Here is a 182,450-nt window from a genome sequence, read left to right on the forward strand (position 1 = left end):
GCGAGGCGTCCGGCGCGATGCGCTCTGCGGCGTTCAGCTCGGCCGCGGCCTGGCGGCTGAGCCCGAAGAAGTAGGTCAGCACGAACCCGGCGATATAGCCCACCACCAGGCCCAGGCCGTAGACCAGGACCGCTGCCCCGATGCCCCGGCTGCCCTGCAGCAGGGGGAACAGTGCCAGCCCTGAGGGGCCGATCGCGGTCGAGCCCGCGCTCACCCCCAGCTGGTTGGCCAGGCCCAGGAAGCTGCCGCCGGCCGCCCCGCCGGCGCAGGCGGTCAAGAACGGGCGTCCCAGAGGCAGAGTCACGCCGTAGATCAGCGGCTCGCCCACCCCGAGCAGGCCGGCGGGCAGCGCCGAGCGGATGGTGCTGCGGATCCCCTCGTTGTGCTTAAGGCGCACGTACAGCGCGGCGGCCGCGCCGACCTGCCCTGCGCCGGCCATCGCCAGGACCGGAAGCAGGACGGTGTAGCCGTCCCCGCCGATCAGGGTGGTGTGGATCGGGATGAGCGCCTGGTGCAGGCCCAGCATGACCAGCGGCAGGAACAACCCGCCCAGGATCAGTCCGGCCAGCGCTCCGGCCTGGCCCAGCAGCCAGTCGGCCGCCACTCCGATGGCCGCCGACACCTCTCCGGCCGCGAACATCAGCCCGTACACCGTGACCAGCCCCGAGACCAGGACCGCGACGGTGGGGGTGATGAGGATGTCCAGCGTGTCGGGCACCCACCGACGGCTCCAGCGCTCGACGTAGGCGCAGAGCGCCGCAGCGCCCAGGGCTCCCAGCACACCGCCCTGGCCCGGGGCCAGTTCGGCGCCGAACACCTGGATGTCGGCCACCCCGGCGAAGGGGATGATGGCGGCGACCGCGCCGCCCAGGACCGGGGTGCCGCCGAACTCCTTGGCGGTGTTCATCCCGACGAAGACCACGATCAGGGACATGAACCCCTTGGCGATCGCGTCCAGCGCGGGCAGGACGGGGGTCAGCCAGCCCAGGTTGGTGAACACGCCGGTGACCCCGGCCAGGATGCCGCAGGCGATCAGAGCGGGGATCAGCGGCACGAAGATGTTGGCGATGCGCCGCAGGAACAGCTTGAAGGGGGTGGCGTTGCGCCGCTTGTTCTCCGCCCGGATCGCCTGGCCCTTGGCGGCCAGCGCTTCTGCGTCCGAACCTGCGCCGGACGCCGCCTGCTCCGCCGTCGCAGAGGCCGCGCCGCCTCCGGCGCCCGCAGCTCCGCGTTCGGCGTCGACCAGCCGGGTGAACTCCTCGGCGACCTTCGACACCGCTGCCGGGCCCAGCACGATCTGGAAGGTCTCGTCGTCGACCACGCCGAGGACTTTGGGGTGGTCGCGGATGTCCTGTTCACGGACGCGGGCGCGGTCGGCGAGGCCGATTCGCAGCCGGCTGATGCAGTTGGTGACGGAGGTGACATTGTGCTCGCCGCCGACCAGGGCGAGCAGCTCCCGTGCTGTCGCCGCGTGTCCGGTGGCACCCGAGTCGCTCATCGCCTGCTTCCTTCCGGGCTCGGGGTTGGGGGGAGTGCAGGGGCGTCAGCCCCCGGGGGCGGCCGCCTCGACCGCCTCGCGGAGCCGACCGCCGCAGGCGCCGAGGAGGCGGGCGGCCTCCGCGGCGTCGACGCGGCCGAGGATGGTGAGGATCGCGGTCTTGACGTCGCCGCCGCTCGCGGAGAGGGCCTGGCGCACCTCGTCGTCGCCGGCACCGGTGGCCATCTCCACGATCCGGTGCGCACGTGCGCGCAGCTTCTCGTTGGAGCTGCGGACGTCGACCATGAGGTTGCCGTAGGTCTTGCCCAGGCGGATCATCGCGACGGTGGAGAGCGTGTTCAGCACGAGCTTCTGCGCGGTGCCGGCCTTCAGCCGGGTCGAGCCGGCGAGCAGTTCGGGACCGGTGTCGACCTCGATCGCGTGGGCGGCGGCCGCGCCCAGGGGCGAGCCCGGGTTGGAGGAGACGCCGACGGTGAGGGCGCCGCGCCGGGCGGCGTGGGCGACCGCCGCGACGGTGTAGGGCGTCCGCCCGGAGGCGGAGACGCCCACCACGGTGTCCTCGGGCGTCAGGTCCAGTGCGTCCAGGTCGGCGGCGGCGGCCCGCTCGTCGTCCTCGGCTCCCTCGACCGCGCTGTCGATCGCCGCCGGTCCGCCGGCGATCAGCCCGATGACCTGCTCCGGGTCGGAGTTGAAGGTGGGCGGGCACTCCGAGGCGTCCAGCACGCCCAGTCGGCCCGCGGTTCCCGCGCCGACGTAGACGAGCCGGCCGCCGCTGGCCATCCGGGCTGCGACGGCGTCGACAGCGGCGGCGACGGCCCCGGACACGGCTCGCACCGCGGGGGCCACTGTCGCGTCCTCGGCGTTCATGGTGCGCACGATGTCCTCGGTGGCCATCCGGTCGATACCGCTCAGATCGCTCCGGCGGGCCTCGGTCGCCAACGAGGTGAGGTCGGCCCGCAGGTCGCGTACCGGATTTCCGGCCCCGCTGGTGTCAGTAGTGGCCATGAGCTGGAGCAGTCCCTTCCGACGCGTGCGCCCGGCCGCAGGAGTTCCTCGCCGCGTAAAATTTCCACCAGCAGTGTCACATACCTAGTAGGAAAGTTACATCCCTCCTTCGGATCCGGCGAAGCGCCGCCGCCACCCTGCCGCCGGGATTCATGCGCGGCGCGGAAGAAAGCCCGCCACTTCGCAGCGACGGTCCGTCTCCGCTGTTCGGCGTTGCAGATCGCAGTTGCGAGCAGCGCGGTTGCGAACACCGGCAGCCGGTGCGCCCCGCGGGGCTAGTGCGGCCGGCGCACGAACACGGACCGGCGCGTTCCCCTGCGCAGGGGCGCCGGGACCGCGGAACGGCGGCGCGGAAGGTCGTCGGCGGGGTGGTCGCGGGCGCCCGCCGCGGTACCGAGCCCGGCTCGCGGCCGCGCAGGCTCGGTAGGGGTGTGCGCGCCGGAGCACGACAGATCGGCAAGGAGGCGGGCGGCGTGATGTACCGGGCGGTCAAGGCGGCGCGCGACGCCGAGTGACGCGCGGACGCGCGGGGACCGGGGGTCCGACCCGTGCTCCCCCGGTTCCACTGGGCCGCCACCTCGGAGCGGGAGTGCGTCGCCGGGCGACCGCTTCCGCCCCGGCTTCATGCTGCGGGATCCACACGCCCGAGACGGCGGACACCTCACCGATCGGCTCGACTCGGAGGCCGGCCGCGGCTGCGCGGATGACGGCGGCATCTCCACGCCGTCGGTTTCGCTCCGATCGCCGGGCAGGTACCGGGGTGACCATGGCCACCGGCTCTCTCGAGCGACTCGACCGCGACGGTCCGCCTGACCGACGCCGGGCTCGCGGGCGAGTCGCGGCCGGGAGCGTCCCGGAGAGGCCGCACCCGCCGAATGCACTCCGCTCGTCGCCGGAGCCCGCGGTTGCCGCAAACGCTGGAATCCCCCCGAGACGCACGCCGGGCCCGCCAATTCCCAACACCCGGGGCGACTTTCCAGACGGCATTCCCGCCTTCCCGGATTCGAATGCGCCATAGCCCCGGCGCCCGGCTTGACGTGAAACGCGTTCCTGCCGTAAGAATAGGAAATAGGAACCGTGAAAGACCGCGACGGACAGCATTTGCAGAGGCGCCGACGAGGGCGGTTGCGGCCGTCGGCACTCGGGGCCGGAACCACCGGTCGGCCAGTGCATCCGGGCTGTCGTCCCGCAGCGGTGAGCGGCCCGGCCCCTCGGGGCGCCGGACGCCGTTCCGCGGCCGTTAATGCCGGGCATTCGAGGAGGCGCAGTGGCGCAGAAGGTACAGGTACTTCTCTACGACGACGTCGAGGGAGGCGAGGCCGAGGAAACCGTGTCCTTCGGACTCGACGGCACCTCCTATGAGATCGATCTCAATTCGGAGAACGCCGACAAGCTGAGAACAGCGATCGCGCCGTTCGTCGAGTCCGCCCGTAAGATCCGCGTGCCCAAGCAAGGCGGGTCCAAGCGCAAGAACCAGCCGGCCAACCGGGAGCGCACAGCCGCGATCCGGGAGTGGGCCAAGCGGCAGGGAAAGCAGGTCAACGACCGCGGGCGCATCCCGGCCTCGATCGTCGCCGAATACGACGCAGCACACTAGTGCCCGGCCATGAACGCCGGCCGCCGGAGGACGACTCGGGCAGCGTTCATGGCCGGTGACGGCCCTGCCGCCGGGAACCCGGTGGGGCGGGGATCCGCGCCGCCGGAGCAATCGGGGAGGCGGGCCGGACCGAGGCGCCGGCGCCGCTCGCGCAGGCCCGCCCGGGTGGTGCCCCTCTCATCGGGTCGCCTTCTCCGCGTTCCCGGGTGGACGCGTTCATCAGCGATGACGGTACCGCCGATCGCATGGGCACGCTCGCCCGACTGGTGGGCCTCGTGCTGGTCGGGTGCGTCATCGGCCGGCGGTCAACGTCCTCGTGCCGGCTCCGCTGCGCTACCGCCGCGCCGAAGGAGAGTTCCCGCGCGCGGAAGGAGAAACTGCTGGAGTCGGGCGCGGCCGGAGGCATCGACGTGCTCGACGGCCGCAACCGCGGCGGCCTGCTGCTGGAGGCGCATCGGCCGATGGCCGAGATCCCGGGCGCGGACGAGGCGCTGGTTCCCGACGAGCCCCCCGTGCGAGCTGGGCAGCGCTGAGCATCGGCATGGATCGCTCCGGCGCCCTCGGGCGCCTCCACCGGCCGGCAAGGGCAGCGTCCGGAGGCGATCCGGGAGCGGGGAGACACCGGGGGGGCAGCCGCGGGGAGGCCCCGGCCGCCCCGGCCCATGGCTGCGCCGCCTCCTGCTACGAGGGGTCGACGCCGAACATGTGCCGGTAGGACAGCTCGCCGCCCAGCCATCCCGAATAGCCGACGATCGCCGCGCTGAGCGCCGAAAGTATCAGCCCCGACGGCAGAACCGCCCCTTCCGGGTCGGGAACCCTCAGCAGGAAGGAGACGAGCAGCAGAACCACCACGACGCCGTTGACGGCTCCGTGCCGCAACGCCGTCACGTTCCTGCGGATCCTCCGGTTGCCGACGAAGTCCACGAAGCCGGGCACGGCGGCGATCAGGCCGCTGAAAAAGGCGCCGCCGACCAGCCACACACCGGCCAGGGCCCAGGCCCGCGACCCTTCGGCCAGGTAGCCGATGTCCGCCGCCAGCGCGGCGACGACCAGGCCGATCGGCAGCGCGACCAGCATCGGATGGATGGGGTGCCCCTTGATCGCCGCACGGCTGGGCGTCGGCTCGTGACTCATCGACCACCACTCCTTCCACGCAGGGCTGCCACTACCCGCGAAGTCGAGGACACTAACGGTCACGAGCAGTCCGCGGGCCGGGCGGGGAGCAGCGCTCCCGCGCCGTCTGCACCCGGCACAGCACCGTCGATCTTGTAGCCATCGCTCATGGAAATCGCTTCCCTTCACGACGGCTACAAGATCGCCGGGGTTCGGAACCCGGCCGCCGAGCCGGACCGGCGGCGACCATTCTGTTCACTCTGGCCGCCCACGCCGACAATCTCGACCGCGGCGACCAGGTTCTGCTGATGGGTGCGGGTTCCGGCCTCAACGCCTGCTCCATCGAGCTGGCCTGGTAAGCCGCCCGCCCCGACGCGCTCGGCGCGTCGGGGCGGGCGGCGGTGCCGTCTCCGGCCGTGCGGCCGGTCACGGCACCGGTCCGGGCGGCGAACCGCGCTCCGGACCGGGCCCCTGCGCGGCAGGCGGAGGCAGCCGCCGGACCTGCTCGTCGTAGTCGTCGAGCACCTTCGTGAGCTGCAGGCGCGCCTCTTCAGGCACGCCGGCCGGTGCATTGTGCACCACGTACCGCGCCGCGGCCATCAGGCTCGCGAGCTCGTGGGCGTGCATGGTCGCCCGGAGCACGGCCAGGCGCTCTCGCTCCAGTCGCACGGTCAGCCCGTAGAGCCGACGTACTCGCCGATCTGGGCAAGCTCGTCCCTGAAGACCTCCTGGTCCTCCTGCATGCCGTTGAGGTAGGCACTCCAGCCCAGGCTGTTCTTGGCGTAGTGGACGGCCTCCTGGATCTCCTCGTCCGTCGCGCCGAACAGCTTCGCGGCCTCGGTGTGGAACAAAGTGCAGTACTGGCACTTCGTCTCGGAGTGCAGTGCGACGCCCATGAGTTCCTTGTACTTGTTCGGGATAAGCGTCTCGCCCAGTTCGAGTCGCTTGAAGATCTCCCATTCCGGCGCCATCAGTTCGTCGGGAATACGGGAAAAGAAGTGAGGTACGATGCCGAGCGTGTTCTTGATGTCGGCCTCGACCTCTCCACGGTTCGCGGTGGTCATTTTGCACTCCCTTCCAGGAAATCGCCCGCGCTATACGAGCGCATCACCATCCGGGACCCGAGCATCCGACCGCCAACCGTAACCGGCTCCGACCGATCATCTCACTCGCAGCCCTGTATCCTCAGTCTGCGCGCCTCCAGAGGGCGAACCAACCCCCTTTCCCAAACATTCGAGGTTTTTACCCCCGCGTGGCGCCGCCTCCCGATATTCCGGGAACCGGGCAGCATCCGGACGCCGCGGCCGAACCCGATTCCGCACACTGTTCCACCGGACTCACCTGTAATACCGGGCGCTTTCTTGTGCGGCTAGGCCGACCGCCGACGCACGCGGCGATCGCGGCGCCGAACGACCCGGCTGCGATCGCATCCGGCCGGTTTCCGGCGCGGCAGAGGACACCGCGGGAATCCTCCGGCTTCCGCGGCCGTTCGCTTTGCCGCGGCATTGCCGACCGGCTCCGCCGGCCGCACAGTCCGCCGCCCGCCACTGGACGGCCGGCTCCGCTCCTGGATCACGAAGCCTTGCAGGCAGCTGTCGAGCAGCGGGAAGGCGTGCGCGGCCATCCGGACGGAGCGAGGGCGCCTACCGCGACGAGGCCCAGTAGGCGCGCCCGGCGTCCGCTGCGGTCGCCGGGCCACGGCGGCGGCGCAGCAGGCGAGCCTCGGCGCGGGAATCCGCTCCGAGACTCTCCCGCATCTCCCCAGGCGGCGCGCCTCCGTCGGCTCCGGCGCCCTCAGCGCGCAAAAGATCATGGAACGCACCGTTGACGCACCGCGAGCGAACGCCTACGTTCTTGGGAAAGCGCTTTCAGTCCCTTGTAGGCGAATCATCCTCATCGATGATTCTCTCGCGGCACCCACACGGGAGCCGCCACCCCCGCGACACTGAGGCCGATACCCGAAGTCGGATTGATCTGCCTGCATCAACTCCGAAGAGTCTCTGACAATGCACCCTCGGTGCCGCCCTCCGGCCTATCCACAGCAACCAGGAGGCATCCCCCAATGGCAGGAAAACGCATTCCCAGGCGCGGGCCACGCTGGTGCGCCGCACTGGCCGTGCCGGTGCTCGGGGCGCTCACCGCGGGCCTGCTGAGCACCGTGAGCACGGCCTCGGCGGCCACACTGGTCTCCGAGGACTTCGAGAGCGGCCCTCCGAGCGGCTGGTCAAAGTCGGGCGGCGACTGGGACGTCGTCTCCGACGGCGACTCGCAGGTGTTCCAGCAGGCCAAACTGGGCAGTGAACTGGCCCGCCAGTTCGGCGGCGACTCCGACTGGTCCGACTACCGGGCCGCCGTGCGCGTCAAGCCCCGGGAGTTCGACGGCTCCGGCTCCTTCGCCGCTCTGGGAGCCCGCTCGACGAGTGCGACCAAGATGTACCGGCTGGCCCTCTACCCCGACCGGGCCGAGTTGCAGGCGGTCAGCGGCGGCAGGACCGACGTGATCGGCTCGCTGCCGATGTCCGTGGACACCGGAACCTGGTACACGCTCGACATCACCGCCGAAGGCGACCGCATCAGCGCCTCCGTCGACGGGCAGAGCGTCGCCTCGGCGGACGACGGTACGTGGATCCGGGGGCGGATGGCCCTGGCGACCTCCTACGCCACCGCCGCCTTCGACGACGTGGTGGTCACCGACGACGGCGTCCCTCCGACCGACCCAACCGATCCCCCGACCGACCCCACGGACCCGCCGACCGACCCGCCCGGCGGCGACGCACTGTACGCCGCACCGGACGGCACCGCCGACGCGTCCGGAACCGAGTCCGACCCGACGACGCTCGCCTCGGCGATCTCCCGCGTCTCCTCCGGCGGCGCCGTCTACCTGCGCGGCGGCACCTACCGGTACTCCGAGACCGTCACCATCGAGCCCGGCGACGACGGCTCCTCGGGTGACCGCACACTGCTGGCCGCCTACCCGGGCGAGACCCCGGTGCTGGATTTCTCGGCCCAGAGTGAGGACTCCGCCAACCGCGGGTTGCGGGTGAACGGCTCGTACTGGCACGTCCGGGGCATCACCGTCGAGCACGCCGGCGACAACGGGATCTTCGTCGGCGGCAGCGGCAACATCATCGAGGGCACGGTGACCCGGTTCAACCGCGACACCGGGCTGCAGGTCTCGCGGATCTCCTCGGACACCCCGCGCAGCGAGTGGCCGAGCGACAACCTCATCGTGAGCGCGGTGTCGCACGACAATGTCGACTCCGACGGCGAGGACGCCGACGGCTTCGCCCCCAAGCTCACCACGGGCCCCGGCAACGTCTTCCGCCACACCGTTTCGCACAACAACATCGACGACGGCTACGACCTCTACACCAAGTCGGAGACCGGCGCCATCGGCGCGGTGACCATCGAGGACTCCCTCGCCTACGAGAACGGAACGCTCAGCGACGGTTCCCAGGCCGGCGACGGCGACCGCAACGGCTACAAGCTCGGCGGCGAGGACATCGGCGTCGACCACGTGGTCTCGGGCAACATCGCCTACGACAACGGCAAGCACGGCTTCACCTACAACCGGAACACGGGCTCGATGGCGGTGTCGGACAACGTCGGCATCGGCAGCGAGGAACGCAACTTCAACTTCGACGGCGGCTCCTCGGTGTTCCGCGGCAACACCTCGTGCGACAGCGGGTCCAACGACAGGACCATCGGCGACGCCGACGGTTCCAACCAGTTCTGGTCGGGCTCGAACGGTTCCCGGTGCGCCGACTACAGCGGTGAGCTCGACTGGTCCTTCGACTCCGAGGGCCGTCTCGTGGTGACCTTCGGCGGTCGCCGCGTCGACCCGTAGGCGGGGCGCCTTGTATCCGCGGTGCCCGAACCCCGCCCCGCTCCCCGGCACAGCGCCACCGGCGCCGCTCACGCCGGTCGTCCCGCCGATCCGCGCAACCCCGATTCGCGCAACGTCGAACAGGAGGCAGATGTCCATGTCAGGAGACCCCATCCGCAAGAGCAGGGTCAGGCGCAGGCGGTACGCCGCGCTCGCCGCGCCGGCGGCGGGAGTCGTCGCCGCCGGACTGCTGACCGCCGCCGCTCCGACCGCCTCGGCCGCCGAAGACGTGCCGGTCGGGTACGCCTCGATGAACGGCGGTACCACCGGCGGGTTCGGCGCCGGCGTCGTGCACGAGTACGTCCTCAGCGAGTACCGGCAGGACAGCGGCCACGGCAATCCCGCCGATGCCATGTACGCGCTGCTGAAAGAGCACCGCGACCGGTCCGGCGAGGGCCTCGTCGTCTACGTCGACGAGACCGTCGACGCGAGCGGCTTCAGCGAGAGCAAGATGGACGTCAAGGAAGTCGAGAACGTGTCGATCCTCGGTGTGGGCGACCGGGGCGAGTTCGACGGCGTCGGGATCAACATCCGCGACGCGCGCAACGTCGTCGTCCGCAACCTGGAGATCCATCACGTCGACACGGGCGAGAAGGACGGGATCGGGGTCCAGAAGGACAGCTCCAACGTCTGGATCGACCACAACGAGATCTACAACGAGTTCCAGGGCGCCGACAAGGAGCACTACGACGGGCTCATCGACATCAAGAACGGCTCGCAGTACATCACCGTCTCCTGGAACCACCTCCACGACTCCTGGAAGACCATGCTGACGGCGAGCAGCGACAGCGACGGCGCCAACGGCGACAAGATCACGTACATGAACAACCACTTCGAGAACGTCAACTCCCGCGTTCCACTCATCCGGCGCTCCGAAGTGCACATGCTGAACAACTACTTCGAGGACATCGCCTCCTCGGCGATCAACTGCCGGCTGGGGGCGCAGGTGCTCGTGGAGGGCAACTACTTCCTGCGCACCGGTTCGGGAGAGGTCGACGACCAGGACGGGCAGATCCAGGGCCCGGTCGGCTGGTGGTACGGCAGCGACGAGACCGGCTACTGGAACCTGGTCGACAACGCCTACGAGGACACCCCGCACGAGCACCTGGAGTCGACCACCGACTTCACCGTGCCCTACTCCTACGACGCACTCGGCCCGGAGGAGGCCCGCACGCAGGCGTCGCAGAACTCCGGCACCGGGGTCGTCGACGTGACGCCGTAGGACGCCGGGACGCCGCAACCGGGGTCCGGGTACCCGAGTGAAAGGGGCGGGTGGGCGGCGGCGGCCGCCCACCCGCTCGCCCGGACGGCGCCGGCGGTTCTACCTCGGGGCGCGGGCATCGCGCATGAGGGCGACGTAGCCGTCCTCCAGAGTGGCCGCCACGGGGACGGCGCCGGCCGGGGGCTGTTCGGTGACGATGCGGTAGCGCATGCCGTCGCCGGTGGCGGCGGCGTTGGCGATGGAGTGGCCGCCTGCGGGCTGCGGGCCCGAGGTGTCGACGCGGTAGGTGCGGCCCTCGGCGGAGGCGGTGAGCCCGGAGGTGGAACCGTCGTAGACCAGCCGACCCGCAGCCAGGACGGCCACCCGCGGGCAGGTCTGGGCGACGTCGTCGAGGATGTGCGTGGACAGCACCACGGTGCGCTGCCCGCCGAGGCCCGCGAGCAGGGAGCGGAAGCGCATGCGCTCCTCGGGGTCCAGGCCCGTGGTCGGCTCGTCCACGACGACGAGCCGCGGGTCCGCCATGAGCGCCTGGGCGATGCCCACCCGGCGCTTCATGCCGCCGGAGAACTCGCCCAGGCGCCGCTTGGCGCTGTCGGTCAGGCCGACCTCGTCGAGCAGGCGTTCGCACCGCGCGCGGCGCTCCCGCTTGTCGTCGACCCCCTTGAGCAGTCCGATGTAGTCCAGGAACTCGCGGGCGCTGAGGTCGGGGTAGAGATCGAGGTGCTGGGGCAGGTAGCCCAGCATCCGCTTGACCGAGGCGCGCCCGCTCCGGTTGCCCAGGTCGTGGCCGCCCACGGCGATGCGTCCCGACGACGGGCGCAGGATGCCGGTGAGCAGCCGCATCAGGGTGGTCTTGCCCGCTCCATTGGGGCCGAGCAGGCCGATCATGCCCGTGCCGAACTCCAAGTCCAGCCTGTGCAGCGCCGTGCTTCTGCCGAACGTCTTCGTCAGGCCCGTGATGGCGACATCCATCGTCGGATCACCTCTTCCGCATCATGATCAGGCGCGCGCAGCCCACCATCAGAGCCGTGCCCAGCAGCACGCACGCAAGGTTGAGCAAACCGGTGGCCGCTCCGGCGGGGGCGGGGCTGAGCCAGTCGAGCTGTCCGCGCCCGGCCCAGGAGGGCGAGGTGCCGAACCACGCCTGGGAGGGGTACTCGCCGGAGGGGACCAGAAGGGTGCCGACCGGAGTGGGGACCCACAGCAGGGTGTGGTTCCAGGCGACCGCCCAGAACCACAGCGGGACGACCAGGAACCGGACCGGGGTGACCGGCAGGACCAGGCCGAGCAGAGAGGCCAGAGCCGCAATCCACGCGCAGGCCGGCAGCACGACGAGTACGAAGGCCAGCGCCGACCACGCCGTCGCCGCGGGGTCGCCCGTGCGCACGGCGATGACCGCACCCAGGACGGCGAACAGGGCGGCTACGGGGAGCAGGGCTACGGCGAACGCCCCGCCCAGGACCCCGACGACGCGGCCCGTGCCGCTCCCCGGCATGGTGTCGAGCAGCTCGTCCAGGCCCGCGGTCCGGCTGCGGCGCAGCCGGTCGGCGAGCACCACGGCGATGCCGACAGGCACGAGCAGGGCCACTGCCTCGGCCGTCGCGCCGGCGTTGAGCCGCGCGCTCTCCTGCCCGCTGACCTGGGCGAGAGCGATGAGCAGGCACAGCAGCGCCACCGGGAGCGTCCCGATCCATACGGCCCTGCTGCGCGCGGCCATGCGCGCCTCGTAGCCGACGACCGCCCCGGCCGCCGCCACCCTGTTCACCGTGCCTCCTCGGCCAGAACGCGCTCGGGATCGGCGAGCGCATGAAGCCCGCGCCAGACCAGCACCATCCCGGCGGCGGCGCACACCGCCGCACCCGGGCCCGGGGGGACGTTCGGCGCCCAGAGCAGGGCGTAGCCCAGCCACACCGCCACCAGCACACCGGAGGACGCGGCCGCCGAGTGCCGGCGTGTCCATGTCAGCAGCGCCGCCCCACCCAGCAGAGCCGCGACGGCCAGTACGCGGGCGCGCGCCGCCGCGCCACCAGCACCGGAACCGGAACCGGCAGGGTCGATTGGAGCTCCAGCATCCGGTCCCTGCCGAGCATCGCCACCGCGCACAGCGCCGCGAGGCCCGCCAGCGCGGCTCCGGAGACGGACAGCAGGACGGGATGGGCCGCCACGGGGGCCGCGGCCACCGCCGCGCCCGCCCCGACCCCCGCCACAGGCAGCGCCCCCACTCCGGGACCGCAGCGGCGCGCCTCGTGGCGCAGCAGCGCGGCCGCGGCGAACGCCTTATTCGCGGTCATGCCGCACCTCCCCGCAGGGCGCGGCCCGGGCGTGTGACGAGGACGGCGGCGGCGGCGACCAGCAGCAGGGCTGCCGCGAGGGTGCCGGCATTGGTGGTCCACACGGTGGCGGCCGCCCCGAGGAGGGCCCCGGGGGCCGGGAGCAGATGCCCCGCGGCGGCGGCCACACCGGTCAGCCATCCGCAACCGCCCAGCACCGCGCCGGCCATCGGGGACTGCCAGACCGAGCCGAACACAGCGAGTGCCGCCGTGAGCAGGGCCGGGCCCAGCCACACTGCGACCAGCCCGGCGGCGTCGGCGCCGCCGCCCGGCAGCCGCGCGAGGGCGGCGGAGAGCGCAGCGGCGGCGATGAGGTCGACTCCCACCACGAGCGCCAGCCGGGCCAGCCACACCGCGACGGGCGGTACCGGCATCGCGTAGAGCAGTTCGCGCCGGGGGTCGCGGCGCGGTTCGCACACGGCGAGCACGCCCATCGTCACCAGGAGGGTGACACCCGGACCCAGCAGGAGGCCCGGGTATGGACCCGAGCGCCAGGCGAGGACGAGCAGCACCGCGAAGCCGAGCGCCGTCAGGGGCCACAGGGCATGCGGCACCAGGCGGGCCTGGCGCAGCACGAGCGCCGCGGTCAGCCGCCACGACGCCGGCCCGGACGGCGCAGCGCCCGCCGCGAGTTCGCGCTCCGGCCGGGTGCTGCGGCGCAGCGCGGGCAGGACGACCTCGTCGAAGGACGGGACCGCCGGGCCCGGCCCGGGCACCTCCTCCGCCTCGACCGCGCCGACCGCGTCACGCAGCGCCGCGGCCGCGGCGACCCGGCGGCGGCAGTACGAGCAGTCCGCGAGGTGCTGCGCGGCTCCGGTGCCTGCCCCCGGCCGCATGCTCTCCGAGCGGGCCGCCGCCAGGATCCTCTCGTCGTCGAGGTGCATCATGTCCCTTCACCCCCCTCTTCCAGCAGCGAACGCACCAGGCGGGCGCGGGCGTGCGCCATCCGACTCTTGACGGTGCCCACGGGTACCGCGAGCACCTCGGCGATGTCGCGGTAGGCCAGCCCGTCCACGAGCGCGAGCACGACGACCTCCCGCGAGTGCTCCGGGAGGCGGCGGACGGCGGCCATGATCGCCTCGTGGCCGACGGCGGACAGCACCTGGACCTCGACGTCGGCGGAGACGTCGGCGGGTTCGGCCATTTCGTCAACGTCGACGGTCGCGGGCGCGGTCCTGCGCAGCCGGTCGTGGGCCTTGCGCCGGGTGATCCCCAGCAGCCAGGAGCGCACCGAGGCCTCGCCCCGGTAGCCGTCGGCCGAGCGCCACACCGCGAGCCACGCCTCCTGCAGGATCTCCTCGGCCGTCCCGGTGTCGGAGGTCAGGCGCCGCAGCAGGCCCAGCATGTCGGCGGCGTGGCGCTCATAGAGGCGGCGCAGCGCGCACTCGTCTCCGTCGGCGACGCGCACGAGCAGACTGCGGTCGGCCTCCACGTGCGCCTCCCTTGCGCTCGTCGTGGGTCGGTGGTGCGTAGGTGCAGCGCCTCGGGCTCCGCTGCGCATGATCATCACACTCGCACCGCCTCAGCTGCGGTCCAGCAACGCGAAGAACCCCTGCTCCAGGTCGCCGTCCAGCGCGAGGCCCTCCAGCGCACCCTCGTAGCGCATCCGCCCGTCGGCCAGGACGCCGACCCGGTCGCAGGTGTGGGCCATCTGGTCGAGGTTGTGGCTGGAGACCAGGACGGTCACGCCGTCGGCCGCGAGGCGCCGCAGCAGGGTACGCACGTCGCGCATGCCCACCGGATCCAGACCGTTGGTGGGTTCGTCCAGCACGAGCAGCCGCGGCCGTGCCAGCAGCGCGATGGCGATACCGAGCCGCCAGCGCATCCCCAGCGAGTACGTCGACACCCGCCGGGCGGCGAAGGCGCGCATGCCGACCGCCTCCAGCAGCTCCGGGACGGCTCCCGGGTCGACACCCCGCAGTCTGGCGTGCATGCGCAGGTGCTCGACGGCGCTGTAGCGGGCCCACAGCCCCGGTTCGGTGACCAGTGCCCCGACCGCGCGCAGCGCTGCGCGTTCGAAGGGTGCGCCGAACAGCTCCAGTGAGCCCGAGTCGGGCGTGGCCAGCCCGGAGACGATCTTGAGCAGGGTGGTCTTTCCCGCACCGTTGGGGCCGAGCAGGCCGTAGACCTCGCCGGCTCGAACGCTCAGGTCCGTCCCGGCGAGGGCCCGGCGCCTGCCCAGGTGCTTGGTGAGTCCGGTGACGCGGACCGCGGTGGCGGCCATCACAACTCCTTCCGGCCGACCCGGTAGGCCCCGGCGGCGAGCAGAACGGCGGCCAATCCCGCGGACAGGGCGACGACAAGCGGGACGATCCCGGCGTCGGTGAGCGGATGCCCTTCGGGCAGGGGAACCCCGCTGGCGCGGACATCGGCGAGGGGCACGACCGCGGTCATCGGCCAGCCCAGGGGGACGGCCCACCACACGCTCTTGTCGGCGAGCAGGGCGCCGAACAGCGACCCCAGCACCCCGAGGCAGACAGTGGGCGCGAACCCCCACTCCTCGGCGACCAGCAGGCACAACACCAGCGGGCCAAGGGACGCCGCCCAGGGCAGCAGGACCGAGGCGGCTGCCGCACCGGCGGCCTGGGGTTCCTCCAGCACCGCCCCCATCGGCGCCAGCAGCGCGACCAGCAGCCCCGCCTGGCAGGAACCGAGCAGTGCCAGCGCCGCGAACCGGCCCAGCAGGAAGCGGTACCGGGGCACGGCGTAGCCGTAGAGCACCGCCCGCGCCCCCTCGTCCTGGCGCGCGGCCGCCGACGTGTACAGGGCGCCGACCATCGGCAGCGAAACGCCCCAGAACATCGCGACGACGCCGGACCAGACCCCCCAGAGCTGCCCTGCCTGGCCCTCGGGCGAGCCGACCGAGATCAACCCCAGCGGGAGCACCAGCGCGATCGGCAGGCCGAGGGTGAACCAGAGCGGGAAGCCGCGCCGCAGCCGCGCCAGTTCGACGCCGGCGACGGTAATCAGGGACGGGTCGTCGCGTCGGCGTGCCCGAACCTCTGGGGCGGGTGGTGGGACCACTGCCATGGCGCCTCCTCGGCGTCGGAGTTCGTTTCGAGGAGTACGTAGCGCAGGGTGGTCGCCGCGGTTCACCGCAGGAGTGTGATGTGCGTCTCCGCGCGGGTTCGGTGCGGTGGCGGGAGGACGCATCGGGCGGCGCGGCGCGGCCCCCGCGAGCCGCCGTGGACAGCGGGTCCACCCGCGACGGCGCGCTGGCCAGAGGCGGGGCGCCACCCCGACAACACCCGCCACACCACCATTGATCTTGTAGCCATCGTCACTGGAAAACGTTTTCCCTCACGATGGCTACAAGATCAGAGGGGGTTCGACCCACCCGAACGCCGGTCGGCGGCACGCCGGTTGCGCAGAACCCGCGCCATGCGCGTGGGGGCGCGGACGATCTTGCGGCTGCCACGCTTGGCCAGCTCCTGGACCAGTCGGCGCGCCGGAACGTTGGGCAGGCGGTCCGAATCGCGGAGCCTGGCCTTTTCGGCGGCCCTGGCCGCCTTGTTCCTCGCGGACTCGGCGGCCTGCCGCGCCGCGGCCTCGGCCGCCTTCTCCGCGGCTTTCGTGGCGGCCTTCTCGTTCCTTCGCTCGCGGTCGTCGACCGCGACGAGAACGCCCAGCACGGCGTGCGCGGCGGCCTCGACCGGAACCGACACGCCTCCGGACGGAGCACCGACTCGATTCTCCGGCACCTCGGCGAGCTTCGCCAGGTCGCCCATCACCCGCAGGTCGAGGCCTTCGATCGTGGCCGCGGACTCCGCGCCCCGCTTGGCGGCACGCTCCATCGCCCACGACGGGGTGCTTATCACGCCGTCCTCGCGCGAGGGCCGGAAGCGGAGCTTCAGGTGCGGGGCGAGGCCGCCCCGGACGTAGCGGCCGTACATCGACTCGTCCAAGTCGGAGCCGAGGAACTCGCGGTTGAAGTGCCGGAAGAGCTCCGCCTCACCGTAGGACAGCGAGCGGTTGGTCTGGCTCTCGTCGGGAATCAGAAAGCCGTCGGGGAGGTCGAGGATCTCCTCGAAACTGCTCAGCAGCATGCCGGGCTCGGAGTCGTCGGCCACGATCACCGTGAGGTTCTCACTCCCGACGATCCCGGACCATCGGCTGACCAGGTCGCCGTGGTCGTGACGCCGCCAGAACGTGGGGACGGGATTCTCGGAGGGCGGCCGGTTGAAGGTGACGTCAAGCCATTCTTCGTAGGAATGCAGCACTCCGGCCTGGACGAACTGCTGCCACTGGGCCGCAAGGATCTTGGAGAGCGGGCGCAGGGTCACGATGACGTGCACTCGGGAGCCGCCGAGGTCCTCGACGATCCGCCGCGCCGCCTCATCGTCGGCCTCGCAGAAGAACTCGCTGCTGACGATCGGACGCAGCTCACTCTCCGCCTCGACCTCGCCGAGCAAGCGCTGCCAGTAGGAGTCGTGCAGATGCGTGGAGCCGAATATGGGCGGAACCCCGACGGCCTGCTGCGCCGCGCCCGCCGGCTGGCGGTTCTTTCCGATGTAGGCCAGCCCGTGCTCCCGCAGGCGGGCGCGGGCCGTGTGAAGCGCGCCTTGGATCGCAGTCGTGCCGGTCTTGTGCGGACCTACGTGCAGAAAACGGGTGTCATTGGGCAGGCCGCCCATGCCTGACGCCATGGTTGTTCCTTGGGGGATGAGGGGGATAATGCGCAAATCAGCATAAATGATAGCCATTTGACGCCCGCGCCGCGTTCTCCCCCTGATGGGCCGCTACTACGCCGCCCGCAACCGCCACACCACCGTTGATCTTGTAGCCATCGTCACTGGAAATCGATTGCCATCACGATAGCTACAAGATCAACGGGGCCTGGGGAGCGTGGAGCGTGGTGGGCTCAGGGCTTGCGGGCGACGCCGCAGTACTGCGCGACCGGGGCAGTGGTGCCCACCTCCGGCTGTTCGGGGTGCCAGAGCGTGCAGGAGACCACGCCGGGCTCCACCGGCTCCAGGCCGCCGAGCAGATCCCGGAGCCCTGCGGCGTCGCGGAGGGTGAGCGGGGTCGAGCCGCCCTCATTCCACAGCCGGGCCGCCTCCTCCATCGCCTCGCGGTGCACCTCGTTGGTGGAATGCGAGATCACCAGGAAGCTGCCGCTGGGCACGGCCTCCATCACCTGCTTGATGATCGCGCGCGCCTGCTCGGCGTCGGGGACGAACTCCAGGATGCCCAGCAGCATGACGGCCACCGGGCTGCCGAAGTCCAGGGTCTGGGCTGCCCGGGCGAGGATGCGCTCGGGCTCGCGCAGGTCGGCGTCGACGTAGTCGGTGGTCACGTCGTCGTCGCCGGCGAGCAGCGCGCAGGCATGGGAGAGCACGACCGGGTCGTTGTCGACGTAGACCACGCGGGAGCCGGGCGCCACGTCGCGGGCGACCTCGTGGGTGTTGCCGGCGGCGGGAATGCCGGTGCCGATGTCGAGGAACTGGCGCACGCCCTCCTCGACCGCCAGGTAGCGAACGGCCCGGCCGAGGAAGGCGCGATCGGCGCGAGCGTTGTCGACCATGGCGGGGATGGCGGCGAGAATCCGGTCGCCGGTCTCGCGGTCGGCGGCGAAGTTGTCCTTGCCGCCGAGCCAGTAGTCCCAGATCCGGGCGGGATGAGCGACGCTGGTGTCGATCTCGCGGTCGGCGGCGGCCGAGTCGGCGCCGGCCCGCATCCATTCGGGCGTGTCACTCATCCGGGCACTCCTGTCAACGAGGGGTGGCATGTCGGACATACCGCCGCGAATCATAGCGTCCGAAGGCATTCCCGACACGGCGTCCGCGGCCGGAGTCGGCCACGCCGGATCCCGGATGGCGCACGTCGTTGAGGCGCCAGGGCGAAGGGCGGATCAGTGTGCCGAGGTCGGCGGGCGGGAGGAGCAGGAGGTCGAGCCACGGGGTGGCCACCGCTCCGTCGCGGACGCGGATGCGCAGCAGCCCGGGGGACGGCCGCACCGGCGATTGGCGTCCTGGTAGGCGCGGTGGTCGGGGTGGTCGCTGCGCGGGTCGGTGCCGGCACCGATCAGCCGAGCGCCGGGGCGGGCGATCCGCGCGAGCCTGCCGAGCAGGTCGGGAGCGCACCCCGGGGCGCCCAGCAGGCCGAGGTTGTTGCCCGGCATCGGGATCGTGTCGAAGGCGCCCAGACCCTCCGGCAGCTCTTCCAGGGACCCCGCGACGGCGGCGAGGCCGCGTTCGCGCGCGACCCGCACGGCGCCGGGCGAGGGGTCGAGCCCGACGACGGCGCAGCCGCGGTCCTGGACGGCGCCGGCGTGGCCGGCCGCGCTACCCCAGTTCCAGCACCCTTCCGCGCGCCTGTGCGCAGGCCCACCGGTCCAGCGGCGAGAGGTCCTCGGCGCCGGTGAAGTAGCCGGCGGTGTCATGGGCGGCGATGCGGCCGTCGTCGCGCTCGACGATCATCCACGACGCCCCCGGAACGCAGCCGGCCTGCCAACAGCGGGCCAGCGCGTTGCCGATGCGGGGACCGCGGATGCCTCGTCCATGGCGCGACCATGCCAATGTGCGCCCCTGCGCGCACCTCCGAGCCGGCAGGTCCGCGGGCCGCCGCGCTCAGCCCGGTCAGCAGCAGCCCGTGACCTGCTCGTCCGCGACCGGCGGCCCGGCGGTCAGCGGTAGCCGGTGCAGTCGGCGGGCCTGTCCGCCCATTGGACCTCGGCGAGGTAGCGCCAGGCGTCGGGGCGCGAGCCGTCGGTGTCGGTGAAGCCGTAGACCCCGGCCAGCCCGCCGCTGGAGACCGTCCCTCCCGCCCAGCGGGCGCGGTCGGGGTCAGCGGCCAGGGCCGCGACCGCGCGCCCGGTGTAGGTGGGACTCTCGGAGATGCAGAAGTGCGGCTGGTACCGGATCGCGTCGCGCCAGTTCGCCTCGGTCACGCCGAAGGCGTCCAGCATCGACTCCGACCGCAGCCACCCGGGGGTGACCGCGACCGCGGTGCCACCGGCGTCCCGCATCTCCTCGGCCTGGGCCAGCGCCAGGCGCTGCACCGACACCTTCGCCAGGTCGTAGAAGCACCCGACGGAGGAGCGGTACTCGGCGTTGGCCTCGGCGGTGCCGTCGGTCATCTCCACGACGAGGCCGCCGGGTTCGCGGTTGAGCAGGGGCAGCGCGAAGTGGCTGGTGATGATGTGGGTGTCGACGCCGAGCCGCAACTGGCGCAGGCCCTGCTCCAGGGAGAGCTCCCACAGCCGCTTGCCGAAGACGGTGTAGACGTCGCCGCCCCAGACGTCGTTGACCAGGATGTCCAGTCGGCCCTGCTCGGCGTCGATACGCTCGATCACCGCCCGCACCTGGTCGGGGTCGAGGTGATCGGCTCCGATCGCGGTGGCGGTGCCTCCGGCGGCCCGCACCTGGTCGGCGGTCTCCTCGATGGTCTCGGGCCGGTTCATCTCCGACCGGGCGGCCCGGGTGGTGCGTCCGGTCGCGTAGACCACCGCCCCGGCGCGGCCCAGTTCCACCGCGATGGCCCGGCCCGCCCCGCGGGTGGCCCCCGCTACGAGGGCCACCCTGCCGTCCAGCGGCGCTCCGCCGGTTCCCCCACCCTCGCCCGACCCGCTCGTCTCGTCCCTCTCGCCCACTGTGCCCACGTCTCCTCGTTCGGGTCGCCGACTTCGTCCACTGCCCGTTCTACGCGCTGTTCCTGACACGGCATGGCGGGAACCCGCGGGACTCCGGCGGATTCCTCAGCAACGCGGACGGTCCCGCCCCTTGCGGCGGTGCGGCCGGGACGCGCGGACGCGGGCGGCGTCACCGCAGGCGCCGCGCCCGCAGCACGGTGTCGCGGGTGTGGTGTGTGCCCGCGGGTGCGGGCGCGTTCCGCGGACGGGACTCGTCGACCAGGACGCGCCAGTCGGCACCGAGGAGCCGGGCGATTTCGGTGGGCTGGTAATAGTCGCCCGGCGCGGTGCCGTGCTCCAGGCGCTCCGGCAGGTCGGCAGGATCGTGGCTGCCGACGAGCAGCGTTCCGCCGGGGGCGACGGCAGCCAGCAGGGTCCGCAGCCCGGCGTGATCCGCACGGCGCGGGAGCGGGAAGTATTGGACGGACACCAGGTCGAACGCGCGGGAGGGGGGCGGGACGGCGGTCAGGTCGCCGCGCTGCCACGCCACGCGGTCGGCGACGTCGGCGCCCGCAACGGCGGCGCGCCGCAGGGCGACCCCGGAGACGTCGACCGCCGTCACCAGCCATCCGCGCCGGGCCAGCCAGAGGGCGTCGGCGCCCTCGCCGCAGCCTGCGTCGAGCGCCTGGCCCGGCGCCAGGTCGGCCGCTTCGGCGACGAGCACCCCGTTGGGGGCACCGCTGAACAGCCGCTCGCGGCCGCCGTACCTCTCGTCCCAGAACTGTGCGTCCATCGTCCACCCTTCCTTCGTCGGTCTGCTGCCGTCAGACGCCGTGGCGCCCCTCGCCCAGGACGCGTTCGCACAGGCGGGCCTCCGACTCTGCAGAGAAGGGGGCGTTGCGGGCCGCCACGGCGCTGTCGGTCTCCTCGGCGATGAGATCGGAGTTGACCGCTCCTGCGGCGGCGGCGCCGGAGGCGGCCGACCCGAGGACGTTGGCCGCCGGGTCGGCGATATTGCCCGCGACCCAGACCCCCGCCGCCTCGGTCGAACCGGTCGCGTCGGCGGCGATGCGTTCTCCGAACCCGCGCGGGTCCGGTGAGGGCTTCAGTCCGAGCGCGGCGAGCACCTCCGCTCGCGGGCGGGCGCGGGGCGCGACGGCCAGAGCCCCGAGCGGGACCGTCCCGCCGGTGCTCAGCCGGACGCCGACGAGGCGGTTGCCGACGGTCTCCAGACCGCACACCTCGCCGTCGACGACCGCGATGCCGCGGGCGTCCAGCCGCTCGCGCTCCTCGCGGGTGGGGCGGGGGCCGGTGTGCGCCAGCAGCGTCAGCCGGTCCGTCCACTGGCGGAACAGCAGGGCCTGGTGCGCGCTCATCGGCCCGGTCGACAGGACGCCGACGGGCTGGTCGCGGACCTCCCAGCCGTCGCAGTAGGGCCAGTGCAGCACGTCGCGCCCCCACCGTTCCCGGAGTCCGGGGACGTCGGGCAGTTCGTCGACGATCCCGGTGGTGACCACCAGCCGCCGCGCCCGCACGGTGCGGCCGGTGTCGAGTTCGAGGGCGAACCCGCCGTGCTCCCGGGAGGCCGACAGGGCGCGTCCGTCGGCGAACTCGCCGCCGTAGCCGGCGGCCTCCCGCCGCCCCTCTTCCAGCAGGCGGCCGGGCGGGACGCCGTCGCGGGAGAGGAACCCGTGCATGTGCGCGGCCGGCGCGTTCCGGGGCTGCCCGTTGTCGACTACCAGCACCGACCGCCGGGCGCGGCCCAGCATGAGCGCCGCACTCAGTCCAGCCGGCCCGCCGCCGACGACCGCGGCATCGTACCCTTCGTTGTTTAGGGGCATCGTGACCTCCTCCGCCCTCAACCTGCCCCCGCAGAGGACACGGGGGCAAAGTCCTTTGCAAAAACCGCAAAACCGTGGGGCATAGTCGGGGTATGAGCGACGATTTCGACGCCGTGCTCAGCGCCGTCGGCCCGCGGCTGCGGGAGCTGCGGCGCCGCAGCGGGACCACGCTGACCGCCCTGTCGCAGACCACCGGAATCCCGGTCAGCACCCTCTCCCGCCTGGAGTCCGGGCAGCGCAAGCCGGGGCTGGAGCTGCTGCTCCCCCTGGCGAGGGCCAACAAGGCGCCGCTCGACGAGCTCGTCGGCGCTCCCGAGAGCGCCACCTCCCGCACTGGTTCGGCAACGCCGACGCGCACCCCGTCGAGTTCCTGAGCATCCTCGGCCCCCAGGGCGAGCGGTTCCACATCAGGGCCCGCTACCAGCGCTTGTGACCCCGCCCCCGCGGGTACCGGCGCGGCCGCCGCCCGGGTGTCTCGCGCGCCGCCGGAATACCGGCGTGCGCGCGGTGTTGGCCAGGGTGTGAAGAACATCGGATTCCTGTCCTTCGGGCACTGGACGCCGTCGCCGCAATCCCGCGTGCGGTCGGCCTCCGACGCCCTGCTGCAGTCGATCGAGCTGGCCGTCGCCGCCGAGGAGGTCGGCGCCGACGGCGCCTACTTCCGGGTGCACCACTTCGCCCGGCAGCTGGCCTCGCCTTTCCCCCTCCTGGCGGCGATCGGGGCGCGGACCAGCCGGATCGAGATCGGCACCGGCGTGATCGACATGCGCTATGAGAACCCGCTGTACATGGCCGAGGACGCCGGCGCCGCAGACCTGATCGCCGGCGGGCGGCTCCAGCTCGGGATCAGCCGCGGTTCGCCGGAGCAGGTCGTCAAGGGCTACGAGTACTTCGGGCACCGCCCGGCCGAAGAGGGCTCCGACGCAGACATGGCCCGGGAGCACACGGCGAAGCTGCTCGACGTCCTCCGGGGCGAGGGGTTCGCCGAGCCGAACCCGCGACCGATGTTCCCCAACCCGCCCGGGCTGCTGCGGATCGAGCCGCACTCCCCGGGCCTGCGCGAGCGGATCTGGTGGGGCGCCGGCACCCGGGCCACCGCCGAATGGGCCGGCCGGCAGGGGATGCACCTGATGAGCTCGACGCTGCTCACCGAGGACACCGGCGTGCCGTTCCACCGGCTGCAGGCCGAGCAGATCCGCCTGTTCACGGACGCATGGCGGGAGGCTGGCCACGCCCACGAGCCCCGCGTCTCGGTGAGCCGCAGCGTCTTCCCGCTGGTGAGCGAACTGGACCACCAGCTGTTCGGTCGGCAGACCGGGAGCACCGACCAGGTCGGCCACCTCGACAACGGCCTGGCGCGGTTCGGCAAGACCTATGCAGCCGAACCGGACAAGCTCGTCGAGGACCTGGCCGAGGACGAGGCCGTCGCCGCCGCGGACACGCTCCTGCTCACCGTTCCCAACCAGCTGGGTGTGGACTACAACGCCCACGTGCTCGACAGCCTGCTGCGCTACGTCGCCCCCGAGCTGGGCTGGCGCTGATCCGGGGAGGCCGGTCGTCGCCCCCCAAGCCCGCCCCGCACCCCGCTGATCTTGTAGCTATCGTGAATTAAAACGATTTTCCCTCACGATAGCTACAAGATCGACGGTGGTGGGCCGAACCTTCGTCGGCGATCTGGGCGGGCGGTCCGCCCGCGCGAAGCGCGAGCGGACCTGGGGAAGACTCCCGTGCAATCTTGGAAGCCTCGGCACGCGCCGTGGTTTGAGACCACGCGCCGACCGCAACCGTCCAGCGCCTGGTGCGTCGGCCCCTCGGGCGAAGCCAGTGTCAGAATCCGCCTGCAGCCCGGCGCTGCGCTGTACGGCATCGCTTCCTTGGGTCCTCTGCTGCCCTCGGAGCGCGGGGTGTATGCACGGCGTAAAGACAACCGCGGGCCGCCTGGGGCCGGGCGGCTCGATCTCGCCGTGCCCGCCGCCCGTGGATCGGTAGGGCGCGCTCACGGGCGGCCTCGCCCGATCGCAGGTGCCGCAGGGTCTCCAGCCGGCCGCGCATCTGCGCCGCGGTGTCGGCACCGCCGGTCCGCTCGCCCGTGCCCGCGCCGTCGCTCTCACCTGCGGTGCGTTCGGCCGCACGCTCCGGCGATCTTGTCGCGCTGATTTTTTTCGGGGTCTTGACGAAAATCATACCCCGGTCGCATGCTGTCCGCATGTCGTCCCAGGCCGGCCCTCTGACGCGACTCAGACGTGGCCACAAAGAGCTCGTCCTCGAACTGCTGAGCAAGCACGGCCCGCTGAGCCGCAGCCGCCTCGGCAGTCTCAGCGGGCTGTCCAGGACGACCCTCTCCGAGATCGTCGCCGAACTCGTCGCCAACGGAGCCGTCGTCACCTCTGCGCCCGAGCCCGCCGAGCGCAAACGCGGGCGCCCCGTGGAGACGCTGACCCTCAACCCCGGCGCAGGCCAGGTGGTCGGCATCGACTTCGCCCGGCGCGCCGTCCACGTGGCCGCCGTCAACGTCGCGCACGAAGTCATCGGCACGGCGAGCGCCGCTCACGCGGCCGAGCTGAACTGGACCGAGCGGGTGGACCTCGCCGGGCGGCTGGTCGACTCCCTGGGCGATGGATCTCTGGACCTGGGCGCGCTCACCGCGGTCGGCGTCGGCGTGGTCGGCCCCGTCTTCAACCCCGGCGACGAGGCCACACCCGCGCGCGGTGTGGACGGCCTCCCCGACCTGCTGCACGAGCGATTCGAGGTCCCGGTCGTCACCGACAACAACACTCGGCTCGCCGCCCTGGCCGAGGCCACGTGGGGCGCGGCGGCCGGCAGCCGGGAGATGGTCTACCTCCGGCTCTCCTACGGCGTCGGCGGCGGTCTGGTCTTCGGCGGCTCGCTGCACCGCGGACCGCAGGGCCTGTCCGGCGAGTTCGGCCACATCAAGGTCGTCGAGGACGGAAAGCCCTGCGAGTGCGGCGGCACCGGCTGCCTGGAGACCGTGGCCTCCGCCGGAGCGGTGCTGGACGCCTACCGTGCCGCCGGCGGCACGGCCGAGGACGTCCCGGCGCTGGCCGCGGCGCTGCGCGACGGCGACGCGACCGCCCGCGCGCTGCTCGCCGAGGTCGGCGCACGGGTCGGCGACGTGCTCGCCGGGCTGTGCAACGCGGTCGGCCCCGGCCTCGTCGTGATCGGCGGCGAGCTGGCCGCGACCGGGGCGGCGCTGCTGGAGCCCCTGGAGGGGGCGCTGCGGGAGCGCGTCATGCCCCTCTCCCGGCAGTGGGTGGACCTGCGCCCGGCGACCCTCGGCGAGACCGGCGGCGCGCTGGGGGCCATCGCCCTGGTGCTCCACGAATCGCCCGTGCTTTCCCGCTACCCCATGAACGCGACGTCCGAGGAGACCCGATGAGCAACCCCCCGACCGGGCCGGAGCACCCATGGCCGTGATCACCCCGCCGCAGAAGGAAACCCCCGCGCGTCCGCGGGCGAACGGCACCGCACGGCGGCCGAGGCGGTCGCACGTCCTCAACCTCGCCTCCCTCGCGATCGGCCTGGCGGTCTGGGCCCTGGTGTCCCTGTTCGGGATCGCCGACCTGCCCGGGCCGCTCGCCGTGGCCTCGCGTGCGGTGGAGATGGCCGCCGACGGGACCCTCGCCGGCGACCTCGCCGCGAGCCTGCGGCGGGTGTTCATCGGCTTCGCGCTCGGCACCGCGCTGGCCGTGCCGATCGGGTTCCTCATGGGCTGGTACCCCACGGCGCGCGGCCTGCTGGAGCCCTATGTGCAGTTCTTCCGCATGGTCCCGCCGCTGGCCCTGATCCCGCTGGCGATCGTGCTCCTGGGGATCGGCGAGGTGCCCAAGATCTTCGTGATCTTCCTTGCGGCCTTCCTGTTCAGCGTGGTGTCGACCCTTCAGGGCGTCGTCAACGTCGACCGCACGCTGATCAACGCGGCACGCGTGCTGGGAGCGCCGGACCGAACCATCTTCGTGAAGGTCATCATCCCGGCGTCGGCCCCGTTCATCCTGGTCGGCATGCGTACCGGGCTCGGCGCCTCGTGGGCCACCCTGGTCGCCGCCGAACTGATCGCCGCCCAGGCGGGCCTCGGCTACCGGATGCAGCAGGCCCAGCTCTATTACGACCTGCCCACGATCTTCGTGGGCCTCATCGCCATCGGCGTCCTCGGCATGGCCATGGACCGGCTGCTGCTGCTCGCCGAGAAGCGCCTCACCGGTTGGCAGGAGCGCCGATGACCGACAAGCCCGAGAACAAGATCGAGTTCCGCGGCACCGCGAAGTCGTACCCGATGAAGGGCTCCGTCTTCACCGCCCTCGACGGCGTGTCCCTGGAGATCGCCGACCGCGAGTTCGTCACCGTCGTCGGCCCGTCCGGCTGCGGCAAGAGCACGCTGCTCAACATGGCGGCGGGGTTGGACGAGCCGACCTCCGGCGAGGTCCTCGTCGACGGCGTGCGGGTGGACGGGCCCGGACCGGACCGGGGCGTGATCTTCCAGCAGTACGCCCTCTTCCCCTGGCTCACCGTACGCCGCAACGTCGAGTTCGGCCTGCGCATCGCCGGCATCTCCACCGACGAGCGCGCCCGCCGCGCGCAGCGCGCGATCGATCTCGTCGGGCTCACGGAGTTCGCCGACGCCCTGCCCAAGACGCTGTCCGGCGGCATGAAGCAGCGCTGCGCCATCGCCCGGGCTTACGCCGTGAGCCCGCAGGTGCTGCTCATGGACGAGCCGTTCGGCGCCTTGGACGCGCTCACCCGGGTCCAACTGCAGGACCAGCTGCTGGAGACCTGGACCAAGGAGCAGCGCACCGTCATGTTCATCACCCACGACGTCGACGAGGCCGTCTACCTCGCCCGGCGGGTGATCGTGATGGCGGCCAGGCCGGGCCGCATCCACCGGATCATCGACGTGGACCTCCCCTACCCGCGGACGGAGGAGGTGCGGCTCTCCGCCGACTTCAGCCGGATCCGCAACGAGGTGTGGCACTCCGTGTACCACCAGGAAGCCGCCGCGCCCGCGCCCTGACCAACTGAGCCGACCCGCGGACCCGGCCGCGTCCGACCGGGCCGGAGGCCCCGACCCACCCGGGAACCGCCCACCCCATACAGAATCCGTCACGACCCCACCGGAAGGACCGACCCCCATGCGCTTCCCCCGCCCCACCCTCGCCGCGATACTCGCCGTATCGCTCTCCTCACTGACGATGACTGCGTGCGGCTCCGGCTCCGGTGACGGAGGCGGCACAGACGTCAAGTTCGGCTACATCAGCGACTACAACGGCGCCAGCCTGCTGGCCATCGCCGAGAACCAGGGCCTGTGGGAGGACGCCGGACTGAACGTCGACGTCAAGTCCTTCACCAACGGCCCCGTGCAGATCCAGGCCCTGGGCGCCGGCGACCTCGACTTCGGCTACATCGGCCCCGGCGCCATGTGGCTGCCCGCATCCGGCAAGTGCAAGGTCGTGGCCGTCAACACGCTCGCCTACGCCGACCGAGTCATCGCCCAGCCCGGCATCTCCTCGATCGAGGACCTGAAGGGCAAGAAGGTCGGCGTACCCGAGGGGACCTCCGGCGAGATGGCGCTCAACCTCGCGCTCGAAGACGCCGGCATGTCCCCCGGCGACGTCGAGAAGGTGCCGATGGAGCCGTCCACCGTGGTCTCCGCCTTCTCCTCCGGGCAGATCGACGGCGCCGGCATCTGGTATCCGCTCATCGACACGATCAAGGAGAAGGTGCCCGAGCTGAACGAGGTCGCCAGCACCCGCGACATGGGCGACAAGTCATTCCCCACCGCGTTCGTCGGCGGCAACGGCGTCGACGAGGAGACCACCACCGAGGTGATCGGCGTGCTGCAGGAGGCCAACGACTGGCGGGCCGAGCACCCCGACGAGACGATCTCCCAGACCGCCGAGATGCTGGAGATCTCCGCGGAGGACGTCGAGAGGGATGCGGCCAACGTCGAGACCATGCCGACCGCCGACCTGGTGAAGGCGACCGAGGACGGCACCACCGACCAGTGGCTCAACGGACTGAGCGAGTTCTTCGTGGACACCGGCCAACTCCAGTCCGTTCCGGCTCCGGAGGACTACTACACCGGCGATCTCTACACGAAGGCGTACGAGAAGTGAACCTGCTCTTCCTCATGACCGACCAGCACCGCGTCGACACCCTGGGCTGCTACGGGAACCCGCACGTGGCCACGCCCAACATCGACCGGCTGGCGTCCTCCGGCACCCGTTTCGACCGGTGCTACACCCCCACCGCCATCTGCACGCCCGCGCGCGCCAGCCTGCTCACCGGACAGGCGCCGTTCCGGCACCGACTGCTGGCCAACTACGAACGCAACGTGGGCTACCTGGAGGACCTGGACGAGAACGTCTTCACCTTTCCCGAGGCCCTGCGCGAGCAGGACTACCAGCTCGGCCTGATCGGCAAGTTCCACGGCGGCACCCACCGCAACGCGGCCTCCTACGGGTTCGACGGCCCCGACATGCAGGGCTGGCACAACCCGGTCGACCACCCCGGTTACCTTGCCTACCTGCAGGAGCGCGGCCTGCCGCCGTACCGGATCACCGACCCGGTTCGCGGCACCACGCCCAACGGCAACCCCGGCAACCTGCTGGCCGCCCGCCTGCAGCAGCCGGTCGAGGCGACCTTCGAGCACTACCTCGCCACGCGCGCCGTCGAGCAGCTCGACAAGTACGCCGCCGACGGCAGGCCGTTCTTCCTGGCCACCCACTTCTTCGGACCCCACCTGCCCTACCTGCTGCCCGACGAGTACTACGACCTCTACGACCCCGACCTGGTCGAGCTGCCGCCCTCGATCGCCGAGACCTTCGACGGCAAGCCGGGCGTCCAGCGGAACTACAGCGCCCACTGGACCTTCGACACCATGCCGATCGAGGTCACCCGCAAGCTCATCGCCGTCTACTGGGGCTACGTGACGCTGATCGACGAGCAGATCGGCCGGATACTCGACCGGGTCGACGAGCTCGGGCTGTCGGAGGACACGTCGGTGTTCTTCACCGCCGACCACGGCGAGTTCACCGGAGCCCACCGGCTGCACGACAAGGGTCCGGCGATGTACGAGGACATCTACCGCATCCCCGGGATCGTCCGCGTGCCCGGCGCCCCGCCCCAGGTGCGCGACGAGTTCGTCACCCTCACCGACTGCACCGCGACGCTCCTGCAGCTCGCCGGATGCGACACCTCAGCGGCGGTGGACAGCCGCAGCCTGCTGCCGCTCGTCCGCGGCGAGCGCCCCGACTGGCCCGAGGAGCTGCTCGCCGAGTTCCACGGCCACCACTTCCCCTATCCGCAGCGGATGATCCGCGACGACCGCTACAAGCTCATCGTCAACCCCGAGTCCGTCAACGAGCTCTACGACCTGCACGAGGACCCCCACGAGCTGAGCAACAGGTACACGCACCCGGAGCTGGCCCCCACGCGGCGCCGCCTCATGCGGCGGCTGTACGACCTGCTCCGCGACCGGGGCGACAACTTCTACCACTGGATGACGTCGATGTACGACATCGGCGAAGCCGACTACGACCCCAGCCTCAGCGCGTTCGAACCCACCGGCACCACCCCCTAGCTCCCGGCCGGAAGGCTCAACCGTCCGCCGGGCCGCCGAGCGTGATCCCGGGAGTGCGCCCGGGGTGAGGCGGACGTCTACCGCCGCGTCCCTCCGGGCGCGGGCCGTGCCGTGCCGCTCCACCGCACGCATACCCCGTTGTTTCGATCCCCCCGCGTCACCCGAGCACGGGCGGCGCACAGCAAACGGCAGGCCCGCCGCGCCGGAACCGCTGCCCAACACGGCGCCGGCGCTTCGCGGGCCGAAGGAGGACGTGACGGATGACCGACTCCGAGAACAGGTTGCACCTCGGCCGCCGCTCCGTGCTGGCGGCGGCCGCCGGCCTGGGCGTCGCGGCGGCACTGCCCGCGGCCGCCGCCCACGCGGCCCCGGGCTCCGCCGGGCGCGGGCGGTACCCCGCGAACTGGCCCGACCCCGAGCCCTACGGCCTCGCCGACACCCGCACGGACCTGTGGCCGCGTGAGGACAACTCCTTCGTCCTGCCGCTGGAGCTGCGCCCCCGCGACGAGGAGCTCGGCCGGGTCTGGATGCGCGACACCTACGTGAACTGCTTCATCGTCGACCACCGACCGATGTACGTCGCCACCGGCACCTCGCGGGTGCCCGGGCTCGACAAGGCCGCTCCCTACAACGACGGCATCTTCGTGTGGGTCGCGCCGTCGCTGCACGGGCCCTGGCGGCTGGCGGACACGACGGGGATCCGGCCCGGCGCCGAGAAGGGCAAGGTGTGGTCGCCGGAGTTCGCCGACGAGAACCGGACCGGGCGGACCGTCGTCGCCCCGTGGCAGGAGTACTGGTACGACGACCGGTTCGGCAAGCGCGGCCAGGCCTGGGCGCCCGAGGTGCACCGCTTCCGGGGCACCTGGTACATCGCCGCCTGCATGGGCGACCACTCCCGGAAGGTCGGCTCCTTCGTGCTCGTCAGCGAGGGCGGGGTCGAAGGCCCCTACCGGCTCATCGAGGGGAGCCTGGAGAAGCCCTTCGGCGCGTCGTTCGTCGGCGGGCCGGCGTTCATCGAACCCGGGGCCTACCACCACATCGACGGCGGCATCTACACCGAGGGCGACGACGCGTGGCTGGTGCTGCACAACGACCTCTACGCCAAGTTCCGGGACGACATGGAGGACATCGTCCCGGCGTCCGGCCTCCCTGCGTTCCAGCAGCAGCCCTACTCCCCCGAGCCCTACATCGAGGGCGCCTACGTGCACAAGCACCGCGGCAGGTACTACCTCATGCAGAGCGTCTGGGACCGGCGCTCGACGGCGACCGGCGGCGGCAGGCGCTACGCCTACGACCCGCCCGGTGCCGGCCGCGAGCGCTACCAGTACGACACGGTGATGGCGGTCTCCGACAGCTTCGAGGGGCCCTACTCCCGACGGTGGACCGCCGGGGTGGGGATCGGCCACAACAACATGTTCGAAGACCACCGCGGCAAGCTGTGGGCGACGTTCTTCCGCAACCCCGCCGCCGGCTACTGGGCCGATCCCGCGCGCATCGGCGACGCCGCCGTGCCCGGCGTCGTGCGCATGGAGTGGACCGGGCCGAAGGGCGACCGCATGTACGTCCGGCGCCGCCGGGGCCACTCCGCCGACCGCGACTGACCCTCGGCCGTGTCGCGCGCGCCGGGCGCCCGGCGGAGGCCGGCGGAGGCCCCCGGTCGGGTGCGGGCGCGCCCGACCGGGGGCCGCAGCCCTGCGCCCGGTGCCGGGGGCCGCTACCGGGTCCCCGAAACCGCCTCAGCGCGCCACGCGGAACCCGGTGTTGCCGCTGGAGCTGTCCGGGGTGTTGCCCATCCGGGCCGAGGTCCGGTAGCGGAGGCAGTAGGACTCGTGGCACATGTGCGAGCCGCCCTTGAGCACCCGGGACTGCCCGTAGCGCGGTCCCGTGGGGTCGTTCCACGGGCCCTTGCGGTGGTAGCGCGGGTTGAACCAGTCCGCGCACCACTCCCACACGTTGCCCGTCGTGTTGTACAGCCCGTAGCCGTTGGGCGGGAAGGCGTCCACCGGGCAGGTTCCGGTGTAGCCGTCGGCCGCGGTGTTGCGCTCGGGGAACTCCCCCTGCCAGACGTTCATGCGGTGCTCGCCGCCCGGTTCGCGCTCGTCGCCCCACGGGTAGGGCCTGCCGGAGAGGCCGCCCCGCGCCGCGTACTCCCACTCCGCCTCGGTCGGCAGGCGGGCGCCGGCCCACCGGCAGTAGGCGAGCGCGTCGTCGTGCGAGACGTGCACGACGGGGTGGTCCTGCCGCCCGCGCAGCCCGGAGCCGGGCCCTTCCGGGTGGCGCCAGTCGGCGCCGTGCACCTGGCGCCACCACGGCGCCCCGGCGGCGCCCCGGGTCGGCGGGAACCTGCGCGGCAGGAACCCCGCGAAGACGAACGACCAGCCGTACCGCTCCGCGTCGGTCGCATATCCCGTGCTTTCGACGAACGCCGCGAACTCGGAGCCGGTGACCGCAGTGGCGGCGATCCCGAACGGGCTGAGCGCCACCTCCCGGACCGGCCCCTCGCCGTCCTCGGGGTAGGGGCCTTCGGCTGTGCCCATGAGGAACGTGCCGCCTTCCAGGTCCCGCCAGCCGCCGTGCGGAGCGGCGGCCGCCGCCGCCTCGACGACGGGCACCGGACCCTCGGCGGCCCGCTCCTCCCCCCGGCCGGGGGCGCAGCAGGCATGGGTCTGTTCGGCGGGGACGTCTGCGCTCATCGGAATGCTCCTTGCACCGTCGCACGGGACCCGGACCGGCGGTGGCAGACCCCCGGCCGGCGTCGGTGCCACCATTCTCCCGCGCTGGTCACGACGGCGGCGACGCGCCCCGGGCCGGACTGGGCAGCCCCCAACCCCGTTGATCTTGTAGCTATCGTGAAGTAAAACGTTTTTCCCTCACGATAGCTACAAGATCGACGGTGAGGCGCGCGGCCCGACCCCGAGCACTGCCCGGCACGACGCCGCTCGCCTGGCTGACCGCCGAGCGGGTGGCGCTGGCCTGCCGCCTCTTCGAGCGCGGAGAGACGCGCGTGGAAGCGGTGGCGTCTGCAAGCGGCCTGGGAACGGCGGCCAACCTGCGGACCCAGATGCGGCGGAGGACCGGCCTCGGCTCGGCGGCCTACCGGGACCGCTTCGGACCCCGGGGCGCTCCGGTATGACCAGCCGGGCCGACCCCGCCGCGCCGCCGAGGCGGTCCGGGCGGGGCGGCGGTCCGGGCGGGGCGGCGGTCCGGCGGGGCGCCGCTAGGCGCTGCGGATCGAGGACGCGGCGGGGGACCGGGAGGTCCGGACTATCGTGTCGAGCGCCGCGGCGACCGCGCGGCGGCCGGTCCCGTCGAGCGGGCGGACCGGGCGGGGCAGGTTCGGCTCGCAGGCCCGACCCAACTCCACGGCGATCGCCGAGACCACCCGGTAGCTGCCGTAGCGGGCGAACAGCTCCCACAGCGGGTCCAGTTCCGCCGAGAGGGCGCGGGCCCGCTCGGCCTCGCCCGCGGCGGCCGCCCGCGCGACGGCGAGGCAGACCTCGGGCAGGACGCCGGCGAGGGCGCTGTACCAGGCCTCGCATCCGGCCAGCAGGCCGTCGGCGCCCGCCGCATCGCCGCTGACGCCGATCGTCACACCCGCGGGCAGGGCCGCCCGCAGCCCGGCGACGCGGGCGCGCGCCTGACCGGGGTCGGCGGGCACCGGCGGGATCTTGACCGAGGCGACGCCCGGGAGGTGCGCGATCCGGCCGTGCAGTTCGTCGCTGAAGGCGACGTGCGTCGTGGCCGGGTTGTCGTAGACGACGAGGGGCACCGAGAGGTTCGCGGCGACGTCCTCGTAGAGCCCGAACACCTCGTCGTCGTTCAGGGGCTGGTAGGTCAGGGGCGCAAGCAGGACGGCGGAGGCTCCGGCCTCTTGCGCGTCCTCGACGTGCTCCAGTACGTCGCGTGTGCGCAGGGCCCCCACGCCGACCGTAACCGGCACGTCGCCGGCGCTGCGCACCGCCAGCCGGGCAGCGCGCGCACGCTCCCGCCGGCTGAGGTAGGCGTAGCCGCCGGTGGATCCGAGGGCGCCGACCGAGTCGGCGCCGGAGGCGGCGATCCGGCCGACCATGCGCTCGAAGGCCGCTTCGTCGATCCCGTCGCCGGTGACCGGCGTGATCGGGAATGCGCTAAGTCCTGTGAACACGGGGACCCTTCCTTCTCGTGGGCTTCCTCCTGGCCGCGCCGCTGCCGAGCCGGATGCGCACGGCGCCCCCCGCGCAGAGTACGACGGCGACACCGCCGAGGGCCGTCGGCCAGGTCAGCTCCTCTCCGAGCAGCAGAGCCGCCCAACCGATGGTCATCACGGGCTGCACCAACTGCACCTGGCTGACCTGCGCTATCGGTCCGATCGCAAGACCCCGGTACCAGGCGAAGAAGCCGAGGAACATGCTCACCGCCGCGAGGTAGCCGAACGCCGCCCATTCGACCGGCACCGCCGCCGGCGGACTGCGCAGGACCGAGACGGCGGTCAGGGCGATCATCAGCGGGGCGGCCAGCACGAGCGCCCAGGACACGGTCTGCCAGGAACCGAGCTCCCGGGAGAGCAGCCCGCCTTCGGCGTAGCCGAACGCGGCGGCCACGACCGCGCCGAACAGCAGCACGTCCGACCAGTGAAGCCGGACGGCCCCGCTCTGCAGCGACGCGAACGCGACGGCGGCGATGGCACCGGCCGCGGCCGTCACCCAGAACGACAGCGGGTGGCGCTCCCTTCCGCGGACGGCGGCGACCGTGGCGGTGGCCGCCGGAAGGAGCGCGATCACCACGGCGCCGTGGCTCGCCGGAGACGCCGTGAGCGCGTAGGAGGTCAGCAGCGGGAATCCGACGACGATGCCGCCGGCGACGACGGACAGCCGCGCCCACTGGCGGGCCGTGGGCAGGTGATCCCGGGCCGCGGCGAGCGCGGCGGCGGCCAGCAGGGCGGCGACGACGGCTCGGCCCGAGCCGATGAACAGCGGAGAGAGTCCGCCGACGGCGACGCGGGTGAAGGGGACGGTGAACGAGAACGCCGCCACCCCCAGCAGCCCCCACCACAGGCCCGCACGCGCCGACGGTAGCGGTTCCCTTCCCGCTTCGATAGCGCTACTCTGAAGTGACATGAACAATGATAGCACCGCGCGTATTGTGGACGCCCTGCAGCGGTGGATCGCGCAGGCGCCCCCCGGAGCGAAGGTGCCCTCCAACCGGGCGCTGATGGCCGAGTACGGGGCGGGCCCGGTCACGGTCCAGAAGGCGATGCGCAAGCTCGCCGCGCTCGGGCTCGTGGAAAGCCGTCCCGGCGTCGGCACATTCGTCCGCACGGTGCGGACCGCCCGACCGCTCGACTACGGATGGCAGACCGGCGCGCTGCGCTCACCCAGGACCAGGATCCCGGCGCTGTCGACGCCGATGCGCAGCGGCCGGCCGGACACCATCGGCCTGCACGCCGGCTACCCCGACCGCGAACTGCTGCCGGAGCGGCTGGTGCGCGCCGCGCTCGCGCGCGCCGCCCGCAGCGACGCGGCCCTGACCCGGACCCCCGCCGCCGGATCGCCCGAGCTGCAGGCTTGGTTCGCCGGCGAACTGGCCGAGGCCGCCCCAGTCGGTGTCGCCCCGCCCTCTCCGCGCGACGTCGTGGTCCTGCCCGGCAGCCAGAGCGGGCTGAGCACGGTCTTCCGCGCCCTGGTGGGCTCGGGATCGCCGCTGCTCATGGAGTCTCCGAGCTACTGGGGTGCCATCGTGGCCGCGGCGCAGACCGGGGTGCACGTCGTCCCGGTGCCCAGCGGAGCCGACGGCCCGGACGCGGAGGAACTCGCGCGTGCTTTCGACGAGACCGGGGCGCGCGCGTTCTACGCGCAGCCCAACTACGCCAACCCCACCGGGGCGCAGTGGTCCGCTGAACTCAGGGAGGAGGTCCTCGGGGTCGTCCGCGCGCACGGGGCCTTCCTCGTCGAGGACGACTGGGCCCACGACTTCGGGATCGACACCTCCGCGCAGCCCGTCGCGGCGCACGACGACGCGGGGCACGTCGTCTACCTGCGCTCCCTGACCAAGAGCGTGTCCCCGTCGATCCGTGTCGCCGCGGTCGTGGCGCGCGGGCCCGCCCGCGACCGCATCCTCGCCGACCACGGGGCGGTGTCGATGTACGTCAGCGGCCTCCTGCAGGCTGCGGCGGTCGACGTCGTCACGCAGCCCGGGTGGCGCACCCACCTGCGCAGCCTGCGCCGGCAGCTGCGGTCTCGGCGCGACATGCTCGCCGCCGCGCTGGCCGAGCACGCCCCTGGGGCGCACCTCGCCCACCTACCCCCGGGCGGATTGAACCTCTGGGCGCGACTGCCGGACTCGACCTCCCTCGACCGGCTCGTCCGCGACTGCGAAGCCGAAGGCGTGACGATCGCGCCCGGCACGGAGTGGTTCCCCGCCGAACCGCCCGGTCCCTACATCCGCCTCAACTACTCCGTTCCCGACCCCGACCGCTTCCCCGACGGAGCCCGCGTCATCGGGCGTGCGCTGAGCGATGCCTGATACCGGCCGGGACGGCTACCGGGACTGCGATGCGGGGTGCGCCCAACAGACCGTTGGCACCGTTGATCTTGTAGCTATCGTGAGGGGAAATCGTTCTAATTCACGATAGCTACAAGATCAACGGTGGTCGCGAGTCCCAGCTGGCTGCGGCCTATGAGCGCGTCGCCGGGATGCACAACCTCCTCGGCCTCACTCCCGAGGTAGACCCTCGGACCCGCCCCTACCACGCCCGGCCGTTCCGCGTCCTGCACGCCGAGCGCTTCGCGCAGGCGCTCCTGGAGACGGTCGCCGACGGAACCGTGCGCGCCCTCCCGCCGACCGGCAGCATCGACCAGTACACCGACAGCGCCGACGTGCTCTGCCGTCCCGAGCGCTGCCGGTCCGTGGCTGCCGCCCCCTACGGAGACGCCGGATTCGCGGAGGAGCTCGGTTGACCTCAACTTTAGTTGAGGAAAGAGACTGGCGTGCGTCGGTATCAGGAGCACAACCGGGAAGGCGATCGGATCATGCGTGTCGTAGAAGCGGAGAGGTTCGGCGGCCCCGAGGTTCTGCGGCCGGCGCACCGGCCGGATCCGCAGGCCGGGCCGGGCGAGGCGCTCGTCGAGGTTGCGGCGTCGGACGTGATGTTCCTCGACGCCCAGCTCCGCTCCGGATGGGGGCAGGAGTACTTCCGGATGCGGCCGCCCTATGTCCCCGGGAGCGGGGTGGTGGGCCGGGTCGTCTCCGTCGGGGCGGGCGCGGACCCCGGGCTCGTGGGCGCCGAGGTGCTCGCCGAGACGGGACGGCGCGATCCCGAGACGCTGGTGCCGCTCGCCCCGACCGACGGCTACGCGGAGCTGGTCGCCACACCGGCCCGCCATCTCGTCCGCCTGCCCCGCGGGCTGGACGGCCACGTCGCGCTATCGCTGCTGCACGACGGCCCCACCGCGCTGCAGATCGCCGAAGCCGCGCGCTTCAGCGCAGGTGACCGGGTGCTGGTGAACGCGGCCGCCGGGGGCGCCGGCAGCCTGCTGGTGCAGCTGGCGGCCGGCGCGGGCGCGCGCGTCGTCGGCGCCGCCCGGGGCCCCCGCAAGCTCGCGCTGGCCCGCGAGCTGGGCGCGGAGGCCGTGGTCGACTACTCCGAGCCCGACTGGACGAGCAGAGTCCGCGAGGCCACGTCGGGGAAGGGGCCTGATGTCGTCTTGGACGGAGCCGGCGGCAGCCTGGGACGGGACGCCTTCGCCATCACGGCGCGCGGCGGCCACCTGATCGCCTACGGCGCCTCCGGGGGCGACTTCGCCGACACCGGCGCGCAGGATGCGGCGGGAAACGGGGTTCGCGTCACGGGTCTGTTCGACCTGCCCGCCCCCGACGCCGACGGCAGGAGGCGGCGGGCCGAGGAGGCGCTGGCGGAGGCCGCCGCCGGCCGGTTCTGGCCGACCATCGGGCAGACGTTCCGCCTGGACGAGGCCGGAAAGGCTCATGCCGCGATCGCGTCGCGGACGACCGTCGGCAAGACCCTGCTCGTGCCCTGAGCCGACGGGTGGGCGGGGGGGGCGGGGGCCGCCGCGCCACGGGTCGCAGTGTGCTGCCTGTCCTCAGGTCAGTTCGCGCTGCAGGAGACCGAGGGCCAGTTCCAGTTGCCGTTGTGGTCGATGGTCATGCCCCAGTTGTTCCCGTTGCCGTTGGACGAGGCGACCAGCGTCTGGGCGTCGGGGTAGGTGGCGTTCACATTCCACGTCGCCAGGACCTTCGCGGGGGACGGTACGTCGACCGTCACGTCCCAACTGCTCGCTCCGCTGACCGAGACGTTGAGGTTGTAGCGGTCGTCCCACTGCTCGCCGGCGGAGATCGAGGCGGTGCATCCGTCATCGCCGCCACCGCCGTCATCGCCGCCACCGCCGTCATCGCCGCCACCGCCGCCGGAGGAGCCGAGCGTGATGTTGGAGTTGCCGCTGCTCTGGTATCCCTCGGTCGCCATGATCATGTAGTCGTGGTTGCCGAGGTTCATGCCGTGGCCGGCCCACGCGTCGAAGTGGTTGCCGGCGGTGATGGTGCCGCCGGTCCGCTTCTGCTGGCGCACGCTCCAGTACTGCGGGAACGTGGCGGTGCCCTCGATGGAGGGCTTGTCGTAGCGCATCGTGCGGTAGATGTCGTAGGTGCCGCCGTCGCTGGTGACCGTGCCCTGGTACTCGCCCGACGGGCGGTAGCTGCCCCAGTTCTCCACGACGTAGTACTCGACGAGCGGATCCCTCGTCCAGCCGTAGAGCGTCAGGTAGGAGTTGCCGGACGGGTTGAAGCTGCCGGAGTACTGCACGGTGCGGCGGCCGCCGGTACTCCAGCCCTTGCCGGCGACGAAGTTGCCGGTGTTGCTCCACTGGGTGCTGTAGTTGCCGCCGGACCCCAGCTCCATGGAGACCGTGCCCTGGCTGTCGGTCCAGAACGAGTAGAAGTAGCCGTCATGGTTACCGGTCTGGTTGGTCGTGACGGCCGCGCTTGCCGGACTGGGCACCATCATCGTGGCCGTGACCACCGCTACCGCGGCCGCTGAAACGCGGCCGAGGAGCGATCTTGTGCGGAAGCGGCCAGGGTTGCGCCGCCGTGTGGGGGATGTGTTCATGTTCGGGTTCCTCCTCGTGCGGTCTGGCGGAGGGGCCGGGCGCGCGGCCCGGGGGTCTGCCAGTACGGCCAGTGTTCGCGCGACCGCGCAGACTGTCAATAATTTCCGGAATATTTTCGGAGGTTTCGGTCGACATGCGCACTCATCGACGCGGCGCGACACACAGATTCTTCCTGGACATCCGCGTTGACAGGCAAACCAGACGCCTTGATGATACCGAAACTTTCGATTCAGTTCCGGATATTCACCGCTCTCCTTGCACCGAGCGGATCCGCGATCGCCCCACGCCGACACAGCAGTGCGCTCCCTCCGCGGCGCGGAGGGAGCGCATCCTGGGTGCCGGGAGCGGCTACCCGCCGGGGGCGGCAGGGCGGCCGCCGGCGCCGAAACCGACGGCGTCGTGCCGCAACCCCGTCAGGCACCGCGCCGGGCGGCCCACGGCACGGTCGGCTGCAGGACGGCCTCAACCAGCGCACCGGAGCGCAGCCCGGTGATCTCCTGGTACTCGGGGTCGGCCACCATGCGCCCGAACGCCTCCCGGCTGGGGTAGCGCACCAGCAGAACCGCATCCCAGTCCTGGCCCTCCTCGGCCACCAGGGGTGCGGCGCCGTCGCCGGCATAGAGCAGCTCGGCTCCGTAGCGCTCCAGGAAGGGCCGCGCCTTTCGCGTGTACTCCGCGTAGGAGGCCCGGCCGTCCGGGGCGAACCGCAGCAGGTTGAGCATCACCACCGGTCCGTCGGGGTCCTCCCGCACGAAGCGCGCGAGGTCGGACCCGGCGGGATCGACTGCCATCATGGCCTCCTCGTCATGGCCGGACACACCGCGGGCGCGGCCGCCCCCGGAGCGGGGGCCCGTTGCGGCACGCGCCGCCATCGTCGCATACCACCCAGTCGGTATCTACGTCCGGCGGCGGCCGCCGCTCACTCGCCGCGCCCCAACCGGTGGAGCCCGGCGCGCTCAGCCGCGACGAGCTCGGCGAAGGACCTGTGCCGGTCGCCCAGCCCCGGATACCAGGAGGCCCAGATATAAGCGGCCCATTCGCCGTCGGGGGCGACGTCGCCCGAGTCCAGCAGCCAGTACTGGGCATCGCCCGCGCCGGAGACGAGCAGGGCCCGCCCCTGGAGAACGCCGTCCTCGTAGACGAACTGCGGTTTCAGCACGCCGCCCGCCTCGGGGCCTTCCAGCCAGTCGACGGAGCGGGCCGGGCGCATCCGCCACATGAACGGGCTGATGGCCCCCCACCCGTCGGAGGCGGCCAGGAACGACCGGTAGCTCGGCGGCAGCCGGGCGCCCAGGCGCCCCTCCAGGGATGCGAGCGCTCCCTCGGCCGCACCGCCGTACCCGAGCCAGCCGCAGGCGCGCTGCTCCTCGGTCGCGTCGGCGAGATCCAACTCGTCGAGCAGGCGCAGCAGTTCGGCGCTGTAGTCGGCCAGGTAGGCCCGCCAGCCCTCGGCGGAGTCCGGCAGGCGAGGCCCGCCGCCCCGCTCCTCCCCCTTCCCGGGAACGACGGGCTCGCAGGGCGCCGTTCCGGCGTCGCCGGTATCGCTGGCATCGCCGGTGCTGGCCATGAAAGCTCCGATCCGCATCTCAACCCCCGTTGATCTTGTAGCTATCGTGAAGTAAAACGATTTCCACTCACGATAGCTACAAGATCAACGGCGTTTTCCCGACGGCAGCCGCGTGGCCGCCCGGAGTCTCGGAGTTGCCGGGCAGGCGCTCCGGGTCCGTCATCGCGGCGGCGTCGGTCCACCGGTCTGCGGCGCCGCCCGCACCGATCTACAGTGGCCGCCGTGACTGCCGATGCGACCGACTCCCGGCAAAACGCCGAGGCCGCTGCCACGCGCGAACTGTGGCGCGGGCTCGGGCTGCCGGGCCTGATCGACGTCCACACCCACTTCATGCCCGACAACGTACTGCGCAAGGTGTGGGCCTTCTTCGACGCCCTCGGCGAGGGCGTCTGGCCGATCACCTACCGCCTCGGCGACGAGGAGCGGGTCGCGCTGCTGCGTGCGTTCGGTGTCCGGCGCTTCACGGCACTGGCCTACCCGCACCGGCCGCACATGGCCCGATGGCTGAACGCCTGGAGCGCCGACTTCGCCGCGCAGCACCCCGACTGCCTGCGCAGCGCCACGTTCTACCCCGAAGAGGGGGCCGCCGACTACGTCTCCGACGCGATCGGCGCGGGCGCCCGCGTGTTCAAGGCCCACGTGCAGGTGGGCGGCTACGACCCCCGCGACCCTCTGCTCTCCGGCGTCTGGGGCGCGCTGGCCGACTCCGGCACGCCGGTGGTGGTGCACTGCGGCACCGGCCCGCAGAGCGGGCGCTTCACCGGCCCGGACGTGTTCGCCGAGGTCCTGCGCGAGCACCCCCGCCTCACGGCCGTCGTCGCGCACTTCGGCAGCCCGGAGTACACCGAGTTCATGGACCTGGCCCTGCGCTACGAACGCGTGCACTTGGACACGACGACGGTGTTCACCCGCTTCACCGAGCGCACCGCCCCGTTCCCCGCCGCCGAGCTGCCGCGCCTGGCGGACCTGCGGGAGAAGATCCTGCTCGGTACCGACTTCCCGAACATCCCCTACCCCTACAGCGAGCAGCTCCGGGCCCTGCGGGACCTGGATCGGGGCGACGACTGGCTGCGCGCGGTCCTCTACGGCAACGCCGCCCGCCTGTTCGACCTCTGACGGACGGACGGGCCGCGGGCGGGCGTCCGTCGCGCCGGGTCCACAGCGCCGACGAGGACGACCGCGCCGCCGCCCCCGTCGGGCCCCGATGGCGGCGCGGTCGTCCGCGAGGTCAGCGCTCCGCGACCTCCGACTCCGGCTCCGGCTCCGGGTCCGGCTGTCGGCGGCGGATGCCGAACCCGCCGGTCAGCGGCGCCAGGACGGCGAGGAGCGCCGAGAAGGCGAAGCCGCTCCAGTTGAAGACGGCCCACGGCAGGAACTCGAAGTTGGCCACCCCGAGCGTGGTCGCGAAGAACACGCCGGAGACCGTCCACGGCATCAGCACCTCGGTGATGGTCACCGAGTCCTCCATGCTGCGCGACAGGTTGACCGGGTGCAGGTTCCGCTTCTTGTAGGCCTCGCCGTAGAGGTCGTTGACGAGGAAGAACGTGACGAGGGCGTTGGACGTGCCGTTGATGATGGCGAACCCGGACAGCAGGGTGGTGGCCACCAGTCCGCCCGTCGAGCGCAGCCGCTCGATCATCCGGCCGAGCAGGACGCGCAGCACGTTGGAGTTCTCCAGCGCGGCGGCGAAGAAGAACGCGCAGAAGACGAAGAACGCCGACTGGTACATCGAGTACAGCCCGCCGCGCTGCAGCAGCTCGGTGAGCGTGTCCGACACGGCGCCGCCGTCGGGCAGCATGTCGGTCGTGAAGCCGGAGACGGTCGCGGCGAACAGGTCGGCGACGCTGAAACCCTGCACCAGTACGGCCAGGACGAGGGCCGACATCGACGACACGAAGAGCACCACCAGCGGGGGCTTCCTCATGATCGAGCCGATCAGCACCAGCGCCGGCGGGATCAGCAGCAGCGCGTTGAGGGTGAACAGGCCTTCCAGTTCGGTGAGAGTGCCTTCGACGACGCCGAGGTCGACCGACGAGGCTCCGATGGAGTTGCCGGCGACCAGGAACACCACGATGGCCAGCAGCGACGAGGGCAGGGCGGTGTAGAGCATGTGCCGGATGTGCTCGTACAGGTCCGCGCCGGCCGCGAGCGAGCTCATGTTGGTCGTGTCCGACAGCGGCGAGAGCTTGTCTCCGAAGTAGGCTCCCGACACCACGGCGCCCGCCGTGATCGCCACCGAGACGTCCATCGTCTGCGCGACGCCGATCAGGGCCACGCCGATCGTCCCGCCTGCGCCCCAGGAGGTCCCCGTGAAGGTGGCGACGATCCCGGTGACGATGAAGGCGAGCACGTACAGGTAGGCCGGGTCGATCAGCTCCAGGCCGTAGTAGACCATCAGCGGGATCGTGCCGGAGATCATCCAGGTCCCGATCAGCATGCCGATGCTGAGCAGGATGAGGATCGCGGGCAGCGCCCGTTTGATCTTCTCGCCCATGTCGGTGAGGATCTGCGCCAGGCTCGTGCCGTACCGGGCGGCGAACAGGGAGAGCACCACGCCCGCGAAGATGAGCATCAGCTCGGCCGGGTACTTGAGGATTCCGATCCCGCCGACGAGGATCGCCACGGTCGCGGCCACGGGGACCAGGGCCATGGCCACTCCCGGTCGGGGCGGTGTCCTGGTCTCCTCCTGGGGGGAAGTCATAAGCATCCTCTCGGTACTGATGGGTCGGGGGGAGGGGGCGGCTACAGCTTTGCGAATGCCCCTTCGATGTCCTCGATCTGGCGTTCGGCGCCTTCGAGGCCGACGGACAGGCGGACGGTGCCCGGCGCGATCCCGGTGGACCGCAGCTGCGCCTCCGTGCCGGGCCGAAGCGGTGCGGTGACGAGGCTCTCGTAGCCGCCCCAGCTCGTGCCGATGCGGAACAGCGACAGGCCGTCGATGAACGCGGCGACGCGTGCGAAAGTCGCGTCGCGCAGTTCGAAGCTGAGCAGCCCGGAGTACCCGCTGAACTGGCTGCGGACGATCTCCTCGTCGGGGCGGTGGTCGGCGTGGGGGTGGTGCACGGCCTGGACCTCGGTGCGCGCCGCCAGATGGTCGACCACCCGGCGGGCGTTGCGCTGGTGCTCCTCCATGCGTACCGGCAGCGTGCGCAGGCCCCGCAGGACCAGCGACGCCTCCTGCGCCGACATGACCGAGCCGAAGAGCTGGTGCCCGTTGTAGAAGACCTCGCGGATCACCTCGCGCGAGCCGATCGCCGCGCCACCGACGACGTCGCTGTGCCCGCCGATGTACTTGGTCAGGGAGTGGACGACGATGTCGACGCCCGACGCCAGCGGTTTCTGGAACAGCGGGGTCGACCAGGTGTTGTCCATGACCGTGCGGATCCCGCGGCGCCGCGCGACGCGGGTCAGCGCAGGCACGTCCAGCACCTTCATCCGCAGGGTGCCGGGACTCTCGACGTAGATGAGCGCCGTGTCGTCGCGGATGTGGTCCTCGATGTCGGCGGTGGCCTCCGCGAGGACGGTGTGCTCGATACCGAAGCGGCGCAGGTACGCGGCCAGCTCCAGGGTCGGGCCGTAGACGTTGTTGACGAACAGCACGTGGTCGCCGCCCTTGAGCAGACCCGCCAGGACGGCGCTGATCGCGCCCATCCCGGAACCGAAGCACTTGGCGGCCTCGCCGCCCTCCAGGAGCGCCAGCCGCTCCTCCAGGAACGCGACAGTGGGGTTGGTTCCCCGGCTGTAGACGAAGTTCTCGTGCTCGGCCGCCTGCTGCCGGGCGAACTCTTCGAAGGACGGCTTGGTGAACAGGCTGGTCTGGAAGATGGGCGGGGCGACGGCACCCGCATGGCGTCCGGGACCGTCCCACTCGCCCATGCAGATTTCCCTGTCCGTGCTGTCCACGCTGTTCACCCGTGCCTCCCCCGTGCTTCCCCGTGAATGTGCTGCTGAGGATGTGCGGCGGCGGTCCCCCGCTTGTGGCGGCGTTGCGCCGACCGCCGCACCGGTTCCGCGCCCTCTGCGGCCGGTCCGGGCCGTGAGCAGGAACGATCGCGCGGAATCCATCGGTCATCTTGTAATACAAGCTGATAAGCAGTCAACGAATTCGCCATAACGGTGCGGAGCGCATCCGCGCAACCGCGTTCCGTGGTGCGGCCCACCGGGCGGAACGTGCGCGGCGGCGCCGCTCCAGGACGCCGCACCCGGCGGCTCTGTAGGCTGAAGGCGCAGGTACACCGATCCAGCGAAGGGCGGGGCGAAACACGATGGGGGCAGTGTCTGCGGGACGGCCTGATCAGGACCCCGCGGGGCGGAGCGGCCCCCAGCGCGCCCGGCCGCACTCGCTGACCGCACAGGTCGTCGACTTCGTCGAGGAGTTGTGCGTGGGCCCCGGCGCCAAGCCGGGAGGCCGGCTGCCCTCGGAGAAGGAACTCGCCGAACGCTTCGGTGTCAGCCGGGTCGTGCTCCGCGAGGCCATGAAGACGCTGGAGGCCAAAGGGCTCGTCCACCGCCGCCAGGGCAAGCCGGCGGTCATCGCCTCACCCAACGCCCTGCCCGTGGAGAACTTCGTGGCGCTTTCGGTGCTGCGCGACCGCCGGGCTCTGATGGAGTTCACCGAGATCCGCAAGGCGCTGGAGGTACACGGCGCCCGGCTGGCGGCGCAGCGCATCGCCGGCCCGGAGCAGGAGCAGACCCGCGAGGACATCGCCCGGGCGCGCGAGGCCATCGCCGAGATGCGCTCCGACCCGCTCGACGTGCCCACGCGGCTGCGCACCGACGTCGCCTTCCATCAGGCGCTCGCGGCGGCTTCGGGCAACCGGAGCCTGACGCAGATCCTGGACGCGCTGGAGCAGTCGCTGGCCGAGAGCCGCGAGCGGAGCCACCGCCGCTTCCTGGCCACCGCCGAGGACCCCGCGGCCTCCGCGACCGAGCACGAGGTGGTGCTCGACGCGGTCCTCACCGGCGACCCCGCCCACGCCGTCGCTGCTATGGAGCACCACCTCCAGGTCACCCTGCACGAGATCCGGACCCGCCCCGACGCCGAGGACCCCCCGGAGTCCTGACTCCTGACCCCTGCCCCCTCCGACTTCGGCATCGGCCGAGGATCCTCCGGACACAGCGCGGCCCACCCGCGCGCGGTCGTCGCGGGTGGGCCCGTGGGGGCGGGAACGGATCAGCGGCGCCTCACTCGGTGCGAAGGTCCTCGGGGACGATGTCGGTGTAGCCGGGCGGGTCCTCCACCAGTCCGGTGGACTTGTGGAACTCCAGAGCCGCCTCGACCGACTCCTCTGGGAATCCGATCCCGTCGGGCACCTCCTCCTGCATGATGGGCAGCAGCTCGGAGCGGGCGTCGGCGTCGATGCCCTCCATGTAATCGGCCAGCAGCTTCTCGACCTTCGGGTCCTCACGGATGTCCTTGTTCGCCCGTTCGATCGCCCGCTGGAAGCCCGCGACCTCTTCGGGCTTCTGCTCGCGGACGTCGGCGGTCGTGAACACGACCCCGTGTGCGGTGTGCTCGAACCCGGGGATGTCGCCGCGCGAGGGCGAGATGTAGGCGCTGCCCACGCCCGTCGCGTCAGCCTGCTGGGCGACCGGCTGGAAGAACGACAGCGCGTCCACCTGGCCGGACTCCAGCGCGCCCAGGGCCGCGGGCGGATCGGCGCCCAGATTGACGAGCTTGGCGTCGGTGGCCGCCTCCATGCCGTTCTTCTGGAAGAGGTAGGCCACCAGCGCCTCGGTCCCGCTGCCGGGGCCGGTGATGCCGATGTTCTTGCCCTTCAGGGCGTCGATGCGCTCCTTTAGCGGCGCGTCCTGGCCGGGCCCCTCGAAGTCCTCGCCGACGATGATGTCGACGTAGTACTTGTCGACCAGGCTCGCCGTCAGCTCGGTTGTGTCGTCCCGGCCGTAGAGGTTGAGCGCGTCGGTCAGCACACCGGCGCCCAGGTCGATGCTGCCGGACTGGAGGGCGGCGGCCAGCTTGGCCCCCGTCCCCAGTCGGGGCCGCTCGCCGAGCTCGACCCCCTCGTCCTCGAAGTAGCCGCGCTCCTCGGCGACGTAGAGGGGGAAGAACGCGACGGAGTCGCTGATCTGCCCGACGTTGAGCACGCCTTCGGGGGTGTCCGAGGCACCGCCGGCGCACGCGCTCGTGGCGAACACCAGGGCCGACAGCACCCCTGCCGCTGCGGCCGCGCGCCCTCGGCGCGGCCTGGTCGTGGTTGTCATGTCCGTGCCTCCGCTGGTTTCCACCGGCTCACGCGGTGATCGAGAAGTCCGACGAGGAAGTTGAGGATCGCGGCGATCACGCTGAGCACCACGAGAGTCGCGAACACGCCCGCGGTGTCGAACGTGGCCGCGGAGTTGCTGATGAGGTAGCCCAGGCCGCGGTTGGACGCGACCAGCTCGCCGATCACGGCACCGATCAGCGCATAGGGGATCGCCACCTTGAGTCCGGTGAGCATCCCGGTCATGGACGCGGGAAGCACCACCTTGAGCGCGATGTCGCGGCGCCCGCCGCCCATGAGCCGGACCGCGTCGATGAGGCCGCGGTCGACCTCGCGCACGCCGGCGGCGGTGTTGAGGAAGACGAGGAAGAACACGGTCACCGCCGCGAGCAGGATCTTCATGTCCATCTCGATCCCGAACCAGACGATGAACAGCGGGGCCAGCGCCACCTTCGGGATGGCGTACAGCGCCATGATGAAGGGATCCAGCACCTTGTAGAACGTCGGGATGGACGCCAGCACGAACCCGAGCAGCGCACCGCCGGCGGAGCCGAGCGCGTAGCCGTACACCACTTCCTGGAGGGTGATCCAGGAGTGCATCCACAGCGTGCCGTCGGCGTTCCAGTCGACCAGGCGGGCCCAGATGTCGGTGGGACGGCTGGTGAAGCTGGAGTCGAAGAGCCGCCCGGCCGCCAGCTGCCAGGCCGCGACCAGGCCGACGATCAGCGCGACGCGCGCGGCCCACACGGAGGTGGTGCGGCCGTTGCGCTCCCACCAGGAGCGCTGCAGCACTACGACGTCGGCTCGCGTCTCGGACTCGGTCTTCAGCGATTCCGTCGATTCGGTCATAGCGCTCATTTCGCCCCCTTGCGCAGCGCTTCGGTCATCTGCCGGTGCAGCGCGACGAACTCCGGCTCCACGCGCAGCTCGTCGGGATCGCGCGGACGGGGCAGGTCGATCCCGCGGTCGAGGACGCAGCGCCCCCGCAGCCCCAGCACCACGACGCGGTCGCCGAGCAGCAGGGCCTCCTCGATGTCGTGGGTCACGAACACAACGGTCTGCCCGCTGTCCTGCCACAGCCGCAGCAGTTCGGCCTGCAGGTCCATGCGCAGCTGGGCGTCCAAGGCGCCGAACGGCTCGTCCATCAGCAGGGTCTCGGGGTTGCCGACCAGCATCCGGGCCAGGCTGACCCGGCGCCGCATGCCGCCCGAGAGCTCGCGCGGGTAGTGGTGCTCGAACCCGCTCAAACCGACGCGCTCGACCAGCTCCATGGCGCGCTGCCGCCGCTCGCGGGCGCCGACACCGCTGATCTCCATGGGCATCTCGATGTTGCGGCGCACGTCGCGCCAGGGCATCAGGGTGTCGCTCTGGGTCAGGTAGCTGATCTCGGTGCGCGGACCGTCGACCGGGCCGCCCTTGTAGGTCACGGTGCCCGATGTGGGCTGAAGCAGCCCGGAGAGCAGGTTGAGGGCGGTGGACTTGCCGCAGCCGCTGCGCCCCAGGATGGTGACGAAGCTGCCCTGCTCCACCTGCAGGTCGAAGTCGCGCAGTGCCACGATTCCGGTGTCGTCCTTGACGAACTGCTTCGTCAGGCCCCGTACTTCCAGTAGCGTGCTCATTCTCGCACTCTGCCCGCCGTGTCGTCCTCGGCCCGCAGGCCGTAGGCGTCGTAACTGAGTTCTCCGGAGCGCCAGCGCTCCCGCAGGCCGTCCTCCTTGGCGATCCGCGCGCGGACCGCCTCCACGGTGGCCTCGACCCGGTCCGCCGGCACGGCCGCCGCACCGTCGTCGTCGAGCAGCACCACGTCGCCCGGCGCGACGGCGGTGCCGCCCAGGTGCACCGGCACGTCGACGGAGCCGCGGACGTCCTTGGTGGCGCCGCGCACGCGCCGCCAGCGCGTCCACACCGGCAGGCCCATCGCGCGCAGGTCGGCCACGTCGCGCACGGACGCGTCGACCAGCACACCGGCCGCGCCCTGGACCTTGGCCTGCGTGGCCAGCAGGTCGCCGAACAGCGCCACCGGGCGGGGCTCGGGCATTGTCAGCACGAGGATCTCGCCCGGCTGCAGGCGCGACATCACCTCGTGCACGGCGCGGTTGTCGTCCTGGCCGCACAGTGCGATGCGCGCGGGCCCGGCCACCCTGCTGCCGCGCAGCAGGGGCTCCAGGCCGATGTCGATCAGGCCCGCGCGTCCGCCGGCCTCATAGACGGTGGCCACACCCGCCTCGCCGAGCTCGGCCACCGCAGCCCGCGTCACCCCGCTCACAGCGACGCCACCGCATTCGGCAGCAGCCGGTGGAACGCCTCGGCCTGGCGGATGCCGGCATCGCCGGTGACCTTGCGCGCGTGGTTGCCGCGCTGGTCGGCCCGCTGTCGATAGTAGTCCTGCAGGTACTGCTGGGCCGCCATGGCCGACATGGCCTCCACCTTCTGCTCGAACACCGGGGTGATGTCGACGTAGACCGTGGGCACGAACCCGCAGAGCTCGGGCTGGTGCGGCTCGAAGACCAGGAACTCCGACGGCGGCGCGGTGCGGAACCCGCTGGCCACGCCGGCGCCCGAGGTCAGCAGCCGGGCCTGGGCCACCGCGGCGTGGGCCGCGGGGTGGTCGGGGTTGAAGGGGTCCTTCTCCGGGTGGGTGAGCACCACGTGCGGCGCGAAGTCGCGCATCATCTCGGCCAGGCGGTCGACGGCCTCGGGGCCCACGGTCAATGGGTAGTCGCCCAGGTCCAGCGCCTCGAAGCGGGCGCCCACCGCGGCCGCGGCCTTCTCGGCCTCGGCGTGGCGGAGGCGCTTGACGTTCTCCTCGGTCTGGCCCGGCTGCTCCCAGAGCTTCCCCGACTCGCCGCGCTCCCCGTAGGACAGGGCGACGACGAGCGCCTCTCCGCCCGCGGCGGTGTGGCAGGCGACGGCTCCGGCGGCGCGCCAGACGAAGTCGGCGCTGTGCGCGCCCACGACCATCATGCGGCGGTTGCTCATCGGGGTCCCTCCTGGGCGGCGGTGGCGGCACCGGCCCTCTCGCTGTCGGCACCGGCCAGCCACCGGGAGTTGGCCACCGCCATGGTGCGGATCTCGGATTCGGTGAAGCCCTCGGCGAGGAGCCAGTCGGCCAGGATCGCCAGGCCGTCCTCGACCGGGGGGTTGAACGGCTGGCCGAGGTCGCTGGAGAGCACGGAGTTCTCCGGACCGGCCGCGCGGACGTTGTCGACCCAGGTGCGCCACTCGACCTTGCCGGTGTAGGGCGTGGTGAAGCAGCGCTCCAGCAGTACGCCCTGCTCGGCCAGGCGGCGCTGGCGCTCGGCGGCCACGCGCTGGGAGGTGAACTCCGGGTGGGTCACCACCACGCGGCGCACGCCCTCGTCGAGCGCCGCACGGGTGACGACCTCGATCTCGCCGGTGCTGAGGTGGCCGGTGGCCAGGGTCATGTCGTGCTTGGCGATAACGCGCAGCACCTGCCGCGTGATCTCGCGAACCCCGCCGTCGGGGTCGAGGACCTCGACCGGGTCGGCGGCCATGCCCTCGGCGCGCAACTCGTCCTGGAGCTGCGCCCACATCGGCGGCGTGGCCCCTTCGGGCATGGCCGCGGTGCACTCCCGCTGGTTGGAGCTGTCGACCGTGGGCAGCCAGACGACCTGGGCGCCGCCGCGGCCGGCGATGTCGACCGCGACGGGATTGAGGCCGCCGACCGAGCCGTTGAGCGTGATCGCGCCGACCGCGCGGCATTCGGGCACCGCCGCGTTGACCACGGCGGCGCGCTCCGCGGTGGGGACGTAGTGCGACTTCAGCACGAAGCCGGCCAGTCCCGCCGCGGCGAAGCGCGGAGCCAGGGCGAGGTCGTCGATCCGCCGCCGCATCACGTCCGGTGCGACGTGGATGTGGGTGTCGTAGGCCCCCGCGACGAGTTCCCGCGCCCGGGGCGATGGCGTCGGTTGCTCCGTCATACCGCCTCAAATCAGTGTCGACATAATGACTGAAGAAATTGTTAACAATTTTGATCACACGTGTCAAGGCTCACGTGAAGCGAATCTCCGCTGGTCGAGGCGCATCCTCGGGCTGCGGACATGACGAGGCGCGGCCCGCGCGCCCGTGGAAGCGGGCCGCGCCGACCGCGCCGCCGTCGGAGTCCGTGGTCTGGGGCCGGCCCCCTACACCCGCAGGCTGCTGCCCGGAGTGACCTCCTTGAGCGCGCCGATGACACTGCCCAGGTGCGTGCGCATGGCGCGCTCGGCGGCCTCGGGATCGTGGGACCCGATGGCGTCGATGATCGCCAGGTGCTCGGGCAGCGAGACGGTGGGCCGGCCGGGCTGCAGCGACAGCCGGAACTGGTGGCGCACGCTCTGCGCACGCAGCCGCTCCAGGACCGCGCCCGCGGTGTGCTGGCCGCTCAGCTCGCGGATGCGGCGGTGCAGCAGCTGGTTCGCCTCGGAGTAGCCGAGCACGTCGCCCTCGCCGACCAGCCGCCGCATCCGGTCCCCGACCTCGCGCAGCTCGGCCGCATGCTCGTCGCCCACCCGCTCGGCGGCCTTCGCGGCGCACAGCCCTTCCAGCATCATCCGCACCTCGCAGATCTCGACGGCCTCGTCCAGCGAGACCGCACGCACCCGCGCTCCCCTATTCTGCTCGCGCTCGACCAGGCCCTCCTCGGTGAGCTGGAGCAGCGCCGAACGCACCGCGCTGCGGCTGGTACCGAACCGGGCGGACAGGTCCGCCTCGACGAGGCGCTGCTCGGGCGCGAACTCGCCGCTGGTGATGCCCTCGCGGATCGCCGCGGCGACCGAGCCCCCCGCACCCCTCTCCCGACTTCCGGCCGTACGCTGCGAGCGCGACTCCCCGTGGTTCGTAGCCACTTTCCCTCGCTTCCCGGTGCTCCACCGGCCCCGATTGCCCATCGGCAATATTGTCGCCAATTTCGTTGTCAGATTACTGTAGACCTGCTTCGATCGACGACTGTGGGGAGCTGACCGTGAGTGGCGAGCAAGCGAGGGGCGTCCGGATCGCCGTACTGGGCCTGGGAGAGGCCGGCGGTCTGATCGCCGCCGACCTGCGCGACGCCGGCGCGCGCGTGCAAGGCTACGATCCGGCCGAGAACGCGCCCCAGGGCGTCGCCGACACGGCCGACGAGGCGGCGGCCGCCGCCGGGTGCGACCTCGTACTCAGCGTCAACAGCTCCAAGGCCGCCCTCGACGCGCTGCACAGCGGCCTGTCCGGAACCGGGCCCGGCACCGTGTGGGCCGACCTGAACACCGCGGCGCCCCGGCTCAAGCGGCAGCTCGCTGAGACCGCGGCCGAGGCGGGGATCGGCTTCGCAGACATCTCGCTGATGGCCCCGGTCCCCGGCCGCGGCCTGCGCACGCCGATGCTCGCCTCCGGGCCGAGCGCCGCCCGCTGCGCCGAGCTGCTGGGGCCGCTCGGCGCCGGCGTCGAGGTGCTGGAGGGGCCGGCCGGTCTGGCCGCCGAGCGCAAGCTCCTGCGCAGCGTCTTCTTCAAGGGGATGGCGGCGGCCGTGGTCGAGGCGCTGGAGGCCGGGCGCGCCGCCGGGTGCGAGGAGTGGCTGCGCGGCAACATCGCCGACGAGCTGCAGCGCGCCGACGCCGACACGGTGCAGCGCCTCGTCGAGGGCAGCCGCCTGCACGCCGTCCGCCGCACGGACGAGATGCAGGCCGCCTCCGACATGCTCACCGATCTGGGCGTGGCACCGCGGGTCAGCTCCGCCAGCCGGGACCTGCTGCAGGACCTGCAGCACCGCGACCAGGTGTGACGTCCCGCCGCGTCGGCGACAACCGACGCCCGGAAGGCCCCTCGTGTGCCGCCGCGGCGCCCGGCGGCCTCGCCGCCGGCGGGCTCCGCCCGTACGCGGAGCCCGCCGGCGCGAGTGCCCCTCAGACCGGGTTGATACGTGCCCTGAGCAGGCAGAACTCGTTGCCTTCAGGGTCGGCGAGGACGTGCCAGGACTCCTCACCGGTCTGACCGACGTCGGCGGGCCGGGCCCCGGCGGCCAGGAGGCGTTCGAGCTCGGCTTCCTGGTCGCGGTCGGTGGCGTTGAGGTCGATGTGCAGCCGGAGGTCCGCCTTCTTCGGCTCGTCGTTGCGGCTGAAGACGATGGTCGGCTGCGGGCCGCCGAACCCCTCACGCGTCCCGATCTCGACGCAGTCCTCCTCGCGATCGAGGACGACGAAATCCAGGATTTCGCACCAGAAGCGCGCCAGCACTTCGGGGTCGCGGCATTCGAGTACCAGCTCACCGATCCGGCAGGCCATTGACGAACCTTCTCTCCGTGTGTTGGGAGTGCGGGTGGCCGCGGGCGGCCTTATGGGGTCCGCGGCGAGAACACGTGGCGAATGTACCGGGCGAGACGAGCAGGAGCGAGGGGTTTTCCCGACCCCGGCCCCCGGACCGCCGACCGGGCGGCCTGGCGGCCAACGTGTCGCCGCCCTCCGGCGCGGCCCGCCGGAGAACCGCCGTGCCGGGCAGGCGAATCCCCGCTGCGGTCGGCACCCGGGACACAGTCCGGAATCGGGCCGCGCGTCGGGTTTGACCGGCGGCGCGGGGCGCGGAAAAGTGCGAAGCACACCATCACATCCCCTGAGACCGTGGAGCCACCTTGAGCGAGCACGATTCCGCATCCGGCCCGGACACGCCGCCGCCGTCCCTCGACCTGTCGGTGCCGCACTCGGCCCGCGTGTGGAACTACTGGCTGGGCGGCAAGGACAACTACGAGGCCGACCGCATCGCCGGCGACGGAGTCCTGGCCACCATTCCCGACATCCCCGACGGTGCGCGCGCCGAGCGGGCGTTCCTCACCCGCGTGGTCCGCTACCTCGTGGAGGAGGCCGGCATCCGCCAGTTCCTCGACATCGGCACCGGCCTGCCCACTGCCGACAACACCCACGAGGTCGCCCAGCGCCTCGCGCCCGAGAGCACGATCGTCTACGTGGACAACGACCCGCTGGTGATGGTGCACGCCCGCGCACTGCTGACCAGCACGCCCGAAGGCACGACCGACTACATCGAGGCGGACCTGCGCGAGCCCGAGGCCATCCTCGCCAAGAGCTCGGAGACGCTCGACTTCGACCGGCCCATCGGGCTGATGCTGCTCGGCGTGGTCAACCACGTCGTCGACGACGCCGAGTCCTACGACGTCGTGTCGCGGCTGGTCCAGGCGATGCCGCCGGGCAGCCACCTCGTGCTCACACACTCCACCGCCGAGATCCACGGCGAGCCGATGCGCCAGGTCATGCGCGAGATGAACGAGCGGGGCGGCACCCCGATCTGCGCCCGCGACCAGAGGCAGATCGAGGGCTACTTCGACGGCACCGAACTGCTCGAACCAGGTGTGGTCACCTGCTCGCAGTGGCGTCCGGAGGACACCGGGCCGGGCCCCCTCGCCGCCGTGCCCGACCCTGTCTACCTCTTCGGCGGCGTCGGCCGGATCGACTGAGCGGCGCCCGCGAGACCGTCGATCTTGTAGCCATCGTGAGTGTAAATCGTTTTCCTTCACGATAGCTACAAGATCGGCGGGGTTCGGGACCTGTGGACACGGCCGCGGGCCCCGGGCCGCGCGGAGGCCCGGGGCCGTCCCTGCGGAGCAGGGCGCCGCCGGCGGCGGCTCAGATGACCCCGAGCTCCCGCATCGTGTCGGCGACCTTGACGAAGCCGGCGACGTTGGCGCCCAGCACGTAGTTGCCCGGCGCACCGTAGGTCTCGGCCGTCTCGCGGCACATGCTGTGGATGTCGGCCATGATCTCCGACAGCCGCCGGTCGGTGTAGTCGAAGTGCCAGGAGTCGCGCGAGGCGTTCTGCTGCATCTCCAGCCCGGAGGTGGCAACGCCGCCCGCGTTGGCGGCCTTGCCGGGACCGAAGGCGACGCCCGCGTCGGAGAACACCTTGACGGCGGCGGGCGTGGTCGGCATGTTCGCGCCCTCGCCCACGGCGATGACACCGTTGCCCACCAGGGCTTCGGCCGAGCGGCGGTCCAGCTCGTTCTGCGTGGCGCACGGCAGCGCGATGTCGCAGGGGACGTCCCAGATCGAGCCGCCGTCCACATGCTTGGCGCGCCCTTGACGGTCGGCGTATTCGCTGATTCGGCCCGCGTGCGTCTCCTTGATGTCGCGCACGAGGTCGAGGTCGATGCCGGACTCGTCGACGATGTATCCGCCCGAGTCGGACATCGCCACGACGACACCGCCCAGTTCGGCGACCTTCTGCGCGGCGTAGACCGCCACGTTGCCGGAGCCGGAAACCACGACGCGCCGTCCGTCGAACCCCTCGCCGCGCTCGCGCAGCATCTCGCCGACGAAGTACACGGTCCCGTAACCGGTGGCCTCGGTCCGCACCTGCGAACCGCCCCAGTGCAGTCCCTTGCCGGTGAGCACGCCGGACTCGTAGCGGTTGGTGATCCGCTTGTACTGCCCGAACAGGTAGCCGATCTCGCGGCGGCCCACGCCGATGTCGCCCGCGGGCACGTCGGTGTACTCGCCGATGTGGCGGTGCAGCTCGGTCATGAACGACTGGCAGAACCGCATGATCTCGGCGTCGGACCGGCCCTTGGGGTCGAAGTCGGATCCGCCCTTGCCGCCGCCGATCGGCAGGCCGGTCAGCGCGTTCTTGAAGATCTGCTCGAAACCGAGGAACTTCACGATGCCCAGGTCGACGGAGGGGTGGAAGCGCAGACCGCCCTTGTAGGGACCGAGGGCGGAGTTGAACTCCACCCGGTAGCCGCGGTTGACGTGGACGTCGCCGCTGTCGTCGGTCCAGGGCACCCGGAAGATGACCTGCCGCTCTGGCTCGATCAGCCGCTCCAGGACCCGGGCGTCGAGGTACTCGCCGTGCCGCTCCAGGGCCGGTTCCAGCGACTCCAGCACCTCGTGCACGGCCTGCCGGAACTCGGGCTGGTCGTAGTCGCGCCGCTCGATGTCGGAGAACACCTTCGCGGTCAACCGCAGGCCGTGGTCCGCGGGCGGTCGCGTCGTCATCTCTGCGTCTCCCTGATCTTCTCGTCCGGCACTCGCCGTCGTGCCCTTTGCGCCGACCGTCCGCCGGCGGACGCCTCGCGCCCGGGCGGCGGGCGCCGCGGTCTCGGCCCGCGATGCCCTGATCGACCACGTCGGGAGGCCCCAACACTGTACTTCCCGCTCCATCCGACGATATCGGGCAGCCGCCGGACCGCGCCGCGCGAGGCATCCGTCACCGGCGCCGCACACCGGCGGCGGCGGAACCGCCGCGGTCGCGAGGCCGGGAACCATTGTTCAGGTGTACTTGAGGGTGCTTCGCTTCCAACGGCCGGCGATTTTGAATGGTGTTGCGCCCCAGGTTCTGATTGGCTTTTGACTCCCGATCCGACTCCCGTTGGGCCATCCTGTGCCAACTGGAGAAGGCCGTAATCCTCCACACGGCGCGGCCGGTTCCCCGGCGCCGTCCGAACCGGCTGCCCCGCCTCCCCCTGCGCCGGGGGAGGCGGGGCAGCCGGGCGGGGATCCGGACGGCCGGACACGCGGCGCCCGGCTCAGGCCCGCTTCCAGTTCTTGAGGCTGTCGATGGCCACGGCCAGTACGATGACGGCGCCCTTGATGATGAGCTGGTAGAAGTAGGGCACGTTCATCAGCAGCAGCCCGTTGCTGAGCACACCCATGATCATCGCGCCGATCAGGGTCCGCTGGACGGTGCCGATCCCGCCCATCAGGCTCGTGCCGCCGAGTACGACGGCGGCGATCGCATCCAGCTCGTAGGTCTCGCCCGCGGTGGGCTGGCCCGACATCACGCGCGCGGAGAAGATCACCCCGGCCAGTCCGGCGCAGGCGCCCGCGATGACGTAGACCCGCACCAGGGTCCACTTCACCTTGATTCCGGCCAGCCGCGCGGCCTCGGGGTTGCCGCCGATGGCGTAGACCTCGGTGCCGAACCGGGTGTAGCGCAGCACGAACCACAGCACGGCGAAGACCGCGAGCATCAGCACGACCGGCACGGGCACGCCGGCGATGAAGCCGCTGCCCATGAGTCGGAACCCGAGGTCGTCGGCCACCAGCGGCTGGCCGTCGGTGAGCAGGTAGGCGGTGCCGCGCAGGTAGGTCAGGCCACCGAGGGTGACGATGAACGCCGGAAGCGCGAGGTAGGCGATGAGGGCACCGCTGAGCAGGCCGAACGCGGCCCCCACGGCGATACCGCCGGCGATGCAGAGGATGGCCGGCATGCCCGAGGTCCACAGCAGGACCGACACGATGCCGCACACCGCCAGGTTGGAGCCCACGGACAGGTCGATTCCGCGGGTGAGGATGACCAGTGTCATCCCCGCGGCCAGGATCGCGTTGATCGAGGCCGCCCGCGCGACGTTGAAGACGTTGGCGAACGACAGGAAGTTGGGCGCGAGCACCGCCATCAGCACGATCATCAGCACTAGAACGCCGAGGATGCCGTAGCGGTCCCACAGTCTCGCGAACCGCGGCCTCCCCGCTCGCGGAGAGGCGATGCCCGCCGCTTTGGCGACGGGTGCCGGATCGCCGGCACGACTCGTCTCGGTCATAGGTTTCCTTGGTCCTCAAAAGGTCGGTGGCAGGGGTGGGGATACGGGGAGCGGGCGGCCGTCGGGCCCGCCGATCTGAACGCCGGCCCGCACGGCGGCCTATCCGCTCCCTGCGGCGACGCCGGTGGCGTGCAGCATGACCGTTTCCTCGGTCGCCTCCGCACGGGAGAGCTCCGCGGCGACGGTCCCGTTGCGCATGACCAGCACCCGGTCGCTGATGCCCAGCAGCTCCGGCAGGTCGGAGGAGATGACCAGGACGGCGACGCCCTCGGCCGCCAGCCGGTCGACGATCCGGTAGATCTCCTGTTTGGCGCCGACATCGACGCCGCGTGTGGGCTCGTCCAGCAGCAGGACCCGCGGGGACACGGCCAGCCAACGGCCGAGAACGACCTTCTGCTGGTTGCCGCCCGACAGTTCGACCACCCGCTGCAGCACCGACGAACAGCGCACCCGCAGCGCGTCGACCTGCGACGCGACGCGCCGTGCGATGCGCCCGCTCCGCAGCACCCCGAGATCGCTGACCTGTCCCAGGCCCAGCCCGGTGGTGACCACGTTGTCGCGGATCGACATGTCCGGAAACAGCGCCTGTTCCTTGCGGCTCTCGGGCACGTAGGCGACGCCGTTCCTGGTCGCGTCGAGCGGGCTGCGGTGAAAGACCGGGCGCCCGCCCACGCGCAGCCGCCCCCTGCGGGCGCGCGCCGCGCCGAACAGCAGCTGGGCCAGTTCGGTGCGGCCCGCGCCGATGAGGCCGCCCAGCCCCACGACCTCTCCGGCGCGCAGCGTCAGGTCGACCGGGCCGATGCCGGCGCCGTCGCCGATCCCCTCGGCCTCCAGCACCGGTTCGCCCGGCTCCTGCCGCCGGCGCGCGTACAGGTCGGTGAGGGTGCGCCCGACCATGCGGGCGACGATCTCCTCGGGCCCCAGCTCGGCGCGCGGCGAGGTGCCCACCCAGTGGCCGTCGCGCAGGACCGTGATGGTGTCGGCCAGCCGGTAGACCTCCTCCATGCGGTGGCTGATGTAGAGCAGGCCCATCCCCCGCCCGCGCATCTCCTCCACCAGGGAGAACAGGCGCTGGGCCTCGGTCTCGGACAGGGCGGCGGTGGGCTCGTCGAGCACGAGCACGCGGGCGTTCTGCGCGACCGCCCGCGCGATCTCGACGACCTGCTGCATGCCGACGCTGAGTGTGCTCAGGACGGCGTCGGGGTCGATGCCGCCGCCCACGCGCTCCAGCTTGGCGGCGGCCTCGCGCCTGATGCGCGACCGGTCCAGCAGGCCGAACCGGGTGCGGGGCTCGCGGCCCAGCGCGAGGTTCTGCGCCACGGTGAGGTTGGGCGCGAGGTTGAGTTCCTGGTGGATCACCGCGATTCCCAGGTCCACCGCCCGCTGGGGGGTCGTGATCGACACCGGGCGCTCGTCGAGCTCGATCGTGCCCGAGTCGGGAGTGTGCACCCCGGCCAGCATCTTGATGAGCGTCGACTTGCCCGCGCCGTTCTCACCCATGAGCGCGTGCACCTCGCCCGAGCGCAGCTCGAAGCCGACGTCGGTGAGCGCCTGTACGCCGGGGAACGCCTTGCTCACCCCGGTCATGCGCAGCAGCGGAGTGGTGCTCACTTCCAGCCCTCGTAGTCGTCGAGGTTGTCGGCGGTGATCAGCTCGGTCTCGACGAGCTGCTCGGTGTTCTTCACCTGCTCGCCGTTGTGCAGCTTCGTGGCCATCTCAAGGCCGCTCACGCCGAGCTGCTTGGGGTCCTGCGCAGCGGTGGCCTCGAACATCGAGTCGGGCTTGCCCAACTCCTTCTCGGCGGCGGGCGAGCCGTCCACGCCGACGATCGTGAGGTCCTCGACCCCCGTCTGCTGGGCGGCCAGGTTGGCGCCGAGCGCGGTGGGGTCGTTGATGGCGAAGATCCCGTCGACGTCGGAGTTGGCGGTGAGCATGTCGGTGGCGACGGTCAGCGCCTCCTCGCGGTTGTTGTCGCCGTGCTGGTGGCCCGCGACCTCGATGTCGGGATAGTCCTTCATGACCTCCTCGCAGCCCTTCACGCGGTCCTGCACCGAGGAGATAGGCGTGCCGTCGATCATCAGGATGCGGCCCTCGCCGCCAATCGACTCGAACAGGTGCTCGCAGGCCAGCCGACCGGCCTGGACGTTGTCGGAAGTGATGAAGGCGTCGGCGTTCTTGGCGGTCACGTCGACCGCGACGACGGTGATTCCGGCGTCGACCGCGCGCTGCACGGCCGGGCCGATGCCCTTGGAGTCAACGGGGTTGATCAGCAGCACGTCGATCTGCTGCTGGATGAAGGCGTCGATCTGCTCGTTCTGGGCGCCGAGGTCCTGGCGCCCGTCCTCGGTGACGACCTCGGCGCCCATCTCCTTGGCGGCGTCCTCGACACCGGCCTGCATGGCGGAGAAGAAGGGGTTGCTGAGGTCCTGGACCATGAGGCCGATCGTCTCGATCTCGCCGCCCTCGTCGGAGTTCTCGACGGGGCTCTGCGAGCTGCAGCCGGAGAGCAGGAGGGTGCCGGCGGCCAGGGCGGCGAGGACGGTCTTGGTGTGTGGCAGGCGGTACATGGGGTGCTCCTTCGAAGGTCTGCTGCACCGGAGGTCGGGGTTCCGGTGCCGGGGAGGGGTGCGAGGGACGGCCTGCAAGGGTGGGCAACAGCGGTCTCGGACGGGGTCGGCCGGCGGACGGTCCGGTGCCGCGCCGGTGCGGGGGCGGGGCGGGCGCGGCAGGTGCGGTCAGTGCGGCGCGCCGGATTCGGCGGCGGGTGCGGGAGCGGGTTCGGGAGCGCGTTCGTGCGCGGGGTCGGGCGGACGGCACAGCACGGCGGTGGCCGCGCCGCTCATGCGCAGCGGCCCGGCGCCGTGCGGCAGGACCAGTACGTCGCCGCGTGCCAAGCCGAGTTCCGTATCGGCCGTGCGCAGAGCGCCGGAGCCCTCCAGCACGACCAGCACGCCGAAACCGGCGGGGACGCCGGTTTCCGCCCCCGCTGGGGGCCGCAGGAGGTCAGCGCGGAAGAAGGGCGCGGCCGCCGGCGCCAGCAGCGGCCGGGGCGTCCCGGCGGGTTCGGCGGCGAGTGCGGCGGGCACGCGCAGCGCCTCCACCTCTGCGGAGCTGAGCGGTGTGCGGCCCACTGCGTCCAGCGCGACGTCGAAGCCCAGTCCGAGGTGGCCCTCACCGGGGCCGTCGAGGGCGTAGCCGCGCCAGTCGAGCAGGATGGAGAAGTCGGTGGGCTCCTGGACCTCCAGGACGAACGCGCCGGTGCCCAGGGCGTGCGGGACGCCCGCCGGCACCACGACGGTGTCGCCGGTCTGCAGTGGGACCTCGTGCATCCGCTCCAGCAGTCCGGCGGTGTCCTGGCGCTCGACCAGTCCGGCGAGCTCGCCGCGCTCCACCGGAACGCGGAAGCCCAGGTGGACGGTTGTGTCCTCCTCCGCGTCGAGGACGGCCCAGGCCTCGGTCTTGCCGTGGGCGCACCCGAGGTGGCGTCCGGCGAAGGCGCGGTCGGGGTGCAGATGGACGGGCAGGCGCTCGCCGGCGTGCAGGAGCTTGGCCAGCAGCTCCGGCTGCGCGCCGAACCGCTCCACGTGTGCGGGCCCCAGCCAGGCTGCCGGGTCGGCGATGATGGCGTCGCGCAGCAGCGAACCGTCCTCAAGCCGGCTCAGCCCGTCCGGTTCGGCACCGGACCGGGCGGTCGTCGACGCCAGCCACTCCTCGGGTGAGCGTTCACAACGAGGCGGGCCGCCGCGTAGGTCGGCGATGGCCGCGCCACCGCGATAGAAGTGCTCCATCGCCGCGACCGGCATCCGCAGTGGACGCATCCGCACCTCCGTCGACCTCCACAGACAGACAACGTTGTCCCCAGTACAGTGAGGCGGCTCACTCGGACGTGTCAAGAGGTATCCGGACATTCGACCTGGCTAGCGAGGTGCTGCGATGATATCCGGAGGTCCGGGAGGGCGGCCCGAGAGGGCTGCGAGACAACGTTGCCTCGACCTCGCACATCCAGTACGTTGACGGCACCGGCGCCCCCGCGCCGAGTCGCCGAGGCCGCGCCCGCAGGCGGAACCGGGGCCGCGGTCGCCCCCGGCGCCGCGCCGCCGACGAGACCGAGGAGCCCAGCCATGACCGACCAGGCCGCGGGGCGGGACCGCGACCGGCGGCCCACGATGGTCGACGTGGCGCGGGCCGCCGGGGTCAGCCTCAAGACCGTCTCGCGCGTGGCCAACGGGGTGCCCACGGTGCGCTCCGACCTCGCCGACCGCGTCCGCGCCGCGATGTCGGAGCTGGGGTTCCAGCGCAACAACGTGGCCGCGAACCTGCGCAGCGGCCGCAACACGGCCACGATCGGGCTGATCATCCTCGACCTGGCCAATCCGTTCTACTCAACGATCGCCGCCGCGGCCGCCGCCGTGGCGGAGCGGTTCGACACCCAGCTGATCACCGCCAGCTCCGGCTGGGACCCCGTCCGCGAGCGCGAGCTCGTGCTCGACCTGTGCGAACGCCGGGTGGACGGGCTGATCATCGCCCCCACCGGCGACGACCAGTCCTACTTGGGCGCCGAGATCGCGCGCGGTATGCCCGCGGTGTTCATCGACAGCCCGCCGAGCGGGTGTCTGGCCGACACGGTGCTGATCGACAACCGCACCGGCACGCGCGACCTCGTCCGCCGTCTGCTCGCCGAGGGCCACCGCGACATCGGCGTGATCACGGACTCGCTCAACGACTTCACGATGCGCGAGCGCCTGGCAGGGGCCGCCGAGGCACTGGAGGAGGCGGGGATCGAGAGCGGCCGCCACTTCCGGCGGATCTACTCCGACCGGCCGCACACAGCCGGCGACGCGGTCGGTGCCATGCTGGACTCCTCCGAGCCGCCCACCGCGTTCTTCTGCGGCAACAACCGCATCCTGCTCGGCGCCGTCGAGGAATTGGCACGCAGGCACGACCGGACGCGCCTGGCGGCGTTCGACGACTTCGAGTTCGCCCCGCTGCTGCCCCGGCCCGTGACCGTCGTCGGCTACGACACGCGCACCCTGGGCCGCCTGGCGGCGGAACTGGTCTTCCAGCGGCTGCGCAGGCCGCGCTCGGCGCAGGCGAACTACGTGGTCCCCACCTACCTCGTCGACCGGGGCATGGCGGTCGACCCCGTGTGAGCGTCCCCGCAGACGCGGGGACGGGCACGGGTTCGCCGGGGCCGGGCCGGGGCCCGGGGCCGGTCGCCTAGTGTTGCCGTCATGACCGGACTCGAAGCGGCGCCGCACCCTGCGGCCGAACCGGAGACGACCGCCGTACCCGCAGGAGAGATCATGCTGCGGGACGAGGGCACGCGGCGGGAGTGGCGGGTGGAGATCGACGCGTTCTCCATCGCGGCGTGTCCGGTCACCGTGGGCCTCTACCGCGCCGTATCGGGCGCGGACGGCGCGGACGGCGCGGACCCGCGCGAGCCGGTCACCGAGGTCTCCTGGATCGACGCGGTGCGCTTCTGCGACCGGCTCTCGCTCGCGGCCGGTCTGCGCCCCTGCTACTCCGGTGAGCCGGGGCCCGACGGTCTGGGCGTCGCCTGCGACCGGACGGCCGACGGCTACCGGCTGCCCACCGAGGCCGAGTGGGAGTACGCGTGCCGAGCCGGCGACACGGGCGTCCGCTACGGCGAACTGGACGACATCGCCTGGCACCGCGGCAACTCCGGCGGCGCCGCCCGCGAGGTCGCGACCCGGGCGCCCAACGCCTGGGGGCTGCACGACACCGTCGGCAACGTGTGGGAATGGTGCTGGGACCGCTTCGACCCCCGCGTCTACGGTCCTTACCGCGTCTTCCGCGGCGGCGGCTGGAACGACCTGCCCCGCGGCTGCCGCGCCTCGTGCCGCCGCAAGAGCCATCCGACGCTGCGCACCGACGACCTGGGATTCCGCGTGGCCAGGTCGCGGCCGGCGTAGCGGGGCGCGCCCCGCCCGGGGGCGCCGCGCGCCCCCGGCCCACCGTCAGCCGCGCTCGGGCGGGCCGTCCCAGCGGGCGACGCCGGCGAGCCCCGACACCTGCTGGGAGGTGTAGTGGGGCTGGTCGTCGCGCGGGCGCCAGTCGGACAGGTGCACCACCCCGGGCGGCACCGGGGACACGTCGGAGAAGAACGCCCTGATCTCGTCCTGCGTGCGCACGCGCAGGTTCGCGCTGGAGGAGCGGTACTCCTGACTGGCGTATTCGGCCCGGTCGGGGTGGCTGTCGGACTCGGCGTGGCTGATGACCAGGTAGGAGCCGGGCGCCAGGTGCTCCAGGTGGCGCCGCACCAGGTCGTAGGGGTTCTGGTCGTCGGTGACGAAGTGCAGCAGCGCCAGCATCAGCAGGCCGACCGGGCGATCGGGATCGATGCGCGCGGTCAGCTGGGGCCGGCCGTAGAGCCCCTCGGGGTCGCGCATGTCGTGCTGCACGACGCCGGTCAGCTCGGGGTCGTCGGCCAGCAGCGCCTCGGCGTGCACGCGCACGGCGGGGTCGTAGTCCACGTAGACCACGCGCGCACCGGAGTGGTGGCGGCGGGCGACCTCGTGGACGGGGTCCTGGGTGGGCAGGCCCGAGCCGATGTCGATGAACTGGTCGATCCCCTGCTCGCAGAGGAAGTCCACCGCCCGCCCCAGGAACAGCCGGTTGGCCACGGCGCTCTGCCTGGTCTCGGGCAGGCTCTGCATGATCCGGTCGCCCAGCTCCCGGTCGACCGCGTAGTTGTTCTTGCCGCCCAGGTAGTAGTCGTAGAGCCGGGCGGGGCTGGGGACCGTGGTGTCGATGCCGGCGGGCGGGGCCGGATCGGGGGTGGAGGGCGCGTCGGCCATGGGGAACCCGTTTCCATGCGTGCAGAAATACGGCGATTCAGGAGGAACCTCCTCGACTGCAGCCACTCTAGAGCCAGTCCGCTCATCCCGCGATCCCTTGCCATGCCGGGCTTTGCGGCCTCGCCCGTTCGCCGCGCCGCGCCGCCGGTGTCCGTGCCGGGCCGTCGGCGGGCGCAGCGCGGCCCGGCCGCCGCTCAGCGCGTCAGCTGCCGCCCGCCGGCGACGGAGAGCACCTCGCCGTTGACGTGGCCGTTCGCGCCGGAGCCGAGGTAGGCCACGGCGCCGGCGACGTCCTCGGGGGTGCAGATGCGGCCCGTCGGGGTCTTCTCCCCCTCGGCCTCGACCGCGGAGCGGCCCATCCGCGGGTGGTCGAGCGCGCGCCGTGTGAGAGTGAATCCGGGCCGCACGACGTTGGTGAGAACGCCGTGACGGGCCTCGCGCACGGCGAAGACCCGGGCGGCGGCCTCCAGCGCGCCCTTGGCGGCCGGGTAGGCGGCGGCCGCGGGTATCGGCTGGTCGAGCACGTCGGAGGAGACCAGCACCACGCGCCCCCACCCGGCGCTGCGCATCGCCGGAAGCGCCGCCTCCACCAGCGCTACGGGACCGGCGGCGTTGGCGGCGAGCCCGGCGGTCAGGTCCTCCCAGCTGTACTCGAAGGAGGAGGGCCAGGCGACGGCGTTGGCCACCACGATGTCGGCGCCGCCCAGTGTCCGCTCCACCTCGGCCACGGCCCGGGCGGCGGATTCGGGGTCGGCCTGGTCCAGGTGCACGCCCACCGCCCGTGCGCCCGCCGCTTCGGCGGCGCGCACCGACTCCTCGGCGCCCGTGCGGTCGCTGTGCCAGCCCACCGCGACCGCGGCGCCCTCCGCGGCGAACGCGGAGACGATCGCGCGGCCGATGTCCCCCGACCCACCGGTGACCAGGACTGTCCTGCCGTTGAGCTTCAGATCCATTTCGCTTCCCATTCAGATAGCCGACTACTTATTAGCCGACTATACACCAGTACGATGGTCGAGTGGAAAGCGAAGAGGCCAGGCGGGTCAACCGCGCGCTGAACAAGATGGGCAAGCTCTACCGCGAGGTGAAGTCCCGCAAGCTCGCCGAGCTGGGCCTGCACCCCGGCCAGGACGTGCTCCTGTGGCTGCTGGCCCAGGAGGAGGGCGGCATGACCGTCTCGCAGCTCGCGACGCGCCTGGGCATCGAGCCTCCGACGGCCACGCGGACCCTGGCGCGGCTGGAGAAGCGGGAGCTGTTCCGGCGCGAGCCGGTGCTGGCCGACCGGCGCCAGGTGCGCATCGTCCTGACGCAGGAGGCGCGCCGGCTCGTGCCACGCATTGAGGCCGTCTGGGACGAGCTGGCCGAGGAGGCCTTGGGCGGACTGGCGCGCGAGCGGCGGGAGGCCGTCGTCGAAGCGCTGGAAGAGGCCGGCGACCGGCTCCGCGGGCAGGTGGAGGAGTCGGTCCTGGCGGAGGAGTGAGCCGGCGCCCGTTCGGCCGCGGCCCTGCCGGGAGGGGCCGGCGCGCCGCGCGCCGGCCCCTCCCGGCCCGCTCACACGGCGGTGAGCTGGCTCCATACCTCGTTGCCGCACAGCACGAGGAAGAGCCCGCCCGCCACGGTCAGGGCGACGTTGCTCAGCACGCCGTTGCGCCACTCCTGCGGTGTGCGGCTGGTGTTCAGCAGCCACATCAGGGTGAAGGCGAGGAAGGGCATGAACGCCGAACCGAGCACGCCGTAGGCGATGACCAGCTGGATCGGCTTGTCGAACAGAAGCAGGAGCATGGACGGGAACGTCAGCCACAGCAGGAAGGCACGGAACTCCCAGCTGGACTCGCGCTCCTCGACCGGCCGGTCGGGGCGCCCGCGGATGTTGCCCACGAAGTCGGCGAACATCAGGCTGACGCCGTGCCAGACACCCAGCAGCGAGGAGTAGGCGGCGGCGAAGAAGCCGATGAGGAAGAGCACCGAGACGAACGTCCCGAAGCGCTCCTGCAGCACCTCGCCCACCTGCAACAGGCCCTCGTCGCCTTCGGCGAGCGCGATCTGGGCGCTGTGCAGCAGTTCGCCGCCGACGACCAGCATCGCGACGACGAACACGCCGGTGGTGATGTAGGCGACCCGGTTGTCCAGGCGCATCATGCGGATCCAGCCGGCGTCGCGCCAGCCCTTGGCGTTGCACCAGAAGCCGTAGGCCGCCATGGTGATCGTGCCGCCGACGCCGCCGATCAGGCCGAGGGAGTAGAAGAGCGAGTCGGGCGGGGCGGTCGGCACCAGTCCGGCCGCCATGGAGCCCAGGTCCGGCACGAGGTAGATCGCCAGTCCGACGACGGTGACGAACAGGACCCCGATCAGCACGGTCATCACCCGCTCCAGCACGGGGTACCGGTTGAACCACACGAAGGCCAGGCCCGATATACCGGCCAGCACCGCGAACACCCACAGGGGAACCGAGGGGAACAGCGCCTGCAGAGGCAGCGCCGTCGCCGACATCGCGGTGGCGCCGTAGACGAAACCCCAGATCACGATGTAGGGGCCGAAGAAGACGAACGTCCACAGGCCCATCCCGCGCCAGCCGTCGAATATGGTCTGGCCCGAGGCCAGGTGCCAGCGCCCAGTGGCCTCGGCCAGCGCGATCTTCACGATGCAGCCGACCACGACCGCCCACAGCAGTGTGTATCCGAACCGCTCACCCGCCACGAGGCTGGCGACCATGTCGCCCGATCCCACACCCGTGGCGGCCACGACGATCCCCGGACCGATCAGCCGCCATCTGGGCTTGTGCTGCTCCTGTCGCTGCTGTTGCACCACGAGATGCCCCTTCGAGGTAGTCGCGCCGGGTGAGGGTGCCGCGGCGTAGTGCGATTCCACGACATTTCCCACATCGGAGGCAACCCGTGCAGGGCGGCATGTTCGCAGGGGCCCGGGGATCGTCCGGCCGCGCGGTGCGGCCGGAGGGGAAGCCCGCCGACCGCACCGCGCCGTCCGAACTGCTGGTACCGCTCGACGAGCTACTCGACTATGCGAACTGGCCGGGCCGGTAGTCGCCGGCGGGGTTCTGGACGACGACGTTCAGGCGGTTGAAGGCGTTGATGACGGCGATCGCTGACACCAGGGCGACGAGCTGGTCCTCGTCGAAGTGCTTGGCGGCGCCCTCCCACGCCTCGTCGGTCACGCCGCCGACCGCGTCGGCGATGCGGGTGCCCTGCTCCGCCAGCTCCAGGGCGGCGCGCTCGGCCTCGGTGAAGACCGAGGCCTCCCGCCAGGCCGCGACCAGGTTGAGGCGCGTCTGCGTCTCGCCCGCGGCCAACGCCTCCTTGGTGTGCATGTCGACGCAGAAACCGCATCCGTTGATCTGGCTCGCGCGGATCTTCACCAGCTCCTGCGTCGCGCCCGGCAGCGGCGATTCCGCGAGCACCTTGCCCGTCGAGCTGAGGTGCTTGAGGATCCTGCCTGCGGTGGGGTTGTTCCAGACGTCCAAACGGGGCTCCATGCCGGACTCCTTCTCCTGGCTCGGGGTGTGGGCCTACACATCAAGGACGCTGCGGCCCGGCCGGATGTGACACACGCGCGAACCGTCGATCCAGCGGCCATCGGAATGGAAAGCGATTTCCATTTGCGGTGGCCACAAGAACAGCGGCGATGAGCAGGGCGGAGACCGCAGCAGGGGCGCTCAGCCGCCGCGCAGGTGGTCGCGCAGTCGGCGGGCGGTGCGGCCCATCAGCGCCTCGGCCGCGGGCTGGACGGTGGCGGGCACACGCGAGGCGGTCAGTGCGGCGACAGCGAACGCCTGGCCATCGGCGTGCTCGACCACGCCGAACTCGTGCCGCAGGTTCAGCAGGGTGCCGGTCTTGGACGACCAGGCGGCCGCGTCGGAGGCGAAGTCGGGGGCCAGCCGCTGCCGCAGCGTGTTGGCGCCCATCAGTTCGCGTACCCGCTCGGCCACCTCGGGATGGACCGCGGAGGGCCGCCACAGCGCCTGCAGCAGCTCAACCAGCGCCCGCGCCGAACCGGCGTTGGCGCGGGTCGCATCGAGCAGGGCCAGGCCGTGCCCGCGCCCGGGCGTGCCGGCCTGGATGGCCAGAGTGTGCGCCAGGTGCGCCTCGCCGGGGTCGAGGCGCTCGGCCGGTGTCTCGTGCAGCCCGCTGAGTGTGTGGCGCACACTGAGCCCGCGAAGGCCCGCCGACTCCAGCCACCGGGCGACCCCGGCAGGCGGGGTGAGCGCGAAGAGGGCGTCGGCGGCGGCGGTGTCGCTGATGGAGGTGCTCAGGTAGACGAGGTCCTCCAGCGCCGCCCACGCGGGATGGCGGAACCTGGTCAGTCCCATCGGCCCGGGAGTGGTGACGCGGCCCGGTTCCACCCGGATGGGCTCCGCGCCGTCCAGTTCACCCCGGCGCACCCGCTCCAGGGTCGCGGCCGCCAGGGGCACCTTGACCAGCGAGGCGATCGGGTGGTCGAGGTCCGGGTCGATGCCGATCTCCTCCCCGGTCCCCAGATCGCGCACCAGGAAAGAGCCGTGCAGACCGCCCTCGTCGAGTTCGCGGCGGACGTCGCGGAGCAGGGCGGACTCGCCGCCGCCGAACGGGCCCGGGCTCACCGGCGCTCCTCCGCGCCGCGGTCGGCCCCGAGGCAGGCGGCCAGACCCTCCGCGAGTTCGCGCTCGATGCGCTCGGCGTCCTCGCCCTCCCCGGCGGCGACGGCGTAGCCGCGCACCGGGGCGATCCCGCCCGCCGGACGCCAGTGGATGCCCAGTTCGGCGGAGTCCAGTACGTGCGCCGCGGCGGTGGTGAAGGCCGAGGCCACCGCGATCTGGGCGGGCTGCAGGCCCACCGACTCGCCGAGCCGCCGGACACGGTCGCGGATGTGGGGGACGTCGTCCTCGGGCTGGATCCACACGCGGCGCCGCACCTCGGAGTCGCCCCGGCCCACCCGCAGCGTCTCCAGGTGGACTGCCGCGGATCGGGGTTCGGCCACGCTCGCCAGCCCCAGCGGTACGCGCCATGCTGCCTCGTCGGCGGGCACGGCGGCGACGGACGCGCGCACCTGCCGCGTGCGCAGCAGGTCCTCCCGCACCCGCGGGGGTGCGGGGTGCAGGTCCAGCCGGACATCTTGTCGCAGCGCGTCTGCCCCCAACTGCGCCAGCTCGCGCGTGCCGCACACGTCGGGCACCGCCAGCCGCAGCGGTGCGAGGCGGGCGCGTTCGGCGTCGTGCTCCATGGCCTCGGCCAGGGCGACCAGCCGCCGGGCCGAGGGCAGCATGTCGCGGCCGAAGGGCGTGAGGATGGCGCGGCGGGTCGAGCGGTCGAACAGCCGCCCGCCCAGATGTCGCTCCAGCGAGCCGATGCGGCGGCTGGCGACCGGCTGCGGGATGCGGGCGGCCGCCGCGCCGAGGGTGAAGCTGCCGCGTTCGCTCACGTAGACGAACGCCACGCAGGCGCCGACGAGGTCCATGGCCTGATCTTATGCCGGAAGCGCATGGGAACCGCTGTTTGCGTCTTGGACGGCATCAGCGGGCGCGGCAAGACTGTGCTGCGTGGCCGCCGAACGGGGGCCTCCCGTCCGCGCGCAGGGCGGCGCCGGGGGCTCCCGCGCCCGGTCACGGCATCGGAGCCGCATGCGCGCGGCCGGCAGAGTTCGCACCAGAGGAAGGCTTCACCCATATGAACCTCCGATTCCGCCGGGGTGCGGGACTGACCGCGGCCGCCGCGCTCGCCCTCGCCCCGCTCGCCGGATGCGCCGCCGACGAGGCCGCAGCACCCTCCGCCTCCCCTGTCGCGGCGTCGACCCCGGCGCCGGACTCCGCCGCCTCTCCCCCGCGCGGCGAGTACGTGCCCGACCTGAAGCGGTTGGAGAGGGAGCACGACGCCGACGTCGGGGTCTACGCCCTCGACACCGGCTCCGGTGCGGCTGTTGCCTTTAACGCCGACGAGCGGTTCGCCTACGCCTCGACGCACAAGGTGTTCTCGGCTGGCGCAGTGCTGGAGCAGACGCCGATGGACGAGCTGGACAAGCGCATCACCTACACCGAGGACGACCTCCTTGAGTGGGCTCCGATCACCTCCAAGCACGTCGACGAGGGCATGGAGCTGCGCGAGGTGATCGACGCCGCGCTGCGCTACAGCGACAACACGGCGGCCAACCTGCTCTTCGAGGAGCTCGGCGGGCCGGACGGCCTGCAGGAGGCGCTGCATGGGATCGGCGACGAGACCACCCGCGTGGACCGGATCGAGCCCGGCCTCAACGACTGGGAACCGGGCGAGCTCCGGGACACGAGCACACCGCGCGCTCTGACATCCAGCCTGCGCGCCTACACCCTGGGCGACGAGCTTCCCGAGGGCAAGCGCGAGATCCTCGTGGACATGATGCGCCGCAACACCACCGGCGACGCCGTCATCCGCGCCGGGGTGCCCGAGGGCTGGACGGTCGGCGACAAGACCGGGAGTGCCGACTACGGCACCCGCAACGACATCGCGGTGGTCTGGCCGCCCGATGACGCCCCCATCGTCATGGCGGTGCTGACCAAGCACGACGATCCCGACGCCGAGACCGACGACGCCCTGGTGGCCGAGTCGGCGGAGGTCGCGGTCGACGCGCTGGCCTGACCGCCGGGAGCCCGCCCCACCACCGCACCCCCGAAGACGGTGGAAGGACGCACAAAACCTGGCCGCCCCACCGACTGAGGTGAAGCGGCCAGGTTCATCGGTCGATCGGGTCACATACAGACCAGGGAGACATTCGCTTCGATCCTGAGTACCGCAGAGGATCGAATCCCTAGTTTCCGTGCACGATCAGGACATCAGTAGCCGTTCGGGTACCCGTTCCCGTCGCCGTTCCCGTTCCCGTCGCCGTTCCCGTTCCCGTCGCCGTTCCCGTTCCCGTTCCCGTTCCCGTCGCCGTTCCCGTCGCCGTTCCCGTTCCCGTCGCCGTTCCCGTCGCCGTTCCCGTCGCCGTCGCCGTTCCCGTCGCCGTCGCCGTTCCCGTCGCCGTCGCCGTCGCCGTTCCCGTCGCCGTTCCCGTCGCCGTCGCCGTCGCCGTCACCGTCACCGTTCCCGTCGCCGTCGCCGTTCCCGTCGCCGTCGCCGTTCCCGTCGCCGTCGCCGTTCCCGTCGCCGTCGCCGTCGCCGTCGCCGTTCCCGTCGCCGTCTTCGTCGCAGTCAGCCCGCTGGATCACGTTGTTGTCGAGCGTCACTTCACCGTTGCGAGCCAGCAGACGGCCGTCGACCGTGGCACCCGTGTTCGCGCTAATCGACGTCAGCGCAAGGATGTTGCCGGTGAACGTAGAGTTGGTCCCCAGCGTCGCCGAACTCCCGACCTGCCAGAAGACGTTGCAAGCCTGGGCGCCGTTCACCAGGTTGACGTCACTGGCCGACCCGGTGATGAGTGTGGAGCCGATCTGGAAAATGAACGCGGCGTCGGGGTCACCCTGCGCGTCCAGCGTCACCGTTCCGGTCAGCCCGAGCGACGAACTGGCCTGGTAGACACCGGGTGTAAACGTCTGCCCCACGAGGTCACCGGAGACGCTGGCGGTTGCCGGACGCCCGGCCGCGTCGTTATACGCGGTAGTCAGGTCGGACTGTGCCTGGAGGGCGACGGCATCCGCGGTGTGGGTCGCCCCGGTGACCATTCCCGGAGGGAACCCGGTGACAGCGGTACCCGGGTGGACCCCCAGATCCCCGCCGACGACACTCGGCCCGGTGTTGGTGACCGCCTGGCCGGCCAGGACCGCGAAACTGTCAGCGGTACCGAGGTCCACTGGTGCGGGCTGCGCTCGCGCGCTGGTTGCCGTGAGACCCAGCATCGCGAGGGCCAGCATGAGGGCGATTCCGGCCGCCGCCAGGACATAAGGAGGCGAAGACCGGAAAGCGCGCATCGAGCTAGATTTCATCTAATGCACTCTCTCTGAATCAGGAACTCGACCGCAGGCGAAATCCAGACGGAAACCCCGTTCCACGGTCGTCAAGGATGGTTCTTGCGACGTCGTCTGAGCAGCCCATGGACACGAAACGGCATCCAGGACCTCTACACGGGAGTGGACTGTACCCATCCACCTGAGTATTTCCGAAGCGAACCGCCGAGCCGGCCCGAAATAACCGCGGGCCCTCGACGGCTAACCCATGACCCCTGATGCGTAGATTTAGAGTGTTTTGGATTATCCAATTTGGAAATCGTGGATCAGCGCCGAAACAGCGACACCGGAGATCTTGCATCATGCGCCGCGCACTAATGCGGCCAGACCGCGCGGGTAATCGCGGCGACCCGATACGGGAGCACCGGTCGGCGCAGAATCGGCCCCGGGGGCCATTCGGCAGAGAGCCCATTCTCTGAGCCCTGCCGCCCCTTCCTTCCGTCACTGCCGATGCCGCGCTAGCACTCGGCGGGTCCGCCCCCGGCGGGCTGGCTGTGCGCGGCGCTGCCGGCGTCCCCGCTCTCCGGCGCCTTCTCCGCGGCCGGTGCCGGGTGGGCGGTGCCCAGACGCTCGCCCTCGATGTCGACGTCGGGCAGCAGCGCGTCCAGCCACCGCGGCAGCCACCAGGCCGCCCGGCCGAACAGGGCCATCACCGCCGGGACCAGGGTCATGCGGACCAGGAAGGCGTCGAAGAGCACCCCCGCCGCCAGCACGAAGGCGATCGGCTTGACCATCGCGTTGTCGCCGAACACGAACGACGCGAACACGATGACCATGATCGCCGCCGCCGCCGTGACGACCCGGGCGCCTTGGCGGAAGCCGGTGGCCACGGCCGCCTGCGCGTCGCCGTGGTGCACGTAGTCCTCGCGCATCCGCGAGACGAGGAACACCTCGTAGTCCATGGCGAGCCCGAACAGGATCCCCACGAGCAGGGTCGGCATGAACGCCAGCAGCGTCGGCGCGGGCTCGACGCCCAGCAGTCCGGCGCCGTAGCCCCACTGGAACACGGCCACCGTCAGCCCCAGCGCCGCCCCCGCGCTGAGGACGAAGCCCAGAGCGGCCTTGAGGGGCACGACGATCGAGCGGAACACGACCGCCATCAGGATCAGCGCGAGTCCCACGACCACCGTCACGAACACCGGCAGCGAGTCGGCCAGGCTCTCGGAGACGTCGATGGCCGTGGCGGTGGCGCCGGCGACCGCGATCCGCGCTCCGACCTCCTCGTCGATGTCGTCGGACAACCCCCGCACCTCGTGCAGCAGGTCCTCGGTCGCGTAGGCCGAGGGGCCGGTCTCGGGGACCACGGCGATGATCGCGGTGTCTTCGACGTCGTTCAGCTGGGGCGTCATGACCTCCTGGACTCCGTCGAGCTTCTCTAGGCGCTCGGCGACGTCGTCGGCGGCGGCCGGGGTGTCGGACAGGCCCGTCAGGTCGGCGACTACCGCCAGCTGACCGGAGTAGCCGGGGCCGAACTCCTCGCTGACGATCTCGTAGGCCTGCCGCTGGGTGGTGTCCTCGGCGCTCGTGGCGTCGGTGGGCAGGCCCAGGTGCAGGTCGCGCACCGGAACCAGGGCGATGACCAGCACCGCCAGCACGGCCAGGACCGCTGCGAGCGGGTGGCGGGTCACCGCGGTCACCCACCGCGTGCTCATCGGGCGCTCGGCGCCCAGCGCCGCCTCGGCGCGTCGGCCGAGGACCGGCAGCCGTCCGGCGCCCACGCGGCGGCCGAGGAAGCCCAGCAGAGCGGGCAGGAGCGTGACGGCCAGCAGCACCGCGAGGGAAACCGTCACCATTGCGGCGACGCCCATCATCGTCAGGAACGGGATGCCCGCGAGGGAGAGCCCCGCCAGCGCGATGACGACGGTGACCCCGGCGAAGACCACGGCACCGCCCGCCGTGCCGATGGAGCGCGCGGCCGACTCGGCCGGGTCCATGCCGTCGGCCACCTGCTTGCGGTGGCGCGAGAGCACGAACAGCACATAGTCGATGCCCACGGCGATCCCGAGCATCATCGCCAGAATCGGCGCGGTGCTGCTGAGGTCCACGAACCCGGTCGCCGCGTACAGCAGGGCCATCCCCACGCCCACACCCAGCAGCGCCACCAGGACCGGCAGCCCTGCGGCCACCACCGCACCGAAGTTGACGAGGAGGATGACGAGCGCGGCGACGACGCCCACGGCCTCGCCCGCGCCGACCTCGGGCGGGGCCATGGTGATGGCCTGGCCGCTGAACTCGACCTCCATGCCGGCATCGCGCGCGCTGTCGCCGGTCTCGAGGATCGCATCGACGGTCTCCTGGTCCACGGAGTCGTCAGGCTGGCTGAGCTGCACGTTCAGCATCACGGTGGTGCGGTCGTCGGAGAACTGCGGGATCTTCTCGACGACCTCGTCCTCGTCGAAGCCCGGGGCCTGCTCCTCGACCTTCTGTACGGCCTGCTCCTGGGCCTCGGGCAGCGCGTCGGCGATGAGCCGATCGCGGTCGGGCGTCCCCGGCGGGATCTGCCCTTCGACCTGTTCGCGCGCCGTCTCGCGGGCCTCGTCCGTCGCCTCGGCGATTCCCTCGCGGTACTCCTGGCGGGCGTCGTCGAGCGCCTGGTGGGGGCCGTTCACGGCGTCGACGCCCTCGACGTCCTCCAATTCGGCGGCGGTCTCGCGCACGGCATCGGCGTAGGCCTCGTCGTCCACGACGTCGGCGCCGCCGGGTGCGCGCAGCACAGCGGTGGCCGTGCCGCCCCGGCCGTCGAACCGGGTCTCCATCAGGTCGGTGGCCTGGTCCGACTCGGTGCCGGGGATGCTGAAGGTGTCGTCCATGGGCGCGCGGAACTGCACTGCGGCGCCGAGCGCGGCGATGAGCACCACCGCCCAGACGGCCACCACCAGCCATCTGCGGCGGAACGCGAATCCGCCCAGGCGGTACAGCAGTCGGGCCATGCTCGCACTTCCTCTCGTCCGCGCCTGATCGTCCGCGACCACCTCATCCGGCCCTGATGAGGAGGCGTCACGAAGAGGATGAGAATCCGATGTGAGTCCGCCACCGGCGGTGAGACCGTCGTCACGGGGTCGGCCCTCCCCGGCCGAGCCGAGCCCCTCCACCGGGGCGAACTCCAGGCGCAGCGTGGTGCCGGCCTCCGGCGAGGAGGTGAAGCCCGCGTCTCCGCCGTGGGCTCGCATCACCGCACGCACGATGGGCAGCCCGAGTCCGCTGCCGGGCCGCGGCGAGGGCGAGCCGCGGTAGAAGCGCTCGAACACGAACTGCGCCGTCTCCTCGTCGACGCCCGGCCCCGCGTCGGCGATCTCCAGCACGACGCGCCCGCCGACCCGGCGCAGCGAGGCCCTCGCCGGGCTGGTGGCGGGCGTGTGCACCCGCACGTTGGCCAGCGCGTTGGCCACGGCCTGGCGCAGCTCCTGCTCGTCGCCGAGCACCAGGCCCTCGGCGGCGATGTCGGCGCGCCACTCGCGTTCGGGCTGGGCGGCGCGCGCGTCGGCGACGCTGTCGGCCACGACCCGGGCCAGCTCGACGACCTCGCGCCGGGGCGCCGGCCGCTCGTCCAGACGCGCCAAGTACAGCAAGTCGTCGACGATGGCGGCCATGCGGTCCGACTCCTGCTGGGAGCGGGTGATGACGTCGGGGCGCTCGGCTACGTCGACGACGCCCTGGGAGACCATCTGCAGGTAGCCGCGGATCGACGTCAGCGGCGTGCGCAGCTCGTGCGAGGCGTCGGAGACGAACCGGCGCAGCCGCTCCTCCGAGGCTTCCCGGGCGCGCAGGGCCGAACGAAGCCCGGTGAGCATCCGGTTGATCGACCGGGTGAGCCGCCGGGCCTCGTCGGCGTCCCTGGCGCCGGGCAGGGGTACGCGGCGCTCCATGTCGCCGCCCGCGATGGCCTCGGCGGTGTCGACGACGTCGCCGAGGGGCCGCAGGCCGCGCCTGATCACCGCCGCACCTGCCGCGAGCGCGACCAGCAGCATCATCGCGCCGCACGCCGCCTCGACCGCCACCAGCCGCTTGACCGTCTCGTCGACGGGCGCCATCGGCTCGCCGATGAGCGCTATCGTGTCGTAGGAGGGCACGTGCACGAGCGCGACACGGTAGTCGGCGCCGTCGCGGTGGACGGTGAACGGGCCGTCTGGGGCCGAGGAGACGTCGATGTCGCGCAGCAGGACGGGGCCCGACCCCTGGATCCGGTGGACGGACGATCCGGGTGTGCCGGGGGCGCCGCCTTCGCTGAACTCGACGACGAAGTCGCTGGGCGCGCGGACCTGCTCGACCAGCGCGGCGGGGTCCCCGGCGAAGATGTCGGCCTGGCGTGCTCGCGCGAACTCGGCGGCGATCTCGATGCGCTCGTCGAGGCGGTCGAGCAGGTAGGTGCGCAGGAACGCCGCGCTGAATACGGCGACGACGACCAGGGCGAGTGCCATCAGCACGGCATTGACGGCCACCATGCGCCCGGTCAGCGTGCGGATCCGGACGGGCCGTCTCATGCGTCGTCCTCCGCGCGCAGCACGTAGCCGAACCCGCGCTGGGTCTGGATGAGGTTGGGGCCCAAGGTGCCGAGCTTGCGGCGCAGGTAGCCGATGTAGGTGTCGACGATGTTCGACCCGCCCGTGTAGTCGGTGCTCCACACGGCGTCGATGATCTGGGCGCGCGAGAGCACCCGGCCGCGGTTGAGCATCAGGTAGCGCAGCAGCTCGTACTCGGTGCGCGACAGGGACACGGGGCGGCCGGCGCGCTGGACCGTGCAGGCCTCCTCGTCGAGTTCGATGTCGGCGAAGCGCAGCACGGCCTCCTCCGCCTCAGCGGCCTCCGAGGGGGCGATGCGGCGCAGCACTGCGCGCACGCGGGCCAGCAGCTCGTCGATGTTGAACGGCTTGGTGACGTAGTCGTCGGCTCCCAAGGTGAGGCCGGCGACGCGCTCGCTGTGGGCGTCCTTGGCGGTGAGCAGGACGATGCCCACGCGCGGCAGGGACCGGCGCAGCGTGCGGCACACCTCGAAGCCGCTGCCGTCGGGCAGCATGACGTCGAGCACCACGAGGTCGGGCGGGCTCGTGCGGGCCGCGGCGTAGGCCTCGGCGGCGGTGGCGGCCGCGGCCATCTCGAAGCCGTGGAACTCCAGCACGGTGCTCACCATGTCGACGATGTTGGGCTCGTCGTCGACGACGAGGATTCTGGGTCTGGTCATCGGTGGTCCAGCGAAGCCGAGGCGGATGAGAGCAAGATGAGAAGCGCCGCGCGGAAGCCGTCGTTCCCGATAGGGAGACCGCGGCGGCTTCGGAGGGTGCGCGTGCGGACCGGGGCCCCGCCGTCCCGAGCGGGCCGGCCGGCGACGCGCGCGGAGGAGGGCTCCGGTTCGCTCCGGTCCGAACCGTTCGGCCCGCCTTTTCGGGAATACACACCCCGGCCACATTAACCGGGCAACGCGGTTTCTGAGGCGTTCATTTTCGGTCACCCGGAAGCGAATTCCGAAAACGGAAATCCGCGGCTGCACCAACAGGGCCTGTTGACCTGCGGATCGAGCGCAGTCAGAATCGGATCGCAACGCTGGACACGCCGCAGCACACTTGTCCGCATATGCACGATCGAGTCTACCGGAGACCGAATGCGCCCGTTTTCCTCAGCCCTTCCCGTGATATCCGCCGCGGCTCTTTCCGGCGCGCTGGTGCTGGCCATGGCCGGTACGGCACAGGCCGCAACGGGAAGGGTAGTCGTCTACAAGTCCGAACTCCAGGCCCTGGACACCTATGAGAATCCGCCGGACGGATCGTGCCATGCCCTTCCCGGAACCGCGCACGTTCTGCTGAACCAGACCGACTCCGAGGTCACGATCCACGCTGCCCCGAACTGCATGCCGCCCGGAGTCGCGGTCCAGCCGAACCACGGGTGGCACGCGCCGCCGAGCGGAATCACCGGCCCCTTCAGCTTCTCCGTCGGCTGACCTCCACGCCTTTCCCGAACGCAGCACCGTCGATCTTGTAGCTATCGTCACTGAAAATCGTTTTACCTCACGATAGCTACAAGATCAACGGGGTTCGGGGGCGGCCTGCGCTAGGGGCGTCGGCCCTGGACGGTGTAGAAGGCGGGTGAGCAGGCCAGGAAGTCCGGGTGCGCCAGCAGGCGGCGCACCTGCGCCAGTTCCTCGTCGGTCATGCCGGCCTCCAGCAGGGCTTTGCGCAGGTGGCGGGTGTGGTGGGCCTGCAGGCGCGCGCCCGGCGCTCCGGCGCTCCACACCGACACGTGCGGCCGCGGGTCGACGTCGGCGAACCCCGTTCGGCGCAGCGCCGCTGCGGCGTGCGCGCCCCATGCCGGGTCGGCCCCCGACGCGGCGAGCGCGCGAAGCTTGGCCCGCTGGAAGCGCGCGTACAGCCGTGCTCCGGGTTCATCGGGCATCGCCAGACTCGGCGCGTGGGTGGCGTCGAGCTCGTCCAGCTGCAGCCACCCGCCCGGGCGCAGCGTGCGCAGCAGCCGGGCCAGCACGGCCTCCCGCTCGGGCAGGTGCATCAGCACCAGCCGCGCGTGCACCAGGTCGAAGGCACACTCGGGCAGTCCCTCGCGCACCACGTCGTGCCGCACCACCGCCATTCCCGGCTCGTGCGGGATGTGCACGGGCTTGATGTCGGTGACCATCACCGAGCCCCGCGGGGCCACGCGCCGGGCCAGCCACCGGCCCACGCTGCCGCCTCCGCCGCCGACCTCCAGGCACCGCCAGCCGGGGCCCGCACCCGTCCGGGCGAGGGCCTGCGTCGTGGCCGGGTCGTAGGCCGCGGCGAGGCAGCCGTGCTGCTCGACCGCGTGGTCGCTGTCGTTGTCGAACAGGTAGCCCGTCTGCCCGAGCCGACCCGCCGCCCCCGCCGCTGCCGGCACTGCCGCCGCGGCCGCCTCCTGCCGCGCGCACCCCGTGTCGAGCGCCCGTATTGCATCCGCCATGTGCTCCCCCTCTCCGCTGCCCGCGTGCGCCGTTGCCTACCTGCCGTGCCGCGCCGCGGCCGGGGGCGCCGCCCCCGGCGCCGACGCGGACGCCCGCTCGCCGGAGGACGCCGCCCACTCCGCCAGCGTGCGGTGGCAGACCTTGCCGGTGGCTCCCAGCGGCATTTCGCTCAGCCGCAGCAGCGCCTCCGGCAGCTTCACGCGCTCCAGACCGACCGCGTCCTCCAGGAACACGGTCAGCTCGGCCAGCGCCAGCGGCGCCGCTCCCGCCCGCTGCACCACGCACGCGCACAGCCGCTCGCCCAGGTCCTCGTCGGGCACCGGGACGCACACCGCCTCGGCGACCGCCGGGTGCGCGGCGACCCGCCGCTCGACCTCGCGAGGGCTGATGGAGTATCCGCCGCGCTTGACGACGCGCTTGATCCGGTCGATCACCCTCAAGGCGCCGTCGTCCTCGAACCTGCCCCGGTCGCCGCTGCGCACCCAGCCATCGTCCGACCGGTAGCGCGCGTCCGACTCGGGCGCGTTGACGTAGCACAACGGGCTCATCGGCCCGCGCGCCCAGATCTCGCCCTCTACGCCGGGCGCGGCGTCGAGGCCGTCGGAGGCCACGATGCGGATCTCGGCCGCGGCCGGGTCCGGCGGCCCGGTGACGCCGCCCGGCCGCGCGCTGGTGCCATAGGGGGTGTGGCAGTTCATGCCGTCCGCTGATCCGTAGACGGTGAGCACCGGCCGGCCGAACCGGGCGCGCGTAGCGTCGAGGACTCCGGCCTCCAGCACCGCCGAGCTGGTCACGACGGTGCGCAGCGACGACGTGTCCTCGTCCGGGCGGTGCGGCCGGGCCGCCATCCGGCGCAGCATGGTGGGGACCGCGAACAGGTGGGTGGGCCGGTGCTCGGCCGCCGCCCGCAGCGCTGCGGCGGGATCGAACCTCTCAAGGACGATCAGCGTGCCGCCCAGCCCTGCGAGGGTCACCGGGACGCCGAGCGAGCCGTAGGAGGAGGCCAGCGGCACCAGCACCAGGTTGCGCATGGGCACCGAGCCGTCGTGCAGCGCGGCGACGTAGTTGGTGCGCCCGCCGGCGAACGCGTTGTGGGAGTAGGCGATCATCTTCGGTTCGGACTCCGAACCGGAGGTCACCAGAATGCGCGCGGGCGACTCGGGCGGAACCGCGGTCCCGGGCCCGTCGCACCCGGCGCCGTCGGCGGCCGCCGCGTCCAGCGGCACGGCTCCGGCGCGCGGGCCGGTGCCCGCGCCCAGGGAGAACACCGACGCCAGGTGCGGTGCCTCCGGGCGCAGCCGCGCCAGTTCGGCGAGGGGGTCGGTGCGCCCGGTGGCGTCGCCCGCGATCACTGCGCTCGCCCGCGAGCGGCGCAGCAGCGCGGTGATCCCCGCGCGCCCGCGCATGGCGGGATAGGGCAGCGACACCCCGCCGATCGCGGCCACCGCAAGCTCGGCGGCCGCGGCCCGCCAGCCGTCGGAGAGCTGGACCGCGACGATGTCGCCCGGGCCGAACCCCGCCTTCGACAAGGCCCCGGCGATCCCGCGCACCCGCGCGTCCAATGCGGCGTAGTCGAGCGTGCCCTCGGCGTCGACGACGGCGTCGCGGTGCGGGTGGTCGCGCACCCGGCGGCGGAAGAGGGTGTAGAGGTCGACGTCGGGGCAGTACCCCTCCTGCACCCACGCGCGGCGCAGCCGCGAGGGCACCAGGTCGGTGAGCACGATCCCGTTGTTCGACGTCCAGGCAGCGTTCACGGCGAGAACTCCCAGGGTGAGCGGACGAATGCGGCGCCGGCGCCCTCTACGGCGGCGCCGAACCGGGGGTCGGCGGCCAGCTCCGCCAGGTCGGTGCATACGGGGGTGGCGTCCAGCCCGCCGGCGCGCAGCCGCCCGGCCAGCTCGGCCGCCGGCGAGGCGCGGCAGCGCGCGGCCAGGCCCGCCCGGACGTCGCCGCCCTGCACGGCCGCGCCCAGCGCACGGGCCACCTGGTCGGGAGCGCCGCGTGAACGCGGCCCGAGGGCGAGTCGTCCGTCGCCTGCGGGCAGCGGCTCGTCCAGCGGCCCCCGCAGCGAGCGCCGGGCCGGACGGGAGCCCCCAATCGCGCCCCCTCCGACCGCTGCGGCCGAGCCGGTGAGCACGGTCGCGGCGTCGTAGAGGGAGGAGTCGACCCGGGACCCGCCGGCCCCCCGGCACCGCGCCAGCAGCCCGGCGAGGACCCCTTCCGCGCTGACCAGCCCGCCCAGCACGTCGGTCAACGTCATGAGCGACGGTGCGGGAGGCGCGCCCTGCGGGTGCACCAGCGCGCCGACCCCGCTGTGCGCCTGCACCAGGAAGTCGGTGCCCAGCGGTTCCGCCCCGCTCATCGCAGCCCCCGCCCCCTCGGCGCGGCCCCAGCCCGAGGCGCAGGCGTAGACCAGGTCGGGGCGCACCGCGTGCAGGTCGGCGGCGTCCAGCCCGAAGGCGGCGGCCTTGCCCGGCGCCCAGTTGTGCAGGAACACGTCGGCGCCGGCCACGAGCTCGCACACCTCGCGCCGACCCGCCGGGGACTTGATGTCGATCTCGACGACCCGCTTGCCGCGGTTCAGCGCGAGGAACCGCGCCGAGCACGCGCCGACCGTGGGCGGCATCCAGCGCAGCGGGTCGCCGCCGGGCGGCTCGATGCGCACGACCTCGGCGCCGAGCAGCCGCAGCACGTGCCCGGCCAGCGGCCCCTGGACGCGCCGCGCGGACTCGACGACCACCAGTCCTTCCAGCGGCCCTGCGGCTCCGGCGCCGCAGGGCCTGTGCACCGGCTCCGGAGTCCCTGAGCGCGCAGCGGCGGACAGCCGCCACGGCGCGCGGTCGGTGCGGGCGGCGGCAGGGGGGCCGGCGGCGCGCACCCGCACGATGCTGATTCCCGCCGCCCGGCCGGCGCCGGCGACCTCCCGGAAGCTGTGAGCCGCGACAGTGCCGTGCAGTTCCGGCGGCAGCGGGCAGACGGCGGTGGCGAAGCGGTGCAGGAAGGGGCGCCATCCGCGGGCGAGCGCGCCGCGGTCGGCGCCCAGCAGCGACCAGAACCGCTGCCAGGTCTCGGGGGCGAACGTCTCGATCTCGAACCGCACGCCGTCGGCCGAGACGAACGGCGGGCCGTCGGAGCGGGACTCCTCCGGCCGCCCGGCCTCGGGCGCGGTCGCCGCCGCCAGGTACTGGCCGACGCTGAGCAGCGCCGCCTGGGCGACCGAGGTGCGCACACCCGTGGTGTCCAATCCGCGCAGCCGGCCGACGGCGGCGGCGAGCAGTCCGTGGACGGCCAGCACGCCGCCGACCGCGGAGGCGTAGTCGAGCCCGAGCGGGCGCGGCTCCCCCGCCGCGCGGCCGTGGACGTGCATGATGCCGCAGGCGGCCTGGACGGCGGTCTCGTCACCGAGGGGGATGCCGAGGGGACCGGCCCAGTCGATGCCGCAGGCGATGCGCCCGCCGGGCACACCGAGCACCAGGCGGCCCGCCGACGCTTCTGCGGGCGCGTCCTCGGGCGGGGCGCCGCCCGGCTCCGCGTCGGACCCTGCCCCGAGCAGCCGCAGGTGGTCCTCGGCCACACGCGCCGCGGCGGAGTCCCCCGCGCGTTCCGCTGTGAGGCCCGCCAGCGGCGCCGCGGTGCCGCCGGCGGCGATGCCCGCGGACGGCAGCGTCATCGCGCTCCCCCGCTTCGGTCGTTCCGTCCGCACCGGAGCCGCCGCGCCGTCCGCGGCGCATGGCTCCCGCCGCCCCCGGGCCTGTGTCCGCGGCCGCTCCGCGGGCCCTCTGCGCGGGTCACTGCTCGGCCGAGGCGGAGTCGGCGACGCGCGGGCGCGGGATGCGGCGCGAGGTGCCCAGCAGGCGGGCGCGGAGCTCGAGGCGGCGGACCTTGCCGGTCCCGGTGCGGGGAAGGTCGTCCCAGACCGCCATCAGGGGATCGGCCAGCCGCGGGAGGTCGGACGTGGCCCGGCGCCAGGCGTCGGGGTGGAGCCGGCCCGACTCGGTGACGACGACCGGCAGCGGCGGGCCCTGCCGGGGCCGCAGGACGACGCACTCCAGCACCTCGGGAATCCGGTCGTCGACGATGTCCTCGATCTCCATGCAGCTCATCCGATCCACGGCGTCGACCTCGCGGTCCAGCACCCGCACCGATCCGCTCCGGGCCACCTCGCCGATGTCCTCGGTGTTCCACCAGCCGCCCAGCTCCTTGGCCGCCCAGCGCTCGGGCTCGCCCACGTACCCGTGGCCCAGCGCCTTCGTGCGGGCCAGGACCAGCCCCGGGCGGCCGCGCGGCTGCGGGCGCAGGGTGGCGGGGTCGACGACGCGCAGCCGGGTGCGGCCCGGTACCGGGCGGCCGAGGTCGCGGGTGGTGGGGCGGCGGTCGCCGACTCCGGCAAGCGCACTGCGCGTCAGGAACCGGAACGTGAGCGGTCCGGTCTCGCTCTGGCCCCAGCCCTGCAGCCAGACGGGGCGGCGGTGGGCGCTGGCGGCGAGGAAGCCGCGCACGGCGGGCGGGTGCACGGCGTCGAAGGTGCTGATGTAGAGCCGGACCCGGCGGAACACGTTGTCGGCGCTCTTGGCGCGGGCCAGCGGCTGCCAGCGCACATAGGTGGCCGGGAGCGCCTCCAGCGTGGTGGGCGGGTGCTCGCGCAGGAACGGCTCGGCGCTCTCGGGCGCGTGGTCGGCGACGAGCGCGACAGCGCGCGGGCGCAGCCAGAACACGCTCGCCGTCCAGGCGAACGCGCGGCCGTGCACGAAGGACGTCGCCGAGGCGACCGTGTCGTCGGGACGGCTGCTGAGCACCGGCCAGCGGTGCGCCTCGAAACCGATAAGGCGGCGCACGATGGTCCGCGTCGAGTGCACCACCAGCTTCGGGGTGCCGGTGGTGCCGGAGGTGTGCACGATGATCAGCGGCGCGTCGTCGCGCCTCCGCGGTGGCGCGGGAGCCCGGTGGCCGCGGGCGTCGGCCAGCGGCACCGCGCCGGGCAGCGCCTCGGGGTCACCGTCGAGCAGCAGTCGGCGCCGGGCGGGCGGATCGATTCCGGCGGCGCGCAGGCGCTCGGCCGTGGCACCGTCGAGAGCCAGTACCTCGGGGCGCAGCCGCGCCAGCATCGTGCCCAGAGCGGGAGGTGTGACGTGGGCGGAGATGGGGGCGGGCACAGCGCCCAGACGGATCGCCGCCATGGCCAGCAGCACGATGTCCCAGTGGTTGCGTTTGACGAGCGCGACCCGGTCGCCGGGGCCCGCCCCCGCCGCCGCCAGCCAGCCGGCCGCGTCCTCGACCAGCGCGGCCAGGTCGGCGACGCCCAGTTCGACGGCGGCGCTCGGGTCGACGTCCAGCGGACGGCTGAGGTAGGCGGTGGTAGGGCTGTTCCGGTCGGCGAGCGTGTCGAACAGCGTGGCGACGTCGAGCCGTTTCATCGGTTGTCCTTCCCGGGGACTGGGCGTGCTCCGTGCGCGGGGCACCGTTCGGCGGCGTCGGCGAGGACGCGGGAGGCGGCGACGTGCGCGGAGGCGACCGCGCCCTCGCTGCAGGGACGCAGTTCCACCCAGTCGCCGGCGTAGTCGATCGCGCGGGCGGGGCGCCCGCGGAACGCCGCGCGGGCGCGCAGCGCCGCCGGCGCGGCCTCGGGCAGCCCGTGCGGGAACCGGTGGACGTGGACGCGGCCGAGAAGGCCGCGCAGTCCGGGCAGGTAGCGTTCGGCGCGCTCGGCGAGCGCCGCGGCGATCTCGGCGTCGCCCGCGCCGATGAGCGATGCGGTGGCGCGCGGCGTGCTGACCAGCGAGACCAGGCCGCGCCCGGCGGGCGCGCGGTCGGGGTGCTTGTTGTGGTCGAGGGTGACGACGTTGACCAGGTCGTCCTCGGCGGCGGGGATGAGGACCGCGAATCCCCGCATGCCCGCAGCGCCGGCGGGCCGGCGCGCCAGCTCCAGGCTCACGCGCAGCATCGGCGCGAACGAGCACGCGGCGAGGAAGTCGCGCTCCTCCTGCGGCGCGCCCGGGTGCAGGCCTCCGGCGAGCGGCGCGGGCACCGCCAGCACGGCCGAGCGCGCCGTGACCGCGGTGCCGTCGAGGGTGAGGCGAGCGCCACCGGGGACGGCGGCGACCTCGTGCACCACCCGGCCGGTCGCGACGTCCAGGCCCGCGGCGAGCCTGCGGGCGAGGGTGTCCATGCCGTCCCGGTAGGTGCGCCAATGCGCGGCGCTGCCGGTGGACCGCAGGTGGGCGAGCAGCGGAGCGGCAGCGGAGCGCTCCGGGCGCCAGCCGAAGAACCCGGCGGCGAGCGGGAAGAGGAATCCGTCGCGCAGCTCGGGACCAAGGCGCTCGGCGAACTCCTCCAGGGTGCCGGTCGCCTCGTCGCCGCCGCCGCTCAGGAGGCGCAGGAGCTCCAAGCGGGCGCGCGCGGAGAGTCCGGCGCCGGTGAGCAGTCCGAGCGGGCGCCCCGCGTTGGGGCGGGCGCGGCCGTCGCGCCAGACGGACAGGGCGCGGGACACCCGCGGGACGTCGGCCGCGCCGAAGCCCAGCTCGCGGATGAGCGCCCAGGTGGCGGGGTAGCCGGCGGACGGGATCATCTCGGCGCCGGTGTCGACGGTCCAGCCGCCGCGGCGCAGGGTGCGCATCCGGCCGCCGACGGAGTCGGCCGCCTCGAACACCTGAACCTCGCGGCCCGCCCGCCGAAGGGCGTGGGCGGTCGCCAGGCCGCCGATCCCGGCCCCCACGACCGCGGCGTCGATGTCGGGTGGTGCGGCTGCGGTCATCGCGGTCCGCCCGCGCGTCGGTGGCCCGTCCCCGCCCGGCGACTAGGCGTCACAGGGTCTCCCCGGGGACGAGCGGGCGCGCCAGGTTGACCGCGATCAGCAGGACGACGGCCACGCGGTGGATCTTGATGCCCAGGTTCCGGGCGCGCAGGATGTCGCCGCGGACGAAGCCGATGGTCCACTGGCGGGCGCGCAAGGCGACGACGGGCGACAGGGCGAGCGCGAACCACCAGGGCGCGACGCCCGCGACCGCGGCCCCGACGATGATCGCCGCCTCGGCGGCGGAGACGGCCGCGATGAAGGCGGCGTTTCCGCGGGGCGATGTCAGCACCGCGACGGTGGGGCGGTGCACCCGGGCGTCGCCGGGGATGTCGTTGGTGTTGGAGTAGACCCCGAACAGCAGGGGGCCCAATCCGAAGAGCACGCCCTGGACGACCACGAACGCGTCGAGGGTCCCGGACAGCAGGCCGTAGGGTCCGGCCAGCAGGCCCACGCCCAGCGCGACCAGGAAGACCTCCTGCCAGCCGTGGTAGCTGAGCTTGAGGCCCCAGGAGTACTGGGCCGAGCACACGAGGCAGAGCGCGAGCGCGGCGACGGCCCACAGCGGGCTGTGCGGGGCGACGGCGACCGCCGCGCCCCAGATCAGCGCTGTCGCGGCGGCCGCCGCCCAGCCGAAGCGGATGGCCTCGGCCTCACTGAGCGTGCCGGCGATCAGCGGTTTGCGGACGAGCTTGCGGCGGGGGGCGTCGGGGCCGTAGTTCGCGGCGTCGCTGCCGTCGCGCAGCCCGGTGACGTCGTCGAACGAGGTCATGACGGCGACCATGCACAGCTCGCCCGCGAGCAGCAGCACCAGTGCGGCGAGTACGGCGGGGTCGGTGCGTTCGACCGGGGCGAGCAGGCTCCACGCCACCAGCAGGCCGAGGTAGTAGTCGATGATGTCGAGCTTGGCCAGGCGGGCGTAGGCGCCGGCCCTGGCGAGCAGGGCGGGATGCTGCCGGGGGCGGGGGGCGGCGGTGCTTCGCGGGGGATCGTCGGGTGCCATCGGGATACTCCTAGGGTGCTCGTCGGCTCGGAACGAGGGGGTCGCTCCCGCTGTGGCGGGCGTAGGCGCATACGGAGTCGGCGATGTGCTCGACCTGGGAGTCGCTCAGGTGCGGGTAGAGCGGAAGGGAGAGGTTGCGCCGGGCGGCGTACTCGGCGCCGGGCCAGGCGGCGCCCGGCGGCGCGTAGGGCGCGAACGCGGGCTGGCGCGGCAGCGGGCGCGGATAGTAGACGTGGTTGCCGACGCCGTTGCGGTCCAGGTGGGCCTTGAGGTCGTCGCGGTGCTCGGCCAGCAGTGTGTAGACGTAGAAGCAGCGGCCTTCGCGGCCGGGCGGGGGCGCTGCCACACCGCGGTCGGCGAGGTCGGCGAAGCGCTCGGTGTAGTAGTCGGCGATGCGCGCCCGGCGCTCCAAGCGGTCGTCGAGCCCGGGCAAGCGGTGCAGCTGGAAGGCGGCGAGGACCTCGTCGAAGCGGCTGTTGTAGCCCACGCGGTGGTGCACGAAGCGGCGGGTGCCGTCCTGGCCGTGGTTGCGCAGCATCCGCACGGTCCGGCCGAGCCCGGGGTCGCCGGTGACGACGGCTCCGCCCTCGCCCGCGGTACCGAACGTCTTCACCTGGACGAACGAGAACACCCCGGCTTCGCCCCACAGACCCGCGGGGCGTCCGGCCAGCACGCCTCCCTGAGCCACCGCGGAGTCCTCGACCAGGCGCAGCCCGCGGCGCCGGGCGATCTCGGCGAAGCGCGGCATGTCGGCCATCACCGAGAACATGTGCGCGGGCATCAGGGCGCGGGTGCGGTCGGTGACGGCTGCCTCGGCGGACGCGGGATCGGCGACCAGGGTCCGGGGGTCGACGTCGGCGAACACCGGGACCGCGCCGAGCCCGCAGACCGCGGCGGCCAGCGGAGCGCAGCCGAAGGCGGGCACGACGACCTCGTCGCCGGGCGCGACGTCCATCGCCGCCAGCACCAGGCTCAGGGCGCTGGTACCGCTGGAGCAGGCGACGGCGTCGGCCGCGCCCAGCCGCCGGCGCAGGGCCTCCTCGAACTCGGCGGTGCGCCGGCCGAGGATGAAGCGCTGGTCGGGATCGGTGCCCACAGCGTGCAGGGCCTCCAGCAGCTCCGCGCGGTCGGCCTCGAACAGGTCGGGCGGGAAGAAGGGGATCACGCCTGCTCCTTTCCGGTGTAGAAGCGGGTGATGAGCGCGCAGACGCGGTCGACCCCGTCCAGGGTGAGGTCGGGGTAGAGCGGCAGGGCGAGCGCGCGGGCGCAGGCGGCTTCGGCGTTGGGGAAGTCGCCGGGGCGGTGGCCGAGGTGGGCGAAACAGGGCTGCAGGTGCAGCGGCACCGGGTAGTAGGCCTCGGTGCCCACGCCGTGTTCGCCGAGGTGGGCGGCCAGCTCGTCGCGGCGCTCGAACTCGGCGAGGTAGACGTAGTAGACGGGGTCCGCGACCGCCGGGCGCGGCACCGGGGCGGGCAGGCGGACGACGCCGGGCACGCCGCGCAGCCGCTCGGTGTAGGCGGCGGCGAGTTCGGCGCGGCGCCTGATGCCGGACTCCAGGTCGGGCAGCTTGGCCAGCAGCACCGCCGCCTGCAGGTCGTCCATTTTGCTGTTGTGGCCGGGCAGGCTGGTGGTAGTGGAGATGCGCGAGAACGCGTCGAGGGTGTCGCCGCGCCGCCCGTGGTGGCGCAGGGCGGCGGCCGTGCGTGCGATCTCGGCGTCGTCGGTGATGACCGCGCCCGCGTCGCCGATGGCGCCGAGCGTCTTGGCGGGGAAGAACGAGAGCACTCCGCCGGCGCCGAGCAGGCCGGCGTGGGTCCCGTTCCAGCGCATGCCGATGGCCTCGGCGCTGTCCTCGACGACGGCGAGCCGGCGGCGGGCCGCGAGCGCGCCCAGCTCCGCCATGTCGGCCATCTGGCAGAACAGGTGCACCGGCATCAGCGCCCGGGTTCGGTCGGTGACGGCTGCCTCGGCGGACGCGGGGTCCATCGCGTAGTCGGCGGGGTCGATGTCGGCGAAGACCGGGCGGCCGCGGGCCAGGGCGACGGCCGAAGCGGAGGCGATGAAGCTGAATGCCGGTACGACGACCTCGTCGCCCGGGCGCAGGCCGACGGCGCGCAGCAGCAGCACGAGCGCGTCGGTGGCGGAGTTGACGCCCACGACGTGGCCGGCGCCGGTCCACTCGGCGAGCGCCGCCTCCAGTTCGGCGACCTTGCCGCCGTGCGAGAACTTCCCGTTGTCCAGCACGTCGCAGCAGTGGCGGCGGATGTCGGGCCACATTCGCGCGAACGTGTCGCGCTGGGTGAAGAACGGTACCGGCGGCGGCTCCGCGGCGGTCTGCGGGACAGGATCGGCCACCGCCGCGGAAACCGCTGAAACGGCGTCCGGAAATTCGCGTTCCATGCAACACCTAGGTCGAATATCGGGGGCCGGCGAAACAGGTCGAACGACGGGGGGCACCGTTTTCCGACCGCCGGTTTCCAAGGCGGACCCGATTATGCCCTGGCCGCGGCGAAGCTAACCGGGAAATCCGGAAACCCGTCCGACGAATCGCGGACCGCAGGGCCCGACGGGCGCCGAGGCACCGTGAAGGCGGTGTTCAGGTAAAGGCTTAATCCGACTCAATCCGGCATACGACTGACAGAAACCGCACTTCACCGCGCTTCCCTTCATATCCCAGATGCAATTGCATAGAATCAAGCACGCCCGGCGCACTCGGCGCCGACAAACGCGTATTGCGGTTGACAACCGCGGGACTTCGGCCCGAATCTGGATCCGTTCACGAAACCGTCGTTGCGAATCGTTGCGAACCACCCTGAAAACACCCGGCAGCCGCTCCTGCGGCAATTGATCGGTCCGTATTCCCCGGAACTCCGGAAGCGGACGTGTCCGTCCGCCCGCGCCCGAATGAGAATTCGCAGATCACGAAGGGGTGATGTGCCCGCCATGCTGCAGACACTCGTCGTGGGGCTGGGCCGCGCGGGTCGCGGCCTGCACCTCCCGGCGCTGGCGCGGGCCGGGTCCCTGGCCGGCCGGCGCCCCGTCTTCGCCCCCCGGCCGGTCCTCTGCTTCGACCCGCTCGGCCGCCCCGACCCCCCGCCCCCGGGCACGCGGCCGGTCGCGTCCCTGCGCGCGGCCGCCGAGGCCGCCGAACCGGCGAACACCGTCGTCCACCTGTGCACGCCGCCCGGCGTGCGGATCCGGCTCCTGGAGGAGCTCGCCCGACTCGGATTCCGCCGCGTCCTCATCGAGAAGCCGCTGGCCGCCGACGAGCCCGAACTGGAGGCCGTGGTGGCGCTGCGCCGCCGCTTCGACATGCACCTGGTCGTGGTCGCCCAGTGGCTGACCAGCGCCCTCACCCACCGCCTGCGGGCCGCCGTCCGCGAGGGCCGCCTGCACGGGCTGAGTCCCCACGGCGACGGCCCTCCGATTCCGCCGCCCGAGCTCGGCGCCCTGCGCAGCGTGTCCGTCGTGCAGCGCAAGCCGCGGTTCGTCCGGTCGCTGACGAGCCGGTCCCACCCGACCGTCTTCGACGTCGAACTCCCCCACTCGGTGGGGGTCGCGCTCGACCTGGCCGGCGGCGCCCGCGTCGAGTCGGCCTCCTGGAGCGACATGGCGCTGGGCAACGTCGAGATCCCCCGCCTCGGCCAGGCGGGACTGGTGCTGCGCCACGATTCCGGCGCGAGGACCGAGATCTTCTCCGACCTGACCGCGCCCACCCGCGAGCGCCGCATCACCTTGGAGTTCGAGCGCGGCACACTGGTGGGCCACTACCCGTGCAGCGAGGACGACGACACCTCCCAGCTGCGGGCCTCCACCGAGGACGGCTCGCTGCGCCTGGTCTTCCACGACGACGCGCTGTCCGACTTCGTGCTCAACGCCTACGAGCACTTCGCCGGACTGCGCAGACCCCCTGTCGGCGACGCCTTCGGCCTTCAGGTCAGCGCGGTGCGCCTGCTCTCGGCCGCGAAGGCGATGTGCGCCGACCAGACGGCCCCGCGGGCGGGCGCGCCCGCGGGCGGCGAGGAGAGGATCCGCCATGCCGACCCCGCCTGACCGCCGGCCCGGCCCCGGCCCCGCCGCTGCGCAGGCGGCCGCCGGCTTGCCCGGGCCCGCGCCCGGCATCGCGTTCGCCGGCATCGGCGACGAGGCCGGCAGCGGTCTGCACGACCAACTGTCCGCGCTCGACCGCCTCGGCTGGCGCTGCCTGGAGCTGCGCACCGTGGCCGGACAGGCCGTCGCCGACCTCGACGACCGCGCCTTCGCTGGACTCGCCGCCGAGCTGGACGCGCGCGGCGTCGCCGTCTGCTGCCTCGACTCGCGCATCGGCAACTGGGCGCGGCCTGTCACCGCCGACTTCGACGCCGACCTGCGCGAGCTGGAGGTCCTCGCCGCGCGCTGCGCCGCCCTGGGCACCAACGCGATCCGCATCATGACCTACCCCAACGACGGCCTCGCCGAGCCGGAGTGGCGCCGCCGCGCGGTGGAGCGGGTGCGCCGCCTGTGCGCCGTCGCGGAGAGCCGCGGTGTCGTGCTGCTGGCCGAGAACTGCGCCGGGTGGGCCGCGGAGCGCGCCGAGCGGATGCTCGACCTGCTCGACGCCGCCGGCCCCGCGCTGGGCCTGCTGTTCGACACCGGCAACGGCGTCGCGCACGGCTACGGCCCCCCCGCCCTGCTCTCCGACATCGCCGACCGCGTGGCGCACGTGCACGTCAAGGACGCCCTGCCCGCAACCGGAGGCGGCGAGCCCGCCTACACCGCGCCCGGCGAGGGCCGGGCGGGCGTGGCCGCGTGCCTGCGCATGCTCGTCGAGCGCGGCTACCGGGGCGTCTGGTCCATCGAGCCGCACCTCTCGCTCCACCCGCACCGCGGCAGTGCGGCCGGGACGGGTGACGCCGACGGCTTCGTCGCCGCGGGCGAGGCGCTGCGCCGCCTCGCCGCGGAGGCCGTGGCCGCGGCGGCGGGCACACAGGCGACCGGCGCGGGGGCGCCGGGATGAGCCCGGCGCCCCTGTCGGAGAGCGACCGCCGACTGCTGCTGCGCCTGCTGGAGCTGCCCACCGCCGGGATGCTGGAGACCGGCCCGGGCGCCGCACCGCCGCGGCTGCGCGAGGCCCAGGACGCCTACGGGCGCGCCGCCGCCGGCCTGGGCTTCGCCGCGGTCCACCACGCGGCACCGGAGGCGGCCCGGCTGGACCGCGCCGATGTGCCCCTGGCCGTGCGCGAGGCGGCAGCCGAGAACCCCGGGTTCCTGGCCGCCGAGCCCAGCCTGGTGCTGCGGCTGGGCCCGCCGCGCCCGCGAGCGGCCACCGCCATGTTCAACGTCCACCTCGACACCGTGTCGGGCTGGGAGCCGCCGCGCTTCGACGGCGAGAGCTTCCACGGCCGCGGGGCCGCCGACGCCAAAGGCCCGGCCGTGGCGCTGCTCGCGGGCGTCCGCGCGGCGCTGCGCGCCGAGCCGACCATCGGCACCGCCTCCGGGATCGGCGTACTGATCCAGGCGGTCGCCGGCGAGGAGGGCGGCGCCCTGGGCACGTTCGGCACCCGCCCGCTGGTCGAGCAGGGCCACGTCGGGCGGCTGAACCTGTTCTGCGAACCGACCGGTCTGCGCTACCTGCCGCGCTCCACCGCCGCCATGACCGCCCGCGTGCGGGCGGCCGGGCGCGACTCCGTCGACGACCGCCCCGGCGGCGGCCACAACGCCACGGTGCTGCTGGGCTTCCTCGCCCAGCACGTGGCGGAGTCCCTGTCGGCGCGGGCGGGCGCCGCCGAACCGGTGTGCGTGGCGGGGCTGTGCACCGGCACGCGGCACAACCGGGTCTACGGCAGCGGCGACCTGCTGCTCAACCTGCCCTACGCCGACACCGAGGCCGGACGGCGGCTGGGCGTGGCCGTCGAGTCGGCTGTGGACGGCGGGCTCGACGCGTTCGCGGCGCGCTTCGCCGAGGCGCCCGGGTTCGCACTCACCGCAGCCGAGGCACGGAAAATCACCCGCCTGGAGTGGCTCAAGCGCGGCCTGCCCACCCTCGACTGCCGCGACCCCTGGATGCACCGCCTGCTTGGCGAGAGCGCGGGCCTGGCGCCCTGGCCCTCCGATGAGCAGGCGTTCACCTGCGACGCGGTGTGGATGGACGGTGTCCCCGACACCGCCGCTGCGGTGCTCGGCCCCGGCGACCTGGCCGCCAACAACGCCCACGCCGACGGCGAGTTCGCCCGCCTCGCCGAGCTTGAGGGCTTCGCCGAGGCGGTCGCGCGCGTCCTCACGGCCTTCGCCCGCGAGTGCCGACCCGATATGCAGAACCGCGCCCCGCAGGCCGCGCATCCCCGGACAGGAGACCGCACCGCATGACCGGCCGCGGCCCGGAGCGACCTCGGCACCACGGGTGCTCCGCGGCTCCGACCCCGGGGAACGCCGCGACCGGTCCCCCACACGGCCGCGACCCGGCGGGCCCTCCCCGAAGCGCGGTCCCACGCGTAGGCGGGATCCCGCCGAATCCGGCCCCGGACCTCCCGCCGGGCCGCACCCCCCCGTACTCGACCATGAAGAGGAAGGCGACACCCACCGTGGTAGCCCCAGAGACGCAGCAGCCCTCCGCCGCGGTGAAGGGGGGAGCCGGTGCACCGGCTCCCCCCGCCCCCGTCCCGGAACCGGGCGCCCCGCCCGAACCGCGCGGCGAGGGTCGGCGCGTCTTCCCAGCCGATCTGCTCGCCTTCGCCGAGCGGATGTTCGCCGCGCACGGACTGCCGCCCGAGCGCGCCGGCGCCGCCGCCGAGGCTTTGTGCTACGGCGACCTGTGCGGCCACCCCTCCCACGGCCTGGCCAACCTCACGCGCATCTACCTGCCCGCACTCGCCGACGGCCGCGTCGACCCCCGGGCGCGGCCGCGGACCGTCGCCGACAACGGCGCGTCCCTGCTGGTCGACGCCTGCCGGGCGCCAGGACTGTGGCAGGCGGGCGCGGCGATGGACACAGCCGTGCAGCGGGCGCGGGAGTACGGGGTCGGGCTCGTGTCGGTCCGCGGCGCCACCCACTTCGGGTGCGCCGGCCGCCACGCGGCGCGCGCCGTCGAGCACGGCATGATCGGAGTCGTCGCCGCCAACTGCGGCCGCCAGCGCATCGCACCGCCGCCCGGCGGACTGGCGCCGATGCTGGGCACCAACCCGCTCAGCGTCGCCGCGCCCGCGCTCCCCGACCGCCCGTTCGTGCTCGACATGAGCACGACCGCGGCTCCGACGGGCCGCGTGCGCGAGGCGGCGCGCGCGGGGAGCAGCGTTCCCGCAGGCTGGCTGGCGGACTCGGCCGGCGTGCCCGTCACCGACCCCGCGGCATTCGATCGCGGCGACGCGCACCTGCTCTGGCTGGGCGCCGGAGCCTCGGCTCGCTCCGGCGGCGCCTACAAGGGGTTCGGGCTGGCACTGGCCGTGGAGGTCCTGGCGGCGCTGCTGCCCGGCGCCGGCCTGGGGCCGGTGGGGGCGGACGAGGTCGACGACCGCAGGGACGACGACATCGGCTTCCTCGCTGCGGCCATCGCCCCGGACCGCCTGCGCGAAGGGTTCGGGGTCGGCGCCGGGGAACTGTTCTCCGCGGTGCTGGAAGGGCCGCCGGCCGACTCCGGTGCGCCGGTGCGCTACCCGGGGTGGCACGAGGCCGAGGCGGCGGCGCGCCACCGCCGCGACGGTGTCCGGCTGCCGTCCGCGCTCCTGCGCGAACTCGCCGAGGCCGCCGATGCCGCGGGGGTCGCGAGGGTCGCGGCGCCGCCCGCCAACGGGGGACGCTGATGCCCGAAACCCCGCTGCGCGTCGGTGTCATCGGGCTGGGGGCGATCTCCCGCTTCTACCTGGCCGCGCTGGAGAGCACGCCGTCGCTGCGGCTGGCGGCGGTGTGCGACCGCCACCCCGAGGCGCTCTCCCCGCTGCGCGACCGCGTGCCCTGCTACCTGGACCACCGGGAGATGCTCGCCGGCGGCGGGCTGGACGCGGCGGTGGTCAGTGCGCCCAACCACATGCACGCTCCGCTGTGCCGCGACGTCCTGGCCGCCGGTCTGCCGGTCTGCGTGGAGAAGCCGCTGGCCATCCTTCCCGCCGACGGCGACGCGCTGCGAGCCGAGGCCCGGCTGCGCGGAGTCACCCTGTTCACCGCCTTCCACCGGCGCTACAACCTCGCCGTGCGCGCCCTCGCCGACCGGCTGCCGCAGGGGGTGCCGGTGGCCGAGGTGCGGGTGCGATACCTGGAGCGCATCGAGGACCACATCGGCCGCGACGCCTGGTACCTGGACCCGGCCCGCAGCGGCGGAGGATGTGTGGCCGACAACGGCCCCAACGCCTTCGACCTGGCACGGATGCTGCTCGGCGAGCTTTCCGTGGCTGAGGCGCACATCGCCCGCGACCGCGAGGCGGTCGACCGGCGGGCCGCGATCGGGCTGCGCTCCGAAGGCGGCGCCACGGCTTCGGTGGAGCTCGACTGGTCCTATCCCGGCGAGCTCAAGGACGTCCGGGTACGGCTGGCCGACGGAAGCACCGACTCCGCCGACATGCTCGGCGGCTTCCCCGGCTTCAAGAGCTCGCTGTGGCACGAGTACCGGGGTGTGCTCGGCGACTTCGCGAGCCGTCTGCGCGCCCCCCGCCCGCGGGACGACGACGGCGGACCGGCGGCGCTCGCCCTGGTGGACGCCGCCTACAGATCGGAGTGCCGAGCGCGGCCCGGAGGGGAGCCGGTGGCCGGAGGGAACGCGCACGACACGGAAGGGGGAGGCCGGTGATGGGAGAGGACGGGCCCAAGCGGGCGGTCACGGGCACGGTGGTCAAGGTGCTGATCCATCGGCGCGAGGAGCGCGGCATGGAGCTGCTGCCGTTCGCGAGCCGGTGCGTGCGGGCCGGCGAGGTGCACGAGCTGGTCGCCACCGACCACGCGGAGACCGCGGACGGCTCGCGGATCGACCGCGTGGCGTTCCTCGGGTTCGCCGAGATCGGGTGCGCGGGCGTCGTCGACCGCGGGGACGAGCTGCGGGTTGACGGGCGTGTGGTCGGCACCGTGCTGGGGTTCGACGGCTGCCACTTCCCCAACCACTACAACATCCTCGTGCACACCCGCGCGCCGCTGACGGGCGGCGAACTGGACCTTCACCCCGAGGACCGGGTGGAGTTCGCGCCCGCTTCCCGGCCCGGAGCGCGGACCGCCGCGGCGGCGGGAGCGGCCCGCGAGGGCTGAGTCGGGCGTGCTGGAGCGGCACCGGAACCCGTTCCGGTGCCGCTTCGGCGGGACCGGGCGGATCCGGTCGGACAACGCTTTGCCGCCGGGCGTGCCCGAGGGGATGGGGCACGCCCGGCGGCAGGAACCGGGGCCGCCCGCACCCCCTGCGCTGCGGGCGGCCCCGGCACGGCCGCCTGCTTACCGGCCGAGGAGCGGGACGTCGGTGCGCCCCAGGTGGTAGTCCCGCACGGCGGCCATGAGCTCGTCGACGGTCACGTAGCCGTTGCCGTTGGTGTCGATGCTGCGGAAGACGGCCTGGGGGTCGCCGGCCACGCCGATCCCGTCGAGCCAGCGTGAGAACTCGTCGGGGCTGACCCGGCCGTCGCCGTCCTTGTCGAGGAGGTCCACGATCGCCCTGACGGTCGGACGCAGCACGCGGCTGAAGCCCTCGTCGCCCTGGCTGATGATCTCGGCCTCGGCGACCTCCGCGAACTCGTCGGCGTTGAGCGAGCTCTTGCCGGCCTTGCTCGAGAGGTAGTCCCACATCTGGGTGTAGGCGTCGAACACCGCGCGGCCGCGGGGAGATGTGTCGTCCTCGCCGAGCTTGCGCATGATCTCGCGCGCCTCGGCCTCGAAGTCGGAGCGGTCGATGGTGCCGTCGCCATTGTTGTCCCAGTGCGCGAACCGCTCGTTCAGCCGCTCGCGCTCTTTCACGCCGTTCGCCATAATCGACCCTTCGTATAAATGAACGATGGACACGCGTTGGTGCCGTGCAACCGGCAGGCGAAGCTTCGCAAGAAATACGGTACCACCGCGCGCGCCGCCGCATAGAGAGAATTCGGCATTGGATCGCGGCCAATTGGACGCATGCCCCGGCCTCCCTGCATACGCCATCCGAAAAGTTCGGTACAAATCATCGGAAAATCTCCGGGCAGGCGCCGCATTCGCCCGGATATGACTCTGTTGGAAGTCGAGCCGGAAACCCACCGCATGTCCGAATCAATCCAGTCACGGAAACTGTTTCACCGTTCAGGAGGCCCGAAATCCGGATAGAGGACTCCCGCATCCTGTTTCACCGTGATCGGGTACCCGAGGATCCCCCTGAACGCTCGGAATGCGTCGCGACCGCCCGCAAACCGCCGCTCTGGCCCCGCCGCGAAACACGGACGGGCGAAAACCGGTCCATCGAAAGCCGGCAGCAGCGCGTCGGGGCCGAATCTGCGGGGGCCGGCCCTGCCGGGGCAGGCGAGATCAGAGCTGCTCGCGCACGCCGGCTTCGCGCTCGATACTGCCCAGCTGGGCGCGGAGGTTTCCCCCCATCGATGCGCGGCTGTCACCCCGGCGGAACACGGGCAGGACCGTCCGCTTGCTGATGTCCTCGATGAGCAGCGCAAGCGCGCCGTACAGGGCGAGCACGCTCAGCGCCACCCCCGCTGTTCCGGAGACGGTCGCCCAGATCGGCGCCCCGGTCAGCTCGTATCCCGCGGTCAGCGCGAAGCGCGCCGAGGCTGCCAGCAGCACGGCAGCGGCCAGCAGCTTGCCCGTCGCCGCGCCCGCTGCGGGTACGAGCAGGCCGACCGAGGCGGCCAGCATCAGCACACCGAGCGTGGGAACGGCGATCACGCCCGGCGGGGAGGTCAGGGAGACCACCGCTGTGGACAGCCAGGTGCCGCCCAGGATGCCCATTCCGGTCCCGACCACGATGTCGCGGCCCAGGAAGCCGAAGACACAGCCGAGCAGCTGCAGCGGGAAGGCGAAGGCGATCAGCACCAGGGACACGTGGTCGCGCTCGCTGGCGGGCAACCAGCCCAGCTGGAGCGAGCTGAGCATCAGGGTGGCCACAGCCAGCGCCATGAAGCCCACCGGTGCGGGACTGGCGATGGGGCGCAGGCCGATCCGCACGGCCGGCCGGTCCGGATCGGTCCCTTCGTCCGACGGTCTCTCGGGGGCGGGTCCGGTCACGGTGGCTCCTCGGCGACTCGCTTCCGCGCCGGACGCCGCGTGTCGCCGACGCGGCCCGGCCGGCGGCCTGGTCACCGGGCCCGGGGACCGCGGGGCGGGGAACGCGCGCCGCCGCGGCTCGGGCGGCCGGGGCGGCGCGAACCAAGCCGCACTGCCTACCCCGGCACAGTAGCGCGCGGCCGCCGCGCCGATCGCGGCGGGCCTTCGCGCAGCGCCGTCCCGGGGGCCGGCAAGGGTCGCGGCCCATCGCCGGCGCCGACCCCCTCTTCGGGCGAGGCGGCCGGCGCCGCGGCGGCTCCGGCCGTGTAGAGCTGGGAGACGGGCGTTCCCATCCCCTCGTAGTCCCATTCGCCCGAGCGGCGGTGCAGCTCCCGGATCGCGGCGTGCACCAGCCGCACCTTCTGGCAGGTCGGCACGAGCTTCGAGTGCTCGGTGAAGGCGTCGGAATCGCCCATCCCCATGAAGATCCGCGTCGACTGGGAGAGCCGCCGGTGCGGCGGGGCCGATCACCTTCGCGTATCTGCTCCTGCCGCCGGCGCGATAAACCTCCGAAGCGATGCTGGAATACCAGGTCAGACCGCAGATTCGGCCACCGTCGCGCCTCGGTCACCCCGGACCGGAATCAGCGCGCCTCCCTGGGGGCCGCCCGAACCTCGTACGCGCCGTCGCGGCTCGGGCGGCCGAGGCGGCGTGCGCCAAGCCGCAGTATGCGCCCGCAGCGCGCGGCCACCGCTCCGATTGCGGCGGGCAGTCTCCGGGACCACGGAAGCCGATCACCACCGACCTGCGGGACTAACGCAGCTCACCCAGCGTGCGATCTTCCTTCCTGGCGAATTTCCCTGGGCCACCTGCGTCATTACCGTCACCGAAACAGACGCACTCGCCCTGGAAACGTTCCAATTCCCCATGTTAGCGTGAGTTCGCCCAACCCCCCACGAAACGGGAGAATCATGAAGCTCACCTTGCTCGCGAAGGACAAGCTGTCCGGCGCCAAAGGATGCCCGTCGGTTTACGTCGCTGATACAGGTGACCTGGTCGTTCAGGGTGTAGAGCTGACCGATTCAGAGATGTCTGCAATACAGAACCCGCTCGACGGAGAGGTGGCGGTCCGCATCGACCCGGAGATCGTCATCGAGGCGATCGAGCGCTTCAGACACAGCGAAACCGCCTAGACTCGGCCGAACTCCGTCGATCTTGTAGCTATCGCAAAGGAAAGCGATTTCCATTTGCGATAGCTACAAGATCGACGGTGCTGTGCTGGGTGCCGCCCTCGTGGCCGCCCGGTTGCCCGGGCATCTCGGCGCCTTTCCCGACAGCACAACGAAACTCACTCAGAACGGCCAATGACGCCGGATGGATCGAACCAGAAGAACGCCGCATAGCCGGGTGAATCGCAGTTCGACTGACACGGATACGCCAATGCCGGTAAAAGTCAAGGCAGGAACGTCCCCTTGGCGAAAGGCGTCGCGTGGTCCCCTCAACCACTGGCCCTCCTATCCGAGTCCCGCGGCCGTTTAGAAAGCGCGGCTGCGCGCGGTCGACGCTGCGACCGAGCGCACCGTCGACCGCGGCGGCTGGCCCGCACTCCTTCGCCCGCGAGTCGACGGCGAATGCACACTCGTGGTCCTGCCTCTCCGCGAGGGGGCGCGCAAGGTGACTCTGGAGACTCTCACCCCGGAGGAGTCGCTCGCCCTGCTGCGCGAGCATCTCGGCACCGCGCGGGTAGACGCCGAACCCGAGGCGGCCCGCGCGCTGGTGGGCCACTGTGCGCGCCTCCCCTTGGCGCTGCGCGTCCTCGCCGAGCGGCTGAACGAGCTACCGGACCTCCCCCTGGCCACGATCGCGGCCGAACTCTCCGCGGAAGACGAGCGGCTCGACGGGCTCGGCTTCACCGGCGACGAGCTGAGCGACGTCCGCGCCGTGTTCTCGGCCTCCTACGGCGCGCTCGCGGAGGAGACCGCGGCGCTGTTCCGCGCGTTGGGCGTGCACCCCGGCGACGACTTCACTCCCGCCGCCTGCGCCGCCGCCGCGGGCCTGCGTCCGGGGCGGACACGGCGCCTGCTGGAGCAGTTGGCCGCGGCGAACCTGGTGCAGCGGCTCAAGCACGACCGCTACCGCATGCACGACCTGCTGCGGGTCTACGCCGCGGAGCGCTTCCGCGCCGAGGAGCCCGGCGGGCAGGAGGCCGCGGTGATCGGACGGCTCGGCGCGTGGTACCTGACCTGCGCACGCAACGCCGTGCGGGCGGTGCTGCCGAACTTCCGCTTCGTTCCGCTGGAGCGCTACGAGCGGGCGGACGCACAAGGGTTCGACTCGCCGGCGGACGCCGTCGCCTGGTTCGAGGCCGAGCGGGAGAACATCGTGCAGACGCTGCGCGCCGCGCTCGACTCCCGGCTCGACGACCTCGCGTGGCGGCTGCCCGCGACGGCCTACCCGCTGTTCGAGTACGGGTGGTACTGGTCGGACTGGCGCGGGATCCACCTCATCGGACTCGAAGCCGCTCGGGCTGCGAGCGACCGGTACGGCGAGGCCCGCAACCTGGTCGGGCTCGCCGACGCCGAGTGGTCGCGCGACGAGATCGACACCGCGCTGGGCCACTACGAGGCGGCACTGGCCGGTGCGCGGGAGTCGGGCGACGGCTGGACTGAGGGCTTCGCGCTGCGCCAGCTGGGCGAACTGCGCTGGGAGCGCGACCGCGACCCGGGCGCGGAGGAGCTGCTGTGGGAGGCGACGCACGCCTTCCACGGCGCCGGCGAGCGCCGCGGCCGCGGTATGGCGCTGCTCAGCCTGGCCGCCTATGAGCGCGACCAGGGACGCACCGCCTCGGCCGAGGAGCATGCGCGCGCCGCCGTCGCGCTGTTCACCGAGATCGCCGACACCTGGACCACGGCTTGGGCCGGCTGCAAGCTGGCCGCGATCCTCGCCGCCGCCGAGCGCTTCGCCGAGGCCGTCGCGGAGTACGCGACGGCGACGGCGGTCTTCGAGGAGGCCCGCAGCCTGGAGGGCGTCTCCGCCGCCCGCCTTGGCGCGGGCCGGGCGCTGGCCGCGGCGGGCAGGACGGAGGAGGCGCGCGCCCAGCTCACCGCGGCCTTGGACATCCTGGAGTCCATGGAGGATCCCAGAGCGGCGGAGGTGGAAGCCGAGATCGCGGACCTGGGCTGAGGTGGACCGCGCACGCTGCAACCGGATCCCGCCGTGCTGCGCCGGAGGCCGTCTCCATCCGCCTGCGTTCGATAGCCTTTCCACGCAGAGCACAGGAAGGGAGCCCCGTGTCCCCGGTGACCCGGCCCTTCGCGGAGGTGCCGGGAAACGAGTACGCCATGCTCACGTTGGCACGGCTTGCCGGCATCGACGTTCCCGAAGCCCGACTGGTTTCCCAGGTCAGATCCACCATCTCTGCTGTTTGGGAGTGGATCAACAGAAGGAGGCGTTCTCAGTGGGGCTCCACCGTCAGCGGCGGTCGGTGCCGGCCACTGCGGCGAGGACGTAGGCGGGCTTGTAGATGTCCTCCCACGTGAACCGGACGATGCGCGTACCCGGGTAGTGGGCCTGCAGAGCGTTCTGGCGCTTGCGGTCGTAGGCCAGCGTCCGCGCCTGGCCGTGGGGCCCCAGTCCGTCGCACTCGCCGATGACCTGCAGCTCCTCCCACCACAGGTCCGCGACGGCGAAGACCCGGCCGCGGGCGTCGGTGAACGGGTGCTGCAAGGCACTGGGCGGCAGCCCTCCGTCGGCACAGACGAGCCGGATCCGGGTTTCCAGCGGGCTCTGCGCCCGGTCGTCGGCCGACCGCCACCACTCGCCCACCCGGCGGCACCCTCTGCGTCCGCGGTTGGCCGCGTGGAGGCTCGGCAGGTCGGTGCGGCGGACGAGCCCGCGGTTGAGCGCGGAGTCGATCAGGCTGACGCCGGTGTCGCGGTCGACATGCAGGAGAACGTCGCGCAGCGTGCGGCCCGGCGTGGTCAGGCGGATGCCGGAGCCGACGGTTGTGATCTCCTCGTCTGCGGTGTCCCACGAGTGCAGGGTTATGCCGCGTACGTGCCGCTGGGCACCCAGGGCGGGAATGACCATGTGCATCTCGCGCCCGTCCCACGGCGGAAACCCCTGCATCCCCCACAGGCGGGCGGCGGTGGCGCCTCCGGCGAACCCGGCGGGGCCGAGCGCCAGCTGAGCGGCCATCACCCGCTGCAGCAACCGCTGGTCCTCCTCGGCGCCCTCAACCGCACTCCGGACGGCGTACACCCGCGGGTACACCTTCACCCAGTGCCCGCTGCGGAGGAGCCGCCGGACGAGTCCGTCGTCGATACCGCAGTCCAATGCCTGGTGCCAGGTGATGGATCCGTACTGCCGGGCGGCCAGCGCCGCAGCGCGGTGGGCGGGAGGGGGCAGCGCGGCGGGGAGGTTCGGTGCGGGAGGAACGCTCATACCTCCGAGGCTGCCGGGGCACCCGGCGGACCTCCACCCGGATCTCCGTCTTGTGGATACCGCCCTCGCCGCCCGCCCTCGCCGCACCCACCCCCGTCCTGTTGCCCCCGCCCCACCCGTTGATCTTGTAGCTATCGTGAGGGGAAATCGTTTTAATTCACGATAGCTACAAGATCAACGGGGTGTAGGGGCGGTGAGGAAGTCGGTGAGGGCCTCGGTGACCTGGCGGGGGGTTTCCTCTTGAACGAGGTGCCCGCAGGGCAGGGCGTGGCCGTCCACCGATCCGGCCGACACCTCGCGCCAGGTGCCGAGCACGTCGTAGGTCCGGCCGACGGTGCCCTCTGTGCCCCACAGCGCCAGCAGCGGTTGCGTGAGGTGCCGGCCCGCGGCCGCGTCCTCGGCGTCGTGGGCGAGGTCGATGCCCGCCGCGGCCCGATAGTCCTCGCAGACCGCGTGCACCGTGCGGGGGTCGCGGTAGCAGCGCAGGTACTCCTGGACCAGTTCCTCCTCGGGCACACCCCCGGTGCCGCTCTGCCCGCGAAGGTGGGCGCGGAGGTAGGTCTCCGTGGCCCCGGCGATCATCTCCTCCGGCAGCGGCTCGGGCTGGATCAGGAAGAACCACCAGAAGTACCGGGTGGCGAACTCGCGGTCAGCGCGCGCGTACATGGTGGCGGTGGGGGCGATGTCGAGGACGGCGAGCCGCTCGACCGCGTCGGGCCGGTCCAGCGCCATGCGGTGCGCGACCCGCCCTCCCCGGTCGTGCCCGACCACCGCGAAGCGCTCGTGGCCGAGCTCGCGCATCACGGCCACCTGGTCGGCGGCCATCGCCCGCTTGCTGTAGGGGGCGTGGTCGCCGCCGCTGCCGGGCTTGGCCGAGTCGCCGTAGCCGCGCAGGTCGGTGGCGACGACGGTGAAGCGCTCCGCCAGCGCGGGCGCGACCGCGCGCCAGGTGGCGTGGGTCTGCGGGTGGCCGTGCAGCAGCAGGAGCGGCGGCCCGCTCCCCCCGGTCGCCGCGCGGATGCGGACCCCTTCCCCGATGTCGAGATCGGCCGCGTCGAATCCGGGGATGAGCGTCGTCGGGGCCACTTCTCCTCCAGTCGCGAAGGCGGATCCGACTCCTGCCGTACCCGCCGCGGGTCCGCGGCGACACTCTACGCCCGGCTGCACGAGCGCACCCCGGCCGCTGCTGCGGTCGGCGAGGGTGCGGGCCGCTGGGAGCGGTTCGGGGTCCGTTAGGGTCGGTTGCCATGGAAGAACGCAAGCTCGGGAAGACCGGTGGGAACGTCAGCGCCGTGGGGTTCGGCGCCTGGCAGATCGGAGCGGCGTGGGGCGACGTCAGTGAGCAGGATGCGCTCTCAGCGCTGCGGACCTCCGTGGAGTCGGGGGTCAGCTTCATCGACACCGCCGACGTCTACGGCGGCGGGCGCAGCGAGCGCCTGGTCGGGCAGGTTCTCAAGGAGTACCCGCACCTGACCGCGGCGACCAAGATGGGGCGGCGCGTGCCCCAGGAGCCGGAGAACTACAACCCGGACAACCTCCGCGCCTGGAACGACGACTCCCGCGCCAACCTGGGCGTGGACTCGATCGACCTGGTGCAGCTGCACTGCCCGCCCGACGAGGTCTACGCCTCCGATGCGGTCTTCGACGACCTGGACAGGATGGTCTCCGAGGGGCGCATCCGCGCCTACGGTGTCAGCGTGGAGACCTGCGCGCAGGCTCTCGCCGCGATCGGGCGGCCCGGGGTGGCGAGCGTGCAGATCATCCTCAACGCCTTCCGGCACAAGCCGCTGGAGGAGGTGCTGCCCGCCGCGCGCGAGGCCGGGGTCAGCATCATCGCGCGGGTGCCGCTGGCCAGCGGGCTGCTGTCGGGCCGGTACACGGCCCAGACGTCCTTCGGCGACGACGACCACCGCAACTTCAACCGCTCAGGCGACGCGTTCGACGTGGGCGAGACGTTCTCGGGCGTCGACTTCGCGACCGGGCTGGCGGCGGTGGAGCGCATCCGCGAAGCCGTGCCCGAGGGCATGACCATGGCGCAGTTCGCGCTGCGCTGGATCCTGGATCAGCCGGGCGTGAGCACGGTGATTCCCGGCGCCCGCAACGCCGAGCAGGCGCGCGGCAACGCAGCGGCGGCCTCCCTGGACCCGCTTCCGCCCGAGGTGCACAGCACGGTGCGCGATGTCTACGACGAACTGATCCGCCCCCAGGTGCACCACCGCTGGTGACGGCCGGCCGCACCGGACCGCGTCGGGCTATCACCGTTGATCTTGTAGCCATCGTCACTGGCAATCGTTTTCCATCACGATAGCTACAAGCTGTGTGGGGCCTCCCTCTGGTCGGCCGTACCGGAGGAACAAAACGAGGGTGAACCGGCCCGCTCCAGACCCACTTCAGAGAATGTCACGGAACGATAACGGGATTTCGTGGGCGTCTCGCAATGGAGTGCGTTTGCCCAGGTCAGAGGTGCTAGCTCCGCTGTTTTGGGAATAGATCAACGGGGGTTAGCCGCCGGCCGGACGGGCGGCGGCCTGCTCCGGCTCGGCGAGGTCGCCGGGGATGCGGGTGCCGGCCTGCAGCGGAACGAGCTCCGACTGCAGCACCATCGTGGCCGCGCCGATGGCCGGAGCGGTCGCGGCCGAGGTGGAGATCCGCACCGCGACCGGGTGGGTGGTGCGGGCGAAGAACGCGCGGTCCAGCTCCTCCTGGACGACCGGCAGGTACATCGATCCGGCCACGGCCAGGCTCTGCCCGGTGAGTACGACGCGGTCCAGGTCGAGCACGTTGGCCAGGGTGCGGGTGGCCGCCGCCAGGTAGCGCGCGGAGCGGTCGACGATGGCGCGGGCGCCGGGCTCGCCACGGCGCGCCGCGCGGGCCACGGCGGCGAAGTCGGCGGCCACCGAGGGGTGGCCGCGCCCGCCCTCGTCGACGAGCCCCGCCGCCCGCGCGACCCCGGGGTCCTCCCGGGCGCGGGCGACCACCGCTGCCGGTCCGGCCATCACCTCGGTGCACCCGCGGGCGCCGCACCAGCACTCGGGACCATCGGGATCCAGGCAGATATGCCCGATCTCGCCGGCGTTGCCGCTGCTGCCGTGATAGGGGATGCCGTTGATGAGGATGCCCGAGCCGATACCGGTGCAGACGTAGACGGCGGCGAAGGTCGAGGCGCCGCTGACCGCTCCGGACCAGTACTCCCCCAGCGCAGCGGCGGTGGCGTCGTTGCCGAGGACGAGCGGCAGCCCGGTCGCCCGCCGCACCTCCTCGTCGAGCGGGAAGTCCTCCCAGTGCCGCATGATGGGCGGCGCCAGCCGCATGCCGGCGGTCGGGGTGAGCGGTCCGGGCGAGACCAGGCCCACGCCCAGCACGAGCCGCTCGTCGACCCCCACCCCTTCGATGAGCGTGGCCACTTCGGCTGCCATGCGCTGCACGACGGCGGGCGGCTCCTCGGTCCCCGCTCCGGCCCGGGTCATCCGCGCCACGACCGAGCCCCCGAGGTCGGTGAGCACGTAGGCGATGCCGGAGTGGTCCAGGTGCACGCCCACGGCGTATCGCGAGGACTGGTTGAGCTGGAGCAGCACGCGCGGCTTTCCGCCGGTGGACTCCGCGCGGCCGGTCTCGACGACGAGGCCGTCCTCGATGAGCTTGCGCACGACGGTGGAGATCGTCGCGCCGGTGAAACCGGTGGCCTGAATCAGACCGACGCGGCTGATGGTGCCGGCGGCGCGGATCACGTCGAGCACGGCCGACCGGCTGCTCGCGTGGGGTATTACCCGAGCCGGCGCGCCCACCTGGAACCTCCGCTTCACATCCCCCGTCGCCACCCGGCGCACCAGCGGCGATGCCCGCGGGCGCCTCGCGGCACCCGGGCAGTCTACCGCCGCAGCCGTACCGGGCCGCGAGCCGACCGGCGTGGCCTCCGCCCCGGATCGACGGAGGACGGGGGCGCACTGAATTCCCGACGTACTTCAGCGGGCAGCGCCGACGCGCGACCGTCCCTCCCGCAAACCGCCGCCGTTCTCCGCTGTTCTTCCGCGGAATTCCGCGCGCCCGCAGCAGAACGGAGATCGGTGGAATCACCCGTGTCACCCACGAGGCGTTGACTCGTTTTCCAAAATGCCGAATTATACCGGATATTCGGCCTGCAGAGCCCGCGCAGGCCCAACGCGAAGCGATTCCGAGAGGGAACGCGACCCACCGGAACACAGAACGCGCCGGGAAATCCCCCAGCACCGCCTTTCAGGAGCAGTGGAATGAGATCACGAAACGCCGCCGACCGGGCCAACCGGATTTCCGCCGCGGTCGTCGCTCTGCTGGCGTCCACCGCCCTTCTCGCGGTCTCGGCCGGCCCCGCCTCGGCTGCCGGAACCGGACCCTACGACGCCGAGTACACGACCACGCTCCGGCTGTACGACCACACGGTCTACCGCCCCGCAGACCTGCCCGAGAACGAGCGGCTGCCGATCGTCGTCTGGGGCAACGGCGGTTGCCTGGCCGACGGAACGATGTTCGAGAACTTCCTGCTGGAGATCGCCTCCCGCGGCTTCCTGGTGATCGCCAACGGCCGCCCCGGGGGGTCCGGCGGCACCGACGCCGACATGCTCACCGAGGCGATCGACTGGGCCGTCGAGGAGGACGACCGGCTGTTCAGCCCTTACCGGGGACACCTCGACACCGACTCGGTCGCCGTGATGGGCCAGTCCTGCGGCGGCATCGAGGCCTACGAGGCCTCCGACGACGAGCGCGTGGACACCACCGTGCTGTGGAACAGCGGCATGCTCAGCGATCTGGACAACTGGCGGCTGCGCCGGCTGCACGCACCCATCGCCTACTTCACCGGCGGCCCCGACGACATCGCCCACGAGAACGCGCTGGACGACTGGGACCGGATCCCCTCGGGCCTCCCGGCGTTCCTGGGCAGCCTGGACGTGGGCCACACCGGCACGTTCGGCGAGCCGGACGGAGGCGAGTACGGCCGGGTCGGGGCCCTGTGGCTGAAGTGGCGGCTCAAGGGCGATGAACAGGCCGGGCAGGCGTTCACCGGCTCCGACTGCGGCCTGTGCTCCACCGAGTGGGAGATCGAGCAGCGGAACCTGTAGGCCCGCCGCACGGTTCCTCCGGGGCCGGCGAGCGCACGGACCGGTCCCGCCGCCGCCGGCGGAAGCGGGGCCGCGCCGCTCGCCGGCCTTTCCGCGCGGAATTTCTCCGGCGGATTTATCCGAATCGACCAGGCACGATTCGTGGGAGCCCTCCCACGGAAGCCCGGACATCCCTGGCGGCCGGGAGCTTTACCGGTTTACCCTCAAGGCCGCACACACCACTCCGGGCGAGGTGGCACACACTGGGGGATTCGCGTGCCGAGTGGGTCGATTCCGTATTCCCAGGAGCCGAAAATGTCGAACCACCGACGGGCGCGGCGGCTGGCCGCGACCGCAGGCGCACTCGTTCTCGCTGCGGTGGGCCCGGCCGGGCCCACCGCAGCCGACGAGTCCCCGTCCGCCCTCGGCCAGGAGCCGTCCGCCACCGCGGAGGCGTCGCTTCCGCTGGACCGGTTGCAGGTCACCAATACACGCACCGACTCCGACCGCCTCGACCGGCCGACCGACATCGAGTCGCCGGGCGATGGCAGCGGGCGGATGTTCATCACGGAGAAGGAGGCCGGCGCGGTCCGCGTCTACCACCCCGACAGCGGGCTCGCCGCCGACCCGCTGCTCGACATCGGCGACCGCATCACCAGCGAAGGCAACGAGCAGGGCCTGCTGGGGATCGCCCTCCCGCCCGACTTCGAGAGCGATCCCGCGCTCTACGCCGCCTACACCAGCGCCGACGAGGGCACGCTCACCCTCTCGCGCTTCCCGATGGACAGCCCCGACCAGGCGAGCGTCCCCGCTGACGGCGAGGAGGTCCTGCTGACCGAGCCGCACAGCGAGTACACCAACCACAACGGCGGCGAGGTGGAGTTCGGCCCGGACGGCTACCTCTACTGGAGCCTGGGCGACGGCGGCAACGCCGGCGACAGCCTGGACAACGGGCAGAACCTCGGCACGCTGCTGGGCAGCATCGTCCGGCTGGACGTGAGCGACTCCTGCGGCGATCTCGCCTACTGCGTACCCGAGGACAACCCGTTCGTCTCGGAGCCCGGGGCCCGCCCGGAGATCTGGGCCTACGGCCTGCGCAACGCCTGGCGGTTCTCCTTCGACCCGGCGGACGGCTCCCTGTGGATCGCCGACGTCGGCCAGGGCAGCTGGGAGGAGGTCAACCACCTGCCCGCGGGCGAGGGCGGCACCAACTTCGGCTGGCCCTGCCGTGAGGGCTCCGAGGAGTTCGACGCCGAGCGGTGCGCGGCCGGAGCCGACTACACCGACCCGGTCTTCGCCTACGACCACCTGGACGGCAACTGCTCGGTGACCGGCGGTGCGGTCTACCGCGGCGACGAGTACGCCGACCTGGCCGGCGGCACCTACGTCATGACCGACTACTGCAGCGCGAACACCTGGGGGATCCGGCCGACCGGCGACGGCGGCTACACCACCGAGCGCATCGGCGAGCTGCCGATCCAGGTCACCGCGTTCGGAGCCGACGCCTCGGGCGAGCTGTACGCCGTCACCGACCTGCCGGGCGGCCTGCACCGCGTCGGCTTCGAGGCGCTGCCTCCGCCCGTGCACTGCGCCGTCGACTACACGGTGGACAGCGAGTGGGGCGACGGCTTCAGCGCGTCGGTGGTCGTGACCAACACCGGTGACGAGCCGGTCGAGGACTGGACCGCGCAGTGGGACTACACCGGCGGACAGCAGGTCACCACCGCCTGGCAGGCCGACGTCAGCCAGGAGGGCACGACCGTCTCAGCGAGCGGCCTGGACTACAGCCAGGTGATCCCGGCGGGCGGCTCGCGGCGCTTCGGCCTCCAGGGCACGATCACCGGCGCCAACCCGGCTCCCGAGGAGTTCCGGGTCAACGGCTCGGTCTGCGAAGGCTAGACCGGCAGGACCGACCGCCGCCGCCCCGCACCCGCCCGTCCCGACTCCTCGGGGCCCGCGCGGGGGCGGGGCGGCGGCGTGCGCGGGAGCGGCCGCGGCTGGCACCGCCACGGGGCCGTCGATGGAGAGGCCGATGGGCGCCGGGCGCAGGTCGTCCAGGTCCGGGCCGGTGAGCGGGCCGGGCGGGCGCCTCAGTGCGGGACGCGCCAGCGGGCTGCCGCCGGTGAAGGCGACGGGTCCGTGCCTACCCCGGATACGCGCATGTGCACGGGGCCGTGCCCGAGGACGGTGCGTTGCTGTGCCACGATGACGTGGTCCTTGTCATCGAGGGCCCGCTCGATTGACTTACTTAATTTGGTGAAGTAAGAATCTTTCCGCAGACGTCCCGGCCCCCGCAACCCGCATCCCCCGCCGATTCGCCCGTCCACCACCCCGCCGCGCGGCGGGCCCACCCTGGAGTGATCGCAGATGATGCGTCAGACCCTGCACGAGGACTGGCTGCTGTCCACGACGCGAGGCCCCGTGCCCGAGGAGATCGCCGGGCGCAGCGTCCCGGCGCAGGTGCCTGGAAGCGCTCACACGGACCTGCTCGCCGCCGGACTGATCGGCGATCCCTACCTGGACACCGCCGAGACCGACCTCGCCTGGGCCCACCGCACGTCGTGGCGCTACACGTGCACCTTCGAGGCCGATGCGCCGCGGCCCGGCGAGCGCGTCGACCTGGCCTTCGACGGGCTGGACACGGTCGCCGAGGTGCGCCTCAACGGCCGGCTGCTCGGCAGCACCGCCAACATGCACCGCGCGTACCGATTCGACGTCCGCGAGGCGCTGCGCGGCGGAGCCAACGAGCTCACCGTCGACTTCTCCCCGGCCCTGGAGTACGCCGAGCGGGAGCGCGAGCGGCTGGGCCCGCGCCCGCACACCAACGCCCACCCCTACAACATGGTCCGCAAGATGGCCTGCTCGTTCGGCTGGGACTGGGGCCCCGACCTGCAGACCGCCGGCATCTGGAAGCCGGTCCGGCTGGAGCGCTGGCGCGGCGCCCGCATCACCGGGGTGCGCCCGCTGGCCACCGTGGACGGGCGGGGCACCGGGCGCGTCGAGGCGCACGTGGGCGTCGAGCACGCCGAGCCCGGCAGCGGTGGAGGCGGCCTCGTGCTCGCGGTCCGCGTCGCAGGACGCGAGACGCGCGTGGCCGTCCCGGCGGGCGCCCACGAGGCGGTCGCGGTCGTCGAGGTGCCCGGCGCGCGGCTGTGGTGGCCGGCCGGCTACGGCGAACAGCCGCTCTACGACCTCGACGCGACGCTGTCCGAACGGGCTGCGGGCGGCCCGGAGGCCGACGGCGGGCCCGAGACCGGGTTGGACTCCGCGCACCGGCGCGTCGGATTCCGCACGGTCGACGTCGACACTTCGCCCGACGAGGTCGGCGCCCGCTTCACGGTCACCGTGAACGGCCGTCCCATCGCCGTCAAGGGCGCCAACTGGATCCCCGACGACCACTTCCTCACCCGCATCACCCGCGAGAGGCTGGCCCGCCGCGTCGACCAGGCGCTGGGCGCGCACATGAACATGCTGCGCGTGTGGGGCGGCGGCATCTACGAGACCGACGACTTCTACGACGTGTGCGACGAGCGCGGCGTGCTGGTGTGGCAGGACTTCGCGCTGGCCTGCGCCTCCTACCCCGAGGAGGAGCCGCTCGCCGCCGAGTTCGAGGCGGAGGCGCGCGAGAACGTCGCCCGGCTCAGCGCGCACCCGTCGCTGGCGGTGTGGAACGGCGGCAACGAGAACCTGTGGGGGTTCGCGGACTGGGGCTGGCCCGAGGCGCTGGACGGGCGCACTTGGGGCGAGCACTACTACTACGAGCTGTTCCCGCGTGTGGTCGCCGAACTGGATCCCACCCGGCCCTACGTGGACGGCAGCCCGTGCAGTCCCGGACACCGGCCCGGTGAGCTGCACCCCAACGACCCCGACCACGGCTGCCGCCATGAGTGGGAGGTGTGGAACCAGGTCGACTACACCCACTACCGCGACATCGTCCCGCGGTTCTGCGCGGAGTTCGGGTTCCAGGGCCCGCCCACGTGGACGACCCTGACCGACTGGATCCACGACTCCCCGCTCACCCCCACCTCGCCGGGGTTCCTGCTGCACCAGAAGGCCGGGGACGGCAACGGCAAGCTGCACCGGGGCCTGGAGGGGCACTTGCCCGTTCCCGGCGACTTCGCCGACTGGCACTGGGCGACGCAGCTCAACCAGGCGCGGGCGGTGGCCTACGGTGTCGAGCACTACCGCTCCTGGTGGCCGCGCACCTCGGGCACCCTCGTCTGGCAGCTCAACGACTGCTGGCCGGTGACCTCGTGGGCCGCGGTCGACGGCGACGAGCGCCCCAAGCCGCTCTACTACGCACTGCGCCGCGCCTACGAGCCGCGCCTGCTCACCTTCCAGCCGCGCGACGGCGCACTCGCGCTGGTCGCGGTCAACGACACCGACCAGAGCTGGACCGGCCACGTGCACCTCCAGCGCCAGGACTTCACCGGCGAGGTGCTGGACGCGGCTAAGATCGAGCTGTCCGTGCAGGCCCGGTCGGCCGCCCGGCTCGACCCGGCCGCGTCGCTGACCACCCCGGCCGACCCGAGCAAGGAGCTACTCGTGGCCGCCACCGACGACGCCCGCGCCGTCCACACGTTCCGCGAGGACCCGGAGCTGGCCTACGACCCCGAGCCGCTCACCGCGGTGGCGACCGCCGTGCCCGAGGGCTACCGGGTGGACGTCCGCGCGCGCTCGTTCGCCCGCGACGTCGCCGTGCTGGCCGACCGGGCCGCGCCCGACGCCGGGGTCGACGACATGCTGGTGCCGATGCTGGCGGGCGAGACCCGGTCGTTCACCGTGCGCACCGGCGCCCGGATCGACCCTCAGGAGCTGACCGCACCGCCGGTGCTGCGCTGCGCCAACGGCCTGTCCCGGCACGCGGCCGGTACTGCATGACCGCGCCGCAGCACCCTGTCGCCGCGGCGGGCGCGATCGGGCTGGTATTGGCCCGGCCGGCGCGCCTGCTCGGTGTCGAGCCGTTCTTCATGGAGTTCATCGGGGGGATCGAGGAGCGCCTGGCCGAACGCGGCATGTCGGTGCTGCTGCACATCGTCGCCGATCACCGCGCCGAGCTGGAGGCTTACCGCCGCTGGGCCGAGCGGGGCCTGGTCGACGCCGTGGCCGTGGTGAACCTGACCGTCGACGACGAGCGGCCGCGGGTACTCGCCGAACTCGGGCTGCCCGCGGTCCTCGTCGGGGCGTGGCAGGGCGCCCCGGACGCACCCGCGGTGCGCACCGACAACACGGCGCCGGTGCACGAGGCGCTGCGGCACCTGCTGGACCTGGGCCACCGCCGGGTGGCCCGGGTCAGCGGGCCCGCCTCCCTGCTGCACACCCGCAGGCGCACCGACGCCCTGGAGGAGGGCTGCCGCGAGGCCGGGGCCGAGCCGCCGGTCATCCTCGAAGGCGACTACTCCGGCGAGGCCGGGGCGGAGCTGACGGCGGCGCTGCTGCGGCGCACTCCCGCACCCACGGCCATCCTCTACGACAACGACGTCATGGCGGTGGCAGGGCTGCAGGCCGCCCAAGAACTCGGCGTCGCCGTCCCCGAGCGGGTGAGCATGATCGCCTGGGACGACTCCACCCAGTGCCGGCTGTCCTCGCCGCCGCTGACGACGATGAGCGTGGACGTGCACCAGCACGGGATCACGGTCGCCGAGTCGGTGCTGGAGGCCGCCGACGGCCGCCCCGTGGCCGAGCGGCGGTCCCCGGCCGCCCGCATCACCCCGCGCGGCAGCACGGCCCGTCCGGGCGTGCACGCGGCCGTGTAGGTCCGGGGCCGAACGCGCAGCCGCCCTCTCCCGGCGGGGCCGGCGCCGGATTCGGCCACCGCGGCTACACGATCGGGGGCGCTCGGGGTACCTTCGGTCGGGCCGGTGGGCACGGACCGGCCACAGCCGGCCGCGGCGCCGCGGCGGTGCCGCCGCCCGCCGATACGCAAAGGATGAAGACCGTGCGCCGTCCGACAATCGCCGACATCGCCCAGGCCGCGGGCGTCTCCAAGGGATCGGTCTCCTATGCGCTCAACGGCAGGCCCGGTGTCTCGGAGGCCACCCGCATGCGCGTGCTGTCCATCGCCGAGGAGCTGGGCTGGGCGCCGAGCACCGCCGCGCGCGCCCTGTCGGACGGCCGCGCCGACGCGATCGGCCTGGTCGTCGACCGGCCGGCGCGGTCGATCGGCCTGGAGCCGTTCTTCATGGAGCTGATGTCGGGTGTGCAGACCGCGCTCTCGGAGATCTCCACGTCGCTGCTGCTCCAGGTGGCGTCCGACCAGGAGCACGAGATCCGGACCTACCGGCAGTGGCACGCGCAGCGGCGTGTGGACGGCGTGCTCGTGGTGGACCTGCTCAGCGGCGACAGGCGGCCGGCGGCGCTCGCCGAGATCGGCATGCCCGCCGTCGTGGTGGGCGGTCCCCTGCCGGGCGCGGTGCAGCCGTTCGTGTGGTCCGACGACGCCGCCTGGACGGAGATGGCCCTGCGCCACCTCGCCGACCTGGGGCACCGCTGGGTCGCCCGCGTCGCCGGGCCGCCGGCGCTGCTGCACACCTCGCGGCGCACGCGGGCCTTCGAGGAGGCGGCCGCGGACCTTGGCCTGGAACGGAGCACCGTCGTGCACGCCGACTACACCGACGAGGCCGGGGCCGAGGCCACGCGGCGGCTGCTGTCGGAAGTTCCGCGCCCCACGGCGCTGATGTTCGACAACGACCTGATGGCCGTGGCCGGGCTGAGCGTGGCCCAGGAGATGGGCGTCTCGGTACCCGCGGACCTGTCGGTGCTCGCCTGGGACGACTCCGCTCTGTGCCGCATGACCCGCCCGCCGCTGACCGCGATCGGGCGCGACGTCAAGGGCTACGGCGAGCAGGCGGCGCGGGTTCTGCTGGAGCTTCTGGCCGGAGGCGCGCCCGGGGACCGGAAGGCCGCCGACGCCCGCCTCGTGCTCCGCGCCAGCACCGGCCGCCCGCCGGCGGAGGCGTGAGCGCGGCGGTGCCGATCGCGGCCGCCCGCCTCCGGCGGGCCTCGCGGCCCCACTGCGGGCGCCCGCGGTGGGGCCGCGAGGGCCGTGTACGCTCCTGTGGAGGCGACCGCCGAGGCCGGACGACCGGCTGACGCTGACCTGTGGAAACCTTGACACTTAACCGGTTCAGTGGTGTTCTGTCCCGGTTCCCTCCCCCGGACCCGCCGTCCGGCCGCCCGATTCCAGCCGCACGCCCGCGCCCCCGCCCCGGCGCCGCACGGCCCGCCACCCGACTGCGCCCGTGCGAAGCCGCCGCGCCACCGTGCGGTCCGGCGCCCCGACGCGGGCGGACCGCGGACGACACGCGTCACCTAGGAAGGACGTCGCAATGGACTTCTCCGCCGACGATCCCGCACCGCTGTCCTGGACGCGGGAGCAGGCCGAAGGCCTCATCGCCTGGGCGGAGCGCTCCCGGCAGGCGCAGGGGTTCGCCTGGCTGGACGACACCGGGCGCCAGCGCACCGAGCAGGGTGTGCAGACCTGGATCACCTCACGCACCACGCACGTCAGCGCGCTGTGCTCGCGCGAGGGCGGCGGCGCGGCGGCTGAACTGGCCGAGCACGGCGTGCACAGCCTGCGCGAGTCGCTACGCGACCCCGAGCACGGCGGCTGGTTCTCCACCGTGGCCTTCGACGGTGCGCCCGCCGACACCGGCAAGGCCGCCTACCAGCACGCCTTCGTGCTGCTCGCCGCCTCCACCGCGGCGTCCGCCGGAACGCCGGGGGCCGACCAGCTGCTCGGCGACGCGGCGGCCACGGTCCTCGACCGGTTCTGGGACGCCGCCGCCGGGCTCTCGGTCGAGTCGTTCGACCGCGCCTTCGCGCACGGCGAGGACTACCGCGGCGCCAACAGCAACATGCACATGGTCGAGGCGTTCCTGGCCGCCGGGACCGCTACCGGCGACCCCGCCTGGGCGCGGCGGGCGCTTGGCATCTCCGACTTCCTCATCCGCGGCGAGGCCGCCGCGCACGGCTACCGGCTCCCCGAGCACTTCACACCGCAGTGGGAGGTGGTGCTGGAGTACAACCGCGACCGCCCGGGCGACCCGTTCCGCCCCTACGGCTGGACCCCCGGCCACTCGCTGGAGTGGGCGCGCCTGCTACTGCACGTCGAGGCGGCGGTGGAGGAGCCGCCCGGTTGGCTGCTGCCCGCCGCCGAGGCGCTGTTCTCGACCGCCGTGGAGGCGGCCTGGGCACGCGACGGTGCCGACGGCTTCTGCTACACGCTCGACTGGGACGACCGCCCGGTGATCCACGAGCGCATGCACTGGGTCGCCACCGAGGCGGTCGCGGCAGCGCACGCCCTGCACACCCGCACGGGTGAGTCCGCCTACGCCGAACTCGCCCGCAGGTGGTGGGTCCACGTGCGCACGTGCTTCGTCGACGGCGACCGGAACTGGCGGCACGAGATCGACTCCCGGCACCGGCCCAGCACCACCGTCTGGAGCGGGCGTCCCGACGTCTACCACGCCTACACGGCCCTGGCGTTCGCCGCGGGCACCCCGATCCCCGGATACGCGGTGCTGGGCGCGGGGGCCCCGTCCGAGGGGAGCACGAACGCGTGAGCACCGAGCAGAGCGCGCCGAGCATGCAGCCGGCGCCGCAGGCGGCGATCGCCGGCGAGCACGTGATGGACCTGCTGCCGGAGGACGGCGGCGTGCTGCGGCCGGTGCCCGGCGGCGGACCGGCCAACATCGCCGTGGCCGCCGCCCGCTTGGGCACGCCGACGATGCTGCTGTCGCGGTTCGGCGCCGATGCCTTCGCCGAACGGCTGCGCGCCCGGATGTCCGCCGAGTCGGTCGACCTGAGCCGCTGCCCCACCGGGCTGGGATCGTCGGCGCTGGCGGTGGCCACGCTCGCCGGCGACGGCTCGGCGCGCTACGACTTCTGGCTGGAGGACGCGCCCGACTGGTCCTGGACGCGCGCGGAGCTGACCGGTGCGCTACCGGACTCGGTACGGGTGCTGCATCTGGGATCGATCGCGGCACTGCGCCCGCCGGGCGACGCCGAGCTGCTGGAGCTGGCCCGCCGCGAGCGGGAGCGCCGCACGATCGCCTTCGACCCCAACGTGCGCATGGCGACGCTGCCCGGCGCCGACCACGCCCGCGCGCGCGTGGAGGACTTCTGCCGGGTCGCCCATCTCGTCAAGGCGAGCGACGACGACCTCGCCGAGCTGTATCCGGGCACACCCGCCGAGGAGGGCGCGCAGCGGCTGCTGGAGCTGGGGCCCCGGGCGGTCGTGGTCACGCGCGGCGGCGAGGGCGCGGTCGCGCTCAGCACCGAAGGGCGCGCCGAGGTCGCCAGTCCCCGCGTGGCGGTTCACGACACGATCGGCGCAGGCGACACGTTCATGGCGGCCCTGGTCAGCGCCTGCGCGGCGGACGGAGGCCGGGTGCCGACGGATGTGCGGGAGCTGCGCGCGCTGCTGACATCGGCCGCGGCCAGCGCCGCGATCAACTGCACCCGGCCGGGCGCGGACCCGCCCACGGCCGCCGAGCTGGCGGAGTTCGGCGAGGCGCGGTAGCCGGGAAGGACGGGCCCGGACGGCGGGCAGCGGCCGCGCCCGGCCTGCCGTCACCTGTGGTGGACCGAATCGACCGTGTAGAGACGCGGCTCGAACCCGTCGGCGATCGCGGCGGCGCGGTCCATGTGCTCCCGGGCGCCCGGGTCCTGGAGCATCCGCTGGAAGTCCGCGGCGCTCTCCCACTGGGCATAGTTGACGACGCGCTCGCCGTCGTCGCTGGTGTGGATGTTGGCGGAGACGAAACCCGGGACGTGTCGCATGACCTCGTCGGTCGCGGCGGTGAGGCAGTCGGCCAGTTCCCGTTGCCGCTCGGGCCGGACCGTGAAGACATTGATCAGCGTGGCCACGGCCGCGCCGCTCTCGATGACGGTGGACTGGGGCATGACGACCTCCATGTCAGGTTCCTTACATCGCAATCGGCCGCCAACCTATGTAAGGTTCCTGTCATGTGTCAAGAAGACGTGCGGGACCGCATCGGATACCTCGTCAAACAGGTGGCCCAGGCCTTCCGCTCGGCGAGCGAGGAGCGCCTGCGCGGCATCGGCCTGTCCATGGCGCAGTACGCGGTGCTGACGGCCCTGCGTGACGCGCCCGGCGCACCGGCCGCCGAACTCGCCCGGCGCACCTTCGTCACGCGCCAGTCGCTGCGCGACGTCCTGTCGGGGCTCACCGGGCGCGGTCTGGCCTCCGTGGCGCCGGAGCCGCCCGCGGGCGGGCGGGCGCAACCGGTCAACCTCACCGACGCCGGACGCTCGCTGCTGGCCGAGGCGGAGGCGATCGTGCTGGAGACCGAGGCGCGGATGACCGCAGGCCTGAGCGGCGACGAGGCGGAGCAGTTGGCGGGGCTCCTGCGCAGGTGCCGCGCCGGCCTCGACTAGCGCAGCACCGGAGGGCGCCGCACATGCGGCGTACAGCCGTGGCGGTGGCGACGCACGGCGCACGGCGCCGGCGCCGGCGCACGGCGCACCCCGGATCCGACTGGCCGGATGCGGCCAGCCGCAGGGCGTCCGGCAGCACGGGCGATCCGCGCAGCAGGGAAGCCTCCGGACGGAATGGACGGAACCGACACCAGGGAGCGGCCGTCCTAACGAGTGCCGGAAAGCCGAGCGGGCACGCAGCGGCCGACCGGCGGCCCACTCAGGCCGGTGCCCCATCGGCCCGTTCAGCACTTCGGCGCCTCTGCCCGCTGTACGCTCTTCGTGGCCCCCAGAATTCGCATTCGCGACAAAAGCCGCACAACGACCAACAGGGACCCCCGTGTACTCTCAGTATCCTCAGCCGCAGCCCTACCCGCCGCCCCAGCCCGAGAAGAAGCCCAACTACTGGCTGATCGGATGCTTCGGCTGCGGCGGCGCGCTGGCGCTCATCGCCGGGATCATCATCATCTTCCTGGTCGTGGTGAACAGCGGTGACGACTCGGGCGGCTCCGCCAGCGACCAGCCTTCGTCGTCGGCGGGCACCGGCGACGATGCGGGAAGCGGGCAGGAGCAGACCGCCCCCGCCGACGACGAGCCGGTCGCGATCGTCGCCGAGCCGGCCGAGTACGAGGCCGGCGCCCTCAGCCAGGGCGGCGACTTCGTCGCCGTGTACGTCACGGTCACCAACAACAGCGACGAGCCGCTCGCCGTCAACCCGCTGTACTTCAGCATGGAGGGCTCCGACGGCCAGTCCCAGGACGCCGACCTGATGGAGTCCGCGGGCCAGGAGGACAACTTCGAGGCCCTCGACCTGGCCAACGGCGAGAGCGAGAGCGGCGTCATCGTGTTCCCCGGCACCTCCGACCCGGTGAGCGTCACGCACACCGGCGTGATGGGCGACGCCTACACCGCCGACGTGGCCTGAACCTCCTCCGGCCCGAGCACCGCGCGCCCGGCGGCTCCACGCACGGAGCCGCCGGGCTCAGTCGTGCCGGAATCCGCCCGCGATCCCCGCACCCAGGCCCCGCGCCCCGTTGATCTTGTAGCTATCGTGAAGGAAAACGATTTCCTCTCACGATAGCTACAAGATCAACGGACAACGCCCACCGACGACGCGCGGGCGGGAGCCTGCCGGACAGGCCGGCGCGTCCCGGCGTCATCCGCGGGGGGGACCCCGGTCGCCCCGGAGGCGGTGCCGGAACGGCGGTGAAGTCGGTAGCGCGAAGGATCCGCGCGCCGAACCGTTGTGGAATGCTTCGAGGGAGCCCGGCGCCCGCCGCGCCCCGCCTTCCCCCCTGAGGTGACCTGTGCACGACCTTCTACTGCGCGACGCAGCGATGACCGCCGCCGTCCTGGCCTTCTTCGCCGCGGCCTGGTTCGGCTGGGCGCAGGAGCACCCCCGGCCGGGGTGGCGGGCTCCGCTGACGGCCGGGTCGGTCGGGGGCCTGCTGGTCGCCGCCGCCGCGGGCGCCGTGGCCGGAGTGAACTGGGACAGCGGGTCGGTACTCGACGGCCGGGACGCGTTCGGGGACTACCTGGTGATCGTGGGGGTGGAGTTCACAACCGCCGCGGCCGGTGCGGTCCTCCTGGCGGTACTGCGCCGGGCCCGCTACATCCCGGTGTGGATCTGCCTGGTGGTCGGCGTGCACTTCTTCCCGATGGCGGGGGTGCTGGACAATCCGGCGCTGTACGGCCTGGCGGTGCTGCTCACCGCGGCGGCCCTCCTCGCCCCGATCGCCGCCGCCCGCACCCGCGTTCCGGTGAGCCTGGCGACGGGCGTCCCGGCCGGCACGGTCCTGCTGGTGTTCGCGCTCTGGGCGGGAGGCGCCGCCGCCCTGTGACGGGGCCGCCCGGGTCAGTGGTGCGGGGGCTCCCCGGTGACCACGTGATCGGCGTGGTTGACGGCCTCCAGGACGAGCCGCCGCAGATGGCCGTCCCGCAGCCGGTAGATCGCGTGCCGGGACTGCTTGCGCGACTCCACCAACCCGGCGAGGCGGAGCTTGGCCAGGTGCTGGGAGACGGCGGTGCGCGAGGCCGCGCAGGCCTCGGTGAGCTCGGTGACGTCGGCCTCGCGGTGCCCCAGCACCCACAGCAGGTGCAGCCGGGTGGGGTCGGAGAGCAGCCGGAAGACGTCGGCGGCCACGGCCAGGCGCTCCGCCTCGGGCGGTGTCTCGTGCGACAGGCTCGCGGCTGCCGGGGTCTCTCGGGTCTCCATGGGGGCAGTCTAGGTCCGCGCCGCTCCCCCGGGGCCTTCGCCGTCCTGCGCCGGTCCGCGCCCGCGCCGCGCTCCCCGGCGCTTTCGCGGGCCCGGCCGGGGACCGCACCCGCGGCGGCGCTGTCAGCGGACCGTTGCCGCGGGCGTTGCGCGCTTCCGTTCCGCCGGCCGCCACAGCAGGGCCGCCGCGCTTCCGGCGAGAGCGGCGACCAGGCCCGCGCCCGCGAAGGCCGCCTCCGAGGGCAGGGCCGCACCCGCCCAGCCGGCAAGAGGGTAGGCGGCCAGGAAGCACAGGTGCGAGAGGGAGAACTGTGCAGCGAACAGCGGGGGCAGACCGCAGTCGGCGGCGCTGTCGCGCAGCACGCGCCCGGTAAGGGTCGCCACGAGCGAGCAGCCGGCTCCCAGTAGAGCCCAGAACCCGGCGAGCAGGGCCGCGGTCGGCGCGATCGCCCAGCCGACAGCGAGCGCCCCGGCGGAAGCGGCCATCAGCGCCGGACCCGCCAGCATCACCGGCCGTACGCCCGAGGGCATGGGTACCCGGGGCAGGGCGAAGGCCGCGATCATCGATCCGGCACCGAAGCAGGCGAGGACCGCCGCCACGCCGGTGTCGGTGCCGCCGAGCGGTCCGCGCACGTAGACGACCGTGTCGACCAGCACCAGCGCCGTCGGCGCTGCGACGGCCAGGTTGAGTGCCGCCAGCCCTCGCAGCGGGGGCCGGACGGCGAAGGCGCGGATGCCCGATAGCGCTCCGGCGAGCCGCGACGGGGACCCCCTGCCGACCGTCCCCGGCAGTCGTGTAGTCGCCACCAGCAGCGCGGAAGCGGCGAACCCGACCGCGGTGAAGCCGAACAGCGCGCTGAAGGGCACGACCAGCAGCAGCCCGGCGGCGAGCAGCGGCGAACCTACCGCCTCCAAATCGTAGGCCAGACGCGACAGCGCCAGGGCAGCGGTGTAGTCGGAGTCCCGGACGATCTCGGGGATGAGCGCCTGGAACGCGGGCGTGAACGCGGCGGACGCGGTCTGCAGCAGCGCCACCAGTGCGTAGACGTGCCAGACCTGGTCGGCCCAGGGCAGCAGCGCCACAGCGGCGGCGCGCACCGCGTCCGATCCGACGAGCACGGCGCGGCGCGGCAGGCGCAGCGTGATCCCGGCGAGGAGCGGCCCGCCCGCCACGTAGGCGACCATCTTGATCGTCAGCGCGGTCGCCATCACCCGGGATGCGTCGTCGCCGGCCAGCCGGAACGCCAGCAGACCCAGCGCGACGGTCGCCAGCCCCGTTCCCGCCAGAGCCGCCGCCTGGGCGGCGAGCAGCCGCCGATAGGCACCCGGGCGCAGCAGCAGTCCCAGCATGTCGCCCTCCCGCCGGAGATCGGGGTGATCGGTCGCGAGCCAACATAACAAACATGTGCGTATATGCGCACTCGATATGAATGCGCACAGGCGGCGCAGACTTCTCCAGCCGCAGGATCCGCGCCGACCGCCTTCGGGGCGAGCGCGGCGAGCGCCGTGGCCGTCGCGGTCGAGATGGGCGGGTCGGTGCAGCCGCTCCCCCCTCTCCTCGGGCGGCAACCTGCCGAGGGCGGTGCTGCGCTCCGGTCGAGCGGACTCGCCGACTCCGTACGGAGTGGCCTGCGCCGCGGCGATGAGTTCGCCGGGCGGCCGGAGTCGGTACTGGTGCAACCGCCGCGACGGGCGGCGGCCGGCCCGGCCGCGGGACCGCATCGGCGGTCCGGGCACCGCCACGCAGGACGAAACAGAAAGGCGATCCCATGCCGAACGGAACAGGCCTCGACGGGATGCTCCTGGCCAGCCGCGACCCGGAGCGGCTGCGCGCCTGGTACTCCGCCGCGCTGGAGCCGCAGGCGGAGTCCCGGGAGAACCAGTACCGCATGCTCGACTTCCGCGGTTTCTACCTGGTGATCGACCACCGCGACGACGTCGCGGCCACCAACCCCGACCCGGCCAGGGTCGTCCTCAACTTCGACGTCGAGGACGCCCGCGCCGCCGTCAAGCGCATCGAGCAGGCCGGCACCCGGTGGATCGCGCCGCTGGAGGACCGCGACGGCAGCCTGTTCGCCACGGCCACCGACCCTGACGGCAACTACGTGCAGGTGATCCAGTTGAGCCAGGAGCACCGGAACGCGATGTAGCCGACGGTGGCCGCCCTGCGCGGCCGCCTGATGAAAAGGAGAGTGCGATGCTCGATTCGAGCAGGGCGTTCAGCAGTTTCGCGGTCGACGACACCGCGGCCGCGCAGCGGTTCTACACCGAGACACTGGACATCACGGTCACCGGCGTCGCGGGGATGGAGGAGTTCGGACTCCTCAGCCTGCGCCTGGCGCCCGACCGAGCGGTGCTGGTCTATCCCAAGCCGGACTTCGTCCCGGCCTCCTACACGGTGCTGCACTTCCCGGTCGACGACATCGACAAAGCCGTCGACGAGCTCGCGGCACGCGGCGTGGAGTTCCTGCGCTATGACGGCTTCGAGCACGACGCCAGGGGGATCGCACTCGGGCGCCCGCGCAACGCGTGGTTCACCGACCCGGCGGGCAACGTCCTGGGACTCGTCCAGGACTGAGGCCGTCCTCGGGCCCGGTGCGCACACCTGCCGCGGGCGGGGCGCGCAGCGGTTCCCGCCCGCCTCTCGGCGGCCCGGCGGGCCGACCGGACGGGAGAGGCAGGCGGGAAGGCCCCGGGCCGGTCCCATCCGTACTTCGCCGTGGCCCGGCAGACCTTCGCGCCCGGCCGTAGCCGGCGTATGCGCCGAGGCGCCGGCGCCTCGGCGGAAGCGAAGGCCGCTCACAGCGCAGCCTTCAGCGGTGAATCGTCCGCGTCGCAGCGGGTAAAGAGTCGGCATGCTGCCCTGGTTGACCCTGGAGTCGTTCCGCTCAGCGGTGCACCGGATGCTGCTGGGCGGGGCGTGGCTGTGCCCGATACTGCCCGCCGACGCGCTCGGCGCGACTGCGGGTGTGCCCGCCCCCGTCCCGCCTTCCCCCGGCGTGCCTGCCCCCCGCGTCGAGCTGGACCCCGGACGCGTCGACGAGCTGTGGTCGGACCTGATCCGCCGCGAGCTGCCCGACTGGTAGCGTTCCCGCCGGCCCAGGCGATCCCCTGTCCCCGGACTCCGCGTGCGCCCGGCCCGCGCCCGGCGCGGCTGCGCCCTGTCCGCACTCCCGCAGGAGGACCGCCGCAGTGGACGACAGACCCGGCGCTCGGCGTCCCCGCGCCCCGGTTCGGCTCGCGCCCTTCGGCAGGGTCGTCGCACCCTGCTGCGGCGAATGTCCCACCCGTCCTGACATGAATCGGTTGGAACAGGGGTACAGAGCGCACGGGCGGAGCCACCAGACCCCTTTGCGCAGCGGGTATACCCGATGCCGCACCGGTTCGAGGGCGCTCCCGGCACGAACCGGGGAACGGCTGCGCCCCCGGGCACACCAGCCACAGCCCCACCGCCCCTATTATGGCGCCCCGGTGGCCATCGGCCGCGCGGTCCGGCCCGGAGACCGCCGACCGCAGACGAAGGTGAGAGGAGCATTGCGAAAGCGAAGAACGAAAGGCGCGTCTCGCGATTTCCACTCCGTGTCGCAGCCGCGGCACGCGACAGCCGCTGCGCTACCGTCTTCACGCACGAACGGAGCCGCTCATTGTCCCGGCATGACAGCGCCCGGGTCAATATCCTATAACCATCCGGCGCATATAAGGGAAGTATGCACCGATTGGCCGTAGAGTTTCCGATCGAGGACTGCAAATAGCGCAACGGAACTTACTCCGGCACCAGCAGCGGTCCCGTGCAGGCACCTTCACGGGGTCGGGAGAAAGGGCCAGGCCCTGCACACTGAAGGGCGTTTCGACGCCGGTACCTGCCCCGGGACTCCCGGTCCGGACCTCGGGAAGGAGTTGTCATCTCTCGATTCAGGTCCTACATACAAGAGCATACGAATCCACCGGTATTCTTCGTCTCAGGCGGGATCGTCCTCGTCTTCCTGATCCTGGGCGCGCTCTTCACCAGTGGGCTCGCAACGGTCGCCACCAGCGTCCTCACGTGGATCACCACGTATTTCGGCTGGTTCTACATTATGGCGGCCACTTTCTTCCTGGTGTTCGTACTCTGGGTGATGTTCAGCCGATTCGGTAACATCCGTCTCGGCCCCGACTCGTCACGGCCGGAGTTCGGAACGACCGCGTGGTTCGCCATGCTGTTCACCGCCGGCATGGGCATCGGCCTGGTGTTCTTCGGCGTCAGCGAGCCTGTGGGCTACAACGCCAACCCGGCCCACCCCAACGAGGTCGCCGCCAACACCTCGGCGTCGGCCTCTGAGGCGATGAACTCCACGCTGTTCCACTGGCTCTTCCACCCGTGGGCGATCTACATCGTCCTCGGGCTGGCACTGGGCTACTTCTGCTTCCGCAAAGGCCTCCCGATGCGGCCGGCCTCGGCCCTCTACCCGTTGATCGGCAACCGCATCTACGGGTGGATCGGCAACCTGGTCGACATCCTGGCCGTATTCGGCACGCTGTTCGGCCTCGCCACTTCGCTGGGCATCGGTGCGCGCCAGGTCAACGCGGGCCTCACCTCGTTGTTCGGTGTGCCCAACATCTGGTGGATGCAGGTCATCATCGTCGCCGTGATCACCGGCGTCGCCGTGCTCAGTGTGATGCTCGGCATCGACAAGGGCATCCGCCGCCTGTCGGTGATCAACCTCTGGCTGGCCGTCGCGCTGATGGTGATCGTGTTCCTGTTCGGCCCGCGTCTGTACATCCTCACCGGGATGGCCGACTTCACCGGCTACTACCTGCAGCACCTGCCGCAGACCAGCCTCTACGTCGCCAACCAGCAGACCGACCCGAACGGATTCGAGTTCCAGCAGGCGTGGACGCTGTTCTACTGGGGCTGGTGGATCTCCTGGTCGCCTTTCGTCGGCATGTTCATCGCGCGCATCTCCTACGGGCGCACGATCCGCCAGTTCATCACCGGGACGCTGTTCGCGCCGGTCGGCGCCTCGATCGTGTGGTTCAGCGTCTTCGGTGGCGCCGGTCTGTTCTACGACAACATCCGCAACGCCGGTCTGGCGGACGAGCCCGCCGAACTGACGCTGTTCTCGCTGCTCAACGAACTGCCTATGCCGGGGATCATGGCGGCGCTGCTCTCGGTGCTGACGATCGTGGTGGTCGTGCTGTTCTTCGCCACCTCGTCCGACTCGGGCTCGCTCGTCGTGGACATGCTGACCAACGGCGGCGACCCGCACCCGATCAAGCTGCAGCGGTTCTTCTGGGCCGTCACCGAGGGCCTGGTGACCATCGTGCTGCTGATGTCGGCCATCGGCATGCAGGAGGGCGACGCGGATCCGCTGTCGACCCTGCAGTCGGCGTCCCTGGTCACGGGTCTGCCGTTCGCCGTAGTCCTGATCATCATCTGCTTCGGCATCGTGAAGGCGTTGCGCGAGGAGGACCAGCGGGTACTGGTCCCCGGGACCACGCCTCCGACCCGCGGGGGCGAGGGCGCTGTGCACGTCCCCCCGCCCGGCGACGTGGACCAGGCCAAGGTTCGTTCGGGGTCTTCGGCCGGCACCGCCAAGGAGTCGGACTCGTCCTCGGACAGCAGCGACAGCGGCGCTTGAGACCCAGTGAGGAATGAGCATGCCCACTAAGAAGAAAAGGACGAATCCGTTCCGCGGCGTCCTGGACATGATGAGCGAGATGAACCGCATCTCCGACACCATGTCCAACCTGGAGACCAGCTCGGCGACAGCCACGCCGCGCGGGTTCTCCGACGCCTGGAGCCCGCCCACCGACATCTTCGCCCGCGGCGAGGACCTCTACATCCGGTGCGAGCTGGCGGGCGTCTACTCCGAGGACGTCGAGGTCTCGTTCTCGCACGGTCTGCTCACCATCGCCGGCGAGCGCAAGCGGGACGACACCGACGTCATCTACTACGCCTCGGAGCGCTACCTGGGCAATTTCCGGCGGGAGATCACCTTGCCGGAGGGGACGGCCGACGAGGACATCTCGGCCGACTTCGACGACGGACTGCTGACCGTCCGCGTGGCGGGCGCCGCCAACGCCGAGGGCCCCAGCCGCATCCAGGTGAACAGCAAGAAGAAGCCCCGCTGACGGGGGCATGACCCGTAGCAGCGAAGGCGCCCGGCCGATCCGATCGGCCGGGCGCCTTCGTCTTCGCAAGGGGCGTCCTAGAAGTCGCGGCCCTGGTCGTAGGGGCCGATGACCGCCAGCGCCTCCGGACCGCCCAGGACGTCCGCGGCCACCTCGGCGACGTCCTCGGCCGTCACCGCGTCGAACAGGGCGAGGTCGTCGTCCAGCGAGAAGTGCCGCGGGTAGGCCAGCTCGTGCACCGTCAGCCGCCCCATTCGGGCGTTGCTGCCCTCGGCGCCCAGCACCCACGATCCCTTGATCTGGCCCTTGGCGCGCTCCAGCTCCTCGCCGCCGATGCCGGTGGCGGCCGCCTTCGCCAGCTCCTCGCGGCACACGCCCAGCACCTCGTCGATCTTGTCGGGCAGGCAGCCCGCGTACACCTGGAAGATGCCGGTGTCGGCGTAGGAGCTGTGGAAGGCTTGGACGGCGTAGGCCAGCCCGCGCTTCTCGCGCACCTCCTGGAAGAGCCGGGAGGACATCCCCCCGCCCAGCGCCGAGGCCAGCACGCGCAGCGCGTACCAGCGTTCGTCGGTGCGCGGCAGGCCTTCGCGGCCCAGGATCAGGTGCGCCTGCTCGGTATCGCGGGCGACCGCCCGTGTCCCGGCGTAGGCGGGCACCCGCTCGCCGCCGATGCGCGGGCGCGCTGGCCGCGCACCCCAGGCGGCCGCGCACTGCTCCGCGAACTGCTCGCGCACCTGCGCGACGACGGCGTCGTGGTCCAGGTTCCCCGCGGCGGCGACGACCAGCTCGCCGGGCACGTAGGCGGAGCGGTACTGCTCGAGGATCCGGTCACGGGTCAGGGACGCGATGGAGTCGTTGGTGCCCAGGATCGGCCGCCCCAGTGCGGAGCCGGCGTAGACGTGCTCGGCGAAGACGTCGTCGATGAGGTCGGCCGGCTCGTCCTCGTTCATCGCGATCTCTTCAAGGATCACACCGCGCTCGGTCTCGACCTCGCCGGCGTCCAGCACCGAGCCCGCCACCATGTCGCCCACGACGTCGACCGCCAGCGGCAGGTCGCGGTCCAGCACCTTGGCGTAGTAGCAGGTGTGTTCCTTGGTCGTGTAGGCGTTGTGGTCGGCGCCCACGCTGTCGAGCAGCGCCGAGATCTCCATCGGACCGCGCCGCCGGGTGCCCTTGAAGAGCAGGTGCTCCAGGAAGTGGGCCGAACCCGCGTGGAGGGGGTCCTCGTCCCGCGAACCGGTGGTGGCCGAAATCCCGAAGGCCGCCGAGCGGAGTCCCGGCATCGCCTCGGTCACGACCCGCAGTCCGCCGGGAAGGACGGTCCGCCGCACCAGTCCGGAACCGTCGCCCGGTTCCAGCAGGGTGATGGTGCTGCCGGGATCCTGCTCGGCGGCGATGGGCGCAGAGGTCATACTCGAGTGTCGCCTTCCTGGACGTGGCGTGGGTCGGGCAAGGAGGGCCCGGGCGGTGGCGGCGCGCCGCCGCAGGGGGCACCGACGACGCGGGGCGGCCGCACCCGAGGTGCGACCGCCCCATCGATCCTAGGCGCTGATCAGGTGTTCTCGCCGCCGCCGCTGCGGGTGCGGCGCCGGCGGCGGGTCCCCGAACCGCCGGAGGCGGACTCGTCGTCCTCGCCCTCCTCCTCGGCCGCGGGCTCGGAGCCGTTGGCCGAGTCGGAGGCGGGGGCGGACTCTGCCTCGACGACCTCGACCGGCACGAGCGAGAGCTTGCCCCGGTCGTCGATCTCGCGGATCTCGACCTGGATCTTCTCGCCGATGCTGACGACGTCCTCCAGGTTCTCGATCCGCTTGCCGCCGTGCAGCTTGCGGATCTGCGAGATGTGCAGGAGGCCGTCCTTGCCGGGCAGCAGCGAGACGAACGCGCCGAAGGCCGTGGTCTTGACGACCGTGCCCAGGTAGCGGTCGCCGACCTCCGGCATGGTCGGGTTGGCGATGCTGTTGATCGTGTCGCGCGCCGCCTCGGCCGAGGGGCCGTCGGTGGCGCCGATGTAGATCGTGCCGTCGTCCTCGATCGTGATGTCGGCCCCGGTGTCGTCCTGGATCGAGTTGATCATCTTGCCCTTGGGGCCGATGACCTCACCGATCTTGTCGACCGGGACCTTGACCGTGAGGATGCGCGGCGCGTAAGGGCTCATCTCGGCCGGACGCGTGATGGCCTCCTGCATGACCTCCAGGATGGCCAGCCGCGCGCCGCGGGCCTGCTGCAGGGCCTGGGCAAGCTGCGAGGCGGGGATGCCGTCGAGCTTCGTGTCCAGCTGCAGCGCGGTGATCAGCTCGCGGGTTCCGGCGACCTTGAAGTCCATGTCACCGAAGGCGTCCTCGGCGCCGAGGATGTCGGTCAGCGTGACGTACTCGTCGCCCTCGCTGATCAGGCCCATCGCGATACCCGAGACCATCTCCTTCAGCGGCACGCCGGCCTGCATCAGCGACATGGTCGAGGCGCAGACCGACCCCATGGAGGTGGAGCCGTTCGAGCTGATCGCCTCCGACACCTGCCGGATCGCGTAGGGGAAGTCCTCACGCGAAGGCAGCACCGGAAGCAGTGCCCGCTCGGCGAGCGCGCCGTGGCCGATCTCGCGGCGCTTGGGCGAGCCCACCCGGCCGGTCTCACCGGTGGAGTAGGGCGGGAAGTTGTAGTTGTGCATGTAGCGCTTGGTGCGCTCGGGGTTGAGCGTGTCGACCATCTGCTCCATGCGCAGCATGTTCAGCGTGGTCACACCCAGGATCTGGGTCTCGCCGCGCTCGAAGAGGGCCGAGCCGTGCACCCGCGGCACCACGGAGACCTCGGCTCCGAGCTGGCGGATGTCCTTGGGGCCGCGGCCGTCGATGCGGACCTTGTCGCGCAGCACGCGCTCCCGCATGAGCTGCTTGGTCAGCGAGCGGAACGCCGCGCCGATCTCCTTCTCGCGGCCTTCGAAGTCCTCACCGAGCTTCTCGGCGGCCAGGGCCTTGACGCGGTCCAGCTCCGCCTCGCGGTCCTGCTTCTCGGCGATGGTCAGCGCCTCGCCGAGCTGGTCGCGCACCGCGGTCTCGACCGCGGCGTAGACGTCGTCCTCGTAGTCCAGGAAGATCGGGAACTCGCCGACCTCCTTGGCGGCCTGGTCGGCCAGCGCCTGCTGGGCCCGGCACAGCACCTTGATGAACGGTTTCGCGGCCTCCAGGCCCTCGGCCACGGTCTGCTCGTTGGGGCCGACCGCGCCGTCTGCCACGAGCTGCAGTGTCCGCACCGTGGACTCGGCCTCGACCATCATGATCGCGACGTCGCCGTCGTCGAGGACGCGGCCCGCCACCACCATGTCGAAGGTGGCCTCCTGCAGTTCGGTGTGGGTGGGGAAGGCCACCCACTGGCCGCGGATCAGCGCCACGCGCACGCCGCCGATCGGGCCCGAGAAGGGCAGGCCGGCGAGCTGGGTGGACATCGACGCGGCGTTGATCGCCACCACGTCGTAGAGGTGCTCGGGGTCGAGCGACATGATCGTCTCGACGACCTGGATCTCGTTGCGCAGGCCGTGCTTGAACGACGGCCGCAGCGGCCGGTCGATCAGCCGGCAGGTCAGGATCGCGTCCTCGGACGGACGCCCCTCGCGCCGGAAGAACGAGCCGGGGATGCGGCCCGCGGCGTACATGCGCTCCTCGACGTCGACCGTCAGCGGGAAGAAGTCCAGGTTCTCCTTCGGGCGCTTGGAGGCCGAGGTGGCCGAGAGCACCATGGTCTCGTCGTCGAGGTAGGCCACTGCGGAACCGGCGGCCTGGCGGGCCATGCGGCCGGTCTCGAAGCGGATGGTACGGGAGCCGAAGGTGCCGTTGTCGATCACGGCTTCGGCGGAATGCGCGCCCTCCATGGGCGTCCTCCTCATACAGGGTTACGGCTGTTCGGTCGTCCCGCGCCCGTAGCCCCGGAGGATTGTCGAGAGTCGCCGCCGCCCGGCGGCGCGGGCGGCTCGATGCCTGCCGACGCAGCAGGACCGGCGGCGGCCGGCCATCGATCGAAGCCTGCGGCTCGCCCTGGGGACGGGCCGCAGACCACTACCGAGGACCGGCCTCGACACGGCAGCCGAGGCGGGGAGCGCGGGAGTGCTCTGCCACGAGCCTTGTCGGCTCGGTGCGGTCTTCTCTGCGGTTGTAGCGCCGGCTCGCCCGACGGAGCCGCCACTTGGGACGATACCCGCCGACCGGGGCCGAGGCCGATAGGTCCACACTACTAAGAAGGGGAGTGGCCCCGGCCACTCCCCTATCGCCGCGTCGTCAGCGGCGCAGACCCAGCCGCTGGATGAGCTGGCGGTACCGGTTGATGTCCTGCTTCTGGATGTACTTCAGCAGGCGGCGGCGCCGGCCGACCATCAGCAGCAGTCCGCGGCGGCTGTGGTGGTCCTGCTTGTGGGTCTTGAGGTGCTCGGTCAGCTCCGTGATGCGGTGGGTCAGCAGCGCGACCTGGACATCAGGGGAGCCGGTGTCGCCTTCCTTCGTGCCGAAGTCGGCGAGGATCCTCTGCTTGGTGGCGGCGTCGATCGACACGTCGCTCCTTCTCGGAATAATCGGTACGCAGACGTCAGGGACCCCGGCGCGCTATGAGCGGATCGGCAGCGAGCACGGGCCGGTGACCACGCGTACGAACAGTCACCGTCAGCGGTCCGGACACTCCCGCGGCGAGCCGGCGGGCGCCGCATCCGGATGCTCGGCCCGACATGCGGGCAGGTGTATGCGGCCTTCGTCGACCAGTCTATAGCACCACGCGAGCCGCGAGGACACGCCGGAGGCCGGACCGGCTCGGCCGCACGGCCGCACGGCCGCACGGCCGCGCCGACGTGCACAGCCGCCCGCGCCCCGGCCCCGACGCGGCGCCGCCGCCCGGGTGCGGGCTCAGGACTCGGCCGCCAACTCACGCGCCCGGTCGACGTCGCGCGCCATGGCCTCGATCAGCTCGTCCACGTTGTCGAAGCGCAGCTGGCCGCGGATGCGGTGGGTGAACTCCATGGCCATCGGCCGCCCGTAGAGGGCGAGGTCGTCGCGGTCGAGCGCATAGCCCTCGACCGTGCGCGCCGCGCCTTCGAAGGTCGGGTTGGTACCCACGGAGATCGCGGCGGGCCACGCCGACTCGGTACCGGGCTCGGCGTCGCGGAGAAGCATCCGTCCGGCGTAGACCCCGTCAGCGGGCACCGCCGTGCCCGCGGGGTGGTCCAGGTTGGCGGTGGGAAAGCCCAGCAGCTCACGGCCGCGCGCCGCGCCGTGCACGACCACGCCCTCGACCCGGTGCGGGCGGCCCAGCTCCAGGCGGGCGCCCTCGACGTCGCCGCCCTCCAGCGCCGCGCGGATACGCGTGGAGGTGACCGTGTCGGCACCGGCGACCAGCGGCAGCCCTTCGGCCGCGAAATCGTACTTCTCCCCCAGCTCGCGCAGCGTCTCGACGGTGCCGGCGGCGCGGTGCCCGAAGCGGAAGTCCTCGCCGACGACGACGGCCGCCGCGCCCAGGCCTTCGACCAGCACCCGGCGCACGAAGTCGTCGGCGCTCAGGCGGGACAGCTCCGCGGTGAAGGGCAGCACACACAGCGCGTCGGCCCCGCAGTCGGCCAGCAGTTCGGCCTTGCGCGGACCGGGGGTCAGCACCGCGGGCGGCTCTCCGCCGTGCACGACCGCGTCGGGGTGGGGCTCGAAGGTGACGACCACGGCGGGCAGCCCCAGCTCGCCGGCGCGCTCGACGGCGGTGCGCACGATGGCCTGGTGCCCGCGGTGCACGCCGTCGAAGACGCCGATGGTCACGACGGAACGGCCCCGATCGCGGGGCACCTCCTCCAGACCGTGCCAAGCCCGCACGTCCAACAGCTCCCCTCCGGATGCGTCCCCGTCCGCTGCCCAGATTCGCACGGACCAGCGGGCGGGCACGGTGCGCTGGCGCGCCTCACGGCCGCACCCGGCTCAACCGTACCGCCCGAGCGGACACGGTTCGGTGCGCTCAGGCTGCCTCGAACACCACGATCGGCTTGGCATAGCCCGGCCGGTCCTCGGCCAGCGCCACGACGGTGCCGTCGGGCGCGAACAACCCGACGGGGCCGGGGCCCAGCTCGCCGGGCGAGATCCGGTTCCCGTGGGCGATCCTGCGCACCTCGTCGGAGTCGAGCACCCGCACGGGGAAGGCCGACGCGACCGCCTCCGCCAGCGGCACGGCCGTAAACTCGTCGGCCAGCTGCTCCAGGGTGCGCGCTCGGGAGATGTCGTAGGGGCCCACGCGGGTGCGGCGCAGCGCAGTGAGGTGGCCGCCCACGCCCAGGGCGGCGCCCAGGTCGCGGGCCAGCGCGCGGATGTAGGTGCCGCTGGAACAGGTGATGCGGGCATCGACGTCGACGAACGCGCCTTCGGGGTCGTCGACGCGGCGCACGTCCTCGACCGCGAACTCCGCGACCGTCACCTCCCGGGCGGCCAGCTCGACCTCCTCGCCCGAGCGCGCGGACTTGTAGGCGCGCCTGCCGTCGACCTTGATCGCGCTGAACTGCGGCGGTACCTGGCTGATGGTGCCGGTCAGCGCGGCGGCGCCGTCCCGCACGGCCTCGTCGGCCACCGCGGAAGCGTCGGTGCGCACACCCGGCTCGCCCTCGGCGTCGTCGGTGTTGGTGGTCAGCCCCAGGCGCAGCGTCGCCGTGTAGGCCTTCTCGGTGAGGGTGAGGTGCCCCAGCAGCTTGGTGCCTTTGCCGATGCCGAGGACGAGCACGCCGGTGGCCATGGGGTCGAGCGTGCCCGCGTGGCCGACCTTGCGGGTTCGGGCCAGTCGGCGGGTGCGGGCGACCACGTCGTGGGAGGTCCAGTCGGCCGGCTTGTCGACGATCACGACGCCGCTGTCGGTCATGGGGGTCGGGTTCCTTGTCCGGAGGAGTCGCCCCGCGGTCCACGCGGGGCGACGGGGCGGCTGGACGGAGGGAGCGGTTCGTCCGGGGAGGGCACGGGCCCGCCGGACCTGATACCTCCGCCGGGCACGGCTCCGCCGGAGGAGCTACTCCTCGTCGTCCTCGGGCCGCCTCGGCTCCTTGTAGGGGTCGGGGTCGCCCGCCGGGGTGGCTCCGGAGGCGGCCTGGGCCACCTCGGCGTCGGAAAGGCGGGCCTGCGCCAGCAGCGTCTCGATGTGCTCGGCATTGCGCTGCACATCGTCGCTCTTGAACGTCAGGCTCGGCGTGTGCCGCAGGCCCGTCTGGCGGCCGACCTCGGTTCGGATGATGCCCTTGGCGCTCTCCAGGGCGGCCGCGGTGCCGGTCTTCTCCTCGTCGGAGCCGAACACCGTGTAGTAGACCGTGGCGTCGCGCAGGTCGTTGGTGAGACGCGCGTCCGTCACCGTGACGAAGCCAAGGCGCGGGTCCTTGACCCGGCGCTCCAGCATCTCCGCCACGATCCGCTGAATGCGGTCGGCGAGTTTGCGCGCTCGTGCGGCGTCAACCATCGTTCTCTAGTCTTCCTCTGGGCTGAAGAGCCGCTGCCTCGCGGAGAGCAGCTCGACCTCGGGGCGCTCCGCGACGAGCCGCTCGCACGTGTCCATCAACTGCGAGCAATGGGCTGCGGTTGCGGCCACGACGGCCACACCGATCTCGGACCTGCGGTAGAGGTCCTGGTCGCCGGTCTCGGCGACCGAAGCGGAGCACGCGCGCTGCAGCTCGGCCACGATGGGCCGCACCACCGAGCGCTTCTGCTTCAGGGAACGCACATCTGCGAGCAGGATGTCCAGTGTCAATGCCCCGACGAACATGCGCCCACCCTGTGTGCCGCGCGCCGCGGATCGCGATTCAGATGTCATGTGTCGGCCGCATGACGGAGCGGCCGGGCCGGTCGTGGGAGAAGGCGGGACGGCGCCCGGCCCGCGGACCCCCGGCCGGACGGCCGGGGGTCCGCGGCGCGACGCGGCCCGGTTCAGTCGCGAGGCTTCTCGCGCATCTCGTAGGTCTCGATCGTGTCGCCGATGCGGACGTCGTTGTAGCCGACGCCGATACCGCACTCGTAGCCGTCGCGGACCTCGGTGGCGTCGTCCTTGAACCGCCGCAGCGAATCGACGTTGAGGTTCTCCGAGACGACGATCCCCTCGCGGATGAGCCGCGCCTTCGTGTTGCGCCGGATGGTGCCGCTGCGCACGATCGCACCGGCGATGTTGCCGACCCGCGGGACCTTGAAGACCTCGCGGATCTCGGCGGAGCCGAGCTGGACCTCCTCGTAGATGGGCTTGAGGAGCCCCTTGACCGCCGCCTCGATCTCGTCGATCGCCTGGTAGATGACCGAGTAGTAGCGGATGTCGACGCCCATGCGGTCGGCGAGCTCGCTGTTCTTGCCCTCGGGGCGGACGTTGAACCCGACGATGATCGCACCGGCCGACGCGGCCAGGTTGATGTCGTTCTGCGTGATCGCACCGACGCCGCGGCCGATGACGCGGATGTCGACTTCCTCGCCGCCGACGTCGATCTTGGACAGCGACTCCTCGAGCGCCTCGACCGACCCGGACATGTCGCCCTTGACGATCAGCAGCAGCTCGTTGCGCTCGCCCTCGGCCAGCGCGTCCTTCCAGGTGTCGATGGTGACCCGGCGGGTGGCCCGGCTCTGCTGGGCGAACCGCTCGCGGGCCTCGCGCTGCTGGGCGATCTGGCGGGCCACCCGGTCGTCCTTGACGACCAGGAAGCTGTCGCCGGCGCTGGGCACGTTGGTCAGCCCCAGCACCTGCACCGGACGCGAGGGCTCGGCGCTCTTCACGTTGGTGCCGTGCTCGTCGAGCATGGCCCGGACGCGCCCGTAGGCGTCGCCGCAGACGATCGAGTCGCCGACGTTGAGCGTGCCCCGCTGTACCAGCACCGTGGCCATGGAGCCGCGGCCGCGGTCGAGGTAGGCTTCGATCGCCAGCCCCTGGGCCTCCATCTCCGGGTTGGCCCGCAGGTCCAGCGCCGCATCCGAGGTCAGCACGACCGCCTCCAGCAGCGAGTCCAGGTTCTCGCCCCGAAGAGCGGAGATCTCGACGCACTGCACGTCGCCGCCGAACTCCTCGGCCACCACGCCGTACTCGGTGAGCTGGGCGCGCACCCGCTGCGGGTCGGCGCCCTCGACGTCGATCTTGTTGATCGCCACCACGATCGGGACCTCGGCCGCCTTGGCGTGGTCGATGGCCTCGGCCGTCTGCGGCTTCACGCCGTCGTCGGCCGCCACCACCAGCACCGCGATGTCGGTGGCCTGGGCACCGCGGGCACGCATGGCGGTGAACGCCTCGTGGCCCGGGGTGTCGATGAAGGTGATCTTGCGGTCCTCTTCGTCGACCACGGTGCCGACCTGGTAGGCGCCGATGTGCTGGGTGATGCCCCCGGCCTCGCCGCCGACCACGTTGGAGCTGCGGATGGTGTCCAGCAGCTTGGTCTTGCCGTGGTCGACGTGGCCCATGACGGTGACCACCGGCGGGCGCGGACGCAGGTCCTCATCGGTACCGGCGTCCTCGCCGAACTCGATGGAGAAGGACTCCAGGAGCTCGCGGTCCTCGTCCTCGGGGCTGACGACCTCGACGTTGTACTTCAGCTCGTCGCCGAGCAGCTGCAAGGTCTCGTCAGGCAGGGACTGCGTGGCCGTGACCATCTCGCCCAGGTGCAGCAGCACCTGCACCAGCGACGCCGGGTTGACCTCGATCTTGTCGCCGAAGTCGGCCAGCGAGGCCCCGCGCGACAGGCGGATCGTCTGCCCGTTGCCGCTCGAGATCTTCACGCCGCCGAACGACGGCGCCTGCATGTCGTTGAACTCTTGGCGGCGCTGCTTCTTGGACTTGCGCTGGCGACCCGGGCGCCCGCCGGGACGGCCGAACGCGCCGGCTGTGCCGCCGCCGCGACCGCGACCGCCGCCGGGACGGCCGGCGAAGCCGCCTGGACGACCGCCGCCGCCACCGCTACCGGGGCGCGCACCCGTGCCCGTGCCGGCAGGAGCGCCGCGGCCGCGGCCGCCACCGCCGCCGCCACCGGGGCGGCCGCCACCGCCGCCGCTGCGTCCGCCGCCCGCGGGCGCCGGACGGGACGAGGGCATGTTCATCGGGCTGGGGCGCGGACCGCCCGGTCGCGGACCGGAGTTCGCCGGGTTGGGCCGGGGACCGCCTGCGCCGGGAGGACCCGGGCGCGGGGCCGGACGCGGGGCGCGGTCACCGCCGCCCGAACGCGTGCCGGCGCCGCCTTGGCCGCCGCCCTGACCGCCCTGGGCACCCTGGCCGCCGCCCTGCTGAGGGCCGGGCCGCGGGCCCGGGCGCGGCGCGGGCTTGGAGCCCATGCCGGTGGCCGTCGACGCGAACGGGTTGTTGCCGGGACGCGGCCCGCTCGAACGCGGACCCGGGCGCGGGGCCTTGCCGCCGCCGTCGGACGAGGGACGCTCGCTCCGCTCGGAGCGGCCGCCGCCGGGCTTCTCGGACTTGGACTGGCCCGGACGCGGTCCGGGCTTGGGGCCGGGCTTGGGCGCGGCACCCTTGGGCGGGCCGGAGCCGGCGCCCGCATCGGAGCGCGGACCGGACTGCGGCGCCTGGGCGGCGCGCTCGGACTGGCCGCGCGCGGGCTCCTGCTCACCGCGCGCAGGCTCCTGGCGCGGGCCGGGCTTGGGGCCCGGCTTGGGCGCCGCGGGGCGCGCGGCCGAGGCGTCCGCCTCGGCCCCGTTCACGGGGGCCTCGTTCGCGGCAGCTCCGTTCGCGGGGGCCTGCGGACGCGGCTTCGCACGGCCGCCGCCACCGGACTGCTGGGGGCGGGACTCGCCGGAACCGTTGTTGAATGCTTCCTTGAGACGACGGACGACAGGCGCCTCGATGGTCGACGATGCCGACCGAACGAACTCACCCATTTCGTTGAGCTTGGCCAGAACGGCCTTGCTCTCGACTCCGAACTCCTTCGCGAGCTCGTATACCCGGACCTTCGCCACTGCTCTCCTCTACTCGGTCCGGGACATGGGCTTGTTCCGGACCGTCGCTAGCTTGACGTACTCATCGCTGCGTACTCATCGAGCGCTCATCGCAATCTCGACCCGCTTCCTCGTCGTTACACAACAATGGGTCGACCACGTCGGAGATACCGACATGGCAAGACCCGCCGCCGTACGGCTCTTACAACCAACGGGGCGGCGTGATCATTCCAACCCTATCCGGATCCCGGTGCGTCGCCAACGCGCGGACCGGCGGCGAACAGGGCGTCGACGCGCGAGGTGTCGAGACCCCGCGCGGACCGAAGCGCCCGCGCCAGGCCTCCCCGCCGCTTCGCCGACTCCCAGCAACCGGGATCCGCGTGCAGGTACGCACCACGACCAGGCATTCGCCTGGGGGGGTCCGGCACCGCGGCCCCGGAAGAGGCCACCAGCCGCATCAGGTCGGACTGAGCTGCCCGCGACCTGCACCCGACGCACGTGCGTACGGGACGGGATCGGCCGCGGCTTCCTAGTCTAGCGCGTCGGCGCATCTGCGTGCCCGGTGGGCCTTCCGGGGTCGTCGTCAGGCGATGCGTCGATGGACGTCTCGTCGGGGTCGCCGGGGTCCGCGTCGGACCGGATGTCGATGCGCCAGCCGGTCAGCCGGGCGGCGAGGCGGGCGTTCTGCCCCTCTTTGCCGATCGCCAGCGACTGCTGGTAGTCGGGAACGGTGACGCGGGCCACCTTCTCGGCCTCGTCGAGCACCTCGACGTGGCTGACGCGCGCGGGCGAGAGGGCGTTGCCCACGAAGACCGCGGGGTCGTCGGCGTGGTCGATGATGTCGATCTTCTCGCCGTTGAGCTCGGCCATGACGTTGCGGACACGGCTGCCCAGCGGGCCGATGCAGGCGCCCTTGGCGTTGACACCCGGTTTGTTGGAGCGCACCGCCATCTTGGTGCGGTGGCCCGCCTCCCGGGCGATCGCCGAGATCTCGACCGTGCCGTCGGCGATCTCGGGCACCTCCAGCTCGAAGAGCTTGCGCACCAGATTGGGGTGGGTGCGCGAGAGCGTGACCGAGGGGCCGCGATGGCCCTTGCGCACCTGGACCACGTAGGCGCGCAGCCGCTCGCCGTGGCCGTAGTCCTCGCCCGGCACCTGCTCCTGGGGCGGCAGGATCGCCTCGACCCTGCCCAGGTCCACCAGCACGTTGCGGGGGTCCCTGCCCTGCTGGATCAGGCCGGAGACGACCTCGTACTCCCGGCCGGCGAACTCGCCGAGCGTGAGCTCGTCCTCGGCGTCGCGCAGGCGCTGCAGTATGACCTGCTTGGCGGTCGAGGTCGCGATGCGGCCGAACCCGGTGGGCGTGGCGTCGTACTCCCGGACGGCGCCGCCCTCGTCGGTGTCGGCCGCCCACACGGTCACGTGCCCGCTCGTGCGGTCCAGTTCGACGCGCGCTGAGGACTCGGTTCCCTCCTGGCGGTGGTAGGCGATCAGCAGAGCGTCCTCGATCGCCTTGACGACGAGGTCAACCGAGATGTCCTTCTCACGCTCAAGGCTGCGTAGGACACTCATATCGATATCCACGGGGCTCCCCCTCTAGTCCGCCGCGTCCACGTCGGATCCGCGGCGGAATTCCACCTGGACCTTGCCGCGCCCCAGGTCAGAATAGCCATAGGAGCGGTTCTGACCGTCGACCTCCAGGGTGACGCCGGAATCGTCGGCGCCGGCCACACGCCCTTCCACCTCGCCGCCGTCGGCGGTCGCGGCCCGTACGAGGCGACCGCGCGCACGACGCCAGTGGCGGGGCAGGGTGAGTGGGCGGTCGACTCCCGGCGAGGTCACCTCGAGCACGTAAGGCGCCTTGCCCATGGCGTCGGACCCGTCGAGCGCCGCGGAGATCTCCTGGCTCACCTCGCCTACGGCGTCGAGGTCGACGCCGGCCTCGGAGTCGACGATGACCCGCAGCAGCCGTCGCTTGCCCGCCGGGGTGACCTCGATCGCCTCCAGCTCCAGGCCGACTTCGGCCAAGACCGGCTCGACCAGCTCGGCGAGACGGTCGTGGCGAGCCTGCGCGCCCATCGGTGATCCTCCTCGGCGAATTCCGCCCGCGGACGGATGTCCGGGGCGGTCCAGCTATAGCGGTCGTCCACCGCACGTCGCGGCGACGTCGTGTGATGTCAAGGGTATCCACTGTCGGCGGTTGCCCATGCCCGAACATCCCTCCTTGTCAGCGCAGTGTCCTCGCCGGACGCCGCGAGGCGCGGCCCCGGCGCGCGATCGGCCGTCCGGGGCAACCGGCGGCGGCCGGCCGCGGCGGGCGCGCACCCGGCGCGCGGCGCCCGCAGCCGTGCGCCTGCGCGCGCCCACAGTGCCGATCATGGAAGGATGGGGGACCGATCCGCACCGCGGTGCCCGGGATGTCGCCGGCACCCTGTGCCGACCGACTCGGCGCGGCCGCCGGCGGAGTGCGGCACCCCGCTGGCACAGCGAACGGTCTCACCCCGGCATGTCCGGGGATCTTCCCGGTGAGGAGGGACGGTGGGCAACGACTACGGCGCCATCCGCCGCCGTACGGTCGTCGCCGGCGCGCTCGCGGGGATCGCCGCGGCGGCGCTGAGCGGCTGCCAGGGGCCCCGGTGGTACCCGAGCGAGATCAGCCCCGACGAGTACGTGCTGCGCGCGGTGATAACCGAGAAGCGGCGGCTGATCGCGCGCTACGAGGCCGGTGTCTCCTCCGGGATGGGCCCGGTCGATCTGCTGGAGCGGGTCCTGAAACACCACCGCGACCACCTGGCCGCGCTGCGCGAGCGGCTGCCCGAGCGACCCGCCGGCGAACCGGAAGCCGCCGCCGAAGCCGAGGAGAGCCCCGACCCCGGCCCCAGCCCTGCTCCCGTCGGCGACGAACCGGTGCCCGTGTCGGGACTGCGGGTGGCCGAGCAGAGCGCGGCGGCCTCGCGCGCACGCCAGCTCGCCCGCCTGTCCGACTCCGGTCTGGCGCAGCTCGTCGCGTCCATCGGCGCCTGCGAGACCGGCCATGCCCGACTGCTCTCGGAGGCCTGATTGTCCGCGACGCCCGAGGACGGCGAGTTCGGCACCGTCCCCGCCCTCCAGGCTGCTCTGCGCGCCGAGCACGCCGCCGTCTACGCCTACACCTACATCGGCGCGCGGTCCGGCGGCCGGCAGCGCGAGCGCTGCTACGAGCACCTGGACGCGCACCGGGCCCAGCGGGACACACTGCGGGTGGAGCTGAACGGACGGGGTGCCACGCCCGACCCGGGCGCACCCGCCTACGAGCTGCCCGAGAACGACGGCGACTCCGACCTGGACGCCTACGCTCAGCGCGTCGAGCGCCAGGCCGCGCAGGCCTATCTCGAACTGGCGGCCGCACCCGCGGCGGCGGCGCGCGACCTCGCGCTGCGCTCACTGCAGGACTCCACGCTGCGCGGCATGGCGTGGGGGACCCGGCTGCCGGTGTTCCCGGGCTTCGTGGAGGGCACGCCGCCGTCCTGAAGCGGCGGCGTGCCCCGCGCGTCCGGCGGCGCGTCAGCCCGCGGCGACGGCGGAGGCGACGCGGTCCGCGGCCCCCTCCAGCGCGATCTCCATGCTCTCGCCGGAGGCGCGATCACGCAGCTCCAGGCTGCCGTCGGCCAGGCCCTTGCCCACGATCAGGCTGGTGGGCACCCCCAGCAGCTCGGCGTCGGTGAACTTGACGCCCGGAGACACCCCCTTGCGGTCATCGACGAGCACCCGCACGCCGCGCTGCTCCAGCTCCTCGGCCAGGCGCAGGGCGACCTCGATCTGCTCTCCCTTGCCGGTGCCCACCACGTGCACGTCGGCGGGGGCGATCTCGCGCGGCCACACGATGCCCTTGCCATCGTGGGACTGCTCGACGACGGCGGCGACCACGCGCGAGACGCCGATGCCGTAGGAGCCCATGGTGACGCGCTTGGGCTTGCCGTCGGCACCCAGCGCATCCAGCTCGAACGCGTCGGTGTACTTGCGGCCGAGCTGGAAGATGTGGCCGATCTCGATGCCGCGCGCGGGGTAGAGCGTGCCGCGGCCGTCGGGCGAGGGGTCGCCCTCGCGGACCTCGGCCGCCTCGATCGTGCCGTCGGGCACGAAGTCGCGGCCGCACACCAGGTCCAGCACGTGGTGGTCGGCCTTGTCGGCGCCGGTGAGCCACGAGGTTCCTTCGGCCACGCGCGGGTCGACGAGGTAGCGCAGCTTGTTGGAGAGCAGGCCGTTGGGCCCCACGTAGCCCTTGACCAGGAAGGGGTGGGCGGCGAAGTCCGCGTCGTCGAGCAGCTGAACCTCGGCCGGGTGGAAGGCGGCCTCCAGGCGCTTCATGTCGACCTCGCGGTCGCCCGGCACCCCGATGCCCGTGACCTCCCAGTCGTCGGCGCCGGGAGCGCGGGTCTTGACGAGCACGTTCTTCAGCGTGTCGGCTGCGGTGAAGGTGCGCCCGAGCCCCGCGGCGTTGAAGAAGTCGACCAGCGTCTCGATGGTGGGGGTGTCGGGAGTGTGGTGCACCTGCGCCTCCGCCAGGCCCTCGACGGACGCGGCCGGCGGCGCGGGGGTGTCCACCGCCTCGACGTTGGCGGCGTAGTCGGAGGCGGTGCTGCGGACGAACGTGTCCTCGCCGGTGGGGGTCTCGGCCAGGAACTCCTCCGAGGCGGAGCCGCCCATGGCTCCCGACTGCGCCGAGACGGCGACGAAGCGCAGGCCCAACCGGTCGAAGATGCGGATGTAGGCCTGGCGGTGCAGCTCGTAGGAGTGCTTCAGGCCCTCGTCGTCGAGGTCGAAGGAGTAGGAGTCCTTCATGTGGAACTCGCGCCCGCGCAGCACACCGGCGCGCGGCCGGGCCTCATCGCGGAACTTCTCCTGGACCTGGTACAGGATCACGGGGAAGTCCTTGTAGGAGGTGAACTCGCCCTTCACCAGCCAGGTGAACAGCTCCTCGTGGGTGGGGGTGAGGGCGTAGTCGCCGCCCTTGCGGTCGCGCAGCCGGAACAGGGCGTCGCCGTACTCGGTCCAGCGGCCGGTGGCCTCGTAGTACTCACTGGGCAGCAGCGTGGGCAGCAGCATCTCCTGACCGCCGATGCGGTTCATCTCCTCGCGGATCACCGCCGCGACATTGTCGAGCACGATCTTGCCCAGCGGCATCCACGAGTAGATTCCGGGCGCGGCGCGGCGGACGTAGCCTCCGCGCACCATCAGCTTGTGGCTCGGCACCTCGGCGTCCGCCGGGTCCTCGCGCAGGGTGCGCAGGAACAGGGTCGACATCCGCAGCACGGCCACTCCTCAAGTCGGTGTCTCTATGTCCGGCCGGGTCCGGTCGCCTTGGCGACCGGTCCGGCACGCCTCCGCGGGCGGGCCCGCGCGTCGCGCGCCGGCCGACCGCACCCGGTTCCGCGGGGGCGGTTTCCGCAGAAGCGCGCCTCGCCCGCCGCAGGCGATACGTGAGAGGAGTTCCAGGCTAGCGCCCGCGGCGAGTGCGGGCATACGCCCGACGGCGACGGGCACCCGGCCCCCACCGGCCGACTGCGGGCTCCTCCGCCGCACCGCAGCGCCCGTTACCTTGGGATGCGGCCGGGAATCGGCGGCGAGTCGCGAACGGGCGGGGTTGGCACATGGCGCACAGGAACGGGGCACAGGCGCAGCGGCCCGAGGTCGAACTGATGCGCGACGCCGACCGCGCCGACTCCTGGCTGCTGCTGGTCGACGGGACCCCGCAGTCGCATGTGGACCTGTCCGACCCCACCTACCTGGACTTCGAGTACGTCCAGCGGATCGGGCACACCGTCGACCTGGCCTTCGCCGGCGGCGCGCCGGTCCGGACACTGCACCTGGGCGCGGGCGCGCTGACGCTGGCCCGCTACGTGGCGGCGACCAGGCCCGGTTCGCGCCAGCGGGCCGTGGACGACAACCCGCGGCTGATCGAACTGGTACGCGGGTCGCTGCCCTGGGACCGCCGCGCCGACCTGCGCGTGGCCACCGGCGACGCGCGGGAGTGGCTTGCGCAGCGGCGCAGCGGCAGCGCCGACCTGGTCGTATGCGACGTCTTCACCGGCGCGCGGACACCGGCTGCGCTGACCTCGGCGGAGTTCTTCACCGACGTCGACAGGGTGCTGGACGCGGGCGGCCTGTGCGCGGCCAACGTGGGCGACGGCCGCCGGCTGCGCCACGTGCGCGCCCAGGCGGCAACGCTCGCCGCGGTCTTCGCCCACACCGCGCTGATCGCCGCCCCCGGGGTGCTGCGCGGCCGCCGCTTCGGCAATTTCGTGCTGCTGGGCTCGCAGAGCCCGCTGCCCACCGACGAGCTGGCCCGGCGCGCCCACCGCGATCCCGACATGGCCGCGCTGCTGGAGGGCACGACCCTGGAGCGGTTCGTCGCCGGCGCCAAGGCGGTCGGCGACTCCGACGCGACCGACTCCCCCGCCCCGCCCGACGACGTGTTCGCCCGCTGAGCCCGCCCGGCCGACCGCCCATCAGTCGGGCAGTTCGTGGTCCAGCAGAAAGGAGAACTCCGGCGTCTGGCGGATGCCCACGCCGCCCCCGGGGTCGGGCTGGGTCGTCATGCCGGTGACCCGCCCGTTGCGCCACCAGATGATCTGGTCGGTCACCGGGGTCCCGTCCTGCACCAGGCTCTGGAACGTCTGGTAGAGGAACGGGATCAGCGAGACCGAGCGCTTGCTGCGCAGCACCGCGTAGAGCAGGGTGTTGGGCGAGGGCAGCATGACCACCGCGCCGTAGGGCATGGGTTCCTGGGCGACGTCGACCAGCCGCATCACGTGCGCCGACCCCGGCCAGCCGATCCCGTGGACCACGTGCACCGGGGTGTCGGCGTTGGTGGTGAAGGTCTGCAGGTCGTAGGGCTCGTAGGCCAGATTGCGCATCGCCGCGAACCACAGGTCCTGCTTGCCGACCCCCCATCCGCGCGCGTGGCGGACGTCCAGCACGGCGGCCTCGTATGTCTGCGGGTCGGTCCGGTAGCACAGCAGCGCGGTCAGGCGCGGGTTCACCGAGTACGCGAGCTTGTCGGTGCCCAGGCCGGAGGGGTCGCCGGTCAGGACGATCCGCAGGTAGGGCTGCGCGGCGGCGAAGGGCTCGGCCAGCAGGCGGCTGTGCACGTCGGGCGGCGCCGGCTGCCCGTGGGGGTTGTCGGGGACGTTCATCGCGGGTTCGGTCGCTCCTATGGCTGCGGTCGGCGGGCCGGCGTCCGTCCGCCGACCGGGCGCCCGTCGTGGCTGCGGGCCGGGGAAGGGCGCCTGCGGGTGCGGTCGGGGCGGGGCCGCGGACCCGCGGCGGCCGCGAACGGCGTCGTCGGCAGTATCGCATCCGCGGGCCGCCGCCCGTCCCGCACCACCCGCGCCGCCGATGGCCCGGTGATCCGATGACCGGGACCCGTGCGCTAGCCTCACGGCCATGCGGTATCGGACTGGGCACCTCGCCACTCCCCCGCCCCGGAGCTGACCGGCGCCCGCGCCGCGCGCCTGCGCCGTCGCGCGAGCCTCGCGCCCTCGCCCAGGAGTTCCCGACCGCTGCCGACTCCGGAGTGCCGACCGTGTCCGAACCCGTTCTCCCTCCTGCCCGCCCCGCTCCCGGCACTCCCCGGTCCGCCCCTTCCGCACCGTCGCCCGCAGGCCGCCCCGAAGCCCGCCGCGGATTCGCGCTGCTGGCGGTGGCCGGGTTCCTGTGGGGTACCAGCGGGCCGGCCGGCAACGGCCTGCAGGCCGCCGGAGTCACCGTGCTCGCCGTCGCCTGCTACCGGCTGCTGCTCGCGGGCGCGGTGATCAGCGGCTGCATCGCACTGTCGGGACGGCTGCGGCGGTTGCCGCGCAACCGCACGGTGGCGGTGCGACTGCTGGTCAACGGGCTCCTGCACGCGGTCTTCCAGTGCTGCTACTTCGCGTCGCTGACGCAGATACCCGTCGGGCTGGCGACCCTGGTCAAGATCGGCAGCGTGCCGGTGTTCGTCGCCGGAGGGATCTGCCTGGCCGCGCGGCGCGCGCCGCAGCCCCGGCTGGCGGTGTCGGTGCTGCTCGCCGTGGCGGGGCTGGCCCTGCTGATCGGGTTCCCGGCGACCGGCGCCGAGGCGGGCGAGATCGCGCTGGGGATGGCCCTGGCGCTCGGCGCCGGGGCGACGTTCTCGGTGATGACGCTACTCAACCGGACGCCGGTGGCCGGACTGGATCCGCTGTCCAACGCGGGCCTGGGGCTGCTCGCCGGCGGGGTGCTCCTGCTGCCCGCGGGCCTGGCCGCCGGCATGGCGGTCCCGCTGGAGCCCGCGCCCTCGGCACTGCTGGTGTACCTGGGGCTGGTCCCGACGGTGCTGGCCTACCTCGCCTACTTCGGCGGCGTGAGCCGCGCCTCCGATGGCGGGGCCGCGGTCGGCACGCTCGCCGAGCCGCTGACGGCGGCGCTGCTGTCGATGGCCCTGCTGGGCGAGGAGATGACGGCGGCCGGCGCCGCCGGCGCAGTGCTCCTGGCGGCGTCGATGGGGACCGGCTACGCCGCAGGCGTGCTGGACCGGCGCAGCCGGCGCCGGAGGCGGAGCGCGGCGTGACCGCGCTCGCGGTGCCGCTGTGTACTCCCGCGGGAGTAGCCGCGCGGCCGCGGAACCCTCCCGAGGAGGACGGGAGGCGGGGAGTCCGGGGCGTAACGTCGAAGGGTGCTGTCTGGACTCACACCCCGGCGCGGCGACGCGCTGACCGCCGCCGTCGTGGCCGTGGTGGTCATCGGCTCGCTCACGGTCCTCCAGGAGCTCTCCCAGGCCGCGGACGTGTGGCGGGCCGTGATGCCGTGGGGGATGGCGCTGATGGTCGCCGCGATCGCCGCGCTCGCGTGGCGCAGCCGCTTTCCGCTGCCCGCCGCCGTGGTGGCCGTCGCGGCGTCCACCGTCTACTACCCGCTGGCCTTTCCCGACGGAGCCATCGGGCTGGCCGGGATCGTCGCCCTCTTCGGGCTGGCCGCCGACGGCCACCGGTGGCAGGCGTGGAGCCTCGGCCTGGCCCAGTTCCTGATCATCCACGTCTGGGAGGCCGTGGCCTACGGCTCGCCGCGGCTGGACTCGGCGGTGGCCGTGCTGGAGATGGTGCTGGTGGTGCTCATCGCCGGTGAGGTGGTGCGCCGGCGACGGGAGAACCGGACGCTGGAGCGCGACCGCGCGGATGAGGCCGAGCGCGGCCGCGAGGAGGTCCTCCTGCGCCGCGCCTCGGAGGAGCGGGTGCGGCTGGCCCGCGAAGTGCACGACGCCGTTGCGCACAACATCTCGCTGATCAACGTGCAGGCGGGTACCGCGCTCTACCTGATGGAGTCCCAGCCCGAGCGGGCGGCGGAGGCGCTGGCCACGATCAAGCGGACCAGCAAGGAGACCCTGCGGGAGCTGCGCGCGACCCTGAACGTGCTGCGGTCCGTCGATGAGCAGGCGCCGCGCGCACCGTCGCCGGGCCTGGACCGCATCGAGGACCTTGCCGAGGGCGCCCGCGGCGCCGGACTGGACGTGCAGGTGGTGCGCAGGGGCGGCGCCATGCCGCCGGGGGCGGCCAACGCCGGGGCAGCGGCCTACCGCATCGTGCAGGAGGCGCTGACCAACGCGGTGCGCCACTCCGGCGCCGCCGCCGTCACCGTCGAGGTGGACTGCGGCGACGGCGGCGTGCAGGTGCTGGTCCGCGACGACGGCGCCGCCGCGGCGGACGGCTTCACCTCCGGCAACGGCATCACCGGGATACGCGAGCGGGTCGCAGCCCTGGGCGGGGACGTTGCGGTTGGGCCGTGTCCGGGCGGAGGATTCGCCGTGCGGGCCCGGCTGCCCGCCACCGCGCACGCGGCCGGCCCGGCCGCTGACACGGGCGAGGCGGCGGCCGCAGACGGCGCGGCCGGCGGCGGCCGAGGGGACCGGGCGCGAAGGGAGCGGCGCGGGTGATCAGGGTTCTGCTGGCCGACGACCAGGCGCTGGTGCGCGCCGGATTCCGCGCGCTGCTGGACAGCGCCGAGGACGTCTCCGTGGTGGCCGAGGCCGCCGACGGCCGGGAGGCCGTGCGCCTGGCTGCGGCCGAACGCCCCGACGTGGTGCTCATGGACATCCGGATGCCGGTGCTCGACGGCCTGGAGGCGACCCGGCGGATACTCGCCGACCCCGCGCTGGAGTCGGTGCGGATCGTCATCCTGACGACCTTCGACCTGGACGAGTACATCTTCGAGGCGCTGCGCACGGGTGCCAGCGGGTTCCTGGTCAAGGACACCGAGCCCGAGGACCTGCTGCAGGGCGTGCGGGTGGTGGCGCGCGGCGAAGCACTGCTGTCGCCGGGGGTGACGCGGCGGCTGATCGCCGACTACGCCGGGCGGCCCAGGCGCCCCGAACCCTCGCCGCGGCTGGCGGAGCTGACCGAGCGCGAACGCGAGGTGCTGGTGCTGGTAGCCGCCGGGCTTTCCAACGAGGAGATCGCCGAGCGCCTCGTCGTCAGCCCCGCCACCGCGAAGACCCACGTCAGCAGGACCATGGTGAAGCTGCGGGTCCGCGACCGCGCGCAGCTCGTGGTGCTCGCCTACGAGAGCTCGCTGGTGGCGCCCGGCTGGATGGACTGACGGTCCCGCCGGTCGGCGAAAGCGGTGCGCCCCAGCGGCCCTCGGGGTCCCCTGACGCCGCCTGCGGGACCCCCCTTACACCTGGAGCGGTAGCCGGCCCGCCTCGGCAGCGCCGGGCGGAGTAGCGGGGGTGCCTCCCCGTGGGCGATGTGCGGCGCGGTGCCGCGCGGCCATGCTCGGCGTCGTCATCCTCCGCCGAAACCGTGAGGCGCCACCGCCATGTTCGACGATCCGCTCCTGCTGGCCCGCGTGCAGTTCGCGCTCACCGCCGGCGTCCACTACCTCTTCGTCGCGCTGACCCTCGGGCTGGCCCCGTTCATCCTGTTCGGCCAGCTCGGCGCCACCCTGCGCCGCGACGAGGCGCGAATGCGGGCCGTGCGCTTCTGGGGCGGCCTCTACGTCGTCAACTACGCCATGGGCGTGCTCTCCGGGCTGGTCATGGAGCTGCAACTGGCGCTGAACTGGAGCGGGCTGAGCGACATGTTCGGCTACGCGTTCGGCGCCCCGCTGGCCGTCGAGACGATGGGCGCCTTCTTCGTCGAGTCGACCTTCCTCGGCCTGTGGATCTTCGGCTGGGACCGGATGGGCCGCTGGGCTCACCTGGCCTGCTTCGCGGTCGTGACGGCGACGGCCTACCTGTCGGCCTACTGGGTGCTGGTGGCCAACGGGTTCCTGCGCTACCCGGTGGGGCTGCGGATGGAGGACGGCGTGGCGCACGTCGCCGACCCGGCTGCGCTGATGGCGAACCCGTCGACGCTCCTGGCGTTCGGCCACATCGGCTTCAGCGCACTGCTGGTGGGATCGTCGGTGGTCATCGCCGTCAGCGCCTACCACCTGGCCCGGCGCCACGACCCCGACCGGATGTTCGGCCGCGGCATCCGCTGGGGCACCGCGGTGTTCTCGCTGGCGCTGTTCCCAACGGTCACGGCCGGGGGCGCCCAGTTCGCCCTCTACGACCGCACGCCGCCTGCCAGCGGGCTGACCTACGGGCCTGCGGAGATCGCCGCGATCGAGGCCGGCGGCCGCGCCCCCGGCGTTTTCGACGCCGTGGGAGACACGCTCATGATGGGCTCCTGGGGGCTGATGTCCCTGATCGCGCCGGTGCTGCTGGGGGTGTGGCTGCTGCGCCGCCTGGACCGCTGGCGGGGCGTGCTGTGGCCGCTCGTAGTGCTGCCGTTCCTGCCGTTCGGGGCCAGCGTCGGCGGATGGCTGCTGCGCGAGACGCAGCGCCAGCCGTGGGCGGTGGAGGACTTGCTGACCACCGCAGACGCGATGACCGACATGACGCCGGCGATGGCCGCGGTCTCGTTCACCCTGTTCACCCTCGCCTTCGCGGTACTGGCGACGGCGACCTACGTACTGCTGGTGCGCTACGCCCGGCTCGGCCCCGAAGGCGGGCCGCTGGCGCCGGCGCGCACAGGCGGCTCGGACTCCGGCAGGGCGGCCGCGAACCCGCCGGTGCACACGTTCTGACCCGCGACGCCCGCCGACCGTCCCCTCTCCCCCATTGGAGCCTGCCGTGGAAATCATTGCCGTTGTCCTCCTCGCCGGACTGGTGGCGGGGTATCTGGTGCTCGCCGGATGCGACATCGGGCTGGGCATGCTGATGCCCTGGGTGGCCCGCACCCGCGCCGAGCGGCGGCGCGCGGTCTCGGCCATGGCCCCCTACTTCCTGGGCAGCGAGGTGTGGCTACTCGGCGCGGTGGGCGTGGCCATGGGACTGCTCCCCGAGTTGAAGGCCGCCGTGATCACCGGCATGTGGCCGGTGTTCGTGGCACTGCTGGCCGGGTGGCTCTTCCGGGACGCGGGGCTGTGGATGCGGGGCCGCATGCGCGGGAGAGCGGGCCGGGCGGTCTGCGACGCGGGGATCGTCGGCGGAAGCTGGACGCTGGCGCTGAGCTGGGGGCTGGCCGTGGGCGGTCTGCTGGGCGGGGGCGCGGTGCTGACTCCCTTCGCACTCGGCTGCGCGCTGACCGCGGCCGCGCTGTTCGCCCTGCGCGGCGCGGCGTTCGGCGCCGAGCGCCTGGTGCCGGCCGCCGGTACGGAAGGGGCAGGCGGGCGAGGGCCTCGGCCGGCACTGGCGGCGGAGTCCGGGACCGCGGGCGTGCCCGCCGCGGGCGAGGTCACCGCGCCGTCCACGCCGACGCGCCATTCTACGGAGGCCGGCGGAACCGGTCCCGCCCACGCGGCGGATCCGGGTGGAGCCGCCGACACCGCCGACACCGCCCTCGCCGCCGACACCGCGGCCCGGGCCACGCGTCCGCTGGCACGGGCCGCGCTGGTGGCGGGCGTGCTGGCGGCGGGCGCGTCGCTGCTGCCCGGCGGCGCGGCGCCGGACCGCCCGCTGGCCGCCGCGGCGGCCGCGCTCATGCTGCTGGGGCTGCTCGCCGCGACCTCGGGGCTGTCGGGGCCGCAGCTGTCGCGGCACACCTCGGCGGCGGCACTGGCATCGGTGCCGGTGGTCGTGGCGGCAGCGGTGAACCTGCCCGTCGCCCCGGTTCCGGACGGAAGTGCCCTTCTGGTCGGGTCGGCCCTGGCACCCGCCGTCCCGTTCATGGTGCTCGGCCAGGTCTGGCTGTACCGGATGGTGCGCCGACCGGCGCCGGCGCCGGGCTACTTCGCCTGACTCCGGAGCGCGCGGGCGCGCGCTCGCCGGAGCACCCGCCCGGGCGGCGCCGTGCGCGAAGGCGCAATCGGCAGGCTCGGCGCCGCGGAGGCGACAGCGGTCGAACCCCGGGGACCGGTTGGCAGCGCCGTGGAACGGGCACGTGTCGAAATGCACTGCAATGCCGCCCATGTGGGCACACGGCGACCCGCTTCGAGGAGGCACCATGCCCGAGTCCGCCCCCAACCCGCCCGCCCCGGCCGGCTGCAACTGCGGCTCAAGCTGCACCTGCGGCTGCCAGAGCGGAGGTCCGTGCAACTGCGGCGGCAGCTGCGGCTAGCCGCCTTCTCCCGCCGGTTCCGCGCCCGCGCGCCGGAGCCGGCGGGCACGCGGCTTCCCTACGGCGGCGGGCGCCCGGCCGGACCTGCGGAACCGGTCCCCATCCGACCGGTCGTACGATGGGCGGACACGGAACGGAACGGCGCGTCCAGCCCACATCACGCTCGGTAACCTGCGATAATTCTTCCCCGGGGTACCACCGCCGACGACCGGGGCGCACCGCGCCTGCGGTGACGGCGCCGCAGGGGGAGGCCGCATGTCGCTCTCGGACATCTTCGCGTCCACGACCGGCCAGCTCGACGACCACGAGCGGCTGCGCATCTACGTCGAGGGGATCCGCGAGCGCGCGGCCAAGGCGGTGCCGTGGGGCCCTGACACCGTGGGGCTGCCGGCCCAGGCCGGTGAGAACGCGCTGATGCGGATCAACGACATCGCCTTCTACGCCAACGCCCGCGAAGAGATCATCCGCTTCTCCGACCTCTGCCTCGCCCTGCTGGACTCCCACCGCCCGCGCGATGCGGGCGCTCTCAGCAGCGGGAGTGTTACTCCGGCGCAGCGGTGCCGCTGCTGCATGCTGCGGTGGCCCTGCCCCACCGTGCGCGAAATGGCGCAGCTGGTGGACTGACCGCCGGCGCGCCCGCCGCCCTCCGCGAGCGGCTCGCGGAGGGTGCGCGCTGCCGCTGCGACCGAACCCCGTCGATCTTGTAGCTATCGTGATGGCAATCGATTTCCATTTGCGATAGCTACAAGATCGACGGTGATATGCCTAGTCGGACCCGCCGGTGCGGAACTGCGCGGACGCCCGTTCGGCGAGCAGCGGGCGGATGATCCCCAGCGCCGCCTGGTGCTCGGGGTGGTCGCGGTAGGCGGCGAAGGCCTCTTCGCCGGCGACGTCCGCGACCACCGCGAAGTCGAATGTGTCGGCCCCGATCCCCAGGTCGGCTCCGTAAGCGTAGGCGTCGAGCTGGGGGATCGCCCCTGGCAGCCGCGCGAGGGCCTCCTCGACCTCGGCCACCTGGGCGGGCGTGACGCCCTCGGACCAGCGGAACAGTGCGATATGCCGTAGTGCCATGGGGTGAAGCTACTAGACGCCGGCGCTGCCCTCCGGCAACGGATCCGGCCCCAGGGGCGGGGGACAGCTCCTGGGGCCGGGCGAGGGGATGAATCGCGGGCGCACGGCCCTCGGACCGTGCGGTGGGGCACCGCGTCGTCGACGACGGTATCCGGACTTCGGTCACGCCGACGGCCTGATCGGATAACCGGAATGTCTCGATGCCCGGAGTCGACGACCGCCTCTCGCGGAGTGATGTGCCGCGACAAACCACGCGTAAACGGCATCGGACACACAGGCACCGCGGGGCAGGGCGTGTCCGAAGGAGCCGCCGCGGCTCAACCCTCGCGGACCGCCGTGAGGTAGGCGTCCTCGGCGTCGGCGTTGACGATGTCGGTGATGCGCCACGTCTGGCCGCCGACGGTGAACGTGTCGCCCCGGCGGACGTCGATCATGCCCTGCTCGCGCCATTCCTCCGGGCCGCCGAGCTTGGCCGCGGGGGAGCCGTCGTCTTCGAGCCAGAACCGCCCGCCGCCCACGGGGCCGCCGACGAAGCGGTCGTTGCGGCCGTAGGTAATCTTCTCTTCCGCACCGATCTCGTGCTCCACGTCCGACCGACTCCCGTCTGTGCACGCCAGTCCGGATTCCGCCCATACCGAGATAGGCGGGCCCCCGGCAAGGGCGCTCCGCCTTCAGATGTCCTGAACCCTACCCCGCTACGCGTGCAATTGCATGAAGGCTCGATTACTCCGGGGGGTCGATTTTCCGTGCGCACGGAACTGCAATCGCCCGACGGGAATCCCCGAGCACCGGGGCCCGGTCGCGGTCGGCAGCGGCCGGGCCCCGGGGCCGGGAACGTCACTCTCCGAGATCGGCTATGGCCGCCGCGGTGCCTCCCCCCGACGGGCCCTGGTGGACCGCCGCGACCGAGACGAACACCGCGGGGTCGCCGGTCACCGCGGCGGCGACCCCGCCGACGGTGGCCTTGATCTGCCGGTGCCAATGCACGTCGGAGTCGTCCAGCATGATGTTGCGCCGCCCGCGCACCCGGCCGGAGGGGTCGGCCTCACACTTGAGGAAGACGTTGACCAGCCGCTCTCCCAGATCGTCTGGGTGGGGGCGCTCCGGCAGGTCGATGCCGGCCGAGCGGACGGCCGACCAGATCCCGTCGGCGTCCAGCGCGTCGCGCATGACGCCGTGGCCGGCGCGGTACCGGCCGCCCACACCGCGCGCGTTGCCGACCACCACGATCTGGGCACGGTCCAGCTCCACACCCGAAGAGCACGAGGCGACCGAGGAGAACAGGCCCAGGTCGGTGTGGATCTGCTCGGCCGCGGGCTCGTCGATCTCGCCCAGCGCGGTCGCGATCCCCAGCGCGGTGGTGGAGTTGGAGATGTCCATGGACTTCAGCGTGTCCTGGGTGACCACGTCGTGGCCGCGCGCCTTCGCGTCGTTGATGGTCTCGAGTACCAGCAGCGGGGTCTTGGTCTGCACGTAGTGCACGTCGGCGGGGTCGGCGATCCCCGCCTCGTCCATCGCCGCGCGAACGCCCGCGGCGACCTTGCGCACCATTGCCGGGCGGCCGATGTCCTCGGGCAGGATCTCCTCGCTCATCGCGATTCCCACCACCAGCCGCGGCTCGTCGCTGGGCGCGTAGCGCCCCTCGGGCGCGCGGGCGAAGACGGTCGCGTGCGGGGACAGCACGCCGTCGGTCCCGCCCGACCACACCAGCGGGATGCGCCGCACCTCCTCCTCGGCCCGCGACCCCTTGCCCACGAGCACCTCACGGAACGCCCGGTCGGCCAGGATCCGTGTGTAGTCGTTGACGCCGCCGTTGCCCTCGGTCTTGCCGATCACGGCCAGGACGTCGTCGGCGCGAACGGCGCCGCCGTCGATCAGCCGGGCAAGCCCGGACGCGTCGGTGACGCTCTCGATCGCCACCTTGTGCACCTCGATGGGCGTGGGCATCTGGGTCCACCTCTCGTCTGCGGTTCTCATGCTGATCAGGGCGCCGGGGTCATGGTTCGACGACGGTACCCGCCTGCCCGGCCGATCCGGCGGCGACACCGTCGAGTCCCGTGATGACGGCGCGCCGCCCGCCCGCCTCCACGAACCGCACTGCGGCCTCGACCTTGGGCCCCATGCTGCCTTCGGCGAAGTGCCCGGCGGCGAGGTATCCGCGCAGCTCGCCGGCTGAGATGCGGCCGATGGGGCGTGCGCGGTCGGTGCCGTAGTCCAGCACGGCGCAGTTCACGTCGGTGGCGACGACCAGCACCTCCGCCGACAGCACGCACGCCAGCAGCGCGGCCGTGCGGTCCTTGTCCAACACCGCCTGCACGCCCTGCAGCGTCCCGGAGGCGTCGCGGACCACCGGCACTCCCCCGCCCCCGGCCGCGACCGGCACGACGCCGGCCGCCAGCAGCGCCCGCACGGCCGGAGCGTCGAGGATCTCGCGGGGCTGGGGCGAGGGCACCACGCGGCGCCACCCGCGCGCTCCGAAGTCGGCCCAGTCCTGGCCGAGCGCCGCGAAGCGGGCCGCCTCCCGCTCGGGCAGATAGCGGCCCACCGGCTTGGCCGGGTGGTCGAAGGCGGGGTCGGCGGGGTCCACCAGGGTGCGGGTGACCACGGCGCTGACCGGGCGGGGCCGCCCGCGGCGGGCCAGCGCCGACTCCAGCGCGTCGGCGATGGTGAAGCCGATCGTCGCCTGGGTCTGGGCGCCGCACCAGTCCAGCGTCACCGGCGGCACCACGTCGGCGGCCAGCTCGTTCTTCACCAGCAGGTTGCCCACCTGGGGGCCGTTGCCGTGGGTCAGCACCACCTCGGTGCCGCCGGCGACGAGGTCGGCGACGTGCTCCATGGCCGCGGTGAGGGCGCTGCGCTGGTCGTCGGGGCGGGCGCTGCCGTCGGGGCCCGTCATTGCGTTGCCCCCCAGGGCGACCACGACTCGGGAGAGGCTCACAGGCGATCGACCTCCGCACTCTCAGCGCCGCCGGCCAGCAGGGCGTAGCCGGGGCCGCGGTCGAAGAAGGGGGCGTCGTCCGGCCGGGAGCGGCGCAGACCGGCGCGCACCCGCTCCACCTCGGCCGTGTCCGCGCGGGGCGCGTCGTCGGGACCGGTCACCGGAACGCCGTAGTCCTCGCGTGCGGCCCTGCGCGAGACCTTTCCGCAGCGCACGTCGGCCAGGACCGCGTCGGCTCCGCGCTCCAGCGGGTCGCCCCAGCCGCCGCCGCCGGTGGTGCGGATGCGCACGACCTCGCCGGCGCGTACCGGCTCCGCCTCCACCAGCCCGCCGGGCTCGCGCTCGCGGGGGCCGCCTGGGTCGATCGTCACCTGGAAGGACGCCCCGGCGCGGCCGCCCTTGACGCCCCAGCAGGACAGGATCGAGCGGTCGGCGATGGACATGAACGAGGCGTCGCGCAGCATCCGGATGTGCTTCTCATAGCCCAGGCCGCCCCGGTAGCGGCCGGCCCCTCCGGAGTCGACGGCCAGGCCGAGCCGTTCGACGATGAACGGGAACCGCGACTCGGTGAACTCGGTGGGCAGGTTGCGGGAGTCGGGAACGACGTGGATGGTGTCCTCGCCGTCGGCGTAGTGCCGCCCTCCCGAGCCGCCGCCCAGCACCTCGCGCATCAGGTAGGGCCGGCCGTCGGCGCCGGTGCCGAAGACTCCCGTGTAGCGGATGGTCTCCTGGTCGGCCGGCATGTAGCCGTCGACGGCCTTGGCCAGGACGCCGGCGAGCACGCCCAGCAGGCGCAGGATGACGAACGTGCGCGCGTTGGTCGGCGCGGGGAACACGGGAGTGAGCAGGGTCCCCTTCTCGGGGAAGCGCATCTCGATGAGCGGCACCACCCCCTCGTTGACGTCCAGCTCGGCCATCCGCTCCGGGGTGTCGGCCAGGTTGCGCAGGACGGGCGCCAGCCACTTCTTCAGGAAGTTGCCGTCGGCGTAGTCGCCGCAGTGGTTGATCGGCCCCCTGGCCTGCGGCGAGGTTCCGACGAAGTCGATGATCAGCCGATCCGGCACCTTGGTGAGGGTGATGCGCTGCCGGTGCAGGCGGGGCTCGTCCACACCGTCGTGCTCGGCGTAGTCCTCCCACACGTAGGTGCCGTCGGGGATCCTGGCGAGGATCTCCCGCCGGTAGGTCTCGGTGGTGGCGTCCAGCACGGCGTCGAAGCACCGCTCGACGGCCGCGCGGCCGTAGCGGGCGAACAGGTCGGCGAGCCGGCGCGCCCCCATCAGGCAGGCCGAGCACTCGGCGTCGAGGTCGGCGGCCAGCGAGTCGGGCATCCGGGAGTTGCGCACCATGATGCGCAGCGCGGCGCGGTTGGGCACGCCCCGGTCCCACAGCTTGATCGGCGGGACCATCAGGCCCTCCTCGAAGACCGAGGTGGCGCTGGGCGGCATGGAGCCGGGGCAGGCGCCGCCGATGTCGTCGTGGTGGCCGAAAGCCTGCACGAACGCCACCACCTCGGGGCCCGCGCCGTCGTCGTGGAAGACCGGGACCGTCACGCACAGGTCGGGCAGGTGCCCGATCCCGCCCTCGGACTCGTAGACGTCGTTGTGGAAGAACACGTCGCCGGGGCGCATGGTCTCGGGCGGGAAGTCGCGGGCGACCGGGTGCACGAGCGCGGAGTAGGAGCGGCCGGTGAGCTTGCGCAGCCGCCGGTCGTGGATGCCCACCCGGAAGTCGTGGGCGTCGCGGATCATCGGCGAGCGCGAGGTTCGCGCGATCGCCGTCTCGACCTCCATCTCCACCGAGGCGAGGGTGCCCTCGACGATCTCCGCCAGCACGGGGTCCGCGGGCGGGCGGCCGTCCCCCGCGGAGGCGGGGCCGGCGGCGCGCGGCACCTCCTGCGGCGGCGCGGGGCGGTCGGGGTCGCGGTTCAACGCTGGACCTCCTCGGCAGCGGGTGCGGTGTCGGCGGTGACGGCGATGCCGCCGTCGGGGTGCACGCGCGCGGTGAAGCCGGGGTGCAGCGGCAGGGTCGACGCGTACTCCTCGATCACCGCGGGCCCGCGCACGGTGCTGCCCGGCGCGAGCGCGCCGCGCCGGTACACGGGGGTGCCGCGGTGCACGGCGCCGTCGAAGCGCACGTCGCGCACACCGGTCCGCGCTTCGCGGGCCCCGCCGGGGCCGGCGACGCCGCGCGGTTCGGGGCGGCGGATGCGGCCGATACCGGTGACCCGCAGGTTCACCCACTCGACCTGCTGCTCGGGGGTGTCGCGCAGGTCGTAGCCGTAGAGGCCGCGGTGGGCGGTGTGGAACGCCTCGGCCACGGCGTCGGCTGCGGCGGCGTCCAGCGCGCCCGCGGGGACGGGCACGCGCACCTCGTAGGCCTGGCCGACGTAGCGCAGGTCGGCGCTGCGCTCCAGGCGCATGCCGCCGACGCCGCCGGGACCGCCCTCGGCGGCGAAACCCTCGGCCCGCAGCACCTCGGCGGCCTCGCCGGCCAACTCGGCGAAGACGGCCTCGGCCGCGGCCGTGTCCAGGTCGGCATGGCGTGCCACGCGGGTGCGCACGTAGTCGTTGCGCACATCAACGCTCAGCAGCCCGAACGCCGAGACGTTGGCGGGGTCGGCCGGCACGAACGCGCCTGCCGGGCCCAGGATGTCGAGCAGCGGGCACAGCAGCAGCGAGCCGGAGCCGCCGAAAGCCACCAGGTGGAAGTCGCGCACGTCCAGGCCGCGCTGCACCGTTACCTGGCGCAGTGCGTTGGCCTGGTTCCAGGCGGAGATGCGCAGGATGCCCTCGGCCGTCTCCGCGGCGTCCATGCCGAGCTTGTCCCCGAGCGCCGCCACGGCGGCCTCCGCCGCGGAGACGTCCAGGGGCATTTCACCACCGAGCAGGTAGGGGGGGATTCGGCCGAGGGCGGCGTGGGCGTCGGTGACGGTGGGTTCGGCGCCGCCCCTGCCGTAGCAGGCCGGGCCGGGCTCGGCCCCCGCCGAGGCGGGGCCGACCTTGAGGGCGCCCTCCGGGGAGACCCGCGCGATGGAGCCGCCCCCGGCGCCGACGGTCACGACGTCGATCATCGGGATCTTGGAAGGGTAGCGGCCGATGGAGCCCTCCGTGGTCAGCCCCGGCTCGCCGCCGAGCACGACCGAGACGTCGGTCGAGGTGCCGCCGCCGTCCAGGGTGAGGACGCGGTCGTAGCCGGCGCGCCCGGCCAGCAGCGCGGCGCCGAGGGCGCCGGCGGCGGGCCCCGACATCACGGTGCTGATGGGCTGGTGGACGACCTCGTCGGCCGAGAGCACACCGCCGTTGGACTTCATCACCAGAAACGGCGGCCGCTGCCCGCCGGGGCCGGTGCCGGCTTCGGCGAGGCGCGCACCGATGCCGCGGATGTAGCTGGTGACACCCGGCTTGACCGCGGCGTCGACCAGGGTGGTCATGGAGCGCTCGTACTCGCGGTACTCGCGCAGCACGTCGGAGCTGATGGACACGGTGGCGCCGGGGTGCTCGGCCCGCAGGACCTCGCGCAGCCGCCGTTCGTGGGCGGGATCGGCGTAGGAGTGCAGCAGGCAGACGCCGATGGTGTCGACGCCCCGGTCGCGGAACCAGCGGGCGGCGGCGGCCGCCTGCTCCTCGTCGAGCGGGCGGATCTCGGCGCCGGTGTGGTCGAGCCGGCCGCCGACGGTGCGCACCAGGTCGGCGGGGACGATCCGGTCGGGCTTGACCCAGAAGTATGAGTTGCCATAGCCGTCCGGCACGGCCTGGCGGGCGATCTCCAGGATGAACTCGTAGCCCTCGGTGGTGATGAACCCGAGGGGGCCGGTCCTGCCCTCAAGAAGGAGGTTGGTGGCGACGGTGGTGCCGTGGCACAGCGCGCTGACCGCGGTCGGCGGCCCGAGCAGGTCCAGCGCCTTGGCGACGCCGTTCATGAACCCCGCGGAGGGGTCGGCGGGGGTGGAGGGGGTCTTGGTCGCCAGCAGTTCGCCGGTGTCTTCGTCGAGGGCGACGACGTCGGTGAACGTGCCGCCTGTGTCGATGCCGATGCGGACCCTGCGCTGCCCTGCCATTCACCCGCCCCTGCGTGTCGGCCGACTCGCCGCGGCCGCAGCGGACGCGGGCCGCACTAGGGATTCAAACGGTCCGCGGCGATCGGTGAATCGGCAAGATCTGCCAACACCGGGGCGAGGCGTTGGTCGAACCCCGTTGATCTTGTAGCCATCGTGATGGAAAACGATTTCCAGTGACGATGGCTACAAGATCAACGGGGTTGTGCCGGGGGCAGTCGCTCAGGCGGTCTCACCGGAGCCGGCGAGCTTGCCGCGGAAGCGGCCGACCACGGTCTCCAGAGCGGAGGAGAACGGGTGATCGTGGACCATGTAGGTCCAGGTCATGGTGGGACGCTTGACGCCGACCTCGGCGACGTCGATCTTGCCGTTCTCGTCGACCTCGGTCTCGGCGAAGGTCTCGGCGGCGCGGGCGCGGGCCTCGTCCAGGAAGCCCTTGAACGCGGGCACGGCGTCGGCGTTGAACTCGTCCAGCGGGTCGCGCCTGCCCAGGAAGCGCAGGTGGATGCCCTCGCGCAACTCGGCCAGGTAGGCGTTGTGGTCGGTCCAGCCCCGGTCGAGGTGGTACAGCGTGATCAGGCGGGCCGCCCGGGCGGTCTCCTCGGCGCCGGCCTCCTCGACCAGATCGGCGTGGTGGGCCGGGCAGTCGACGCGGAGCTGGCGGTCGCCCAGGTCGTCGGCCAGCACCGCCTCGCGGTGCTCCAGCACGACGCTGCGCTGCACGTCGATCAGCTTGTTGTAGCGCCAGGTGTTGCGGTGCACCTCCAGCAGCTTGCCCTCGGAGACCCGCTGGGCGTGGTCGACCATGCGCAGCCAGCTGTCGTCGGTGATCGCGCCGTCGCCCTGGGCCTCGTAGCCGCGGGTCTCGGGTGCGTTGTTGGCCACCAGGTCGTCCTCGACGGAGACGAAGTAGGCCGACGCGCCGGGGTCGCCTTGGCGCCCGGCACGCCCGCGCAGCTGGTCGTCGAGGCGGCTGCTGGGGTAGCGGCCGTAGCCCATCACGTACAGGCCGCCCTGCTCGACCACCCGGTCGCGGTCGGCCATGTCGCTGCCGCCCAGCCGGATGTCGGTGCCGCGCCCGGCCATCTGGGTGGAGACGGTGACGGCGCCGTAGGTGCCGGCCTCGGCGATGACGGCGGCCTCGTCGGCGTCGTTCTTGGCGTTGAGGACGACGCACTCCAGGCCGTCGCCGGACAGGCGCTTGGCCAGCAGCTCGGACTCGGCGACGTCCTGCGTGCCGACGAGGACCGGCCGACCCGTGGCGTGCACCTCGGCGATCTCCTCGGCGAGGGCGTCCTCCTTCTCCTCGCGCGTGGCGTAGAGCCGGGTCCCCTCGTCCTCGCGGACGCATGGCTTGTTGGGCGGGATGACCGCGACCTCGAGCTCGTAGAACTCGCGCAGCTGCTCGGCCACCGCCATGGCGGTGCCGGTCATGCCGCAGCGGGTCGGGTAGCGCAGCACCAGCGACTGCACGGTAAGGGAGTCCAGGACCTCTCCGGTGTCGGAGACGTCGACCTTCTCCTTGGCCTCGACCGCGGCCTGCAGGCCGTCGGGCCAGCGCTGCAGCAGCGCGATCCGCCCGCGCGACTCGTTGATCAGCCGCACCTCGCCGTCGCGGACGACGTAGTGCACGTCGCGCTGCAGCAGCGCGTGGGCGTGCAGGGCGAGGTTGACGCGCGGCAGCACGGAGGTGTCGTCCTCGTCGTAGAGGTCGACGCCGCCGAGCTCCTTCTCGCACTTGTCGATGCCGGCGTCGGTGAGCTGGACGTTGCGGCCCTCGGGGTCGATCTCATAGTCGACGCCGGGCGTCAGACGGCGGACGAGATCGGCCATCTCGGCGTCGGCGTCGGCGGTCTCGGCGGCGCCCGCCAGTACCAGCGGTACCCGGGCCTCGTCGACCAGGACGGAATCGGCCTCGTCGATGATGGCGATGTCGGGTGCGGGCACCACGCGCTCGTCGACGCCGGTGACCATGCGGTCGCGCAGGACGTCGAAGCCCAGCTCGCTCACGGACGCGTAGGTGACGTCGGCGGAGTAGGCGGCGTGGCGCTCCTCGCGGGTGGACTCCTCGCCGATCCAGGAGACGGCGACGCCCAGCATGTCGTAGAGGGGCGCCATCCACTCGGCGTCGCGGCGGGCGAGGTAGTCGTTGACGCTGAGGACGTGCGCGCGCTGACCGCGCAGCGCGAAGCCGGCGGCCGCGAGGGCGCCCGAGAGGGTCTTGCCCTCGCCGGTGGCCATCTCGGCGATGTGGCCGTCCAGCAGCGACATGACTCCGAGCAGCTGCACGTCGTAGGGGCGTTCGTCGAGCGTCCGGCGAGCCGCCTCGCGGCCGACCGCGCACAGCTCAACGAGGTCGTGCCGGTCGTAGGGGAGGTCGGCGTTGCCGAGGTCCGTCGCCTTCTCGGTCAGCTCGGCGTCGCTGAGCTCGCGGAGGTCGGGCTCGCGGGCCTCGATCGATTCCAGAAGCTTCGTATAGGGGCGCAGATCCACCGCTCCGGGCTTGCCCAGGAGTCGGCGGACGCTATCAGCCATTCGTCCGAACACCACGCAAGGGTAACGCCCACAGACCTCTTGTGGTTCCCTGTGGCCCCATTCACACGGCGCGGATCGGGTCGGCAGAGCTCGCAGCGCTTGGCATGCCGGGATCTCCGTGCGGCGGCACGCCCTTCGCGGGCCCGCGCGATCAGCGCACGAGCTGGCCGCGCTGCCCGTTGCGCTGCGCGGCCTCCATGGCGATGCCGTGCCGCACCAGCGCGGCGAGGACCTCGACCACCGAGTTCTTGTCGCGGGCGTCGCAGCGCACGATGGGGACCTCGGGGCTGAGGTCGAGCGCGTCGCGCAGGTCCTCCGTCGAGTGCCCGGGGTCGCCGCCGAACGAGTTCAGCGCGACGAGGAAGGGCAGCCGGTACTGCTTCTCGAAGTAGTCCAGCGCCTGGAAGGAGTCCTCCAGGCGTCTGGTGTCGACCAGCACGATCGCACCCAGGGCGCCGCGCACCAGGTCGTCCCACATGAACCAGAACCGCTGCTGGCCCGGTGTACCGAAGAGGTAGAGGGTCAGGTCGGTCTCCAGCGAGATGCGGCCGAAGTCCATGGCCACCGTCGTGCTGGTCTTGTCGGGGGTGTGGGAGAGGTCGTCGATGCCCGCGCTGGCGGCCGTGACCGCCGCCTCCGTGCGCACGGGCGGGATCTCCGAGACGGCGCCGATGAAGGTCGTCTTCCCCACGCCGAAACCGCCGGCGACGATGATCTTCGTAGAGAGTTTCGGTGCTTCACTCACGTGGATCTCGGCTCCCTCGCGACGCTGGGGCAAAGCAGGATGTTCGTGGCGGAAGGTGTCAGACGATGCGGAAACGCCTGCGACTACGGAGATTGCGGCTCCTGGCCGTGGCTCTCGGACACCACGCAGTGAACCTAGCACCGCCCGGCGGCGTCCGGTGACCACTCGACTACGGCAGCAGGTCACGAGAGTGCGACAACGTGCCGCAAAAGACCCGAATCCTTTGCCTGCGGGGCGTTCCACGCCCGAAAGGACGTGATCACGGACGTGTGGCGCCCGCGCTGCAGCTCGGCGCCGGAGCCCTTGGGCGCAGCGCCGGTGACACACGCAATACCCGCGGCACGCCCGGAGCCGCAGGGGTCAGCGGGCCCGGCGCCCCGCCCAAGCGCCTACAGCCACGCCCGCGAGCGCGGCCGCGGCGCCGAAGAGTGCTCCCCGCACGAACGCCGCGGCGCCGTCGCCGACCGTCGCGGCCGGGACGACCGTCGCGGCCGGGGCGGGCACGGTGGCGGCGCCGGGCGCGGGCGCCGACGTAGCCGCCTCGGGCGCGGGTCCCGAGCCCGCCGGGCGCCCCGCGACCTCGTCGCCGAGGCGGCCCAGGAACTCCCCGGCCATCTTCTTGGCCACGCCCGCGAGCATGCGCTGCCCGACGCCGCCGACCATGCCGCCCACTACGGCGTCGGCGTCGTAGGAAAGCTCGGTGCGCCCGTCACCCAGGTCCGCCAGGCGCACCCCGATCTCGGCGGTGACCGTGCCGGGAGCGCCCGAGCCCTGGGCGCGCATCGTCAGCGACTCCGCGGGCCGCAGGTCGCACAGCCGCACGCCGCCCTGGAAGGTGCCCTTGATCGAGCCGACTCCGGCGCTGACGGTGCCCCGGTACTCGTCCGGGCCGACGCGCTCCAGGCTCTCGCATCCGGGAATCGCCCGCGCGAGCGCCTCGGGGTCGAGCATGCGGTCCCAGACCCGCTGCGCGGGTGCCTGCAGTGTGGCGCTGCCGGAGATCTTCAACGGGGCTCCCTCGCGGACGGGACGGACGGGTCGGGATTCACGGATCCGCCGGGCTCTTCCCCGGCCCGGCGGTGCGCGGCGCCGGGTGCGCCGACGGGCGAGGCGCGGACGGGGACCGAGGGGACGCGCGCGTCTCCTGCGGCGTGGCGGCGGCGCAGCTCGAACAGCTCCGGCGGCGAGATCGGCATGCGGGCCACGCGGAAGCCCTCGGCGTCCTCCACGGCAGCCGCGAGCGCCGCCGAGGCGGGGATCACCCCGGCCTCGCCCGCCCCCTTGACGCCCAGCGGGTTGAGCGGGCTGGGCGTCTGCATGTGCGCGATCTCCACGGTCGGGATCTCGCTGGCGTAGGGCATCAGGAAGTCCATCAACGAGGCGTTGAGCAGCTGGCCGTCGGAGTCGTAGACCATGCGCTCGTACAGCGCACCGGCGACGCCCTGGGCGACGCCGCCGTGCACCTGCCCCTCGACGATGCGCGGGTTGATCAGGTTGCCGCAGTCGTGGACGACGCAGTAGCGCAGGATGCGGATCTCGGCGGTGTCGGGGTCGGTCTCGACGACGGCGGCGTGGGCGCCGTTGGCGAAGGTGCAGCGCAGCGGCGAGTGGTAGTCGGTGCCCTCCAGGCCCGGCGCGTCGCCTTCGGCCACCGGCGGCCGGTCGGGGTCGCCGCCTCCGCTGAACTGGGTGGCCGCGGCCGACGCGGCGTCGAAGGCATAGCGCAGCGGGTTGGACAGGACCGCGACGGTACCCAGCTCGACGCGGTGCGCAGGGCTGCCCTTGACCTGGATCCGCCCCTGCGAGAACTCCAGGTCGCCGGTGTCGGCCTCAAGCGCGTCGGCGGCGATCCGCAGCGCCTTCTCCTTGAGCCGGCGGGCCGCCAGCGCGACCGCGCTGCCGCTGGTCACAGCACCGCGTGAGGCGAAGGTGCCGACCGAGTAGCCCATGCGCCGGGTGTCGCCGGTGGTGACCTCGACGTCGGTCAGCGGCACGTCCAGCTCGTCGGCGACGACCTGGGCGAGCATCGTGCCGTGCCCCTGGCCCTGGCTGGTCAGGCCGGTGGCCACGCGCACCTTTCCGCTGGTCTCGACCTGCACGTGGCCGCCCTCGTAGGGCCCGGGACCGGTGCCCTCGACGTAGCAGGCCACGCCGATGCCCACGCGCCTGCCCTCCTCGCGGGCCCGCTCGCGGTACTCGGCGAAGCCGGGCCAGTCCACCAGCTCGCCGATCATCTCCAGCATCCGCGGGTAGTCGCCGGAGTCGTAGATCAGCGGCCTACCGTCCTGGAAGAGCAGGCCCTGGTCATAGGGCATCTCGGCGGGCGTGATCACGTTGGCGGCGCGCACCGCCAGCCGGTCCAGGCCCAGGTGGTCGGCGATCGCGTCCATGGTGCGCTCCATCGCGAAGACCCCTTGAGGGCGGCCGGCGCCGCGGTAGGGGGTCACGATGGCCGTACTGGTGTAGAGGCTGCGGAACTCCACGCGGTAGGCGCCGGGCTTGTAGGGGCCGAGCAGCTGAGTGGAGGTCACGATGGGCACGATCACGCCGTAGGGCAGATAGGCGCCGTTGTCGTGCAGGATGTCGACGTCCAGGCCGAGCAGCCGCCCGCTGTCGTCGAAGCCGACACGCACCCGCTGGCGCTGCGCGCGCTCGTGCGCGGCCGCGATGAAGTGCTCCCGGCGGTCCTCGACCCATGCGACCTCGCGGCCCAGCCGGCGGGCGGCCCAGGGGACCATGACCTCCTCGGGCCAGGGATGCACGATCTTCACCCCGAACCCGCCGCCGACGTCGGGCACCACCACCTCGACCTGGCCCAGCGCCAACTCCAGTTTGGCGGCCACCGCGGCGCGCACTCCGGTGGCGGTCTGGGTGGAGCTGTAGACGCGCAGGCGACCGTCGTCGCTGCCGGTGGAGCCGGTCGGGGGCTCCCAGCGGGCGTAGACGCCGCGGCCCTCCAGCGGAGTGGCGGCCGAGCGCTCGATGTCCAAGTCCAACTCCAGGGAGTTGGGGGCCGCGCCGATGGCGGCGCGGGCGTCGCCGACCTCCTGGACCAGGTGCGCGGCGACGTTGTCGGCCATGCCCTCGTGCACGGTGCGCTCGGCGGCCGCCGCGGCCTCAATGCCGACCACGGGCCCGCCGACCTCGTAGTCGACGCGGATGCGGGCGGCGGCGTCCTCGGCGGTGTAGCGGTCGTGCGCCACGACCATGGCGACGGGTTCGCCGACGTGGTGGACGTACTCGCGGGCCAGAGGGTAGGGAGTGCGGCCGTCGACGATCGAGGGGTGCGGGATCAGCAGCGGCAGCGGCTCGGCCATCGGGCCGGAGAGGTCCTCATAGGTGTAGACGGCGATGAGGCCGTCGACGTCGACCGCCTCGGCGGCGTCGATGTCGAGGATGCGGGCGTCGGCGTGCGGACTGCGCACGAACGCGGCGGCGCACGCGCCGGCACCCAGGTCGTCCAGGAACGCGCCGCGGCCGGCGACCAGGCGCTCGTCCTCGCTGCGCTGGACGGGCGCGCCGAACATGCGGGTGCTCACGGGCGGCCTCCCTCCTTCGGGGATGCGGCGGGCTGCGCGTCGTCCGCCGCATCCGCCCGCTCGTCGGGGCGGCGCGCCTCGGGGACGTCGGCGCCGTTTTCGCGGACGATCTCGGCGGTGCGCAGCACGGCGGCGACGATGTTCTGGTAGCCGGTACAGCGGCACAGGTTGCCGGTGACGGCCTCGCGGGCGTCGTCCTCGCCGGGGTCGGGGTTGTCCCGCACGTACGCGGCGACCAGGGTGAGGAAGCCCGGTGTGCAGAACCCGCACTGCAGCGCGTGGCACTCGGAGAAGGCGCGCTGGACCGGGTGCGGGGTGCCGTCGGGCGCGGCCAGCCCTTCGACGGTGGTGATGTCGTACCGGGCGGCGCCGACGGCCAGCATCAGGCAGGAGCGCGCCGGCTGCCCGTCGACGAGGACGGTGCAGGCGCCGCAGACTCCGTGCTCGCAGCCGACATGGGTGCCGGTGAGCCTCAGATCGTGGCGCAGGCAGTCCGACAGCAGGCGGCGGGCGGGCACCCGCGCGCTGTAGCGGACCCCGTTGACGTGCAGCCGGATCTCGTGCTGTTCCTCGGTCATCGGGTCGCTCCGGTGTCGGCGGCGGTGGCGGCTGTGGCAGCGGGAGAAGCGGCGGCCGCCCGGGCCAGGGCGCGCCCGGTGAGGACCCGCGCGAGATGGCGGCGGTAGCCGGCGCTCGCGTGGATGTCGTCCTCGGGGTCGGTGCGCTCGGCGGCCGCGGCGGCGGCCTCGTCCAGCTCGCCGGGCAGCGCCCGGGTGCCCGACAGGTCGGGCGTCAGGTCGACCACGAGGGGCACGGGCGCCGCCGATATCAGGCAGCATCGGGCGGCGGTGACGCGCCCGTCGGCGTCCAGGGTGAGCGCCGCGGCCGCGCCGCAGAGCGCGTAGTCACCGTGGCGCCGCGCGATCTCGACGAACGCGGTACCGGTGCCGGGTGCGGGTTGGGGGAACCGGGCCGCAACGGCGATCTCGCCGGGCGCCAGGGCGGTCTCCATCGGGCCGGTCGTGAACGCGGCGGCGGGCACCGTGCGCGATCCGGAGGGGCCGCGAACCTCGACAGCACCGTCCAGCAGGGCCAGCACGGCGGGCATCTCGCCGGCGGGGTCGGCGTGGGCGATGCTGCCCACGGTGGTGCCCCGGTTGCGGATCACCGGGTGGGCGACCAGCCGCAACCCCTGCCGGAGCAGCGGCACGGCCTCGGCCGCGGCGGTGTCGGCCTCCAGCTGCGAATGGCGCACCAGCGCACCGACCCGCACGCCGCCGGAATCGGTGCCGATCCCGTCCAGCCCGGCGACCCCGTTGATGTCGACGACGACCCGCGGGGACGCCAGGCGCATGTTCAGCAGCGGGATCAGGCTCTGCCCGCCGGCCAGGATCTTGCCCTGCTCGCCCGCCTCCGCCAGCAGGCCGACGGCCTCGTCCAGGTCGGTGGGCGCGTGGTAGGCGAACGGCGGTGGCTTCACGGATCTCCTCTCGCGGCAAGCCTCGGGCCTGCGGCGGGCTGCGGGCGGGCGGCGGCCCGGGGTCAGTCGTCGGCGCCTCCCCCCTCACGCTCTTCCTTCCCCGTCTCACCGGCGCCAGTGCTGCCGTGTTCCGCGTCGTCGCCGGACACGGCGTCGACGCCGCTGCCCAGGACGACTCCGGCGCCGGCGTCGGGCTTGTGCACTCCGGCGCCGCCGCCGGGTGCGGGCCGCATGCTCTGCGGCGCCAGGCGGTGGAGCAGGTGGTAGCCGGCGAGGATGATGATCGTGCCCAGGGCGATGCCCTCCAGCGCGAAGCCCTCGGTGATGCGCAGGCTGACACCGCCGATGCCGGCGATCAGCCCGGCTGCGAGGGGGACCAGCACGATCGGGTTGCCGAAGTCGACCCGGTTCTCCACCCAGATCTTCGCGCCGAGCAGGCCGATCATGCCGTAGAGGACCACGGTGATGCCGCCCAGGACGCCGGAGGGGGTGGCGGCGACCAGCTCGCCGAACTTGGGGCAGAGCCCGAAGAGCACCGCCACGACCGCGGCCACGTAGTAGGCGGCCGTGGAGTAGACGCGGGTCGCGGCCATGACGCCGATGTTCTCGGCGTAGGTCGTCGTGGGCGAGCCGCCGACCGCGCTGGCAAGGCTGGTGGCCAGCCCGTCGGCGAAGATCGCGCGGCCCATGTAGGGGTTGAGGTCCTCGCCGGTCATCTCCTGCACGGCCTTGACGTGGCCCGCGTTCTCGGCGATCAGGGCGATGACGGCGGGCAGCGCCACGAGCACGGCGGAGGCCTGGAACGCGGGCGCATGGAAGTCGGGCAGGCCGATCCAGGCGGCCTCGCCGACGGCGGAGAGGTCCACGCGCGGCGCGGCCCCGCCGCCCTGGCCCTCCGGCAGCGCGGCGGCGCCGAACGCCAGGTCGAACAGCCACGAGAGCACGAAGCCGAAGACCAGGCCGAGCAGGATGGTGATGCGGCCGAGGAAGCCGCGCAGCAGTACGGTCGCCAGGATGACGAACGCCATGGTGAGCAGCCCGACCCACTGGTCGAAGGGCCAGTAGTTCTCGGCCACCACCGGGGCGAGGTTGAAGCCGATCAGCATCACGACCGCGCCGGTGACCGCGGGCGGGAACGCGGCGAGCACGGCCCTGGGGCCCAGCAGGTGGATGACGATGCCGGACAGGGCCAGCACCAGGCCGGCGACCATGATGGCACCGGTGAGCAGGGCGGGGTTGGCGCCTCCGGGCGAGATCGCGGCCGCGGCGGCCACGAACGAGGCGCTGGTGCCGAGGTAGCTCGGCACGCGGCCCTGCACGATCAGCAGGAAGAGGATGGTGGCCAGGCCCGACATCATGATGGCGAGGTTGGGGTCCAGGCCCATGATGACGGGGAAGACGAAGGTCGCACCGAACATGGCGACGACGTGCTGAGCGCCCAGTCCCGTCGTGCGCCCCCACGACAGGCGCTCCTGAGGGCGCACCACCTCTCCGGGAGGCGGTGCGCTGCCGTCGCCGTAGAGCTTCCACCGCAAGCCGAGGTTCACTGGGGGCCTCCAGGTGTGACGTGTCCGTTGCGGCCGGGGCGCGGGGCGCGCCCGTGCGGGGCACGCGCTCGGTTCGGGCGGGTCACCGCTACGTGATCAAGTTCACTTCCGGGCAACCATAGAGCCCGTCCCGGGCGGCGGCACTGGCGATATCTGCCAAAGCACCGCCCGGTCGTTGGCGCGGCGGCACCGCGGATCCGGCACCGGCCGCATGTGCTCCCACAGTCCGGCACAGGAGTGTGACAGCGCCGTCGCCGACCGGTTGCGCAGCGGTAACCGATGCCCGTGCGGTGCGGAGCACGGGCCGGTACATCGGCGCCCCGTCCGCGGACCCGGCTTCCGCGGAGAGCGCGCGAACACCGTCCGCACCCTCTTGATGGCCGACCGTGCCGGGATTAGGATGCGGGTCCGCGTGATATGGGCCCGACGGGTCGAGGCCGCATCCTCTGCCCATCGTCGAACCGCTTCGAGGACTCATGTCTGCGCAATCCCCCTCGCCCGCCCGCCCGCCGCGCCGCTCCTCACCGGTCCGCACCGCCCTCCGGCGGACCCTCGTCGTCGGCGCCGTCGTCCCGCTCGCGCTGACCACCCTGTTCACCGGCAGCGCCTTCGCCCACGGCTCGACCGTCGATCCCGCATCGCGCAACTACGGCTGCTGGGAGCGCTGGGGCGACGACTTCCAAAACCCCGAAATGGCCACCGAGGACCCCATGTGCTGGCAGGCCTGGCAGGCCGACAGCACCGCGATGTGGAACTGGAACGGCCTCTACCGCGAGAACGTCGGCGGCGATCACCGAGGCGCCATCCCCGACGGCCAACTCTGCAGCGCCGGACGCACCGGCGGGGACCGCTACGCCGCGCTGGACGAGCCCGGTCCCTGGCACACCACGCCGGTGCAGAACGACTTCACCGTCACCGTGCACGACCAGGCCCTGCACGGAGCCGACTACATCCGCATCCTGGTCACCGAGGAGGGTTTCGACCCCACGACCCAGCGCCTGGCCTGGGACGACCTCGAACTGCTCGCCGACACCGGAACCATCCCGCCGGGCGAGGGCGCGCCCTCCGACGGGGAGTCCCTCAACGGCGTCTCCATCGACATCGACGTGAGCGCACCCGGCCGCACCGGCCACCACGTCGTCTACATGATCTGGCAGGCAAGCCACTACGACCAGGTGTTCTACGCCTGCAGCGACGTCTCCTTCCCCCAGGCCTGACCCCCACCGGCCCGGGTCCCGCCCGCCGCGCCGCACCCGGCCGGCGGCGGGGCCCGGATGGGCGGCGCGTCAGCCGCGCAGGTCGCGCATGCGGACGGCGCGCAGGGCGACCATGAGGTTCAGGCGCAGATGGGGGTCGGTACTGAACGGTCCGAGCATGCGTTCGAGCTTGCCGATGCGGTAGCGCAGGGTGTTGTAGTGGAAGTGCAGCAGCCGCGCGGTCTCGGCGACGTTGAGGTTGTTGTCGAGCAGGGTCTCCAGCGTGGTGCGCAGGTCGTCCTGTTCCGGCGATCCGGTCCGCGCCAGCTCGCCCAGGACCTCCTCGGTGAAGGAGCGCAGCTCGGCCGTGTCCGGGATCTGGCTGAGCAGCCGGTAGACCCCGAGGTCGTCGAACTCGGCCACCGCACCCGGCCCGCTCAGCCGCCGGCCGACGCGCGCGGCTTGGCGGGCCTGATCGTAGGCGTGGGGAAGGTCCCCCGGACGCTCGGCCACCCGGCTGATCCCCGTCGCGAAGGGCCGCCGCCCTCCTCCCCCGTCGCCGGCGACCTGGGCGATCGCCTGGCGGACCTGGCGGCCCGGCCCCGCGCCCGGCCCGCCGGGCGCGCCCTCGGCGCCCATGAGCACCACCACCTCCTGGCTGTAGCCGACCACCGCCGCGCCCGGGTCGCGCTCGCGCACGACCATGCTCCAGGCCCCGGCGAAGCGCTCGTGGGCCGGCCGCAGCTCGCCCGCCGCCGGCACCGGCGAGCCCGCCTCGCCGTCCAGCTCGGCCACGACGACCACCAGCGGGCGGTCGATGTCCCAGCCCAGGCTCGCGCAGTGACTGATCACGTGCTCGTCGCCGCCGGCGCGGCCGGCCAGCAGGTCGCGCAGGAAGTCGCCCCGGTACTTGCCCTCGACCGCCGCCACCGCCAGGTCGCGGGTGATGACCAGCGCAGCGGTGGCAGCCGCGCGCTCCAGCAAGTGCACGTCGGCGGGCTCGGCGCTGCGGCCGCGGGTGATCAGTACCACGCGGCCGTGGTCGAGGCTGCCGGCGAGCACGGGCACCTGTACTACGCGCGGTTCCTCGTCGTCGAGCGCGCGTGCGCCGTGCTTGAAGTCCTCCACCCGGAACCGGCCCCCGCGGGTGTCGAAGAACACCGGGTCGGCGAGCAGCTCCTCGTCCATCCCCGACCGGGCCAGTACGCGGCCGTCGGGTGTGGTGACCATGACGCCGCCGTCGAGCAGCTCGGGCAGCTTCCGGGTGATCGCCGCCAGCCCTCCCCCGGCGAGGATGACGTCGACCAGGACGCGGTGCACCTCTTCGGCGCGCGCCAGGGTGGCGGCCTGGCGGTTGAGGATGTCGGTGAGCAGCTGGTTGAGGACGTCGTCGAATGCCACCGCACGGCTCAGCCGCAGCAGGGGCAGCCCCAGCGCGTCCGCGGTGCGCAGTACCTCGTCGGGCAGGGTGTCGACGTAGCGGCCGAGCTTGATCGCCACCGCGGCCAGCCCCCGCCCGTCCAGCTCGCGAACGAGCCCCGCGAGGTCGCCCGCGCTGCGCAGCGGGTAGCCGGTGGTCAGCAGCAGTTCGTCGGGCTTCACCCAGGGCAGGATGTCGGGGACCTCCATGACGTTGAGCCGCTGGATCACCCGGTCCAGGCCGCTCGCGCCCGCCAGCACCTCGGTGCCGGCCAGGCTCGAGAGGCTGAGCGCATCGGCCACGGAGAGTCCCCGCGCCAACGTGCTCGCCGTGCGGACAGGGTCGGCGCTAGGCAGATCCTGTCCAGCTCGGCCCCCATCGTTGGCAACGTTTTCCATGGGTCGACGATAGCCCCCGCCCGTAGCGTCGGCTTGCGGGTGCGCTGGCATACGGCCCGCGGAGGCGTGAAGGGAGGGGGCCATGGCAGCCGGACCGCCGTTCGCGGTATCGGCTCCGGGCACCGGACCACCGGGCCCGGGCGAGGGCGCGCGGGCGGACGGTGCGCGCGGCACGCCCGGGCCCGGGCACGACCGCTCCGCGGGGCGCGCGTGGCCCGCCGCGGCCTCGTCCGCGCTTTATGACATTGTGAGCGGCCCATTTCGGCCGTCGCGGATACTGGGCGTGTCACGTCTGGCGGTCTACCTTGAAACCGAGGGCCCGCACGAGGCGACGGTGATCGCTCTCCTGGCACGAGACGCCGTCCGGTTGCCCAACGGGCTGGTCCTCGTCGACACGCAGAGCGTGGGGCCGTTCGCCGACGTCGCTTCGGCGACGTCGGTCCGCATCGGTCGATGCTCCGCGGAGTTCGACGGCCCCACCGGCCCGCGTACCGTCCGCGCGGGCCGGTGGTGGCGTCCCCGCACGCCGCGGCCCGCACGACCCGGCCCTTTGGCCGCGGCCGCCGCCGAGCTCGACCGGGCCCTGCGCGGCGCTTCGGGCGGCCTGCCCGCCGCGGCCGCCGCCCCGCTCGACGACGACCTCGCGCGCCCCGGCGCAGCCGAGGAGGCCTGCCTGCACCTGGTCGGCCGAGGCCCCGGGCTCACTCCCAGCGGCGACGACATCCTCTGCGGCTACCTGCTCGCGGCCCGCCACCTGGGCGCACCGGCCTCAGCGGACGCCCTCGCCGCCGCGGCGCGGCGCGCGGCGCCGGCCACGACCGCGCTCTCCGCCGACCTGCTGCGCCACGCTGCCGCCGGCCGGGCCTGCCCGCAGGCGGTCGGCGTGCTCGACGCCCTCTCCGGCCACGCCCCGCTGGCCCCCGCCCTGCGAGCGCTGCGCGCCATCGGCCACACCTCCGGCACGGACCTGGCGCTGGGTCTTTCCGCCGGCGCCCGCGCGGCGCTGCGCAGCGCCGGTATCCACGACACAGGGAGCAGTCCATGACCACGGAACCGGCGACCGCGGTGCGGGTCGAGGTACGCAAGGGCGCCTACCGCGACTCGGTGGCGCTGATGCGCGTCACCCGCGAGGTGGCCGCGTTGCCCGGGGTGGAGGCGGCACTGGTGGCCATGGCCACCGACCTCAACCTGGGCATCCTCGCCGACATGGGTGCCGCCGCACCTGAAGGCACCGGCCCCGACGACCTGCTGATCGCGGTACGCGCCGACGAGGAGACGCTGGCCGGGGCGCTGGCCGCCGCCGATGCCGAGCTTGCGGCGATGTCGGCGGGCGGTCACGGCGCCGCGCCCGCCGACGCGCCGCCGCGCACCCTTCGTACCGCGGTCCGCCGCGCCGCCGCGGACGGGACCCCGGCCACGGTCGCGCTGGTGTCGGTGCCCGGCCGCTACGCCGCCGCCGAGGCCTTCGACGCGCTGGAGTCCGGGCTGGACGTGCTGGTCTTCAGCGACAACGTGCCCGTCGAGCAGGAGGCGGCGCTCAAGCGCACCGCCGAAGGCCTGGACCGGCTGGTGATGGGCCCCGACTGCGGCACCGCGATGGTGGGCGGAGCCGGCCTCGGATTCGCGAACGCGGTGCGGCCGGGACCGGTGGGCGTCGTCGCGGCATCGGGCACCGGCGCACAACAGGTGATGTGCCTGCTGGACGCGGCGGGAACGGGGATCAGCCACTGCCTGGGCGTGGGCGGGCGCGACCTCTCCGCCGAGGTCGGCGGGATCTCGACCCGCCGCGCCCTGCGGATGCTCGACGAGGACCCCGCCACCGAGCGGATCGTCCTGGTGTCCAAGCCTCCCGCACCCCCGGTCGCCGAGGAGGTGCACCGGCTGGCCGCCCGGTCGGCGACACCGGTGCACACGGTGCTCGTGGGCACCGGCGAGTCCGACATCGCCGCGGCGGTAGCCGAGGTCGCGGCCGCCGCGGGAGGCGAGCCGCCGGACTGGCCGCGGTGGCTGCCGGACAGCGTTCCCCCGCGTCGCGAGGGAGCGCTGCGCGGTCTCTTCTGCGGCGGCACGCTCGCCCAGGAGGCCGCCGCCGTCGCCGCCCGTACCCTCGGCCCGGTCGCCTTCGCCGCCACGCCCGCCGAGGCGCGGGCACCCGGGCACCTGGTGGTCGACTTCGGCGAGGACGCCTTCACCCTCGACCGCCCCCATCCGATGATCGACCCGGCGCTGCGCACCGAGCACGTCGCCGAAGCGCTCGCCGACCCGGACACCGCCGCGGTGCTGGCCGACGTCGTGCTGGGCCACGGCGCCCACCCGGACCCGGCGGGGGGTCTGGCCGCGGCGCTGGAGTCGGCCGGCCCGCGGCGGCCGCACGTCGTGGTCTCGCTTTGCGGCGCGGAGGCGGACGTGCAGGGCACGGCCGGGCAGGCCGAGCGGCTGCGCCGGGCCGGAGCCGAGGTCTACCTGGCCAACTCCGCCGCCGCCCGCCGCGCGGCCGCGCTCGCTTCCGGCGCGGAGCCCGCCTGATGGCCGACCGCGCCGTGCCGCCGCCCGCGGGAACCGACAACGGCGCCGCCCGACCCGCGCGGCGCCTCGCGAAGGGCAGGATGCGATGAGCACGTCCCGACTCCTCACCGACGACCCTGTCGTGGTCGCCACCGGCGCGCGGCTGCTGTCGGATGCGCTGGCCGCCCAGGCCGTGCCGGTCACCGGCACCGAGTTCCGCCCGCCGATGGCCGGTCCGGAGGGCGACACCGCGGCGGACCTGGTGCGCGTCATGGCCGACCCGCGCCGCGCCGAAGCCAACGCCGAGGCAATGCGCCGGCTCCTCGCCGTGCGCCCCCTCCTGGTGGACGTGCGTCCGGCGGGCGAAGCGCTGGGCCTGAGCCCCGGCTCGTTCCTGCACGCCGGGCCGCCCGTCGACTGGGAGCGCGCTTCGGGCCCTCTGCGCGGCGCGCTGATGGGCGCGGCGGTCTTCGAAGGGCTCGCCGACACCCCCGAACAGGCCGAGGCCGACCTGCGGCGCGGCGGGGCCGAACTGGAGCCCTGCCACCACCGCGGCGCGGTGGGGCCCATGGCCGGCGTGGTCAGCCCCTCGATGTGGGTGTTCGAGGTGGCCGACGCCGACACCGGCCGCCGGTCGTGGTGCTCGCTCAACGAAGGGCTGGGCGCGGTGCTGCGCTATGGCGCCTACGGCCCGGAGGTCGTCGAGCGGCTGCGCTGGATGTCGGAGGTGCTCGGCCCTCTGCTGCGCGACGCGGTTCGCGCGCACGGCCCCCTCGACCTCGGCGCGGTGCTGGCCCAGATGCTGCAGATGGGCGACGAGGGCCACAACCGCAACCGCTCGGGCACCCTCATGCTGCTGCGCGCCCTGCTGCCCGACCTGCTGGCGGTCGGCGCGCCCGCCTCCGACGTCGCCGCCGCGGCCGACTTCATCGGCGGCAACGACCACTTCTTCCTGAACCTGGCCATGCCCGCCGCCAAGCTCATGGCCGACGCCGCCCGCGGCGTCCCGGGCTCGACCGCGGTGGTGGCGATGGCGCGCAACGGCACGGATTTCGGCATCCAGGTCTCCGGTTGCGGCGACCGATGGTTCACCGCGCCCGCGCTGACCCCCGACGGCCTGTTCCTGGGCTCCTACGGCCCCGGCGACGCCAACCCCGACATCGGCGACTCCACCATCACCGAAACCTGCGGGCTGGGCGGCTTCGCCATGGCCGCAGCGCCGGCCATCGTGCGCTTCGTCGGCGGCGACGCCGGCTTCGCGCTGCGCACCACACGCAGCATGTACGAGATCACGCTGGAGGAGAACCCCGCCTTCCAGCTGCCCATCCTGGACTTCCGCGGCGCACCGACCGGCATCGACGTGACCCGGGTGGTGCGCACGGGAATCCTGCCGCAGATCAATACCGGCATGGCCGGGCGCGTGCCCGGCACCGGCCAGGTGGGGGCGGGCCTGGTGACCCCGCCCGCCGAGTGCTTCACCGCGGCCCTGTCGGCGCTGGCCGCCGAGGCGCCCGACCCGTCCGAGGCTCCGGCCGCCGGGTAGCACGCCGGGCCGGTTGCCCAGGGATGCGGCCGGGCCGGGGGTCCGTCCGGACCGCGCGGAGGGCCTACCATTGAGCTGATCCCACTACCGGCCGCAAGGAGCCACCCGAACCCATGTCCGACCAGCGCGTCCTCCGCCCGACACCCATCAGCGGCTTCCCCGAGTGGTCGCCGGAGATCCGGTCCGTGGAGCAGGCCTGGCTGGACCATATCCGCACCGGGTTCGAGCGCTACGGCTTCGCCTCGGTCGAGACCCCGTCGGTGGAGGCCCTCGACGTGCTGATGGCCAAGGGCGAGACCTCGCAGGAGGTCTACACCCTGCACCGGCTGCAGGAGGACGCCGAGGACGGCTCCGACGCCCGGCTGGGGCTGCACTTCGACCTGACCGTGCCGTTCGCGCGCTACGCGGCCCAGCACTTCAACGAGCTGACGTTCCCGTTCAAGCGCTACCAGATGCAGCGCGTGTGGCGCGGAGAGCGCCCGCAGGAGGGCCGCTACCGCGAGTTCACCCAGTGCGACATCGACGTGATCAACGTCGACCGGGTGCCGCTGCACTTCGACGCCGAGCTTCCGCGCATCGTCCACGAGGTCCTCACCGGGCTCGACCTGCCGGCCTGGACCGTCAACGTGAACAACCGCAAGGTGCTGCAGGGCTTCTACGAGGGCCTGGGAATCGCCGACCCGATCGCGGTCATCCGCGCCGTGGACAAGCTGCACAAGGTCGGCGCCGACGGCGTGCGCGCGATCCTGGTGGAGCAGGCGGGCCTGAGCGGGGAGCAGGCGGCGGCCTGCCTGGAGCTCGCCTCGGTCAAGGGCGCCGACGCCTCAGTGGTGACCGAGGTCAAGCGGCTGGGCGTGCAGTCCGCTCTGCTGGAGGAGGGCCTGGAGGAGCTCGGCTTCGTCCTGGACTCGCTGGCCGACCTGCCCGCGGGCAGCGTGGTGGCCGACCTGTCCGTCGCGCGCGGGCTGGACTACTACACCGGCACGGTCTACGAGGCCTCCTTCGACGACGATCCCGGCTACGGCAGCATCTGCGCGGGCGGCCGCTACGAGGACCTGGCCGGGCAGTTCATCCGGCGGCGCCTGCCGGGCGTGGGCATCTCCATCGGGCTGACGCGCATCTTCGCCAAGCTCGTGGCCGAGGGCCGCATCGCGCCCGGGCGCTCCTGCCCCACCGACGTGCTCGTGGCGGTGCCCTCGGCCGAGCGCCGCAGCGAGGCGCTGCGCACCGGCGCGCTGCTGCGCGGGCGCGGCATCAACACCGAGGTGTTCCACCAGGCGGCCAAGATCGGCAAGCAGATCCAGTACGCCTCGCGCAAGGGCATCCCCTACGTCTGGTTCCCCCCGTTCGAAGACGGCCGGGACCACGAGGTGAAGGACCTCGGCAGCGGCGATCAGGACACCGCCGACCCCGCCCGGTGGCGCCCCTGACCGGGCCGGCGCCGATGAGCTGACGAGGCGCTGAGGAGTCGGGGAGCGCTCCCCCGACGCCGCCCGGTAGCACCGCCGGGCGGCTTATGCGCGCCTGTTCACCGGCTGTGCCGGAACCGGCCATTCCCAAGACAGGCACCCACCCGCGTGCAAGACTGCTGAGCACGGCCGACGCCAGCGTGGGTGCTTCCGCGCGCCCCGGCGCGGCTACGACGACGCGGACGCCTAGTGGACGAGGCCATGACCACCCCGCGCCCTTCCCCGCCCCGCGCGGCCGGCGAACTCATCGGCCGCGAGCGCGACGTCGCCGACCTCTGCAGGGTCGTCGGCGGCAACCGGCTTGTCTCACTCACCGGCAGCGGCGGAATGGGAAAGACCCGCTTGGCCGTGCGGGTCAGCGAACTGGCGGAGCCGCGCTTCGCCGACGGCGTCCGCTTCGCCGACCTCGGCGAGACTGCCTCTCCCGACCAGGTGGTCCGTGCCGTGGCCCGCTCGCTGCGGGTACTGGAGAACAGCGAGAAGCCGCCACTCGACGCCCTTATCACCGACCTGCGCGACAAGCGCGCGCTGGTGCTGCTCGACACCTGCGAGCGCGCGGTTGCGCCGCTGGCGGACCTGTGCCGCCAGGTTCTCGCCGCCTGCCCGGGAGTGCACATCCTGGCGACCAGCCGCCAGCCGCTGCGCGTGCCCGGTGAGACCGTATGGCGCGTGCCCCCGCTGTCGCTGCCGCCGCCGCGGCTCCGCGAGGACGGCACCCACGCGCGGCCCGCACCGCCCGAGCACGCCCGGCGCTACGAGGCGGTGCGCCTCTTCGCCGCCCGCGCGCAGCAGGCCCGCCCCGGTTTCGGCTTGACCGCCGAGAACACCGACGACATCGCCAAGATCTGCCGGATGCTCGACGGAGTGCCGCTGGCCATCGAACTCGCCGCGGCCCGGGTGCGGATGCTTTCCGTCCAGCAGATCCTCAACCGCCTCGACGACCGCTTCCGGCTGCTGGTCGCGGCGGGCGACGCACTGCCCGCTCGGCAGCGGACGCTGCGCGCGGTCCTGGAGTGGAGCCACGACCTGCTCAGCCACCCCGAACAGGTGCTGCTGCGCCGACTCACCGTGTTCGGCAGCTGGAACCTGGAGCAGGCCGAGAAGGTGTGCGGGCACGGCGGCGTCGATCCCGGCGACGTGCTGGAACTGCTGTCCTCGCTGCAGGAGAAGTCGCTGGTCGTACTCGACACCGAACTCGGCGGCGCCGTCTACTACCGGCTGCCCGAATCCGTGCGCGCCTACGCCGCCGAGCGGCTCGCCGACGCCGGTGAGGAGGAGGACTGCTGGCAGCGCTGCCTGGACGAGGCGGTCGGCCGGGCGGAGGCGATGGCCGCCGCGATCGCCCGGCCGCTGCCCTGGGCGCGGCGGCTGGAGCTGCTGTACCTGCTCGACCACCACCGCGAGAACACCGCCCGCCTGCTCACCTGGGCGCAGCGCAACGGCCGCGCCGAAGCGGGGCTGCGCCTGTGCGTGGCCCTGCGCCCCTACTGGTTCGCGCGCGGGCTGTTCGTCGACGGTACCCGGTCGCTGCGTCAGCTGCTGTGGATCTCCCCCGAGTCCCAGCCGGCCCGGGTACGCGCCCGCGCGCTCGCCGTGCACGCAGAGCTGTGCCTGGAGGTCGAGGGCGCGGGCACCGCGGCCTCCATCGCCGCCTCCGCACTGGAGAACGCACGCGAATGCGACGACACCCCGGCCGAGGCCGTCGCCTTGGGAGTCCTGGCCGCGGCGGCGCTGCGCACGGGCGAGGACGGCGCCTCCACCGGCCACGCGCACATGGCGCTGGCTGCCGCCGAGCAGGCGGGCGACCACTTCACCGAGGTCTACGCGCTGGGCACGCTCGGGCGGCTGGCCCGCAGGCGCGGCGACACCAGCATCGCCGAGGAGTACCTCTACCGCAGTGTCGCCGCGGGCGAGCGCCTGGACGACCGCTGGTGCGTGGCGCGCTGCCTCCAAGGGCTGGGCGTGCTCGCCACCCAGCGCGGCGAACTCGATACCGCGGCGCGCCTGCTCGACCGCGCGCTGCGGATACTCACCGAGATGGGCGTGGCGCCCCAGACCGCCCGCTGCTCGGCGTCCATGGGCTATCTGGAACTGGCGCGCGGCGACATCTCCGGCGCGCGGCGCCTGTTCTCGGGCGCCCTGCGCATCAGCTCAGCGGCAGGCCGGCGCGGCGCGATGGCGCGGGCGCTGGAGGCGCTGGCCGAGCTCGCGCTCACCGAGGAGCAGCCCGAGCGCGCGGCGTCGCTGGCCGGCGTCGCCGCCCGGCTTTACACGGCACTGCAGCAGCCCTCTCCGCGCGCCGAGCGCCTCTACCGGAAGGCAGAGCACATCCTGCCGAGCGACGTCGCGGACAAGGCGTGGAAGGCCTGGCGCGCGCTGTCGCTGGACCACGTGGTCGAGCAGGCCGTCTCCTTCCCCGCGCCGCGCCGGCCGCTGCCCTCGCTGCTGACGCGCCGTGAACGCGAGATCGCCGTGCTGGTGGGCGAGTCGATGTCCAACCGACAGATCGCCGACCATCTCACCATCAGCCAGGCGACCGTCGCCCGCCACGTGGCCAACATCTTCCGCAAGCTGCTGATCACCTCGCGTGCGCAGCTCGCGGCGTGGGTGGAGGAGCACGGACTGGAGCGCTGAGCCGCTCCCGGCGCCCGCCCCGCGCCCGTCTCCGGCGCCGCCACCTGCACGAAGGGATCGCCGCGGAGCCGATTCCGCCGTATCGCTTGCATACCGAGAGTGCACCTAATAGGACAGAGCCCAAGGCACGAGCACGCACGACCTCCTACCCCAATCCGCCTTACCTCCAGGCAAGGTGAGCGCGGCCCCCCGAACCGCCTACTGCGTGAAGGCCATGGCAACTCAGACCGCGCCCGCGCGGCAGAACCTCCCCGTTGAATCCGACAGCCTCATCGGCCGCGACCGCGATCTGAGCGAACTGCTCAGGCTGCTGGAAACCGATCGCGTGCTCACGCTCACCGGCGCAAGTGGGATCGGCAAGACCCGGCTCGCCCTGCGCCTGGCCGCCCAGGCCACAGCGTCCTTCCGCGATGGCGTGTGGCTGGCGGCGCTCGCCGACGTCTCCACCCGCGCCGAGGTCGCCGCCCGGCTCTGCGGCGCGCTGGGCGTCATGGAGGAGGGCCGCCGCGATCCGCTGGAGACCGTCGGCGACGCGCTGCGCGGGCGCAGCCTGCTGCTGGTGTTCGACGGGATCGACGGTGTGGCCGACCACGTGGCCGAGATCGCCGGGGCGCTGGCAACCTCCTGCCCTTCGGTGTCGCTGCTGGTGACGGGGCGCGAACCGCTCCGCGTAGGACGCGAGACCGTGTGGCGGGTTCCTCCGCTGCCCGTCCGGGCCCCCGCCGACGGCGCCGAGCCCGCAGCCGACTGCGCGGTGCGGCTGTTCCTGGAGCGGGCGCGCGCCGCGGTCCCCGACTACGCCTCCTCCCCCGCGGAGCTGGCCGCCGTGAACCGCATCTGCCGCAGGGTGGACGGTGTACCGCTGGCCGTGGAGCTGGCCGCCGCATGGGCGGGGCGCGTCGACGCCGCCGGCATCGACGCGGGACTGGCCGCGGCGCTTGAGGGCGCCGGAGCCGGCGCGGATCGCAACGGCGCGCCGCGCTCCCTGGTGCTCGACGCGGTGGTGGGTTGGAGCCACTCGCTGCTGAGCATGCCCGAGCGCGTCCTGCTGCGCCGACTCTCGGTCTTTCCGAACTGGTGCCTGGAGCTGGCCGAGAGCGTCTGCGCCGAGGAGCCGCTGCTGGCCGAGAACGACGTGCTCGACCTCCTCTCGGCGCTGCTTGACCGCTCACTGATCACGCTGACCGGCGAGCACCTGAACCGGGTGCGCTACCGGCTGCCCGCTCCCGTGCGCGAGCATGCCCGCGAGCGGCTGGCCGAGGCGGGTGAGGACGAGCGCATTCGCGCCCGCCACACGTCCCGCATGCTGGCGGTCGCCGAGGACCTCGGCCGCATCGCGCAGTCGAGCCGGGCGATGCCGTGGCGGGAGCGGTTCGCCTACTGGGACCGGGCGGCCTCGGAGTACGACAACATCCGTGCCGCCCTGCACTGGTCGGTGCGCAACGGCCGGGTGCGCGACGGGCTGCGGCTGTGCGCCGGGATGCGGCCGCTGTGGTTCACCTCCTGCCAGTTCGCCGAGGGCGAGGAGTGGTACGCGGCGTTCCTGTCGGCGGCAGAGGCGGATCCGGACGGGCCGGCGGCCGGCGCCGAGCCGGAGGACGGCGGCCCGGCCGTCGGCGCGCTGCGCGGCCGAGTCCTGGTCTACCTGGCCGAGCTCGCCTGGCCGCGGAAGCGATTCGACGAGACCGCCGCGATGGCGCGCGCCGGTGCGGACCTCTGCCGCGCGGCGGAGGACTGGACCACGGCCTGCTTGGCTGAGAACCTCCTCGCGCTGATCGCCGGCGTCCGCGGCGACGCCGGGGCCGCCCGCCGGCACGTGGCCGGCGTGCTGGAGCTGGCACGCTCCACGGGCGACCTGTGGAACGAGGCCTTCGCGCTCAACTTGCAGGGGTCGATGGCGGCTCGCGACGGCTCCTTCGCCGAGGCCGACACGCGGTTCAACACCTCGCTGATGATCATGCGCGGCATGGACCACCGCTGGGGTGTGGGCTCCACGCTGATGGCCCACGGCGCGGCCGCCGAAGCGCACGGCGATGTGCAGACCGCCGACCGCTGCTACCGCGAGGCGATGGACATCCACCGCACCATCGGCGCCGCGGCTGAGCTGGCGGCGTGCCTCGCTGGCGTCGGCCGCGTCGCCCGTCGGTTGGGGTCGGTCACCCAGGCCTGCGACTACCTCGGCGAGAGCCTGCATCTCTGCCACACCACCGGCCAGCGCGGCGGGCTGGCCGAGACGCTGGCCTCGATCGCCGGCGTGGCCGACCAGCAGGGGATGCGCGAGGAGGCGGCCCGGTGCGCGGGCGCGGCCTCGGCGCTGCTGGAGTCCAGCGGCTGGTCCGGCTTCGGCTCGCCGCGCTTCCCGCTGGCGGTCGACGTCACGGGGATCGACTGCGGAGGGGAGCTCCGCTCTTCATGGGAGGAGGGCCGCCGACTCGGTGTCGAGGACGCGGTGGACCTGGCCGCCGGAATCGCCGACTCCGGGCGCCTGCCCCGGCCCCGCCCGGCGCCCGCCCCGCTCTCCGCACCGCCGAAGAAGGCCCTGACCCGCCGCGAGCGCGAGATCGCCCGGCTCGTCGGCGAGGAGTGCAGCAACCGCACCATCTCCGAGCGGCTGGTCATCGCGCCGGCCACCGTCGCGCGCCACCTGGCCAACATCAACCGCAAGATGGGCTTCAACTCGCGCACGCAGATCGCCCAGTGGGTCACTCGGCATTCGGGCCGCACCGACCGCGGCTGACCAGGACCGCCGCTCCTACATCCGGAAAACCGGAAACTACATATGCACGTGCACACGTTTATGCATGTGCAAACGCGCGGTAAAACGCTAGAGTCGGAGACATGGGATCGCGCCCAGGGCACAAAGCCCCTAGCGGGCGGTGCGGACGCGACTCCGAGCTCCCGGAGCTGCTCCGGGATGCCGCGCAGGCCGCGCCGGTGGCAGGCCCGACCAGAGCCCCGCTTCGTGCCGATCGGGGGCGATGGAGCGGGACACCGGCCGCGATCTCCGCGGCGACGCTGGAACCGTGCGGTGTCGTGGGCGCGCAGAGGGGAGG

The 182,450-nt window shown here is 72.8% G+C and carries 159 protein-coding genes and 1 pseudogene (1 of these 160 cut by a window edge); 66 read left to right on the forward strand and 94 right to left on the reverse strand.

The features are described 5' to 3' along the window. Window positions 1–1,498, reverse strand: the 5' portion of a protein-coding gene (locus RM446_RS04315; RefSeq protein WP_311543771.1) for a PTS transporter subunit EIIC. Its footprint begins 83 nt before the window's first position; the window shows 1,498 of its 1,581 coding nt (coding positions 1–1,498); its start codon is at window positions 1,496–1,498; its stop codon lies off the left edge, out of view. A gap of 45 nt (window positions 1,499–1,543) precedes the next feature. Next, complete coding sequence (gene murQ / locus RM446_RS04320) at window positions 1,544–2,503, reverse strand: N-acetylmuramic acid 6-phosphate etherase (RefSeq protein WP_311543772.1); 960 nt, start codon at window positions 2,501–2,503, stop codon at window positions 1,544–1,546. Window positions 2,504–2,871: 368 nt separating this feature from the next. On the opposite strand from murQ, the gene RM446_RS04325 reads away from it, so the two are divergent. The 3 genes from RM446_RS04325 to RM446_RS04335 all read left to right on the forward strand — a co-directional run bounded on the left by RM446_RS04325 (window position 2,872) and on the right by RM446_RS04335 (window position 4,633). Continuing rightward, the gene (locus RM446_RS04325; RefSeq protein ID WP_311543773.1) at window positions 2,872–3,018 is read left to right on the forward strand and encodes a hypothetical protein; all 147 of its coding nucleotides are present in this window, start codon (window positions 2,872–2,874) and stop codon (window positions 3,016–3,018) included. Window positions 3,019–3,770: 752 nt separating this feature from the next. Continuing rightward, the gene (locus RM446_RS04330) at window positions 3,771–4,100 is read left to right on the forward strand and encodes a histone-like nucleoid-structuring protein Lsr2 (RefSeq protein ID WP_311543774.1); all 330 of its coding nucleotides are present in this window, start codon (window positions 3,771–3,773) and stop codon (window positions 4,098–4,100) included. Between the two features lie 206 nt (window positions 4,101–4,306). After that, window positions 4,307–4,633, forward strand: a complete 327-nt coding sequence (locus RM446_RS04335) for a hypothetical protein (RefSeq protein ID WP_311543775.1) — start codon at window positions 4,307–4,309, stop codon at window positions 4,631–4,633. 148 nt (window positions 4,634–4,781) lie between these two features. Here the strand turns inward: RM446_RS04335 and RM446_RS04340 are convergent, their stop codons facing one another. The 3 genes from RM446_RS04340 to RM446_RS04350 all read right to left on the reverse strand — a co-directional run bounded on the left by RM446_RS04340 (window position 4,782) and on the right by RM446_RS04350 (window position 6,277). Next, window positions 4,782–5,234 (reverse strand): DUF2231 domain-containing protein, encoded by a 453-nt coding sequence (locus tag RM446_RS04340; RefSeq protein WP_311543776.1) that lies wholly within the window; start codon window positions 5,232–5,234, stop codon window positions 4,782–4,784. Window positions 5,235–5,639: 405 nt separating this feature from the next. Further along, window positions 5,640–5,882 (reverse strand): hypothetical protein, encoded by a 243-nt coding sequence (locus RM446_RS04345; protein WP_311543778.1) that lies wholly within the window; start codon window positions 5,880–5,882, stop codon window positions 5,640–5,642. Between the two features lie 2 nt (window positions 5,883–5,884). Beyond that, window positions 5,885–6,277, reverse strand: a complete 393-nt coding sequence (locus tag RM446_RS04350) for a carboxymuconolactone decarboxylase family protein (RefSeq protein WP_311543779.1) — start codon at window positions 6,275–6,277, stop codon at window positions 5,885–5,887. A 998-nt stretch (window positions 6,278–7,275) separates the two neighbouring features. On the opposite strand from RM446_RS04350, the gene RM446_RS04355 reads away from it, so the two are divergent. Both RM446_RS04355 and RM446_RS04360 read left to right on the forward strand, forming a co-directional pair. Continuing rightward, window positions 7,276–9,060 carry a right-handed parallel beta-helix repeat-containing protein gene (locus RM446_RS04355; protein ID WP_311543780.1) on the forward strand — a complete coding sequence of 595 codons (1,785 nt, stop codon included), beginning with the start codon at window positions 7,276–7,278 and terminating at the stop codon, window positions 9,058–9,060. 130 nt (window positions 9,061–9,190) lie between these two features. Continuing rightward, window positions 9,191–10,321 (forward strand): pectate lyase family protein, encoded by a 1,131-nt coding sequence (locus tag RM446_RS04360; protein WP_311543781.1) that lies wholly within the window; start codon window positions 9,191–9,193, stop codon window positions 10,319–10,321. Window positions 10,322–10,420: 99 nt separating this feature from the next. Here the strand turns inward: RM446_RS04360 and RM446_RS04365 are convergent, their stop codons facing one another. The 15 genes from RM446_RS04365 to RM446_RS04435 form a co-directional block, all read right to left on the reverse strand. Continuing rightward, on the reverse strand, window positions 10,421–11,293 hold the full coding sequence (locus RM446_RS04365; RefSeq protein WP_311543782.1) for an ABC transporter ATP-binding protein: 873 nt from the start codon (window positions 11,291–11,293) through the stop codon (window positions 10,421–10,423). A 7-nt stretch (window positions 11,294–11,300) separates the two neighbouring features. Further along, the gene (locus RM446_RS04370; protein ID WP_311543783.1) at window positions 11,301–12,086 is read right to left on the reverse strand and encodes a hypothetical protein; all 786 of its coding nucleotides are present in this window, start codon (window positions 12,084–12,086) and stop codon (window positions 11,301–11,303) included. Beyond that, on the reverse strand, window positions 12,083–12,238 hold the full coding sequence (locus RM446_RS04375) for a hypothetical protein (RefSeq protein WP_311543784.1): 156 nt from the start codon (window positions 12,236–12,238) through the stop codon (window positions 12,083–12,085). The genes RM446_RS04370 and RM446_RS04375 overlap by 4 nt, the downstream gene beginning before the upstream one ends. A 44-nt stretch (window positions 12,239–12,282) precedes the next feature. Beyond that, window positions 12,283–12,612 (reverse strand): hypothetical protein, encoded by a 330-nt coding sequence (locus RM446_RS04380; RefSeq protein WP_311543785.1) that lies wholly within the window; start codon window positions 12,610–12,612, stop codon window positions 12,283–12,285. Then, window positions 12,609–13,538: a hypothetical protein gene (locus RM446_RS04385; RefSeq protein ID WP_311543786.1), complete on the reverse strand. Its 930-nt coding sequence runs from the start codon at window positions 13,536–13,538 to the stop codon at window positions 12,609–12,611. The genes RM446_RS04380 and RM446_RS04385 overlap by 4 nt, the downstream gene beginning before the upstream one ends. Beyond that, window positions 13,535–14,083 carry an RNA polymerase sigma factor gene (locus tag RM446_RS04390; RefSeq protein ID WP_311543787.1) on the reverse strand — a complete coding sequence of 183 codons (549 nt, stop codon included), beginning with the start codon at window positions 14,081–14,083 and terminating at the stop codon, window positions 13,535–13,537. The genes RM446_RS04385 and RM446_RS04390 overlap by 4 nt, the downstream gene beginning before the upstream one ends. Before the next feature lie 90 nt (window positions 14,084–14,173). Further along, entirely contained in the window at window positions 14,174–14,875 is a 702-nt protein-coding gene (locus RM446_RS04395; RefSeq protein ID WP_311543788.1) for an ABC transporter ATP-binding protein, read from the reverse strand. Further along, window positions 14,875–15,681 (reverse strand): ABC-2 family transporter permease, encoded by an 807-nt coding sequence (locus tag RM446_RS04400; protein WP_311543789.1) that lies wholly within the window; start codon window positions 15,679–15,681, stop codon window positions 14,875–14,877. The genes RM446_RS04395 and RM446_RS04400 overlap by 1 nt, the downstream gene beginning before the upstream one ends. A gap of 287 nt (window positions 15,682–15,968) precedes the next feature. Then, window positions 15,969–17,297, reverse strand: a complete 1,329-nt coding sequence (locus RM446_RS04405) for a hypothetical protein (protein ID WP_311543790.1) — start codon at window positions 17,295–17,297, stop codon at window positions 15,969–15,971. A gap of 215 nt (window positions 17,298–17,512) precedes the next feature. After that, window positions 17,513–18,349 (reverse strand): SAM-dependent methyltransferase, encoded by an 837-nt coding sequence (locus RM446_RS04410; protein ID WP_311543791.1) that lies wholly within the window; start codon window positions 18,347–18,349, stop codon window positions 17,513–17,515. A gap of 153 nt (window positions 18,350–18,502) precedes the next feature. Then, a complete protein-coding gene (locus RM446_RS04415) occupies window positions 18,503–18,862 on the reverse strand; it encodes a hypothetical protein (RefSeq protein WP_311543792.1) in 360 nt (119 codons plus the stop codon). A gap of 73 nt (window positions 18,863–18,935) precedes the next feature. Further along, window positions 18,936–19,070, reverse strand: a complete 135-nt coding sequence (locus RM446_RS04420) for a hypothetical protein (RefSeq protein WP_311543793.1) — start codon at window positions 19,068–19,070, stop codon at window positions 18,936–18,938. Window positions 19,071–19,276: 206 nt separating this feature from the next. Next, entirely contained in the window at window positions 19,277–20,242 is a 966-nt protein-coding gene (locus tag RM446_RS04425) for an SDR family oxidoreductase (RefSeq protein ID WP_311543944.1), read from the reverse strand. A gap of 169 nt (window positions 20,243–20,411) precedes the next feature. After that, complete coding sequence (locus tag RM446_RS04430) at window positions 20,412–21,014, reverse strand: class I SAM-dependent methyltransferase (protein WP_311543794.1); 603 nt, start codon at window positions 21,012–21,014, stop codon at window positions 20,412–20,414. A 31-nt stretch (window positions 21,015–21,045) separates the two neighbouring features. Then, on the reverse strand, window positions 21,046–22,062 hold the full coding sequence (locus RM446_RS04435; protein ID WP_311543795.1) for an NAD(P)/FAD-dependent oxidoreductase: 1,017 nt from the start codon (window positions 22,060–22,062) through the stop codon (window positions 21,046–21,048). A gap of 92 nt (window positions 22,063–22,154) precedes the next feature. Here RM446_RS04435 and RM446_RS04440 point away from each other — a divergent pair. The 8 genes and pseudogenes from RM446_RS04440 (at window position 22,155) to RM446_RS04475 (ending at window position 31,257) form a co-directional block, all read left to right on the forward strand. Next, window positions 22,155–22,495: pseudogene (locus RM446_RS04440) on the forward strand (helix-turn-helix domain-containing protein). Window positions 22,496–22,583: 88 nt separating this feature from the next. Then, the gene (locus RM446_RS04445; protein ID WP_311543796.1) at window positions 22,584–23,603 is read left to right on the forward strand and encodes an LLM class flavin-dependent oxidoreductase; all 1,020 of its coding nucleotides are present in this window, start codon (window positions 22,584–22,586) and stop codon (window positions 23,601–23,603) included. A gap of 665 nt (window positions 23,604–24,268) precedes the next feature. Next, on the forward strand, window positions 24,269–25,459 hold the full coding sequence (locus tag RM446_RS04450) for an ROK family transcriptional regulator (RefSeq protein WP_311543797.1): 1,191 nt from the start codon (window positions 24,269–24,271) through the stop codon (window positions 25,457–25,459). 28 nt (window positions 25,460–25,487) lie between these two features. Next, the gene (locus RM446_RS04455) at window positions 25,488–26,300 is read left to right on the forward strand and encodes an ABC transporter permease (protein WP_311543799.1); all 813 of its coding nucleotides are present in this window, start codon (window positions 25,488–25,490) and stop codon (window positions 26,298–26,300) included. Then, window positions 26,297–27,088 carry an ABC transporter ATP-binding protein gene (locus tag RM446_RS04460; protein WP_311543800.1) on the forward strand — a complete coding sequence of 264 codons (792 nt, stop codon included), beginning with the start codon at window positions 26,297–26,299 and terminating at the stop codon, window positions 27,086–27,088. Before RM446_RS04455 ends, RM446_RS04460 begins: the two co-directional genes overlap by 4 nt. A 118-nt stretch (window positions 27,089–27,206) precedes the next feature. Next, entirely contained in the window at window positions 27,207–28,190 is a 984-nt protein-coding gene (locus tag RM446_RS04465) for an aliphatic sulfonate ABC transporter substrate-binding protein (RefSeq protein ID WP_311543801.1), read from the forward strand. After that, window positions 28,187–29,656 carry a sulfatase-like hydrolase/transferase gene (locus RM446_RS04470; protein ID WP_311543802.1) on the forward strand — a complete coding sequence of 490 codons (1,470 nt, stop codon included), beginning with the start codon at window positions 28,187–28,189 and terminating at the stop codon, window positions 29,654–29,656. Before RM446_RS04465 ends, RM446_RS04470 begins: the two co-directional genes overlap by 4 nt. 260 nt (window positions 29,657–29,916) lie before the next feature. After that, window positions 29,917–31,257, forward strand: a complete 1,341-nt coding sequence (locus RM446_RS04475; RefSeq protein ID WP_311543803.1) for a family 43 glycosylhydrolase — start codon at window positions 29,917–29,919, stop codon at window positions 31,255–31,257. 135 nt (window positions 31,258–31,392) lie between these two features. On the opposite strand, the gene RM446_RS04480 is transcribed toward RM446_RS04475, so the two are convergent. Then, window positions 31,393–32,349, reverse strand: coding sequence for a formylglycine-generating enzyme family protein (locus tag RM446_RS04480; protein ID WP_311543804.1), 957 nt, complete (start codon window positions 32,347–32,349; stop codon window positions 31,393–31,395). A gap of 200 nt (window positions 32,350–32,549) precedes the next feature. On the opposite strand from RM446_RS04480, the gene RM446_RS04485 reads away from it, so the two are divergent. Next, entirely contained in the window at window positions 32,550–32,789 is a 240-nt protein-coding gene (locus RM446_RS04485; protein WP_311543805.1) for a helix-turn-helix domain-containing protein, read from the forward strand. An 84-nt stretch (window positions 32,790–32,873) separates the two neighbouring features. Here RM446_RS04485 and RM446_RS04490 read toward each other — a convergent pair whose 3' ends face one another. Both RM446_RS04490 and RM446_RS04495 read right to left on the reverse strand, forming a co-directional pair. Further along, window positions 32,874–33,800 (reverse strand): dihydrodipicolinate synthase family protein, encoded by a 927-nt coding sequence (locus RM446_RS04490; RefSeq protein WP_311543806.1) that lies wholly within the window; start codon window positions 33,798–33,800, stop codon window positions 32,874–32,876. Beyond that, window positions 33,784–34,752: a DMT family transporter gene (locus RM446_RS04495; protein ID WP_311543807.1), complete on the reverse strand. Its 969-nt coding sequence runs from the start codon at window positions 34,750–34,752 to the stop codon at window positions 33,784–33,786. Before RM446_RS04495 ends, RM446_RS04490 begins: the two co-directional genes overlap by 17 nt. Here RM446_RS04495 and RM446_RS04500 point away from each other — a divergent pair. From RM446_RS04500 to RM446_RS04510, 3 genes are all read left to right on the forward strand, one after another. Further along, complete coding sequence (locus tag RM446_RS04500) at window positions 34,751–36,157, forward strand: aminotransferase-like domain-containing protein (protein WP_311543808.1); 1,407 nt, start codon at window positions 34,751–34,753, stop codon at window positions 36,155–36,157. The genes RM446_RS04495 and RM446_RS04500 overlap by 2 nt on opposite strands. Window positions 36,158–36,327: 170 nt before the next feature. Further along, a complete protein-coding gene (locus RM446_RS04505) occupies window positions 36,328–36,591 on the forward strand; it encodes a hypothetical protein (RefSeq protein WP_311543809.1) in 264 nt (87 codons plus the stop codon). Window positions 36,592–36,663: 72 nt separating this feature from the next. Continuing rightward, complete coding sequence (locus RM446_RS04510) at window positions 36,664–37,671, forward strand: zinc-binding dehydrogenase (RefSeq protein WP_311543810.1); 1,008 nt, start codon at window positions 36,664–36,666, stop codon at window positions 37,669–37,671. A 68-nt stretch (window positions 37,672–37,739) separates the two neighbouring features. On the opposite strand, the gene RM446_RS04515 is transcribed toward RM446_RS04510, so the two are convergent. The 3 genes from RM446_RS04515 to RM446_RS04525 all read right to left on the reverse strand — a co-directional run bounded on the left by RM446_RS04515 (window position 37,740) and on the right by RM446_RS04525 (window position 40,324). Beyond that, on the reverse strand, window positions 37,740–38,756 hold the full coding sequence (locus RM446_RS04515; protein WP_311543811.1) for a glycoside hydrolase family 11 protein: 1,017 nt from the start codon (window positions 38,754–38,756) through the stop codon (window positions 37,740–37,742). A 414-nt stretch (window positions 38,757–39,170) separates the two neighbouring features. Continuing rightward, window positions 39,171–39,548: a DUF1330 domain-containing protein gene (locus RM446_RS04520; RefSeq protein WP_311543812.1), complete on the reverse strand. Its 378-nt coding sequence runs from the start codon at window positions 39,546–39,548 to the stop codon at window positions 39,171–39,173. 128 nt (window positions 39,549–39,676) lie between these two features. Beyond that, window positions 39,677–40,324: an SMI1/KNR4 family protein gene (locus RM446_RS04525; protein ID WP_311543813.1), complete on the reverse strand. Its 648-nt coding sequence runs from the start codon at window positions 40,322–40,324 to the stop codon at window positions 39,677–39,679. 222 nt (window positions 40,325–40,546) lie between these two features. Here RM446_RS04525 and RM446_RS04530 point away from each other — a divergent pair, with 222 nt between their 5' ends. Next, entirely contained in the window at window positions 40,547–41,440 is an 894-nt protein-coding gene (locus tag RM446_RS04530) for an amidohydrolase family protein (RefSeq protein WP_311543814.1), read from the forward strand. A 112-nt stretch (window positions 41,441–41,552) separates the two neighbouring features. Here the strand turns inward: RM446_RS04530 and nhaC are convergent, their stop codons facing one another. Both nhaC and RM446_RS04540 read right to left on the reverse strand, forming a co-directional pair. Next, window positions 41,553–43,025 (reverse strand): Na+/H+ antiporter NhaC, encoded by a 1,473-nt coding sequence (nhaC, locus tag RM446_RS04535; protein WP_311543815.1) that lies wholly within the window; start codon window positions 43,023–43,025, stop codon window positions 41,553–41,555. A 41-nt stretch (window positions 43,026–43,066) separates the two neighbouring features. Continuing rightward, on the reverse strand, window positions 43,067–44,200 hold the full coding sequence (locus tag RM446_RS04540) for a trans-sulfuration enzyme family protein (protein WP_311543816.1): 1,134 nt from the start codon (window positions 44,198–44,200) through the stop codon (window positions 43,067–43,069). 389 nt (window positions 44,201–44,589) lie between these two features. On the opposite strand from RM446_RS04540, the gene RM446_RS04545 reads away from it, so the two are divergent. Further along, window positions 44,590–45,387 carry a FadR/GntR family transcriptional regulator gene (locus tag RM446_RS04545; protein ID WP_398694428.1) on the forward strand — a complete coding sequence of 266 codons (798 nt, stop codon included), beginning with the start codon at window positions 44,590–44,592 and terminating at the stop codon, window positions 45,385–45,387. 121 nt (window positions 45,388–45,508) lie between these two features. Here the strand turns inward: RM446_RS04545 and RM446_RS04550 are convergent, their stop codons facing one another. From RM446_RS04550 to RM446_RS04580, 7 genes are all read right to left on the reverse strand, one after another. Continuing rightward, a complete protein-coding gene (locus tag RM446_RS04550; RefSeq protein ID WP_311543818.1) occupies window positions 45,509–46,546 on the reverse strand; it encodes an ABC transporter substrate-binding protein in 1,038 nt (345 codons plus the stop codon). Continuing rightward, window positions 46,543–47,394 carry an ABC transporter permease gene (locus RM446_RS04555; protein ID WP_311543819.1) on the reverse strand — a complete coding sequence of 284 codons (852 nt, stop codon included), beginning with the start codon at window positions 47,392–47,394 and terminating at the stop codon, window positions 46,543–46,545. The genes RM446_RS04550 and RM446_RS04555 overlap by 4 nt, the downstream gene beginning before the upstream one ends. A 5-nt stretch (window positions 47,395–47,399) precedes the next feature. Further along, on the reverse strand, window positions 47,400–48,164 hold the full coding sequence (locus RM446_RS04560) for an ABC transporter ATP-binding protein (RefSeq protein ID WP_311543820.1): 765 nt from the start codon (window positions 48,162–48,164) through the stop codon (window positions 47,400–47,402). Further along, window positions 48,161–48,811 (reverse strand): 4-carboxy-4-hydroxy-2-oxoadipate aldolase/oxaloacetate decarboxylase, encoded by a 651-nt coding sequence (locus RM446_RS04565; RefSeq protein ID WP_311543821.1) that lies wholly within the window; start codon window positions 48,809–48,811, stop codon window positions 48,161–48,163. Before RM446_RS04565 ends, RM446_RS04560 begins: the two co-directional genes overlap by 4 nt. After that, window positions 48,808–49,524 carry a PIG-L deacetylase family protein gene (locus RM446_RS04570; RefSeq protein ID WP_311543822.1) on the reverse strand — a complete coding sequence of 239 codons (717 nt, stop codon included), beginning with the start codon at window positions 49,522–49,524 and terminating at the stop codon, window positions 48,808–48,810. Before RM446_RS04570 ends, RM446_RS04565 begins: the two co-directional genes overlap by 4 nt. After that, entirely contained in the window at window positions 49,521–50,486 is a 966-nt protein-coding gene (locus RM446_RS04575; protein ID WP_311543823.1) for a DUF6282 family protein, read from the reverse strand. The genes RM446_RS04570 and RM446_RS04575 overlap by 4 nt, the downstream gene beginning before the upstream one ends. A gap of 204 nt (window positions 50,487–50,690) precedes the next feature. Then, window positions 50,691–51,392: a GntR family transcriptional regulator gene (locus tag RM446_RS04580; protein WP_311543824.1), complete on the reverse strand. Its 702-nt coding sequence runs from the start codon at window positions 51,390–51,392 to the stop codon at window positions 50,691–50,693. A 116-nt stretch (window positions 51,393–51,508) separates the two neighbouring features. Between RM446_RS04580 and RM446_RS04585 the strand changes: the two genes are divergently transcribed. After that, the gene (locus tag RM446_RS04585) at window positions 51,509–52,303 is read left to right on the forward strand and encodes an NAD(P)-dependent oxidoreductase (protein ID WP_311543825.1); all 795 of its coding nucleotides are present in this window, start codon (window positions 51,509–51,511) and stop codon (window positions 52,301–52,303) included. A 121-nt stretch (window positions 52,304–52,424) separates the two neighbouring features. Here the strand turns inward: RM446_RS04585 and RM446_RS04590 are convergent, their stop codons facing one another. Then, window positions 52,425–52,802, reverse strand: a complete 378-nt coding sequence (locus RM446_RS04590; protein ID WP_311543826.1) for a VOC family protein — start codon at window positions 52,800–52,802, stop codon at window positions 52,425–52,427. Between the two features lie 344 nt (window positions 52,803–53,146). On the opposite strand from RM446_RS04590, the gene RM446_RS04595 reads away from it, so the two are divergent. After that, window positions 53,147–53,983 (forward strand): SAM-dependent methyltransferase, encoded by an 837-nt coding sequence (locus RM446_RS04595; RefSeq protein ID WP_311543827.1) that lies wholly within the window; start codon window positions 53,147–53,149, stop codon window positions 53,981–53,983. Window positions 53,984–54,152: 169 nt separating this feature from the next. Here the strand turns inward: RM446_RS04595 and gdhA are convergent, their stop codons facing one another. The 5 genes from gdhA to RM446_RS04620 all read right to left on the reverse strand — a co-directional run bounded on the left by gdhA (window position 54,153) and on the right by RM446_RS04620 (window position 60,879). Beyond that, on the reverse strand, window positions 54,153–55,517 hold the full coding sequence (gene gdhA / locus RM446_RS04600) for an NADP-specific glutamate dehydrogenase (RefSeq protein ID WP_311543828.1): 1,365 nt from the start codon (window positions 55,515–55,517) through the stop codon (window positions 54,153–54,155). Window positions 55,518–56,047: 530 nt separating this feature from the next. Next, window positions 56,048–57,061 carry an ABC transporter permease gene (locus RM446_RS04605; RefSeq protein WP_311543829.1) on the reverse strand — a complete coding sequence of 338 codons (1,014 nt, stop codon included), beginning with the start codon at window positions 57,059–57,061 and terminating at the stop codon, window positions 56,048–56,050. A gap of 99 nt (window positions 57,062–57,160) precedes the next feature. Further along, window positions 57,161–58,672, reverse strand: a complete 1,512-nt coding sequence (locus tag RM446_RS04610; RefSeq protein WP_311543830.1) for a sugar ABC transporter ATP-binding protein — start codon at window positions 58,670–58,672, stop codon at window positions 57,161–57,163. Continuing rightward, entirely contained in the window at window positions 58,669–59,628 is a 960-nt protein-coding gene (locus RM446_RS04615) for an ABC transporter substrate-binding protein (protein WP_311543831.1), read from the reverse strand. Before RM446_RS04615 ends, RM446_RS04610 begins: the two co-directional genes overlap by 4 nt. 168 nt (window positions 59,629–59,796) lie before the next feature. Next, window positions 59,797–60,879 carry a class I mannose-6-phosphate isomerase gene (locus RM446_RS04620; RefSeq protein WP_311543832.1) on the reverse strand — a complete coding sequence of 361 codons (1,083 nt, stop codon included), beginning with the start codon at window positions 60,877–60,879 and terminating at the stop codon, window positions 59,797–59,799. A gap of 303 nt (window positions 60,880–61,182) precedes the next feature. On the opposite strand from RM446_RS04620, the gene RM446_RS04625 reads away from it, so the two are divergent. Both RM446_RS04625 and RM446_RS04630 read left to right on the forward strand, forming a co-directional pair. Then, the gene (locus RM446_RS04625; RefSeq protein WP_311543833.1) at window positions 61,183–62,211 is read left to right on the forward strand and encodes a LacI family DNA-binding transcriptional regulator; all 1,029 of its coding nucleotides are present in this window, start codon (window positions 61,183–61,185) and stop codon (window positions 62,209–62,211) included. A gap of 81 nt (window positions 62,212–62,292) precedes the next feature. After that, window positions 62,293–62,994 carry a formylglycine-generating enzyme family protein gene (locus tag RM446_RS04630; protein WP_311543834.1) on the forward strand — a complete coding sequence of 234 codons (702 nt, stop codon included), beginning with the start codon at window positions 62,293–62,295 and terminating at the stop codon, window positions 62,992–62,994. A gap of 45 nt (window positions 62,995–63,039) precedes the next feature. On the opposite strand, the gene RM446_RS04635 is transcribed toward RM446_RS04630, so the two are convergent. Next, window positions 63,040–63,879, reverse strand: a complete 840-nt coding sequence (locus tag RM446_RS04635) for an SAM-dependent methyltransferase (RefSeq protein WP_311543835.1) — start codon at window positions 63,877–63,879, stop codon at window positions 63,040–63,042. Between the two features lie 194 nt (window positions 63,880–64,073). Further along, window positions 64,074–64,832, reverse strand: coding sequence for an SDR family NAD(P)-dependent oxidoreductase (locus RM446_RS04640; RefSeq protein WP_311543836.1), 759 nt, complete (start codon window positions 64,830–64,832; stop codon window positions 64,074–64,076). 62 nt (window positions 64,833–64,894) lie between these two features. On the opposite strand from RM446_RS04640, the gene RM446_RS04645 reads away from it, so the two are divergent. Continuing rightward, window positions 64,895–65,356: a MarR family winged helix-turn-helix transcriptional regulator gene (locus RM446_RS04645; RefSeq protein WP_311543837.1), complete on the forward strand. Its 462-nt coding sequence runs from the start codon at window positions 64,895–64,897 to the stop codon at window positions 65,354–65,356. Window positions 65,357–65,427: 71 nt separating this feature from the next. Here RM446_RS04645 and RM446_RS04650 read toward each other — a convergent pair whose 3' ends face one another. The 4 genes from RM446_RS04650 to RM446_RS04665 all read right to left on the reverse strand — a co-directional run bounded on the left by RM446_RS04650 (window position 65,428) and on the right by RM446_RS04665 (window position 69,324). Continuing rightward, on the reverse strand, window positions 65,428–66,681 hold the full coding sequence (locus tag RM446_RS04650; RefSeq protein WP_311543838.1) for an Nramp family divalent metal transporter: 1,254 nt from the start codon (window positions 66,679–66,681) through the stop codon (window positions 65,428–65,430). A gap of 211 nt (window positions 66,682–66,892) precedes the next feature. Next, a complete protein-coding gene (locus RM446_RS04655; RefSeq protein ID WP_311543839.1) occupies window positions 66,893–67,366 on the reverse strand; it encodes a carboxymuconolactone decarboxylase family protein in 474 nt (157 codons plus the stop codon). A 180-nt stretch (window positions 67,367–67,546) separates the two neighbouring features. Next, window positions 67,547–68,470, reverse strand: a complete 924-nt coding sequence (locus RM446_RS04660; protein WP_311543840.1) for a serine hydrolase — start codon at window positions 68,468–68,470, stop codon at window positions 67,547–67,549. Then, a complete protein-coding gene (locus tag RM446_RS04665) occupies window positions 68,467–69,324 on the reverse strand; it encodes a LysR family transcriptional regulator (protein WP_311543841.1) in 858 nt (285 codons plus the stop codon). The genes RM446_RS04660 and RM446_RS04665 overlap by 4 nt, the downstream gene beginning before the upstream one ends. A gap of 209 nt (window positions 69,325–69,533) precedes the next feature. On the opposite strand from RM446_RS04665, the gene bla reads away from it, so the two are divergent. Then, window positions 69,534–70,475, forward strand: a complete 942-nt coding sequence (gene bla, locus RM446_RS04670) for a class A beta-lactamase (protein ID WP_311543842.1) — start codon at window positions 69,534–69,536, stop codon at window positions 70,473–70,475. Window positions 70,476–70,669: 194 nt separating this feature from the next. Here bla and RM446_RS04675 read toward each other — a convergent pair whose 3' ends face one another. The 3 genes from RM446_RS04675 to RM446_RS04685 form a co-directional block, all read right to left on the reverse strand. Next, the gene (locus tag RM446_RS04675) at window positions 70,670–71,626 is read right to left on the reverse strand and encodes an ice-binding family protein (RefSeq protein ID WP_311543843.1); all 957 of its coding nucleotides are present in this window, start codon (window positions 71,624–71,626) and stop codon (window positions 70,670–70,672) included. 611 nt (window positions 71,627–72,237) lie between these two features. Beyond that, window positions 72,238–76,260, reverse strand: coding sequence for an MMPL family transporter (locus RM446_RS04680; protein WP_311543844.1), 4,023 nt, complete (start codon window positions 76,258–76,260; stop codon window positions 72,238–72,240). Next, window positions 76,257–76,958, reverse strand: coding sequence for a response regulator transcription factor (locus RM446_RS04685; protein WP_311543845.1), 702 nt, complete (start codon window positions 76,956–76,958; stop codon window positions 76,257–76,259). The genes RM446_RS04680 and RM446_RS04685 overlap by 4 nt, the downstream gene beginning before the upstream one ends. A 444-nt stretch (window positions 76,959–77,402) precedes the next feature. On the opposite strand from RM446_RS04685, the gene RM446_RS04690 reads away from it, so the two are divergent. After that, window positions 77,403–77,711, forward strand: coding sequence for a hypothetical protein (locus RM446_RS04690; RefSeq protein WP_311543846.1), 309 nt, complete (start codon window positions 77,403–77,405; stop codon window positions 77,709–77,711). A gap of 110 nt (window positions 77,712–77,821) precedes the next feature. Here the strand turns inward: RM446_RS04690 and RM446_RS04695 are convergent, their stop codons facing one another. From RM446_RS04695 to RM446_RS04730, 8 genes are all read right to left on the reverse strand, one after another. Further along, entirely contained in the window at window positions 77,822–78,700 is an 879-nt protein-coding gene (locus tag RM446_RS04695; RefSeq protein ID WP_311543847.1) for a class I SAM-dependent methyltransferase, read from the reverse strand. 36 nt (window positions 78,701–78,736) lie between these two features. After that, window positions 78,737–80,455, reverse strand: coding sequence for a class I adenylate-forming enzyme family protein (locus tag RM446_RS04700; RefSeq protein ID WP_311543848.1), 1,719 nt, complete (start codon window positions 80,453–80,455; stop codon window positions 78,737–78,739). Then, window positions 80,452–82,371, reverse strand: coding sequence for a CoA transferase (locus RM446_RS04705; protein WP_311543849.1), 1,920 nt, complete (start codon window positions 82,369–82,371; stop codon window positions 80,452–80,454). Before RM446_RS04705 ends, RM446_RS04700 begins: the two co-directional genes overlap by 4 nt. 118 nt (window positions 82,372–82,489) lie before the next feature. After that, window positions 82,490–84,115, reverse strand: coding sequence for a class I adenylate-forming enzyme family protein (locus RM446_RS04710; protein WP_311543850.1), 1,626 nt, complete (start codon window positions 84,113–84,115; stop codon window positions 82,490–82,492). Next, complete coding sequence (locus RM446_RS04715; RefSeq protein WP_311543851.1) at window positions 84,112–85,452, reverse strand: protoporphyrinogen/coproporphyrinogen oxidase; 1,341 nt, start codon at window positions 85,450–85,452, stop codon at window positions 84,112–84,114. Before RM446_RS04715 ends, RM446_RS04710 begins: the two co-directional genes overlap by 4 nt. Window positions 85,453–85,501: 49 nt before the next feature. After that, window positions 85,502–86,494 carry a UbiA family prenyltransferase gene (locus RM446_RS04720; protein ID WP_311543852.1) on the reverse strand — a complete coding sequence of 331 codons (993 nt, stop codon included), beginning with the start codon at window positions 86,492–86,494 and terminating at the stop codon, window positions 85,502–85,504. A gap of 10 nt (window positions 86,495–86,504) precedes the next feature. Beyond that, window positions 86,505–87,659, reverse strand: a complete 1,155-nt coding sequence (locus tag RM446_RS04725; protein ID WP_311543853.1) for a DegT/DnrJ/EryC1/StrS family aminotransferase — start codon at window positions 87,657–87,659, stop codon at window positions 86,505–86,507. Continuing rightward, entirely contained in the window at window positions 87,656–88,894 is a 1,239-nt protein-coding gene (locus tag RM446_RS04730) for a DegT/DnrJ/EryC1/StrS family aminotransferase (RefSeq protein ID WP_311543854.1), read from the reverse strand. The genes RM446_RS04725 and RM446_RS04730 overlap by 4 nt, the downstream gene beginning before the upstream one ends. A gap of 543 nt (window positions 88,895–89,437) precedes the next feature. On the opposite strand from RM446_RS04730, the gene RM446_RS04735 reads away from it, so the two are divergent. The 6 genes from RM446_RS04735 (at window position 89,438) to RM446_RS04760 (ending at window position 95,698) form a co-directional block, all read left to right on the forward strand. After that, window positions 89,438–90,547, forward strand: a complete 1,110-nt coding sequence (locus RM446_RS04735; RefSeq protein WP_311543855.1) for a Gfo/Idh/MocA family oxidoreductase — start codon at window positions 89,438–89,440, stop codon at window positions 90,545–90,547. Continuing rightward, on the forward strand, window positions 90,531–91,490 hold the full coding sequence (locus RM446_RS04740) for a sugar phosphate isomerase/epimerase family protein (RefSeq protein WP_311543856.1): 960 nt from the start codon (window positions 90,531–90,533) through the stop codon (window positions 91,488–91,490). The genes RM446_RS04735 and RM446_RS04740 overlap by 17 nt, the downstream gene beginning before the upstream one ends. Further along, window positions 91,487–92,839, forward strand: a complete 1,353-nt coding sequence (locus RM446_RS04745; RefSeq protein ID WP_311543857.1) for a M20/M25/M40 family metallo-hydrolase — start codon at window positions 91,487–91,489, stop codon at window positions 92,837–92,839. Before RM446_RS04740 ends, RM446_RS04745 begins: the two co-directional genes overlap by 4 nt. Before the next feature lie 215 nt (window positions 92,840–93,054). Beyond that, on the forward strand, window positions 93,055–94,269 hold the full coding sequence (locus RM446_RS04750; RefSeq protein WP_311543858.1) for an Ldh family oxidoreductase: 1,215 nt from the start codon (window positions 93,055–93,057) through the stop codon (window positions 94,267–94,269). Then, window positions 94,269–95,249: a Gfo/Idh/MocA family protein gene (locus RM446_RS04755; protein ID WP_311543859.1), complete on the forward strand. Its 981-nt coding sequence runs from the start codon at window positions 94,269–94,271 to the stop codon at window positions 95,247–95,249. Before RM446_RS04750 ends, RM446_RS04755 begins: the two co-directional genes overlap by 1 nt. Continuing rightward, entirely contained in the window at window positions 95,249–95,698 is a 450-nt protein-coding gene (locus tag RM446_RS04760) for a DUF6917 domain-containing protein (protein WP_311543860.1), read from the forward strand. The genes RM446_RS04755 and RM446_RS04760 overlap by 1 nt, the downstream gene beginning before the upstream one ends. A gap of 180 nt (window positions 95,699–95,878) precedes the next feature. Here RM446_RS04760 and RM446_RS04765 read toward each other — a convergent pair whose 3' ends face one another. The 3 genes from RM446_RS04765 to RM446_RS04775 form a co-directional block, all read right to left on the reverse strand. After that, window positions 95,879–96,406, reverse strand: coding sequence for an EF-hand domain-containing protein (locus RM446_RS04765; protein WP_311543861.1), 528 nt, complete (start codon window positions 96,404–96,406; stop codon window positions 95,879–95,881). Window positions 96,407–96,931: 525 nt separating this feature from the next. Continuing rightward, window positions 96,932–97,642 carry an acetate uptake transporter family protein gene (locus tag RM446_RS04770; RefSeq protein ID WP_311543862.1) on the reverse strand — a complete coding sequence of 237 codons (711 nt, stop codon included), beginning with the start codon at window positions 97,640–97,642 and terminating at the stop codon, window positions 96,932–96,934. 155 nt (window positions 97,643–97,797) lie between these two features. Beyond that, window positions 97,798–98,097 (reverse strand): hypothetical protein, encoded by a 300-nt coding sequence (locus RM446_RS04775; RefSeq protein ID WP_311543863.1) that lies wholly within the window; start codon window positions 98,095–98,097, stop codon window positions 97,798–97,800. A 495-nt stretch (window positions 98,098–98,592) separates the two neighbouring features. On the opposite strand from RM446_RS04775, the gene RM446_RS04780 reads away from it, so the two are divergent. Both RM446_RS04780 and RM446_RS04785 read left to right on the forward strand, forming a co-directional pair. Next, complete coding sequence (locus RM446_RS04780; RefSeq protein WP_311543864.1) at window positions 98,593–98,814, forward strand: hypothetical protein; 222 nt, start codon at window positions 98,593–98,595, stop codon at window positions 98,812–98,814. A 448-nt stretch (window positions 98,815–99,262) separates the two neighbouring features. Beyond that, window positions 99,263–100,804 carry a hypothetical protein gene (locus RM446_RS04785; RefSeq protein ID WP_311543865.1) on the forward strand — a complete coding sequence of 514 codons (1,542 nt, stop codon included), beginning with the start codon at window positions 99,263–99,265 and terminating at the stop codon, window positions 100,802–100,804. Window positions 100,805–101,092: 288 nt separating this feature from the next. Here the strand turns inward: RM446_RS04785 and RM446_RS04790 are convergent, their stop codons facing one another. Further along, window positions 101,093–102,064: a hypothetical protein gene (locus tag RM446_RS04790; protein ID WP_311543866.1), complete on the reverse strand. Its 972-nt coding sequence runs from the start codon at window positions 102,062–102,064 to the stop codon at window positions 101,093–101,095. A 174-nt stretch (window positions 102,065–102,238) separates the two neighbouring features. Further along, window positions 102,239–103,150 carry an alpha/beta fold hydrolase gene (locus RM446_RS04795; protein WP_311543867.1) on the reverse strand — a complete coding sequence of 304 codons (912 nt, stop codon included), beginning with the start codon at window positions 103,148–103,150 and terminating at the stop codon, window positions 102,239–102,241. A gap of 161 nt (window positions 103,151–103,311) precedes the next feature. Between RM446_RS04795 and RM446_RS04800 the strand changes: the two genes are divergently transcribed. Next, window positions 103,312–104,289: an aldo/keto reductase gene (locus RM446_RS04800; RefSeq protein WP_311543868.1), complete on the forward strand. Its 978-nt coding sequence runs from the start codon at window positions 103,312–103,314 to the stop codon at window positions 104,287–104,289. Window positions 104,290–104,565: 276 nt separating this feature from the next. On the opposite strand, the gene RM446_RS04805 is transcribed toward RM446_RS04800, so the two are convergent. After that, window positions 104,566–105,801: an ROK family protein gene (locus RM446_RS04805; RefSeq protein WP_311543869.1), complete on the reverse strand. Its 1,236-nt coding sequence runs from the start codon at window positions 105,799–105,801 to the stop codon at window positions 104,566–104,568. Between the two features lie 510 nt (window positions 105,802–106,311). On the opposite strand from RM446_RS04805, the gene RM446_RS04810 reads away from it, so the two are divergent. The 7 genes from RM446_RS04810 (at window position 106,312) to RM446_RS04840 (ending at window position 116,659) form a co-directional block, all read left to right on the forward strand. Beyond that, complete coding sequence (locus RM446_RS04810; protein ID WP_311543870.1) at window positions 106,312–107,157, forward strand: alpha/beta hydrolase; 846 nt, start codon at window positions 106,312–106,314, stop codon at window positions 107,155–107,157. Window positions 107,158–107,451: 294 nt separating this feature from the next. Beyond that, window positions 107,452–109,035, forward strand: a complete 1,584-nt coding sequence (locus RM446_RS04815) for a PQQ-dependent sugar dehydrogenase (protein WP_311543873.1) — start codon at window positions 107,452–107,454, stop codon at window positions 109,033–109,035. Between the two features lie 468 nt (window positions 109,036–109,503). Further along, window positions 109,504–112,017 carry a glycoside hydrolase family 2 protein gene (locus RM446_RS04820; protein ID WP_311543874.1) on the forward strand — a complete coding sequence of 838 codons (2,514 nt, stop codon included), beginning with the start codon at window positions 109,504–109,506 and terminating at the stop codon, window positions 112,015–112,017. Continuing rightward, window positions 112,014–112,892, forward strand: coding sequence for a LacI family DNA-binding transcriptional regulator (locus RM446_RS04825; RefSeq protein ID WP_311543875.1), 879 nt, complete (start codon window positions 112,014–112,016; stop codon window positions 112,890–112,892). The genes RM446_RS04820 and RM446_RS04825 overlap by 4 nt, the downstream gene beginning before the upstream one ends. Window positions 112,893–113,074: 182 nt before the next feature. Further along, window positions 113,075–114,097, forward strand: a complete 1,023-nt coding sequence (locus RM446_RS04830; protein ID WP_311543876.1) for a LacI family DNA-binding transcriptional regulator — start codon at window positions 113,075–113,077, stop codon at window positions 114,095–114,097. Between the two features lie 367 nt (window positions 114,098–114,464). Next, window positions 114,465–115,700, forward strand: a complete 1,236-nt coding sequence (locus RM446_RS04835; protein WP_311543877.1) for an AGE family epimerase/isomerase — start codon at window positions 114,465–114,467, stop codon at window positions 115,698–115,700. Further along, entirely contained in the window at window positions 115,697–116,659 is a 963-nt protein-coding gene (locus tag RM446_RS04840; RefSeq protein ID WP_311543878.1) for a carbohydrate kinase family protein, read from the forward strand. Before RM446_RS04835 ends, RM446_RS04840 begins: the two co-directional genes overlap by 4 nt. Before the next feature lie 50 nt (window positions 116,660–116,709). On the opposite strand, the gene RM446_RS04845 is transcribed toward RM446_RS04840, so the two are convergent. Then, on the reverse strand, window positions 116,710–117,054 hold the full coding sequence (locus RM446_RS04845) for an antibiotic biosynthesis monooxygenase family protein (protein WP_311543879.1): 345 nt from the start codon (window positions 117,052–117,054) through the stop codon (window positions 116,710–116,712). Between the two features lie 51 nt (window positions 117,055–117,105). Between RM446_RS04845 and RM446_RS04850 the strand changes: the two genes are divergently transcribed. From RM446_RS04850 to RM446_RS04860, 3 genes are all read left to right on the forward strand, one after another. Further along, window positions 117,106–117,537, forward strand: coding sequence for a MarR family winged helix-turn-helix transcriptional regulator (locus tag RM446_RS04850; RefSeq protein WP_311543881.1), 432 nt, complete (start codon window positions 117,106–117,108; stop codon window positions 117,535–117,537). A 379-nt stretch (window positions 117,538–117,916) separates the two neighbouring features. Then, window positions 117,917–118,501: a DUF4352 domain-containing protein gene (locus RM446_RS04855; RefSeq protein WP_311543882.1), complete on the forward strand. Its 585-nt coding sequence runs from the start codon at window positions 117,917–117,919 to the stop codon at window positions 118,499–118,501. A 382-nt stretch (window positions 118,502–118,883) separates the two neighbouring features. Further along, a complete protein-coding gene (locus RM446_RS04860; RefSeq protein ID WP_311543883.1) occupies window positions 118,884–119,417 on the forward strand; it encodes a hypothetical protein in 534 nt (177 codons plus the stop codon). 14 nt (window positions 119,418–119,431) lie between these two features. Here the strand turns inward: RM446_RS04860 and RM446_RS04865 are convergent, their stop codons facing one another. Then, a complete protein-coding gene (locus RM446_RS04865) occupies window positions 119,432–119,791 on the reverse strand; it encodes an ArsR/SmtB family transcription factor (RefSeq protein WP_311543884.1) in 360 nt (119 codons plus the stop codon). 123 nt (window positions 119,792–119,914) lie between these two features. Further along, window positions 119,915–121,141, reverse strand: a complete 1,227-nt coding sequence (locus RM446_RS04870; RefSeq protein WP_311543885.1) for an MFS transporter — start codon at window positions 121,139–121,141, stop codon at window positions 119,915–119,917. Between the two features lie 419 nt (window positions 121,142–121,560). On the opposite strand from RM446_RS04870, the gene RM446_RS04875 reads away from it, so the two are divergent. The 5 genes from RM446_RS04875 (at window position 121,561) to RM446_RS04895 (ending at window position 125,902) form a co-directional block, all read left to right on the forward strand. After that, a complete protein-coding gene (locus tag RM446_RS04875) occupies window positions 121,561–121,941 on the forward strand; it encodes a VOC family protein (protein ID WP_311543886.1) in 381 nt (126 codons plus the stop codon). Window positions 121,942–121,988: 47 nt separating this feature from the next. Continuing rightward, window positions 121,989–122,369 carry a VOC family protein gene (locus tag RM446_RS04880; RefSeq protein WP_311543887.1) on the forward strand — a complete coding sequence of 127 codons (381 nt, stop codon included), beginning with the start codon at window positions 121,989–121,991 and terminating at the stop codon, window positions 122,367–122,369. A gap of 277 nt (window positions 122,370–122,646) precedes the next feature. Beyond that, window positions 122,647–122,877, forward strand: a complete 231-nt coding sequence (locus tag RM446_RS04885) for a hypothetical protein (RefSeq protein WP_311543888.1) — start codon at window positions 122,647–122,649, stop codon at window positions 122,875–122,877. Window positions 122,878–123,759: 882 nt separating this feature from the next. Beyond that, on the forward strand, window positions 123,760–125,409 hold the full coding sequence (locus tag RM446_RS04890; protein WP_449657173.1) for a BCCT family transporter: 1,650 nt from the start codon (window positions 123,760–123,762) through the stop codon (window positions 125,407–125,409). Window positions 125,410–125,428: 19 nt separating this feature from the next. Then, window positions 125,429–125,902 (forward strand): Hsp20/alpha crystallin family protein, encoded by a 474-nt coding sequence (locus tag RM446_RS04895; RefSeq protein WP_311543889.1) that lies wholly within the window; start codon window positions 125,429–125,431, stop codon window positions 125,900–125,902. Window positions 125,903–125,979: 77 nt separating this feature from the next. Here the strand turns inward: RM446_RS04895 and RM446_RS04900 are convergent, their stop codons facing one another. The 11 genes from RM446_RS04900 to rimP all read right to left on the reverse strand — a co-directional run bounded on the left by RM446_RS04900 (window position 125,980) and on the right by rimP (window position 138,870). Then, entirely contained in the window at window positions 125,980–127,314 is a 1,335-nt protein-coding gene (locus RM446_RS04900) for a M16 family metallopeptidase (protein ID WP_311543890.1), read from the reverse strand. A gap of 140 nt (window positions 127,315–127,454) precedes the next feature. After that, on the reverse strand, window positions 127,455–129,764 hold the full coding sequence (locus RM446_RS04905; protein ID WP_311543891.1) for a polyribonucleotide nucleotidyltransferase: 2,310 nt from the start codon (window positions 129,762–129,764) through the stop codon (window positions 127,455–127,457). Window positions 129,765–130,167: 403 nt separating this feature from the next. Next, window positions 130,168–130,437, reverse strand: coding sequence for a 30S ribosomal protein S15 (gene rpsO, locus RM446_RS04910; RefSeq protein WP_311543892.1), 270 nt, complete (start codon window positions 130,435–130,437; stop codon window positions 130,168–130,170). A 345-nt stretch (window positions 130,438–130,782) separates the two neighbouring features. Next, complete coding sequence (locus tag RM446_RS04915; RefSeq protein ID WP_311543893.1) at window positions 130,783–131,733, reverse strand: bifunctional riboflavin kinase/FAD synthetase; 951 nt, start codon at window positions 131,731–131,733, stop codon at window positions 130,783–130,785. A gap of 139 nt (window positions 131,734–131,872) precedes the next feature. After that, window positions 131,873–132,760: a tRNA pseudouridine(55) synthase TruB gene (truB, locus tag RM446_RS04920; protein WP_311543894.1), complete on the reverse strand. Its 888-nt coding sequence runs from the start codon at window positions 132,758–132,760 to the stop codon at window positions 131,873–131,875. Window positions 132,761–132,904: 144 nt separating this feature from the next. Then, window positions 132,905–133,345 (reverse strand): 30S ribosome-binding factor RbfA, encoded by a 441-nt coding sequence (rbfA, locus tag RM446_RS04925; protein WP_311543895.1) that lies wholly within the window; start codon window positions 133,343–133,345, stop codon window positions 132,905–132,907. A gap of 6 nt (window positions 133,346–133,351) precedes the next feature. Continuing rightward, entirely contained in the window at window positions 133,352–133,648 is a 297-nt protein-coding gene (locus tag RM446_RS04930; RefSeq protein ID WP_311543896.1) for a DUF503 domain-containing protein, read from the reverse strand. A 161-nt stretch (window positions 133,649–133,809) separates the two neighbouring features. Next, entirely contained in the window at window positions 133,810–136,812 is a 3,003-nt protein-coding gene (infB, locus tag RM446_RS04935; protein ID WP_311543897.1) for a translation initiation factor IF-2, read from the reverse strand. Between the two features lie 215 nt (window positions 136,813–137,027). Next, window positions 137,028–137,342 carry a YlxR family protein gene (locus tag RM446_RS04940; protein WP_311543898.1) on the reverse strand — a complete coding sequence of 105 codons (315 nt, stop codon included), beginning with the start codon at window positions 137,340–137,342 and terminating at the stop codon, window positions 137,028–137,030. Then, window positions 137,326–138,363, reverse strand: a complete 1,038-nt coding sequence (nusA, locus tag RM446_RS04945; RefSeq protein ID WP_311543899.1) for a transcription termination factor NusA — start codon at window positions 138,361–138,363, stop codon at window positions 137,326–137,328. The genes RM446_RS04940 and nusA overlap by 17 nt, the downstream gene beginning before the upstream one ends. Before the next feature lie 24 nt (window positions 138,364–138,387). Then, window positions 138,388–138,870, reverse strand: a complete 483-nt coding sequence (gene rimP / locus RM446_RS04950) for a ribosome maturation factor RimP (protein ID WP_311543900.1) — start codon at window positions 138,868–138,870, stop codon at window positions 138,388–138,390. Window positions 138,871–139,329: 459 nt separating this feature from the next. Between rimP and RM446_RS04955 the strand changes: the two genes are divergently transcribed. Together RM446_RS04955 and RM446_RS04960 are read left to right on the forward strand one after the other, a co-directional pair. Beyond that, window positions 139,330–139,851: a hypothetical protein gene (locus RM446_RS04955; RefSeq protein WP_311543901.1), complete on the forward strand. Its 522-nt coding sequence runs from the start codon at window positions 139,330–139,332 to the stop codon at window positions 139,849–139,851. Further along, window positions 139,852–140,301, forward strand: a complete 450-nt coding sequence (locus tag RM446_RS04960) for a ferritin-like domain-containing protein (RefSeq protein ID WP_311543902.1) — start codon at window positions 139,852–139,854, stop codon at window positions 140,299–140,301. Between the two features lie 33 nt (window positions 140,302–140,334). Here RM446_RS04960 and RM446_RS04965 read toward each other — a convergent pair whose 3' ends face one another. After that, the gene (locus RM446_RS04965; RefSeq protein ID WP_311543946.1) at window positions 140,335–142,074 is read right to left on the reverse strand and encodes a proline--tRNA ligase; all 1,740 of its coding nucleotides are present in this window, start codon (window positions 142,072–142,074) and stop codon (window positions 140,335–140,337) included. A 347-nt stretch (window positions 142,075–142,421) separates the two neighbouring features. Here RM446_RS04965 and RM446_RS04970 point away from each other — a divergent pair, with 347 nt between their 5' ends. Continuing rightward, window positions 142,422–143,258 (forward strand): spermidine synthase, encoded by an 837-nt coding sequence (locus RM446_RS04970; RefSeq protein WP_311543903.1) that lies wholly within the window; start codon window positions 142,422–142,424, stop codon window positions 143,256–143,258. Between the two features lie 21 nt (window positions 143,259–143,279). Here RM446_RS04970 and RM446_RS04975 read toward each other — a convergent pair whose 3' ends face one another. Continuing rightward, the gene (locus RM446_RS04975; protein WP_311543904.1) at window positions 143,280–143,966 is read right to left on the reverse strand and encodes a hypothetical protein; all 687 of its coding nucleotides are present in this window, start codon (window positions 143,964–143,966) and stop codon (window positions 143,280–143,282) included. Between the two features lie 389 nt (window positions 143,967–144,355). Here RM446_RS04975 and RM446_RS04980 point away from each other — a divergent pair, with 389 nt between their 5' ends. The 6 genes from RM446_RS04980 (at window position 144,356) to RM446_RS05005 (ending at window position 150,947) form a co-directional block, all read left to right on the forward strand. Continuing rightward, window positions 144,356–145,357: a DMT family transporter gene (locus RM446_RS04980; protein ID WP_311543905.1), complete on the forward strand. Its 1,002-nt coding sequence runs from the start codon at window positions 144,356–144,358 to the stop codon at window positions 145,355–145,357. Between the two features lie 105 nt (window positions 145,358–145,462). After that, window positions 145,463–146,716: a sensor histidine kinase gene (locus tag RM446_RS04985; protein WP_311543906.1), complete on the forward strand. Its 1,254-nt coding sequence runs from the start codon at window positions 145,463–145,465 to the stop codon at window positions 146,714–146,716. Continuing rightward, entirely contained in the window at window positions 146,713–147,378 is a 666-nt protein-coding gene (locus tag RM446_RS04990; protein WP_311543907.1) for a response regulator transcription factor, read from the forward strand. Before RM446_RS04985 ends, RM446_RS04990 begins: the two co-directional genes overlap by 4 nt. Before the next feature lie 219 nt (window positions 147,379–147,597). Then, on the forward strand, window positions 147,598–148,851 hold the full coding sequence (locus RM446_RS04995) for a cytochrome ubiquinol oxidase subunit I (RefSeq protein WP_311543908.1): 1,254 nt from the start codon (window positions 147,598–147,600) through the stop codon (window positions 148,849–148,851). A gap of 46 nt (window positions 148,852–148,897) precedes the next feature. Then, window positions 148,898–150,004: a cytochrome d ubiquinol oxidase subunit II gene (locus tag RM446_RS05000; RefSeq protein WP_311543909.1), complete on the forward strand. Its 1,107-nt coding sequence runs from the start codon at window positions 148,898–148,900 to the stop codon at window positions 150,002–150,004. Between the two features lie 574 nt (window positions 150,005–150,578). Next, window positions 150,579–150,947 carry a hypothetical protein gene (locus tag RM446_RS05005; protein ID WP_311543910.1) on the forward strand — a complete coding sequence of 123 codons (369 nt, stop codon included), beginning with the start codon at window positions 150,579–150,581 and terminating at the stop codon, window positions 150,945–150,947. Window positions 150,948–151,088: 141 nt separating this feature from the next. On the opposite strand, the gene RM446_RS05010 is transcribed toward RM446_RS05005, so the two are convergent. The 13 genes from RM446_RS05010 to RM446_RS05070 all read right to left on the reverse strand — a co-directional run bounded on the left by RM446_RS05010 (window position 151,089) and on the right by RM446_RS05070 (window position 168,232). Then, entirely contained in the window at window positions 151,089–151,394 is a 306-nt protein-coding gene (locus RM446_RS05010; RefSeq protein ID WP_311543911.1) for a Dabb family protein, read from the reverse strand. Window positions 151,395–151,711: 317 nt separating this feature from the next. Further along, window positions 151,712–151,981 (reverse strand): DUF6406 domain-containing protein, encoded by a 270-nt coding sequence (locus RM446_RS05015; protein ID WP_311543912.1) that lies wholly within the window; start codon window positions 151,979–151,981, stop codon window positions 151,712–151,714. A 250-nt stretch (window positions 151,982–152,231) separates the two neighbouring features. Further along, window positions 152,232–153,341, reverse strand: a complete 1,110-nt coding sequence (locus RM446_RS05020) for a barbiturase (RefSeq protein WP_311543913.1) — start codon at window positions 153,339–153,341, stop codon at window positions 152,232–152,234. Window positions 153,342–153,390: 49 nt separating this feature from the next. After that, the gene (locus tag RM446_RS05025; RefSeq protein WP_311543915.1) at window positions 153,391–154,332 is read right to left on the reverse strand and encodes a carbamate kinase; all 942 of its coding nucleotides are present in this window, start codon (window positions 154,330–154,332) and stop codon (window positions 153,391–153,393) included. Further along, window positions 154,329–156,260: a hydantoinase B/oxoprolinase family protein gene (locus tag RM446_RS05030; protein WP_311543916.1), complete on the reverse strand. Its 1,932-nt coding sequence runs from the start codon at window positions 156,258–156,260 to the stop codon at window positions 154,329–154,331. Before RM446_RS05030 ends, RM446_RS05025 begins: the two co-directional genes overlap by 4 nt. After that, the gene (locus RM446_RS05035) at window positions 156,257–158,389 is read right to left on the reverse strand and encodes a hydantoinase/oxoprolinase family protein (RefSeq protein ID WP_311543917.1); all 2,133 of its coding nucleotides are present in this window, start codon (window positions 158,387–158,389) and stop codon (window positions 156,257–156,259) included. The genes RM446_RS05030 and RM446_RS05035 overlap by 4 nt, the downstream gene beginning before the upstream one ends. 219 nt (window positions 158,390–158,608) lie before the next feature. Continuing rightward, window positions 158,609–160,921 carry an accessory Sec system translocase SecA2 gene (gene secA2 / locus RM446_RS05040; RefSeq protein ID WP_311543918.1) on the reverse strand — a complete coding sequence of 771 codons (2,313 nt, stop codon included), beginning with the start codon at window positions 160,919–160,921 and terminating at the stop codon, window positions 158,609–158,611. A 151-nt stretch (window positions 160,922–161,072) separates the two neighbouring features. Then, window positions 161,073–161,666, reverse strand: coding sequence for a GTP-binding protein (locus RM446_RS05045; RefSeq protein WP_311543919.1), 594 nt, complete (start codon window positions 161,664–161,666; stop codon window positions 161,073–161,075). A 360-nt stretch (window positions 161,667–162,026) separates the two neighbouring features. Continuing rightward, the gene (locus tag RM446_RS05050; RefSeq protein WP_311543920.1) at window positions 162,027–162,674 is read right to left on the reverse strand and encodes an SRPBCC family protein; all 648 of its coding nucleotides are present in this window, start codon (window positions 162,672–162,674) and stop codon (window positions 162,027–162,029) included. Further along, a complete protein-coding gene (cutA, locus tag RM446_RS05055) occupies window positions 162,671–165,205 on the reverse strand; it encodes an aerobic carbon-monoxide dehydrogenase large subunit (protein ID WP_311543921.1) in 2,535 nt (844 codons plus the stop codon). Before cutA ends, RM446_RS05050 begins: the two co-directional genes overlap by 4 nt. Next, window positions 165,202–165,783, reverse strand: a complete 582-nt coding sequence (locus RM446_RS05060) for a (2Fe-2S)-binding protein (RefSeq protein WP_311543922.1) — start codon at window positions 165,781–165,783, stop codon at window positions 165,202–165,204. The genes cutA and RM446_RS05060 overlap by 4 nt, the downstream gene beginning before the upstream one ends. Continuing rightward, a complete protein-coding gene (locus RM446_RS05065) occupies window positions 165,780–166,685 on the reverse strand; it encodes an FAD binding domain-containing protein (RefSeq protein ID WP_311543923.1) in 906 nt (301 codons plus the stop codon). The genes RM446_RS05060 and RM446_RS05065 overlap by 4 nt, the downstream gene beginning before the upstream one ends. Window positions 166,686–166,747: 62 nt before the next feature. After that, window positions 166,748–168,232 carry a uracil-xanthine permease family protein gene (locus RM446_RS05070; RefSeq protein ID WP_311543924.1) on the reverse strand — a complete coding sequence of 495 codons (1,485 nt, stop codon included), beginning with the start codon at window positions 168,230–168,232 and terminating at the stop codon, window positions 166,748–166,750. 476 nt (window positions 168,233–168,708) lie between these two features. Here RM446_RS05070 and RM446_RS05075 point away from each other — a divergent pair, with 476 nt between their 5' ends. Continuing rightward, complete coding sequence (locus RM446_RS05075) at window positions 168,709–169,449, forward strand: lytic polysaccharide monooxygenase auxiliary activity family 9 protein (protein ID WP_311543925.1); 741 nt, start codon at window positions 168,709–168,711, stop codon at window positions 169,447–169,449. Between the two features lie 69 nt (window positions 169,450–169,518). On the opposite strand, the gene RM446_RS05080 is transcribed toward RM446_RS05075, so the two are convergent. Further along, window positions 169,519–171,150 (reverse strand): PucR family transcriptional regulator, encoded by a 1,632-nt coding sequence (locus RM446_RS05080; protein ID WP_311543926.1) that lies wholly within the window; start codon window positions 171,148–171,150, stop codon window positions 169,519–169,521. A 379-nt stretch (window positions 171,151–171,529) separates the two neighbouring features. Between RM446_RS05080 and RM446_RS05085 the strand changes: the two genes are divergently transcribed. The 6 genes from RM446_RS05085 to RM446_RS05110 all read left to right on the forward strand — a co-directional run bounded on the left by RM446_RS05085 (window position 171,530) and on the right by RM446_RS05110 (window position 182,134). Beyond that, complete coding sequence (locus RM446_RS05085; protein WP_311543927.1) at window positions 171,530–172,291, forward strand: DUF2877 domain-containing protein; 762 nt, start codon at window positions 171,530–171,532, stop codon at window positions 172,289–172,291. Beyond that, window positions 172,288–173,772: an FdrA family protein gene (locus RM446_RS05090; protein ID WP_311543928.1), complete on the forward strand. Its 1,485-nt coding sequence runs from the start codon at window positions 172,288–172,290 to the stop codon at window positions 173,770–173,772. The genes RM446_RS05085 and RM446_RS05090 overlap by 4 nt, the downstream gene beginning before the upstream one ends. Window positions 173,773–173,857: 85 nt before the next feature. Continuing rightward, window positions 173,858–175,294 (forward strand): YlbE family protein, encoded by a 1,437-nt coding sequence (locus RM446_RS05095; RefSeq protein ID WP_311543929.1) that lies wholly within the window; start codon window positions 173,858–173,860, stop codon window positions 175,292–175,294. A 113-nt stretch (window positions 175,295–175,407) separates the two neighbouring features. Continuing rightward, a complete protein-coding gene (gene hisS, locus RM446_RS05100) occupies window positions 175,408–176,724 on the forward strand; it encodes a histidine--tRNA ligase (RefSeq protein ID WP_311543930.1) in 1,317 nt (438 codons plus the stop codon). A gap of 240 nt (window positions 176,725–176,964) precedes the next feature. Then, window positions 176,965–179,397 (forward strand): ATP-binding protein, encoded by a 2,433-nt coding sequence (locus RM446_RS05105; RefSeq protein WP_311543931.1) that lies wholly within the window; start codon window positions 176,965–176,967, stop codon window positions 179,395–179,397. A 214-nt stretch (window positions 179,398–179,611) separates the two neighbouring features. After that, complete coding sequence (locus tag RM446_RS05110) at window positions 179,612–182,134, forward strand: ATP-binding protein (RefSeq protein WP_311543932.1); 2,523 nt, start codon at window positions 179,612–179,614, stop codon at window positions 182,132–182,134. The last annotated feature ends 316 nt before the right edge of the window (window positions 182,135–182,450 follow it).

It is taken from the genome of Streptomonospora wellingtoniae (assembly GCF_031845375.1).
Taxonomy (GTDB): Bacteria; Actinomycetota; Actinomycetes; order Streptosporangiales; family Streptosporangiaceae; genus Streptomonospora; species Streptomonospora wellingtoniae.

Coding starts and splice junctions, on each gene's coding strand:
- murQ (WP_311543772.1), bottom strand. CDS start 2,503: ATGGCCACTACTGACACCAGCGGGGCCGGAAATCCGGTACGCGACCTG.
- RM446_RS04340 (WP_311543776.1), bottom strand. CDS start 5,234: ATGAGTCACGAGCCGACGCCCAGCCGTGCGGCGATCAAGGGGCACCCC.
- RM446_RS04350 (WP_311543779.1), bottom strand. CDS start 6,277: ATGACCACCGCGAACCGTGGAGAGGTCGAGGCCGACATCAAGAACACG.
- RM446_RS04355 (WP_311543780.1), top strand. CDS start 7,276: ATGGCAGGAAAACGCATTCCCAGGCGCGGGCCACGCTGGTGCGCCGCA.
- RM446_RS04360 (WP_311543781.1), top strand. CDS start 9,191: ATGTCCATGTCAGGAGACCCCATCCGCAAGAGCAGGGTCAGGCGCAGG.
- RM446_RS04365 (WP_311543782.1), bottom strand. CDS start 11,293: ATGGATGTCGCCATCACGGGCCTGACGAAGACGTTCGGCAGAAGCACG.
- RM446_RS04380 (WP_311543785.1), bottom strand. CDS start 12,612: ATGACCGCGAATAAGGCGTTCGCCGCGGCCGCGCTGCTGCGCCACGAG.
- RM446_RS04385 (WP_311543786.1), bottom strand. CDS start 13,538: ATGATGCACCTCGACGACGAGAGGATCCTGGCGGCGGCCCGCTCGGAG.
- RM446_RS04395 (WP_311543788.1), bottom strand. CDS start 14,875: ATGGCCGCCACCGCGGTCCGCGTCACCGGACTCACCAAGCACCTGGGC.
- RM446_RS04400 (WP_311543789.1), bottom strand. CDS start 15,681: ATGGCAGTGGTCCCACCACCCGCCCCAGAGGTTCGGGCACGCCGACGC.
- RM446_RS04405 (WP_311543790.1), bottom strand. CDS start 17,297: ATGGCGTCAGGCATGGGCGGCCTGCCCAATGACACCCGTTTTCTGCAC.
- RM446_RS04410 (WP_311543791.1), bottom strand. CDS start 18,349: ATGAGTGACACGCCCGAATGGATGCGGGCCGGCGCCGACTCGGCCGCC.
- RM446_RS04420 (WP_311543793.1), bottom strand. CDS start 19,070: ATGATCGTCGAGCGCGACGACGGCCGCATCGCCGCCCATGACACCGCC.
- RM446_RS04430 (WP_311543794.1), bottom strand. CDS start 21,014: ATGGACGCACAGTTCTGGGACGAGAGGTACGGCGGCCGCGAGCGGCTG.
- RM446_RS04435 (WP_311543795.1), bottom strand. CDS start 22,062: ATGCCCCTAAACAACGAAGGGTACGATGCCGCGGTCGTCGGCGGCGGG.
- RM446_RS04450 (WP_311543797.1), top strand. CDS start 24,269: ATGTCGTCCCAGGCCGGCCCTCTGACGCGACTCAGACGTGGCCACAAA.
- RM446_RS04455 (WP_311543799.1), top strand. CDS start 25,488: ATGGCCGTGATCACCCCGCCGCAGAAGGAAACCCCCGCGCGTCCGCGG.
- RM446_RS04460 (WP_311543800.1), top strand. CDS start 26,297: ATGACCGACAAGCCCGAGAACAAGATCGAGTTCCGCGGCACCGCGAAG.
- RM446_RS04465 (WP_311543801.1), top strand. CDS start 27,207: ATGCGCTTCCCCCGCCCCACCCTCGCCGCGATACTCGCCGTATCGCTC.
- RM446_RS04475 (WP_311543803.1), top strand. CDS start 29,917: ATGACCGACTCCGAGAACAGGTTGCACCTCGGCCGCCGCTCCGTGCTG.
- RM446_RS04480 (WP_311543804.1), bottom strand. CDS start 32,349: ATGAGCGCAGACGTCCCCGCCGAACAGACCCATGCCTGCTGCGCCCCC.
- RM446_RS04500 (WP_311543808.1), top strand. CDS start 34,751: ATGAACAATGATAGCACCGCGCGTATTGTGGACGCCCTGCAGCGGTGG.
- RM446_RS04495 (WP_311543807.1), bottom strand. CDS start 34,752: ATGTCACTTCAGAGTAGCGCTATCGAAGCGGGAAGGGAACCGCTACCG.
- RM446_RS04505 (WP_311543809.1), top strand. CDS start 36,328: ATGCACAACCTCCTCGGCCTCACTCCCGAGGTAGACCCTCGGACCCGC.
- RM446_RS04510 (WP_311543810.1), top strand. CDS start 36,664: ATGCGTGTCGTAGAAGCGGAGAGGTTCGGCGGCCCCGAGGTTCTGCGG.
- RM446_RS04515 (WP_311543811.1), bottom strand. CDS start 38,756: ATGAACACATCCCCCACACGGCGGCGCAACCCTGGCCGCTTCCGCACA.
- RM446_RS04520 (WP_311543812.1), bottom strand. CDS start 39,548: ATGGCAGTCGATCCCGCCGGGTCCGACCTCGCGCGCTTCGTGCGGGAG.
- RM446_RS04525 (WP_311543813.1), bottom strand. CDS start 40,324: ATGGCCAGCACCGGCGATGCCAGCGATACCGGCGACGCCGGAACGGCG.
- nhaC (WP_311543815.1), bottom strand. CDS start 43,025: ATGACTTCCCCCCAGGAGGAGACCAGGACACCGCCCCGACCGGGAGTG.
- RM446_RS04540 (WP_311543816.1), bottom strand. CDS start 44,200: ATGGGCGAGTGGGACGGTCCCGGACGCCATGCGGGTGCCGTCGCCCCG.
- RM446_RS04545 (WP_398694428.1), top strand. CDS start 44,590: ATGGGGGCAGTGTCTGCGGGACGGCCTGATCAGGACCCCGCGGGGCGG.
- RM446_RS04550 (WP_311543818.1), bottom strand. CDS start 46,546: ATGACAACCACGACCAGGCCGCGCCGAGGGCGCGCGGCCGCAGCGGCA.
- RM446_RS04555 (WP_311543819.1), bottom strand. CDS start 47,394: ATGACCGAATCGACGGAATCGCTGAAGACCGAGTCCGAGACGCGAGCC.
- RM446_RS04560 (WP_311543820.1), bottom strand. CDS start 48,164: ATGAGCACGCTACTGGAAGTACGGGGCCTGACGAAGCAGTTCGTCAAG.
- RM446_RS04570 (WP_311543822.1), bottom strand. CDS start 49,524: ATGAGCAACCGCCGCATGATGGTCGTGGGCGCGCACAGCGCCGACTTC.
- RM446_RS04575 (WP_311543823.1), bottom strand. CDS start 50,486: ATGACGGAGCAACCGACGCCATCGCCCCGGGCGCGGGAACTCGTCGCG.
- RM446_RS04590 (WP_311543826.1), bottom strand. CDS start 52,802: ATGGCCTGCCGGATCGGTGAGCTGGTACTCGAATGCCGCGACCCCGAA.
- gdhA (WP_311543828.1), bottom strand. CDS start 55,517: ATGACGACGCGACCGCCCGCGGACCACGGCCTGCGGTTGACCGCGAAG.
- RM446_RS04605 (WP_311543829.1), bottom strand. CDS start 57,061: ATGACCGAGACGAGTCGTGCCGGCGATCCGGCACCCGTCGCCAAAGCG.
- RM446_RS04615 (WP_311543831.1), bottom strand. CDS start 59,628: ATGTACCGCCTGCCACACACCAAGACCGTCCTCGCCGCCCTGGCCGCC.
- RM446_RS04620 (WP_311543832.1), bottom strand. CDS start 60,879: ATGCGTCCACTGCGGATGCCGGTCGCGGCGATGGAGCACTTCTATCGC.
- RM446_RS04625 (WP_311543833.1), top strand. CDS start 61,183: ATGACCGACCAGGCCGCGGGGCGGGACCGCGACCGGCGGCCCACGATG.
- RM446_RS04630 (WP_311543834.1), top strand. CDS start 62,293: ATGACCGGACTCGAAGCGGCGCCGCACCCTGCGGCCGAACCGGAGACG.
- RM446_RS04635 (WP_311543835.1), bottom strand. CDS start 63,879: ATGGCCGACGCGCCCTCCACCCCCGATCCGGCCCCGCCCGCCGGCATC.
- RM446_RS04640 (WP_311543836.1), bottom strand. CDS start 64,832: ATGGATCTGAAGCTCAACGGCAGGACAGTCCTGGTCACCGGTGGGTCG.
- RM446_RS04655 (WP_311543839.1), bottom strand. CDS start 67,366: ATGGAGCCCCGTTTGGACGTCTGGAACAACCCCACCGCAGGCAGGATC.
- RM446_RS04665 (WP_311543841.1), bottom strand. CDS start 69,324: ATGGACCTCGTCGGCGCCTGCGTGGCGTTCGTCTACGTGAGCGAACGC.
- bla (WP_311543842.1), top strand. CDS start 69,534: ATGAACCTCCGATTCCGCCGGGGTGCGGGACTGACCGCGGCCGCCGCG.
- RM446_RS04680 (WP_311543844.1), bottom strand. CDS start 76,260: ATGAGACGGCCCGTCCGGATCCGCACGCTGACCGGGCGCATGGTGGCC.
- RM446_RS04685 (WP_311543845.1), bottom strand. CDS start 76,958: ATGACCAGACCCAGAATCCTCGTCGTCGACGACGAGCCCAACATCGTC.
- RM446_RS04695 (WP_311543847.1), bottom strand. CDS start 78,700: ATGGCGGATGCAATACGGGCGCTCGACACGGGGTGCGCGCGGCAGGAG.
- RM446_RS04705 (WP_311543849.1), bottom strand. CDS start 82,371: ATGACGCTGCCGTCCGCGGGCATCGCCGCCGGCGGCACCGCGGCGCCG.
- RM446_RS04710 (WP_311543850.1), bottom strand. CDS start 84,115: ATGAAACGGCTCGACGTCGCCACGCTGTTCGACACGCTCGCCGACCGG.
- RM446_RS04715 (WP_311543851.1), bottom strand. CDS start 85,452: ATGACCGCAGCCGCACCACCCGACATCGACGCCGCGGTCGTGGGGGCC.
- RM446_RS04720 (WP_311543852.1), bottom strand. CDS start 86,494: ATGGCACCCGACGATCCCCCGCGAAGCACCGCCGCCCCCCGCCCCCGG.
- RM446_RS04730 (WP_311543854.1), bottom strand. CDS start 88,894: ATGGAACGCGAATTTCCGGACGCCGTTTCAGCGGTTTCCGCGGCGGTG.
- RM446_RS04735 (WP_311543855.1), top strand. CDS start 89,438: ATGCTGCAGACACTCGTCGTGGGGCTGGGCCGCGCGGGTCGCGGCCTG.
- RM446_RS04740 (WP_311543856.1), top strand. CDS start 90,531: ATGCCGACCCCGCCTGACCGCCGGCCCGGCCCCGGCCCCGCCGCTGCG.
- RM446_RS04745 (WP_311543857.1), top strand. CDS start 91,487: ATGAGCCCGGCGCCCCTGTCGGAGAGCGACCGCCGACTGCTGCTGCGC.
- RM446_RS04755 (WP_311543859.1), top strand. CDS start 94,269: ATGCCCGAAACCCCGCTGCGCGTCGGTGTCATCGGGCTGGGGGCGATC.
- RM446_RS04760 (WP_311543860.1), top strand. CDS start 95,249: ATGGGAGAGGACGGGCCCAAGCGGGCGGTCACGGGCACGGTGGTCAAG.
- RM446_RS04765 (WP_311543861.1), bottom strand. CDS start 96,406: ATGGCGAACGGCGTGAAAGAGCGCGAGCGGCTGAACGAGCGGTTCGCG.
- RM446_RS04775 (WP_311543863.1), bottom strand. CDS start 98,097: ATGGGCGATTCCGACGCCTTCACCGAGCACTCGAAGCTCGTGCCGACC.
- RM446_RS04780 (WP_311543864.1), top strand. CDS start 98,593: ATGAAGCTCACCTTGCTCGCGAAGGACAAGCTGTCCGGCGCCAAAGGA.
- RM446_RS04790 (WP_311543866.1), bottom strand. CDS start 102,064: ATGAGCGTTCCTCCCGCACCGAACCTCCCCGCCGCGCTGCCCCCTCCC.
- RM446_RS04800 (WP_311543868.1), top strand. CDS start 103,312: ATGGAAGAACGCAAGCTCGGGAAGACCGGTGGGAACGTCAGCGCCGTG.
- RM446_RS04810 (WP_311543870.1), top strand. CDS start 106,312: ATGAGATCACGAAACGCCGCCGACCGGGCCAACCGGATTTCCGCCGCG.
- RM446_RS04815 (WP_311543873.1), top strand. CDS start 107,452: ATGTCGAACCACCGACGGGCGCGGCGGCTGGCCGCGACCGCAGGCGCA.
- RM446_RS04820 (WP_311543874.1), top strand. CDS start 109,504: ATGATGCGTCAGACCCTGCACGAGGACTGGCTGCTGTCCACGACGCGA.
- RM446_RS04825 (WP_311543875.1), top strand. CDS start 112,014: ATGACCGCGCCGCAGCACCCTGTCGCCGCGGCGGGCGCGATCGGGCTG.
- RM446_RS04835 (WP_311543877.1), top strand. CDS start 114,465: ATGGACTTCTCCGCCGACGATCCCGCACCGCTGTCCTGGACGCGGGAG.
- RM446_RS04845 (WP_311543879.1), bottom strand. CDS start 117,054: ATGGAGGTCGTCATGCCCCAGTCCACCGTCATCGAGAGCGGCGCGGCC.
- RM446_RS04850 (WP_311543881.1), top strand. CDS start 117,106: ATGTGTCAAGAAGACGTGCGGGACCGCATCGGATACCTCGTCAAACAG.
- RM446_RS04865 (WP_311543884.1), bottom strand. CDS start 119,791: ATGGAGACCCGAGAGACCCCGGCAGCCGCGAGCCTGTCGCACGAGACA.
- RM446_RS04870 (WP_311543885.1), bottom strand. CDS start 121,141: ATGCTGGGACTGCTGCTGCGCCCGGGTGCCTATCGGCGGCTGCTCGCC.
- RM446_RS04875 (WP_311543886.1), top strand. CDS start 121,561: ATGCCGAACGGAACAGGCCTCGACGGGATGCTCCTGGCCAGCCGCGAC.
- RM446_RS04880 (WP_311543887.1), top strand. CDS start 121,989: ATGCTCGATTCGAGCAGGGCGTTCAGCAGTTTCGCGGTCGACGACACC.
- RM446_RS04885 (WP_311543888.1), top strand. CDS start 122,647: ATGCTGCCCTGGTTGACCCTGGAGTCGTTCCGCTCAGCGGTGCACCGG.
- RM446_RS04895 (WP_311543889.1), top strand. CDS start 125,429: ATGCCCACTAAGAAGAAAAGGACGAATCCGTTCCGCGGCGTCCTGGAC.
- RM446_RS04900 (WP_311543890.1), bottom strand. CDS start 127,314: ATGACCTCTGCGCCCATCGCCGCCGAGCAGGATCCCGGCAGCACCATC.
- RM446_RS04905 (WP_311543891.1), bottom strand. CDS start 129,764: ATGGAGGGCGCGCATTCCGCCGAAGCCGTGATCGACAACGGCACCTTC.
- truB (WP_311543894.1), bottom strand. CDS start 132,760: ATGACCGACAGCGGCGTCGTGATCGTCGACAAGCCGGCCGACTGGACC.
- rbfA (WP_311543895.1), bottom strand. CDS start 133,345: ATGGTTGACGCCGCACGAGCGCGCAAACTCGCCGACCGCATTCAGCGG.
- RM446_RS04930 (WP_311543896.1), bottom strand. CDS start 133,648: ATGTTCGTCGGGGCATTGACACTGGACATCCTGCTCGCAGATGTGCGT.
- RM446_RS04940 (WP_311543898.1), bottom strand. CDS start 137,342: ATGCGCCGACGCGCTAGACTAGGAAGCCGCGGCCGATCCCGTCCCGTA.
- nusA (WP_311543899.1), bottom strand. CDS start 138,363: ATGAGTGTCCTACGCAGCCTTGAGCGTGAGAAGGACATCTCGGTTGAC.
- rimP (WP_311543900.1), bottom strand. CDS start 138,870: ATGGGCGCGCAGGCTCGCCACGACCGTCTCGCCGAGCTGGTCGAGCCG.
- RM446_RS04965 (WP_311543946.1), bottom strand. CDS start 142,074: ATGTCGACCCTGTTCCTGCGCACCCTGCGCGAGGACCCGGCGGACGCC.
- RM446_RS04970 (WP_311543903.1), top strand. CDS start 142,422: ATGGCGCACAGGAACGGGGCACAGGCGCAGCGGCCCGAGGTCGAACTG.
- RM446_RS04975 (WP_311543904.1), bottom strand. CDS start 143,966: ATGAACGTCCCCGACAACCCCCACGGGCAGCCGGCGCCGCCCGACGTG.
- RM446_RS04995 (WP_311543908.1), top strand. CDS start 147,598: ATGTTCGACGATCCGCTCCTGCTGGCCCGCGTGCAGTTCGCGCTCACC.
- RM446_RS05005 (WP_311543910.1), top strand. CDS start 150,579: ATGTCGCTCTCGGACATCTTCGCGTCCACGACCGGCCAGCTCGACGAC.
- RM446_RS05010 (WP_311543911.1), bottom strand. CDS start 151,394: ATGGCACTACGGCATATCGCACTGTTCCGCTGGTCCGAGGGCGTCACG.
- RM446_RS05020 (WP_311543913.1), bottom strand. CDS start 153,341: ATGCCCACGCCCATCGAGGTGCACAAGGTGGCGATCGAGAGCGTCACC.
- RM446_RS05035 (WP_311543917.1), bottom strand. CDS start 158,389: ATGGCAGGGCAGCGCAGGGTCCGCATCGGCATCGACACAGGCGGCACG.
- secA2 (WP_311543918.1), bottom strand. CDS start 160,921: ATGGCTGATAGCGTCCGCCGACTCCTGGGCAAGCCCGGAGCGGTGGAT.
- RM446_RS05060 (WP_311543922.1), bottom strand. CDS start 165,783: ATGACCGAGGAACAGCACGAGATCCGGCTGCACGTCAACGGGGTCCGC.
- RM446_RS05075 (WP_311543925.1), top strand. CDS start 168,709: ATGTCTGCGCAATCCCCCTCGCCCGCCCGCCCGCCGCGCCGCTCCTCA.
- RM446_RS05090 (WP_311543928.1), top strand. CDS start 172,288: ATGACCACGGAACCGGCGACCGCGGTGCGGGTCGAGGTACGCAAGGGC.
- RM446_RS05095 (WP_311543929.1), top strand. CDS start 173,858: ATGAGCACGTCCCGACTCCTCACCGACGACCCTGTCGTGGTCGCCACC.
- hisS (WP_311543930.1), top strand. CDS start 175,408: ATGTCCGACCAGCGCGTCCTCCGCCCGACACCCATCAGCGGCTTCCCC.
- RM446_RS05105 (WP_311543931.1), top strand. CDS start 176,965: ATGACCACCCCGCGCCCTTCCCCGCCCCGCGCGGCCGGCGAACTCATC.
- RM446_RS05110 (WP_311543932.1), top strand. CDS start 179,612: ATGGCAACTCAGACCGCGCCCGCGCGGCAGAACCTCCCCGTTGAATCC.